Here is a 223,957-nt window from a genome sequence, read left to right on the forward strand (position 1 = left end):
AATCCTCCCCCCACCAAACGATGGGGTCGGGGTTCAATAATTTGGCATTGAACATAGTGCACGCTGTTGAGTTCTCAAGGAACGGACGCACCCGACACACCAACCCGAAACAGGCCGCACACCGGAGCTCTTCGTTCTCATCCGGCCATCCCACCAGGGACGCATCCGAACGCTTCAAACACAAGAAGACGAAACAACTTGGTTTGGGATCTTCGTGCCAACTTGAGGAGGAGAACCAGACGCTTTCCAGCAGTCCCGCTCTTCCGCTCCTGTGGGGCAACGAGTGATAACAATACGCGGAATCCCAACACCCACGCAAATCACACCTGCAACCCGGGCGTGTCGCACCCACAACCCTGCAACGACAAGGGCTCCAGCCCTCACTGAAGTGAGCGACCGGAGCCCTGGAACAACAGCGAACGACTATTCGACGAAGACCCCTGCGAGCGTCTTCTTGCCACGACGCAGCACCGCCAGCCCGCCGGCCGCGACGCGCCCATCAAGCGTCGCGGCGTCGTCGTCGATGCGCACGTTGTCGAGCGACACTCCCCCTTGGGCGATTGCGCGTCGGCCCTCGCTCTGGCTCGAGACCAGACCAGTGTCGACAAGAAGCTGCACGATCGAGGCATCCGTCGTCGCCCTGGTGTTCGGAAGCTCACGGAGCGCCGCCTCGAGCGTCGCGCGATCGAGCACAGCGAGATCGCCCTGCCCGAACAGCGCACGCGACGCGTCGATCACGGCCTGCGTGGCATCCGCTCCGTGCACCAGGGTGGTGACCTCGGTCGCGAGCACCTTCTGCGCCTCGCGCTTGAACGGCTCGGTCTCGACGAGCGCCTCGAGCTGCTCGATGCGCTCGCGACTCAGGAACGTGAAGATCTTCAGTCGCGAGATCACGTCGGCATCGTCGGTGTTGAGCCAGAACTGGTAGAACGCGTACGGGCTGCACATCGAGGCATCCAGCCAGATCGCGTTGCCCTCGCTCTTGCCGAACTTCGTGCCGTCGGAGTTCGTGACGAGCGGGGTGCCGATCGCGTGCACGCTCGCGCCCTCGACGCGGTGGATGAGATCGGTGCCGCTCGTGAGGTTGCCCCACTGGTCGCTGCCGCCCGTCTGCAGCACGCAGCCGTACTGGCGGTAGAGCTCGAGGTAGTCGAAGCCCTGCAGGATCTGGTAGCTGAACTCGGTGTAGCTGATGCCGGCGTCGGAGTTCAGGCGCGAGGCCACCGCGTCCTTCTTCAGCATCGTGCCGACGCGGTAGTGCTTGCCGATCTCACGCAGGAAGTCGATGGCGGAGAGTCCGCCCGTCCAGTCGAGGTTGTTGACGAGCCGAACCGCGTTCTCCCCCTCGCCCGAGAGGAACCGCGAGACCTGGCCCTGCAGGTATCCGACCCACTCCGCGACGGTCTCCTTGGTGTTCAGCGTGCGCTCGGCCGTGGGCCGGGGGTCGCCGATCAGGCCGGTCGAGCCGCCGACCAGGCCGAGCGGCTTGTGCCCGGCGAGCTGGATGCGGCGCATGGTGAGCAACTGCACGAGGTTGCCGAGGTGCAGGCTCGGCGCAGTGGGGTCGAACCCGCAGTAATACGTGATCGGCTCGCCCGCGAGAAGCTCTTTCAGCGCAGCCTGGTCGGTCGACACGTGCACGAGGCCGCGCCAGACGAGCTCCTCCCAGACGTCTGCGAAGGAGGCGTCGTTCTGCTGGGTACTGAGGATCACTGGGTCTGACACTCCGTCAGGGTATCAGCGCGCGGATTAGGTCCCATCTCTAACCGGTTCTTGATTAATGTTGTATGCTTATTCGAGCGCAGATGAAGGCTACACACTGAAGGAGCCCGATGATCGTCGTCACCGCAGACCAGGTCTCCAGTCGGACGCAGGCCGATCTCGCCGGAGCCGAGCGCGACCGGATCCAGCGCGCGCACGGCGAGCGGCTGCTGCTGCCGGTCGCGCGGAACGCCGGCGACGAGATCCAGCTGATCACCCGTGATGCGCGCACCGTCGTCGAGGTCGTGTTCGAACTCACCCGCAACGGCGCCTGGAGCGTCGGCATCGGCTGCGGCGACGTGCGGGAGCCGCTTCCGGCCGACATCCGGGAGGCGAGCGGCGACGCGTTCTTCGCCGCCCGCGACGCGGTCGAGCGCGCGAAGAAGAGTTCGCCCCGACTCGCGATCGAGGCGGCGCACGACGACGCCGAGCATGTGGAGGCGCTGTTCAAGCTCGCCCTCCTCCTCCGCGAGCGCCGGTCCGACCAGGGCTGGGAGGTCTACGACCGCATCGTCGCCGGCGCCATGCAGACCGAGATCGCCGATGAGCTCGGTGTGAGCGCCCCGGCGATCAGCTCGCGCATGAAGTCGGCAAACATCCGTGCAGAGCTCGACGCCGTGCCGGCGCTCGCTAGGCTGCTCGAGAACCTCGACAGCTCGACGGGAGCCCGCGCATGATCCACTTCGACGTCATCGCCGATGTCATCACCTGGTCGGCCCTGGTGATCTCGCTGGTCGCTGCGGCGGCACTCTCGGTGCTCGCCTACCTGCGCCCGCGCCGCGCGTACATCTGGTTCGCAGCGGGCTCGCTCGGCGTGGCACTGCTCGCAGCGGCATCGGCGAGCGGCCCCGCGCAGTTCGGCCTCGCCCCGCTCGTCACCGTGCTCGGCCTCACCGTCGCCGTCTTCGGCGGCAGTCCGGCTGCGTCGACGGCGCTCGACCTCGCGATGGGCGGCACCGTCGCACCCGGTCTCCACGGCGGCATCATCGTCGCCGAGAAGCGTTCGGCCGACGAAGAACACCGCGGCGTGCAATCCGCCGTCAAGCGCGAAGTCCTCCGCGGCGGACTGACGATCGGCGTGCTCGAACGCGTCGCCTCGGCGGGCGCCATCATCGCCGGCTTCCCCGAGGCGCTCGCGATCGTCGTCGCGATCAAGGGCGTGGGCCGCTTCACGGAACTCGAGGCGCCCGAGGCGCGTGAGCGATTCATCATCGGCACCTTCGCGAGCCTCATCTGGGCCTGCGCGGGCGCGCTCGTCGTGCATCTCGCGCTGCGCTGAGCCCCCACCACACGCTGCGACGCACGCTGCGACGCAGTCCATCGCGGGTGCTCCCGCGGATGCCGCGTGGAGATCGCCGTCACTCCGCCGCGAGCTTGTGCCGCCGATACGGCGAAACGCCCTCGTCGCCGGGCAACCAGAACCGCCACGGGTACTGCGAGCCGCCGCCCGCTCCGCCGACGCCGGTGCGCGGGCCGCTCGCGGCGTGCAACGGCGCCGACGGCACCTGCAACATGAACGGTGACCCGAGCAGATCACTTCCCCCCGCATCGAGTGGCACGCCGAGCGCTTTCGCCAGCCGGCCGGGTCCCCGCGCGAGGTCGCGATCGTGCACGCCGGGTCGACGACTCCTCGCCAGGTCGAGTCCGTCGACGACGGTGCCCCCGCGCATGAGCACGCCCGACGAGGATCCTTCGGGACGCGCGACGATGTTCAGGCAGACATGCATGCCGTAGCTGAAGTACGCGTAGAGATGCCCCGGCTCGCCGAACATCACCGCGTTGCGCGGTGTGCGACCGCGGAACGCGTGCGAGCCGGGATCCTCGCCGACACCGCGGTACGCCTCGAGTTCCGACAGCCGGATCGCCACCCGCCCGTCGGGAGCGTCGTACCTCAGCACCGCTCCGAGGAGGAGCGGCGCGAGCACGACGGGGTCCTGTTCGAAGAAGTCCCGACCGGGGGTGACGAGTCCGATCAGCTGCGCGCCTCCGGGAGGCTCGCGACGAGGTGGCGCACGCGGTCGGCGAGGCGGGAGAACTGCTCGGCGACGCGCACGGGGGCGGTACCGCCGATGCCGTCGCGGCTCGCGACCGACCCCTCGACCGTGAGCACCTCGCGCACGTCGGGCGTGAGGTGCGGCGAGATCGCCGCGAGCGCCGCGTCGTCGACGGCGTCGAGCTCGAGCCCGTGCTCCTCGGCATATCGCACCAGCGCACCGGTGATCTCGTGGGCGTCGCGGAACGGCACCCGCCGCTTCACGAGCCACTCCGCGACATCCGTCGCCAGCGAGAAGCCGGCCGGCGCGAGCTCGGCCATGCGCTCGGTGTGGAAGGTGAGGGTCGCGACCATGCCCGTGTACGCGGGCAGCAGCACCTCGAGCGTCTCGACGGAGTCGAAGACCGGCTCCTTGTCCTCCTGCAGGTCGCGGTTGTAGGCGAGCGGCAGGGCCTTCAGCGTCGCGAGCAGACCCGTGAGGTTGCCGATGAGCCGGCCCGACTTGCCGCGCGCGAGCTCGGCGATGTCGGGGTTCTTCTTCTGCGGCATGATCGACGAGCCCGTCGAGTAGCCGTCGTGCAGCGTGACGAAGCCGAACTCGCGTGTGTTCCAGAGGATGATCTCCTCGGCGAAGCGCGAGAGGTCGATGCCGATCATCGCCGTGATGAAGGCGAACTCGGCGACGACGTCGCGGCTCGCGGTCGCGTCGATCGAGTTCTCGGCAGGGCTCGCGAGGCCGAGGTCACGGGCGACGGATGCCGCATCGAGGCCGAGCGTCGAACCTGCGAGGGCTCCCCCGCCGTACGGCGAGACATCCGCTCGCTTCGTCCAGTCGACGAGCCGCTCGAGGTCGCGCGAGAGCGCCCAGGCGTGCGCGAGCAGGTGGTGCGCGAGCAGCACCGGCTGCGCGTGCTGCAGGTGCGTGCGCCCCGGCATGATCGCCGTGCGATGCGCATCGGCCTGCGCGGCGAGCGCGTCGATGAGGTGCACGAGGTCGCGGCCGATCGTCGCGGCGTGGTCCTTCAGGTACAGGCGCACGAGCGTGGCGATCTGGTCGTTGCGGCTGCGCCCGGCGCGGAGCTTGCCGCCGAGCTCGGGACCGACGATCGTGATCAGTGCGGCCTCGAGGGCGCCGTGCACGTCTTCGTCGGCCTCACCGGCGACGATCTCACCCGAGACGACGCGGGCTTCCAGCGTGTCGAGCCCGGCGAGCATGGCGTCGAGCTCGTCGGCCTCGAGGTATCCGGCCGAGGCGAGCGCTCGGGCGTGTGCGCGTGAACCCGCGAGGTCGTAGCCCGCGAGCTGCCAGTCGAAATGCGTCGACTTGGAGAGGCGCTGCAGTTCAGGCGACGGGCCGCTCGCGAATCGAGCGCCCCAGAGCGAGCCCTCATTCGTGCCGTGCGCCTCGGTGGTGTCGCCGGTGGCGGTGGTGCCGTCGGTGGCGGTGGTGCCGTCGGTGCCGTTCACGTCGCCCATCAGGCGTCCTTCCTCGCGAGCAGCCAGACCAGCAGCGCCTTCTGCGCGTGCAGGCGGTTCTCGGCCTCGTCCCAGATGATCGACTGCGGGCCGTCGATGACGTCGGCGCTCACCTCGTAGCCGCGATCGGCGGGCAGGCAGTGCATGAACACCGCATCGGATGCCGCGTGCGACATGAGCTCGGCGTCGACCTGGTAGCCGCCGAAGGTCGCGACGCGATGCGCCTTCTCCTCCTCCTTGCCCATCGACACCCAGGTGTCGGTGACGACGACGTCGGCACCGGTCACGGACTCGCGCGCGTCGGTCACGACGGCGACGGAACCGCCGGTCGTCGCCGCGATGCGCTCGGCGTCGGCGACGACGGATGCCTCGGGGGCGAACTCCGCCGGAGCGGCGATGCGCACGTGCATGCCCGCAGTGGCGCCGGCGAGCAGATACGACTGCGCCATGTTGCTGCGGCCGTCGCCGAGGAAGGTGACCGTGAGGCCGGCGAGGCGGCCCTTGTGCTCGCGGATCGTGAGCAGGTCGGCGAGCAGCTGGCACGGGTGGAAGTCGTCGGAGAGGGCGTTGACGACGGGCACCGTCGTGCCTGCCGCCATCTCTTCGAGGCCGGACTGGGCGTACGTGCGCCAGACGATGGCCGAGACCATTCGCTCGAGCACGCGCGCGGTGTCGGAGGGCGTCTCCTTGCCGCCGAGCTGGCTGTTCGCGGTCGAGATGATGAGCGGCGAGCCGCCCAGGTCGGCGATGCCGACGGCGAAGGAGACGCGCGTGCGCGTCGAGGACTTGTCGAAGATCACGGCGACGGTCTGCGGACCGGCGAGCGGCGTCTGCGACCAGCGGTCGGCCTTGAGCTGCTCGGCGAGGTCGAGGATCTCGGTCTGCTCGGCCTGGGTGAGGTCGTCGTCCCTGAGGAAGTGGCGGGTCATGCGATGCGTCCGTTCGTGGAGAGAGGTCGGTCGGGTCAGTACGGGTGAGCGTCGGCGAGGGCGCGCGCGAAGCGCGCCTCGAACTCGTCGATCTCGGCGTCGCCGATGATGAGCGGCGGCGCGATGCGGATGGTCGTGTCGTTCGCGGCGTTCACGATGAGGCCGTGGCGCATGGCGTGGGCGACGACGTCGCCGGCGACCGGTGCGGTGAGCGCCACGCCGACGAGGAGGCCCCGCCCACGCGTGCCCGCGACCAGCGGCGAACCGATCGCCTCGATGCGCCGGCGCAGCTGCCGGCCGCGCACGGCCGAGTTCTCGACGAGGCCGGCGCGCTCGATCTCGCCGAGCACGGCGTTCGCGACGGCGGTCGCGAGCGGGTTGCCGCCGAACGTCGAGCCGTGGTGGCCCTTCTGGTAGAGCTCGGAGGCGCGACCGAAGGTGATGAGGCCGCCGATCGGGATGCCGCCGCCGATGCCCTTGGCGACCGTGATCGCGTCGGGCGTGATGCCGTCGTGCTGGAAGCCGAACCACTTGCCGGTGCGCCCGGCGCCGGTCTGGATCTCGTCGACGATGAGGAGCGCCCCGTGGCGGAGGGTCAACTCGCGCGCGGCCTCGAGGAAGCCCTCGGGCAGTTCGACGACACCGGCCTCGCCCTGGATCGGTTCGACGAAGACGGCCGCGACCGCGTCGTCGATGGCTGCCTCGAGCGCCGCGATCGTCGCGGGGATGTGCTCCACTCCCCCGGCCATCGGCTCGAACGGCGCCCGCATGTGCGGCTTGCCGGTGAGGGCGAGCGAACCCATCGTGCGTCCGTGGAAGGCGTCGACGAGCGCGATCACGCGGGTTCGCGCTCCGCCCGAGTTGTTGAGCCGGGCGAGCTTGAACGCGGCCTCGTTCGCCTCGGCGCCCGAGTTGCCGAACCAGGCGCGACCCTCGGGGCCGGCGCCGGCGAGGCGGACGAGCCGCTCGGCGAGTTCGAGCGCGGGCTCGGTCGTGAAGTAGTTGGAGACGTGCGCGAGCTTCGACGCCTGCGTCGTGACCGCCTCGACGAACACGGGATGAGCGTGCCCGAGGGAGTTCACCGCGATGCCCGCGAGGAAGTCGAGGTACGTCGTACCCGCGGCATCCGTCACCCAGGCGCCCGAACCGTGCTCGAGCTTCGCGAGCGGCATGCCGATGGAACGCATGATGCGCTGGTCGAACCGCAGCTGCCAGTCGTTCATGCCGCCACCACCTCGGTGCCGATGCCCGACTGCGTGAAGACCTCGAGCAGGATCGAGTGCGGCACCCGACCGTCGATGATCGCAGCCTTCGCGACGCCGCCCTCGACGGCTTCGAGGCAAGCGGTCATCTTCGGGATCATGCCCGACTCGAGGCTCGGCAGCAGTTCGACGAGCGAGGGCACGTCGATGACTGAGACGAGCGAGTCGCGGTTCGGCCAGTCGCGGTAGAGTCCCGCGACGTCGGTGAGGATGACGAGCTTCGCCGCCCCGAGCGCGACCGCGAGTGCTGCGGCGGCCGAGTCGGCGTTCACGTTGAGCGACTGCCCGGTCACGTCGCCGTCGGGGGCGATCGAGGAGACCACGGGGATGCGCTCGGCAGCGAGTTCGGCGAGCACTGCGGCCGGGTCGACCGCGACGACGTCGCCGACGAGCCCGAGGTCGACCTCTTCGCCGTCGACGACCGCACCGCGCCGTCGTCCCGTGAAGAGCCCGGCGTCTTCACCGGAGAGGCCCGAGGCGAGCGGTCCGTGCTCGTTGATGAGCGAGACGAGCTCGCGGTTGACCTGGCCCGAGAGCACCATGCGCACGACGTCCATGGTCTCAGGGGTCGTGACACGGTAGCCGCCGCGGAACTCGCTCGGGATGCCGAGCCGCTCGAGCATCGCCGAGATCTGCGGGCCGCCGCCGTGCACCACGACGGGCTTGATGCCGGCGTAGCGCAGGTAGACCATGTCCTCGGCGAACGCACGCTGCAGCTCGGGGCTCACCATGGCGTTGCCGCCGAACTTCACCACGATCGTCTCGCCGTGGAATCGCTTCAGCCAGGGCAGCGAATCGATGAGCACCTGGGCCTTCGCCGCGGCGTCGTTCGTGTCTTCGGGTTCTGTCTGGTCGCTCATGCTCAACTCGCGTAGGCGCTGTTCTCATGCACGTAGTCGTGCGTGAGGTCGTTGGTGAAGATGGTGGCGGATGCCTCGCCGGCATGCAGCTCGATGAGCACGTGCGTCGCGCGCGGCGTGAGGTCGACCTCGTCTCGAGGGGCGTCGGGGCGTCCGGCGTGGCAGACGCGCACGCCGTTCATCGACACGTCGACGAGGTACGGATCGAACGGCGCGCTCGTGGTGCCGATCGCGGCGAGCACCCGGCCCCAGTTGGGGTCGTTGCCGAAGATTGCCGCCTTGAAGAGGTTGTTGCGGGCGACCGAGCGGCCGACCTCGACTGCGTCGTCTTCGGTCACCGCACCGACGACCTCGATCGCGATGTCGTGGCTCGCGCCCTCGGCGTCGGCCTGGAGCTGCAGGGCGAGGTTGCGGCAGGCCTCGGTGAGGGCCTCGGTGAACTCGCCGAGGTCGGGCGTGACGGCCGACGCGCCGGAGGCGAGCAGCGTCACCTGGTCGTTCGTCGACATGCAGCCGTCGGAGTCGAGCCGGTCGAAGGTCAATCGGGTGGCGGTGCGGAGCGCGGTGTCGAGGTCGCCCGCCGGCAACGCGGCATCCGTCGTCACGACCACCAGCATCGTCGCGAGGCCCGGCGCCAGCATGCCGGCGCCCTTCGCGATGCCGCCGATCGACCAGCCGCCGCCCTCGACGACGACCTGCTTGGGCTTCGTGTCGGTGGTCATGATGGCGCGGGCCGCGTCGTCGCCGCCGTCGGTCGAGAGACGGGCGATGGCCGAGACGACGCCCTCTTCGAGCACCTCGCCGTCGAGCTGGTCGCCGATCAGCCCGGTGGAGCAGACGAGCACGTCGCCTGCCGCGATGCCGAGGCCCGACGCGACGGCCTCGGCCGTGCGGTGCGTGACCTGGAACCCCTCGGGGCCCGTGAAGCAATTGGCGCCGCCGGAGTTCAGCACGATCGCCGAGACGATGCCGTCGGCCGCGACCTGCTTCGACCAGATGATCGGGTTCGCCTGTGCCCGGTTCGAGGTGAACACGACGGCCGCCTCCTGCGCGGGCCCGCGATTCACGACGAGCGCGAGGTCGAGTGCGCCGGAACGCTTGATTCCCGCGGCGATGCCCGCGGCTTCGAATCCCTGCGGATGGGTGACGGTCACGGGGCGACTCCGTTCACGGGGAGTCCGGTCGACTCGGTGAGCCCGAGTGCGATGTTCGCGGACTGGATGGCGGCACCCGCGGTGCCCTTCACGAGGTTGTCGACGGCGGCGACCACGACGACGCGGCCCGAGTTCTCGTCGATCTGGAGGCCGAGGAGCGCCGTGTTCGCACCGAGCACGTCGGCGGTGCGCGGGAACTGGCCCGCGGGCAGCAGCTGCACGAAGCGCTCGCCGGCGTAGGCGTCCTCCCAGGCGGCGCGGACCGTGGCGGCATCCGTTCCGGGCACGATGCGCGCCGTCGAGGTCGCGAGGATGCCGCGCGACATCGGCACGATCACCGGCGTGAACGAGATGGTCGGGTTGCCCCCGCCCGCCCAGCGCAGCGCCTGCTGGATCTCGGGGATGTGACGGTGCACGCCACCCACCGAGTACGGGTTCGCCGAGCCGAGGAGTTCTGAGCCGAGCAGGTGCGCCTTCAGGCTCTTGCCGGCACCGGACGGCCCGACCGCGAGCACCGAGACGATGTCGGCGGCCTCGATGACCCCGGCCCGGACACCCGGTGCGAGCGACAGCGCGACGGTCGAGGCGTTGCAGCCCGGCGCCGCGATGCGCTTCGTCTTCGCGAGGCGGTCGCGCTGCGTACCCGACAGCCGCGGCAGCTCGGGCACGCCGTAGGTCCACGCGCCGTGGAAGTCGCCCCCGTAGAACGCTGCCCAGTCGGCCTTGTTCTCGAGGCGGTGGTCGGCACCGCAGTCGATCACGAGGGTCTCGGCCGGCAGCTGTGCGGCGATCGCACCGGATGCCCCGTGCGGCAGCGCGAGGAACACGATGTCATGACCGGCGAGGTTCTCGGCCGTCGTGTCCTTCAGCGTGAGATGCGTGTAGCTGCGCAGGTGCGGTTGCACCGCGATGAGCGGCTGGCCGGCGTTGGAGTGCGCGGTCACGGTGCGCACGTCGAAATCGGGATGATCGGCGAGGAGGCGAAGGATCTCGCCTCCGGCATAGCCGGACGCGCCGGAAACGGCGACGGTGAACGTCATGGTTCCACCTTAAAGGTCGAAGCGGTCGAGGGATGGCTCCGGCGACACCTGCTGACGGCCTCGTTGCCGCGTGCGGGGTCGCCTAGAGTCGGCGCTCGCCACGACGTCGGCTGCGCACCACGACGACACGCGAGATGCGTGCGGGGACTGCGAACCGAGCGGCGGACATACGACGACCCTATCCGGGGCAGGTCGCGCCGTGCAAAACGAGTGACGTCAGGCGCCGTGGCCGCCCGCGGGCTCGTACCAGAGGTCGGCCCGGCCCCGCGGATCGAAGGCCGCCGCGAAGTCGCGCTCGTTCGGCACCCACACGTCGCGCCAGAGCTCCTCGTGCAGGCGCCCCTCGGCGGCGTCGCGCGCCATGCCGCGTCGGGTCGCCTCGTCGAGGTCGACGTCGACCCAGACGCGCAGGTCGAAGCAACCGTCGAGCTCGGGGTGGAAGATGCCGACGGCGTCGAGCACCAGCACCTCGGCCGGTTCGAGCGTTTCGGGCTCGCCGAGCGAACGCGCCGACCAGTCGAATCGGCGGAACTCCGCTCGGCGACCCGCCAGGAACGGGTCGAGCACCTCTTCGCGGATACGGCGCCTCTCGACCCCGTCCCAGTCCGGTGACCGGTGGTGCGAGCGCGCGGGTTCGAGGAAGTCGTCGCCCCGCAACCGCACGGCGCCGTCGACCTCGCCGACCAGCGCTCGGGCGAGCGTGGACTTGCCCGCGCCGCCGAAGCCGGAGACCCCGACGACGATCCGCCGGCCGGAACGCCGCGCGGCCACCGAATCGATGGCCGCGACGACGTCGCCGACGGATCGCGCGCGCGGGGTCATTCGCGGACGGTCGCCCCGAAGCGGTCGTTCGCGAGCGCCGCACCGGCGAGCTTCGCCTCGCTGGCCTCGGCTGCCGTGAGCGTGCGGTCGTCGGCCCGGAACCGGAGCGCGAACGTCAGGCTCTTCGCTCCGGCGGGCACGCCCTGGCCGCGGTAGTCGTCGACGATCGAGAGCTGCTCGAGCAGCACGCCGGCGCCCTCGCGGATCGCCGCGGCCACCTCGGCCGCTGCCACCTCGACGGGAACGATGAGCGAGAGGTCCTGCGTCGCAGCGGGCATCGTGTCGATCGTGCGCGCTTCGAGGGCGGGCTCGGTCAGCGCGATGACGGCGTCGAGATCGAGCTCGACGACGGCGACCACCCGCGGCAGGTCGGCCTCGGTGGCGAGCACCGGCAGCAGTTCGCCGGCGAAGCCGACGAGGGTGCCGTCGACACGGAGCTCGGCCGTGCGGCCGGGGTGCATCGCCTGGTGCGCACCCTGCGCGACGTCGATGCGCGCACCGGTCGCGAGTTCGACCTGGCGCACGACGTCGAGCGCGTCGGCGATGCCGGCGGGCACGGCGGGTTGCCCCGGCTGCTTCGCCACGACGTCGCCGACGATGAGCGCACCGAGGTGTCGCGGCTGCGGCGGGATGCCGGCGTCGAGTGCGGCGAGCACCTCGTCGCTCGGCTTCTCGTTGCCCACGGGCAGCTCGAGCGAACCGTAGGTGCGCCCCGGCTCGGGCAGGAACACCGTGCCGATCTCGAAGAGGTCGAGGTCGGTGAGGCCTCGCGAGAGGTTGCGTCGCGCGGCGCCGATCAGGCCGGGCACGAGCGAGCGGCGCAGGAACGGCACCGTCTGGTCGAGGGCGTTCGCGATGCGCACGGATGCCACCGGGGCGCCGTCGGCACTGCCGAACACCGCGTTGTCGGCGTCGGAGACGAACGGGAACGAGAGCACCTCGACCGATCCGGCGGCCGCGAGCGTGTCGGCGGTGCGCCGGCGCAGTCGCTGCGAGCGGGTAAGTCCGCGGCCGGGTGGCGCGACGGGCAGCACCGAGGGGATGCGGTCGTAGCCGATCAGGCGGGCGACCTCTTCCGCGAGCTCTTCGCGACCGGTCAGGTCGGGGCGCCATGCCGGCGGCACGACCGAGAATCCGCCGTCGACGGCGGTGATGACGCCGCCGATCTCGGCGAGGGCGTCATGCACCTCGTCTTCGGTGTACTCGACGCCGATGATCGACGAGACGAAGCCCGCGGGCAGGAGGATCGCTGCACGCGCCGGAGCCGTCGAGATCAGGGAGCCGCCCGCGTCGGCGGTGCCGCCGGCGAGGTCGACCATGAGCTGGGCGACGCGTGAGACGGCGGCGGCCGCGATCTCGGGGTCGACCCCGCGCTCGTAGCGCTTCGCCGCCTCGCTCGGCAGCTTGTGACGGCGGGCGGTGCGCGCAATCGACACCGGATCCCAGTTGGCGGCCTCGACGAGCACGTTGCGCGTCTCGTCGCCCATCTCGGTCTCGGCGCCGCCCATGACGCCGCCGAGGCCGATCGGCCCGCGGTCGTCGGTGACGACGAGGTCTTCGACATGGAGCGTGCGCTCCTTGCCGTCGAGGGTGGTGAACTTCTCCCCCGGCGTCGCCCGCCGCACGACGATGCCGCCGCGGAGCTGGTCGAGGTCGTAACCGTGGATCGGCTGGCCGAGCTCGAGCATGACGTAGTTCGTGATGTCGACGAGCAGCGAGATCGAGCGGATGCCGGCGAGCTTCAGCCGCGCGATCATCCACGCCGGCGTCGGCCGGGAGGCGTCGACGTCGCGCACGATGCGCGTGGCGAAGACCGAGGAGCCGATCTTGCCGCGGATCGGCGCCGCGTCGTCGATCACGACGGAGAACGCGTCGTCCGAGACATCCGCAGGCGCCGCCTGCTCGACCGGGTCGCGGAAGCGGGCCCCGGTGGCGTGCGCGTACTCGCGCGCGACGCCGCGGATCGAGAACGCGTAGCCGCGGTCGGGGGTGACGTTGATCTCGATCGCGGCGTCGTCGAGGCCGAGGAGCTTGATCGCGTCGGTGCCGACGGGTGCGTCGATGCCGAGGGTCGAGAGGCGCAGGATGCCGTCGTGGTCTTCGCCGAGGCCGAGCTCGCGCGCCGAGGCGATCATGCCGTCGGAGACGTGTCCGTAGGTCTTGCGGGCGGCGATCGGGAACGGGCCGGGCAGCACGGCGCCCGGCAGCGTCACGACGACCTTGTCGCCGACGAAGAAGTTGCGGGCACCGCAGACGATGCCGTGCACGGCGTCGCCGCCGTCGGCGGCGGTCTCACCGTCGGGCGCGACGCGCACCTGGCACCAGCGGATGGTCTTGCCGTTGGACTGCGGCTCCTCGACGAACTCGAGCACCTCGCCCACGACGATCGGGCCCTCGAGGTCGAACGTGTGCACGTCCTCCTCTTCGAGGCCGACCTTGACCAGTGCGGCGTGCACGTCTTCGGGCGTCGTGCCCGGCACGAGCTCGACGTACTCGGCGAGCCAACTCAGTGGAACTCGCATGTTCTAGACCACCATTCCGAACTGCTGGGAGAAGCGGATGTCTCCCTCGACCATTTCGCGCATGTCCTGCACGTCGTTGCGGAGCATGAGCCCCCGTTCGATGCCCATGCCGAACGCGAACCCGGTATAGACCTCGGGGTCGATTCCGGCCGCCTTCAGCACGTTGGGGTGCATCATGCCGCAGCCGCCCCACTCGATCCAGCGCGCGCCGCCCTTGAAGGTCGGGTGCCAGAAGTCGAGCTCGGCCGACGGCTCGGTGAAGGGGAAGAAGCTCGGGCGCAGCCGGATCTTCGCCTCGTCGCCGAAGATCGACTTCACGAAGTGGTCGAGGGTGCCTTTGAGGTGCGCCATCGTGAGGCCCTTGTCGACGGCGACGCCCTCGAACTGCATGAAGACGGGCAGGTGCGTGGCGTCGAACTCGTCGGTGCGGTACACGCGTCCGGGAGCGAGCACGTAGAGCGGCAGCTCGCGCTCGAGCATCGAGCGGATCTGCACGGGACTCGTGTGCGTGCGCAGCACGAGGTGCGACTCGGGCGGGTCGACGAAGAAGGTGTCCTGCATGGCACGCGCAGGGTGGTCGGCGTCGAAGTTCAGCGCGTCGAAGTTGAACCACTCGCTCTCGACCTCGGGCCCCTCGGCGACCTCCCAGCCCATGCCGGTGAAGACGTCGCACACGCGGTCTTGCAGCAGTGAGAGCGGATGCCGCGCGCCGGCCCGGTACCGCGAGGCGAGCGCCGTGACGTCCACCGTCTCGGCCGCGAGCTGCTCGGCGGCCTCGGCCTCGAGGATCTCGGCCTCGCGGGCGGTGAACGCCTGGTTCACACGGCCGCGCGCGCCGCCGACGAGCTTGCCGAGTGCGGCCTTCTGCTCGTTCGGGACGTTGCGGAGTTCTGCGTTCAGGAGCGCGAGGGCGGACTTGTCGCCGGTGTGCTCGGTGCGGACCTGCTTCAGCGCGGCGGAGTCGCCGGCCGACGCGATGGCCGCGAGGGCTGCGTCGACCGCCGTCTGGACGGCGCTCTCGGTGATTTCACGGGGCTCGGACACGAGAGTCGAGTCTAGTCGTGATGATTAGCGCGGGCTGTTGTCTTCGGACTTGCGCGCTGCGGCCGTCGCCTCGGCCATGAGGATCGCCTGGTTCGGATTGTCAGGGTCGAGCCTCGCGCCGCTCGACTTCGACGCCGTGCGCTTGGAGAGCCAGCGTGCGAACCACGACAGCGAGAGGTTCATGATCAGGTAGAGCACGAGCGTCACGACGAACAGCGAGAACAGGTACCGGTTGCCGTAGAAGCTGGCGAGGTAGTTCATGTTGACGCGCAGCAGTTCGGTGTATCCGACGATGAACCCGAGCGAGGTGTCCTTCAGGAGCACCACGAGCTGGGCGACGATGATCGGCAGCATCTGGCGGAACGCCTGCGGGAACTCCACGAGCATCTTCGACTGCAGCGGCCGCATGCCGAGGCTGAGGCCGGCTTCGCGCTGCCCGCGGGGAAGCGCGGCGAGGCCGGCACGCAGTGCCTCGCCGATGATGGCGCCGTTGTAGAGGCTGAGCGCGATGACCACGGCCCAGAACGAACCGGTGTCGAGCACGAGCAGGATGAACAGCATCATGAGCAGCACCGGCATGCCGCGCAGGAACTCGAGCACGACCGAGGTGGGCACGCGGATCCAGGCATGCTCGGAGCTGCGCAGCAACGAGAACAGCACGCCGATCGCGATTGCGAAGACCGCCGCCGTGAGGGCCGCCCGCAGGGTGCCGAGCACGCCGTCGAAGATGATGAACTGCCAGACCTCGGGGTCGGCGAAGATGTTCCAGCGGCTCGCGTCGAAGAAGCCGGGCAGGATGATGCCGCCGCTCTCGCGGGGTTGCGCGAGGGTCCAGACCATCCAGGCGAGACCGCCGACGATCACGACACCCGTGACGATCGACGAGATCAGCGAAGCACGACGAGCCTTCGGACCGGGAGCGTCGAAGAGGACCGATGAGTGGCTCATCGCTGCACCACCCACTTGCGTTCGAGACGGCCGGCCAGGATGCCGAGCGGCACCGTCACCAGGAGATAGAGGGTCGCAGCGGCCAGCAGGATCGCGATGACCGCGTCGCCGTTCGCGTTCGCGATCTCGCGGGTCGCGGCGAAGAGTTCGAAGACGAAGAAGCCGCCGGCGACCGAGGTGTTCTTCGTCAGGGCGATGAAGACATTGATGAGCGGCGGGATCGTCATGCGGAACGCCTGCGGCATCACCACGAGACTGACCGTCTGCGTGAAGCCGAGCCCGACGCTGCGTGCGGCCTCGGCCTGCCCGAGCGGCACGCCGTTGATGCCCGAGCGGAGGGCTTCGGCCACGAACGGCGAGGTGTAGACGGCGAGACCGATCATCGCCGCGGTCACGTAGTCGAGGCGCGAGCCGAGGTACGGCAGGATGATCGCGCAGAAGAGGAGCACGAGCGTGAGCGGAGTGTTGCGCACGAGCTCCGTGTAGACCGTCGCGAAAGCCCGCAGCGACCCGATCGGAGAGATGCGCATCGCCGCGACGATCGTGCCGAGGATGAGGGCCGCGACGCCGCTCACCACGAGCAGCAGCAGGGTCATCCTGAAGCCCTCGAGGTAAATCGGCAGGTTCTCGATGACGGCGTCCACGCGTCTCCGTTCCGGTCAGTGGGGGTGGGACGAGTCCCGGGCGGTCTCCGCCCGGGACTCGTTCCGATCAGTAGCGGTCGACAGCCGGCGGGTCGACGTACGGCAGCACGGCTCCGGCGGTGGAGTTCCACGCCTCCTCGTAGCGACCGTCTTCGTAGGCCTCTTCGAGCACGTCGTTGATCCACATGCGGAAGTCGGTGTCGTCGAGCGCGAGGCCGATGCCGTAGGGCTCTTCGGTGAAGGGCTCGCCGACGACCTTGAACTCGCCCTCGTTCTGGGCCGCGAGGCCGGCGAGGATCACGTTGTCGGTCGACACCGCGACGACCTGGCCGCTGCGGAGCGGCTCGAGGCAGTTGCTGTACGTGTCGGTCTCGATGACCTCGGCGCCGAGCTCCTTCAGGTTGGCCGCAGGCGTGGAGCCGGTGACCGAGCACACGGGCTGGCCGACGAGATCTTCTTCGCTCGTGATGTCGTCGTTGTCGGCGAGCACGAGGATCGACTGACCGGCCATGTAGTACGGACCGGCGAAGGAGACGACCTCCTTGCGCTTGTCGTTGATCGTGTACGTCGCGACCACGATGTCGACGTCGCCGTTCTCGATGAACGGTTCACGGTTCGCCGAGACCGCCTCGGTCCAGGTGATGTTCTCCTCGTCGATGCCGAGTTCGCTCGCGATGATCTTCGCGATCTCGACGTCGAAGCCCTCGGGGTCGCCCGACGGCCCCTTCAGGCCGAAGAGCGGCTGGTCGAACTTCGTGCCGACGGTGATCTTGCCGGCCTCGGAGAGCTTCGCCATGGTGGTTCCGGCTTCGAAGGTGGGCGCCGGTTCAGCCGAGGGCTCCTCCGTTCCGCCGTCGCCGGCGCAGCCGGCCAGCGCGAGCGCCGACACTGCTGCCGCCGCGACGAGTGCCATTCTCATGCGTTTCATGTCTCTGCCTCTTCTCCTGTGTGATGGTTCCTCGCCGACCGCGTCGGCGCAGGTCTCTAGTGCTCGAGGATCTTCGAGAGGAAGTCCTTCGCACGGTCGGACTGCGGGTTGTCGAAGAACTCGGCGGGCGTCGCCTCTTCGACGATCTTCCCGTCGGCCATGAACAGCACCCGGTCGGCGGCCTTCCGGGCGAAGCCCATCTCGTGCGTGACGACGATCATGGTCATGCCGTCTTTGGCCAGGCCGATCATCACGTCGAGCACCTCGTTGATCATCTCGGGGTCGAGCGCGCTCGTCGGCTCGTCCATGAGGATGAGTTTGGGGTTCATCGCGAGCGAACGCGCGATGGCGACGCGCTGCTGCTGACCGCCCGAGAGCTGGGCCGGGAGCTTCTTCGCCTGGTTCGCGACGCCGACGCGCTCGAGCAGCTCCATCGCCTTCGCCTCGGCGTCTTTGCGCGACATCCGCTTGACCCTGATCGGCGCGAGCGTCACGTTCTCGAGCACCGTCTTGTGCGCGAAGAGGTTGAACGACTGGAACACCATGCCGACGTCGGCACGCAGCTTCGCGAGCGCGGCACCCTCTTCGGGCAGCGCCACGCCGTCGATGGCGATCGAGCCCGAGTCGATGGTCTCGAGGCGGTTGATCGCACGGCAGAGCGTCGACTTGCCCGAACCGCTCGGACCGATGACGACGACGACCTCGCCGCGGTTCACGACGGTGTTGATGTCGTTGAGCACGTGCAGCTCGCCGTAGTGCTTGTCGACGTGGTCGATGACCACGAGCGGCTCACCGCGACGCACCGAGATGTTCGAGGTCGGCGGGGCAGGCTGCGTTGGCTCCATACCCCCAAAGTTAGGGCCAGCGACGGCCCAGCGACACGGAGTGCGGCAGTGGTTACCTAACCGTGATCAGCGGTGCGCTGCGCGAAGGCGCTCTCGTACAGGCAGACGGATGCCGCGGTCGCGAGGTTCATCGACTCGGCGTGCCCGTAGATCGGCACGGTGACCACGCGATCGGCGAGCTCGAGCTGTTCGTCGGGCAGGCCTCTGGCCTCGTTGCCGAACACCCAGGCGGTCGGCCCGGCGAGCACCCCGTCGTTGCGGGCGGAGAGCAGGTCGTCGCCCTTCACATCGGCGGCGAGCACCGTGAGGCCCGCGGCCCGTGCCCGCACGAGTACGTCGGCGAGTTCGGCGCCGATGGCGACGGGCAGGTGGAAGATCGACCCCGTCGAGGAGCGGACGACCTTCGGGTTGTAGAGGTCGACCGTGCGCCCCGTGAAGATGACGGCGTCGGCGCCCGCAGCGTCGGCCGCGCGCACGATCGTGCCGGCGTTGCCCGGATCGCGCACCTCTTCGAGAATGGCGACGAGCTTCGGCTTGGCCGCGAAGACGTCTTTCACCGCGGTCGGGAACTGGCGGCAGACGGCCACGAACCCCTGCGGCGTCACGGTGTCGGCCATCGAGTCGAGCACCTCTTCGGTGACGAACTCGATCTCGACCTCCGCCGAGGCCGCGGCCTCGGCGAGTTCGGGGTAGCGCTCGAGCGCGGTCGGCGTGGCGAACAGCTCGATGACGAGTTCGGACCGGAAGGTCAGCGCCTCGGCCACCGCCTGGGGGCCTTCGAGCAGGAACATGCCGCTCTCGACACGTGCGGCCTTGCGGGCGAGCTTCGCCACTGCGCGCACGCGGGGCGATCGGGGATTCTCGAGCATGCCTTGATTCTATTGGGGGAACGCGGAACGGCCCGGCACTCCCTGCTGGTGCAGCAGAGGGTGCCGGGCCGTTCGAAGGCTGAAGTCGCTGCTTACGCGGCGGTCTTCGGAGCCGAGGTGTCGGCCGGGAGTGCCTTCTTGGCCGACTCGACCAGTGCGGCGAACGTCGCGGGCTCGTTGACCGCGAGGTCGGCGAGGATGCGACGGTCGACGCCGATGCCTGCAAGGCCGAGGCCCTGGATCAGGCGGTTGTACGTGAGGCCGTTCGCACGCGACGCGGCGTTGATGCGCTGGATCCAGAGGCGACGGAAGTCGCCCTTCTTCTGGCGGCGGTCGCGGTACGCGTAGACGAGGGAGTGGGTGACCTGCTCCTTGGCCTTGCGGTAGAGACGCGAACGCTGGCCGCGGTAACCACTGGCGCGCTCGAGAATGACCCGGCGCTTCTTGTGGGCGTTGACCGCCCGCTTCACTCTTGCCATGACTCTGTTTCTTCCTTAATGGGCCTGAATCGGCTGTGTATGCTGCCGGCTCAGTGGCCGAGAAGCTTCTTGATGACCTTGGCGTCGGGGGCCGACACGACCTTGTCCTGGTTCAGACGGGCCTTGCGCTTCGAGGACTTGACCTCGAGGTTGTGGCGCATACCGGCCTGCTGCTTCTTGATCTTGCCGCTGCCGGTGATCTTGAAGCGCTTCTTGGACCCGGAGTGGGTCTTCTGCTTCGGCATCTCGTATTTCTCCTTGGTTCTGCCGTCACGCGAGTGACGGACGGGGATGTTTGGCTCAGCCCTCGATGGGCTCGGCCGTCTGCGCGTCGTCGTCGGCCGGGGCATCCGCCGCCGGCCGCGCCTTCGCTGCAGCACGCTGTGCATTGGCTTCGGCCTTGGCCTCGGCCTTGTTCTTGAGTGGCCCGATGACCATGACCATGTTGCGGCCATCGATCGTGGGGTTGTGCTCGACGGTGCCGTACTCGGCCACGTCTTCGGCGAAGCGCTGGAGCAGGCGGACGCCCATCTCGGGGCGCGACTGCTCGCGACCGCGGAAGAGGATCATCGCCTTGACCTTGTCGCCGGCCTTCAGGAAGCCGATGGCGCGCTTCATCTTGGTCTCGTAGTCGTGCTTGTCGATCTTGAGACGGAACCGCACCTCTTTGAGGATGGTGTTCGCCTGGTTGCGCCGGGCCTCTTTCGCCTTCTGCGCAGCCTCGTACTTGAACTTGCCGTAGTCCATGATCTTCGCGACCGGCGGCTTCGAGTTCGGAGCGACCTCGACGAGATCGAGGTCGGCCTCCTGCGCGAGCCGCAGGGCCACCTCGATCTTCACGACGCCGACCTGCTCTCCGGCAGGCCCCACGAGTCGAACCTCGGGGACGCGGATACGGTCGTTTGTACGGGGATCGCTGATGCGTGTTCTCCTCTACTCAAGCTGTTTCGCTCGGTCGGGAGGCGGTTGCCGCCCGACGACGAAAGGAGAAATTCGCGCATGCGTGCACGGATTTCCACCGTACTTTTCATGCGGCACCCTACCTACTCCCCCGTCTTGCGACGTGGGAGCGGAGTGCAATGACCCGGTAACCTTGATGAAGCGGTATGCGCGGGTGGGAGAATCTCCACTTTCGTACCGGGGTGAAGCCCCGGAGCCCGAAGTAGTCTAGCAGAGGAAATCCGTGAACAGTAGTTCAGACGAGACCACGGTCGAGGGCGCCACCCGCGACATCGCCGAGGTCCCCGCAGTCGAGATCATCACGACCGCCGCCGTGCACCTCATGAGCGCCGCCGCCGTGAAGGTCGGGCTGGCCGAAGACCCCGAAGAGCAGATCGACCTCGACGAGGCGCGAAAGCTCATCAACGCCCTCGCCGGGCTCATCACGGCCGGCGCCCCCGAGATCAGCGACATGCACGCGCGCTCGCTGCGCGACGGCCTGCGTTCGCTGCAACTCGCGTTCCGCGAGGCATCCGTCATCCCCGACCCGATCGGCAAGGGCCCCGGCGAGAAGTGGACCGGCCCGGTCAGCTGAGCCCGGCCGGGCTGACGGCGCGCTAACGCTGGCAGTTCGGGCACCACCAGGTTTCGCGCAGCTCGACGGCGTTCCGCCCGAGGCGGCCGTGCTCGATGAGCGTGCCGCAACGACGGCACGCCTCGCCGCCGCGGCCGTGGACCCAGAGTTGTCGGCCCCGATGCGTGTCGCCGGTGGTCGTGCGCACTGCACGATCGCGGTTGGCACGGATGACGCGGCTCGCGAGCGCGACCACGGGTGCGAGTTCGACCTCGCCGACCGGCCGGGCCGGCAGGATGCCCCGGAGGAAGCACACCTCGTTGACGTAGACGTTGCCGAGCCCGGCGAGATTGCGCTGCTCGGCGAGGGCGACCGCGATCGGCGTCTCGGGCGAGCTCGCGAGCCGGCGCACGGCCTCTTCGGCGTCCCAGTCGGGGCCGAGGAGGTCGGGGCCGAGGTGGGCGAGCCGTTCCGCCTCTTCGGCCGCGCCGAACAGTTCGAGGGTGCCGAGGTCGAAACCGACCGCCGAGGCATCCGGAACCTCGATGATCGCGCGCGCCTGCCAGGCAGGCCGTCGCCACGGCTGACCGTGGCGGAACACCCGCCACTCCCCCTCCATCTTCAGGTGCGAGTGCACGACGACCCCGCCGATGCGCATCAGGAGGTGCTTGCCTCGGCTCACGACGGAGTGCACCGGCTCGCCCGCCAGGTCCACCTCGGCGAGCGCGGGGACGCGGAAGTCGGAGCGGGTCACGCTGCGGCCGGCGAGTGCCGTGTCGAGCTGGCGGGCCGCCCGGTAGACGGTGTCACCCTCTGGCATCGAAGCGCAGCCCTCTCGGGGTCTCCCGGAATCCGGCGGCGCGCAGCGGCAGGTCGAGCACGGACCCGAACACCGCGCCGCCGTTCACCGTCTCCACCCGGAGCCGCTCGGTACGGCCCCGGATGAGCGCTGCGGCGAGTGCCGCGGTCGCCGCGGCCAGCGCCGTCGCGTCGTCGGTGAAGACCAGGGTCGTGCGTCCGCCGCGTTCGAGATAGAGCACCGCCTCGCCGTCGACGACGGCGACGAAGGCGCCGGCCTTGCGCCCCGGACGATGCGCGGTGTCACCCGGCAGCTCGGGCCAGTCGAGGGCTGCGCCGAACGGATTGGCCGGATCGGTGGCCGCGAGCGCGACCGCCTCGCCCTTCGGCGCCGCGCGGAGGCGGTCGACGGCGGCGCCCGTCGCGAACTGCGCCCCGCCCTGACCGTCGATGAAGTAGCCCCGACGCACCCGCCCGGAGTCCTCGAAGCCCGAGAGCGTGCGATACGCGAGTGCGAACCCGCCGACGTGCGCCTCGGCCATGACCGAGCCGCGCGTGACGATGCCGTACCGCTCGAGCAGGGCCTCGCCGAGGGCATGCGCCCGCGGTGTGGCAGCACTGCTCGCGAGCGGCAGCACCGACCAGCGCCCGGCGGCCCTCGGCGGGTTGGCCCGGGCAGCGGCCGTGCGCCCGGCCTGCACGGTGGCCGCGAGCGAGCGTCGTGAGAGCGAACCCGCCCGGAGCCGGGCCCGAGGGGTCGGGGCCGCGGTCTTGTGCGCTCCTCCCCCTGCCAGCAGGCCGCGCACCGGGGCGAAGGTGTCGTTGGTCACGAGCCCGGCCCAGACGAGACGCCAGAGCGCGTCGGCGAGTGCGCGGTCGTCTTCGGAGCCGACGGCCTCGGCCAACTGCCGGAAGAAGAATCCTCCGCCGCCGCCGAGCACCGCGATGAGCTCGGTCTCGAGTGGGTCGAGTGGTGCGGCCGCGGGTGCAGGCAGCGTGAGCTCGGCCGTCTCGGCGAGGTGCAGGCTGATCCACCCGTCGTCGCCGCCGAGCGACCCGGTGCCGGCCCAGAGCACCTCGCCCGATGCGGTCAGCTCGTCGAGCATGCCCGGCCGGTAGTCGGCGACCCTGGCCGGCAGCACGTACGCCTCCCACGCCGAGGCGGGGATGCGCGCGCCCTCGAGCTGCTCGATCACCGCGGCGACGCCGTCGACACCGCTGAGCTTGCCGCCCACGTGCTGCCAGGCCGGCAGGAACCGCGCGAACTCGCGGGGCTCGACCGGTTCGACCTCGTTGCGCAGCACCGCGAGCGAGCGTCGACGGATGCGCCGGAGCACCCCGCTGTCGCACCATTCCATGCCCGACCCGTGCGGCAGGAACTCGCCCTCGACGACGCGGCGCTCCCCGCCGAGCCTCGCGAGCGCAGCGGATGCCACGGCCTGGCCGATGCCGAAGCGTGCGGCCAGCGCCGGCACGGTGAACGGGCCGTGCGTGCGGGCGTAGCGGGCGACGAGATCGCCGAGCGGGTCGCGCACCCCCTCGCCGAACACCTCGGGCAGCCCCGGCGGGATCGGCACCCCGAGCGCATCGCGCAGCCTGCTGACGTCTTCGACGGCGACGAACCACGACTGGCCGGCGAAGCTCACCGGTGCCGCCCGACGTGCCGCGACGAGTGCGGCGAGCGCCGCTGCGGCATCCGTCTCGTCGTCGACCCTCGCCGCCACCTCGTCGGCCGTGAGCGGGCCCAGGTCGCCCAGCAGGTCCGCGACGCCCTCCTCGCCTCGCGCGAGGCGCTCGGGGTGGACGCGCTGGAGCATGCGCTCGACCTCGTCGACCACCTCGGGGTCGAGCAGCTCTCGCAGCTCGACCGTGCCGAGCAGTTCGGCGAGCAGCGCCGGGTCGAGCGAGAGCGCCGCCGCCCGTCGCTCGGCGAGCGGGGCGTCGCCCTCGTACATGAACGCACCCACGTACCCGAAGAGCAGGCTCGACGCGAAGGGGCTCGGCGACTCGGTCGTCACGTCGACGAATCGGAGTTCGCGGCGCTCGATGCGCTCGGCGAGACGGGTGAGGGCCGGCAGGTCGTACACGTCTTGCAGGCACTCGCGCACCGCTTCGAGCACGATCGGGAACTCGGGGAAGTCGCGCGCGACCTCGAGCAGTTGCGATGCCCGCTGCCGCTGCTGCCAGAGCGGGGATCGCTTGCCCGGGTTCGACCGCGGCAGGATGAGCGCTCGAGCCGCGCACTCGCGGAACCGCGCTGCGAACAGCGCCGAACCGCCGACATTCGCCGTGACGAGCTCGGTGAGCTCGGCGGGCTCGAACGCGAAGAGCTCGGCGCCGGGCGGATCGTCGCCCGTGTCGGGCATGCGCAGCACGATGCCGTCGTCGCTCGCCACGGCATTGGAGTCGACGCCGCTCTGCTCGCGCACTCGCGCGCCGATGGCGAGCGCCCACGGCGCATGCACGCGCATGCCGTAGGGCGAGTGCAGCACGATGCGCCAGTCGCCGAGTTCGTCGCGGAATCGTTCGACCACGAGGTTCGTGGCATCGGGCACGACCCGGGTCGCCGCGCGCTGGTCGTCGATGAACTTCACGAGGTTCGAGGCGGCGCGCTCGTCGAGGCCGGCAGCACGGCTGCGAGCGAGGGCGTCGGATGCCGGTGCGCCCGAGAGCTCGGCGATGAACCCGCCGATCGCCGCCCCGAGCTCGGCCGGGCGGCCGATGCCGTCGCCCTTCCAGAACGGCAGGCGACCCGGCTCGCCGAACGCCGGCGCGACGAGCACCCGGTCGTGCGTGATCTCTTGAATGCGCCAGCTCGTGGCGCCGAGGGCGAAGACGTCGCCGACCCGCGACTCGTAGACCATCTCTTCGTCGAGCTCGCCGACACGGCGTCCCGGCCCGGCCTCGCCGACCATGAAGACACCGAAGAGGCCACGGTCGGGAATCGTGCCGCCACTCGTGACCGCGAGGCGCTGGGCGCCTCGGCGGCCGACGATGGTGCCGGCGTCGCGGTCCCAGACGATGCGGGCACGGAGCTCGCCGAAGCGGTCGGACGGGTACCGACCCGCGAGCAGGTCGAGCGTGGCGTCGAACGCCGATCGCGGCAGTGCGGCATACGGCGCCGCCCGCCGCACGAGCTCGAACCACGCCTCCACGTCCCATTCGTCGAGCGCGGTCGCCGCGATCGTCTGCTGTGCCAGCACGTCGAGCGGGTTCGCGGGGATACGGAGCTCTTCGATCGCCCCGCCGATCATGCGCTCTGCGACGACCGCCGAGTGCAGCACGTCGGCGCGGTGCTTCGGGAAGATGAGGCCCTTCGAGACCTCGCCGACCTGGTGACCGGCCCTGCCGAGCCGCTGCAGCCCACTCGCGACCGAGGGCGGCGATTCCACCTGCATGACGAGGTCGACGGCGCCCATGTCGATGCCGAGCTCGAGGCTCGAGGTCGCCACGACGCAGCGGAGCCGCCCCGACTTCAGGTCGTCTTCGACGAGGGCGCGCTCCTCCTTGCTCACCGAGCCGTGATGCGATCGCGCGATCACGGGTGGGGCTCCGGTCGTGATGCCCGAGGCGCCGACCGCCTCTGCCGGCGTTCGTTTCGCCGCCGCCGGCGCGGCCGCCGGCACCGTGAGCGCCTCGATCGGCACCGCGGTGCGCTCGGCCCACAGCTCGTTGAGCCGTGCCGTCAACCGCTCGGCGAGACGCCGGGAGTTCGCGAAGACGATCGTGGAACGGTGGGCGAGCACCTCGTCGAGGATCGCCTCCTCGACGTGCGGCCACACCGTGCCTGCGCCCGTCTCGCCCGCGAGGTCGGAGAGGTCGTCGACTGGCACCGTGACCCGCAGGTCGAACCGCTTGCCCGAGGCCGGCGCAACGATCGTGACCGCTCGGGTGCCGCCGAGGAACCGCGCCACCTCCTCGTGGGGTCGCACCGTCGCCGACAACCCGATGCGCTGCACCGGCGCGGCCGTGAGCTCGTCGAGCCGCTCGAGCGAGAGCGCGAGATGCGAACCGCGCTTCGTGCCGGCGAGCGCGTGGATCTCGTCGATGATCACCGTCTGCACGCCGCGAAGGGTCTCACGCGCCGCGGAGGTCAGCATGAGGAAGAGCGACTCGGGCGTCGTGATGAGGATCTCGGGCGGGTGCGTCACCAGCCGCCGGCGTTCGCCGGGCGGGGTGTCCCCGGAGCGCACCCCGACGGAGACCTCTGGCACCTCCATGCCGTGCGCCGCCGCGGTGCGGGCGATGCCGACGAGCGGCGCCCTGAGGTTGCGTTCGACGTCGACGCCGAGCGCCTTCAGCGGCGAGAGGTAGATGACGCGCGTGCCGGTCGATTCGGCATCGGCCCCCTCGTGGTGCAGCCGGTCGATCGCCCAGAGGAAGGCCGCGAGGGTCTTGCCCGAGCCGGTCGGTGCGACCACGAGCGAGTGCTCGCCGCGCGAGATCGCCTGCCATGCGCCGTTCTGCACGGTGGTGGGCGCGCTGAACGACTCGGTGAACCACGCCTTGGTCGCGGGCGAGAACGCGTCGAGCGCCTCCGTCATGTGTCCATTCAAGCGGATGCCGCCGACGCCGGGGCTGCTGCGCCTGCCGAGGTCATCGTTCCGGACCGGCCTCGGCCCGCATCGCCGACAGCTCACGGGCGACCGCGTCGACCGTGCGACGCACCTCCGCGGCATCCGTTCGCCAGTTGCTCACCGAGAACCGCACGACCGCGCGGCCGTGCCAGCGCGACGTCATGGCGAGCACCTCTCCCGCGTTCCAGAGTCGCTCGCTGAGAGCTTCGGTCGCCTCGTCGCTGTCGAGCGCGATGCAGACCTGGGTGAAGACGACGTCGTTCAGCACCTCCACTCCCGGAAGGGCACCGACGCCGTCGGCGATGCCGCGTGCGGCCTCCGCCAGACCGTCGACGAGTCGCGCGACGCCGTCGCGACCGAGCGAGCGGAGCACCGCCCAGGTCGGCACGCCCCGGGCCCGCCGCGACAGCTCGGGCGCCTTCTCGTGGGGGTCGGCGCCGACCTCGGTCGCCTGCAGGTAGCTCGCGTGCATGCCGAGCGCCCGCCGCATCGCAGCCGGATCCCGCACGATCGCGATGCCGCAGTCGTAGGGCACGTTGAGGGTCTTGTGGGCGTCGGTCGACCACGAGTCGGCGGCCTCGTACCCCGCGGTCAGGTGGCGGAGCGACGGCGACGCCGCCGCCCAGAGCCCGAATGCGCCGTCGACGTGCACCCACGCCCCCGCCGCGTGCGCCGCCTCGATCGCGGCGGTGAAGTCGTCGAACGCACCGGAGTGGATGTTGCCGGCCTGGAGCGCGACGATCGCCGGGCCCTCGCCTTGGGAGAGCACGTCAGCCAGCTCGTCGACGCGGATGCGCCCCTGCTCGTCGGCGGGCACCGTGATGGGCGCACCCAACCCCAGGTACCGTGCTGCGAGGTCCATGGTGCCGTGGCGCTCGTCGCCGGCGATGAACCGTATCGGCGGGCCGCCCGCGAGCCCCGCCGCCTCGACGTCCCAGCCCGCCCGGCGCAGCACCTCGCCCCGCGCAGCCGCCATGCACGAGAACTGCGCCATGGTGGCGCCCGTCGTGAAGCCCACGTCGCTCTGCGGCGGCAGGCCGAGCAGTTCGAGCAGCCATTCGCCGGCGAGCTCCTCGACGGCCACCGCGCCCGGCGTGATCGCTCGGAGCCCCGTGTTCTGGTCCCACGCGGAGACGAGCCAGTCCGCGCCGAGCGCAACGGGTTGCGTGCCGCCGATCACCCAGCCGTAGAAGCGCGGCGAGCCGATCGCGATGAGGCCGGGCTCGACGCCCTCGGCCAGGCGCGCGAGAACCTCGAGGTCTGGCTCCCCTGCCTCCGGCAGCTCGCGCCCGAGGCGGTCCTTGATGGCGTCGGCGCTCGCCTGCGGCGGGATCGGTCGTTCGCGCACCCCTGACAGCCACGCGCGTGCGTGGCGGCCGGATGCCTCGATGACCGCGTCGTACGAGGCATCCGCTGTCTCGGCGGCCCCAACCGCCGCGCCGTCCGTCGTGTTCGCATCAGTCATGGCGCACCTGGATTCCGTGCGACGAGCGCACACCACCGATTGTGCGCTGGTTCGCTGGCGTGGTCAACGGCTCGGCCGGGCGGCGACCACTCCGCTTGGCGGCACCGCGGCCGCTCGAAGGGCTGCGGGGAGCCGGCTCAGCCGGCGGGCGTGCCGACGAGCTTCACCGTCAGCGAATCCACCGACGTCGCGATCACGTCGTCGGCCGCCCAGCGGTGCGCGAGCCGTGCCGTGATCGCGTCGAGCTCCTCACGGCTCAGGCCGGCGACGAGCTCGAGCCGCACGACGAGCTCGGGTCCCGTGAGGCGGGCCGTCGGGTCGCCCGGGAGCAGGGTCACGCCGAGCACGGCGAGCTCGCGCTCGATCGACGCCCGGAAGGCGGCGCCGACGGCGGGCGACTCGAACGGTGGCTGCCACTCGTGCGCCTGTGCGACGGACCACACCGCCGGGCGGCGCAGCACGAACTCGGTCGGCGATCCCGGATCGAGCACGACGAGATCGGTGCCGTCGTCGGCTGCCGCCAGCGCGACGCGCACGCCGTCGGCGGGCACGGGTCTCGCGAGCGGATTCCACCGCGACATCGCCTCGACCGAGGCGAACACGGGCAGCACCTTGCGGCCGTCGGGACCCTGCACCGTCACGATCGAGAGCTCCTGGCTCTTGTCGACCGCGAGGCCGTGCGCGCCGACCTCGGATCCGCCGTCGCCGAGTGCGGCGAGCAGCGGGATCAGGAGGCGGGAACGCGCGAACTCCGCCACCACGGGCGCCTGCCCGGCATCGCCGGTGCGGAACGCGTCGAGGGCGGCGGCGAGCGCCTCGGGCGCCCGGCCGTCGTCGGAGGCGTGCGTGTTGGGCTGGAAGGATCGCCCGGCCCAGGGCACACCGGCGGAGTCGGCGGCAGCGGCGTTGTCGCCGGTGCGACCCTCGCCAGCGTCAGCAGTCACTGCGACGCGACATCCAATGCCTCGACCAGGGTGAACGCGCCTGCGTACAGGGCCTTGCCCACGATCGTTCCCTCGAGGCCGAGCGGAACCAGTTCGCGCAGCGCCACGATGTCGTCGAGGCTCGAGATGCCTCCCGACGCGACCACGGGTCGGTGCGTGCGTTCCATCACCTGACGGAGCAGGTCGAGGTTCGGGCCCTGCAGTGTGCCGTCCTTCGTGACGTCGGTGACGACGTAGCGCGCGGCGCCGGCCTCCTCGAGGCGCTCCATGACCTGCCAGAGGTCACCGCCGTCCTTCGTCCAGCCGCGAGCCGCGAGCGTGGTGCCGCGCACGTCGAGTCCGACGGCGATCGCCTCGCCGTACTGCGCGATCACGGAGGCGGCCCATTCGGGGTTCTCGAGCGCAGCGGTCCCGAGGTTGATGCGCTTGGCGCCGATCTCGAGGGCGTGCTCGAGCGACTCGTCGTCGCGGATGCCGCCGGAGAGTTCGACGTTGACACCGCGCACCTGACGGATGGTCTTCTTCAGCACGGCCGCGTTCGAACCGCGTCCGAACGCGGCGTCGAGGTCGACGAGGTGGATCCACTCCGCGCCCTGATCGGCCCACTCGACCGCAGCGTCGACAGGGTCGCCGTAGCTGGTCTCGGTGCCGGCCTCGCCCTTGGTCAGGCGCACCGCCTTGCCGCCGGCGACGTCGACCGCCGGGAGCAGCACGAGGCGGGGGGTCTTGTTGAATTCACTCATTCACTGTCCTAGTCATCGCGGTCGCGCCTTGCGAGTCGGCACAGTCACAGCATCCTAGTCCGACCGTGTCGGAGCCGGCTGCACGTGACGGCCGAACGGCTCAGCCGAGGGTCCCGATCCAGTTGGCGAGCAGGCGGATGCCCGCATCGGCCGACTTCTCGGGGTGGAACTGGGTCGCCGTCAACGGGCCGTTCTCGACGGCGGCGAGGAACCGGCCGCCGTGCTCGGCCCAGGTCAGCGTCGGCGCAGGGAACGGCGGCTCGACGTCGAGCAGCCACTCCTGAGCGGCGAACGAGTGCACGAAGTAGAACCGCTCGTCTTCGACGCCGGCGAAGAGCGCGGAGCCCTCACCCGCCTCGACGGTGTTCCAGCCCATGTGCGGCAGTACCGGGGCGGGCAGTTCGGTGACGACTCCGGGCCATTCGCCGAGACCCTCGGTGTCGACGCCGCGTTCGACGCCGCGCTCGAAGAGCACCTGCATGCCGACGCAGATGCCGAGCACCGGGCGTCCGCCCGCGAGTCGACGATCGATGATCTCGCCGCCGCGCACCGCGTGCAGCTGGTCCATGACGGCCTTGAAGGCACCGACCCCGGGCACGAGGAGCCCGTCGGCTTCGAGCGCTGCCGTGCGATCGGCGGTCACCGTGACCTCGGCACCGGCATGTTCGAGTGCCTTCGCGGCCGAGTGCACGTTGCCCGAGCCGTAGTCGAGCACGACGACACGACGGCTGCGGGTCACAGCGCGCCCTTGGTCGACGGCACGCCCGACACCAGTGGGTCGAACGCCTTCGCCTGGCGGAACGCGCGCGCGAACGCCTTGAACTCCGCTTCGGCGATGTGGTGGGGGTCGCGGCCGCCGAGCACGGTCACGTGCACCGTGAGCGCCGCGTTGTATGCGATCGCCTCGAACACGTGACGCACCATGGAACCCGTGAAGTGACCGCCGATGAGGTGGTACTCGAAGCCGGCGGGCTCGCCCGTGTGCACGAGGAACGGCCGACCCGAGATGTCGACGACCGCCTGCGCGAGCGCCTCGTCGAGCGGCACGAGCGCGTCGCCGTAGCGGGAGATGCCGCGCTTGTCGCCGAGCGCCTGCTTGATGGCCTGGCCGAGCACGATGCCGACGTCTTCGACCGTGTGGTGCACGTCGATCTCGAGGTCGCCGCTCGCCCGCACCGTCAGGTCGGTCAACGAGTGCTTCGCGAACGCCGTGAGCAGGTGGTCGTAGAACGGTACACCGGTCTCGATGTCGCTCGACCCGGTGCCGTCGAGGTCGATCGAGAGGTCGATGCTGGATTCGCTCGTCTCACGCTGCACCCGGGCGGTGCGCGAAGGGCTCGTTGCGGTCATGAGGCAATCCTATTCGGGGCGGATACGGCGATCGCTTCGAGGAAGGCCGTGGTCTCGGCCTCCGTGCCCGCGGTGACCCGCAGGTGGCCGGGGATGCCGATCTCCCGGATCAGGATGCCGCGGGCGAGCAGCTGCTCGAACACGGCGCGAGGGTCGTCGACCCCGCCGAACAGCACGAAGTTCGAGCCGCTGCGGTACGGGTGGAAGCCGAGCCGGGCGAGCTCGTCGGAGATGCGCTCCCGCTGTCCGCGGATCTCGTCGACCATCGCGAGCATCTCGGCCGAGTGGGCGAGCGCGCCGAGAGCGGCCGCCTGGGTCAGCGCCGACAGGTGGTAGGGCAGGCGCACGAGTCGGAGTGCGTCGATCGCCGCAGGGTCGCCCGCGAGATAGCCGACGCGTGCGCCGGCGAAGGCGAACGCCTTGCTCATCGTGCGCGAGACGAGCAGACGCGGCCGTCCCTCGAGCAGGGTGAGCGCGCTCGGGGTGCCGGGTTCGGCGAACTCGAAGTACGCCTCGTCGACGACGACGATGCCGCGTGCGGCGTCGGCGACCGCTTCGATCGTCTCGATCGAGAGCGGCGTGCCCGTCGGGTTGTTCGGCGCGCAGAGCAGCACGATGTCGGGGTCGTGCTCGCGCACCGCGGCGACTGCCGTCTCGGGGCCGAGCTCGAACTCGTCGTCACGGCCCGCGGTGATCCACTCGGTGCCGGTGCCCGAGGCGAGCAGTCCGTACATGGAGTACGTCGGTGCGAACCCCAGCACCGAGCGCCCTGGCCCGCCATAGGCCTGCATGATGTGCTGCAGCACTTCGTTGGACCCGTTCGCCGCCCAGATCTGCGCGGGGTCGAGATCGTGCCCGAGGTAGTCGGCGAGTGCTCGGCGCAGCGCGGAGAACTCGCGGTCGGGGTAGCGGTTGAGCGTCATGATCGCGGCGGCGACGCGGGCGACGATGTCGTGCGCGACGGCCTCGGGAATCGGATGCGTGTTCTCGTTGACGTTGAGCGCGACCGGCACGGCCTGCTGCGGAGCCCCGTACGGGGTGCGACCGCGGAGGTCGTCGCGGATGGGGAGGTCTTCGAGACTCGTCACCCTGCAAGCCTAACGAGGCTCGTGCGAGTGTTTCAGTCGGTCGTCACGTGACGACCGTCACGCGCCGATCGTCACCTGGCGAGCGGCAATGCGAGCCGCTGCCCGGGCTCGACGACCGCGTCATCGAGGCCGTTGAGCCGGATGATCTCGTCGATGACATCGCGCACGTCGCCACTGGGGTCGATCGATTCGGCGATCGCCCAGAGCGAGTCGCCCTGGGCGACGGTCACATAGTCGAAGGCCGCGCCGACGGAGTCGACATCGGCGGCGGCGCCCCCCGACCCGAGCACCGCGACGAATGCCCAGATCACGAGCGGAAGCGCTGCGAGCGTGGTGAAGACGACGCGACCGCGGCGGGTCAGCCGGAGCCGCGTGCGCACCACGGTGCTCGATGAAGAATCGTTGCTCCGTGCCGATTCACGCGGAAGGGCCCGCGAGGGCTGGAAGCCGGTCGTTGCGATCGCTGCGCTCATGTCACACCTCCTGTGGGAGCCGCACCCGACCCTCGGCCGGGAGGGCCGGATGCGAAACTCTGTTCCGAACATACATTCGAATTTCGAACATTGCAAGGATGAAACTCCGGAAACCCGGGAACCGGATCTCCGACACACTCGAACAGATGTTTGCCGCACACACGTGAGGCGGATACAGTTTCGAATGTCTGGAAGACAGTCGACCAGACACCACCGACATCCGGCCGCTTGGCCGCTACGAGGGGCGGAGACGTTGAGCACCGACATCGACGACGTGCAGGCAGCCGGCAGGCCACGCCGCCGCAAGAGTCTGAGCGCGAAGCAGATCGCCATCCTCGAGATGATCCAGCGTTCGGTCTCGAGCCGCGGCTACCCGCCGAGCATGCGCGAGATCGGCGATGCGGTCGGCCTCTCCTCGCTCTCGAGCGTGACCCACCAGCTCAACCAGCTCGAGCTCGCCGGCTACCTCCGACGCGACCCCAACCGCCCCCGCGCCCTCGAGGTGCTCATCGAACTGCCCGGCGTGACCGACCGCACGGCCACGCAGTCCGATCCGACTCCCGTCGGCGACGCCGCGATGGTGCCCCTCGTCGGGCGCATCGCGGCCGGCGTGCCCATCACGGCCGAGCAGCAGGTCGACGAGGTCTTCCCGCTCCCCCGCCAGCTGGTCGGCAAGGGCGAGCTGTTCATGCTGAAAGTCGTCGGCGACTCCATGATCGATGCCGCCATCTGCGACGGCGACTGGGTCGTCGTGCGATCGCAGCGCACCGCCGAGAACGGCGAGATCGTCGCCGCGATGCTCGACGGGGAGGCGACCGTCAAGGTGTTCCGCCAGCGCGACGGCCACACCTGGCTGCTCCCCCGCAACAGCGCGTTCGAGCCCATCGTCGGCGACCACGCCGAGGTGCTCGGCAAGATCGTCGCGGTGCTGCGCTCGGTCTGACGCCGACGTCGGCAGCCGTCCCAGCCGACGCGCGCGCCGACCGGGAGCGGATGTCGCCCGCTACGCGGCGGAACGCACTCCGACGGCCACCGGTTCCGGCGTGGTCGGTGCCAGCTCGCGCAACCACCCGAGCACTGCGTCCATGAATCCGGCGTGATCGTCGCGGAACACGGTGTGCCCCGTGCCCTGCAGGGTCTCGACGGTCATGCCCTGGCGGCGCAGCTGGCGAGCGACCTTCGACGTGATGAGCAGGCTCTTCTCGGCGAGCACCACGAGGGTGGGCGCCACGAGTCGCGCCGGCGGCACGAGCGGCCGGGTGTCGGTGAACGCGAGGATGGTGCGCTTGTCCCAGTCGCGAAGCGTCGCGAGCTCGATGTCGACGTCGACGGCGCTCCACTTCGGGTTCATGCGCACGAGGGCCGACCGGCGCGGCCGGGGTGCCACGGCGAAGAACGCCTTGAACGCCCAGCCCTTGACCCCCTTGGGGAATGAGAACGCCGGGTCGATGTAGATCGCCGCGCGGGGCGCGAGTCGATCGGCCACGATGCTCGCGACGAGTCCACCGAGCGAGTGCCCCATGACGATGTCGGGCGGGCCGTCGAGCAGCGGTTCGAGCGTCTCGACGACATCGCTCGCCCAGGCGGCGGGCGAGTAGCGCACCGCACGAGGGCTGCGGCCGTGGCCGGCGAGGTCGACCGCGAGCACGCGGAAGCCCTGCGCCTCGAGCTCGGCGGTGACGCGGTGCCAGGCGCGCGAGTCCGACATGATGCCGTGGATGAGGACCGCGGTTCGCGCGCCCCCGCCGGATTCGTGGACCGCGAGTTGCATGCGTCGACCATACGTTCCGCGCCTGTGCATCACCCCGGCGTGAGCCGTGCGGATGCCGCGAGCCGCGGCATCCGCTCGGCTGTCGCTACCCGGCGAGCACCGGGGCGGCGCGCTCGGCGCGGACCGCCACGGTCGCCTCGACGATGTGCCGCAGCGACTCGACGGTCTCCTCGTAGCCGCGGGTCTTCAATCCGCAGTCGGGGTTGACCCAGAGTCGCGTCGCGGGGATCGCCCCGGCCGCACGCTCCAGCAGCGCCTGCACCTCGGCGACACCGGGCACTCGCGGCGAGTGGATGTCGTAGACGCCCGGGCCGATGCCGTGATCGAAGCCGCTCGTCTCGAGATCGTCGACGACCTCCATGCGGCTGCGGGCCGCCTCGATCGAGGTGACGTCGGCGTCGAGGTTCTTGATCGCGTCGATGACGACGCCGAACTCGGAGTAGCAGAGGTGCGTGTGCACCTGCGTGCCGGGCACGGCACCGCCCGTCGCGAGGCGGAACGAGCCGACCGACCAGTCGAGGTAGGCGGGCTGATCGGCCAGCTTCAGCGGCAGCAGCTCGCGCAGTGCGGGCTCGTCCACCTGGATGATGCGGATGCCCGCCGTCTCGAGGTCGGTGATCTCGTCGCGGAGCGCGAGGGCCACCTGTCGCGCCGTGTCGCCGAGCGGCTGGTCGTCCCGCACGAACGACCACGCGAGGATCGTGACCGGCCCGGTGAGCATGCCCTTCATGTGCTGCTCGGTCAGCGACTGCGCGTAGCTCGACCACTCGACGGTCATCGGCGCGGGCCGCGAGACGTCGCCCCAGAGGATCGACGGTCGCGTGCAGCGCGAGCCGTAGGACTGCACCCAGCCGTGCTTCGTCACCGCGAAGCCGTCGAGCAGTTCGGCGAAGTACTGCACCATGTCGTTGCGCTCGGGCTCGCCGTGCACGAGGACGTCGAGACCCAGTTCCTCCTGCAGCCGCACGACGCGCTCGATCTCGGCGCGCATGAGCGCCGCGTAGTCGTCTGCGGGCAGCTCGCCCTTGACGAGACGGGCACGTGCCCGACGGATCTCGGTCGTCTGCGGGAACGATCCGATCGTGGTCGTCGGCAGCTCGGGCAGTTCCAGCGACTCCTGCGCCGCGACGCGCTCGTCGTAGCTCACCCGGGCGAAGTCCCGCTCGGCGAGCCCCGCGAGACGGTCGCGCACCGAAGGCACGCGCACGCCGGGCGCGGCGTCGCGGTCGGCGAGGGCAGCGGATGCCGCGGCGAGCTCGCCCTCGATCGCGCCGCGTCCCTCGGCGAGCCCGCGACCGAGCACGGCCACCTGGCCGACCTTCTGGTCGGCGAACGCGAGCCACGAGACGAGTCGCGCGTCGAGTTCGTCTTCGTCGGCGACGTCGTGGGGAACGTGCAGCAGCGACGTCGAGGTCGACACCGAGACGGCCGATGAGAGGTGCTGCACGGCGGCCACCCGTTCGAACGCGGCGGCGAGGTCGCCGCGCCAGATGTTGTGGCCGTCGATGACGCCGGCGACGAGGGTCTTCGCGGCGAGAGCCTCCGCCGTCACCGGGTCGAGTCCCTCGGGCAGCGAGCCGCGGACGAGGTCGAGGCCGATCGCCTCGACGGGCGCCGCCGCCAGGGCGGGCAGGGCATCGTCGAGGGAGCCGTAGGGAGCGGCGACGAAGATCGCCGGGCGGGCGTCGAGCGCGCCGAGTGCGTCGTAGGCGATGCCGACCGACTCGATCACGCGGGCCCGGTCGACGTCGAGGCTCTCGCTCACGAGCGCGGGCTCGTCGAGCTGCACCCACTCGGCACCGGCCGCGGCGAGCTGCTCGAGCAGCTCGCCGTAGACGGGCACGAGGTCGGCGAGGCGGTCGATCGGCGCGAAGCCGGCCGGGGCGCCGTCGGCCGCCTTCGCGAGCAGCAGGAAGGTCACCGGACCGACGATCACGGGACGTGTCGTGAAGCCGGCCTCCTTCGCCTCGGTGAACTCGGCGAGGATGCGCTCGGCGTGCAGCGAGAACACGGTGTCGGGGCCGATCTCGGGCACGAGGTAGTGGTAGTTGGAGTCGAACCACTTCGTCATCTCGAGCGGTGCGTCGTCGCCGATGCCCCGGGCGATCGTGAAGTACGCGGCGAGGTCGACCCGGCCCTGCTCGTCGGCGAGACCGGCGAAGCGCTCGGGCACCGCGCCGACGGCGACGGCGGTGTCGAGCACCTGGTCGTAGAACGAGAACGTCTCGGGGATGGCCGAGCCGGTGCGAGCCAGCCCGAGCGACGCGAGGCGCTCGCGAGTCGCCGCGCGCAGCTCGGCGGCCTCGTGCTCGAGCTGTTCCGCGGTGATCGAGCCGGACCAGAACGCCTCGACGGCTCGCTTGAGCTCGCGGCGTCGACCGATGCGGGGATAACCCAGGATCGTCGCGTTCGGGAAGACGGGTGCGGGGGTGGTCATCGTGCGGTGTTCCTCTCGTCGGCGAACCGGTCGGTTCGCAGCCCGAGCCGGTCGACGACGTCGAGCACGGCTTCATGGCGGTTGAAGGTGTAGAGATGCAGGCCAGGGGCGTCCCCTGCGATCACCTCGGCGGCGAGCCGGGTGGCGAAGGCGATGCCGAGTTCGGTCTGCCCCGCGGCATCCGGCTCGATCTCGAGGTCGATGGCGAGCTCGGCCGGCGGCTCGACGCCCGTCAGCTCGGTCAGCCGCGACAGCCGCGCCGGGTTCGTGACGGGCATGATGCCCGGCAGGATCGGGATCGTGACCCCGCCGGCGCGGGCGCGCTCGACGAAACCGAGGTAGTCGTCGGCGCGCCAGAAGAGCTGGGTGATCGCGAGGTTCGCCCCGGCGATCTCCTTCGCGAGCAGCGTGTCGACGTCGTGTCCGAGGTTCCGCGACCGCGGGTGACCGGTCGGGAACGCCGCGACCGCGACTCGCTCGGGACGCGGCCGCGCCCTGATGCGCGACGCGCCGGGGTTGCCGGGCACGCCGACCTGGCCGAAGGGCTCCCGCTCCTCCTGCACCCGGTGGATGAGCTGCACGAGCTCGGCGGCGCTGCCCAGGTCGCCGATGCCCGCGTCGGGGTCGGCATCCGCCGGCGGATCGCCGCGCAGGGCGAGGAAGCTCGTGATGCCCGCGTCGAGGAACTCGCGCACGAGCCGGTTGGCCTCGGCGTGCGAGGAGCCCACGCACGTCAGGTGCGCCATCGGCTCGACATGGGTGTGCTCGAGCATGTAGCGGAGCACCGTCAGCGAGCGGGCTCGCGAGCTGCCGCCGGCGCCGAACGTCACCGAGATGAACGCGGGATCGACCTCGGCGAGCCGGTCGATCGTGCGGCCGAGGGCGAGCGCCGCAGCATCGGTGCGCGGCGGGAAGAGCTCGAAGGAGAGCGGCAGTCGGGGGCGACAGTCGGCGCCCGATGCGTCGGTTGCGGTCGATGCCATGGTGCTCCTGCGTGGCGAGCGGCAACGGGAAGAACACGGCAGGCCGCGTTCCCCCGGCCGGAACGGCGGGTGGGATGTCGCGGGCGGGTGCCGGGCTCGGCGGTCGCTCCAAGTGCTCGGCGTTGGCCGGTCACTGATCGATCAGGAGCGACGATACGCGGAGGTGTGCGCCATCGCACGACTGTGACGCACGGTGACGCGCAGCGGTCACCGGCGCATCCGCCATCGACTCACGGGTCGCCGAAGCGCCGGTCGCCGAAGCGCCGGTCGCCGAAGCGCCGGTCTCCGAGGGCGGATGCCGCGGCTCAGGCCCCCGCGGGCGCCGCGGCGAACTCCTCGAGCTGGCCGGCCAGCTCGGGCGAGGCGAGCGCGCGCACGCGCGTGCCGTCTTCGAGGTATTCGATCGAGAGCACTCGACCGGTCTCGTGCAGCGTCGAGACGACGTCGCCCCGGTCGTACGGCACGAGCAGGTCGATCTCGACGGCGGGGTCGGGCATCATGCGGGCGATGGCCTCGAGCACCTCGGGGATGCCCTCGCCGGTGCGCGCCGACGCGAAGATCGCGCCGGGCTCGAGCCCGCGCAGCACGAGGCGGTCTTCGGGCGTCACGAGGTCGGCCTTGTTGAAGACGATGAGTTCGGGGATGTCGCGTGCGCCGACTTCGCCGATCACGTCGCGCACCGTTGCGATCTGCCCGGCGGGGTCGGGGTGGGCCGCGTCGACGACGTGCACGATGAGGTCGGAGTCGCCGACCTCCTCGAGCGTCGATCGGAACGCCTCGACGAGCTGGTGCGGGAGGTTGCGCACGAAGCCGACGGTGTCGGCGATCGTGTAGACGCGGCCGTCGGCCGTCGTGTTGCGGCGCACGGTCGCGTCGAGCGTGGCGAACAGGGCGTTCTCGACGAGCACCCCGGCGCCGGTGATGCGGTTCAGGATGCTCGACTTGCCGGCGTTCGTGTACCCGGCGATCGCGACCGAGGGCACCGCGTTGCGCCTGCGGTTGGCGCGCTTCGCCTCGCGTGCGGGCTTCATGCCGGCGATCTGCTTGCGGAGCTTCGCCATGCGCGAGTGGATGCGGCGGCGATCGAGCTCGATCTTCGTCTCACCGGGGCCGCGGGAACCCATGCCGGCCCCGGCCCCGCCTACCTGGCCACCGGCCTGGCGCGACATCGACTCGCCCCAGCCGCGCAGTCGCGGCAGGAGGTACTCGAGCTGGGCGAGTTCGACCTGCGCCTTGCCCTCGCGGCTCTTCGCGTGCTGGCTGAAGATGTCGAGGATGACCGCGGTGCGGTCGATGACCTTGACCTTGATCGCGTCTTCGAGGGCGCGCCGCTGGCTCGGTGCGAGCTCGGTGTCGGCGACGACCGTGTCGGCTCCGAGCGAGGCGACGATGTGCCGCAGCTCGTCGACCTTGCCGCGGCCGAGGTAGGTGCTCGGGTCGGGGTGCGGGCGGCGCTGGAGCACGCCGTCGAGCACCCTGGCTCCGGCTGTCTCGGCGAGGGCCGCCAGCTCACGCATGGAGTTCTCGGCCTCGTCCTGCGAACCCTGCGAGTACACGCCGATGAGCACGACGTTCTCGAGCCGCAGTTGCCGGTATTCGACCTCGGTGACGTCTTCGAGTTCCGTGGAGAGTCCGCCGACCCGGCGGAGACCGGCCCGCGCCTCGCGGTCGTACTGCTCGCCGTCGGTGTCGGAGCCGAACGCGTCGACCGAATCGGGCGACATGAGCGCCTCGGCGGCATCGGATCCGAAACGGGTCACCCCGGCCTTGGTCTCTGCACCCTTGAGCACCCGCTCGACGGCGTCGTCTGCGGAGGTCTGTTCGGCGTCATTCATCGCATTAACCCTAGTTCCCATCGCTGCGATAGGTTCCCCTGTATGGCCTCCGAGCACTACTTCTCCTCTCGTCCGGGCGGCGAGGCCACTCTCCGCACCATTTCCGTGACCCTCGCCGGGCGCGAGCTGTCGCTCTCGACCTCGGGCGGCGTCTTCAGCCCCGAGCACCTCGACACCGGCACCCGGATCCTCCTCGACCGCGCACCCGCGCCGCCGGCGAGCGGTGACCTGCTCGACCTCGGGTGCGGTTGGGGACCGATCGCGATCTCGCTGGCGCTTCGGGCGCCGGATGCCACGGTGTGGGCCGTCGACGTCAACGAGCGCGCCCTCGACCTCGTGCGCCGCAACTGCGCACGCCTCGGCATCACGAACGTCAACGCCGTGCTGCCGGGCGATGTTCCCGCCGACGTGCGCTTCGCCGGCATCTGGTCGAACCCGCCCATCCGGGTGGGCAAGGCCGAACTGCACGCGCTCCTCGAACACTGGCTCCCCCGACTGGAAGACGATGCGAGCGCCTGGCTCGTCGTCGCCAAGCACCTCGGCGCCGAGTCGTTGCAGCGCTGGATCGCCGAGGACCTCGGCCTCGACATCGACCGTGCGGCGCAGGACAAGGGCTTCCGGGTGCTCGAGGTGAGCGCCGCGGCATCCGCTCGCTGACGCGAGCACGGCGCCCGTCGAACGTCGGGCGCAGCCGGCTCAGGCGAGGCTGAGGACGCCGTCGAACACGAGTTCGGCCGGTCCGGAGAGCGCCACGTGCTCGCCGTCGGCGGCCTGCACCATGCGCACGCCCAGCACCCCGCCGGGCACCTGCACGCGCCAGCGGTCGGGGGCCGCTTCGCCGGCCCAGTATCGAACCGCGAGGGCCGAGGCCACCGCTCCGGTGCCGCACGACAGCGTCTCGCCGGAGCCGCGCTCGTGCACGCGCATGCGGATGCGTCCGACTCCCTCTTCGACGAGCGGCTCGGCCGGCACGACGAACTCGATGTTGGCGCCCGCCTCGGGTTCGGGCTCGATGATCGGCTGGTAGGCGAGGTCGAGCCCGTCGAGCTCCTCGTCATCGGCGAGGGCGACGACGATGTGCGGGTTGCCGACGTCGATGCCGAGGCCGGGCCGGGCGACCGGCAGGCTCTTGCCGCGCACGAGCGGCTCGCCGCCGGCCAGACGCCAGAGGCCGAGGTCGGCCTCGAAACCCGCCACCGTGCGACGCACGGTCCGAACACCGGCGCGGGTGCCGATCGCGATCGAGTCGTTCGCGCCGAGATCGGCGAGGCCCTGGTCGATCAGGTAGCTCGTGAAGACGCGGATGCCGTTGCCGCACATCTCGGAGACCGTGCCGTCGGCGTTCCAGTAGTCCATGAACCACACGGCCTGCGGGTCTTCGGCGAGCGATGCGGCGCCCGCATCGAGGTTCGCCGATCGCACGGCGCGGATGACTCCGTCGGCGCCCACGCCGAACCGGCGGTCGCAGACCGCGGCGATCTGCGTCGGGGTGAGTTCCGACTCCCCCTCGGGATCGCTGAAGAGCACGAAGTCGTTGCCGGTGCCCTGTCCCTTGGTGAACCGCAGATCGAATGCCATCCGATCAGTCTATGGCTGCGATCCGGACACCCTCGGCGAGGCGCAGCTCGCGCCATCGGCGAGCCGCAGGTCGAATGCCATCCGATCAGTCCGCGGATGCGATCCGGGCGAGTTCGGTGCCGCGTGCCACGGTGTCGTCGGCATCGATCGTGACCGCATCGCGGTAGCGCTTGAACCAGCTCACCTGGCGGCGGGCGTAGGTGCGGGTGAGCTGCTGCGTCTCGGCGATCGCCTCGGCGCGCGGGAGCCGTCCCGAGATCTCGCCGAGCGCCTGCGCGTATCCGATGGCCCTGCGCGCGGTCACGCCCTGCTCGATGCCCGCCGGGATGAGCGCCCGCACCTCGTCGACGAGACCGTCTCGCCACATGCCCTCGACCCGCTCCTCGAGGCGCTCGACGAGCGTCGCCCGCTCGCTGCGGAGGTGCACGATGCCATGGGAACGCCATGGCACGGGCTCGTCGGGCAACCGCGCGGCCTTCGGCTCCCCGGTCACCTCGATCACCTCGAGGGCGCGCACGAGACGGCGCCCGTTCTGCGCGTCGACGCTCGCCGCCGTCACGGGGTCGAGCTCGCGGAGGCGCGCGTGCAGCATGCCGGGGCCCTGTGCGGCCAGCTCCGCCTCGAGCCGTGCGCGCACCGCGGCATCCGTGCCCGGAAAGCGGAAGTCGTGGATGACCGACGACACGTACAGGCCGGAGCCGCCCACGAGGAGCGCGACCGCGTCGCGGGCGACGATCTGGTCGACCGCGGCGCGCGCCGCCGTCTGGTACTCGGCGACGGATGCCTCGTCGACGACGTCGAGCACGTCGAGCAGGTGATGCGGCACCCCGCGCCGCTCGGCGAGCGGGAGCTTGGCGGTGCCGATGTCCATGCCGCGGTAGAGCTGCATCGCATCGGCGTTCACCACCTCGGCGGCGCGGCCGACCCTGCCGTACGCCTCGGCGAGGTCGAGCGCGAATGCGGACTTGCCCGTGCCGGTCGCGCCGACGATCGCGATGAGGGTCACGTCAGCGTTGGCCGTCGGTGGGGTCGTAGATCGGCATCGTGCCGACGCCGGGCGAGATGAGCGGCTCGGCGCCGCGCGCGCGGAGCGTCGGCAGTCCGAGCGAGACGCGGCCGGCGGCGGATGTCCCGGGGGCGGCCGGTACGCCGCAGCTCTCGGCCTGTGCCCGATCCCACGCGTCGCCGGCCCGGGTGCGGCGGATGCGCAGCGGCGCGTCGTCGAGCGAGTCGGCGATCAGGTGGAACGGCGCGGCCTGCGTGATGGTCACGGAGACGACGTCACCGGGACGCGGCAGCTCGGAGCCGGCGGGCACCTCGAAGTGCACGAGGCGGCTGTCTTCGGCTCGGCCGCTCAGTCGATGCGTCTCCGCGTCCTTCTTGCCCTCGCCCGTCGCCACGAGCACCTCGACCGGCCGACCGATGAGGCGCTGGTTCTCCTCCCACGAGATGCGGTCTTGGAGGGCGGCGAGGCGTTCATAGCGCTCCTGCACGACCTCCTTCGGCACCTGGTCCTCCATCGTGGCCGCGGGAGTGCCGGGGCGGATGGAGTACTGGAACGTGAATGCCGAGGCGAACCGAGCCGCCTCGACCACGCGGAGCGTCTCTTGGAAGTCCTCTTCAGTCTCGCCAGGGAAGCCCACGATGATGTCGGTCGAGATCGCCGCGTTCGGGATGCGCGCGCGCACCCGGTCGAGGATGCCGAGGAACTTCTCGGAGCGGTAGGAGCGGCGCATCGCCTTGAGGATGCGATCGGAACCCGATTGCAAGGGCATGTGCAGCTGCGGCATGACGCTCGGCGTCTCGGCCATCGCGTCGATGACGTCGTCGGTGAACGCCGCGGGGTGCGGGCTCGTGAAGCGGATTCGCTCGAGGCCCTCGATCTGCCCGGCGGCCCGCAACAGCTTGCCGAACGCCTGGCGGTCGCCGAACTCGACGCCGTAGGAGTTCACGTTCTGGCCGAGCAGTGTGATCTCCATCACGCCGTCGTCGACGAGCGCCTGCATCTCGGCGAGGATGTCGCCGGGGCGGCGATCCTTCTCTTTGCCGCGCAGCGCCGGCACGATGCAGAAGGTGCAGGTGTTGTTGCAGCCGACCGAGATCGACACCCAGCCGCTGTAGCTGGAGTCGCGCTTCGTGGGCAGCGTCGACGGGAACACCTCGAGCGAGTCGAGGATCTCGAGCTGCGCCTCGTCGTTGTGCCGGGCACGCTCGAGCAGGCTCGGGAGGGCGCCCATGTTGTGGGTGCCGAACACGACGTCGACCCAGGGCGCCTTCTCGAGGATGACGTTCTTGTCCTTCTGCGCGAGGCACCCGCCGACGGCGATCTGCATGCCCTCGTGTCTGCGCTTGACCGATGCGAGGTGGCCGAGGTTGCCGTAGAGCTTGTTGTCGGCATTCTCGCGAACGGCGCACGTGTTGATGACGACGACGTCGGGCTCTGCACCGTCGGCGGGCACGTAGCCCGCGGCTTCGAGCGAGCCCGAGAGCCGCTCGGAATCGTGCACGTTCATCTGGCAGCCGAAGGTGCGGACCTCGTACGTACGCGGCGTCGTTGCCGCTTCGGCGAGCTGGTCGCCGGCCAGCTCATCACTGGAGACGTCGTGAATGGTGCTCATGATCGCACCAGTTTACGAGCCTTCTGCGGCGAGTGCCGCCGTCACCGCCTCGCGCACGATGTCACCCGGGTAGCCCCGCCGCTGGAGGAACGCCGACAGCCGGCGTTCGGCGGTCTGACGGTCGAGGCCGCGCAACTGGCGCGCCCGGCGCTCGGCGACGGCTCGTGCGTTCTCGAGTTCGGTCTCGGGATCGAGATCCTCGACAGCCGCGCGCGCGAGTGCGTTGTCGACGCCGCGGCGACCGAGCTCCTGCATGATCGCCCCACTGCCCCGGCCGCGGCGCACGCCGTGGCTGTGCACGACCTGCTCTGCGAGCTTCGCGTCGTCGAGGTACCCGAGCCGTTCATAGCGCTCGATCCACTCCTCGACCTCGATGTCGTCGAGCCCGTGCTCGACGAGCACCGCACGCACCTCGGACACCGAGAGCGCCGAGCGGCGCAGCCGCGAGATGACGAGCCGATCGATGCGCGCATCGCGCTCGGCTCCGGTCTCTTCGGGCTCAGACGGCTCCGCCACTGGCTCTGCCTGCTCGGACCCGAACCAGGTCTCGTTCGTCGAAACCGGGCGAAGCCGTCCACGACCGCCGTCGGCCTTCGGACGACTCCGTGCGGCCGCAACAGGCGGCGCCTCGGGTTCGACCTCGGGTTCAGGCGCGGGACGGCTCCGTGATGCCGCTGCCCGCGTCGGCGGCGTCGGCTCGGCCTTCGCCCACGGCAGGTACGTGACCGGGGCGAGTCGTTCTGATGATGCGTCGCTCATGTCTGACTCACCCCGGTCATGTCGTGGTTCTGAACTCAGGCGCCCTTGCGGCCGAGCTTCGGTGCGATGGGCTCGACGTTCGCCGGAGCAGCCGCAGCTGCAGCGGCCGGCTGACCGACGCCCAGCTTCACGAGGATCTTCTGCTCGATGTCGGCCGCGATGTCGGGGTTCTGCAGCAGGAAGTTGCGGGCGTTCTCTTTGCCCTGGCCCAGCTGGTCGCCGTCGTACGTGTACCACGCACCCGACTTCTTGACGATCGCCTGGTCGACGCCGAAGTCGATGAGGCTGCCCTCACGCGAGATGCCGGTGCCGTACAGGATGTCGAACTCCGCCTGCTTGAAGGGCGGGGCCATCTTGTTCTTCACGACCTTCACCCGGGTGCGGTTGCCCACCGCCTCCGTGCCGTCTTTCATCGTCTCGATGCGACGGATGTCGAGCCGCACCGAGGCGTAGAACTTCAGCGCCTTGCCGCCGGCGGTGGTTTCGGGGCTGCCGAAGAACACGCCGATCTTCTCGCGGAGCTGGTTGATGAAGATCATCGTGGTGTTGGTCTGGCTGAGACCACCCGTGAGCTTGCGGAGCGCCTGCGACATGAGTCGGGCCTGGAGGCCGACGTGGGAGTCGCCCATCTCGCCCTCGATCTCGGCGCGGGGCACGAGCGCCGCGACCGAGTCGATGACGATGAGGTCGATGGAGCCGGACCGCACGAGCATGTCGGCGATCTCGAGCGCCTGCTCACCCGTGTCGGGCTGGGAGACGAGCAGCGCGTCGATGTCGACGCCGAGCTTCTTCGCGTACTCGGGGTCGAGCGCGTGCTCGGCATCGATGAACGCGGCGATGCCGCCGTTGCGCTGCGCGTTGGCGATGGCGTGGAGGGTCAGCGTCGTCTTACCCGACGACTCGGGGCCGTAGATCTCGATGATGCGGCCGCGCGGGAGACCGCCGATGCCGAGCGCGATGTCGAGGGCGATCGAGCCGGTGGGGATGACCTCGACGGGGGCGCGATCTTCGCTGCCGAGGCGCATGACCGAGCCCTTGCCGAACTGGCGGTCGATCTGCGCGAGGGCGGTCTCGAGTGACTTCTCGCGGTCTGCTGCTGATGCCATGGGTGGGGCTCCTTCTTGCTCGATTGCGGCTGCCTCTAGGCTGTCGTTCCAGGTTGCGGGCACTGACCGATCGGTGCCGACCCACGGCGTCTCGCGACAAGGCGTCTGCGGTGTGTTCCGTTGCATCGACCGTATGGTCGGCCACCGACATCCGTCGCCGATTCGACGGGGATGTGGACAGCTGCGCTGGAGCTCCTGCTGTTGAGGAGCCTACCCCAGCTCCCGAACGCATGTTCGAAGATGCTCCCGCGTGTCGAACACGTCTTCGGACGCGAGTGCGAGCAGGTTCGCGCGGCGAGCGCCGCAGGATTAGGGGTGCCGCGGCGTACGCGTCTCCCCGGGCACGGGGCGACCGGCGCCGTGCCGGCGCTCCTCGGGGACATCCGTCGCCTCGCAGAGCGCGAGCCAGACCTCGCGCGGGCGCACCCCGGCGGCGAGCGCCTCACGGGCCGTGCGGCCGCCGAGCGCGTTGAGCACGAGGTCGCCGACGACCGCGCCGCCGTAGCCGGCGCCGAACTCCTCCGCGACCGCGGCCTGGAACTCGCTCTGCTTCACCGGATCACCTCTGGACAGACGATCGGCCGGTCTGACGACCGGCCGATCTGCATTGCGTATGTGGAGTGGTCAGCGGACCATCAGGTCGGCGTCGAACTCGGCGACGAGCTCGTCGGGCAGACTGTCGGGCACCACCGAGAGGCCTTCGAGCACCGCGATGCGGTCTCCGACCTCGTGCATGATCACCGAGATGGGCGTGTCGAGCGCGTCGGCGACGGAGGCGAGGATCTCGGAGGACGCCTCTTTCTGGCCTCGCTCCACCTCGCTCAGGTAGCCGAGCGCGACGCTGGCCTTGGACGCGACCTGACGAAGGGTACGGCCCTTCTGCAGACGGAAGTCCCTCAGCACATCGCCGATCTCCTGTCGAACCAGGACCATCGGGAACCTCCTTCTCTCTGCCTGCGGCTCCCCCGGAGCCGGAAACGGGAGCGTCAGTCTAGCCGACTCTCCGTGCTACCAATCTAGCGTTGCACACTGGGGCTTTCGTGTGAACCTGCCACATGTAACAGGGTGTTCACGAAGACTATTCCGCGTCCCGGCCGGATTCTCCTCGAGTTCCGGATGTCGCGTGCTGCCGATCCTCGATGGCGGCGATGGCCGCCGTCGGCACGAGCGTCGGCGTCGCCTCGAGCTTCGCCTTGCGGCGCTTCAGCCAGATGCCGAGCACGATGATGACGGCGAGCGTGCTGTAGGCCACGATCGCGAACGGGCTGTGCACGAGATAGGCGAGGTCGCCCTGGCTGATGGCCATGGACTTGCGCAGCTGCTCCTCCGCCATCGGCCCCAGGATCCCGCCGACCACCATCGGCGCCACCGGGTACCCGTAGCGCCGCATGAGGAAGCCGACGAGCCCGATCACGAGCAGCGTCACGGTGTCGAAGACGTTGAAGTGCAGGGCGTAGGCCCCGAGCCCGGCGAAGGCGAGGATGCCCGCATAGAGGTACGGGCGAGGGATGCGCAGCACCTTCACCCACATGCCGACGAGCGGCAGGTTCAGCACGAGCAGCATCACGTTGCCGATGTAGAGGCTCGCGATGAGGGCCCACACGAGACCCGACTGGTTCTCGAAGAGCATCGGCCCGGGCCTGATGCCGTACGACTGGAACGCCGAGATGATGATCGCGGCCGTGGCCGTCGTCGGCAGGCCGAGCGTGAGCAACGGCACGAGCACGCCGGCCGCTGCGGCGTTGTTGGCCGCCTCGGGCCCCGCGACCCCCTCGATCGCGCCGCGACCGAACTCCGCCCGCGCACCGCCCTTCGCGAGCTTCCGCTCCGTGGCGTACGAGAGGAACGTCGCGACATCCGCCCCGCCCGCAGGGATGGTGCCGATCGGGAACCCGATCACGGTGCCGCGCAACCACGGTCGCCACGAGCGCGACCAGTCGCTGCGCGTCATCCAACTGCGCCAGCCCTTCGTCACCGGAATGACGCGCACGGGGCCGTGACGGAGCCGCGAGGCGACGTAGAGCGTCTCGCCGAGGGCGAAGAGGCCGACGGCGATGATGACGACGTCGATGCCGTCGGCGAGGCTCGGGATGCCGAAGGTGTAGCGCTGCTGACCCGAGAGCACCTCCGTGCCGACGAGCCCGAGCAGGAGGCCGAGGCCGAGGGAGACGAGCCCGCGCGGCACGCTCGATCCGAGCAGTGCGCCCACGGTGAGGAACGCGACCACGATCAGCGCGAAGTAGTCGGCGGGGCCGAGCTGCACCGCGAGCTTCGAGATGCCCGGCGCGAGGAAGGTCAGGGCGAGGGTCGCCGCCGTGCCCGCCACGAACGAGCCGATCGCCGCGGTCGCGAGCGCGGCGGCGCCGCGGCCCGCCTTCGCCATGCGATTGCCCTCGAGCGCCGTCACGATCGACGATGACTCCCCCGGCGTGTTCAGCAGGATCGACGTGGTCGACCCGCCGTACATGCCGCCGTAGTAGATGCCGGCGAAGACGATGAGGGCGCCGGTCGGGTCGAGCGAGTAGGTGAGGGGCAGCAGGAGCGCGACCGTCATGGCGGGGCCGATGCCGGGCAGCACGCCGACGGCGGTGCCGATGAACACGCCGAAGAGCGCGTAGAGCAGGTATTGGGGCTGCAGCGCGGTGGCGAAGCCCTCGAGCAGTGCGGTGAGGCTATCCATTGAAGATCGGGATCCAGTCGAGGAGCGGCCCGGCCGGGAGCGAGAGTCCGAGCCATGAGCCGAAGACGAGTTGAGTGACGAGTCCGAGGCCGAACCCGACGGCGACGGCCATCCACCAGCGCTTCGCGCCGAGCGACCAGGCCGCCCCGGCGAACAGCACGGTCACCGCGAGCGGCCATCCCGCGAACTCGATGAGCACGACCTGCGAGAGGAAGCAGACGATGAGCTTCACCACGGTGAGCCAGTCGGTCGGCGCGTCGGGGTCGACGTCCTCCCCTTCGTCGGGCACGCCGCGGCGGCCGCGGGCCACCTGCACGATGACGGCGACGGATGCCGCGAGGAGCAGCACCCCGACCGCGTACGGGAAGACCCGGGGACCGAGCACGCTCGCCGACCCCGGCGGCACGCGGATGAATCCGGCTCCGACGATCGCGTAGAGCCCGAGTGCGGCGCACACCGCGGCGAAGGCGTACTCGCCGACCGGTGCGCGAACGGGGGCGGCTCCCCCCGGCGCCGAAGCGCCGAGGGGAGCCGGTGTCGCGTCGGTCATGGTGCGACCAGTCCGATCGTGGTGAGCGTCTGCGTCACCTCGGCGATGTCGCCGTCGAGGAACGACTGGAACTCGTCGCCGACGAGGAACGCATCGGCCCAGCCCTTCTCCTCGAGCGTCGCGCTCCACCCCTCGGAGTCGTGCATCTCGGTGACGAGCGTCGTGAGCGCCTCGATGTCGGCGTCGGAGATGCCGCCGGGCGCGAGGAGGCCCCGCCAGTTGGTCAGCTCGACGTCGTAGCCCTCCTCGACGAGGGTCGGGGTGTCGGGCAGCAGGTCGACGGGCTCGGGCGAAGAGACCGCGAGGGCGCGGAGTTCGCCGGCCTCGATCTGCTCGACGAATTCGCCGACGCCCGAGATCCCCGCCTGCACCGTGTTGCCGAGCAGCATCGTGACCGCCTCGCCGCCACCCGAGTTGGGGATGTAGTTGAGCGTCGAAGGGATGTCGGCAGCGTCGACCCCCGCCTCGGTCAGGAGCATGCCGGCGAGGATGTGGTCGGCACCGCCCGCCGATCCGCCGGTGACCGAGATCGCCGCACCCTCCTCGACGATCGCGTCGACGAGGTCCTCGGTGGTCTTGTAGGGCGACGATGATGGCACGACGAGCACCAGCGCCTCCTCGGTGAGCTTCGCGATCGGCGTCATGTCCTCGATGCGCACGTCGGAGGCGTTCGTCTCGACGGCGCCGACCATGACGAGGCCGGTGACCATGAGCGTCGCCGGATCCTTCTCGTTCGCGAGCGAGGCGAGACCGACGGTGCCGCCTGCGCCGCCGATGTTCTGCACCGGCGCCTGCGCGACGAGCTCCTCGTCGGTCAGCACCTGGGACATGGCGCGGGCCGTCTGGTCCCATCCGCCGCCGGGGTCGGCGGGCGCGATCAGGTTGACGGCGTCGAGGGATGCCGCCGCGGCATCCGCCTCACCGCCCGTGCGGCCGGCCGGGGCCGCACAGGCTGCGAGGCCGAACAGGGCGGCGACGCCGATGCCCGCAACGGCGATGCGCGCGGGGATGCGGGGGTTCCGAGTGGATGCGGCCGACGGGTGCGGCCAGCTGTGAGATCGCAATGCTCCTCCTTGAGTGCCCGGGTTCATCCGCGGGCTGACGATCGGTGTGCCGCCGACGCTAGGCCGGGCGTCACCCGGGTCGGAAGTCTGCGGTCGTAAGGGTCGTAGTGGTCGTTTCGGTCGATTCGGTCGTATTGGTCACGGGCTCGTGGGCGCCCGCCCGGTCGCGGTGCTGCACACTTGACAGGTGGGCCGGTCGATGACGCTTGGCATGCAGCTGCTGCTGCTGCAGCTCGTCATCGTGCTCACGACCGTGGTCGGCACCGGCGTCACCGCGGTCTGGATGCAGGAGCAGCAGCTCCGCGACGCCTACGAGGACCGCATGATCGCGGTCGCGCAATCGGTCGCCGGCCTTCCGGTCATCACCGATGCATTCGACGACCAGGACCCGTCGGCGACGATCCAGCCCGTCGCGGAGGTCGTGCGGCGCGCGTCGAACGTCACCTACATCGTCGTGGCGAACGACGACGGCATCCGCTACTCCCATCCGAACCCCGACCGCATCGGCGGGAAGGTGTCGACCGACCCGGCGATCCCGCTGTCGGGGCAGGTGTACGTGGGCACCCAGACGGGCACGCTCGGCGAGTCATGGCGGGTCAAGGTGCCGATCTTCGCGCCCGACGGCGAGGTCATGGGGCAGGTGTCGGTCGGCATCCTCGAGTCCGAGCTGCGCGCCGACTTCGCGGGAGGGCTCACCGTGCTCCTCGTCGCGCTGGTCGCGGCCGCCGTGATCGGGGTGATCGGTTCGGCCTGGATCGGCCGCGTCATCCGTCGCCGGATCTACGGACTCGAGCCCGACGAGATCCGGGCCCTCCTCGAGACCCGCGAGGCGATGCTGCACGGCATCCGCGAGGGGCTCGTCGCCGTCGACGACGGCGGGCGCATCGTGCTCATGAACGACGCCGCGGCGCGACTCCTCGAGGTCGCAGACCCCGAGGCGGCGCTCGGCAGGCAGGTCGGCGACGTGCTCGACCGCGAGCTCGCGAGCTTCATCGCCTCGGGCGAGAATCGCGAGACACCGGTGCTGTCGGGCGAACGGGTGCTGCTCGTGCACGGCGACCGGGTGCGCGTCGACGGCCGCGAGGTGGGCTCGATCGCGATCCTCCGCGACCGCACCGAGCTCGAGACGATGCTCCGCGAGCTCGAGGGTGCGCAGGGCCTGGCTGAGGGGCTCCGCGCGCAGTCGCACGAGTTCGCCAACAAGCTGCACGTCGTGAGCGGGCTGCTCGAACTCGGTCACGTCGATGCCGCGATCGCGTTCATCGAGCGCGTCGGCAGCGGCGGCGCGCTCTCGCCGCTCGACGAGCACGACGGCATCGGCGACGTCGAGACGGCCGCCCTCGTGCTCGCGAAGCGGTCTCGCGCACAGGAGCTCGGACTCGAACTCGTGCTGGCACCCGGGTCGCACCTCGACACCGTCGACGACGGTGCCCCGCGCACCGAACTGCTCACCGTCGTCGGCAACCTGCTCGACAACGCCATCGAGGCGTGCGTGCTCGGCGGGCGCATCGCGCTCTCGATTCGCGACGACCTCGAACCGGCGACCGTGGTCGTGCAGGTCGACGACGACGGCCCGGGCATCGCGCCGCACCGGCGCGACGCGATCTTCGAACCCGATGTGAGCGACAAGTCGGCGGCACCGGGAAAGGCCCGGCGCGGCATCGGCCTGACGATCGTCACGCGCATCGCCGCCCGGCTGGGCGGGTCAGCGGAGGTCGACGCCTCGCCGACGGGCGGCGCCCGTTTCACGGTGCGACTGCCCTGGCCCGCGCCCGACCGGCGGGCGCGAACGGCGGCCTCCGACACCGACGTGGGAGCGCACGCATGAGCGACATCCGTGTCGTGATCGTCGACGACGACTTCGCCGTCGCGCAGGTCAACCGCGCCTTCGTGGACGCGCGCCAGGGCTTCACCGTCGTCGCCGAGGCCCATACGGGTGCCGAAGCCCTCTCGGCCATCGAGCTGCACCGGCCGCAACTCGTGCTGCTCGACGTCTACCTGCCCGACTTCAGCGGCATCGACGTGCTCCGCCGGCTGCGCGCGGCCGATGACGACGTCGAGGTCATCGCCGTCACCGCCGCACGCGACCTCGAGACCGTGCGCCGGGCGCGACAGCTCGGAGTGCGCCACTACCTCGTGAAGCCCTTCTCGGGCGCAACCCTCGGCGAACGACTCGACGAGGTGCGCCGCGGGATCGCCGCGAACCTGGCGATGCCGGGCACCACGCTCGACCAACGCGCGGTCGATCAGGTGCTCGGGTCGGCGCCGGCACGTCGTGCGGTGCTGCCGAAGGGCCTGTCACCGGTGAGTCTCGAGCGCGTCGCCACACAGCTCGCGAGGTGCGAGACGGATGCCTCGGCCGCCGAGATCGCCGAATCGCTCGGCATGTCCCGCGTCAGCGCACGTCGCTACCTCGAACACCTCGTCACGAGCGGCGCCGCCGAGGTCTCGCCTCGCTACGGCACGGCCGGCCGGCCCGAGCACCGCTACCGCGTGCCGAACGCCTGACGCCCGGCGCCCTCACGCCGGCCGCCTGCGTCGACGCGCTCAGGCGCGCTGGATCCTGACGAGCGCCGCCTCGATCGCGGCCTGCACGGTCGCGGCGCGGATCTCCACCCGGGTGCCCTGCAGCAGCGGGAGCTCGATCGCCTCGACCCCGCCGTCGAACGCGAGGCCGACGAAGACGGTGCCGACCGGCCTTCCGTCCTGATCGGTCGGCCCGGCGACACCGGTGGTCGCGATGCCGAGCTCGGCCGCTCGCCCGTCGACTGCGAGCACGGCGCGCACCCGATCGGCCATCTGCCGGGCGACCTCGGGGTGCACGGCGCCCTCGGCGGCGAGCAGCTCGTCGTCGACGCCAAGCACCGATCGCTTCACCGCGGTGTCGTACGCGACGACACCGCCGCTGACCACGACGGATGCCCCGGGCACGCTCGTGAGCTCGGCGACCACGAGGCCGCCCGTGAGTGACTCCGCGACGGCGACCCTGAAGCCGCGCTCCGTGAGTTCGGCGATCAATCGGGCTGCCGGGTCTCCGGTGGCACGAGGCATCCGCTCGCTCGTCTCAGCTCGCGTCGCGGGGTGCGCGGGCGAGGCGCACGGCGTCGCGCACGTAGAGCAGGCCCGACCAGAGAGTGAGCACGAGGGCGACCGCCATCGTCGCCCAGTTGAGCCAGTAGATCCAGTCGCCGACGATCGTCCACAGCGGCAGGAGCGCGAGGGAGATCGCGACCGACTGCGCGAGCGTCTTGAGCTTGCCGCCGGATGACGCGGGCACGACGTTGCCCCGGCGCAGCTCGACGAGGCGCCACAGGGTGATGCCGACCTCGCGCACCACGATGACGATCGTGACCCACCACCACAGCTCGCCGAGGATCGAGAGGCAAATCAGGGCGCCGCTCGTGAGGAGCTTGTCGGCGATCGGGTCGAGGATCTTGCCGAGGTCGGTGACCAGACCGCGAGAGCGAGCGAGCCACCCGTCGACCCAGTCAGTCGAGATCGCGACGATGAAGATCACGGCGCCCCACCAGCGCATCGGACCGTCGGCTCCCGCGTCGGCGAGGAGCAGCCAGAAAACCAGCGGCGCCATGAGGATGCGGACGACGGTGATCGCGTTCGGAAGGTTCCAGTTCGCCGATCGCGCGGGGGTGCCGGCGGAAGAGGTCATTGGCCCAGACTACCGGCCGGGCGGCCTCGCGGACTCGCCGGACCGCAGTCAGACGGGGCCGTCGACACGAACCCTTGCCCTGCAACCGATCTCCCGGCCATGCTGATCGGATGACACGACCTTCCCCGGCTGCCGACGACCAGCGCATCGCCCTGATCCAGAAACACGCGATCCGAGCATTCCGTGCTGCAGGGGTGGACGGCCCCGTTGTGCCGGACCCGGGTGATGCGCTGAACACCTCGATCCGTTCGACGGCGGGCGCCGAGTACGGATTGGCCAACCTCACGTTGACCTGCCTGTCGCTGCCGCGGTGGCGATGGAGACGCCAGATCCGAAACCACGTCGCCTCGATCGTCGCTGGAACGGCCGACCAGCAGCCGTTCGACCTCACTGATCCCGAGATTCGGGTGGGCCTCCGGTCCCGTCTCATGCCCGAGAACGGTCTGCCGTGGAACCTCGACTATGCACGCCGGATCGCTCCGGGTCTCCTCGAGGTGTTGTGCGTCGACCTGCCTGCCACCGTCGGCTTCGTCAGCGACGAATCGATCGCGGGGCACGACGCAGAGGCGTTGTTCGCACTGGGCCGATCACAGCTGCAGTTCGAGCGTATCGATGCTCGCGAAGAGATCGCGCCCGGGCTCACGGCACTCGTGGGCGAGTCGTTCTTCGTCGCCAGCCGCGTGCTCGACCCGCGGTTCATGGCAGCGGAGCTCGAAGGCGCACCCCGCGGCGTGGCGTTCTTCGCTCCCGGCCGCAGCGAACTCTTCATCGCGCCGATCAGTGGTGCCGAGTCCGTGGAGCCGATCACGGCCCTCGCTCGTCTGGCGAGCCGACTCGACCCTGCATCGCGTCCCGGTTCGCTCTCGGGAGCGCTCTACTTCACTGACGGTACTCAGTTCCAACGCATCAGCGATGTCGGCGAGGATGGTGAACTCGCCGTCATCGCGGACGGCCCGTTCCTCGACGCGATCAACGCCTGACCGTTCGACGCGGATCAGTCGCGGCCGGTGAGGCCCCAGGCGTCTTCGTCGGTGTCGCCCTCGACCTCGGGGAGGCCCTCGCTCATGCGAGCGACCGGATCGTCGTAGCGCGCGTCGGGGGCGTCGTACGCCTCGGTGGGCGCGATGCCGCCGCCGAGCGGTCCGGTCTGCGCCGGGGCCGGCGCCGCCGCGGGTCGTGCTGCGGGCGCGGCGGCCGGCTCCTCGCCGCGGAGTCGGGCGAGCACGCCCGGCAGCTGCTCTGCGGTCACGAGCACGTCTCGCGCCTTCGACCCCTCGGACGGGCCGACGATCTCGCGGGACTCGAGCAGGTCCATGAGGCGGCCTGCCTTCGCGAAGCCGACGCGCAGCTTGCGTTGCAGCATCGAGGTGGAGCCGAACTGCGTCGACACCACGAGCTCGGCCGCGGCGAGCAGCAGCTCGAGGTCGTCGCCGATGTCGGAGTCGATCTCTTTACGGGGAGCGGACTCCGCGACATCCTGCCGGTACTCGGGACGAGCCTGCCGGGTGACGTGCTTGACGACCCGCTCGATCTCGTCTTCGCTCACCCATGCGCCCTGCACGCGGAGCGGCTTCGAGGCACCCATGGGCAGGAAGAGCGCGTCGCCCTGGCCGATGAGCTTGTCGGCGCCCGGCTGGTCGAGGATGACGCGGGAGTCGGTGACGCTCGTGACGGCGAACGCGAGCCTCGACGGCACGTTGGCCTTGATGAGGCCCGTGACGACGTCGACCGACGGTCGCTGCGTCGCGAGCACGAGGTGGATGCCGGAGGCTCGGGCGAGCTGCGTGATGCGCACGATCGAGTCCTCGACGTCGCGCGGGGCGACCATCATGAGGTCGGCGAGCTCGTCGACCACGACGAGCAGGTACGGGTACGGCTTGAGCTTGCGCTCGGATCCGGCGGGCAGCACGATCTCGCCGTTGACGACGGCCTTGTTGAAGTCGTCGATGTGGCGGAAGCCGAACGACGCGAGGTCGTCGTACCGCATGTCCATCTCCTTCACGACCCAGGAGAGCGCCTCGGCGGCCTTCTTCGGGTTCGTGATGATCGGCGTGATGAGGTGGGGCACGCCCGCGTACGGGGCGAGCTCGACGCGCTTCGGGTCGATCAGCACCATGCGCACGTCGGAGGGCTTCGCCCGCATCAGGAGCGAGGTGATCATCGAGTTCACGAAGCTCGACTTGCCCGAGCCGGTGGAGCCGGCCACGAGGAGGTGCGGCATCTTCGCGAGGTTCGCGACGACGTAGCCGCCGCCGACGTCTTTGCCGACGCCGATCGTCATGGAGTGCGTCGCGTTCGCGGCGTTGCCGGAGCGGAGCACGTCGCCGAGGGTCACGATCTCGCGGTCGGCGTTCGGGATCTCGATGCCGATGGCGCTCTTGCCCGGGATCGGCGAGAGGATGCGCACCTCGTTGGAGGCGACGGCGTAGGCCAGGTTCTTCGACAGCGCAGTGACGCGCTCGACCTTGACGCCGGGGCCGAGCTCGATCTCGTACTGCGTCACGGTCGGGCCGCGCGAGAAGCCCGTGACCTTCGCGTCGACTCCGAACTGCTCGAGCACGCCGGTGATCTGGCGCACGACGTCGTCGTTGGCCTGCGAGCGCTTCTTCGCCGGGGCGCCGGCCGCGAGCGTCGACGCCGCGGGGAGGCTGTAGGGGCGATCGGGTTCGGATGCCGCCTCCGCGTCGAACTCCGACGACTCGGCTGCTCCGGGGCCCGGCAGCGCGCCGGCATCGCCCGCATCGCTCGCGACATCGAACACTGCGAGCACGTTCGCGCCGCCCGCGTCGTCGCCGCGGAGCCCGGTGCCGCCGCGCGGCACGTCGCCGGTGAACTGCTGCAGCGCCGACTCGGCGCGCTCGAGGTCGCCGAGCACCTCGGTGTTGTAGCTGTTCTGGCCGACGCCCTCGAGCGGCGTCTCGAAGCTGCCCACGGCCGAGCCGGCCCCGAACACCTCGGTGAGGCCCTCGACGCCGGCGGCCTCGAACTCGGGGTCCTCTTCGCGGTTGGAGTCGTTGCGGCGCCACCAGGGCAGCATGCCGCCCTTCGGCTCGTCGTCGTCGCCGTCGCCGAGGGCGTCGATGCCGTCGAGTTCGGTCTGCACCGACTTCTTGCGCTCGCGCTTCGGCTTCGGTTCGGGCGGGGCGGCGTTCTCGTCGTGAGTCGCGCCGAAGAGCCACTCGTAGAGCTCGCGGAAGCGCGCGGGGATGCGGTTCGGCGGGGTCTTGGTGATGATGAGCAGCGACAGTACGAGCAGCACGATGACGACCACGGCGGCGCCGGCCTCGGTGATCAGTGCGATGAGCGGTGCGGCCACCAGCCAACCGAGGATACCGCCGGCGCGGGCGAGCACCGCCATGCCGTCTCGCGGCTCGGGCTGGCCGCCGAAGATGTCGCAGAGGGCCGAGACGGTCAGGAGCAGGAGGCCCAGCCCGATGCCGATGCGCGTGTTGTCGTGCACGGAGCTCGGGTGCCGGAACAGCCAGACCGCGAAGAGCAGCATCACGACGGGCAGGGCGAAGGCCACACGTCCGAAGAGGCCCCCGAAGGTCCACGAGTCGAGTGTCTGCGCGACGGGCTCGTTGATGAGGAACCACTCGATCACCGCGCCGATGATCGCGAGCACGACGATGAAGAACGGCAGGCCGTCGCGACGCTCCTCCTTGGAGAGCGTCTCGGGGCCGAGTGCGCGCGCCGCCCCACCGGTCAGGTGCGCGAGACCCATCCACGCACGGACGAAGATGTTCGGCCGCTCGGGCGCCGCGGGCGGCTTCTTGGCGGCCGTGCCGCGGGTGCTCGCCGCCGGCAGCTTCTTCGTGGGCGCAGTGCGGGCGCTCGAAGCACGCGAGGACGCGCCCGAGGCACGCCCATTCGACCTGGTGCTCGTAGCCATATGCCTAGGCTACGGCCGCGCGCCCACACCGGACGACAGCCGGGCGCGAGTGTTCGGGATCCGCCGCGCCTCCAGTCGCCGATGCGATCACCGGGAATTCTGCGCGATCAACCGAGCGAACGCACCATCGTGTCGCGTCCGGAGCCGGAGCCGACCACCACGAACCCCTCGGAGCGATACAGCGACTCGGCGAAGTTGCCGTGCTCGACGCTGAGCGCCAGTCGCGCGAAGCCCGCCGCGCGCGCGGTCTCGGCGAGCGACTGCATGAGCACTCGGCCGACCCCCTGCGCACGCCACAGCGGTCGGACGCCGATGATGAGCTCGGGCACGCCGACCGCGACGAAGCCGTGCGCGGCTGCATCGGCGGCGAAGAGCCGGTACCAGGCGGCTCCGACGGGTCGGCCGTCGCCGTCGAGGGCGACGACGCCGCGATCGGCCGGGCGCTGCCAACCGGCGACGTACACGCGCGACGCCGGGTCGGCGAGCACCGTCGGTCGCGGCCGGGTGCCCCCCGACCGCCAGTTCGCCGCTTCGACCACCATGTCCGCGAGGAACGATCCGTCGTCGGGGATGGCCGGTCGCACCGTGAATGCCGCCATGCGCGGATGCTACGCGCGGCGTGTTACGTCGGTGTTTCGCGCGGCACCCGGCCTCGCCTCAGAACCGGATCGCGTCGATCACCTTCACCCGCACCGCGCCGAGCGCCGGCAGGAGTCCGGCGAGCGCGCCGACCGCGACGGCGGCTCCGATGCCGATCAGTGCCGCCTCGACCGGGAACCCCGGCATGTCCTGCACCTCGGCACCGCCGAGCGCCATGCCCATGAGCGGGCTCCGCACGAGGGCGATCGCCACGCCCACGCCGACGACCCCCGCGACGAAGGTGCCGACCACGGTCTCCATGAGCACCGAGAAGAACACCCGCCCGGCCGTGGCGCCGAACGAACGCCGGATGCCGATCTCGCGGATGCGTCCGCGCACGGTCACGAGCGCGATCGTGAGGAGACCGAGTGCACCGAGCAGCAGGATGACGACGGCGACACCGATCACCATGAGCTTGAGCGGCAGGAACGGGTCGCCCTCTTGCGCGGCGTAGTCGCTCCGCCACCCGTCGACGGTGGCGCCCTCGCCGAGCTCCGCCTCGAACGCCTGGTCCACCGACATCAGGAGCTCGTCAGCGGAGCCGTCGGGGATCCACATCTCGTATGACGGCATGTAGGCGCCCATCATCGGATCGGGTGTCACGGGCTGCAACGGGAGGAAGGAGTCGGTCAGCATGAACGCCGTCGGCTCGGAGTCCCATTCGCTCTGCGCGGGTGTCACACCGGTGATCACCCCCGTGATCGGCTGGCTGCCGACGATCTCGACCGTGGGGTGCGTCGAGAGCGCCGGGCGTCCGAGCCGGTCCCAGAAGGCCTCGTTGACGATGACGGCGGGAGCCAGTCGATCGGCATCGCGTTCGGTGAACCAGGTGCCCTCTGCGAGTCGGACTCGATGCATCAGCCCGTAGTCGGGGTCGACGACCTGCACCGGCACCGGCACCGCGCCGTCGGCGAACTGCACGGTGAGTGTGCCGTAGCCCGATCGGCTCGCGTACTCGATGCCATGCCGGTCGAGCGTGGTCTGCCATGCGGCGGCCACCGTCTCGTTGTCGGGCATCCCGCTCCCCGTGCTGACGCTCATCGACACGGTGGCGGGCCGGCCGCCGAATCGCTCCGACGTCTCTCGGCCCGCCTGCTCGGCGATCGCGCCCGCGCCGACGACGGTCGTGAGCGCGCAGACGGCGACGGCGACCCCGATCAGCGACAGCAGCACGCGCCCGCGATGGATGCGCAGTTCCTCGAGCGCCTCGACGATGGTGCTCACGATGCCCGTCGCCGCGCGGGCCAGCCAGCCCATCATGCGGCGGCCTCGGCGACGTCGGCTTCGACGGCCGAACTCGCGCCCGCGGCATCCGCTGTCTCGAGCCTGCCGCCTCTCAGTAGGAAGTGCCGGTTCGACCGCGCTGCGATCGTGGCGTCGTGCGTGATCGTCACGAGCGCGGCGCCGGTCTCGGCCGCGACGGCTTCGATGAGCGACATGACCTCGGCGCCGGTCTCGAGGTCGAGGGCGCCGGTCGGCTCGTCGGCGAGGATGAGTCGGGGCTTGCGCACGAGCGCACGGGCGATCGCCACACGCTGCTGCTCGCCGCCCGACAGGCGTTCGGGCTTCGTCGTGAGCCGCTCGCCGAGTCCGACGCGTTCGAGCATGTCGCGCGCGATGCGCTCGCGCCGCCAGAACTCCCGGCCGCCCGAGTAGAGCAGCGGCGTCTGCACGTTCTCGAGCGCGGTGCGCCCCGGCAGCAGGTTGAACTGCTGGAACACGAACCCGACCTCGCTGCCGCGCAGCCGGTCTCGGGCACCGCTGCGGATGCGCCGCACGTCGTGGCCGAGGAAGGCGAGCTCGCCCTCGGTCGGCGCGTCGAGCAGGCCGAGGAGGTTCAGCAGCGTCGACTTGCCCGAACCCGAACGGCCGACGATCGAGACCCGGTCGCCCTCGGAGACGGTGAGGTCGACGCCCGACAGGATCGTGAGCGGCCTCCCATCGGGCAGCTCGACGGTGCGGCCGACGCCGCGTGCTTCGACGAGCGTCATTTCGTCAGGGTTCCGCACATCATCGAGCCGTCGGGTCCTTGCACGCAGCTCTCCTGGCCGGTCCCTCCCGGGGCGCCGGGAACGAACTCGAGCACCTGGTCGCCCTCGGCGACGCCCTCCACGACCTCGACCTGCGTTCCATCGCTGAGACCGAGCTTCACGGGCTGTTCGACGCGCTCGCCGTCGGCCGTCACGAGCCAGACGACGCCGGTCTCGGCGCCGCCCTCGACCGCCGTGACCGGCACGACGAGCACGTCGTCGGCGCTGCCGGCGGAGATCTTCGCCTGCGCGGAGAGCCCCGGGAACACGCGCACGTCACCCGGCACCGAGCAGCGCACGGTGGTGCCGCCGGATGCCTCACCGCCCGTGCCGCCGGCCCCGCCGGCCGCGCCCGAGCCGCCCGCCCCGGCGCCGCTGCCCGACAACGGGGTGGAGATCACGAGCCCGCCGCAGGTGAACGGGGCGGGGCCGCCCGCGATCGTCACGACCGCCTCGGCGGGCGCACTCGTCAGGCGGTACTGCTGCTCGGGGCTGAGCGTCGCGGTGACGTTGAACGTCGGCGGGGCGACCTGCCCCGTGACATCGCCCGTCGCGACGGGCTGGCCCTCGATGACGTCGAGCGACGAGAGCACACCGGCCGACGGCGCGAGCACCTTCTCGAAGTGGAAGGTCGGCTCCGGCGTGGTCATCACCGGCTGCCCGTCGGGCCCGGGTGCGGCCTCGACCGGTTCGGGCTCGTCCGGCACCTTGATGTCGTAGATCTTCTGCCCGGCGTCGACCTTCTGCCCCGCCGCGACGAACACCTCGTCGACGGTGCCCGTGGCCGTCGCCTTGACGGGCGCCGCGGCATCCGCGTTGACCGTGCCCGTGAGCACCACGTCGTTCGCGATCGACCCGCGCGCGACCGCGACCTGCGGCTCGGCCACGCTGCCCGTGGGCGTGAGCGCCTCGGACTCGGCCTCGGCGCGGTCGGGGAAGAACGCGAGCTTCGCCAGCGCGATCGCGATCACCGCCACGAGCACGATTCGAATCGTCGGGAAGATCCACTTGCGCCAGACGCCCACGGCACTCCTTGTTCGGGTCGCCCGGGCGTAGGGGCCGCCGGGCATCTCCCCCACCTTATGGACTCGGCGACGACATCGGAATCCTCCTCAGGGAGGATTCCGGGTCATCCCTGAGGCCCGGCCGCGCCCTCGCGCCGGAACGTCGAACGGCCCGTCCGAAGACGGGCCGTTCTGGCGGTGCTCATGCTGCGGCGGCTACGCCTCGATGACGAGCGGCACGAGCATCGGACGACGGCGCAGGCGGCGGTTGACCCAGCCGCCGAGCACCCGCCGCACGATCTGCGACAGCGCGTGCGAGTCGCGCACGCCGTTGCGAGCGGCCTCGGCGAGGGCGTCGATGATCTTCGGCTTGACGTCATCGAAGACCGAGTCGTCTTCGGCGAAGCCGCGCGCGTGGATCTCGGGACCGGTGATGACGCGGCCCGTCGAGGCGTCGACCACGACGATGACCGAGATGAACCCCTCCTCCGCGAGGATGCGGCGGTCCTTCAGGTCGGCGTCGGTGATCTCGCCGACGGTCGAGCCGTCGACGTAGACGAATCCGAGGTCGAGCTGGCCGACCACGCTGAGCTCGCCGCCGCGCAGGTCGTAGACCGTGCCGTTCTCGCCGATGAAGGTGTTCTTCTCGGGGATGCCGGTGTCTTGCGCGAGCTTCGCGTTCGCGAAGAGGTGCCGGTACTCGCCGTGGATCGGCAGCACGTTCTTCGGCTTCAGGATGTTGTAGCAGTAGAGCAGTTCGCCGGCGGCCGCGTGGCCCGAGACGTGCACCTTCGCGTTCGCCTTGTGCACGACGTTCGCACCGAGCTTCGTGAGGCCGTCGATGACGCGGTAGACCGCGTTCTCGTTGCCCGGGATCAGGCTCGACGCGAGGATCACCGTGTCGCCCTCGCCGATCTCGATCTGGTGGTCGCGGTTGGCCATGCGCGAGAGCACGGCCATCGGCTCGCCCTGCGAACCGGTCGACATGTAGACGATCTCGTCGTCGGGGATGTTGCCGGCCTTCTTGTAGTCGATGAGCACGCCCTCGGGAACCTTCAGGTAGCCGAGGTCGGCGGCGATCGTCATGTTGCGCACCATGCTGCGGCCGAGGAGCGCCACACGACGGTGGTTCGCCCACGCGGCGTCGAGCACCTGCTGCACGCGGTGCACGTGGCTCGAGAAGCTCGCGACGATGACCCGACGGGGCGCGCGGTTGATGACCTCGTCGAGCACGGGCCCGATCGAGCGCTCGAGCGGCGTGAAGCCCGGGACATCCGCGTTCGTGGAGTCGACCATGAAGACGTCGACGCCCTCTTCGCCGAGACGCGCGAACTCGCGCAGGTCGGTGAGGCGGCCGTCGAGCGGCAGCTGGTCCATCTTGAAGTCTCCGGTCGCGAGCACGGTGCCCGCGTCGGTCTTGATCGCCACGGCGAGTGCGTCGGGGATCGAGTGGTTGACGGCGATGAACTCGAGGCGGAACGGCCCGATCTGCTCGTGCCCGCCCTCTTTCACCGTGAGGGTGTAGGGCTTGATGCGGTGCTCTTTGAGCTTCGCCTCGATGAGCGCGAGCGTGAGCTGCGAGCCGATCAGGGGGATGTCTCCCCGGAGCTTCAAGAGGTACGGCACGGCACCGATGTGGTCCTCGTGACCGTGCGTGAGCACGACGCCGACGATGTCGTCGATGCGCGACTTCAGGAAGCCGAAGTCGGGCAGGATCAGGTCGACGCCCGGCTGGTGCTCTTCGGGGAAGAGCACGCCGCAGTCGACGATGAGGATCTTGCCGTCGATCTCGTAGCTGGTCATGTTGCGGCCGACCTCCCCCAGGCCGCCGATGGGGATGATGCGGAGCGTTCCGGCCTCGAGCGGGGCGGGATCGATGACGACGTCGGGCATGTGCCCTCCTTCTGTTGCGGTGTTCAGTTCGGTGCCGGCCCTGTGACCGGCGGATGTCTCGGAGCGGATGTCGGTTCGAGCAGGTGCACGACGCGGCATCCGCTGGTTCAGCGGGTGGTTCCCGCGACCTTCGGCAGAGCGCCGCCGGCGGCGGCGTTGCGGTCGGGACGGAAGTTGTGGAAGTCGACGCCGGGGATGCCCTGCACGTGGTCGATCTCGTCCTCGATGAGGGCGGCCTCCCACTCTTCGGGGCCGACGAGGGGCAGTCGCACGCGCGGGCTCGAGATGCGGCCGAGGCCGTGCAGGATGTACTTCGCCGCGACCGTGCCGGGCACGTGGGTCATGGTGGCGCGCACGAGCGGCTCGAGCTGCTGGTGGGCGGCGGTGGCCGTCGTGAGGTCGCCGCGGTTCACCGCGTCGACGATCGTGCGGTACGGCGCGGGCGCGATGTTCGCGGTGACGCCGATGAGGCCCGTCGCGCCGATCGCGAGGTGCGGCAGCACGTTGGCGTCGTCGCCCGAGAAGTACATGAGGTCGGTCTGGTTCAGCACCCGGCTGACCTCGGAGAAGTCGCCCTTGGCGTCTTTCACGGCGAGGATGTTGGGGTGCTTGGCGAGCCGCAGGATCGTCTCGTACTTGATGGGCACGCCCGTGCGGCCGGGGATGTCGTAGAGGATGACCGGCAGGTCGGTGGCGTCGGCCACGAGCCGGAAGTGCGTCAGGATGCCCGCCTGCGTGGGCTTGTTGTAGTACGGCGTGACGATCATGATGCCGTCGGCGCCGACGCGCTCGGAGTGCTTGTAGAGCTCGATCGCGTGCGCGGTCTCGTTCGACCCGCCGCCGGTGATGATCTTGGCGCGACCCGCGGCGACATCCTTGCCGACCTCGACCAGACGGATCTTCTCGGGGTCGGTGAGCGTCGAGGTCTCCCCCGTGGTGCCCGTGACGACGATGCCGTCGGCGCCTGCCGAGATGACATCGTCGATGTGCTTCTCGACCCCGGGCCAATCGACTTCGCCGTCCGCCGTCATCGGCGTGACGAGCGCGACGAGCACTTGTCCGAAGGGATTCTCTGAAGTCACGCTCTCCAGCGTATCGGGTCGGCCCCGCGCGGCGGGCCCCGGCGGTCGCTCGGCGCGTACCTCGCCCGTCTCCTCGCCCGTCTCCTGCCTGCCTGCCCCTCCTTCATGTCGTTCCTGCGGATATACGATCCGGTGCGCCGTCTCGGCCGCTGATCCGGCGGGGTGTCGGATCGTATATCCGCAGTTCTGCAGGCCCGAGAGGCGAGAGGGAGGCGCAGCGGAGACGTCGCTGCGACGGCGAAAGCCGACGGCGACAGGGGGCCTCAGACCGCGGCCGCGGCCGCGCGGACGCCTTCCGCCCAGCTGTCGATGTGCAGCCCGCGACGACACTTCTCGAGGATCGCCGCCTCGACGGCTGGCCAGTCGTGTACGACGAGCGCATAGTCGAATCGAAGCGTGTCGTATCCGTGCGCGGCCGCCACGGCATCTCGCACTAAGTCCTTGTGCCGGCTCTCCGCGTCCTCGTGTCCTGGCCGACCGTCGACCTCCAGGATCAGACGGTCGCCCAGCACGAAGTCGACGCGACCGACCCCGACGATATCGACCTGCGCGGCGAGCGCGATCCCGAGTCGATGCATCCGCACCTTCATCAGCGATTCGAGTCCGCTCTCCGATTCCGCACACGCCAGGTCGACGAGCCAGGATCTGGACTCGGCGATCTGCGACCTCAGTCGGGTGAGGTCGATGTGCGAGAGGCGCCGCAACCGGAGCGCCGATTCGAGGGCGGCGAAGAATGCATCCTCACCGATGCACAACAACAACTGTGCGAGGGCGTCGACGAGCCCGACACGGCCTGCCGCGACATCCGCTTCGCCCCAATGGCTCACGCAGGTGCAGCCGAGGTGAGGAAGGGCGTGCCCATGCGGCGGGATGGCGACATGCACGTGATCATCGACCGGGAGCACCCAGAGTCCTGCCTCCCGCGCTACGGAGACGCAGCCGAGCACGCCGCCGTGGGCGACAGCGGACCGGAGGTCGTCGGGCGCATCCCTTGCGACGTAGACACCCCGCCGTGCGCGTTCGATTGCACCCGAGCGAACCGCTCGTGCGATCGCCGCGCGCCCGATGCTGTGCGCGGCGAGCTCACGAGCACTGGCGAGTCCTCCGAGCCGGGCGCAGACAGCCTGAACTACTGCCGATGAAGTCGTCGCCATCGGGCGAGTATGTCGACCCGCTGAACGCCCCCGCGGCCAACTGCTTCTTCGGTGTCCGAGCCGGTCGATCTTCACCGTGTGGAGAAGGAGTCGGCGCTGAGGATCGACTCGCCTGCGCGTGCGCTCCCGCGGATATACGATCCGCCGCGCCGGTCTCTCTTGAGGACTCGCGGCGTGGCGGATCGTATATCCGCTGGAATGACGTGGGGTGGGACGCGGAGCATCGAGCGCTCAGAGTCGAGGTCAGGGGCGGTCGTAGCGGCGGAAGCGGTAGCCGATGCCCGTGCGGGAGACGTGCGTTGCGGTGTCGTCGGTGTCGACGAGCCGCCAGCTCAGGTCGATCGAGGGGGCGTAGGCGTCGCCGGGGATGTCGAGGTCGAGCTCGGTGACCTCGATCCGATCGGCGCGGTCGATGAGCCTGGCGAAGAGCTCGCCGCCGCCGATCGCCCAGATCCACTCGGGGTCGGATGCCGCGGCCGACGTCAGCGCGCCGTCGATCGACCCCGCACGCACGGCCCCCTCGGCCGACCACTCGTCATTGCGGGTGACGACGATGTTCGCGCGCCCGGGCAGCGGCCGGAAGCGCTCGGGCAGCGAGTCCCAGGTCTTCCGGCCCATCACGACGGGGCTGCCGAGCGTGATCGCCTTGAAGTGGGCGAGGTCTTCGGGCACGTGCCACGGCATCACGCCGCCGGCCCCGATCACTCCGCCGTGCGCCTCTGCCCAGATGAGCCCGAGCTTGGGCGCCCGCGCAGTCGAAGCGGCCACGGCGGCCGAGGCATCCGCTCCGCTCATACCGCGACGGCCGCGCGGATCGGCGGGTGGTGCTGGTAGCCCTCGATCACGAAGTCCTCGTACTCGTAGTCGAAGACCGAGTCGGGGGTGCGCGCGAGCCGCAGCTTCGGCGGGGCGAACGGCTCACGGGTGAGCTGCTCGGTCACCTGCTCGACGTGGTTGTCGTAGATGTGGCAGTCGCCGCCGGTCCAGACGAAGTCGCCGACCTCGAGGCCGGTCTGCGCCGCGATCATGTGCGTCAGCAGCGCGTAGGAGGCGATGTTGAACGGCACGCCGAGGAAGAGGTCGGCGCTGCGCTGGTAGAGCTGGCACGAGAGCTTGCCGTCGGCGACGTAGAACTGGAACAGCGCGTGGCAGGGTGCGAGCGCCATCGAGGGGATGTCGGCCGGGTTCCACGCCGAGACGATGAGCCGGCGCGAGTCGGGGTTCGTGCGGATCTGCTCGATGACCTCGGAGATCTGGTCGATCTGCTCGCCCGACGGCGTCGGCCACGACCGCCACTGCACGCCGTAGACGGGGCCGAGCTCGCCCTCGGAATCGGCCCATTCGTCCCAGATGGTCACGCCGTGCTCGCGCAGCCAGCCCACGTTCGACGAGCCCTGCAGGAACCAGAGCAGCTCGTACGCGATCGACTTGAAGTGCACGCGTTTCGTGGTGATGAGCGGGAAGCCCTCGGAGAGGTCGAACCGCAGCTGGCGGCCGAACACGCTGCGCGTGCCGGTGCCCGTGCGATCGGTCTTCACGGCGCCGTGCTCGAGCACGTCGCGCAGCAGGTCTTCGTACGGAGTTGAGATCGTCTCGGCCATCCCCACAAGGCTAACCCGCACCGGCGACACTTCGGCGAAGGCGAGCGGATGCCGCGGCATCCCGTCATCCTCGGTCACACTCCGCACGGGGCCGCGGCGGCTGCGTACGCTCGACCGCATGGACTGGCTCCCCGCACTCGCGACCGGCGCAGCGCTGCTCGCCGTGGCGACCGCGGTCGGCCTCGTCTGGCGTTCGCGGCAGGGCGTCGCCCGCAGCGGCTCCGGCGACGTGGTTCGGCCGGCCGAGCTCGGCGTCGCCGCGTTCGGCGAACGCGCCACGCTCGTGCAGTTCTCGACCGAGTTCTGTGCGCGCTGCCCGGCGACGGGGCGCCTGCTCGCGCAGCTCGCCGGCGAGCACGACGGAGCGGCGCACGTGGAGGTCGACCTCACGCACCGGCCCGACCTCGCCGGCCGCTTCCGCGTGACCGAGACGCCGACGACGCTCCTGCTCGACGCCGACGGCGCGGTGCGCGCCCGCATCGCCGGACTCCCCCGCCCCGCGGCGGTCCGCGAACGACTCGACGACCTCCTGAGGAGCCCCCATGCCATCTCCGGCTGATTCTTCGTCATCGAGCGCCGACCGCGCTTCGGCCGGCATCGACCCGCGCGGCCCGCGCTTCGGCGCCGCGATCACGGCGACCCTGCTGCTCATCACGGTCGTGCTCGCGATCGCGGGGGCGGATGCCGCGGCGTTCTGGCTGCTCGTCGCGATCACGCTGCTCTTCGCGTGGGGCGCGTTCGCGGGCATCCGCCGGCATCCGTACGGCCTGATCTTCGCCAAGCTGGTGCGCCCGCGGCTCGCACCGCCGACCGAGCTCGAAGACCCGCGCCCGCCGACCTTCGCGCAGGGCGTCGGCTTCGCCGTCGGTCTCGCCGGCGTGCTGCTCTCGCTCCTCGGACTCGAGTACGCGGTGCCGATCGCCGCGGCGATCGCCTTCTTCGCGGCGTTCCTGAACGCCGCCTTCGACTTCTGCCTCGGCTGCCAGATCTACCTGCTGCTCGCTCGGGCCCGGATCGTCCCCGGGGTCTGACCTGCGGCCCCACTCCGCCGATAGGCTGGTGTCTCCGTTCGACGAGGAGGATCCCATGGCTGTCACGAGTGAAGCGACCACCGTCTGGAAGGGCACGCTCTTCGAGGGATCGGGCGATGTCGCCCTCGACTCCTCGGGCCTCGCCTCCTTCCCCGTCAACTGGAAGGCCCGCGCCGAGGGCGTGGCCGCCACGACCAACCCCGAGGAGCTGCTCGCGGCAGCGCACTCCTCGTGCTTCTCGATGGCGCTCTCGCTGGGCCTCGCCCAGGCGGGCACGCCCGCAGAGAGCATCCAGACCACCGCGGCCGTCACCTTCGAGGCGGGCAAGGGCGTGCTCGGCAGCCACCTCCTCGTGAGCGCCCGCGTGCCCGGCCTCACCGAGGAGCAGTTCGAGGCCCTCGCCGAGGACGCGAAGAAGAACTGCCCGATCTCGCAGGCGCTCGCCGGCATCCCGATCACGATCGAAGCCGAACTCGCCTGATCCATGCGGGTACTCGTCGCCGGTGCATCCGGATTCATCGGCTCCGCGCTGGTCACCGCACTGACCGGCGACGGGCACGAGGTCGTGCGCCTCGTGCGCCGACGCGCTGAGAGCCCCGACGAGGCCTCATGGTCGCCGGCGGCGGGCATCATCGATTTCACCGTCATGGACCGGGTCGACGCGGTCGTGAACCTGTCGGGCGCCTCGCTCGCCCGGCTGCCTTGGTCGAAGTCGTACCGCGGCGAGATCCTCGAGTCGCGCATCACGGCGACCCGCACACTCGCCGACGCGATGCGCAAGGCGCGACGCCCGCCCACGGCCTTCCTCAATGCCTCGGCCGTCGGCTACTACGGCGACCGCCCGGGCGAACTCCTCACCGAGTACTCGAGCGCCGGCACGGGGTTCCTCGCGGAGGTCGTCGGCCGATGGGAGTCCGCGGCCGGGCTCGCCCCCGAAGAGACGCGCACCGTCGTCTTCCGCAGCGGCATGGTGGTCGGGCACGGCGGCGCCATGAAGCGCGTCGGCACGCTCACCCGCTTCGGCGTTTCGGCGCGGCTCGGAACCGGCGGCCAGCACTGGCCGTGGGTCGCACTCGACGACGAGGTCGGCGCCATCGTGCACCTGCTCGGGTCGTCGCTCTCTGGACCGGTGAACATCGCCGGCCCGACTCCTGCGACGGCCGACCGCGTGATGGCCGCGATGGCCGAGCGGATGCACCGACCGCACGCCTTCGGCGTGCCCGAGCGCATGCTCGAGGTCGCCCTCGGCCGCGCCGCCGACGAACTGCTGCTCTCGAGCCAGAAGGTGCGCCCGCAACGCCTCATCGACGACGGCTACCGTTTTCGCCACGCCACGGTCGAGTCGGCGATCGACGCGATGCTCACCGCGCCGCGCACGGTGGCCCGTTAGGCCGATCCGCCCACCCGCCTCCGCGACGCGGACATCGGCGTCTGGTCGAGCAGGATCCGGCCGCCGGACGAGCTCATTGCGGCTCCGACACGGCGGGAATATCGTATGTACGACCGACGCCGGCGGCGTCGCGCACGAGGAGGTGGGTCATGGATCCGCTGTGGTGGATCGTGGGGCTCGCGATACTCGCGGTGATCGTCGTGTTGCTCGTCAGGAGCTGGGGACGCTCACGTGCCTCTTCCGAGGATCCCGCCGCCGAGCGCGCCGCCCAGGAGCAGTCGCGGATCGAGCAGGAGAAACGGGATCAGGCCGGCCCCGGTGCCGGCAGCATCTGACGGCCGATGCCTTCGACGCCGACGCGCAGGCTCGTGAGAGAGCCGGCGGCGATGGCGTAGACATTGCGGGCAGCGCCTCCACCCCTGCGCCGCGGACTCAGCACGAGTCGCGCAGGCTCATCGAGGTTCGCTCGGGCTGATCGCCACGGCTTCAGCGAGGAAGGCGCGACAGCGCGATCGCCCGCCGCACGGCGTGCCTGGCGTTGCGACGATCGCCGGCCGCGTCGTACGCGAGTCCGAGCCGCATGGCCGCCTGCCACGACTCGGGAGCCGCATCGGCCGCGGTCCGGAACTCGTCGAGGGCCGCGCCTGCTGCTGCCCGCTCGGGACGCCCGCTCGGCAGGAGCGGCAGTTCGAGGTCGAGCCCGCCCTCCGCGTCGAGCCGCTTCACGAGTTCGTGCGAGCGGATGCCGAACTCGAGCTCGCGCCAGAGCGCCCAGAGACCGATGAGCGGCAGCACGAGGAGCGCCACCCCCATCGCGATCGCGATCGGCTCCCCCGTCGCCATGAACTGCACGGCGCGCCATCCGACGAGCGCAAGGTAGAGCACGAGGAGCGCGGCCATGATGAGCGCGCCGAGCTTCGTGGTCATCGCGAGGTGCCGGGCAGTCCGAGGTCGAGCAGCGCGTCGAGGCCGACGGTGACACCGGATGCCTCGGGGGCGCTGCGGAGCGCGAGCAGGATGCCGGCCTCGTAGGAGCTCGACGAGAGCGTGGAGTGCGTGATCGTGAGAGTCTCGCCGTCGCCGCCGAAGACGACGCGCTGCTCGGCCGCGACGCCGTTCAGGCGCAAGCTGTGCACGGGGACCCCGCTGACGAGCTGCCCGCGGGCGCGCTGGTCGGCGTGCGGAGCGGCGACCGGACCGCGCGCCGAACGCGCCTCGCCGATGAGCTCCGCCGTGCGCACGGCCGTGCCCGAGGGCGAGTCGACCTTGCCGGCGTGATGGGCCTCGACGATCTCGATCGAGTCGAAGAAGGGCGCCGCGAGCTTCGCGAAGGCGGTGCCGAGCACGCTGCCGATCGAGAAGTTCGGAACGAAGAGCACGGCGCCCGCGTCGGCGTGGCCGCGCACGAACGCGGAGATCTCGGCGATTCGATCACTCGACCACCCCGAGGTGCCGACGACGATCGGAATGCCGGCTCCTGCGGCGAACTCGACGATCTCGGCGCTCGCGCCGGGATGCGTGACGTCGAACGCCACATCGGCGCCGAGCATGAGGTCGAGGCTCGACTTCGAGTCGAGCGCGGCGTGCAGTTCGAGGTCTTCGGCCTCCTCGATCAGTCGAAGCGCCAGCTGCCCCATCTTGCCGGTGGCTCCCGCCACGGCGACCCGTATCGTCACGGATTCACCCTAGCAAGCAGGAGCCGGGCGACCGCCGCGTCGAGACGTCGCCGCGCACGCGGCATCCGCTGCCCGTCGCGAATAGTGTTGGGGCATGCTGCGCTACCGAGACGCCTCAGTGACCGACGCCGACGCGCACGCGCTGCTCGCCGATTACTTCGCCGCGCGAGCGGTCGGGTTCCCCGCCGAGCAGGGCGAGTACCGTCCGACTTGGCCGGCCGCGGAGCAGTTCACGCCGCCGGCGGGCGTCTTCCTGGTCGTCGTCGACGAGTCGGGCACCGCGGTCGGATGCGGCGGTGTGCGACGCATCCAGCGCCGGCCCGAGACCTTCGAGGTGCGCTTCGAGGTCAAGCACCTGTGGCTTGCACCCGCGGCCCGCGGCGGCGGTGAAGGGCGCCGGCTGCTCGACGAGCTCGAGCGCCGTGCGATCGAATACGGCGCGCAGGAGCTCGTGCTCGACACGAATGCGAGCCTCGAAGCGGCAGGCGGCCTCTACCGCTCGGCCGGGTACGTCGACATCGATCCGTACAACGCCAACCCCAACGCAACGAACTGGTACGGCAAGCGCGTCGGCTGACCGGCTCCCCGGGTCGCGAGCGCGAGCGCGAGGCGCTCAGATCGCGTACGGCTCCGACAGTCCGGTGCGCAGCTCGGGCGGAAGGTGCGCGATGTCGTTGTGGGAGACGAGGCTCCACGGCCGGCCCGGGCGCTGGGTCAGCACCGTGAGGCCGCAGTTCACCTGGTTGATAGAGACCCATCGCCAGTCGGGCGCCCCGAGCACTTCGCGCACGAACCACCCGATGACGAAGTTGTGGGTGATGAGGAGCTCGTGCCGGTCTTCGCGATGAGAGCGGAGGAACTCGGAGGCCGCATCTTCCATCTGCGCACTGCCGGCCTCGATCTCGGCCTCGGTCACGGAGCCGAAGAAGGCGTCGTACGCCTTCGGCGTCTCGGGCGCAGGGCCTGTCGGGATGCAGTCGAAGAGCAGCGGCGAGGGCTCGAGACTCAGCGCCGGCATCTTCGCCGCGATGATCTCCGCCGTCTCGGTCGCCCGCTGCAGGGGCGAGTGCCAGGCGTTGTCGAACGGCACGCCGCCGAGGCGCTCCGCGAGGAGCTCGGCCTGACGGCGGCCCCGGGGCGACAGCGGTCCGTCGGGCAGGCCGTGCTCGGCGTCGAGCTGCTCGCCGTGACGGACGAGGTAGAGGTGGTGGGCCACGGTTATCGGTTCCTCTGATGCAGGGCGGTGCCGCGGTCAGGCGACGTCGGAGCTCGGAGCGACCGCTGCGGCCGCTCCGGTGAATGCCGTCTCGTCGATCGCGCCGACGGCGACGAGCGAGAACGGGCGTGCGACGAGGTCGCCCGCCAGCCGCTGCACGTCGTCGGCGGTGACGAGTGAGATGCGACGGAGGGCCTCGTCGAGGTCGACGAACTCGCCGAGGGTGAGCTCGGCGCGGCCGAGCCGAGACATCCGGGTGTCGGAGTCCTCGAGGGCGAGCGCCGAGGCGCCCGCGAGCTGCCCGGAGGCGCGGCGCATCTCTTCGGCGGTGACGCCGTGCTCGGCGAGTCGCTCGAGTTCGTCGCGCATGAGCGAAGCGACCGTGCCGGCCTTCGCCGGGGCGCACCCGGCGTACATGCCGAAGAGACCGGCGTCGGAGTAGCCCGGCGCGAACGAGTAGACCGAGTAGGCGAGGCCGCGGCGCTCGCGCACCTGCTGGAACAGGCGCGACGACATGCCCGAGCCGAAGATCGCGTTCAGCATGCTCATCGTCGGGCGTCGTTCGTCGGTCGCGACGAGTCCCGGCACCCCGAGCAGCAGGTTCACCTGCTCGGTCGGGCGTGCGACGACGGAGACCTCGGGACCGACCGCGAGCGCTGCGGGCACGACGGAACGCCGTTCGACGGGCTGCCCGGCGACCGTCGGGTCCCACCCGGCGACCGCGAGCGCCCGGTCGAGTTCGCCCACCAGCCGGTCGTGGTCGACGGCGCCGGCGACGGTGACGACCAGGTCTTGCGGGCGGTAGTTGGCCCGGTAGTGCTCCCACACGGCGTCGCGCGTGGCGCTGCGGATCGTCTCGGGGCTGCCGCCGATCGGCCGGCCCAGCGGGTGGGCGCCGAGCACCGCCTCGAAGAAGCGTTCGTTCGCGACATCGCCCGGGTCGTCGCCCGCCATGGAGAGCTCCTCGAGGATGACCCCGCGCTCGCTCTCGAACTCGGTCGCGTCGAGCAACGACGAGGTGAACATGTCGGCGAGCACCTCGACCGCCATCGGCAGGTCCCTGTCTTGCACTTTGGCGTAGTAGCAGGTGTACTCCTTCGCCGTGAGCGCGTTGTGCTCACCGCCGACGGCGTCGAAGGAGATCGCGATGTCGAGGGCGGTGCGCGTCGCGGTGCCCTTGAACAGCAGGTGCTCGAGGAAGTGCGTCGATCCGTACGTCGCGGGGTGCGCGGCATCCGCTCGCTGCTCGTCGCGTGAACCGACTGCGACCCAGAACCCGATGGTCGCGCTGCGACTGCCCGGCACCTGTTCGCTGAGCACTCGCACCCCCGAGGGGAGCACGCTGCGCCGAACTCGCGCGTCGCCTGCTGCGGTGAAGGAGAGCTCGGCCTGGCCGAGTGGGAGGTCGACAGCGCCGTTCATCCCGATCAGCCTATGCCACCCGCGTCGGGCGCGCTCGGGCGGCGCGCGCCCGGGCGCGCCGACACATGATCAGGCTGAAGCGCGGTCGAGGTCGACGATCTCCGAGCGCTGCAGCTCGACGGATGCCGCGGCCATGAGCGCATCGACCTGATCGGGCCGGCTCGCACTCACGACCGGCGCGACGACGGTCGGCTTCGCCAGCAGCCAGGCGAGCGAGATCGTCGCGGGCTGCACGCCGTGCGCGAAGGCGATCTCGTCGACCGCCGCGAGCACGCGGTGGCCGCGTCGACCGAGGTATCGCGCCTGCCGTTCGCCCCTGGCGTCATGGCGCACGTCGGCGCGACGTCGTACCTGCCCGCCGAGGAACCCGCTCGCGAGGCCGAAGTAGGGCAGCACGGCGAGCGCCTGGGCGTGGGCCACGAGTTCGGGCGCGCCCTCGAACGGGCGGCGTTCCATGAGGTTGTACTTCGTGGTCAGCGCCTGGAACCGGGGCAGTCCGTTGGCGGCGAGCACGCGCGCCTCGATGAGGCGATCGGGCGTGAAGTCCGCTGCGCCGATCGCGCCGACCTTGCCGGCGGTGATCAGGGCGTCGACCGCGCCGAGGCTCTCTTCGAGCGGCACCTCGGCGTCGTCGCCGTGGAAGTACAGCAGGTCGATGCGCTCGATGCCGAGACGCAGCAGCGAGTCGTCGACGGCCGCCGAGATCTCTGCAGGCGACAGTCCGCGGTGGTCGGGGTGGTGGCCGATCTTCGTCGCGATGGCCATGCGATCGCGAGTGCCGCGCGAGTCCATCCACTTGCCGATGATCGATTCGCTGCGACCCGCTGCGTAGCTGTCGGCGGTGTCGACGAGGGAGCCGCCGAGACCGGCGAAGCGGTCGAGCACGTCGAACGCCTGCTCGGTGCTGAGCGTCCAGCCGAACGTGCTGGCGCCGAGCGCGAGCGGATGCACCTCGAGGCCGGAGTCGCCGATCGACACACGCCGGGGCACCATGATGGGGCCCGAGAGCGGGTTCGACGCGATGACGTCGACATGGAGTCCGTCGAAGATGTCGGCGCGGTCGTCGTGCTCGCCATGCGAGATCGCGTCGGCGATCGCGACCGCTGCCCCCGCAACGCTCGCTTCACTCGCCCGATAGACGTGTCGTCGTGCCACGTGCCCCTCCTCCCCAGGATTGACTCCGAGACTACGTCGCGTCGGGCGCCCGGAGGGTGCGATCCGGAGAACGGCAGGTGAACCGTTATCGAATCGTTTCGCTCGGCCTCGGGCTCACCCGCCCGCTCGGCGCACCAGCGAAGCGGCCTGCCGGAGCACCGGCGCATCGACCATTCCGCCCCGGAAGGCGAAGACGCCGCCGTGTGCTTCGGCCGCTTCGAGCACGGCGCGCGCCCACTCCAGTCGCTCAGCGTCGGGTCGGTACGCCTCGCGCACGACCTCGACCTGGCCGGGGTGGATGCATGCCGTCGCGGCGAAACCGACGGCCACCGCGTCCTCGGCCTCGGCCCGGAGCCCGTCGAGGTCGCCGATCTCGAGGTGCACCGTGTCGATGGCGGCGATGTCGTGGGCTCCCGCCGCGAGGCACACCTGGGACCTGGCGTGCCTCGCGACGTCGCGGTATCGGCCGTCGGCGAAACGGCTCGACGAGCCGCCGAGCGAGGCGACGAGGTCTTCGGCCCCCCACATGAGCGCCGAGACGTTCGGCAGTGCCGCGACCTCGTTCGCCGCGAGCACTCCTCGGGCGGTCTCGCACAGTGCGATCACCTCGAACTCGGCGAGGTCCACGAGGTCGGCGGTGCCCTCGCACTTGGCGAGCATGACCGTGCGGTAGTCGGTCTCGACGAGCGCAGCCACGTCGGCGGCGAACTCCTCGGTCGAGGCCGGGTTCACACGCACGATGACCCGTTCGGGGTCGAGCGGCGTACTGAGCAGCGCGACACGCGCGGCATGCTTCGCATCGCCCGCGACAGCGTCTTCGAGGTCGAGGATCACGGCGTCGGCCCGGTCGAGGGCCTTCGCGAAGCGGTCGGGCCGGTCGGCCGGGCAGAAGAGCAGGGCCGGGCCGAAGCGGAAGGTCGGATGCGTCATCCGCTCGCCTCCGCTTCGTTCCTGCCGGCCGAACCGGCGGTGGGCAGCCGCTCGCCCGCCTCGCGGAGCCAGACGAGCATGGTGCGCGATGCGGTCGCCACGACCTCGCCGTGCTGGTTGCGGGCGGTGTGCGCGACCACCACGACGCCCTGACCCGGGCGCGAGGCGGACTCTCGCTTGGACTCCACGACGGTTTCACCGTAGAGCGTGTCGCCGACGAAGACCGGGTGCGGGAACGCCACGGCACCGAAGCCGAGGTTCGCGACGAGCGTGCCCTGCGTAAGCTGGCCGACCGACTGGCCGACGAGCGTCGAGAGCGTGAACATCGAGTTCACGAGTCGCTGACCGAACGGCTGCTCGGCCGACCACGCCGCGTCGAGATGCAGCGGCTGCGGGTTCATCGTGAGCGTCGTGAACAGCACGTTGTCGGCCTCGGTGACCGTGCGGCCGGGTCGGTGCAGGTAGCGCACGCCCTGCTCGAACTCCTCGAACCAGAGCCCTCGCTGCACGACGTCGCGGAGCGGCGCCGGTTCAGCCGAAGCATCCGTCATGGTGAACCCCCTAGCCGATGCCCAGCTCGCGTGCGATGACCATGAGCTGCACCTCGTTCGTGCCCTCGCCGATCTCGAGGATCTTCGAGTCACGGTAGTGCCTCGCGACGAGGGACTCGTTCATGAACCCCATGCCGCCGAAGATCTGGGTGGCGTCGCGCGAGTTGAGCATGGCGGCATCGCTCGAGACGAGCTTGGCCATCGCCGCCTCCTTCTTGAACGGCAGGCCCGCGTCGAGCCGGCGGGCCGCGTCGTGCCATGCGAGCCGCGCGGTGTACACCCGCGCCTGCATGTTCGCGATGGTGAACGCGATGTACTGGTGCGACGCGATCGGCACGCCGAACACGTTGCGGGTCTTCGCGTAGGCGAGCGCCTCGTCGAGGCAGCCCTGCGCGACGCCGGTCGCGAGCGCGGCGATCGCGATGCGCCCCTCGTCGAGGGTGCGCAGGAAGTTGGCGAAGCCGCGTCCGCGTTCGCCGAGCAGGTTCGCGGCGGGCACGCGCACGTCGTCGAAGGTGAGCGGATGCGTGTCGGAGGCGCGCCAGCCCGACTTGTCGTAACCGGGGTCGACCGTGAACCCGGGCGTGCCGTTCGGCACGATGATCGTCGACAGCTCCTTGGAGACCGAGCCGTCGGGGCGGGTGCGCTCGCCGGTCACGGCGGTCACCGTCACGAACCTCGTGATCGACGTGCCGGAGTTGGTGATGAACTGCTTCGAGCCGTTGACGACCCACTCGTCGCCGTCGAGCACCGCGGTCGTGCGGGTGGCGCCGGCGTCGGAGCCGGCCTCGGACTCGGTGAGGCCGAAGCCCGCGAGCGCACGCCCCGCGACGAGGTCGGGCAGGAGCTCGGCCTTCTGCTCGTCGGTGCCGTGGCGGTAGATCGGCATCGCGCCGAGGCCCACGCCCGCCTCGAGCGTGATGGCGATCGACTGGTCGACTCGCGCGAGCGCCTCGATCGCGAGGCCGAGGGCCATGTAGTCGCCGCCCTGGCCACCGACCTCCTCGGGGAAGGGCAGGCCGAACAGTCCGAGCTCGCCCATCTGCGCGACGACGTCCATCGAGAGCGTGTGGGTGCGGTCGGCCTCATAGGACTGCGGTGCCACGACGGTGTCGGCGAACTCGCAGACCATGTCGTACAGCTGCTGTTCCTCGGCGCTCAGGTCGGTGCTCACGGTCGTGCTCCTCATTCCTGGTGGGGTGCGGTCGGGACCGCGCCCTCGTGGGGCGCGTCCGACGATGCGGGGACGGATGTCGGGACCTCGGCGGATGCCGCGAGCTGCGGCTCCACTCGAGCGACGGATTGGTCGCGGGAGACCTGCTCCCCCACTGCGACGGCGAGGCGCACGATGCCGGCGACCGACGCCGTGACGCGGTGCTCCATCTTCATCGCCTCGATCGCGATGACGGCGTCGCCCGGCAGCACTGCGTCGCCGTCGGCGACGAGCACCGCGGTGACGGTGCCGGGCATGGGTGCGCGGAGCTCGGGGTCGGCGAGGCCGCCCCGTTCGATCATGGCGAGACGGGCGTCGAGCGCGGCCCGGCGACCCGTGGCGGGCACGCGCCAGATGCCGGTCGTCGTGTGCAGCCAGACCGCGTCGTCGGCGTCCGTCGCGATGACATCGGCTGCCAGGGCGGCCGTCGTCGCGTCGCGGCCGGCATCCGCCGCGGGACGGCCGAGACGCCAGCCACGCGCGGTCCGCCACGCGTGGGCACCGGCGGTCCGAGCCTCGTCGATCGCCACGTCGTCGCGGTACGCCGCGGTCGCGGTGAGCACTTCGGGCGGCGCGGCATCCGATTCGGGTTCGGGCATGCGGTCGATGAGCCCGGTGTCGAGGTCTCCGCGCTGCACGGCCGGGTCGGCGAGGAGCCGGCGGAGGAACCCGAGGTTCGTCTCGACGCCGAGCACGACCGTGTCGGCGAGCGCGGCGTCGAGGCGGGCGAGCGCCTCGGCACGGTCGGCGCCGTACGCGATGACCTTCGCGAGCATGGGGTCGTAGTCGGCCGTGATCTGCTGACCGGAGCGGATGCCGCCGTCGACCCGCACGCCGTCGCCGCTCGGTTCCCGCCACACGAGCAGCTCGCCGATCGACGGCAGGAAGCCGCGCTCGGGGCTCTCGGCGTAGACGCGCGCCTCGATGGCGTGGCCGGTGAGTTCGATGGCGGCCTGCTGCAGCGCGAGCGGCTGGCCCGCCGCGACGCGCAACTGCTGCTCGACGAGGTCGACGCCCGTGACGAGCTCGGTGACGGGATGCTCGACCTGCAGCCGGGTGTTCATCTCGATGAAGAAGAACTCGTCGGGCGCGGCATCCGACACCAGGAACTCGACGGTGCCCGCCCCGCGGTAGTCGACGCTGCGGGCGGCATCGCACGCGGCCTTCCCGATGCGAGCGCGGGTATCGACGTCGAGGAGCGGCGAGGGCGCCTCTTCGATGACCTTCTGGTGGCGGCGCTGCAGCGAGCACTCGCGCTCGCCGAGGTGGATCACGTTGCCGAAGTCGTCGGCGAGCACCTGCACCTCGATGTGGCGCGGACGCTCGATGAGCCGCTCGAGCAGCAGCGTGTCGTCGCCGAACGCGGCGAGGGCCACGCGCCGGGCTGCAGGCAGTGCCGCCGCGAGCTCGCGTGCGTCGCGGGCGATCTGCATGCCCTTGCCGCCGCCGCCGGCGCTCGGCTTCACGAGCAGCGGGAAGCCCACCGCTTCGCCGGCCGCGGCGAGCGCGGCGTCGTCGAGCGAGGGATCGGAGACGCCGGGCACCGTCGGCACACCGGATGCCTCGACGTGGCGCTTCGCGCGGATCTTGTCGCCCATGACCTCGAGCGCGTCGACACCCGGGCCGACGAAGACGATGCCAGCATCGCGACAGGCCTCGGCGAAGCCCGCATGCTCGGAGAGGAAGCCGTAGCCGGGGTGGATCGCCTGGGCGCCGGTCTCGCGCGCCGCGGCGATGATGCGGGCGGGATCGAGGTAGCTCTCGGCGGCGGACGCCGGCCCGATGCGCACGGCCTCGTCGGCGAGGCGCACGTGCGGCGCGTCGGCATCGGCGGCGGAGAAGACGGCGATCGAGCGGATGCCGAGGCGGCGCAGGGTGCGGATGACGCGCACGGCGATCTCGCCGCGGTTGGCGACCAGCACTCGCTCGAACGGGCGCGGTGATCGCACCTCGGTACCGGCGTCGCCCGTGCCCATCCGCGCCTCCCTGCGCTCGACGTGCGCGAACTAAGTTAACGCGCACTAACCGAATTCGATGTTAGTGGGCGTTAACTGAAATCACAAGCGGAACCTCCGCGCACTCACTCCGCTTGCGGAGCGAGTGCCGCGGCGATGCGATCGACGCCGAACTCGAACGCCCGGTCGACATCGCCGCCCAGGCGGAACGCACCCGAGAGCTCCATGCTGATGAAGCCCGTCAGCCACGCGGTGAGCGTGCGTGCGGCATCGAGCGCATGCTCGGGGCCGGCGAGGTCGGCGGCGACGGCGAGCAGCGGCGCGCTCGCCTGCCGCAGCGCTTCGACCTCGAGGCCCGAGTCATCGCCCGGCGCGAAGACGAGTCCGTACGCCGCCGGCCGCTCATGCGCGAACGCCCGCACCGTGCGCGCGAGCCGGGCGACCGGGGCGAGCACGGCGCCACGACCATCGGTGCGGTCGCCGTTCGCATCGCTCGCATCGCTCGCTGCGTCGAGGCGCTCACCGAGGTCGACCACCGCTGCGGCGGCGATGAGCCGCACGAGGTCGCTCCGATTCCGCACGCGCTTGTAGAGCGAGGGTGCGCGAACGCCGACGCGATCGGCGACGGCCTGCATCGTGAGCCCTCCGAGTCCGTCGGCCTCGAGGATCTCGCACCCGGCCGCCAGGATCGCGTCGAGCGAGGTTCGTTCCGGTGTCGGCATCTGGGATTCCCTTTCGACGTTTCGACTCTAGGCTATTGCGCATAGCCATGATGGCTATGTAGCATAGCCATCAACTTCCCATCCCATCACAAGCGAGGCATCTGATGAAGCTCGGCCCCTCCCTCCACCGCATCGGTTCCGATATCGTCGCGGTCTATCTCGTCGACACCTCCGAGGGCGTCACCGTCATCGACGCCGGGCTCGCCGGGCAGTGGAGCGAGCTGACCGACGAGCTCGCCGCGATGGGTCGCTCACTGGGCGACATCCGCGGCGTCGTGCTCACCCACGGCGACTCCGACCACATCGGCTTCGCCGAGCGACTGCGCCGCGACCACGGCGTTCCGGTCTTCGTGCACACGGCCGATGCCGCCCGAGCCCGCGGCGAGGAGTCGACCAAGCCCGAGTGGGGCGGCATGAAACTCGGGGCGACCTCGAAGTTCCTCTGGTACGCCCTCACGCACAACGGCCTGCGCACGACCCCGCTCACCGAGGTCGTCACCGTGAACGACGGCGACGTGCTCGACCTGCCGGGCGCACCGCGGGTGATCAGCATGCCGGGTCACTCCCCCGGCAGCGTCGCGATCCACGTGCCGGCCGCCGACGCCGTCTTCGTCGGCGACGCACTCACCACCCGACACGTGCTCACCGGCTCGACCGGCCCGCAGCCGGCGCCGTTCACCGACGACCCGGCCGAGGCGCTCGCATCGCTGCGGCGTCTCGAGGGACTCGGGGTCACCTGGGTGCTGCCCGGCCACGGCATGCCGTGGAACCGTGGCGTCGACGAGGCGATCCGAGCGGTCGAGGCCGCAGCGGCACGGCAGGCCTGACGGCCGAAGCAGGCGCGACGGTCCGCGGCACGGTCACATGCGGAAGAGCCCGAACGCCGGCTCGGGCAGCGGCGTGCGGCTCGCGAGCTCGAGCGCGAGGGCGAGCACGGTGCGCGTGTCCTCGGGCTCGATGATGCCGTCGTCCCAGAGCCGCGCGGTCGAGTGGTAGGGGCTGCCCTGGTCGTCGTACTGGGCCCGGATCGGATCCTTGAACGCCTGCTCAGCGGCATCCGACCAGGTCTCGCCCTTGACGGCGAGCTGGTCGCGCTTGACGGTCGAGAGCACGGATGCCGCCTGCTCGCCGCCCATCACCGAGATGCGGGCGTTCGGCCACATCCAGAGGAACCGGGGCGAGTACGCCCGCCCGCACATCGAGTAGTTGCCGGCGCCGAACGAACCGCCGATGACCACCGTGAACTTCGGTACGCGGGTCGTCGCGACGGCGGTGACCATCTTCGCGCCGTGCTTGGCGATGCCGCCCGCCTCGGCGTCGCGGCCGACCATGAAGCCCGAGATGTTCTGCAGGAAGACGAGCGGGATGCCGCGCTGGTCGCACAGCTCGATGAAGTGCGCGCCCTTCATGGCCGACTCGCTGAAGAGCACGCCGTTGTTCGCGATGATGCCGACCGGGTGGCCGTCGAGGTGGGCGAAGCCCGTCACGAGGGTGTCGCCGTACTCGCGCTTGAACTCGGCGAACTCGCTGCCGTCGACGAGGCGCGCGATGACCTCGCGCACGTCGTACGGCTGCTGCACGTCGACCGGTACCGCGGCGGTGAGCGTCGACGGGTCGACGGCCGGCGGCCTGGGCTCGCGCACGGACCACGCCCGTGGCGCCGGTTCGGGCAGCGTCGCGACCATGTCGCGCACGAGTTCGAGCGCGTGCTCGTCGTCTTCGGCGAGGTGGTCGGTGACGCCCGAGACCCGGCTGTGCAGTTCGCCGCCGCCGAGCTCTTCGGGGGTGACGACCTCGCCGATCGCCGCCTTCACGAGCGGCGGGCCGCCCAGGAAGATCGTGCCCTGACCTCGCACGATCACGGTCTCATCGCTCATCGCGGGCACATAGGCGCCGCCGGCCGTGCAGGAGCCGAGCACCGCGGCGAGCTGCGGAATGCGCATCGACGAGAGCTGCGCCTGATTGAAGAAGATGCGTCCGAAGTGCTCGCGGTCGGGGAACACCTCGTCCTGCAGCGGCAGGAAGGCTCCGCCCGAGTCGACGAGGTAGATGCACGGCAGACGCTGCTCCTTCGCGACCTCCTGGGCGCGCAGGTGCTTCTTCACCGTCATCGGGTAGTAGGTGCCGCCCTTGACCGTGGCGTCGTTGCAGACGACGAGCACCGGGCGTGCGTGCACGAGCCCGACACCCGTGATGATGCCGGCGCCCGGCGAGTCGCCGCCGTAGAGTCCCTCGGCGGCGAGCGGCGAGAGTTCGAGGAACGGGCTGCCCTCGTCGAGCAGCCGGTCGACCCGATCGCGCGGCAGCAGCTTGCCGCGGGCGACATGGCGATCGCGGGATGCCTCGGGGCCGCCCAGCGCCGCCGTAGCGAGACGCGTGCGCAGCTCTTCGACGAGCACGGCATGAGCGGCGGTGTTGGATCGCGCGGCATCGGCGCTCGGGTCGATGCTGGTCTGCAGGATCGGCATTCGTTCCACCAGTCTTCGTCGACGGCGCGCCCCCTTGTGGCGGGCGCTGAATTTCGGTTAGTGTGCACTAACTCGATTCCCGATGTTAGCGAGCATTAACCGAGATGGCAACCACACCGAGCACGGCCGAGATCGTCGGCGACGCAGTCGCCGACGCGACGGCCGCAGGCGCTGCGACCGCGAGTTCTGCGGCTGCTGCAGGCGTTGCGACCGTGGGTGCTGCGACCGAACGCAGCCGGCAGAAGGCCGACCGTCGACAGGCGATCCTCACCGCGGCCGCGACGCTGTTCGCGCAGCGCGGGTACGCCGGCGTCACGATCGAAGACCTCGGCGCGGCCGTCGGCGTGAGCGGCCCCGCCGTCTACCGCCACTTCCCGGGCAAGGCGGCCGTGCTCGCCGCGATCCTCCAGGGCGCGAGCATCACGCTGCTCGACGGCGCCGAGCGAGTGCTCGGCGCGGCATCCGACCCCGCATCTGCGCTCCGCGAGCTCATCGCGTTCCATGTCGACTTCGCCCTCGGCGACGCCGACGTGATCCTCGTGCAAGACAGGGAACTCGAGCAGCTCGACGTCGACGCCCGGCACGAGGTGCGCCTCCTCCAGCGCCAGTACGTCGAACACTGGGTCGACACCCTTCACAGACTCCGGCCCGATCGGGCCGAGACGGAGCTCAGGATCCGGGCACACGCCGCCTTCGGCCTCCTGAACTCCACTCCGCACAGCGCCCGCATCCCTGGGCGCAGACCCGCCGACGGCACCATCCGCGGCATCCTGGAGGAAATGACATGGGCGAGCCTCATGTCGTGACCCTGCGCGCGACCCGCGCGGGCGATCTCGACGCTCTGTTCGGATTCGAGCAGGACCCCACCGCCGTGCGCATGGCCGCGTTCACGTCACCAGACCCGAGCGATCGTGCAATGTTCGACGCGCATTGGCGCCGGCTTCTCGCTGACCCCACGGTCGACACCCGCACCGTGCGCGCCGACGGCGTGATCGTCGGCAGCGTCGGCCGATGGTTCGACGACGGGCGTGCCGAGCTCACGTGCTGGATCGACCCGGCGCACTGGCACGAGGGCATCGCCACCCGGGCGATGCGGTTGTTCCTCGACGAGGTGCACGAGCGACCGGTGCGCGCCCGCGTGGCCGCCGACAACGCCCCATCGATCGCGCTGCTCGAACGGCTCGGGTTCCGGCACGTCTCCACCGAGACGAGCTTCGCGAACGCGCGCGACGCCGAGATCGAGGAGCGCGTCTACACGCTCGACTGAGGGCGGGTGGATGCCGCGAGCGGCGGAGCCTCGACTGCTGACCCGGGGCTCGCGGCACGACGGTCTCTTCGCCGTTCGACCCGCCTCACTGCTCGCCCGCATCGGGCAGGATGAGCGCGTCGGTCGGCACCTCGGGCGGCTCACCCGGCCACGGGCCGAACCGCTCCTCCACATCGTCGAGGAAGATCGGTCCGCCGATCTCATCGAAGGCCAGCTCATGCAGCGACGTCCACCCCGCCTCCTCAGCAAGCTCCCGGACATTCAGCTGAGGGTCGGACCGGATGTGGACGGAGACCGGCTCGTTGGGCTTGTTGTCGTTGACCGACCAGGCGAGCTCGACGAGGTAGTCGAAGAACTCGGGCGTCGGCTCCACCCCGGGGTCGAGCGTCACGGAAACGCTGCTCTGATCCTTGCGGGTCAAGCCTGCCCAGACAATCCCCGCGTAGACGCCGCCGCTGTCGACCCCCTCGATGTTCAGGAGCTGAACGCTTGCGGTATCGGCCTTCTGTCCGCCGAACGTGGCGCCGCCGCATCCCGTCAAGGAGAACGTCGCCACTGCAAGGAAGGCAACGGTGCGGAGAGCTCTGGCGCGGGGCGACAGCGCCGAACGGCCGCTATCCATCCGCATCGGGCAGGATGAGCGCATCGGTCGGCGCCGCAGGCGGCTCACCCGGCCACGGGCCGAACCGCTCCTCGACCTCATCGACGAAGATGATGCCGCCGACTTCGTCGAAGCCGTATCTGGGCGGTGACCACCCCGCCCCCTCAGCGAGAACGCGGGCGTCCACCGATGGATCGGTCCGGATGAAGACGGTGAGTTCACCCGGTTCGTGGTCATCGACCGACCATGCGAGGGCAACGAGGGAGTCGAAGAACTCGGGCGTCGGCTCCACGTCCGGGTCGAGCGTCACGGACACGCCGGCGCTGTGCTTCTGAACGAGCCCCGCCCAAACGCTGTCGGCATACACGCCACCGCTCTCGACCCCGTCGACGCTCAGGACTTGAGCAGTAGCGGTATCGGCGTTCTGACCTCCGGAGGTGACGCCGCACCCCGTCAACGCGAGCGCTGCCGCCGCGAGGACGACAGAGACTCGGAGGGGAATGCCGACGCGGGTCGACAGCACCGAGTCGCGGCTACTCGCCAGCATCGGGCAGGATGAGCGCGTTGGTCGGCGCCTCGGGCGGCTCACCCGGCCACGGGCCGAACCGCTCCTCCACGTCGTCGAGGGAGATCGGTCCGCCGATCTCATCGAAGGCCAGCTCATGCAGCGAGGTCCACCCCGCCCCCTCAGCGACCTCCCGCACATTCACCTGAGGGTCGGTACGGAGGTACACGGAGACCGGTTTGTTCGGTTCATGGTCGTTGACGGACCATGCAAGCTCCACGAGGTAGTCGAAGAACTCCGGCGTGGGCTCCACACCCGGGTCGAGGGTCACGGACACTCCGATACGTTTCTCGTGATTGAACCCCGCCCAGACGCCGTCCGCATACGCGCCTCCGCTGTCGACCCCGTCGATGTTCAGGAGCTGGACGCTTGCGGTGTCGGCCTTCTGCCCGCCGGGGGTGATACCGCCGCATCCGACCAGGGAGAGTGTCGCCGCGACGAAAGCGGCGGCTGGGAGGATTCGCCGACGGTTCATTTGCGTACAGCGTAGTAGTCGTGCACGGTCAGGTCTCCTTGGAAGAAGTCGTCGAGGCCATCGCTGCTCGCCGGGTGCTCTGCGGCCATCACCGCGTAGCGGTTCGCGTCGTGCGCTGACGGGTCTTGCGCGTCGATCACCTTGTCGTCCGGATCGGTGATGGCCGGCGCCCAGTCTCGGATGGTCGTCCAGGTGTCGGGATTGTCGGCGCCGTCGAGGGTGGGAACGAGGTCGGGATACGCCTCGTAGGCGATGACGCCGACGTGATCGGGGATGTCGGAGTTCGCGTATGGTGCACCGAACGTGACGACCTGGGTGGCATGAGCCTCGGGGATGGCAGCGAGGATGCCGCTCGTGATACCGCCGAGACTGAATCCCGCATAGGACACCGCGGAGCCGCCTGGATCGGTCCCGTCGGCCCGCTGAGTCTGGGCAAGGGCCTCGAGCACGGTGTCACTGAGTTCCGAGCCGCCATAGGCGAGGTTGTACAGGTCAGCGGTGAGGTCGTTCGCGGCCGGGCCGTTGACTGGCCACCACTGCTGTGTGCTCGGAATGACGACGAGATAGCTGGTCTGACCGTCAGCATCGGCCGAGCTGATCACTCGGATGGTGGAGAAGTCCGCCTGCCCGATGTTGTCGATCTGCGAGGCACTTGCCGCCAGCTCGGCAACATCGCGCGGGACGATGGCGCCGGCGTCGTTCCAGACGAGCTCACGACCGAGCGCGGCCACAGAGTCCCGGGTCGAATCGTCCATCCGCCGCTGGAGCACCGCACTGTCGATGGGCGCTTCGTCGACGAGCTGCGTCTCGCCGTCGTGGAAGAAGCCGAGCGTGCGACCGCTGCGGATGAGTGAGTCGAGGATGTCGTCGAAGAGCGGCCCGGTTGCGCCGAGTGCACCCTGGATGGCGTCAGCGCTGTTCGCCCAGGCGTCGCTCAGGCTGAATTTGCTGAGCCCGTCGATCGCGCTGGCGACCGGAACCATGACCTGGAGCAGCTCCCAGGGGCTGGTCTCGTCGTCATAGGGGCTCGGCATCGCTTCGTTGATCGAGGTGACCGCCTCGGTGCCGAACCCGACGAGGAGCGATCCGGCCACCGCGAGCAGCGCGGTCTTGCTGAGTTCGGAGACCGTGAAGAGCGCGGTGCCGACCTGCCAGTTGACATCCGCGGCCCCTGAGACGGCGGTGCCGACGACGTCTGCCGCACCCACGACCACGGTGCCGGCCAGGTCGATCGTGGTCTTGGCGGTGCCGAATGCGATGCCGGCGGCCGCACCCGCGGCGGCGGCCTGCGCGGAGAGGGCCGCGTCGGCGAGCTCGTAGCTCGACACGACGGATGCCGCGACCAGAGTGAGCGCTTCCGACGCGAACAGGGCGATACTGATGCGACCGGCCGCGCTGAGCGCGGCAGTGGTGACTCCAGCCGCGGTGAACGGCGACAACGGCACCGATGCGAGGAGGTCGGGATGGCTCGGCAGGGTGAACATCGACGCGAGGATCGGAGCGACGTCGGTGTTGACCGCCTTGAGTCCGCCGACGACCCGGTCGATGTCGGTGAACGTGACGGCGAGCCGTTGTCCGTGCGCCGCGACGACGGAGGAGGTTCCGGATGCCGCGTCACGAACCGTCTGCTCGGTCTGCTCGACGTGTTCGTTCCATGCGTCGCCCGTCGCGTCGATCGCTTCGTCAGTCGCCTGCTCTGTGGCATCGGCGGCGTCGGAGACGAGGGTGACCACGTCGTCGTTGTCGGGGCGTTCAAGCGACATCTGCACTCCTCACGACGGTGGCGATGATCGCCAACAGGTCGGCCCCGATCTCTCGGGCGTTCGTCGGGTCGATCATGAGCTTCCCCGTCTCGACGATGGCTCGAGCATCGATGGCGCCTGCGCCCGACGGCTGGTCGCTGGTGAGCTGCACGTGCATCCAGCCGGAGTCGGTCGCCAGCCAGTCGCGCTGCACGAACGGGGCGGTGCCGACATACCCGAGCAGCCGGAAGCCTGCCCGCAGCGGCCCCGCGAGTGCTCGGAGTATCGGTGCGGTCTCGGGTGCGCCGCCGGCGCTGCTCGCAACGGCCGCGATGACCCCGGCATCGCCGCCGCGGATCGCGTCGATCAGCGCGCGTGCCTCGACGATGCCCGTGGACACCCGCGACCTCGGGCGGGGCTGCTCGGCGGGCCCGCTCAGGTCGACAGGGGGCAGCGAGTCGATCAGGGCAGGCCAGAGTCGATCGATCGGTGCGAGCTCCAGCACGACCTCGTCGGCGGCGGCCTGGGTGGACGTGCGCGTGACCGCGGCGTACTCGGCACCGCGAATCGACGCGGCGGTGCGCCGCCGCGCCCCGACCGACCACGCCTCGGTCTGCACGACGACACCGGCACCGCGGAGCACGGCGAGCGGGGCGAGCACCGACAGATCGACGACGCTCCCCCAGTCGGTGTCGTCGAGGTCGGCCGCCTCGCTGACCAGGCCTCGCTGCTGCAGTCGGGCGAGCGCATCCGCTCGGTCGTCCGCAGTCGAATCGACTGAGACGAACGCCGGCAGCGAGACACCGGGCAACCGGTCGGCGATCAGCACGAGTTCGGACGGTGTGACGATCACGCGCCCCGGTGCGGCGGTCATCCCCATCCGTGCGCCGTGACCGTGGCGCGCAGGTCGAGCCAATCGCGCGAGCCCGGCTGCGGAAGTGCCGGAATCGCACCGACGAGCGACCGCGCGCGAGACACCTCGTCTTGGGTGAACTCGGCCCCGCCCAGTTCGTACACGGCGACGGACACGACCCCCGGGGTCGCGAGCACCGGCCCGATCATGCGCATCGCGTGCGTCACCGCACCCTCCGCGACATCCCGAACCACCTCGACGGTGTTCCATGCGACGTTCGCAGCGGTGTTCCAGATCCCGGTCACGAGCCGCTCGGCCTCGGCGATCGCGGCTCGAACCTGCTCCACGCTTCGCACATGCACGTCGAGCGCCGCCGCAACGTCTTCGAGCGCCGTCGCCTGCGCGCCCAGCGTCGCCGCCGTCTCCTCCAGGCGGGCACGCATCAACTCCCCCGCCGGCGAGTCCCAGCCCATGCTCCCTGCGTCGGCGAGCAGCCCTCGCGCGCGCACGCGGAGGACCTCGGCGGCATGCCGTGCGTCCGACGCGCGCGTGCTCAGTACCTCGGTGCTGCCGTACATGTCGGTGCGGCCGAGGGGGTCAGCGACCCAGGCGCGACGCGATCTGCGCGTCGACGTCGCCCAGCGTGGTCGCCGTCGTGCGCAGGAACATGGCGAGGTCGTTCAAGCCGCCGATCGTGTTCGACGCACCGGTGGTGAACCGGGTGTAGGCGTCGGCGAACGCGCCGGATGCCTTGTCGGTCGTGAAGCCCTGGGCGACGAGCGCGTTGATCTGACCCTGCAGCTTCGTCAACGTCGCGTTGATCTCATCGCGACCGGTGACCAACTGATCGGCCTTGGCCGTCAACTCGCCGTACGAGACATTCAGATTCGCCATGACGGCCCCTTCCCCGCGACACGGACCAGCTCCGTGCCCCTCGTTCGGGTCACTCTAATCCACGCGAAACGGGGACGCGAATCCGTTTCCACAGGGTGTCACGACGCCGTGCTCGAGGTGCGTCGCCCGCGACGTGTCGACGGCTCCGTCGTGGTGTCCGCGTCGGGCATCGCGAGCTGCACCCGCATGACCCGACCGGCCTCGACGAGGATGCCGCGGCCGACCGGGAAGTCCGCGCGGGTGACCCGCGGGAACTGCACCCGGAACAGCGCGATGCCGTCGGTCTCCTCGGGCTGCAGCACGATGCCCGCGCGTGCCGTCTTGAGCTCGGAGTGGATCTGCCATGCCGCGACCGCCGTGACCGTGTCGGCTTCGACGAGCACCGCCACCTCCGCGCGACGGGCCGCCTTCAGCAGTCGGGCGACGGCGACCTCGGCACCGAGCCCCTCGAAGTCGCCGACGTTCTCGATGACGATGAGTCGGTCGCGATCACGCTCGGCATGCGGCAGTTCGAGTGCCGCGGCGAGCCGGGTCGCGAGCGATTCCGCCTCGTCGGCGTCGGCGGATGCCTCGGCCCAGTCGGTCGCATCGATGAGCGCCGAGCGCCGTGCGACCACGAGGTACGGGGTGAGTTCGGGCCGCGTCTCGCGCACGGCCTGGAGCATCGTGCGCATCGCGGTCGTGCGCCCCGAGCCGAATGGTCCGGTGACGACGAACAGGCCGTCGAGCGGGATCCCCACCGGACCGAGCGTCTCGTCGCTGATGCCCACCGCCGGACGTCCGTCGACGGTGGCCGGAAGATGCGAACGGTCGATGCGCTCGGGAAGCCGCTCGATCTCGGCGACCGACCGCACGCCGCCCTGCCGCAGTCGTGCGGCCAGCAGCTCCGTCGCCGCGGCCTGGGAGCCGAGCTCGGTCGAGCCGCCGACCACCCCGAGCTGCACCTCGTGTCCGCCGAGCAGGCCCCGCCCGGGCGGGGCGTCGTCGAGCACGTCGTCGGGCACGCCCGCCATCGAGTAGTCGGCGGGCGATGCCAGCCGCAGCGTCAACCGCTGCTGCACCGCGGCGAGCAGCGCCGAGGGGAACGCGGCGATGCGGTCGGCCGAGACCACCACATGCACGCCGAGCTGCCGGCCCGCCGTGAGGATTCGCGTGAACGCGTCGAACAACCGGCCGCCCTGACCGAACTCGTGCTCCGCACGGAAGGCGCTCATGCCGTCGAGCAGCACGATCACCCGCGGTTCGGTGAGATCGGCCGAGCGGGCGCGGTACTCGGCGAGCGAGGCGGCGCGATGCCGGGCGAACTTCGCGGCACGCACGTCGACGAGCTCGGTGAGGTGACGGATGAGTCGGGCCACGCGCTCGACGTCCCCGCCGTCGATGATCGAACCCACCGTCGGCAGCGACTCGAGGCTGGCGAGGGCGCCTCCGGCGAAGTCGAGGCCGTAGACCCTGACCGGGTGCTGCGCGGCGCCCATCGATGCCGCGATCGCGACGGTGCGCAGCGCCGCGCTCTTGCCCGAGCCGCTGGCGCCGAACACCGCGAGGTTGCCCGTGCGGTCGAAGTCGAGTGCGAGCGGCACCTGTCGCTGCGTCTCGGGCTCGTCGAGCAGGCCGACGGCCACGGTGCCGTCGCGCACGACCGGGATGCTCGCGAGATCGATGACCGGCAGCAGCTGATCGAGCCACGGACGCCGGGGCACGGCGAGCCGGCTCGCGGTCGCGGTGCGCCCGATCGTGCGCACGAGCCGCTCGATGTCCCGCGGCTCGTCGACCCGCGGACCGTCGGTGTGGGCACGGGACCCGGGCGTCAGCCGCTGGCCGCGACCGAACACCAGCTCAGCGGCCTCGATGTCGCTCGCGGTCGAGGCATCCGCGTTCGTCCACCCGCCGAGGAAGGCCGTCTGGAAGTCGTGGACGCGCCCGGGGCCGAGCTTGGACGCGGCGCGGCCGGGCGTCGCCGGGTCGAAGTGGGCGGCGCGGTCAGTGCCGAGCACGTCGAGGCTGTCGGCCTCGTCGGCGACCCGGAGCGCGACGCGCAGGTTCGTGTTGGCGCGGAGGCTGTCCTTGATCACGCCGGCGGGCCGCTGCGTCGCCATCACGAGGTGCAGGCCGAGCGAGCGGCCGCGCTGGGCGACGTCGATGACGCCGTCGACGAACTCCGGCACCTCGGCGGCGAGCGCGGCGAACTCGTCGATCACGATCACGAGGGCCGGCGGGGCATCCGGATCGGAACGCGACTCGAGCGTCTCGAGGTCTTTGGCGCCCTTGGCGTTCAGCAGCTGCTCGCGATGCTTCAGCTCGGCCCGAAGGGAGGTGAGCGCGCGGCGCACGAGGTGGGCGTTGAGGTCGGTGACGAGTCCGACGGTGTGCGGCAGGTCGACGCACTCGGCGAAGGCGGCGCCGCCCTTGTAGTCGACCAGGAGGAAGGTGACCCGGTCGGGCGAGTACTCCGTGGCGATGCCGAGGATCCAGGTCTGCAGGAACTCCGACTTGCCCGAGCCGGTCGTGCCGCCCACGAGCGCGTGAGGGCCGTGGCGGCGCAGATCGAGGTAGAACGGGTCGGTGGGGCCCTGGCCGACGAGGGCGCGGATGCCTCCGGGCTCGCGCCGCTCCCCGGGCGTCCACGCCGCCCTGAGGCTGTCGTTCTTCGCCCAGCGCACGAGCACTGCATCGGCGTCGTCGGCGACGGCCTCGTCGAAGAGGTCGAGGAACGCGACCGAGCGCGGCAGGTCGGACTCGTCGAGCACGGGGGCGCCGACGTCTTCGAGGGGCGCGAGGAGCCGCGCGAACTCGCCCGCCTCGCGGGCGCTGAACGCTTCGGTCGCGGCGAGTTCGACGCTGCGGCCCTGGCGCACGAATCCGACCGTCGTGCGGCCGGTGTCATCGACGTCGAGGAAGGTGCGGCACACCACCGGCAGCGCCCTGGCGTCGCGAGCGAGCCAGATCAGGTGCACGCCGTAGTCGGCGCCGTCCTCGCCGAGCGCGACGAGCCGTCCCGTGTCGGCCGGCGCATCGCCGAGCACGAGCACGACGACGGCCGGGGTCGCCGGTTCGCGATCGACGGCGTCGTCGGCGCGGCTCGTGGCGGCGGCATCCGTGAGTCTCGAGCGCACGCGCTCACCGCGCCCGGAACCCGCCGCGCGCCTGCGTCCGACGAGCTCCTCGAGTTCGGCGAGCAGCGACGCGGCCGACGCGAACTCGTCGGCCAGCGCCCCGCGGAGCGGGCTGTGCGGCGAGTCGACGTGCGGCAGCCATTTCAGCCATGCCCACTCCTGCGCCGACGCCGGACCGCCGATCGCCGTGAGCACGACGTCGGCCGGCGAGTGCAGTGCCGCGAGCTGCAGGATGAGCGCTCGCGCCGCGCCGAGGGCGAACGGGCTGTCGCCGGCGACGCCGATCGCGCCTGCCCGATCGAGGTTCTCGACGACGGGCACGCCCTCGATGGTGCGATGCCGGTCGATGACCTGCATGACCCGGTTCCACTCGTCGGCGGCTGCATGGGTGCGCGTCGGCGGCGTGACGGTGCTGCGACTCGGGAGCGCACCGGTGCCGAAGCGCACATCGAGGAAGGTGACGTGCTCCGCCTTGCGCGTCCACAGCAGCGGCCCGCGCTCGCGGATGTCGCCGGCGATGGCCACGCCCGACGGCGACTCGGCCAGTCGCGCCCGACGCTCGATCCGCGTCTCCTCTTCGAGCTCCTGCCCGAGGGCCTCGAGACCGGACTCGAACCTCGCCGCCTCGTCGCGACGGCGTCGACGCGCCTGCACCACGCCGTCGATCCACGTGCCGAGCATGATGATCGGCGAAAGGGCGATGAAGAGGAGCGTGATCGGGTTCTGGGTGACGACGAACAGCACGGCGCCGAGCACCACCGGCGCGAGCACCGCGAGCATCGGGAAGCGGGGCTTCTCGGCTGCCGTGGGCAGCTCGGGGGCGGTGAGCTCATGGCCGGCATAGACGGGTTCGACCCGCGGTGAGCGCACGAAGTCGACACGAGCGGATGCCTCGACGGCCGACGTGACGCCGAGCACTCGGCGATGACCCGCCGGGCGCAGCTGCAGCTCGGTGCCGCCGAGCCGCACGAGCGATCGGGTGCCGAGCTGCGCCCGGTCGACATGGCGCCCGTCGACCTCGACGCCGTTCGCCGAGTTGAGGTCGGCGATCACGACGGAGTCGCCGACGGTGATCGTCGCGTGACTGCGGGAGATGCCCTCGTCGGTGAGCCGCACCTGCGCGGCGGCGCTGCGACCGACGTAGTTCACCCCGGCCGCGAGGGAGAATCGGCGCCCTCGATCGGGACCGGAGACGACCTCGACGTCGACGAGCGGCGGGAGTCCGGTGGCATCGGGGTCGAACTGCTCGGCGACGTCGACGGTGCAGCCCGAGCGCAGGGGCGACTCGTGCACCGTCGCGAGCGGGTTGACCAGTTGCGAGGTGCTGGCGCCGGGCGCGGTGACCCGGAGCGTCGGCTCGTCGGCGGGCGCATCGGCGCGATGCCCGTCACTCACGCGGTTCGGGTCGCTCGCGCGGAGGAACCGGGCGAGGTCGCCGATCGTCGCGAGCGCGTCCATCGTCACGAGCAGGTCGCGCTCCGGTGCATCCGACTGCCGCACGGTGAGCTTCAGCTTCACTCGGGCCCCTCCCCTGTTCGCGGAGAAGCCTAATCGAAGTGGGGTGTCCGTTTCAGGCCGGTGAGCGGGAGCCCGCTGCCGTGCGCCGGCTCACCGCAGCGTCGACGTGCGGCCGCGCCGGAACGCGTCAGCTGCCCGGTCGGGCGCCCTGCTCGGCGGCGATCTCGCCGATGCGCCTCGCAAGGGCGACGTCTCGCGAGGTCACCCCGCCGACGTCGTGCGAGGTGAGCTCGAACTCGACACGGCCCCAGCCGAGCCGCACGTCGGGGTGGTGGTTCAGCTCGTCGGCGACGACGGCGACCTCGTCGAGCAGTCGGACCGCGGTCGCGAAGTCGGCCGTGCGGAAGACGCCCGCGAGATGCTCGCCGACGTGCGTGAAGGCGGTGCCGGCGAGGTCACCGGCGGTGTCCGCGGGCGAGAGGATGGTGCGAGCGTCCATACGCCCATCCTCTCGCCGCGGGGGCGTTCACACCATGGTCAATGCGACACCCGGCTCCCGAAGGATCGCACCGACGTCGGCGAGGAACCTCGACCCCTGCGCGCCGTCCACCAGCCGGTGGTCGAACGACAACGACAGCGTCATGACCTCGCGCAGCGCGATCTCGCCGCGGTGCTCCCAGGGCTGACGGCGCACCGCGCCCATCGCGAGGATCGCCGCCTCCCCGGGGTTCAGGATCGGCGTGCCCGCGTCGATGCCGAAGACCCCGATGTTCGTGATCGAGATCGTGCCGCCCGAGAGGTCGGCGGGGCTCGTGCGCCCGGCACGCGCGGTCTCGGCGAGCGCGGCGATCGCGTCGGCCAGTTCGATCAGGGTCATCCGCTCGGCGCCCTTCACGTTCGGCACGACGAGACCGCGCTCGGTCGCGGCCGCGATGCCGAGGTTCACGCCGCCGAACCGCACGATCTCCTGCGCCTCCTCGTCCCACCGCGAGTTGACCTCGGGCGTGCGACGGGCGGCGATGCACACGGCCTTGGCGACGACCGTGAGCGGCGTCACCTTGCGGCCCGCGAACGCGCGATCGTCGCGCAACCCGCGGAGCAGCTCCATCGTGGCCGTCACGTCGACGGTCAGGAACTCGGTCACATGCGGCGCGGTGAACGCGCTTCGCACCATCGCCGCGGCAGTGTGCTTGCGCACCCCCTTGATCGGGATCCGCGTCTCGGCGGGCGCTGCGCCGGCCGCGACCGGCGCTCCGGCGACCAGCGACGACACGTCGTCGGGCACCGGCATCGCGAGAGCGGATGCCGCGCGCTCGACATCGTCGCGGGTGATCAGGCCGCGCTCGCCGCTGCCGTCGATCGCCTCGAGGTCGAGCCCGAGATCGCGGGCGAGCTTGCGCACGGGCGGCGTCGATCGCGGACGTTCGGTGCGCGCCGATGCGGCGGGCGCAGGAGCAGCCTCTGCGGCGGTCGCGTCGGCCGTCGACTCGGGCACCGCGGGCACGAGGTCGGCGACGAGCGCCGAGCGGCGCGCACGTCGCTTCGGGCCGGTCTCGGCCGCGGCGCCGTAGCCGACGAGGTTCGGCCCGGGTGCGGCCTCGGCGACGACGTCTGCGCCGGCACTCGACGAGGCCGGCGCCGCCGGGGCGGCCGGGGCGGGCGACGCGGCGCCCGTGGCCGGCGTCGGGCTCGCGGCATCCGGTTCGCCGGTGTCGCAGGAGAAGAGCGGGGCGCCGACGTCGATCGTCTCCCCCTCGGCCGCATGCAGCGCCGTGATGACGCCCGCGTACGGCGACGGCAGCTCGACGACGGCCTTCGCGGTCTCGACGTCGGCGATGATCTGGTTCAGCTCGACGCGATCGCCGACGGAGACGCGCCAGGCGACGAGCTCGGACTCGGTGAGTCCCTCGCCGAGATCGGGCAGCGGGAAGTCTCGGATCATGCTCACGCCTCCACCCCGCTCAGCGAGTTCGGTCGGCCGAGCACGCGGTCGATCCCGTCGAGGATGCGGTCGAGGTCGGGCAGGTGGTGCCGTTCGAGCTTCGCGGGCGGGTAGGGGATGTCGTGCCCGGTGACGCGCACGGGTGCGGCCTCGAGGAACTCGAAGCAGCGCTCGGTGATCGAGGCGGCCAGCTCCGCGCCCACCCCGCCCTGCTGACCCGCCTCGTGGGTGATCACGAGCCGGCCGGTGCGTCGCACGGACGCCTCGACGGTCGCGTAGTCGACGGGTGCGAGCGAGCGCAGGTCGATCACCTCGATCGACACCCCGTCTTCGGCGGCCGCGGTCGCGACGTCGCGCGCGGTCTGCACGAGCGCGCCGTAGGTCACGAGGGTCACGTCGCTGCCGGTCGTCACGGTCGTCGCCACTCCCATGGGCCGGGCGTCGGCGAGGCTGGCCGTCTCGTCGACCTCGCCCTTCACGTGGTAGCGCCGCTTCGGCTCGAAGAACAGCACCGGGTCGTCGCTCGCGATCGCCTGTCGCACCATCAGGTACGCGTCGGCCGGGTTCGAGCACGCCACGACCCGAAGGCCGGCCGTGTGCGCGAAGTACGCCTCGGGCGACTCGGAGTGATGCTCGGCCGCGCCGATGCCGCCGCCGAACGGCACGCGGATCGTGATCGGCATGCGGACGTTGCCGCGCGAGCGGTAGTGCAGCTTGGCGACCTGCGCGACGATCTGGTCGAACCCCGGGTAGATGAAGCCGTCGAACTGGATCTCGATGACGGGCCGGAATCCGCGGTACGCGAGCCCGACGGCGGTGCCGACGATGCCGGCCTCCGACAAAGGCGTGTCGACGACCCGCTTCGCCCCGAACTCGGCCTTCAGCCCGTCGGTGACGCGGAACACGCCGCCGAGCGTGCCGATGTCCTCGCCCATGAGCACGACCTTGTCGTCGTCGGCGAGCGCGCGGCGGAGTCCGGCGTTGAGGGCCTTCGCGAGGGTGAGCGTGGTCATCGTGCGCCTCCTTCGGCGGTCTCGGATGCCGCGGCATCCGTGCTGTGCTCCGTCGATGCGTCCTCGAACATCGCGAGGTAGCGCGTGTAGTGCTCGCGCTGGCGCTCGACGTGGCTGTTGGGCTCGGCGTAGACGTGGTCGAAGACCGTCAGCGGCGCGGGGTCGGCGATCGTCGTGATCGCGGCGCGCAGCTCGGCCGCCGCGCGATCGGCGTCGGCCGCCACCTCGCGCTCGAGGCCGGCGACGTCGACACCGGACGCCTCGAGCAGCGCGAGCACCCGTGCGAGCGGGTCGCGCTCGCGCCACTCGGCGAGCTCGTCGTCGGTGCGATAGCGCTTGGGGTCGTCGGCCGTCGTGTGCGGGCCCATGCGATACGTGACCGCCTCGATGAACGTCGGGCCTTCGCCGCGGCGGGCGCGGTCGAGTGCGATGCGGGTGGCCGCGAGCACGGCGAGCACGTCGTTGCCGTCGACGCGCACGCCCGGCATGCCGAAGCCGTCGGCCCGGCGGGCGAGGTGCTGCTTCGACTGCAGGCCGACGGGCTCGGAGATCGCCCACTGGTTGTTCTGGCAGAAGAAGACGACCGGGGCGTCGAAGCTCGCCGCGAAGACGAGCGCCTCGTTGACATCGCCCTCGCTCGTGGCGCCGTCGCCGAAGAACGTGATGGCCGCGGCATCCGAGCCCTCCCAGGCCGCACCCATGGCGTAGCCGGTGGCGTGCAGGGCCTGGGCGCCGATGATGATCTGCGGCACGGCCATGCCGTGCTCGAACGGGTTCCAGCCCGAGGCCGCGGTGCCTCGCCAGACCGAGAGCAGCTCGGCCGGCTCGACCCCGCGCACCCAGGCGAGCGCGTGCTCGCGATAACTGGAGAAGATGAAGTCGTCGTCGCGGAGCGCGCGGCCGGCGCCGATCTGCGCGGCCTCCTGGCCGGCCAGCGGCGGCCAGAGCCCGAGTTCGCCCTGACGCTGCAGGGCCGTGGCCTCGGAGTCGATGCGCCGCACGATCGCCATGTCGCGGTAGAGGCGACCGAGGGCTCCGAGATCGATGTCGGCGATCCACGGGTCGAACTCGGCGTTCGCGTGGCGTTCGCCCGTGGGGGTCACGAGCTGCACGAAGTCGTCGGGCCTCGTCAAGAGGCCGGTGGCGTCTCGGTCTGATGGGGTCATCGTCGATCCTCGCTGTCGGCGGACTGGCTTCGTGGGCTGCCCGCGCCCGGCGGCACTGCCGGATACCCAGAGCGTACGTCGATCTCGCACACAGCTCAACCAACCAGAGTCGCGCTGAGCATGTTGCACGGTTCGCTCGGGTGTTCGACTGCTATCGTGTGGCGTTATGACCGGTTACGACGCTGTCGACAAGGCGCTGCTGACGGCGCTCGCCCCCGACCCGAGGGCGACCGTGGTGGCGCTCGCAGACCGCCTCGGCCTCTCGCGCAACACCGTGCAGGCGCGCATGGCGCGCCTCGAGGCATCCGGCGCCTTCCTCTCGTTCGAGCGCAGCATGGACCCGGCGCCCCTCGGCTACCCCATCGAGGCGTTCATCTCGGTGCACGTGCGCCAGAAGCTGCTCGGCGACGTCGTCGACGAGATCGGCCGCATCCCCGAGGTGATCCAGGCGCACGGGCTCTCGGGGTCGATCGACCTGCTCGTGCGGGTGGTCTGCCGCGACGCGCACGACCTCTTCCGCATCGACGGCGAGATCCTCGCGATCGACGGGGTCGAGCGCACCGAGACCTCGCTCGCGATGGGCGAGCTCATCCCCTACCGGCTCGCCCCGCTGCTCGAGCGCTGAGGCACCGACCGCTCAGTCGAACGACTCGATGTACTCCTCTTCGGGCCCGAGCTCGGGGGCTTCGCGCAGTTCGAGGACCTCGCCGCTCCGCTCGAGTTCGAGCACGATCACGGTGTTGACGCCGGCGCGCAGCAGCGGCGACGGCACGTAGAGCGTGACCTGCGGTCCGATCTCCCAGTAGCGGCCGAGGAGGAACCCGTTGACCCAGACGAAGCCCTTCGCGAAGCCGGGCAGCGCGAGGAAGGTGTCGGCTGCCGACTCGACCTCGAACGTCGCGGTGAAGAACCCCGCGGCGCCCGGTTCGACCGGCTCGACGCCGTCGGCGTCGGAGCCGGCGATCGTCGGGGCCGTCGCCGCCTCGAGCTCGGACCGGCTCCACTCGTCGAGCGCGATCGGCCGGCTCCGCCAGCCCTGCACGATCCGGCGGTCGACCTGCACCACGCCGAGGATGCCCTTGCCCTGGCCGAGCAGGGGCCCGTAGTTGATGCGACCCTGGTTCTCGACGAGAACCTCGAGACGCGCCCGCTCGCCGTGCCCCGTGACCTCGAGACCGGCCTGCGCACTCGCCGTGTCGACGACACCGACGAACCGGCCGTCGACCCAGACCTGGGCGCGGTCGTGCAGACCCCGCATCGAGATCGTGCTCGTGCCGCGCGGCAGGATCGGCATCGCCTCGTAGAGCACGAGTCCGGCGTCGAGCCCGAGCTCCTCGAAGCTCGCGGGAGCGACGGCGGCGGATGCCTCGTGGCCGCCCGCAGCCCGCAGCGCCGGCAGCAGTGCCGCACCGACCGCCGTCGGCAGGCGCCGGGCCGCGAGCACGGGTCGCTCCTCGGGGATCGCCGGAGGCACGACGCCCGTGAACGCCTCGAGTCGCTGCCGGAGCATCCGGCCCTTCTCGGTGATCGCGCCGTGCTCGCTCACCGGCGCGTCGGAGTCGTAGCTCGTGACCGTCGGCTGCAGCACGCGACCGTCGTGGTTCGCACCCGACCAGAGCCCGAAGTTCGTGCCGCCGTGCGCCATGTAGATGCTGACGGAACCGCCGACCTCGAGGATCTCGTCGATCACGCCGACCGACCCGCCGGGCTCCCGCACATGGTGGCGCTCGCCCCAATGATCGAACCAGCCGTTCCAGTACTCGGCGCAGAGGAACGGCTCGCCGTCGCGGCGCGACCGCAGCAGCTCGAACGCCTCGCGGGCACGGGAACCGAACGTCGCCGTCGCGAGCACGCCGGGAACGGTGCCGCCGTCGAGCATGAGCTCGGTCGGTCCGTCGGCGGTGTAGAGCAGCTCGGTGATGCCTCGGTCGACGAGCGCGTCACGGAGCCGGCGGAGGTAGGCCGCATCGTCGCCGTAGCTGCCGAACTCGTTCTCGAGCTGCACCGCCACGACCGGGCCGCCGCGGCTCGCCTGCAGCGCGGCCAGCCGCGGGATGAGCTCGTCGAACCACTCCTCGACCGCGGTCATGTAGCGGTCGTCGCTCGAGCGCGGCCGGAGACCCGGCACGCCGGTCAGCCACGACGGGAGGCCCCCGTTGTCCCACTCGGCGCAGATGTACGGGCCCGGTCGCACGATCACGTCGAAGCCGAGCTCGCCGGCCAGTGCGATGAAGCGCTCGACGTCGCGCCATCCGCTGAAGTCGGCATCGCCCGGGCGGCGCTGGTGGAAGTTCCACGCGATATAGGTGTCGACCGTGTTGAGGCCGAGTGCGGCGAGGCGCTCGAGACGGTCGCGCCAGAGCTCGGGGTGCACCCGGAAATAGTGGACGGATCCGCTCAGCACCCGGTGCGGCGCACCGTCCCGGAGCAGCTCGCCGTCGCGGAAGGCGAGGATCGGCGCGGTGATCGTGGATGGAGCGGGGCGGGTCACTTGATGGCTCCGGCGGTGAGGCCCGCGCGCCAGAAGCGCTGCAGGGAGAGGAAGGCGATGACGAGCGGGATGATCGAGAGGAAGGCGCCGACGACCACGGTGCCCGCAGGCACGTTGCCGTTGGAGGCCGACCAGCCGACGAGCCCGACGACGACCGGCTGCAGGGAGCTGTCGTTCAGCACCATCGCCGGAAGGAGGTAGTTGTTCCAGACCTCGACGAACTGGAACAGGAAGATCGTCACGAGAGCCGGAGTCATGATGCGCATCGAGACCGAGCGGAAGATGCGGAACTCGCCCGCCCCGTCGAGCCGGCCCGCCTCGATCAGCTCGTCGGGCACCGACTGCGCGGCGAACACGCTCGCGAGGTAGACGCCGAACGGGCTCACGATCGAGGGCAGCAGCATCGCGAGCGGGGTGTTCAGGAGGCCGATCTGGTTGAACATGAGGAAGAGCGGCAGCGTGAACATGACCTTCGGGATCAGCACTGCGGCGAGGATGACGCCGAACACGACGCCCCGGCCGCGGAAGGCGTACTTCGCGATCGCGTAGCCGGCCATCGCCGAGATGATCGTGCCGATGAGGGCGGCGGTGCCCGAGTAGAAGATGCTGTTCAGCATCCACGTGCCGAAGATGCCGTCGTTCACATCGAAGACGAGGGCGATGTTCTCGACGAGGCCGAATCCGTCGAACCAGAGGCCGCTGCCGCTGAACTGGTGCCCGGCCGGCTTCGTGGCGGCGACGATCAGCCACCAGATCGGCATGAGGAAGTAGAACGCCGCGAGGAGCAGCACGGCCATGACGCCGAAGCGGCTCGCGGGCGTGGTGTCGCGCTGGCCACGGGGCCGCGTGGCAGAGGCGAGGGTCGGGGTCAACGATCTCCCCTTCCGGTGATCTTGAAGAAGACGAACGAGGTGACGCCGACGAGCAGGGCGAGCACGACCGACTCCGCCGCGGCATACGGGTAGTTCTGCGCCGCGACCTGGGACTGCGCGGCCATGAGCGGCGTGTAGGTCGACGTGATGGCTCCGCCCGAGATGGACTTCAGCACGGTGGGCTCGTTGAAGAGCTGCGCGGAGCCGATGATCGAGAAGACCGTCGTGAGGATGAGCGCCGGGCGCACCATCGGGATCTTGATGCTCCAGGCGGTGCGCCACGACGAGGCGCCGTCGATCTTCGCCGCCTCGAGGGTCTCGGCCGGGATGGTCTGCAGCGCCGAGTAGATGATGAGCATGTTGTAGCCGGTCCAGCACCAGGTCACGACATTGGCCACCGACCAGAGGGCCAGGCCATCGCTGAAGAACGGGATGCTGAACCCGAACGCGGACTCGAGGAACCCGTTGATCGGGCTCGTGACCGGCGAGTAGAGGAACGACCACATCACCGCGGCGACCACGCCGGGCACCGCGAACGGCAGGAAGCTGCCGAGGCGGAAGAAGCCGCGGCCGCGAGCCGACTTCGAATCGATGAGCAGGGCGATGAAGAGCGCGAGGCCGAGCATGACGGGCACCTGCACGATGCCGAACAGCAGCACGCGCCCGAGCGAGGCGAGGAACTCGTCGTCGGTGAAGACCCGCGCGTAGTTGGCGAAGGGATCGAAGGTGAGCGTCGGCGCGGTGAGCCCGAGGCCGTCGCGTTGGAGCGTGAAGAGGCTCTGGATGAACGCGAAGGCGATCGGAGCGAGGTACATCGCCGCGAAGAGCACGAGGAACGGGGTGAGGAACAGCCATGGCGTGCGCCATATGCGCACGCGTGCGCTTGCTCCGTTCGTGGTGACCGTGGTCATGTCGCTCCTTGTCGTGCGTGCGTCGGGTGACGGATGGCGGGCCGATGCTCGGCCCGCCATCCGTTGGTCCGCGGCACTCGGCCGCGGGAAACGGACCCTACTCGGAGACCGAGAGGCCCTGCGCCTCGAGCGCGTCGACCGTCTTCTGCTGGGTGGTCGCGAGCGCGTCGGCGATCGTGCCGGTGCCGGCCCATGCAGCGCTCAACCCGTCGTCGAGGAACCCGACCGTCTCAGGCATGTTTGGACCCCAGACCCAGCCGTCGGCGACGTGCTCGGAGGACTCGGTGAACACCTCGTAGATGTTCTGGCCGCCGAAGTAGTCGTCGCCTTCGCTGAGCACCGGGAGGGAGAGCAGCTCGGTCGCCGCCGGGTAGAAGCCGGCCGATTCGATGAGCGCCGAGAACGTGTCGGCGTCGGTGCTCATGAAGTGCGCGAAGTCCCACGCGGCCTCGGGGTTCTCGCAGCCCTTCAGCACGGCCGTGCCGGAGCCGCCGACGTTGCCGGTGACCTCGTCGCCGGCGTTCCACTGCGGCATCGGCGCGACGGCCCACTTGCCTGCGCCGTCGGGGGCGCTGCCCTTGAGGATTCCGGCGATCCAGACCGCGCCGACGTGCGTGGCGATGCTGCCGTCACCGAGCCCGGTGTACCAGGACTGGTCCCACATGGGCGCGGGGCTCAGCAGTCCCTCGTCGACCATGCCCTGCCAGTAGGAGGAGACCTGCTCGCCCTCGGGCGAATCGATCGACACCTTCCACGAGTCGCCGTCGACGCCGAACCACGGCGCCTGAGCCTGCCAGTCGAACCCGGCGTAGTCGTAGTTGAGGTAGGTCGCCGAGATGTACTTCGACGGGTCGGCCGCGTGGATCTTCTGCGCAGCGGCCTGGTACTCGTCCCAGGTGGTGGGCACGGCGAGCCCGAGGGAGTCGAAGACCTCGGTGTTGTAGAAGAGGGCCATCGGGCCCTGGTCGACGGGCACGCCGTAGACGGCGTCGCCGACGCTCATCGCCGACCAGGTGGCCGCGCTGAAGTCGCCCTCGTCATCGGCGGCGACGTCGGAGACGTCTTCGAGCGCGCCCTGTGCGGCGAAGCTCGTGAGCGTCTCGTAGCCGACCTGTCCGAGGCAGGGCGCGTTGCCGGCGGTCACGGCGTTGAGCATCTTCTCGTAGCCGCCCTTCGCACCGGGGGCCACTTCTTCGTAGTTGACCTTCACCTCGTCCTGGGAGGCGTTGTACGCCGAGACCGCGTCGGCGTAGCCCGGGGCCCAGCCCCAGAAGTCGATCTCGACGGGGCCGTCGGCAGTCGCGCCGCCACCGCTCGAGCAGGCCGTGAGCGCAAGGCCAACCGCGACCGCTCCGGCCAGACCGGCCGAGCGAAGTGCTGTCTTCTTCACTGAATCTCCCTTGAATGTGAATGCAGAGGTGCTGGCCGAGGGGCCGTCGTCGGACAGCATTACACAGATTGTTACCGATCTCAACAACGGGAATTCCCAGTGGCAGAGGGGAAGTTGCGACATCCCCACCGAATCGTGTCCAATGGGTATGATCGGTAACATCACCGCGGATGGAGGGTCCATGCCGCATCGACGCCCCGATGGAGCGACCATGAGCAGCACACCGAGATCCTCTGCCGGCCGGGCCCCCGACATGGCCGACGTCGCGGCGCTCGCAGGGGTCTCGAAGCAGACCGTCTCGCGCGCGCTCAGCAACCACCCGAACGTCACCGCCCTCACCCGCGCGAAGGTCGAGGAGGCGGTCGCCCAACTCGGCTACCGGCGCAATGCCGCCGCGAGCATGCTCTCCTCCGGGCGCAGCCGAACGATCGGCGTCGTGAGCATGCCGACGCTCAACTACTCGAGCGCCGTGATCAGCTACAGCATGGAGCGCGCGGCGCGCGCCGCCGGCTACGCCGTCAGCATGGCCACCACGACCTCGCTCTCCCCCGAAGCCATCGCCGAGGCGATGTCCCGCCTCGCCGAACAGGCCGTCGAGGGCATCGTGCTCGTCGTGCCGCTCCTCGTCGGCAGCGACGCCACCGAGGAGATCAGCCGACGCATCCCCACGGTCACCATCGACGGATCGAGGTCGGCGTCGACCCAGGTCGTCGCGGTCGACCAGACCTCGGTCGGGCGCCTCGCGACCGAGCACCTGCTCTCCCTCGGCCACGACACCGTCTGGCACCTGGCCGGGCCCGGCGAGTGGGTCGAGGCCGGCGAGCGCGAGTCCGGATGGCGCGCGGCACTTCAGGCGGCCGGCCGAGACGTTCCGCCGATCCTCCGCGGCGACTGGTCGCCCGAATCGGGATATCAGGCCGGACTCCTCCTCGCCCGCATGCCCGAAGTCACCTCGGTCTTCGCCTCGAGCGACGAGATGGCCTTCGGCGTCATCAGAGCCCTGCACGAGCAGGGCAGACGCGTGCCCGACGACGTCTCGGTCATCGGCGTCGACGACATCGCCCTCGCCGCGTACTGCAGCCCGGCGCTCACCACGGTGGCCCAGCCCTTCGAGGAGATCGGTCGGCTCGCCGTCGACCACCTGATCGAGGTCATCGTCGACCCCGACTCGACGCCCCCCGCTCCGACCACCGTCGCGGCGTCGCTCGTGGTGCGGGGCAGCACGGCACCGCCCGCCTGATTCCGAGCTGCGACGCGGCGCGCACGGCGATCGAACGCTCCGGTGTCATAGTCTGGCGCCATGACCGGCATGGGTCCGATGTCGCATGCGACGCCGAAGCGCATCGCCGTGCTCCGCTGCGAACGGCTCCCCGACTTCGTGACCTGGGAGATCCCCGATGTGGAGTCGCTGTTCGACGACGACCGGCGGCTCCTCGACGCCTTCGCCGGGCTCGGCGTCGACGCCGAACCCGTGGCATGGAGCAGTGCTGGTGTCGACTGGGACGCGTACGACGCAGTCGTGATCCGGAGCACGTGGGACTACGTCGATCGACTGCCGCAGTTCCTCGACGTGGTCACGGCCATCGAGCGGTCGAGTGCCGCACTCCTCAATTCCGCTGCGGCCGTGCGCTGGAACGCCGACAAGCACTACCTCGACGACCTCGACCGCTTCGGCGTGCCCATCGTGCCGCTCGTGCGCGGGACGCCGTCCGCCGGAGCGCGGCTCCACGAGGCGGTCGCCGAGGCGGGCTGGCACGAACTGGTGCTGAAGCCCGCGGTCGGCGTGGGCGGGTCGGGCGTCGTGCGCTCCGACGCCGCATCCCTCCAGCAGGCACTCGACGCCATCCCGCCCGAGACCGAGATCATGGTGCAGCCGTTCGCACCGGCGATCCTCGACGAGGGCGAACTCTCGTTCGTCTTCCTCGGCGACGAGTCGAGTCACGTGCTGCGAAAGCGTCCGGCCACCGGCGACTTCCGGGCGCACGGCATCTACGGCGGCACCGTGGAGCGAGCCACCGTCGACCCGTCGGACCTCGCGGAGGTGCAGTCGATGCTCGCGCGCCTCCCGTTCGACCTGCTGTACGCACGCGTCGACGTCGTGCGACTCGAGGGGCGGCTCGCCGTGCTGGAGTTGGAGCTCATCGAACCGATGCTCTACCTCGGTCTCGCGCCGGGCAGCGCCGAGCGACTCGCCGATGCGACCCTCGCCCGACTCACTCGGCCGGCGCCCGGCTGAGCCCGCTTCGATCCCCCACCGACGAGCGGTTCCGCGGGCACCGAAGAGTTGCAGAGAACTCGTTGCAAACAAATCCTTGCAAAGATTCCTTTGCAGCGGTATCTTTGCAACATGGCTACCACGAACCCCGACGACATCACGGCCCAGCCGAGCAGCACCCGCCACCCCGGCATCGATCACGTGCTGCCGTCGGCGAGCCTCAAGTCGCTCGCGCATCCGCTTCGCGTTCGCATCTACGACGAGCTCTCGGCGTACGGCCCGCTCACCGCGAGCGGGCTCGGCGAACGACTCGGCGAGTCGAGCGGCTCGACGAGCTACCACCTGCGGCAGCTCGAAGGCGCCGGGCTCGTGCGCGAAGACACCACGCGAGGCAAGGGCCGCGAGCGGTGGTGGGAGCGCACGCCGGGGTCGATCGCGATTCCCGATGCCCGCTCGCTGCCGCCGGGCAGCGCCGACCGTCTCGCGGTCAAGCTCGTCGAAGACGAGTGGTTCCGCAAGCGCGAACAGAACTTCCGCGAGTTCCTCAGCGAGGGCGAGCACGTGTTCGACGACGCGTGGCTTGACGTCGCGACGAGCGACACCATCAACCTGCGCCTGACGCCCGAGCAGCTGAGCGGCCTCGTCGCCGACATCGACGCGGCGATCGCGAAGTACGTCACGGCCTACAAGCGCACACCGTCGACCGGCTCCCGGCCCGTGCAGCTGCATGTCAACGCCTTCCCGCTCGTGCGCGGGGAACCGACCGGCGACACCTCGAAGCACGACACCTCTCCGAACAACGACACGTCACCGAAGGAGGAACGATGACCACCCTGCTCTCACCTGATTCCGGACTCCTCTCCGGCTGGGCGGTGCGCAGCGGTCTCAGCCTTGCGAGCTGGGGCCTGCAGCGCGCGGCGCGACGCAACGATCGCGACCGGCTGCAACGCCGCATCGATGCACGGGCCACCGCAGAAGCAGCGCTCGCCGAGCGCGACGCACTCCACCGCAGCGCCGGCTTCCTGCCCATGTGAGTCGAGCATCGACTCGCACCTCTCGTCAGCCGAAACGACGGATGCCCCGCCCGAACGAATCGGGCGGGGCATCCGCTGTGTTGACTGCGACTTACGCGTCGGCGCCCTCTGCGGGCTCCTCGGCGTGCGTGCCGGCGGTCTCGCGACCTTCGGTGTCGGCATCTTCAGCCAGCACCGGGGCGAGCGACAGCTTGCCGCGGTCGTCGATCTTCGTGATCTCGACGAGGATCTTCTGACCGACGCCGAGCACGTCTTCGACGTTCTCGACGCGCTTGCCACCGGCGAGCTTGCGCACCTCGCTGATGTGCAGCAGACCGTCTTTACCCGGGAGCAGCGAGACGAACGCGCCGAACGCCGCGATCTTGACGACGGTTCCGAGGAACTGCTCGCCGACCTCGGGGTTCGTCGGGTTGGCGATCGCGTTGACCTGGGCGCGGGCGGCCTCGGCCGAGGGGCCGTCGGTCGCGCCGATGTAGACGGTGCCGTCCTCCTCGATGGAGATGTCGGCGCCGGTCTCGTCCTGGATCGCGTTGATCGTCTTGCCCTTCGGGCCGATCAGCTCGCCGATCTTGTCGACGGGGATCTGCACCGAGATCACGCGGGGCGCGGTCGGGGCCATCTCGTCGGGGCCGTCGATGGCGGCGTTCAGCACGGCGAGGATCGTCGTGCGGGCGTCCTTCGCCTGCGTCAGCGCGCCGGCGAGCACCGAGGCGGGGATGCCGTCGAGCTTCGTGTCGAGCTGGATCGCTGTGACGAACTCCGACGTGCCGGCGACCTTGAAGTCCATGTCGCCGAGGGCGTCTTCGGCGCCGAGGATGTCGGTGAGGGCCGCGTAGCGGGTCTCGCCGTTCACGGTGTCGGAGATGAGGCCCATCGCGATGCCGGCGACGGGTGCGCGCAGCGGCACGCCCGCGTTCAGGAGCGCGAGGGTCGAGGCGCAGACGGAGCCCATCGACGTCGAACCGTTGGAGCCGAGCGCCTCGGACACCTGGCGGATCGCGTAGGGGAACTCCTCGCGCGTCGGCAGCACGGGCACGAGCGCGCGCTCGGCGAGTGCGCCGTGCCCGATCTCGCGACGCTTCGGCGACCCGACGCGACCGGTCTCACCGGTCGAGTAGGGCGGGAAGTTGTAGTTGTGCATGTAGCGCTTCTTGGTGACCGGGCTCAGCGAGTCGATCGACTGCTCGAGCTTCAGCATGTTCAGCGTCGTGACGCCGAGGATCTGGGTCTCACCGCGCTGGAAGATGGCCGAGCCGTGAACACGGGGAACGACCTGCACCTCTGCGTCGAGCGGGCGGATGTCGGCGAGCCCGCGGCCGTCGATGCGCACACCCTCTTCGAGGACGCGCGAGCGCACGACGTGCTTCGTGACCGACTTGTACGCGGCGGAGACCTCGGCGTTGGCGGACTCGGGGAGCTCGCCGGCCTCGACCTTGGCTGCGACCTGCTCCTTGACGCGCGACTTGAGCGCGTCGTCGGCGTCCTGACGGGCGACCTTCTCGGCGATCTGGTAGATGCCCTTGAGCTCCTCGAGCGCGATCGCCTCGACGACGGCCTTCGTCTCAGCCTGGTAGGGCGGGAACGTCGGGTAGTCGGCGGTGGGCTTGGCGGCGGTCTTGGCAACCGTCTGCTGCGCCTCGACGAGCTGCTTGATGAAGGGCTTCGATGCCTCGATGCCCTGCGCGATGACGGCCTCGTCGGGCTTGACGCCACCGGCCTGGATGAGGTTCCAGGCGTTGTCGGTCGCCTCGGCCTCGATCATCATGATCGCGACGTCCTGCGAGCCGTCGGCCTCGGTGACCACGCGACCGGCGACGACCATGCTGAACACGGCCTCTTCGATCTGCGAGTACTTCGGGAACGCGACCCACTGGCCGTCGATGAGGGCGACGCGCACGCCGCCGACCGGGCCCGAGAACGGGAGGCCGGAGAGCTGCGTCGAGAGCGACGCGGCGTTGATGGCGAGCACGTCGTAGAACTCGTCGGGCTCGATGGCGAGCACGGTGACGACGACCTGCACCTCGTTGCGGAGGCCCTCGACGAACGAGGGGCGCAGGGGGCGGTCGATCAGACGGCAGGTGAGGATCGCCTCGGTCGAGGGGCGGCCCTCGCGGCGGAAGAACGAGCCCGGGATGCGGCCCGCTGCGTACATGCGCTCTTCGACGTCGATCGTGAGCGGGAAGAAGTCGAAGTGCTCCTTCGGCTGCTTGGAGACCGAGGTCGCCGAGAGCAGCATGGTCTCTTCGTCGATGTAGGCCGCAGCGGAACCCTGCGCCTGCTGCGCGAGTCGTCCGGTCTCGAAGCGGATGGTACGGGTGCCGAACTTGCCATTGTCGATGACGGCTTCGGCGAACGTGATTTCAGGACCTTCCAAGAGGTCGTCTCCTTTGTTTACCGTCGCACCCCGTGTGGGCGCGACTCATCCAGAGGAGCAGGAACAGGCAATACGAATCGCGTCGGTCGACGCGTTCACGCTGGCCACCAGTAGAAGTCCACCAAACCCGGGGTTTGGTAATCCACCACAGGGGACCAGCTTCCTGCCGGCCTGCTCCAACCGATCGCCCGCGCGAAAAGCACGGGCAACCTCCCCCAATGCTAGCAGAGCGTCCGTTTTCGGCCGGTGAACAGCGGATGTCGCGTGGCGGGTGCCCGCCCGGGGCCGCCCCGGCGTGCGCGAGCGCGAGGCATCCGTGACAGACTCGAACGCATGAGTTCCGACGAGCAGACCAACCAGGGCCCGTCCGACGAGGCGAAGCGCAAGTTCCGCGAGGCCCTCGATCGCAAGAACAGCGCGGCGAAGAAGCGTTCGGGCGAATCCCACCTCGATGGCGGCGGCGGCGCACAGCACACGCAGGGCCCGGCCGACCACAAGCGCGAGTTCCGCCGCAAGAGCGGCTGATCGGGAGTCACTCCCCTCGCACGGCCCGCTGGGCCGCGGCGACCGGCGCTGTCCGTGAGGTTCGCTCCGTCGCCGGCACGATGACAGGCAGCAGCTGCGCGCGCTTCGGCACCCGGCCGTCGCCTGCCGCACGACCGGCGAGCCGGCGCCTGACCCACGGCACCGCGTGCCGCAGGAGCCATTCGGCGTCCCCCACCGCGGTGCGGGCGAACTCCTCCTCCTGCTCGTGCACGGCGCGGTCGAGTTCACCGAGCACGCTCGCGTCCCGCACCCCGAGCACGCGCGCTGCGGCGTACGCGATGCCGCGATGCCCGGCCGCGTTCAGGTGCACGCGGTCCTCAGCCCATCGCTCGTCGTCGACGAGATCGGGGTGGGCGTCGACATCGAGGAGCATCGACCCCGTGGCCCCGGCAAGTTCGCGCAGCCGGGCGTTGTAGGCCCGGAAGCGGCGCGCGTAGAACCGGGTCACCGGCCGGCGCGGCAGGAACGGCGTCACGAGCAGCACATCGCACCCGGTCGACCGCAGCCGTGAGACGGCCTGGCCGAGGTCGCGTGCGAGCCCCTCGGGATCGGCTCGGCGGCCCACGAGGTCGTTGGCCCCGATCAGCACCGAGACGAGATCGGCGCCGAGCTCGGCGGCCTGCGGCAGCTGCACCTCGACGGCATCGCGCACCTTGCGGCTGCGCACCGCGAGGTTCGCGTAGGCGACGGGTTCGTTCGCCGAGCCCGTGACGGCGAGGAGCATCGCGAGCCGGTCGGCCCAGCCGCGGTACTCCCCCGCGGGCACGCGCGAGGTGTCGCAGAGCCCCTCGGTCAGCGAATCACCGATGGCGACGTAGCGTCTCCAGCGTCGCCGAGTCGGAGCATGGGGTGCGGATGCCGCGTTCGAGGCACGACCGGGAGGCGGTGACGCCGCGGCATCCGCCGTCGTGACGGTGGCCCGCCCCATCGCCGCCTCGTAGTGGCCGATGAGCTCGTCGCCGAGGCGGTCCCACCCTCGGCCGGCAACGGAGTCTCGTGCGCGTTCGCCGAAGGCGCGGCGTTTCGCGCCGTCACCGGCGAGGTCTCGCACGCGATCGCGCAGGTCGTCGAGGTCTCCGGGCCGGTAGAGCCAGCCGTTCGCGCTGTTCTGCACGAGGTCGACCGGGCCGCCGCGCCCGGTCGCCACGACCGGCACGCCGCTCGCCATCGCCTCCTGCACGGTCTGGCAGAACGTCTCGCTCTCGCCGGGGTGCACGAAGACGTCGAGGCTCGCCATCGCCCGTGCGAGCTCGTCGCCGCCGAGGAACCCGGTGAAGCGGGCATCGGGCAGCAGGCGTTCGAGCTGCGCACGCGACGGGCCGTCGCCGATCACGACCAGCCGCACGCCCGACAGCGTGGAGATCGCGTGGAGGTCCTCGACCTGCTTCTCGGGCGCGAGGCGGCCGACGTAGCCGACGAGCACCTCGCCGTTCGGCGCGAGCGCTCGGCGCCACGCATCGTCGCGCCGGTCGGGCGAGAACCGCTCGGTGTCGACGCCGCGGCGCCAGAGCCGCAGCCGGTCGACGCCGAGGGACTCGAGCCGCTCGACCGCCGACGACGACGGCGCGAGCGTCAGCGTCGCCCGTCGGTGCAGGCGCCCGAGGTGGCGGGTGAGCGCGGGCGCCGCGCCCGGCACGCCGTAGCGCTCGGCGTAGGAGGGGATGTCGGTCTGGTAGACCGCGACGCTCGGGATGCCGAGCGACTCGGCGGCGAGCACGCCGCGCCAGCCGAGCACGAAGGGCGAGGCGAGATGCACCACGTCGGCATCGTGCGCGCGCATCACCTCGGCGAGGCGGTGCGCGCCCGCAAGCGTCACGCGCACGTCGGGGTAGCTCGGCAGCGGCACCGACGGAAGCAGCACGGCGCGGGCGCCGTAGAGCGTGTGATCGATCGGCCCCGACCGCGGGGCGATCACGAGGGCGTCGTGCCCCCGCCGCTCGAGGTGGCGCAGCGTCTGCAGCAGCGAGTGCGTCACGCCGTTCATGTGCGGGAGGAACGATTCTGCGAGGAGGACGACCTTCACGACTCCAGCGTGAGGGGTGCTCGGGCGGTGATCGGCCGGAATCGACCCGCCGAACCGAGGATTCATCGACTGGTCGACTGCCGTTCGCCGTGGCGTCGAGAGACCGCGCCGCGGCGGCCCGGCGGGAGCCTCGCTTTCCGCTCGTCCGGGGCGCAAGATGGGTCTCGTACGCACGCACATCATTCGAGGGGGAATGCAATGGCTTCCGTCGCACGTGTCACCACCATCACCGTCCGTTCCGAGAAGGGGTTCGACGACGCCGTCGCCTCAGGCGTCGCACGGGCGTCCGAGACCCTGCGCAACGTCACCGGGGCCTGGGTCAAGGAGCAGAAGGTCGAAGTGAGCGACGGCCGGGTCTCCGGCTGGTCGGTCACGCTCGAGGTGACCTTCGTGCTCGACGACTGACGCGCGCCGCGAGACATCCGCAGGCGGCCCTGCACTGCAGGATCGCCCTTGTGGGCGTTCGGCGCGCCCGAACACCGCCACACGTTCGACTCCCCCCGGGTTCCTGAGAATCACGTGAGGATCATTCGCCGCGCATCATCGTTCCGTGCCTCGACCGTCTCTTCGGGTGGAGGGCTGCACCGACAGCTCCTCCGCTTCCACCCGAAGGAGCTGATCCACCGTGCACCCGATTGCGCACACACCCACCCGAACACCTCGAGGATTCCGAGCGATCGCGGCGACCGTCGCCACGGCGCTCGCCTCGTTCGCGATGATCGTCGCCATGCCGACGGCGGCACAGGCGACCGAACTCGACGCCATCACGAGCGTCTCGATCGACGCCGACGCCCCGATCGGGGTCCGGCAGCGCTACGCCGTCGAAGCGACCTGGGCAGCGCCGGCGGGCGCGGTCGAGGGCGACACCTTCCGCCTCGACTTCCCGAGCCCCGTGCACGCCTACTCGGCGGACTTCGTGCTCCGCGACTCGGCGGGAGCCACCGTCGGCGACTGCGTCGTCACCGAGTCGAGCATCGTCTGCACCCTCGGCGACTACGTCGAGACGCACGACGACGTGCAGGGTTCGCTGCACTTCTTCGCGCGTTCCTCGGAAGCGACCGACGACGACGCATACGTCTTCACCACCGGCACCGGCATCGAGATCCGGGTTCCGATCCCGGGCGGCGGGATCGTCGAGGGCGACGGCGAGCCCGGCACCGCACCGACCTCACCGCAGAAGTGGGGCTGGCTGAACGACGACGGCACCTCGATCACCTGGCAGGTCGTCATCCCCGCGGCCGTGCTCGCCGGCGACACCCCCGTCGTGCTCGACGACGTCTACGACGCACGCATGGGCTTCGACCCCTCGAGCCTCACCGCCGGCTGGGTCCTGGCCTCGGAATGGGCTGCGTGGAAGGTCCACGACGTCGTGGCGGGCACGGGTCCCGAGACGTACACGCTCGTCGACTCGCCTGCCACGCACTCCTTCGAGCTCACGTTCAACGAGCCCGTGACGACCGCCGACCGCGACTACGTGCTGCGGTACCGCACCACCCTGCCGGCGGATGCCCGCCAAGGCGATCTCTTCGGCAACACCATCACGGCGTCCGGAGAGCAGTTCACGACCTGGCCGGTCGAGTTCGTCACCGCGGGCGGCGAGGGAGGCGGCACCGGCAGGATCGGCGGATTCACCGTGACCAAGACGCTCTCGGGCGATGGAGCCGCCGTGGTTCCCGATGGCACGGTCTACGCCGTGACGTACGCGTACCTTCGCGGCGACGAGCCGGTCACCGGAACCCTCGAACTCTCTCCCGGAGTGCCGCAGGGCATCGACGGCCTGCCGACCGGCACCGTCGTGACGCTCGGCGAGGCAGTTCCCGAGGCGATCAGCGGAGTGGACTACGGGACCCCTCGATTCTCGGGCGACGGCATCGTCGCCGATGGGGGTTCGGCGCGACTCGTGATCGGCGACCGCACGACGGTGTCCGTGTCGCTGGACAACCCGGTCGCCCTCGTGCCGCCGACTCCGTCGACTCCGCCGACGCCGCCGGGTTCGTCGACGCCGCCGGCTTCCACGCCCGCCTCCCCCGCGACGGGCGGCTCGTTGGCTTCCACGGGCATCGAGCTCGGTCGGCCGATCGCCGGGGCGGCCCTCCTCGCGCTCCTCGGCGCCGCCGCGCTCGTCGCCGCCCGCCGTCGCGCGCAGACCCGTTGAGCTCGTCCCCACCGCAGGGGGCGATCCCCTGCGGTGCGGACCGCCGTCTCCTGCCGTTCACCTCCATCGGCTAGAACGAGCAGGTGGATGACGCATGGCTCGTCTCGCTCGCCGCCTCACCCTGGCTCCTGCCCGCGCTCTTCGCGCTCGTGGTCGGCGATGCGTTCCTCGTGGTGCTGCCGAGCGAGACCCTCGTCGTCGCGCTCGGCGCCCTGTCGGCGACGACCGGCTCCCCAGCCCTGTGGCAGGTCGTTCCCGTGGCCGCCGCCGGCGCGGTCGTCGGCGACGGACTCTGCTACCTGATCGGTCGACGCGTCGGCCTCGACCGGTGGCGCTGGCAGCGCACGGGCCGCATCGGCGCCGCGATCGAACGGATCCGAACGGCCGTGCACAGGAGGACCGCGCTGCTCGTCTTCACCGCGCGCTACGTGCCCTTCGCACGCATCGCGGTGAACCTCGCGGCCGGCGCCGGCCGGGTGCCGCTCCGGCGCTACCTTCCGTTGTCGGCCGCGGCCGGCATCGCGTGGGCGTCGTACAACGTCGCGATCGGCGCGATCGTCGGCAGCGTCCTGCGCGACTCGCCGCTCGTCGCGATCGCGGTCTCCGTTCCGGTCGCGATCGCACTCGGACTCCTCGTCGACCGCACGATCGCGCTCCTCGATGCACGCCGCGCACGGCCTGGCGCCGGGGTCGCCCGTCCAGGCGACCCCGGCGACGGCCTCACTCCCCCGTGAGGCCCCCGATGAGGTGACCGAAGGGCCGGTCGAGGGCGAACGGGTCGCGCACGTTCGCCGAACGGTCGCTCGCCGCGACGAGCGCGGCGAGCTCGCCGGAGGCCCGGTCGATGCGCGCCGGCAGCGTCTTCACGCTGTCGGCGGATTCGCCCCAGTCGCCCGTCGCCGCGAACACGCCGGTCGGCGCGACGATCGCGTGCAGGTAGGTGAACATCGGCCGGAGCGCGTAGTCGAGCGCGAGCGAGTGCCGCGGCGTGCCGGCCGTCGCCCCGATCACGACGGGCAGGTCGGCGAGCGCGGCGCTGTCGATCACGTCGAAGAACGACTTGAAGAGCCCCGAGTAGCTCGTCGTGAAGATCGGCGTGACGGCGATGAGCCCGTCGGCGCCGGTCACGGCCTCGATGACGGCCTCGAGCTTCGGGCTCGGGAATCCCGTGAGCATGTGATTCATGATGTCGGTCGCGACATCCCGCAGCTCGAAGGTCTCGACGGTCGTGTCGATGCCCTGGTCGGCGAGCTCGGCGACCGTGGCGTCGCTGAGCTTGTCGGCGAGCATGCGCGTCGACGACGGCTGGCTGAGCCCGGCGGACACGACGGCGAGGGTGCGAGTCGTCATGGTCAGGCTCCCTTCACGGCGGCGGCGCCGAACGCGGCGCCCTTCGGCGCTGCGCTCGTGCCGGCGGCGGCCTTCGCCGCGTTGCGCGCAGCGACGAGCGAGTCGTGCGTCGGGGCATCCGGAACCGTCTCGGGGCGGTTCTTCGCGAACTCCTTGCGCAGCACCGGCACGACCTCGGAGCCGAGCAGGTCGAGCTGCTCGAGCACGGTCTTCAGCGGCAGGCCCGCGTGGTCCATGAGGAAGAGCTGTCGCTGGTAGTCGCCCACGTAGTCGCGGAAGCCGAGGGTCTTGTCGATGACCTCCTGCGGGCTGCCGACCGTGAGCGGGGTCTGCGAGGTGAACTCCTCGAGGCTCGGGCCGTGGCCGTAGACGGGTGCGTTGTCGAAGTAGGGGCGGAACTCGCGCACGGCGTCCTGCGAGTTCTTGCGCATGAACACCTGGCCGCCGAGTCCGACGATCGCCTGCTCGGCCGTGCCGTGCTCGTAGTGCTCGAAGCGCTGGCGGTACAGCGCGATCATGCGCTGGGTGTGCGACGCGGGCCAGAAGATGTGGTTCGCGAAGAAGCCGTCACCGTAGTAGGCCGCCTGCTCGGCGATCTCGGGGCTCCTGATCGAGCCGTGCCAGACGAACGGGGGCACGTCGTCGAGCGGGCGCGGCGTGGACTGGAAGCCCTGCAGCGGCGTGCGGAACTGGCCCTCCCAGTCGACGAAGTCCTCGCGCCACAGGCGGTGCAGCAGCCCGTAGTTCTCGATCGCCAGGTTGATGCCCTGACGGATGTCCTTGCCGAACCACGGGTAGACGGGGCCGGTGTTGCCGCGGCCGAGCATGAGGTCGACGCGCCCGTCGGCGACGTGCTGGAGCATCGCGAAGTCCTCGGCGATCTTCACCGGGTCGTTCGTGGTGATGAGCGTCGTCGAGGTCGTGAGCTGGATCTTCGACGTCTTCGCCGCGAGGTAGGCGAGCGTCGTGGTCGGCGAGGAGGAGAAGAAGGGCGGGTTGTGGTGCTCACCGAGTGCGAAGACGTCGAGGCCGACCTCTTCGGCGTGCTGGGCGATCGTCAGCACATCCGTGATGCGCTCGTGCTCGCTCGGCGTGCGCCCCGTCGTCGGGTCCTGAGTGATGTCGCTGACGGTGAAGATTCCGAACTGCATGGTTGCCCTCCTGGGCTCTTCCTCGTGGGAGTTTTCCGCGTTGCATGCTTTTGCATACATTTCCGACAACGGATGCCCCACGCCCACTATTCCCGATCAGCCGAGGTCGTGCGCACGCGAAGGGCGGGGGTGCCGATCGGCACCCCCGCCCGTTGGCGGAACGAACTACCCGATGCTGCCGTGGGCGAAGCCGCCGCCGCTGCCGACGGTGCCCTCGGGCCCGGCCGGCACCGGGAGCGTGAGCCCGCCCGGGACCTTCTTGCCGACCACACCGTTGACCGACTCGGTCGAGTAGGCGTAGGCGAGCACGGCGAACGCGATCGCATCGACGTTCACGTCGAATGCGTACTCGTCGACGTTGCCGAGGTCATCGCATGCCTGGTGGTAGCACTGGTCGAGCATCTCGCCGACCTCGCCACCCCAGATCGCCTGCTGCTCGGGCGTCTTGAACTCGTCGGCGCCGGTGAACAGGCCGCCCGCGGCGATGCCGTTGAGGATGAACGCCTCGTAGTCGCTGCGACCGCTGAACTCCGCGTCGTCATACGGCACGCCGGCACCCGTGAAGTAGCTCTCGAAGAGGTCCTCGATCTGCACCGAGCCCTCGGGAACCGTCACCGGCGCCTCGAAGCCCGACTCGTCGCCGTCGTAGATCATGAACATGTAGTTGGGCGAGGCGACCATGTCGAAGTTGAGATACAGCGCGATCTCGTCCTTCTCTGCTTGCGAGAGTGCTGCGACGTAGGCGGCCGAACCGAGCAGGCCGTCTTCTTCGGCACCCCACCAGGCGAGTCGCACGGTGTTCTGCGGCTTGACCTTCGACATCTGCTGGGCGATCTCCAGCAGTGCTGCCGAACCGCTGCCGTTGTCGTTGATGCCCGGTCCTTCGCGCACCGAGTCGAGGTGCGCGCCGGCCATCACGACGTTGCCGTCGTTCGTGCCGGGCAGTTCGGCGATGATGTTCTTCTGGGGGCGCGGGTCGGGCGCGGGCACGAAGACGTGCGCCGAGGAATCGGGCTCGGCGAGTGCGACACCCTGCGCGAAGCTCGCCCCGACGACCGGAATGCCGTGCGCGACCGTCGAGCCGTCGGACCGCGACGAGGCGTCGGCGACGATGAGGCCCTCACGGTCGGGCGTGTTGCCCTGGTTGAAGATGATGACGCCCACGGCGCCCGCCTGCTCGGCGAAGAACGCCTTGTCGCCGAAGTTGCAGGTGCCGCGCTGCACGAGCGCGATCGAGCCTGCGGGGAATCCGTTGAAGTCGGCGGCCTCGCAGCCGCTCGTCGACGCCCGCGGCGGCGTGAGGTTGATGTCGACCGGAACGACCGCGGCGGTGACGTCGCCGTCACCGCTGCCGCTGAATGCGCCGGTCGGGTAGTCGGCCTCCACCGGGGTGAGCTGGGTGAGCGACGAGTCTCCGATGAAGTCGTAGTCGAACTCCTCGATCGAGACGTTCCATCCGGCATCCTCGAGGGTCTCGACGACGTAGTCGACACTGGCCTCGTAGCCAGGAAGGCCGGCCGCTCGGTTGCCGCCGTTCTCGTCGGCGATCGACTGCAGCGCCTGGAGGTGCTCCATCGCGCCGTCGGCGTCGACGCACTCGAGCAGCTTCTGAACCGTGTTGTTGGTCCGCGTCTCGCAGCCGTTGCCGGCCGGTGTCGCGAAGGCTGCCCCGTTGGGCACGAGTGCCAGTCCGGCGACCGCCGCGGTCGCGATCACCGCCGTCCTGGCGCGCTTGGAAAGTGTTGCAGATGGGTACATCGTCTCCCCTTCCGTGCCGGTTCGTCATCGTTGACCCCCGGTCGCGGGCCAGCATATGTCGAGCGCCGCGCCGACCGACAGCCCCAGTTCCATATCGGCCGCCACGACGCACGGATCGAGCGTGGCTCGACCGCCTCGTGGCTAGACTCGCCGTGATGGGCACGATTTCGGTCATCATTCCGAGCCTCAACGACGCGGACTTCCTCGCCGCATGCCTCGATGCGCTCGCGAGCCAGACCCGGCGCCCCGACGAGGTCATCGTGGTCGACAACGGGTCGACGGATGCCACGACCGCCGTCGCCCTCGCCGCGGGCGCGCGAGTGGTGCACGAACCCCTGCGCGGCATCTGGCCCGCGACGGCCGCCGGGTTCGACGCGGCATCCGGTGATCTGCTCGCCCGCCTCGATGCCGACTCGATCCCCGCGCCCGACTGGATCGCCGAGATCGAGCGGCGCATGGTGGGGCCGGACCACCCGGCCGTCGTCACGAACGGCGGCACGTTCTACGGCCGCAACGCGGTCGTGCGCTGGATCGCCCGCAACCTCTACATCGGCGGCTACTTCACGGTCATCGGCGCGCTGCTGGGGCATCCGCCCATCTTCGGTTCGAACTACGCGATGCGCGCCGACGTGTGGGTCCGGCTCCGCGACCTCGTGCACCGCGATCGCGCCGATGTGCACGACGACCTCGACCTCGCGTGGTGGATGCAGCCGGGCATGACCGTCGTGCGCGACCGGCGCATGCTGGTTCGCGTCTCGGCGCGCCCGTTCGACAGCTTCGATGGTCTCGCGCGGCGAGTGCGCATGGCGTTCCACACGATGTCGGTCGAGTCGCGGGAGTGGCCGCCGCTCACCCGGCGCGCGGAACGACGTCGGGCGCCGGTCTGGGTGTGGGAGGCGAGCGGACTGCCCGCCGACCCCGACGGCGACGACGTGACCGAGACCGATGGAGAGGAACCGCTGCCCGCGTGAGGGGCGGCGGTCCGCCCACGACGGCTAGGGAGTGAGATCGCTCGCCGCGAAGAGGGCGAGCATGTCGCGCACGAGCTGATGCGGCGCCGTCTCGCACGGGCTGTGGCCGGTGGGGTACACCGCGAAGTGCGCCCCGATCTCGCGTGCGAAGCGCTCGTGGAGCTCGCGCGGCCAGAGGTCGTGCTCCCCGACCGCGACGAGTTTCGGGATCGTCGACGCGGCGAGATCCGTCCGCAGGTCGGGCGTCTCCATCATGAGCGCGATGATGTCGTCGACGCTCTCGCGCCGCGTGAGCGCGAAGCGCTCGCGCACGAATTCGAGCCGGCGCGGCGGCACCCGGTTGAGGTTGTTGCGGATGCCCCAGAGCATGAGCGCGGCACCCTGGTGCGGCGAGGTGAACGAGCTGATCGGCCCGATGCGCTTGACCCCGCGGAACGCCTGTCCCGCCTCGGGAGGGGCGCTGAGGAGCGTGAGGCTCGCGAACCGGTCGGGTCGTTCGAGCAGCGCGAGCTCGGCGAGCGTGCCGGCGAAGCTGTAGCCCAGCACGTGCGCGGGCGCCGTGCCGTCGTCGAGCACGGCGAGCAGGTCGTCGAGGAAGAGCCGTTCGTCGTAGCGCGGGCGCGCCGGTTCGAGGTTCCACGGTCCGGCGCGCCACGACTCGTACTGGCCGGCGAGGTCGAAGGACTCGACCCGATAGCCGGCCGCGGCGAAGAGCGGAATCATGAGCACGAAATCCTCTTTGGAACCCGTCGCGCCGGGCACGAGCACGATGCGCGGAGCATCGGCCGCCCCCAGCGCGACTCGAGCGAGCGTGCCGCTCGGCGCCGCGAACGCCGTGTGCTCCGCTCCCTCGGGGAACACCCGCCAGTCGAGATCGGGGATGGCCTCGTCGGCACGCCGCGCGTCGTCGACGGCGACCTCGGGTTCCGACGCGGTGTCGGCGACCGGGCCGCGCCGACGGAATGAACCGAGCGCGCCTCCGAATGCGACCACGTCTTCACGATAGCGGCGACGGCACCGACCCGGTGGGGAAACCGCGGTGTCGGCCCGCCGCACGGTCGAGACGGCTCACACCTCGCGCAGAGCGAACACCGAGCGCGGCCACAGACTGCGCGTTTAGGCTTGGGGCATGGCTACCGTGGCGCTCACCCTTGACACCTTCGAGAAGACGATCCTCGAAGGCGGCACCGTCTTCGTCGACTTCTGGGCCGGATGGTGCGGCCCGTGCATGCAGTTCGCACCGCACTACGAGGCTGCCGCCGAAGCGAACCCCGACCTCACGTTCGCCAAGGTCGACACCGAAGACCAGCAGCAGCTGGCCGCAGCCATGAACATCACGTCGATCCCGACGATCATGGCCTTCAAGGACGGCATCGGCGTCTTCGCCCAGGCCGGCGCCCTCCCGCGCCCGATGCTCGACGAGCTGATCTCGCAGGTGAAGGCGCTCGACATGGAGCAGGTGCGCGCCGACCTCGACAAGCAGGAGGCCGAGGAGGCGTCGGCCTGAGCCGAACGATCTCCTGCGCGAGGCGGGGTCACTCCGCTGTCGCGTCACCGAGCCGCTCGAGGCCGCTGAGGTCGAGTTCGACCCCGTAGGGTCGCGAGCTTCCGGTGATGAGCGCCGGCACCCGCGCATAGCTGCCGTGCTCGCGCATGCCGTCGAGCAGGTCGCGCCAGCGGTCGTCGGCCGCGGCGCTGAGGAATCCGGCATGACGCGGCCGGTCGCCGCCGACCAGTTGCACGCCGATGCGGTACCGCCGCGACAGCCAACGGCTCGCACGCGGCACGAGCACCGCATGCTGCTCGGGGCCGCCGTACAACCGGGCGAGCTCGATCGCCGGCTGGTGCCGGTGCTCGTCGACCACCGGCGCGACGGCGCGCACTCCGCGCTCGACGCGCTCCGCGTCGACGAGCTCGAGCCCGTCGAGGCTCGTGAGGTCGCCCCACTGGTCGGGGTTCGAACGTCGCGACCCGCGCACGAGGCCGACGATGAGCCATGCGACCGCCGCAGCGAGGATCGCGAGGAACGGCCAGAGCAGCCACGGCGGGCCCTCGGGTCGCACGATCCCCGTCAGCAGGAGCAGCACGAACACGACGAGGTACGGGAACGGCTCCCAGGCGAGCAGGGGCTTCGAACGGGGCGCGGGCATGTGCTTCAGGGTATCGCGGGCAGGCTGACGCCAGGCCCGGCGGATGCCTCGGCGCCCGTGGTCAGCGCAGGCGCGCCATGAGCTCGGCCACCTCGTCGAGCACCGACTCGTCGCCCGCGTAGAGCCCGTGCTCGCGCGGCCAGTGCGCGACGACGTCGGTGAACCCGAGCTCGGCGGCACGCCCGACGGCGTCCTCGAAGGCCGCGGCGCTCGCGAGGCTGTATCGCGGCTCGGAGTCGAGCGAGAGGATCCGGTCGAGACTCGCCGGGTCGCGGTCCTGGCGCGCACAGGCGTCGTCGAGCCGTGCGCTCAACTCGGCGAGGCGCCGCCACCAGGCGTCGGTGTCGTCGACGGTGGTGCCCGTCGTCACCCAGCCGTCGCCGAGCCGCGCCACGAGGTCGAGGCTCTTCGGCCCCTCCGCCGCGAGGTGGAGCGGCATGCGCGGTCGCTGCGCCGGCTCGCCGACCATGCGGGCTCCGGACGCCGTGAACCACTCGCCATCGAAGGAGATGCCGCCCGACTCCGGCTCTTCGAAGCGCAACAGCACGTCGATCGCCTCTGCGAACTCGACGAACCGCGCGAGCCGCTGCCGCGGCGTGTACTCGGACTGACCGAGCACGAAGGCGTCGAACCCGGTGCCGCCCGAGCCGACCCCGAGCAGCAGGCGGCCGCCCGAGATCTGGTCGAGCGTCGCGACCTCCTTCGCGAACGGCACCGGATGCCGGAAGTTCGGGCTCGCGACGAAGGTGCCGAGCCCGATGCGCTCCGTGACCATCGCTGCCGCCGTGAGGGTGGGCACCGTGGCGTGCCAGCGCTCCCCCGCGAGACCTCGCCACGAGAGGTGGTCGTAGGTCCAGGCGTGATCGAACCCGAGTTCCTCGGCACCGCGCCAGTAGTGCACCGCCTCGGGCCACTCGTACTGCGGGAGGATGATCACGCCGAATCGCATGATCAGATTCTAGGCAGAGCCGACCGGGCCGTTCAGCCGACGAGCGGCCCCACTGCGACGTCGAGCGCCTGCTGCAGGTCGGCGATCAGGTCGTCGGCGTCTTCGAGTCCGATCGAGAAGCGCAGGTGCCCGAAGGTCTTGAACCCGTCGGGGTAGTACGCCACGCGCGGCCCGGTCGTGCCGACGTGCACGATGAGCGACTCGTCGTGCCCGAGCGAGACCGCCGAGGTCACGATGCGCAGCGCGTCGACGAAGGCGTTCTGCACCTCGGGGCCGCCGTCGACGGCGAACGACATCACTCCGCCGTACGCCCCGCCGAACTGCGTCGTCGCCAGGTCGTGCTGCGGGTGCCCCGCGAGCCCCGGGTAGGCGACGAACGCGATGCGCGGGTCGGCGTCGAGCGATTCGGCGACGCGCAGCGCGGTCGGGAAGGTCTGGCGGAGGCGCAATGGCAGCGTCACCGAGCCGCGCATGATGAGCCAAGCGTTGAACGGGCTGATGACGCCGCCGACGTCGACCATCGCGTCGGCCTTCAGTTGCGCGATGAGTTCGCGCCGTCCCGAGACCGCCCCGCCCATGGCATCGCCGTGGCCGTTGATGTACTTCGTGAGCGAGTGCACAGAGAGGTCGGCGCCGTGATCGAGCGGGCGGAAGAACGGCGGCGGTGTGAAGGTCGAGTCGACGCTGAGCAGGGCGCCGGCCTCGTGCGCGATCGCGGCGACGCCCGAGACATCCGTCACCTTGGTCGTGGGGTTCGCGATCGCCTCGATGTGCACGAGACGCGTGGTCGGGCGCAGTGCCGCCCGCACGGCGTCGAGGTCGCTCGTGTCGACGAAGTCGGCCTCGATGCCGTACTTCTCGGGGAAGAGTTCGGTGAAGAGCCGATAGGTCGCCTCGTACGAGACATCCGAGACGATCACGTGGTCGCCCGACTTCAGGAAGGTGAAGAACACCGCGTGCAGCGCCGCGACGCCGCTCGCGAGCACCACCGAGTCCTCGCTGTGCTCGAGCACCGCGATCTTCCGCTGCAGCCCGATCTGGTTGGCGCCCGAGTTGCGGGTGTACAGCGGGGTCTCGGTGCCCGACCAGCTCATCGTCGACGGGTCGTCGGGCAGCGCGTAGGAGTTCGCCATCACGATCGGCGTGCGGATCGCCCCCGACCCGCCGTCGAGGGCGTTGCCGGCGTGCACCGCCTGGGTCGTGTCGGCGAGGTCGGTCCAGTCGGCGCGTGTCATGCCTCGACGCTACGCCTCGGCACGCCGAGTGTTACCGCCGATTGCGGATAGCGCCTCGACTCGCGGGCTATTCGCGGGCGTTGACGGCGACCGGCACCAGGTCGATGTCGAGGGCGACCGCCGCGGCGTCCCTCGGCCGTTCGAACCGCACGAGCACGATGCCGCCGAGGATGAGCAGGCCGCCCGCCGCCTGCAGCGGACCGATCGCCTCGCCGAGCACGAACCAGGCCACGATCGCGGCGAAGATCACCTCGGAGAGCCCGAGGAACGAGGAGACGCGCGTGCCGAGCATGCGGATCGCACTGATGCCCGCGACGTAGGCGAACGCCGTCGAGACGAGGCCGACCGTCAGCACCGGGACCCACCACGGCGCGACCGTGCCGAAGTACTGCACCTCGACGAACTCCGCCGAGAACGGCACGACCCCGACGATGCCCAGCACGCCGAGCACGACGGCGCCCACCACGAAGCCGCTCGCGGCGAGTGCGATCGGCGGCACCGAGGCATCCGCTCGCTCGCCGAGCACGTAGTAGACGCAGACGCCGACCATCGCCACGCCCGCGAGCAGCAGCCCGACCACGTCGAGCCCGCCGCCGCCGGGGCCGATCACGAGGTAGAGCCCCACGATCGCCAGCACCGAGCCCGCGATGACGACGAACTGCGGCGCCCGGCGCTGGCGAGCCCAGGCGACCAGCACGAGGGCGACGGGCGCGAGGTACTCGATGAGCAGCGTCGTGCTCACGGGGATCAGCGCGATCGAGGCGTAGAAGGCGACCTGCGTGCCGACGACGGCGATGAGCGCGTAGGCGAGCACCGTCCAGCGGGCGCGCCAGAGCGGTCGCAGGTCGAAATTCAGCGCGATGAGGCCCGGCACGATCAGCGCGATCGCCGCGACGCCGATGCGGGCGAAGACCGCGGCGCCGGGCGACCAGCCCGATTCGAGGAGCGGCTTGACGACCACGCCGCCGGCGCCGAAGGCGAGCCCCGCGGCGAGGCCCACCGTGATGCCGAGGATGCCCTTCGAACCGCGCATCGGCGTCTCCTTCTGGTGGTGGGTTCCGCGGCCACGTCATGACCGAACGAGGTTATGCTCGTGACAGTACCCCTACCGGACGTCAGGAGTCAAATGATCTTCACCGATGACACGATCGCGGCGCTCGGCTTCGTGGCCGCGCTGGCCGACACCGTGCCCGAGGCATCCGAATCGGGCGCCGACGAGCTCTCGACTCCCGAGCAGCTCGGCGCGATCCTCGATGCCTGGTGGTACTCCGGCCGGCGCGACGGCACCGCCGTCGAGGTCGTCGAGGTGGCCGCGGCACGCGACCGGTTGCGCGCGCTCTGGCAGCTCGACCGCGACGACGCCGTGACCGAGGTGAACGCGATCCTCGACGAGGCGAACGCCCTGCCCCGACTCGTGCGGCACGACGACCTCGACTGGCACGTGCACGCGACCAGCCAGGACGCACCGCTCTCGTCGCGCATCCTCGTCGAGGCGGCGATGGCGTTCGTCGACGTCATCCGCGCCGACGGCATGGATCGCCTGCGCGTGTGCCAGGCCGACGACTGCACGGGCATCTACGCCGATCTGTCGAAGAACGCCTCCCGCCGTTACTGCAGCACGCGATGCGGCAACCGCATGGCCGCACGGGCGCATCGCGCGCGTGCCGAGTAGCTCCGCCCTGCCTCACGGCCTGCGAGTCGGCGGACTCTCGCGCCGACACGCCGCACGGGCCGCTCGTCGGCACGGCGTGTCGCCCGACGCATCCGCCGACTCGCAGGAGTCGTGGTCGCCTCGGGCGCGCCCGGGAATGACGAAAGCCCCCGGCCACTGGGTGGCGGGGGGCTTTCGCAAGAAGCTCGCGGTATCAACGAGAGCCGCGTCGTGGAAGACGCTTAGCGGCGCAGGCCGAGACGCTCGATGAGCTTGCGGTAGCGGTTGATGTCCACATCGGCGAGGTAGCCGAGCAGACGACGACGCTGACCGACGAGGAGCAGCAGGCCACGACGCGAGTGGTGGTCGTGCTTGTGCTCCTTCAGGTGCTCGGTGAGGTCCTTGATTCGCTTCGTGAGGAGCGCGATCTGGACCTCGGGGGATCCAGTGTCACCGGGGTGCGTCGCGTACTCTTCGATGATCGCCTTCTTGACATCAGCTTCAAGTGCCATAGATGGGATCCCCTTTCTTCTTGTTGCGCGCTGCCCGTGGCAGAATGCCCGGGCTCTCTTTGTGCGCGGCCGTCATGACGGCAACCTCAATACTCTACCAGAGCGGATGCCTCGCGGCTGACCTGCACGCCTCGCAGCACTGGTGCCGGGGCGGCACGATCGCTAGAGTCATCCGCGTCGTCGCCGCCGGCGGGGCGTCGGGTTCGCGAAGGGTGGTCGACATGTTCCAGGGCTTCACCGGGTGGCATGCGCTGATCATCCTCGGCGTGCTCGTGTTCTTCGCCGCGATCGCGGTGGGCGTGCTGCTGCTCATCCGGTACGCCGCGAAGTCGGGCACGACCGAGGCGCTGGAGAGCGCCGGGCCGCCGACGGCCGGTGCGGGCGAGCGGCTCGACCAGCTCGAACGGCTGCGCGCCGAGGCGAGGATCACCGACGCCGAGTACGCCGCGAAGCGCGCGGAGATCCTGCGCGGGATCTGACCCGCTGGCTCGCGACGCCGACGTCGACGGCGTCGACGGCGTCGACGCGATGGTCTCGCACCTCAGCCGAGCCCGATGACGGCCTTGCCGAGCACGGCGCCCGACCGCAGACGAGCGAGTTGCTCCGGCACCTGGTCGAGCTGGTGCGGGCCGTCGATGAGCGCCCGCAGCTCCCCCGCAGCGGCGAGCGCGGCGATCTCAGGGAGGTCGCGGTTCGGCACGGCGGCGAGCAGCCCGATGCTCCGGGTGGGCTCGGCATCGGCCTCGGCACCGTCATCGGCACCGCCCTCGACACCTGCCTGACGGACGAGACGGCCCCCCGCGAAGAGCACCTGCGCGATGCGGCGCGGGCTCCCGCCGATGTACGCGGCGCGCCCGCCATCGGCGAGCAGGGTGCTCGTCTGCGACGGTGGCAGCGCCCCGACGACATCGAGGACGAGATCGAAAGCGTGGTGCGAGTCAGCGCCATCGGGTACGCCCGCGGCGACGACGTCGGCACCGAGCTCGGCGAGCGCGTCGAGCTTCCACATCGCGCGTTCGACCGCCGTGACGTGGGCGCCCCCGCGCTTCGCGAGCTGGATCGCGAAGGTGCCCACTCCCCCGCCGGCGCCGACGATGAGCACGCGCCGGCCCTGCAGTGCGCCGCCCGGCGCCGCAGCCTCGGCGCCTCCGAGCGCCTGCCACGCCATGCTCGCGGCCTGCGGCAGCGCGGCGGCGGTGAGGTCGTCGAGGCCGGCCGGTCTCGCCACGAGCGCGTCCTCGCGCGCGACGACGCGCTCGGCGAACCCGCCCCAGCCCGCGGCCGAGAGCTCGCCGAAGACGGCGTCGCCGACGCGGTGCCGGGTCACGCCGCCGCCGACGGCGACGACGATGCCCGAGGCATCCGACCCGATGACCCGACGCTTGGGGCGGAACGGCGCCTCGAGGCGCACGAGGGTCGCCCCGATCGCGAGGTCGACGTCCCACGAGTTGAGCGAGACCGCGGCGACCCGAATGACGACCTCGCCGGCGCCGGGCACGGGATCCGCGAGGTCGGCGAGGCGCATGACCTGCTCGGGCGGACCGTAGCGGTCGAGCACGATCGCACGCATGCGCGGCATCCTCTCGTCGGCTTCAGCGCGATGTTCGATGGTCTTCGATGGTCTTCGAGTGGTCCGAGGATACCGAGCGCGCGGCCAGGCGGCAGCCGATGCTTGCGGCGCGGTCGCCGGTGCGGGATGCTGCCCGCATGCGAAAGCCAGTTCTCGTCGCGATCGGTGCGCTCGTCGTCGTCATGGGCGTCGTCTTCATGCTCCAGGGCATCGGCCTGATCGGCGGCAGCGCCATGACGGGTTCTGCGCTCTGGGCGATCCTCGGGCCGATCATCGCGCTCGGCGGCGTCGCGCTCATCGTGCTCGGACTCCGGAGTCGGCCGAAGAGCTGACGTCGCCCGACACGGCGGTCAACCGGCGCTCGGCACGGCGACGCTTGGCATGCCGGATGCCCCGGGGCAGACTGACCCCATGGGGTTCGTCATCAAGCGGGTCTACGACCGGGCCGAGGCATCCGACGGCTACCGCGTGCTCGTCGACCGGCTCTGGCCGCGCGGCGTGAGCAAGGAGCGCGCCGAGCTCGACCTGTGGGACAAGGACGTCGCGCCCTCCCCCGAGCTCCGCACCGAGTGGCACCACAACCGCGAGCGGTTCGACGAGTTCGCCGAGCGGTACCGCGGCGAGCTCGACGCGAACGACGCCGCGCGGGCGCTCGTCGCGCTCGGCGAGGAGCACGATCGGGTCACGCTGCTGTTCGGCGCACGCGACGAGCAGGTCAACCACGCGGCGGTGCTGATCGAGTGGCTGGGCGGGCACGGGGCATCCGTCGACCGCGACGCCTGACCTAGGGCGCCAGCAGGAAGATCGCCGGCCATCCCGTGTGCGCGTACACGATGACCGCGAACACCACCGCGTCGAAGAGCATGTGCACGGTGAACACGTAGCCGAGCGACTTCGTGAGCTTGAACGTGTAGCCCTGGATGAGCGCGAACGGGATCGTCAGCAGCGGCCCCCACGACTGGTAGCCGAGCTCCCACAGGAACGAGACGAAGACGATCGACTGCAGCAGGTTCGCCTGCCAGGCCGGGAAGTGCCGGCGCAGCAGCACGAAGACCGTGCAGATGAAGAACAGCTCGTCCCACGTGCCGACGGCGGCGACGCCGACGAACAGGCGCGCGATCGTGTCGGGCTCGGTCACCGTCGGCCAGTTCTCGTAGACGCCCGAGCTGATGAAGTAGAACGGCAGGATCAGCCACCCCGCGAGCGTCACGAAGATCAGGTAGAGCCACTGCGTGCGGTTCCAGCGCCTGCCGGTGCGCCACGGGAAGCGGATCACGTGCTCGCGGTAGACGAACCTCGAGATGACGTAGGGCACGAGCACGGCGAGCCCGAGCACGACCGCGAAGCGCACCATGCCCTCGTTGCTGAGGTCGGCCTTCAGCGACACCGTCGAGATGATGACCTGGCCGACGGCGATGAGCGCGAGGTCGGCGAGCAGCCGTTCGGTGCGGCCCGAGCGATCGCAGAGCCATGCGGCCAGGAGGCCGACGGCGAGCGTCGCGTAGCCCGCGATCGGCACCATGAACCCGAAGAGCAGCACCGCGGCGCCGCACACGAGCACGGCGGGCACGAGCGCGATCGGATGCGTCCGCAGCTCGCGCGGTTCGACGGTCTCGGCGGTGTTCGTGCTCGGCATCGGGGACTCGCTAGTCGTCGTCGCCGAGCTCGCCGCGCTGCGACGCCACGACCCAACGGGAGAGGAACAACGCGCCGGCCTCGTCGTGGATGAGGTCGCCCGCGGTGAGCACCGGGTACGTGGTGTCCGGGATGCCCTCGGCCGGGCGCACGTCGACGTGGCGAACGCGCTCGCCGCGCTCGGCGAGCCAGTCGGCCATGCGGTAGTCGCCGCGCGAGTCGCCCATCGTGCGCCAGTGCTGCGGGCGGATGCCCCGCTCCTCGAGCAGCTCGACGGCACGCGCCGCCCCCAGGTCCTTGCCGAGTCGCACCGACTCGACGTCGGTCGAGATGATCGTCGGGTCGATGCGCCAGTGCACGCGCCCCGCGGCATCCGGTCGCTCGTCGCCCTCCCGCACCGTGCCGAAGCCCCGGGCTGCGAGCCGCTCGTGCGCGTGCGCGTCGAAACGCGGCTGGGCTCCGAGATAGTCGTCGGATGCCACGTGCACGTGCTGCTCGACCGAGACCATCGCGCGCTTCGTGTCGTCGAAGAAGGCGAACTCGTCGAAATGCGCCTCGACGTAGGCGCGCATGTCGGCCGCGAAGTCGGCGGGCATCGCGAGCTCGAGGTCGACGAAGACCTCGCCGAGGCCGCCCTGGTCGATCGCGGCCCACACCGCGCCTTTCTCGCAGATCGCCCAGACGGGAGCGCTCGGCTCGAGTCCCGCGGCGAGCAGCGGCGGCACGACCTGCTCGGCGATGAACGCGTCGGAGCGGCCGGTGTTGAAGATCACGGGGTTGCCGGCGTTCGCGAGGGCCGCGAGATCGCGGGCGATCGACGGGATCGCGATCGATCGCGTCACGGGGCTCGCGATGGGGCCGTCGACGTCGAGCAGGAGGCCGAGGAGCGGGGCGGTGGTCACCCGTCCAGCCTATGGGCGCGGCGCGGCGCTCCGGGCGCGGCGCCCGCCGATGTCGCCGGCAGGTGCGAGCATCGACCCATGCAGCAGATCGTGCCTCCCTACCTGCTCGACCGCATCGCCCAGGCGGCCGGCCCGCGATTCCCGATCGCGGCCGACGCGGCACGGCGCGCGCTGCTGCGCGAGCCGCCGGCTCGTCTCGGCGTCGAGCCGCTGCCAGAGGTCGAGCCCGGACTGCCGACCGTGCTGCCCGATGCCCCATCGGCGCCCGACCGCCGCATCTCCGACGCCGAGGGCCGCGAGAAGCTGCCGGGGCGCCTCGTGCGCCGCGAGGGCGAGCGCGCTACGGGCGACGAGGCGGTCGACGACGCCTACGACGGCCTGGGCGACACGCACCGACTGTTCGACCGGGTCTTCGGCCGCGATTCGATCGACGGCGCCGGCATGCCCCTCGAGGCGACGGTGCACTTCGGCGACAAGTACGACAACGCGTTCTGGGACGGCGAGCGCATGGTGTTCGGCGACGGCGACGGCGAGGTCTTCCGCGGCTTCACCGATTCGCTCAGCGTCATCGGCCACGAACTCGCCCACGGGGTCACCGAGCACACGGCGAAGCTGCGCTACCAGGGGCAGTCGGGCGCGCTCAACGAACACGTCTCCGACGCCTTCGGCGCGCTCGTCGAGCAGTACGCCCTCGGCCAGGACGCCGAGGCCGCGACCTGGCTGATCGGCGAGGGCATCTTCACCGACGAGGTGCAGGGGCGGGCGCTGCGCTCGATGCTCGAGCCGGGCACGGCCTACGACGACGACGTGCTCGGGCGCGACCCGCAGCCCGCCCACATGCGCGACTACATCGAAACCGACGACGACAACGGCGGCGTGCACCTGAACTCGGGCATCCCGAATCGCGCGTTCGCCCTGGCGGCGACCGAACTCGGCGGCTTCGCGTGGGAGCACGTGGGGCGCATCTGGTACGACGTGCTCACCTCCGGGCGCCTGCCCGCCGACGCCGACTTCGCGACGTTCGCGGCCGAGACCGTGCGAGCGGCGCGCGAGCGCTTCGGGCGCGACAGCCGAGAGCAGCGCGCCGTCGCGCACGGCTGGTCGACGGTCGGCATCGAGGTGCCCACGGAGTAGCCGGCACGGCCGCGGAACGGGACCGCGGAGTACGATCGCCCCCATGGACGTCATCGTGTCCCGCAGCGGTGGCCTCGCCGGCACCAGGCTCACCTGGGAGGTCCGCGTCGACGAGCAGCCCGATCCCGACGAGTGGTACATCCTCATCGACGAGATCCCGTGGGGCGAGCCTCCACCGCTGCCGCCCGAGCCCGACCGATTCGTCTACCGCATCCGCTGCGAGCCGCACGAGGCCACGCTCGCCGAGCGACAGCTCACCGGGCCGTGGCGTCAGCTCGTCGACCGGGTGCAGGAGACGACGGATCCCGAGCGGCACGGCCGGAGCGAACCGCGGCCACCACGCCCAGCGCGATGAGGCCCTGCGCCGCGAGGTAGGTCGACATGACGACGAAGTCGTGGGCGGCGAACTCGTAGCCGGGCAGGAACCTGCCGAGGGCGAGCACCGAGTCGGAGGCGACGAAGAACGCGCCGCCGAGCACGATCCACCTGCCGTGCATCGACGCGCACATCGCCATCGTGCCGATGGCCGCGGCGTAGAGCACGATCGGGGCGGCGAGCGCGCCGGCGTGCGGCAGGAGCAGGCCGAGCACGACGATCATCCAGGCCCAGTAGACGTACGACCAGGCCGGCGGGTGGCGACGCGCACGGGGCATCCGGAGGAAGAGCACGATGTAGGCCACGTGGGCGAGGAGGAACGAGCCGAGGCCCGCCGCGAACCATCCGTCGCCCGGGAAGGAGAGCAGCACGTCGCCGCCCCAGGAGAACGCGATGCCCGACAGCAGCAACGGCACGGGCGCCCGGAAGGGCGGCACGAGCAGCACGACCGCGAGGGCGAGCAGCGGCATCAGCAACGCCTTCGTCGCGGTGACGCTCCAGGCCGGGCCGAGGTACAGCAGCACGAGGTGCAGCGCCGACGCGACGAGGAACGGGGCGAACGCGATGAGTGGCGATCGGAAGCGGGTCACGTCGTCGGGCCTTTCGGGTTCCGGTCGTCGACCGGGCGCATGCCAGACTACCGAAATGCTGCCGGCGATCGACCTCTCGTCCCTCTCCCTTCCCGTCTCGAGCGCCGAGCTCGCTGCGCAGCGGCAGCGGGACCGCGCGGCAGCACGCACCAACCGGGGCAGGATGTTCGCAGTCGCGATCGGCCTCGGTGCGTTCGGCATCGGATTCCTCGCAATGGTCGCGTACGGCATCATCGCGGCGCTCGACACGGGATGGACGTTCACCTTCGCGATACTCGCCGCATGGGCGGCGTTCGCGGCGATCGTGGTCGCCCGCCTCGCGAGCCTGCCCGCGGCCACCGGCGAACCGGCGAAGGCCGAGGCCCGGCTGCACCGCCTGGCGGCGCTGAACGGCCTCGAGTACGAGCCGAACGTCGAGCCGCGACTGCCCGGCCACCTGTTCGAGCGTGTCGGCGGGCGCCGGCGCAACTCGCGCTTCACGACGACGTCGGGGCGCACCGTCGAGGTCGGCAACCTGCTCTACCCGCAGGCGAGGCACGGCCTGTCGGTGTCCGTCACGATCCGCGCGGGCGGTGTGGCGAGCACGACCGCCGACGACGGTTCGTACTGGCGATACGTCGCCGTGCAGCTCGACGCGCCGCTGCCCCACATGGTGCTCGAGCCGCAGACCCGGCAGACGGATGTCACGGCGGATGCACCGACCGATCGACGTGCGTTCCCCGTCGACTTCGACGACGACCAGCACCTCTCGCTCGAGGGCGACTTCGACCGGTACTTCCGCCTCTTCGTGCCGAAGGAGTACGAGCGGGACGCCCTCTACGTCTTCACGCCCGACCTCATGGCGGCGATGATCGACGAGGCGCCGGGCATGCACATCGAGATCGTCGACGACTGGGTGATCTTCAGCCGCAACGGCCGTGCCGACTTCGCCTCCGCGTCGACGTGGGCGGCGATCGATCGCACCGCGAACCGCGCGGCATCCCGAATCGTCGAACGCGGCGGCCGCTATCGCGACGAGCGCACGGCAGCCGGAACGCCGACGGCCGGCAGGGAGCCGGTGCTGCGCACCGTGGCCCCTGCCGGCCGTCGACTCGAACGCTGAGCGCTCAGCTCACGCCGAGCAGGTCGATCACGAAGATGAGCGTCTTGCCCGACAGCTGGTGGCCGCTGCCTGCGGGACCATATGCCTGGTGCGGGGGCACCGTCAGCTTGCGGCGGCCGCCGACCTTCATGCCGGGGATGCCCTCCTGCCAGCCGCTGATGAGCGCCTGGAGGGGGAAGTTGATGGACTGGCCACGACCCCACGAGGAGTCGAACTCCTCGCCGCTGTCGTACTCGACGCCGAGGTAGTGCACGTCGACGGTCGAGCCGGGCTGCGCCTCGGCGCCGTCGCCGACGACGATGTCTTCGATCACCAGCTCGACGGGAGCCGGCCCCTCGGGAGCGTCGATCTCGGGCTTGCTGTTCGTATCGGTCATACGTCAACCCAAACAGGTTCCCGGCGTCGTCGCAATCGCGGACAACCGTCCACCCCCCTCTTGCGCTGACTGCGAACACGTTGCACGCTGGAGTCCTAGAACTCGTCGCCCCGTAGAGATGTCGGCCATGCCACACCACAGGGCGGCGAGTTTTTGCCCTGACGGGCGATGCGCCTCACTGCGACGGGCGCGAGCGGCCGATGCCTCAGCTGAGCAGCACCCGGCGGTCCTCCACGACCGCGGCGAGCAGTCCCTGCTCCTCGACGATCGTGCGTTCGCTCGCGACCCCGGTGGCGATGCGCTGGCGGGTGAACGCGAGATGCGTGGCATCCGTGATGAGCTTCCGCATGACGCCGATGCGCGGCGGAGTCTGCGCCTTCGCCCAGGCCTTCGCCTGTCGCCGCCCGGCGGGAGTGGCGAGCATCTCGACCTCGGCAGGGCTGAACCACCCGGCGGCGCCGTACTCGGCGAGCCGGTGCCGGGTGACCCGCACCTCCTGTCGGCGCAGCAGCACGGTGAGCCCGATCGCGGCGATGAAGATCGGCACCTGCACGGTCAGGTAGAGCCCGATCGCGTCGTCGGCGAACGTGAGCGAGCCGTTCCAGAGCGCGTGCAGCGCGATCGCGCCGAGGAGGCCGAGCAGGAACCATCCGACGACGCCGGCTCCCCCGCCGCGACGGGCGCCGATGCCGATGGCGAGACCCGTGCACGCCGTGAAGAGCACGTGGGCGAACGGCGAGAAGAGGCCTCGCACGACGAAGGTCGCGCCGAGCGTCTCTGCGCCGCCCTCGGCGAACGCCTCGCCGAAGTACAGCACGTTCTCGGTGAAGGCGAAGCCGGCGGCCACGGTCGCGGCGTAGACGAGCCCGTCGACGGGGCCGTCGAAGTGCGACCTCGAGAAGGCGAAGATCAGGAGCACCCCGATGCCCTTCGCGACCTCCTCGACGAACGGGGCCTGCACGACTGCCTGCAGTGCTTCGTCGGGGGCGCCGCCGGGCTCGGCGAACGCCATCGCGAGCTGCACGCCGAGGTCGACGATGAGCGCGATCGCCACGGACACGGCGGCGCCCCAGAGGAACGCGAACCACAGCGCCCAGCGCGGCTCGGGCTCCCAGCGGTCGACCCAGCGCACGGCGAGCAGCACCATCGCGAGCGGCACGAGGGCGAGGAGCGACCCGATGAGAAGGGTCGGCACTCCGAGCCCGACGGCGAGGTAGGCGAGCACCAGGAGGCCGACGAACCCCGTGACGACGATGCCGATGATCGCGAAGACCATGCCGCTGCCGCGCGGCTTCGGCGGCGCCGTCCAGATCGGAGGCGTCGGCGAAGGGTTCGGAGCGGGGTCGGGGGCTGAGTTCGGGGCCGCGAAGGTCACGCGGGCAGCCTACCGAGCAGGTGCCTCCGACGCGTCGGAGGACACGGGTGCTTCGAACATGACCCCCGGGTTCAGGATGCCGCTCGGGTCGAAGAGCGCCTTGATGCCGCGCTGCAGCTCGAACGAGTCGTCGCCGAGCTCGTCGGCGAGCCAGCGCCGCTTCAGCACGCCGACGCCGTGCTCGCCGGTGAGGGTGCCGCCGAGCGCGACCGCCGTGCGGAACATGTCGTCGGCCGCCGCCCACACGTGCTCGGGCACCTCGTCGCCCGTGAATACGAAGTTCGGGTGCAGGTTGCCGTCGCCCGCGTGTGCGATCGTCGGGATCTCGATGCCGTGGCGCCGGCCGATCTCCTCGATGGCGCGGAACATCTCGGGCAGACGCGAGCGCGGCACGGCGACGTCTTCGATGAGCACCTGGCCCGAGGCCGCGAGCGCGGGGTGCATCGCCCGGCGGATGCCGAGGAGGCGCTCGCCCGTCGCGGCATCCGTCGACAGCGTCACCCTGGCGCCGGACTCGGCGAACAGGCGGGCGACCTCGGCCGCCTCCTCGGCGGCGCCGGCCCCGTCGCACTGCGCGAGCAGGAAGGTCTCCGACGGGGCGAGCGTCTCGAGCGGCGTGCCGGCGACGCCGTCGGCGCCGAGATACGCGGCCACGCGTGCCAGCCCGGCGGCGTCGATGAGTTCGAGCACGGCCGGTCGCAGGCGCGCGGCGGTGACGGCAGCGGCCGCCGCGGCAGCCGCCTCCACGTCGGGCAGCACCGCGGCGACGGTGACGGTCTCGCCCGGTGTGATCGGCCGCAGTCGCACGGTCGCCTCGACGATCACGCCGAGCGTGCCCTCGGAACCGGTGAAGAGCGCGGTGAGGTCGTACCCCGTGACCCCCTTCACCGTGCGGTGACCCATGCGCAGCAGCCGCCCGTCGGCGAGCACGACCGCGAGGCCGAGCACCGCTTCGCGGGTGACGCCGTACTTGGCGCAGAGGAGGCCGCCGGCGTTCGTGGCGATGTTGCCGCCGATCGACGAGATGGCACGGCTCGCGGGGTCGGGCGCGAACCAGAGTCCGCGCGAGGCGAGCGCGTCGTTCAGGTCGCCGTTCAGCACGCCGGGTTCGACGACCGCGAGCTCGTCGGCCTCCGAGACCTCGAGCACCCGGTTCATTCGCGAGAGGTCGAGCACGATGGCGCCGGGGCTCGCGATCGCCCCGCCGGCGAGCCCGGTGCCTGCGCCGCGCGGCACCACGGGAGTCGACGTCTCGTGGGCGATGCGCATGACGGCCTGCACCTCGGCGACGGATGCCGCGTGCACGACCGCGATCGGCGGCGTCGCGCTCCGCCACCCCGAGCGGTCTTCGCGCACGGCCTCGAGCTCGGCGGGCGCGGTGGAGACGGAGGCCCCGATGGCATCCTGCAGGAGGGTCACGACGGCGTGCGGCATCCCTCCACCCTACGGCCAGCACTCATGTCCGATTCCCGCTGGTCGGTGTCGCCGGGGCATGCGAGGCTGGAGTCATGACCAGCACCGCGACCCCTGCGACCACCCGCCGCCGGCTGCACGGCGACCCGCTCGACGACCCCGAGTTCGCCGAGCGGTATCGAGCGATGCAGGCGCGCGACGCACGCTTCGACGGGCAGTTCATCACGGGCGTGCACTCGACGGGCATCTACTGCCGGCCGAGCTGCCCGGCGGTCGCACCGAAGGCGTCGAACGTCAGCTTCTACCTCACCGCGGCGGCCGCGCACGAGGCCGGGCTCCGCGCGTGCAAGCGATGCCTGCCCGACGCCGTGCCGGGCTCCCCCCAGTGGGACCTGCGCGACGACCTCGCCGCCCGGGCGATGCGGCTCATCGCCGACGGCGTCGTCGAGCGCGAGGGCGTGCCGGGGCTCGCCGCCCGGCTCGGCTACACCCCACGGCACCTCACGCGGGTCCTCGCGGGCGAGCTCGGCGCCGGCCCGCTCGCACTGGCGCGCGCACATCGCGCCCAGACCGCGCGGGCGCTGCTCACCTCGACCGCGCTGCCCGCCGCCGACGTGGCCTTCGCATCGGGATTCGGCAGCATCCGGCAGTTCAACGACACCATTCGCGAGGTCTACGAGCGCAGCCCGCTCGAGCTCCGCGCCGCGGCCCGCCTGCGCGAGCGGCAGCCGCGGGCGTCGGGGGCCGAACCCGACTCGGGGACCGAGGGCGGGGTGGTCCGGCTGCGCCTGCCGGCGAGGCCGCCCTTCGACGCCGCGGGCGTCTTCGACTGGCTCGCGGCCCGAGCCCTCGACGGCGTCGAGCGCGCGGGCGACGACCGCTACGAACGCACGCTCCGCCTGCCGGGCGGCCCCGCCGTCGTCGCCTTCGCCGCGGCGGGCGACGCCGCCTCCCCCGCGATCGAGGTCGACGCGCGCCTCGCCACCCTCGCCGACCTGCCCCCACTCGTGGCCCGGGTTCGCCGACTCTTCGACCTCGACGCCGACGCGGTGGCGATCGACGCCGCACTCTCGCGGGACCCGGCGCTCGCAGCATCCGTCGCCGAGACGCCCGGCATCCGCGTGCCCGGATGCCTCGATCCCCACGAACTCGTCTTCCGGGCCCTCATCGGGCAGCAGGTCTCGGTGAAGGCGGCCCGCACCGCCCTCGCCCGACTCGCCGCCGAACTCGGCGAGCGCGTGGCGCCGCACGCCGATGGAGCTCCGTCGACGCTGTTCCCGTCGGCCGCGGCGATCGCCGAGCACGGGCCCGCGGTGCTCAGAGGTCCTGCTGCGCGGGTGCGTACCATCGTCGACGTCGCGAACCGGCTCGAGTCGGGCTCCCTGGTCGTGGCCTTCGAGCGCGAGCGCGTCGAGCTGCAGTCCGACCTGCTCGCGGTACCCGGCATCGGACCGTGGACGGCCGGCTACGTCGCGATGCGCGTGACCCGTGCCCCCGACGTGCTCCTCACCGGCGACCTGGCGCTGCGGAACGGCGCCGAGCGTCTGGGGCTGCCCTCGACGGCGAGCGAGCTCGCGGCCCTCGGCGCGCGGTGGGCGCCGTGGCGCAGCTACGCGTCGATGCACCTCTGGCGTGCCGCGGGTACAAAGATCTGATGTCTCGGTCGGCATTCGGCTATGATCGCCGACATGGCGGTCACTGACGAAGCGATCCTGAAGATCAAGGCGATGATCGTCTCGGGCGAGCTGCGCCCCGGCGACCGCCTCGAACCCGAGAAGGAGCTCAGCGAGCGGCTCGGATTGAGCCGGTCCTCACTGCGGGAAGCGGTCAAGGCCCTCGAGGTCATCAGGGTGCTCGATGTGCGCCGCGGCGACGGAACGTACGTCACGAGCCTCGAGCCGACCCTGCTGCTCGAGGCCATGAGCTTCGTCGTCGACCTGCACAGCGACCAGTCGGTGCTCGAGATCTTCGCGGTGCGCCGCATCCTCGAGCCGGCCACCTCGGCGCTCGCCGCCCAGCACGCCGAGCCCGACGACCTGGCACACCTCCACGATCTCCTCGACGGCGTCGATGCGGAATCCGACATCGAGACGCTCGTCGCCCACGACCTCGACTTCCACCGCGGCATCGCAGCGGCGGCCGGCAACACCTATCTCGCGAGCCTGCTCGAGTCGATGTCGAGCCATACCGTGCGGGCCCGGATCTGGCGCGGCATCACCCAGGAGGACGCCACCGGGCGCACCATCGCCGAGCACGGGGCGATCCTCGCCGCACTCGAGCAGCACGACCACGAACTGGCACGAGCACTGACCCTGACTCACATCGCAGGTGTCGAGAACTGGCTCCGTGCGGCGCTGTGAATCGCCGCCGTCGCAGCGGTGGATCGGGCGTCAGCCGCCCATCGGACGACCGTGACGAACTTGTGATCATGACTGCTTGACAATGATCTGATGTTCGCCCATCGTTGGTCCTGATCCTATTGGATATTTCATTTCTCAACGTGGAGGACATCATGGCTGTTCGCACCAAGGCCGCTCGCGGGCTGCTCGCAACCGCGGCGATCGCGCTCGCACTCACCACTGCGGCATGCACCAGCAAGGCCGCCGACTCCGGCGCCGGCTCCGGCGAGACGGGCGATCTCGCCTCGGTGAACGTCGCACTCGTTCCCGGCGGCTCGCACCCCTACTTCCAGCCGTGGGCTGCCGCAGGAGAAGCAGCCGTCGAGGAGTTCGGCCTCGGCTCGACCGTCTTCAACGAGACCGCCGAATGGGACCAGGCCAAGCAGAACGAGGTCCTGAACTCGCTCGCCGCCCAGGGCGTCAACGCCTTCGGCATCTTCGGCGTCTCGCCGACCGACATCAACACGACCTTCAAGATGCTGAAGGACCAGGGCTTCGCCGTCGGCTCCATCGCCTCCTGCCCTGCAGGTGACGTGAACGAGGCCGACTTCTGCCTCTCGACCGACACCGAGGTCGCCGCATACAAGGCTGCGGTCGCCGCGATCGAGGCCATGGGCGGCAAGGGCAACCTCGTGCACCTCACCGGCAACAACGTCGACTCGAACACCCAGCGTCGCATCGCCGGCGTCGAGAAGGCCGTCGAGGAGACGGGCGGCGCGGTCACGCTCCTCAGCACCGTCACCGACATCGACGTCGACCTCGGCACGGCGCAGAAGGCGGTCGCCGACCTCCTCGCGGCCAAGGGCTCCGAGATCAACGGATTCGTCTCGACCGCGTACAACCCCGCCGTCGCCTCGGCCTCCGCGGTGAAGGAGTCCGGTCTGCCGATCAAGGTCGTCGCGATCGACGACGACGCGGTCATCCTCGACGGCATCGCCGACGGTTCCGTCTCGGCGACCGTCGTGCAGAACCCGACCGGCCAGGCGTTCGTCGGCTCGTGGGTGCTCGCGCAGCTGCAGACCAAGGCCTGCACGGTCAAGGACCCGGGCGTGATCGTCGACTCCGGTTCTTTCGTGGTCACGACCGACAACCTCGAGACCTACACCGACGAGCAGAACGCGGAGTCCGACACGATCATGGACCTGTTCAAGAACGACCTGCTCGACTGCAAGTAACCACGGAGCCAACCGACACCATGACCACCATCACTGCGGCACGCGCCTCACTCATCGACCTCGAGGTCGAGACGATGCGCACCGACGCCGTCCAGAGCTTCATCAAGCAGGAGACGATCTTCCTCGAGATCGACACTGCCGATGGGCTCACGGGTGTCGGTTACTCCTACACGATCGGAACCGGTGGTCGCGCAGTCCTCTCCATGCTGCGCGACCACCTGGTCCCCCTCCTCCCCGGCCTCGACAGCAGGAACGTCGAAGGCATCTGGATGGAGCTCTTCCGCTCGACCCGCGCCACCACCGTCGGCGCGATCACCTCCCTCGCCCTCGCGGCGGTCGACACCGCGCTCTGGGATCTCCGATCCCGTCGCGCGGGCGAGCCGCTCTGGCAGGTGGCCGGCGGCTACCGCCAGCGCGTGCCGCTCTACGACACCGAGGGCGGCTGGCTCCATCTGCCGACCGACGACCTCGTCGCCGGCGCGCTCGCATCGCAGGCCAAGGGCCTGCGCGGCGTCAAGCTCAAGGTCGGCAAGCCGTCGGTGCGCGAGGACCGCGAGCGTCTGCTCGCGGTGCGCGAGGCCGTCGGCGACGACCTGCACATCATGGTCGACGCGAACCAGTCGATGACGTCGGCCGAGGCGATCCGCCGCGCAGCGGCGTTCGAAGACGCCGACCTCTACTGGTTCGAGGAGCCGCTGCCCGCCGACGACGTGAGCGGCCATGTGCGCCTCGCCGCATCGACGAGCATCCCGATCGCCGTGGGCGAGTCGATGTACTCGATCGCGCAGTTCCGCGACTACCTGCACCGCGGCGCAGCCGGCATCGTCCAGGTCGACGTGGCGCGCATCGGCGGCGTGACCCCCTGGCTCAAGGTCGCGCACCTCGCCGAGGCGTACAACGTCGCCGTCTGCCCCCACTTCCTCATGGAGCTGCACGTCAGCCTCGTCGCCGCCGTGCCCAACGGCGCCTACGTCGAGCACATCCCCCAGCTCCGCGGCATCACGAAGACGGAGCTCGTCATCGACGACGGCTCGGCGGTCGCGCCGTCGACGCCGGGCCTCGGCATCGACTGGGATGCCGACGAGATCGACCGGAGGCGAGTGGCATGACGCGCGGATCCAACCGACTGACCAGCGTGCTCAGCGATAACCGTGTGGGGCTCCTGCTCCTCATCGTCGTGCTCGTGGTCCTCATCGGCAGCCTCAAGCCGATGTTCTTCTCCCCCGCCTTCGTGATCGGCCCGATGCTCACGAGCATCGCCATCTTCACGGTCGTCGGTCTCGCCCAGATGGTGGTGCTCTCCGTCGGCCAGATGAACCTGGCCGTCGGCGGCATGGCCGCGATCGGGGCGATGGGCTCGGCGATGGTCTTCCAGGCGTTCGACGTGCCGCTGATCGTCGGCATCGCCATCGGCCTCGTGTTCGGCGGCGCCGTCGGCGCCCTCTGCGGCGTGCTCATCGCCTACGCCGGGGTCAACTCCTTCGTCGTGACGCTCGCGATGAGCTTCGCCCTGCTCGGCCTCGTGCCCGCCGTCTACTCCTGGGTCAGCACGGGCAACGCGATCACGGTGCAGACGCCGGGTCTCGCCGAGCTCGGCCGCTCGAAGCTCTCCGACCTGTGCATCGGCGACACCTGCGGTCCCGACGGCATCCCACTCATCCTCTTCGTCGCCGTCGCGGCGATGATCGTGATCGGGCTCCTCTACTCGAAGTCGCGCATCGGCCGCGAGATCCTGCTGACCGGCTCGAACGATCGCGCCGCGTTGCTCTCGGCGATCCCCGTTCCGCGCCGCATCATCACGGTGCACACCCTGTCGGGCATGCTGGCCGCGCTCGCGGGCTTCATGCTCGGAGCGAGCACCGGTTCGTTCACGCCCGGCATCGGCCAGGAGTTCATGCTGCAGTCCTTCCTCGGCCCGATCCTCGGCGGCACCCTGCTCGCCGGCGGGTACGTCTCCGTGATCGGCACCTTCCTCGGCATCACGCTCACGGTCGTGATCCGCCAGGGCCTCCTGCTGTTCGGCGTCGGCATCGAGGGACTCAACATCCTGCTCGGCACCATCCTCCTGATCGCCCTCTCCGCCGACCGCATCCGTTCGGTGGCAGGAGCCCGATCCCGTCTGCGGGCGTCGCGACAGCAATCGCCCGCTCAGCCCAAGGAAGAGGCGGTGGTGTCATGAGTGCGCGTTTCGCACGACTCGCCCGCGACCAGAACACGATCCTCGCCGCGGTGATCATCGCCGGCGTGATCGTGCTGACGATCAGTTCGAGCGGCGGGTTCCTCTCGCCGATCTCGATCGAGACGTTCTTCCAGTTCCTCGCGATCCCGATCGTCATCGGCCTCGCCCAGATGGCCGCCCTCGCCGTCAACCAGATGAACCTCGCCGTCGGCGCGATCGGCGGATTCGCCGCCTGCTCCGCCGGGGTGCTCATCGCCGACTTCGGCGTGCCCCCGTGGCTCGGCGGGCTGATCGCGATCCTCATCGGCCTGGCCGCCGGAGTGCTGAACGGCCTCATCGTCGTGCTCACCCAGATCAACGGCTTCATCGTCACCCTCGCGACGATGACCATCCTCTCCGGCGCTCAGTACGCGATCGTCGGCACCCGCACGATCACCTCGGCCTCCTGGCCCGAGATCGCAGCCATCGGCACCGCTCGACCGCTCGGCATCCCGCTCATCTTCTGGATCGCCGTGGGCATCGCCATCCTGCTCTCGGTCGCATACCGGCAGACCCTCCTCGCCCGGAACATGCTCGCGAGCGGCGGCAACCCCCTCGCAGCGACCCTCTCGGGCATCTCGAACAGCCGGAGCCTCGTCACGGCGCACGGCCTCTCCGGGCTCCTGTGCGGCGTCGCGGCGTTCCTCGTGCTGGCCTCGCTGCCCGGTGTCAACAAGAGCATCGGCGAGGACTGGCTGCTCTCGAGCTTCGCCGCGCCGATCATCGGCGGCGTCTCGCTGACGGGTGGCACGGTGGCCGTGCTCGGCACCGTGCTGGCCGCGACGATCGTCCGACTCGTCGACAGCGCACGGGCCCAGTTCCAGCTCGAGCCGAGCTGGGTCAACTTCGTCATCGGCGCCGTCGTGCTCGGCACGGTCGCCCTCGACCGGGTGCGCACGCGTCGCCCCGCGACCCGCCAGCGGAGCCGCCGCACACCGCCCGACGCGCCGCCGACCGCAGCGTCGCGAGCCATCGATCCAGGAGCACCGGCATGACCGACACGGCCTACGCGCTCGAAGTGCGCGGCATCACCAAGACGTTCCCCGGCGTCCGAGCCCTCGACGAGGTCAACCTCCGTCTGAAGCCCGGTGAGGTGCACGCGCTCCTCGGCGAGAACGGGGCGGGCAAGTCCACGCTCATCAAGATCATCACGGGCATCCAGCCGCAGGATTCCGGCGAGCTCATCGTCAACGGCGAGGCGCAGACCTTCCGCTCGGCGCACGAGGCGACCCGTGCCGGCATCGGCGTCGTGCACCAGGAGCGCAACGTCATCACCGACTTCACGGTCGCCGAGAACATCGTGCTCGGCAACACTCCCGTCAAGGGCGGTCGCGTGCAGTGGCGGGAGGTCCGCGAGGGCGCGAAGCGGGTGCTCGACCTGCTCGACTTCCCGATCGACCCCGCCACGCCGACGAGCCTGCTCTCGCCCGCGCAGACGCAACTCGTCGAGATCGCGCGCGGTCTCTACACCGACAGCGCCGTGCTCCTGCTCGACGAGCCGACCGCCTCGATCAGCGAGACCGAGTCGAAGCTGCTGTTCGACGTCGTGCACCGGCTCGCCGCGCAGGGACGCGCGATCCTCTTCGTCAGCCACAAGCTCGAAGAGGTCTTCGCGCACTGCGACACCGTCACCGTCTTCCGCGACGGACGTTCCGTCGCGGAATCGGAGCCGCTCGCGAACTACTCGAAGGACACGATCGTCGACCTGCTGGTCGGTCGCACCCTCGCCAAGCTCGAGGTCCCCGTCCGTTCGCCGTCCGAGGCCGGCACCCCGGCGCTCGAACTGCGCGACGTGTCGACCGCGGGCGGCCACCGCGACGTCTCCTTCGCCGTGCACCCCGGTCAGATCCTCGGCATCTACGGTCTCGTCGGCGCGGGCCGCTCGGAACTCGCCAAGGCCATCCTCGGCCTCGACCGCATCACGAGCGGCGAGGTGCGCGTCAACGGCGCCCCCGCGCAGATCCGTTCGGTCGGCGACGCGCTCGGTCGCTACGGCATCGGCTACGTGACGGAGGATCGGAAGGCCGAGGGGCTCTTCCTCGACCAGACGGTCGCCCGGAACCTGACGGTCACGGTGCTGAAGCGCCTGTCGAACGCGTTCGGCTTCGTGCGCGAGCGCGCCGCTCGCGCGACCGCGGACGAGTACATCGCCTCGCTCGACGTCAAGGTGTCGAACCGCGACCAGCTCGTGGGTCAGCTCTCCGGCGGCAATCAGCAGAAGGTCTCGCTCGGCAAGTGGCTCGCAGCGAACACCGACACCCTCATCATCGACGAGCCGACCGTCGGCATCGACGTGCGCACGAAGGGCGCGTTCTACCAGCTGATCTGGGCCCTCGCAGAGCAGGGCAAGGCCGTGCTCGTGATCTCGAGCGATCTCGCCGAGATGGTCACCCTCGTGGACCGCATCGTCGTCATGCAGGACTTCGAGGTGACCGGCAGCGTGACGAACACGCATGACTACGATGAGATGAGCAAATCGGTCATCCGACTCATCCACGAAGAGCGGATCGACGTGGTGGAGGGATGATGAGGGTCGCACTCCACTCCGTCATCCGGGCAGGAGCGATCGACGGGTATCGGGCCGAGCACGCCGTCATCCCCGACGACCTCGAGCGATCCTTCGCACGTCTCGGCATCCACGACTGGACCATCTGGCGCTCGGGCGACCGGCTGTTCCACGTCGTCGAGTGCGACGACTTCGACGCCGCGATGCGCGAACTCGACTCCGACCCTGCCAACCTCGCCTGGCAGCAGACGATCGGCGAGTTCGTCGAGACGTTCCGCGACGCCGACGGCGGCAGCGGATTCACGCCGATCGAAGAGGTCTGGGACCTCCGGCGACAGCGCGGTGACGAGCACCGACCATGACCGGCATCGTCGACGCGCACGCTCATGTGTGGGATACGACGCGACTGGACTACCCGTGGCTCGCCGGCCTCGACGTGCTCGATCGTCCCCTGCTGCCGCGCGATCTCGATCGCGCCGACGGACAGGTGACCGCGGCGATCTTCGTGCAGGCGGGATGCGCGGACTCCCAGTCGCTCGATGAGGCCAAGTGGGTCGGCGGCCTCGACGAGGAGTGGCCCGAGCTCGTCGCCATCGTCGCGGCGGCGGATCTGCTCGCCCCCGAGACGCTGGAGGCGCACCTCGACGCGCTCGACGGCGTCGGCCGCGTGGTCGGCATCCGCCACCTGCTGCAGGGCGAGTCGCCCGCCGTGTTCGCCGACCCCGCGCTGCTCGAGAGCCTCCGTCTGCTCGCCGCGCGCGGCCTGAGTTTCGATGCCTGCGTCACCCACTCGCAGCTCCCCGACCTGACAGCCCTCCTCCGAGGGGTGCCGGAGCTCGACGTGGTGCTCGATCACCTGGGGAAGCCACCGGTCGACGCCGGGGCCGGCACCGCGGCCGGGCATGCCTGGGCGCAGGCCGTCACCGAGCTCGCCGCCCTCCCCGGCACCGCAGTGAAGCTCTCAGGGCTGGCCGCCGAGGCATCCGGAACCGAGACGTTCGAAGCGAACGCCGACGCGTTCATCGAACACGCCTACGCCGCGTTCGGACCGGCGCGCTCGATGCTCGGCAGCGACTGGCCGGTGAGCCGGTACGTTGGTGCCGGCGGCACCTTCGCGGACTGGATCGACCGCGTGCACCGGGTGACGGGCGCGACCGGATCGGAACGAGCACAGCTCGATCGCGAGACCGCCCTCCGTTTCTACCGTTCGACGACTGTGGGGCACGAATGAGCACGACGATTCCCGAGGGGGCCCGCATCGCGCGCTCGGTGCTGTCCGACGAGACGTACGGGGTGATTCGGGACCTCGTGCTCGAACATCGCATCGCTCCCGGCCGCCGGGTGAACATCGACTCCCTGTCGGCCGAGCTCGGGGTCTCCCCGACCCCGGTCAGGGAGGCACTGGCCCGCCTCGAATCCGATGGACTCGTCGTGAAGGTGCCGCTGCGCGGGTACTCGACGACGCCGCTGCTGACGGTGCGCGAGTTCGTCGAGCTGACCCAGTTCCGCGTCCTCATCGAGCAGTGGACCGCCGCGCAGGCGTCGGCCTCGATCGATCCGGGAACGGCTGCGGCGCTGCGCGCCGAGCTCGAAGCCGGGCGCGCGGCCACCGGCGCCGGCGAAGCCGGCCCCGAGGCGTTCCGCGCACTGACCGATCACGATGCGCGCTTCCATGCGCTCATCGCGAAGTCCGCCGGCAACGACCTCATCGCGCAGTCGTTCGAGCGCACCCACTTCCACCTGCACTTCCTGCGGCTCTATCTCGCGTCACACTCCGCCGAGGCGGCGGGCGACGCCGACCACCGGCGACTGAACGCCGTGCTCGAGGAGTACGACCGCTCCGGCCAGGTCTCGCGCACGATCGACAATCACGCGGCCATCGCCGAGGCGATCATCGCCGGTGATTCGACGGAGGCGTCGCAGCTCATGCGCGAACACATCGAGCTCTCGCGGGTCCGCTTCCTGCCGATCGTCGAACTGATCGCGTCGCTCCGCTGACCGCGGCCCGGCTCAGTCCCGGTCGCCGACCGGGATGAGCCCGCGTTCCTCGAGCGCGCTCCAGAGCTCGTCGGGGATCACGGCCGACATGTTCGCCACGTTCTGCCGCACGGCATCGGGACGGGAGGTGCCGACGACGACCGTGGCCACGAGCGGGTGCCGCAGCGGGAACTGCAGCGCCGCAGCCGGCAGCTCGACGCCGAACTCGGCGCACGTCGCCGCGAGCGCCTGCGCGCGCTGGAAGACGTCGTCGGGCACGGCGCCGTAGTCGTACGTCGCGTCACGGCGCGGCGTCGCCGTCGCGAGCAGGCCGGAGTTGAACACCGCGGCATCGACGATGCGCACGCCGCGCTCCTGGCAGGCGGGGAACAGCTCGGCGAGCGCCGGCTGCTCGAGCAGCGTGTACCGCCCGGCGATCATCACGAGATCGAGGTCGCCCTCGCGCACGGCGCGTGCCGCGACATCCGCGTCGTTGACGCCGATGCCGATCTGCCCGACGAGCCCCTCGTCGCGCAGGGTCGCGAGTGCCGGCAGGCCCTCGGCGAGGCCGCGCTCGAGGTCGTAGACGTCGGGGTCGTGCAGGAACAGCACGTCGATGCGATCGAGGCCCATGCGCTCGAGGGATGCCTCGAGGCTCCGCCGCACGCCCGACGGGCTCGGGTCGTAGACCCGCACGCGGTCGTCGGGCACGTCGAACCCGTTCGCGAGGTCGCGGCCTCCGGCGAAGTCGGGGTTCGGCTCCAGCAGGCGGCCGACCTTCGTCGAGACGACGAACTCGTCGCGCGGCCGCTCACGCAGGAATGCGCCGAGGCGGCGCTCGGAGAGGCCGAGACCGTAGTGGGGGGCCGTGTCGAAATAGCGGATGCCGCCGTCCCACGCCGCCTCGAGGGCGCTCCGCGCCCGGTCCTCGTCGACCTCGCGGTAGAGGTTGCCGATCGATGCGCTGCCGAAGCCGAGCGGCCCGAGGTCGACGGGCGACGATGGGCGACTCATCGGGCGACCGCCTGCGACTGGTTCCACGTGAACTCGGCGACCGATGCGGGGAGCATCTCGGTGCCGGCACCGGGAGCGCTCGGGGCCAGGTAGCGACCGTGCTCGACGACCGTCGGGGTGACGAAGTGCTCGTGCAGGTGGTCGACGTACTCGACCATGCGTCCGTCCATCGTGCCGGAGACCGCAACGTAGTCGAACATCGAGAGGTGCTGCACGGCTTCGCAGAGCCCGACGCCGCCGGCGTGCGGGCAGACCGGGACACCGAACTTCGCCGCGAGCAGCAGGTTCGCGATGTTCTCGTTCACGCCGCCGACGCGCGTGGCGTCGATCTGCATCACGTCCATGCCGCCGGCCTGCAGCAGCTGCTTGAAGACGACGCGGTTCTGCACGTGCTCCCCCGTCGCCACGCGGATCGGCGCGACGCCACGGGCGATCGCGGCGTGACCGAGGATGTCGTCGGGACTCGTCGGCTCCTCGATCCAGGCGAGGTCGAACTGCGCGAGCGCGTTCACCCAGCGGATGGCGTCGGCGACGTCCCAGCGCTGGTTCGCGTCGATCGCGATCGGGAATTCGGGACCGACCGTCTGGCGCGCGATGGCGAGGCGGCGGATGTCGTCGTCGAGGTCGGCGCCGACCTTGAGCTTGATCTGCGGGAAGCCGTCGGCGACCGCCTCCCGGCAGAGGCGTTCGAGCTTCTCGTCGGAGTAGCCGAGCCAGCCGGGGCTCGTCGTGTACGCGGGGTAGCCGGTCTCCTGCAGACGCGCGACGCGCTCGGCACGGCCGGGCTCAGCAGCGCGGAGGATCTCGAGCGCCTCTTCGGGCGTCAGCGCGTCGCTCAGGTAACGGAAGTCGACGAGTGAGACGAGCTCTTCGGGGCTCAGGCTCGCGAGGTGGAGCCACAGCGGCTGGCCGGCGCGCTTCGCGCGGAGGTCCCACAGCGCGTTCACGACGGCGCCGATGGCCATGTGCATGACGCCCTTCTCGGGCCCGAGCCAGCGCAGCTGCGAGTCGTGCAGCAGCATGCGCGATGCAGCGCCCATGTCGCCGAGCAGCGCTTCGACGTCGCGCCCGACGAGGTGGCCGCGGAGCGTCTCGAGTGCGGCGACCTCGACATCGTTGCCGCGCCCGATCGTGAAGACGAACGCGTGCCCTTCGAGGCCGTCTTCGGCGTCGGTCCGGATCACCAGGTAGGCCGCCGAGTAGTCGGGGTCGGGGTTCATCGCGTCCGACCCGTCGAGCGCGAGCGAGGTCGGGAATCGGATGTCGTGGGTGTCGACGGCGATGATTGCGGTCATGGGGTCCTTTCGTGACAAGTTCGATCCTAAACATCGGATGTATAGGTGTCAATCTCGACGAAATGTGCCAGAATCGGCGAAGTACCTGCGAATTCGTCGGAACGATCAGACTTCAGAAAGAGCACAGCATGAGATTCGCCCGCCTCGGCAACGTCGGCACCGAGATCCCCGTCGTCCTCGACGGCGATCGCACCCTCGACCTGCGATCGATCACCGCCGACGTCGACGGCGCCTTCCTGAGCGGCGAGGGTCTCGAGCGCGCTCGAGCGGCGGTCGCCGCCGGCGAACTCCCCGAACTGCCGGAGGCCGCGAGCCTCCGTATCGGCGCACCGATCGCCCGCCCCTCGGCGGTCTACTGCATCGGCATGAACTACGCCGCCCACGCCGCCGAGTCGGGTTCCCAGCCGCCCGAGCAGATCGTCATGTTCATGAAGTCGCCGAACACCGTCGTCGGCCCCTTCGACGACGTCGCGATCCCGCGCGGCAGCGAGAAGACCGACTGGGAGGTCGAGCTCGGCATCGTCATCGGCCGCCGCGCGAGCTACCTCGGCTCCCCCGCCGACGCCCGCGCGCACATCGCCGGCTTCGTGATGGCCAACGACCTCTCCGAGCGCGACTGGCAGATCGCGGTCTCGGGCGGCCAGTGGTCGAAGGGCAAGAGCGCTCCGGGCTTCTGCCCGACGGGCCCCTGGCTCGCCACGAACGACGAACTGGACGCCGACGACGTGCGCCTGCGCAGCTTCGTCAACGGCGAGCCGCGCCAGGACTCGCGCACGGGCGACCTCATCTTCGACATCGACACGATCGTCTGGACGCTCAGCCAGTACCTCACGCTCGAGCCGGGCGACCTCGTGCTCACCGGCACCCCCGAGGGCGTGGCCCTGTCGGGCCGTTTCCCCTACCTCGCCGCGGGCGACGTCGTCGAGCTCGACATCGAGGGCCTCGGCAGCCAGCGCCAGCAGTACGTGTCCGCCTGAACCCGATCGACCCGACGCAGAAGGATCACCCCATGAGCAACGAATTCACCGGCCTCGTCGCGATCGTCACCGGCGGGGCGTCGGGCATCGGCGCCGCGATCGCCGACCGCCTCCAGCAGGGCGGCGCCCGCGTCGCCGTCTTCGACCTGCAGCCGGATGCCGCGGCGCACGCCGATCTCGCGATCGCCGTCGACGTGGCCGACGACGCCAGCGTGCGAGCGGGCGTCGATCGCGTCGCGGCCGAGCTCGGCCGCATCGACATCGTCGTGAACAACGCCGGCATCGGGGCGCAGGGCACGATCGAGTCGAACCCCGACGAGGAGTGGCACCGGGTGTTCGACATCAACGTCCTCGGCATGATGCGGGTCGCCCGCGCCGCACTGCCCCACCTCCGGAACTCCCCTGCAGCGTCGATCGTCAACACCGCCTCCATCGCGGCGACGGCCGGACTCCCCCAGCGCGCGCTCTACAGTGCGAGCAAGGGCGCGGTCGCCGCGCTCACGCGAGCCATGGCCGCCGACCACCTGCGCGAGGGCATCCGGGTGAACGCCGTGAACCCGGGCACCGCCGACACCCCGTGGATCGGGCGCCTGCTGGCCTCGGCCGACGACCCCGTCGCGGAGCGCGCCGCCCTCGAAGCACGTCAGCCGCACGGCCGGCTCGTCACGGCCGACGAGGTCGCCGGAGCGGTCGCGTACCTCGCGAGCCCCGCATCCGGCTCCACCACCGGCGTCGAGCTCGCCGTCGACGGCGGCATGCAGGAGCTGCGCCTGCGTCCGGCCGGCAGCTGACGCGGCATCCGCTCGATTTGTCGACGTGATGGTGCATCCGGCTGTGTTCGTTGTACATCGTGCACAGCCGGATCGCCGGGGCGCCCGATAGCCTGAAGAGGTGAAGTTCGCGCACCTGAGAGCCGAAGGCCAAACGACCCCTCGGCTCGCGGCGGTGATCGCGGAATCCGCGCTCTTCCTCGACGAGTTCATGGAGCGACCGCCGCGCGACCTGCAGGACCTCATCGAACGCGGGCCCGAAGGCCTCGCCGAGGTGCGCGAGGTCGTCGACACCGCCGTCACGCTCGAAGCCGAGTTGACCCCGGTCGCCGCGCTGCGGCACTCCTCGGCGGTGCTCCGCCCCGCCCAGGTCATCGCGATCGGCGCGAACTACGCCGCCCACGCGTCCGAGCTGAAGCTGCGCTCCGAGACGGCGATGACCATCTTCTCGCTGTGGCCGAACTCGCTCACCGCGCACGGTGCGACGACCACCTGGCCCGAAGACCTGACGACCCAGGTCGACTACGAGGCCGAGCTCGGCGTCATCATCGGCCGCCCGGCCCGCGGCGTGCACGTTCGCGACGCCCTCGACCACGTGTGGGGCTACACCGTCGTCAACGACATCACGGCTCGCGACATCCAGTTCAGCGAGGCGCAGTGGTCGCGCTGCAAGTCGTTCGACGGCTTCACCCCCACCGGCCCGGTGGTCGTCACGGCCGACGAGATCCCCGACCCGCAGAACCTCTGGCTCACCACGAACCTCGACGGCAGCATCATGCAGGACGCCTCGACGAACGAGATGGTGCGCAGCGTCGCAGAGATCATCTCGTTGCTCTCGCGCTCGGCGACGATCCCCCCGGGCACCCTCATCTCGACCGGCAGCCCCGGCGGCGCGGGCTACTCCCGCAAGCCTCCGGTGTTCCTGCGCGACGGCTCGACCGTCACCGTGACCGTCGAGGGCATCGGCTCGCTGACGACGCACTGCCGGGTCATCTGACCCGAGCGGTGCCGCCGCCGGAGTGCGGCGGCACCGACGGCGGGCCTCACTCCGAAGGCTCGCCCTGCAGGTCGATGAGCGGGATCGCCATGGTGATCGGGCGGATGCCCGAGAGCTTCGACGGCTGCAGCTGCGCCATCACGGCCTCGCGGCTCATGAGTCCGGCCTCGACCACGAGGTCGGCGACGGGCCGGCCCGTCTTCAGCGCGAGCTTGGCGATGGTGGATGCCTCGGTGTACCCGATGAACGGGATGAGCGCGGTGATCACGCCGACGCTCGACGCGACCATCGCCTCGAGCCGGTCGATGTTGGCCGTGATGCCGTCGACGCAGTTGACCCGGAGGGTCCAGCACGCCTGACGCATCCAGGTGATCGACTGCAGCAGCGAGTGCGCGATGACGGGCTCGAAGGCGTTCAGCTGCAGCTGGCCGTTCTCGGCGGCCATCATCACCGTGACGTCGGCGCCGGCCACGGCGTATGCGACCTGGCTGACCGCCTCGGGGATGACGGGATTGACCTTGCCGGGCATGATGCTCGAACCCGCCTGCCGCGGCGGCAGGTTGATCTCGCCGAACCCGGCCTGCGGTCCGGAGGAGAGCAGGCGCAGGTCGTTGCAGATCTTCGAGAGCTTGATCGCGCTGCGCTTGAGCGCGCTCGAGAACGTCATGAACACGCCGGTGTCGCTCGTCGCCTCGATGAGGTCGGGCGCGGAGACGAGCCGGAAGCCGGTGATCGCGCTGAGGTGGCGTACGGCGGCGGCGGCGTAGCCCGGGTCGGCGGTGATGCCGGTGCCGATCGCGGTCGCGCCGAGGTTGACCTCCGAGAGGAGCTTGATGGTCTCGTTGAGGCGCTCGTAGTCCTCGCCGAGGGTCGTCGCGAAGCTGTGGAACTCCTGCCCGAGGGTCATCGGCACGGCGTCCTGCAGCTGTGTGCGCCCGACCTTCAGCACCTCGTGGAACTCGTGGCCCTTCGCACCGAACGAGACGCGAAGCAGGTCGAGCTCGCGCATCATCGTCGTGAGCGAGAACGTCATCGCGAGCTTCACCGCGGTGGGATACGTGTCGTTCGTCGACTGGCTGCGGTTGACGTCGTCGATCGGGTGCAGCACGTCGTAGCGCCCCTTGGGGTACCCGGCGATCTCGAGTGCGAGGTTCGCGATGACCTCGTTCGCATTCATGTTCGTCGAGGTGCCCGCACCGCCCTGGATGACGCCGACCACGAACTGCTCGTGATGCTCGCCCTCGATGATGCGCTGGCACGCGTCGTCGATCCACGCCGCCTTCTGGTCGGTGAGCACGCCGACCTCGCGATTGGCGCGGGCCGCGGCCTGCTTGACCGAGGCGAGCGCCACGATGAGGTCGGGATAGACCGAGATCGGGCGCTTGGAGATCGGGAAGTTCTCGAGCGCACGCATGGTGTGCACGCCCCAGTAGGCGTCGGCGGGAACCTCGACCGAGCCGAGGGAGTCGGTCTCGGTGCGGGTCGGCGGCTGCGCACCGCTGCCGACGAGCGTCGGATCGGTATACGTGTCGTCGGTGGACTCGGGCTCGTGCATCTCTTCCTCCACGGAGTCGTGCGCGAGTGGACGTCGAGGGTGTCGACGCCCCCGCAGCCGGCTCCATCGCCTGGGGTCTGCGCGGGGTCGCCGCGCTCGTACTCGTCAACGAGCCTATCGCCGCTGCCGAGTCGAGACGAATGCGTCGAAGGGCCCGGCCGGGTCGGCCGGGCCCTTCGACGTGCCGATCAGCACCACAGGAGGAGGTGCCGATCGGCGGCGACGAGCGCCCCCACGCCCGCCGCCGGCTCCGATCAGACCCGGTCGGTCTCGTCGACGCCGTCGGTGGCGAGCAGTTCGCTCTCGACGGCGCCGCCGTAGCCTTCGGACTGAGGGTCGCCGTGCAGTCCCCCGGACACGGCGTACTCCTCCTCCGGCGACAGGATCAGTCGGTGGCGGCCCCACAGCGCGAAGATCGCGAGCATCACCGCGTAGACGACGCCGATGGCGATGATCGCGGGCACGAACGTCGGGTTCAGCAGGAAGCCGAGGAAGATGAGTGCGGCGATCAGCGCGGCGACCACGGCCCCCGGCACGCCCCACGGGCTGACGTAGGGGCGCTTCGCGTTCGGGTACTTGCGCCGGAGGATCACGAACGCGACCATCTGCAGCAGGTAGGCGAGCACCGCACCCCACACGGCGATGTTCAGCACGATGGCACCGGCGACCGCGCCGGCACCCTTCTCGTCGACCTGTGCCAGCACGTCGAGCACGACCAGCGCGACGAAGCCGATGACCGCGCCCGCCACGAGGGCGACCCACGGCGTCTGGCGCTTGCCGGTGAGCGAGAGGAACTTCGGGTAGTAGCCGGCTCGCGAGAGCGAGTACATGTTGCGGCCGTACGCGAACATGATGCCCTGCAGCGACGCGAGCAGTCCGATGAGCGCGAACAGCGCGAGCACCGCGGCGAGTTCGTCGCCGACGATGGCCCGGAAGCCGTCGAGCAGCGGCTCGCCCGCCGTACCCGTGGCCTCGGCGCCGACCACACCCGTGTTGAGGAACAGCACGAGCAGGCCGGTCACGATGAGCGTGGCGCGCGCGATCAGGCCGGCCTTCGGGATGTCGCGGACGGGGTCCTTCGACTCCTCGGCCGCGAGCGGCAGCTCCTCGATGCCGAGGAAGAACCACATCGCGAACGGCAGCGCGAAGAGGATCGGCAGCACGCCGTGCGGCAGGAAGGCGGTCTGCCCGGCGTCGGGCACGATGTCGAAGAGCTTGTCCCACGAGAACTCGCCCGAGAAGATCGCCATCGCGCTGAAGACGAGCAGGATCGCGATCGAGATGATCGAGACGACGATCGCGAACTTGAACGAGATGCTCGCCCCGGCCGCGTTGATGCCGATGAAGACGAGATAGAGGATCACCCACCAGACCCATTGCGGCATCGAGAACCCGAGCAGCTCGCTCGTGATCGCGTCGGCGTAGGAGCCGGAGAAGAACACGATCACCGCGGTCGTCGCGACGTACTCGATCGTCTCCGCGAGCCCGGTCACGAAACCGCCCCAGGGCCCCATTGCGGCCCGGGAGAAGGAGTAGGCGCCGCCCGTGTGCGGCATCGCCGACGACATCTCGCCGATCGAGAAGATGAGTCCGTAGTACATGACGACGAGCACCGCGAACGCGATCAGCATGCCGCCGAAGCCGGCGAAGTCGATGCCGAAGTTCCATCCCGAGAAGTCGCCCGAGATGACGGCCGCCACGGCGAGGCCCCAGAGCCCCCAGACCCCGGCCGTGCGGGTGAGCTTGCGTTTCTCGAAGTACCCGGCCTCGGCGGTCGTGTACTTCACTCCCGAGACCTTCAGCGTGTCCTTGGTCATGGCGGTTCCCTTGCTCTCTCGAAGCGCGCGGCCGCAGCAGCGCGGGGGTGGGATGCGTTGGCCTGAACTATAGAGCGCCCAATGGTTGCTCGTACAGACCTTTTTGAAATGCATGCGGATGAATCTCAACGGAACTGCGGGGAATCCGGCGGGCGTGTTCGGTCGCGCCTGTGATGTAATGGTCGGAATCACCGACCATTCACGACCAATGGAGGCACAGCGGATGACGGCACCCACCGGATACCTCACCCTCGACGCCCTGCACGGCGCGGTCGCCGAGGGGCACGTCGACACCGTCATCGTCGCGTTCACCGACATGCAGGGCCGCCTCGTCGGCAAGCGCGTCTCGGCGCGCCTCTTCCTCGAGGACGTCGCTGCGCACGGCGCCGAATGCTGCAACTACCTGCTCGCGGTCGACGTCGACATGAACACCGTCGACGGCTACGCCATGTCGAGCTGGGAACGCGGCTACGGCGACATGGCGATGATCCCCGACTTCTCGACGCTCCGCATGGCGCCCTGGCTCGAGGCGACGGCGCTCGTGACGGCCGACCTGCAGTGGCTCGACGGCGCTCCCGTCGAGGCCTCGCCCCGGCGCATCCTGCAGCGGCAGCTCGAACGCCTCGCCGAGCGCGGCCTCACCGCCTTCGTCGGCACCGAGCTCGAGTTCATCGTCTTCGACGACTCGTTCCGCACCGCCTGGCAGAAGGGCTACCGCGAGCTCACGCCGGCGAGCGACTACAACATCGACTACGCGCTGCTCGCCTCGACGCGCATGGAGCCGCTGCTCCGAGACATCCGGAACTCGATGGACGGCGCGGGCATGTACTGCGAGGGCGTGAAGGGCGAGTGCAACCTCGGCCAGCAGGAGATCGCATTCCGCTACACGGATGCGCTCGGCACGTGCGACAACCACTCCGTCTACAAGAACGGCGCCAAGGAGATCGCCGACCGGCACGGCAAGTCGCTGACCTTCATGGCGAAGTTCAACGAGCGCGAGGGCAACAGCTGCCACATCCACATCTCGCTGCGCGGCGCGAACGGCGAGGCGGTCTTCAGCGATCCGGATGCCCCGCACGGCATGTCGACGCTCTTCCGCCGGTTCCTCGCGGGCCAGGTGGCCGCGATGCGCGAGCTCACGCTCTTCTCCGCGCCGAACATCAACTCCTACAAGCGCTACGTGGCCGGCAGCTTCGCCCCGACCGCGATCGCCTGGGGTCTCGACAACCGCACGTGCGCGCTGCGCGTCGTCGGGCGGGGGCTCGGCATGCGCGTCGAGAACCGGGTGCCCGGCGGCGATGTGAACCAGTACCTGGCGGTCGCCGCCCTCATCGCGGCGGGCCTCGCGGGCATCGACGGCGAGCTCGAGCTCGACGACCTGTTCGAGGGCAACGCCTACGAGAGCGACGTGGCGCGCGTGCCCGCGACGCTGCGGGAGTCGGCGGAGCTCTTCGCCGGCTCGGTGATCGCCCGCGAGGCGTTCGGCGACGAGGTCGTCGAGCACTACCTGAACAACGCGCGCATCGAGCTCGCCGCCTACGACGCGGCCGTCACGGACTGGGAGCGGGTGCGTGGCTTCGAACGACTCTGAATCGATCACGGGTGCGCCGGCCGCGGCACCGGCACCGGCACCGGTGATCGGCATCACGACGTACCTCGAGCAGGCCCGGACCGGCGTGTGGGACGTGCGCGCCTCGTTCCTGCCGAAGGTCTACATCGACGCGGTGACCGACGCGGGCGGCATCGCCGTGCTGCTCCCGCCGCAACCCGCCGACGCCGCCACCGCGCGCGCCGTGCTCGGCACGCTCGACGGCCTCATCGTCTCGGGCGGCGCCGACGTCGACCCCGCCCGCTACGGCCAGGCCCGGCACGAGCGCACCGGCGCCCCGCGCACCGATCGCGACGACTGGGAGGACCGCCTGCTGACGACCGCCATCGACCTCGAGCTGCCGTTCCTCGGCATCTGCCGCGGCGCGCAGATGTTGAACGTCGCGCTCGGCGGCACGCTCGTGCAGCACCTGCCCGACGTCGTCGGCAGCGACGCCTACCAGCCGGGGCCCGCAGAGTTCGGCGAGACCTCGGCGACCGTCGAACCGGGCTCACGCCTCGCGGCGGTGCTCGGCGACGCCGCCGCTCCCCTGCCGATCCACGTCTACCACCACCAGGCGCTCGACGACGTGGCCGACGGCCTGCGGGTGACCGCGCGCACCGACGACGGCGTCATCGAGGCCGTCGAGCTCGAGACGGTGCCGTTCGGCATCGGCGTGCAGTGGCATCCCGAAGAGAACGCCGCCGACCGCCGGCTCTTCGCCGGACTCGTCGATGCCGCCCGCCGGCACCGCGCCGCGCGCGCTGCGAACACCGAAAGGACCCCGTCGTGACCCACACGATCGTCAACCCCGCCGACGAGAGCGTCGTGACCACGGTCGCCGCCGCGTCGATCGACGACACGGATGTCGCGATCGCCCGCGCCGCATCGGCGCAACGCGACTGGGCGCGCCTCGCGCCGGTCGATCGCGCCCGGCTCCTCCGCCGATTCGCCGACGCCGTCGACGGTGCGGTCGACGAGCTCGCGGCCATCGAGATGCGCAACTCGGGGCATCCGATCAGCCAGGCGCGGTGGGAGGCCGGGCACGTGCGCGACGTGCTCGAGTACTACTCGGCCTCGCCCGAGCGTCTCTTCGGCCGTCAGATCCCCGTGGCCGGCGGCCTCGACGTCACCTTCCAGGAGCCGCTCGGCGTCGTCGGCGTGATCACGCCGTGGAACTTCCCGATGACGATCGCGGCATGGGGCTTCGCGCCCGCGCTCGCGGCCGGCAACGCCGTCGTGCTGAAGCCCGCCGAGTGGACCCCGCTCACGAGCATGCGCCTCGCCGAGCTCGGGCTCGAGGCGGGGCTGCCCGACGGGCTCTTCCAGGTGATCCCCGGCAAGGGATCGGTCGTGGGCCAGCGCTTCGTGACGAACGAGACCGTGCGCAAGATCGTCTTCACCGGATCGACCGAGATCGGCAAGCAGATCATGTCGGGCTGCGCCGACCAGGTGAAGCGCGTGACCCTCGAACTCGGCGGCAAGAGCGCGAACATCGTCTTCGCCGATGCCGACCTCGAACGCGCCGCGGCGACCGCGCCCTACGGCGTCTTCGAGAACGCCGGTCAGGACTGCTGCGCCCGCAGCCGCATCCTCGTCGAGCGCAGCGTCTACGAGCGCTTCATGGAGTTGCTCGAGCCCGCGGTCGCCGGCGTCCGGGTCGGCGACCCCGCCGACGAGGCGACCGAGATGGGCCCGCTCGTCGCGGCCGCCCACCTCGAGCGCGTGCGCTCCTTCGTTCCGGATGACTCGGAGCTCGCCTTCCGCGCCGCCGCACCGACGGGCCCGGGCTTCTGGTTCCCGCCCACCGTGCTCACGCCGGCCCGCGATTCGCGCACGGCCCGCGAGGAGATCTTCGGACCCGTCGTCTCGGTCTTCCCCTTCGACGACGAAGACGACGCGGTGCGCTTCGCGAACGCGAGCGAGTACGGCCTCTCGGGCTCGATCTGGACCCGCGACCTGAGCCGCGGCATCCGCGTCGCCCGAGGCGTCGAATCGGGCAACCTCTCGGTGAACTCGCATTCCTCGGTGCGCTACTCGACGCCGTTCGGCGGGTTCAAGCAGTCGGGCCTCGGTCGCGAACTCGGTCCCGACGCACCGCTCGCCTTCACCGAGACCAAGAACGTCTTCCTCGCCGTCGACTGACGACTCGAACCCTACGACAGGAGCACCATGACCGACCTTCCACGCATCGACCTCACCCAGCGCCTCGCCGGCCGTGTGGCCGTCATCACCGGCGGCGCCTCGGGCATCGGCCTCGCGACCGCCAAGCGCCTCGCCGCCGAGGGCGCCCGCGTCGTCATCGGCGACATGGACGCCACGACCGGACCGGTCGCCGCCGGGCTGGTCGGCGGTCTCTTCGTGCAGGTCGACGTCACCGACGAGGCACAGGTCGACCATCTCTTCGACGAGGCCGCCCGCGTCTACGGCTCGGTCGACATCGCCTTCAACAACGCAGGCATCTCCCCGCCCGACGACGACTCGATCGAGACGACCGAGCTGCCCGCCTGGCAGAAGGTGCAGGACGTCAACCTCAAGTCGGTCTACCTGTGCTCGCGCGCGGCACTTCGGCACATGGTCGCGCAGGGGCGCGGCTCGATCATCAACACGGCGTCGTTCGTGGCGGTGCTGGGGTCGGCGACCTCGCAGATCTCGTACACCGCGTCGAAGGGCGGCGTGCTCGCGATGAGCCGGGAGCTCGGCGTGCAGTTCGCCCGCCAGGGCATCCGCGTGAACGCACTCTGCCCGGGGCCGGTGAACACGCCGCTGCTGCAGGAGCTGTTCGCGAAGGACCAGGAGCGCGCCCAGCGCCGGCTCGTGCACATCCCCGTGGGCCGCTTCGCCGAGCCCGAAGAGCTCGCGGCGGCGGTCGCGTTCCTCGCGAGCGACGACGCCTCGTTCATCACCGGCTCGACGTTCCTCGTCGACGGCGGCATCAGCTCGGCCTACGTCACTCCGCTCTAGGCTCGAAGCATGGGCGACGCGCAGGAGAACGAGCAGGCAGAGCCGGCCGAGGTGCTGAGCGCCGGGCTGCTGCTCACTCCGGCGCGCCCCGCCAACGCCTTCGAGGAGACGGTGCAGCGACTGCTGCAGTCGATCCGGCTGGGACTCATCGGCCCCGGCGAACGGCTGCCCGCCGAGCGCGAACTGGCGAGCATGCTCGAGGTCAGCCGCGACACACTGCGCGAGGCCATCGCCTCGCTCGCCGACGCCGGATGGGTCGTGGCCCGGCGCGGGCGCTACGGCGGCACCTTCGTCTCCGACGAGCTGCCTGTGGCGCTCCCCGCGTCGCCGGGCACGGCCGACGACCCGTTCGTGACCTCGGGCCGGCTGGAGGACACGCTCGCGCTGCGCTCGGTCATCGAGGTCGGCGCCGCGCACCGCGCTGCGGAGAGCGAGCTGTCGGCCAACGACCGCGAGCGGCTCTGGCAGGCCTACGAGGAGTGCAGCGCCGCCGTGGGCGAGCAGTACCGCATGGCGGACTCCCGCCTGCACCTGCTGATCGCCGAGGTGCTCGGGGCGCCGAGCGTGATCCCGCTGGTCGCCGACGTGCGCATGCGGGTCAACGAGCTGCTCGACGGCATCCCGCTGCTCGCGCCGAACATCGCGCACTCGAACGAGCAGCACCGGGCCATCGTCGGCGCGATCCTCCGCGGCAGCCCCGACGACGCCGCGAGCGCCATGGCCGAGCACCTCGAGGGCACCGAGGCGCTGCTGCGCGGCTTCTACGCCTGAGCGGATGCCGCGGCATCCGCTCGCCTCGTCGCCGCCGTGAACGCGGAGACGGGCCGCCTCCCGAAGGAGGCGGCCCGTCTCAGGTGCGAACTCAGAGGAACGCGAACGGCAGCATCGCGAGCCCGAAGACGATCGCGAGGATCCCGAAGAGCACGGTGCCCGCGAGCATCACGGCGTTCAGCACGATGCCCCAGATGGCCATGGTGCGCGACGCGGGCTCGCGCTTCAGCGCCAGGATGCCGAGCACGAGCCCGGCCACCGGCACGAAGAAGGTGGAGCTCGCCACGATGGAGACGATGCCGAGCACGAGGCTCGCGATGCTGAACCCGTTCGTCTCCGCGGCCGGCGCGGCGTAGGGGTTCGGCTCCGCGAACGGCGCCTGGGTTGCGGTGTCGGTGACGGTGGTCATGTGATTGCTCTCCTGTTCGTGGGTGCCCGTTTGTGGGCGTGCTTCCACGCTACGGACCCGCGGAATCGCGCGGTATGGGGCTATCCCCCCGATACGATCGGATGGATCCCCACCCCTCCACTCCCATGAAACGGAGCAGCATGACTCTGCCCTGGACCATCCACGGCGACGGCAAGAACGTCAACCCCGGCGAAGTCGTCGCCCCCGGTGAGCGCCTGAGCTGGCCCCGCACGATCGGCCTCGGCGCCCAGCACGTCGTCGCCATGTTCGGCGCGACCTTCCTCGTGCCGATCCTCACGGGCTTCCCGCCCGCGACGACGCTGTTCTTCTCGGGTCTCGGCACCATCCTCTTCCTCGTGATCACGAAGAACCGGGTGCCGAGCTACCTCGGTTCCTCGTTCGCGTTCATCGCCCCGATCAGCGCCGCGATGGGTGCGAAGGGCATCGGCGACCCCATGGGTGCCGCGCTCTTCGGCATCGTCGTCGTCGGTGTGCTGCTCGCGCTCGTCGGCCTCCTCGTGCAGTGGGTGGGCACGCGCTGGATCGACGTGCTCATGCCGCCCGTCGTCGCTGGTGCGATCGTCGCGCTCATCGGCTTCAACCTGGCGCCGGCCGCGAAGAACAACTTCATGCTCGCCCCGCTGACCGCGCTCATCACGCTCGCCGCCGTCATCATCGCGAGCGTCGCTTTCCGCGGAATCCTCGGTCGCATGTCGATCCTCGTGGGCGTCGTGATCGGCTACATCGCCGCCGCGATCCAGGGCGAGATCGACTTCGCGCGCATCGAGGACGCCGCGTGGATCGGCCTGCCGACCTTCCACCTGCCCGCGAACCCGTTCACCGACGCCGCCGTCTGGGGTTTCCTCCCCGCATTCCTGCCCGTCGTGCTGGTGCTCATCGCCGAGAACGTCGGCCACATCAAGGGCGTCGCGCAGATGACCGACCCGTCGGTGAACCGGTCGACCGGTCGTGCGCTCTTCGCCGACGGACTCGCGACGACGATCGCCGGCTTCTTCGGCGGATCGGGCACCACCACCTACGGCGAGAACATCGGCGTCATGGCCGCGACGCGCATCTACTCGACCGCCGCGTACTGGATCGCCGGCATCGTCGCCGTGCTGCTCGGGCTCTCCCCCAAGTTCGGCGAGGTCATCAACACGATCCCGGCGGGCGTGCTCGGCGGCGTCACGACGGCGCTGTACGGCCTCATCGGCATCATCGGCGTGAAGATCTGGCTCGACAACAAGGTCGACTTCTCGAAGCCGGTGAACCAGTTCACGGCGGCGACGGCCCTCATCATCGGCATCGCGGACTTCACGTTCGCGGTCGGCGGGGTCTCGTTCAACGGCATCGCGCTCGGCACAATCGCCGCCATCTTGATCTACCACCTCATGAACGGCATCGCCAAGGCGCGCGGCACGAACTGACCGCGCGGCTCGCATCGAGCTGAGCACGAACGACGGATGCCCCGGGGCCGATCGGCCCCGGGGCATCCACGTCTCGGCGGAAGGTCAGGCGAAGAGCGCCTCGACCGGTCCGCGTGCGAAGTAGACGAGGAAGCCGGCTGCGACGATCCAGAGCAGCGGGCTGATCTCGCGGGCCTTGCCCGACAGCGAACGCACGACGACCCAGGCGATGAAGCCCGCGCCGATGCCGTTGGCGATCGAGTAGGTGAGCGGCATGACGGTGACCGCGAGGAACACCGGCAGCAGCACCGAGAACTCCGAGAAGTCGATGTACCGGATCTGCGCCATCATGAGCGCACCCACGATGACCAACGCCGCAGAGGCGACCTCGGTCGGCACGATCGAGACGAGCGGCGTGAAGAACATCGCGGCGAGGAACAGCAGACCCGTCACGATGTTCGCGAGGCCCGTGCGAGCGCCTTCGCCGATGCCGGCACCCGACTCGATGAAGACCGTGTTCGACGAGGCCGAGGCGTAGCCACCGGCGACGGCGCCGACGCCCTCGACGATCAGCGCCGACTTCAGGCGGGGGAAGTCGCCCTTCGCGTCGGCGAGTTGCGCCTCTTTCGAGAGGCCCGTCATCGTGCCCATGGCATCGAAGAAGTTCGTGAAGACGAGCGTGAAGACGAGCATGACGGCGGCGAGCACGCCGATGCGCTCGAAGCTGCCGAACGAGACCTGCCCGACGAGCGAGAGGTCGGGCAGGCTCACGATCGAGCCGCTGAGCTCGGGCACCGAGAGGCTCCAGCCGCCCGCGTTGAACTCCTCGCCCGCGAACATCGGGCCGAGGTTCCAGATCGCCTCGACGACGACCGCGAGCACGGTGCCCGAGACGAGGCCGATGAGGATGCCGCCCTTGACCTTGCGTGCCACGAGGACGCCCGTGAGCAGCAGGGTGAAGATGAAGACGAGGGTCGGCACGGTCGCCACGGACCCGGCGACGCCGAGGCCGACGGGCGGCGAAGCGGCGCCCGTCGCGGTGACGAACCCGGCGTTCACGAACCCGATGAAGGCGATGAAGAGGCCGATGCCGACCGTGATCGCGAGCTTCAGCTGGATCGGCACCGCGTCGAAGATCAGGCGGCGGAGGCCGGTCGCGGCCAGCAGCACGATGATGAGGCCGTTGATGACGACGAGGCCCATCGCCTCGGGCCACGTGACCTGGCCGACGACCGAGACCGCGAGGAACGAGTTGATGCCGAGGCCCGCGGCGAAGCCGAACGGCAGCCGGGCGACGAGGCCGAACAGGATCGTCATGACGCCGGCGGTCAGGCCCGTGACGGCCGAGACCTGCGCGAACCCGAGCTGGTTGCCGTCGACGTCGACGCCGGCCGACAGGATGATCGGGTTGAGGATCACGATGTAGGCCATCGTCACGAAGGTGACGATGCCGCCGCGCACCTCGGTGCCGACCGTGGAGCCGCGCTTGGTGATCTCGAAGAATCGATCGATCGGGTTCGACGGCCCCTCGTGCTGCGGCGCCGACTCGGCGGCCGCTTCGGGAGTCGTCTCGGGGGTCGTTTCAGTGGTCATCCGGGAACCTTCGATGAGGGACGCGCCTGCGACGGCACGACGGGTGGACTGGAGCTGCTCAGCTGAACATCTTGATGACGTGCTCGCCCACGATCAAGTAGATGCCGTAGATCACGGCGATGCCGCTGACCGCGAAGCAGACCCATGCGCCGACGAGCGCGGCCCGCTTCTGGCCCTCGCTCAACGGACTCTTCTTCGCCGCCTTGGCCGCCCGCTTCTCAGCCTGGCGGATCTCGGCGGGCGTCACCACGGTGATCGCGTCGGTGAACTCGGCCGGCGTCACGATGGGCGAACGCCCCGAGATCGTGAGGAGCCGGACGCCGAGCGCGTACGCGGAGACGACGACGACGGTGCCGATCATCGCGGTGACGAAGACGAGGAGGAACGCGAACCAGTCGATCACGAGGCCACCTTCTTCTTCGGCTTGGGGTTGCGCTTGATCTTGACCGCACGGCCCGAGTGGGCAACCTCGCTCACCACGTTGTGGTGGGAGACCTCGTTGCGACGCGACCAGAGGAAGATGCCGGCGATCACGGTGACGCCGACGATCGTGTCGATGATGATGCCGATCACGCCGAGCTGGGCGACGACCGCCGCGAGTGCACCCACGCCGCCGGCCGCGGGCAGTGTCAGGAGCCAGCCCACGCCGATGCGGCCGGCGGTGCGCCAGCGCACCTTCGATCCCCGGCGGCCGAGGCCGGAGCCGATGACCGACCCCGAGGCGACCTGCGTGGTCGAGAGGGCGAAGCCGACGTGGCTCGAGGCGAGGATCGTCGCGGCGGTGGCGGTCTCGGCGGCGAAGCCCTGCGCGGGCTTCACGTCGGTGAGTCCGGTGCCGAGGGTCTTGATGATGCGCCATCCGCCCATGTACGTGCCGAGCGCGATCGCGATGGCGCACGTGACGATGACCCAGAGCTGCACCTCGGCGCCGGCGGGCTGGAGGCCCGCGGCGACGAGCGTCAGGGTGATGACGCCCATCGTCTTCTGCGCGTCGTTGGTGCCGTGCGCGAGCGCGACGAGCGACGAGGAGAAGATCTGCGCGTGGCGGAAGCGGTCGCGCCCGTCGGGCTTGCCGTCGTAGCGACGGGTGATCACGTAGGCGAGCTTCGTCGCCGTGTAGGCGATGAGTCCGGCGGTCACCGGGGCGAGCAGCGCCGGCAGGATGACCTTCGACAGCACGACGGCGAAATCGATCGCGCCGATGCCGGCACCCACGATCACCGCTCCGATCAGCCCGCCGAAGAGCGCGTGGCTCGACGACGACGGCAGGCCCAGCAGCCACGTGATCATGTTCCACACGATCGCGCCGATGAGGCCCGCGAAGATGAGCTCCGGCGCAAGCGAGCCCATGTCGTCCTCTTTGATGATGCCGCCCGAGATGGTCTTGGCCACCTCGGTCGAGAGGAATGCGCCGACGAGGTTCAGGATGGCGGCGAGGCCGACGGCGACCTTGGGCTTCAGCGCACCCGTGGCGATGGGGGTCGCCATCGCGTTGGCGGTGTCGTGGAATCCGTTGGTGAAGTCGAAGAAGAGCGCCAGTGCGATGACCAGCACGACGATGAGGGTGAGATCCACCGGCGTCTTTCTCTGGGATCGGTGACTCCCTGACTGAGGGATTTCACCAGATGTTCAAGGGACGTGCCTTGCAGAAGCAGGTCCGCCATGCACGAATCGATCCTACGTGACGGTGCTGTGCTCCTCCACCACCGTAGCGAGGTCGGCGCCGAACACGAAGGTGCGCCGCACCGTGCCGCCCGCGAGCACGTCGGGCAGCCACCGACTCGCATCGTCCCACATCTCGTCGAGCGGGATCTCGCGCACGTCGAACCACACGGGGTCGAGCTCGTCCGACGGCACGGGCTCCCCCGTCCAGCTGCGGCAGACGAACACGTTGGACTCCTGGCTCCACGACTCCCGGTGCGGGAAGAGATAGCTCAGGATGCCGCGAGACTCGAGGTCTTCGGGTGCCACGACGAGACCCGACTCCTCGAAGACCTCGCGCACCGCGGCATCCGTCGCCGACTCGCCCGGCTCGAGCTTGCCGCCGGGCGCGACGAAGTAGCCCATGCCGAGGCCGTGCTTCTTGCGCCCCAGGAGCACCTCGAGGCGGCCTCCGTGCTCGCGCAGGAGGTAGCAGACGCACACCTGGGGCAGCGGCACGCTCAGCCGAAGAGGATCTTCGCCTCGTCGTACCGCGACTGCGGCACCTGGTTGAGGGTGCCGACCGCGTCGGCGATCGAGACGGTCTGGATGTCGGTGCCGCGAAGCGTGACCATCGAGCCCCAAGCGCCGTCGTAGACCGCGTCGACCACGGCCATGCCGAGGCGCGTCGCGAGCACGCGGTCGAATGCGGTCGGCTCGCCGCCGCGCTGGATGTGGCCGAGCACCGTTGCGCGGGACTCGATGCCCGTGCGCTCCTCGATCATGGGAGCGATGAGCTCGGCGATGCCGCCGAGGCGGGGGCGGTTGAACGCGTCGAGGCCCTTGTGCGAGTGCGCCTCGGCCATGTCGTCGAACTTGAAGCCCTCGGCGACGACGACCAGCGGCGCCCGGCCACGGTCGCGCACCGACTCGACCCACTCGGTGATCTGCTCGATCGACTGCGGCTGCTCGGGGATGAGGATCGCGTGCGCGCCGCCGGCCATGCCGGAGTGCAGCGCGATCCAGCCGACGTGGCGGCCCATGACCTCGAGCACCATGCAGCGCCCGTGCGAGTCGGCCGTGGTGCGCAGGCGGTCGATGGCCTCGGTCGCGATCTGCACGGCCGTGTCGAAGCCGAACGAGTAGTCGGTCGCCGCGAGGTCGTTGTCGATCGTCTTCGGCACGCCGATGACCTTGATGCCGCCCTCGTCGTAGAGGCGGCGGGCTGCGGTGAGCGTGCCCTCGCCGCCGATCGCGACGATCGCGTCGATGCCGTTGCGGTCGAGCATGCGCTGGATGTTCTCGGGGCCGCCGCCCTCGCCCTCGAACGGGTTGGTGCGGCTCGAGCCGAGGATCGTGCCGCCCTGCTTGGCGAGGCCGCGCACGTCGTGGCGCACGATGGGCACGATGTCCTCTTCGACGACGCCGCGCCAGCCGTTGCGGAAGCCGACGAACTCGGTGTCGTACGAGATGACGCCCTTCAGCACGGAACCGCGGATGACCGCGTTGAGGCCGGGGCAGTCGCCGCCCGATGTGAGGATGCCGATCTTCATGCTCGTGGGACTCCTTGTTGCTCTGGGGGTTCGTCGCCGGAGCCGCTTCATCGGGGCACGACTCCGGAAGTCTAGCGAACCTCGACTTCCCGTTACGACGCCGACAGCGCGGCGTGCCGGGCTGTGCGCCCGGCCACGCTCGCGCCGGTAGTGCCCGCTACAGCGCGCCGTCGAGCGCCTGCCGCAGCAGGTGCTGCAGGGCGTCCAGCTGCACCGAGTCGGCCGAGCCGGGCTCGACGTCGCTGCCGTCGAGCGCACGGGCGGCGAGCCCCTGCTTCGAGTCGATGAGTTCGGCGATGCGCGCGTCGATGGTGTGCGCGGCGATGATGCGCCACGCGGTGACGGGCTCGTCCTGACCGATGCGGTGCACGCGGTCGATGGCCTGCGTCTGCTCGGCAGCGGTCCAGCTGAGCTCGGCGAGCACGACGTTCGACGCGGCCTGGAGGTTGACTCCGACGCCCGCCGCGGTGAGCGAGCAGACGGCGACGGCGACCTCGGGGTCATTGTTGAACGCGTCGATCGCGGCCTGGCGCTGCAGCGCCGTCTGGTCGCCGCGCAGCGACACGGTGCGCAGCTCGCGAGCGGCGAAGGCCGCCTCGGCCTGGTCCATGACGTCGATGTGCTTGGCGAAGAAGACGACCTTGCCGACCGAGCGCGCGAGCTGGGCCGCGTAGTCGGCGGCGAGCCCGGCCTTGGCCTGGCCGATGCGCCGCACCATCGTGAAGACGTTCTCGCCCGACTTCGTCGCCTTCGACTCCTCGAGCTCGGCGCTCGCGACGGCGCGGATGAACTGGTCGCGCTGGTCTTCGTCGAGGTCGCCGACGCGCAGGTGCCGCGCCTCGACGAGCGCACGGAAGCGCCCGGCGAGACGGTTGCCGAGCTCGCGCTCGGCGGCGCGCACCGAGCGGCCGAGTTCGTCGTCGAGTTCGACGGGCAGGTCGGCGATGCGCTTGGCGGGCAGGTCGGCGGCGACGTCGACCTTGCGGCGACGCACGATGCCGAGGTCGATCACGGCGCGGCGTGCGGCGCTGTAGAAGCCGGGCTCGGCGGGCGTGAGCCCAGTCTCCTCGAGCTTGCCGAGCAGCTCGGGCGAGGGCTTGTCGCCCTCGATCCAGCCGAGGAACTTCCAGATCGCACGGAAGTCGTCGACGTCGTTGATGAGCGGCGTGCCGGTGAGGGCCAGCAGCAGCGGGTCCCCGCCGGGCGCGGCACGGCGGATGTTGTCGGCGAGGGCGAGCACGTTCTTCGAGCGCTGCGACTGCAGGTTCTTGATGAAGTGCGCCTCGTCGACGACCATGCCCTTGAACCCGAGGGTCGACAGCCACGCCATGTGCCGGTCGAGCACGTCGTAGTTGACCACGACGACGTCGGCGAAGGCGTCGAGCGTGTCGCCGTCGCCGTGGATGACGGTCGCCCGGCGATGCGGGGTCCACCGCTCGACCTCGCGCGCCCAGTTCATCTTCACGACGTTCGGCACGACCGCGAGCAGCGGGTAGGCGCCGGCGACGGATGCCGCGAGCACCGATTGCGCGGTCTTGCCGAGACCCGGCTCGTCGGCGAGCAGGAACGTGCGGTGCCCCAGCCGAGCGCTCTCGATGAACCGCGCCTGATGCTTCATGAGCTCGAGGCCGCGCGGCGCGAGCCGATCGACCTTGGGCGCCTCGGGCAGCTCCATCGTGGCGGCCTGACCGCCGGAGCCGACCTCGAACGACTTGAACAGCGGACCGAGCAGCTCCCAGTTGGCGAGCCGGCGCACCGGCACGACCGGAGCGGCCACCTTCGAGAAGTCGGGCGCGAGGAACGGGCTCGCGAGCTGCCGCGAGCGCACGGATGCCGGGATCACCTGGTTCTCGCTGAGCACGGGCTTCACCTCGGCCTCGCGGGTGATGATGAGCTCGTCGGGCGAGAGCTCGGCGCCGGACTCGAGCAGCCAGTCGCGGCGGAACCGCTGCGCGACCGTGGAGATCGAGGCGTCGGGCTCGAGTAGCGCGATGAGGCTCGTGTCGCGGGCGGCGGTCTTCGCGAGGATCTGCGCGATGCCGTCGAGTCGCTTGAGGAGCTCGGAGCGCGCGGCATCCGTGATCTCGGTGTCGGCCTTGACCCGTGCGCGCTCTTCGCGCATGAGGAGTGCGATCACCTGGAACTTCGTGCGGTTCGTCGGGCCGAGCTTGCCCTTCTGCGCCTTCTGCTCCACCTCGCGCACCTTGCGCGCGAGGATCGGGATGATCGGTGCGTCATCGTCACGCGAACGCGTGCGCTGCCGCTGCCTCGTCTGGGCCAATGGTCCTCCAGTGTCTGGGCCGAATCCTTGTGTGCCGGATCCGGCACCCCCCTCGACATCGTGAGATGTTCGAGACCGCTCGGCGGCACCGAACTGGTCGATGGCCCGCGGTGCGCGAATCCCGAACCGAGCAGCACGCGAACTCGGGTTCATTCACACCCAGCTCGCGCGGTCGGACGAAGAACGGATTCGTCGTGCGCACAGCCAGTCTAGCCGCAACCCCGTGCAAGATCGGCGCGACAGGCCTACCCTTGCCTCATGGACGGTCTCGCAGGTGCGGGCGACGACCTCTCGCCCGATGACGAATTCACGGTGTCGCAAGACATGGAGTTCGAGGAACTCGACGACGCTGCCGACGACGACGAACGTGCGATCGACGACAGTCTCGACGACGAGGTGCCCGGCGTCGACGCCGAGCGCCGGGTCGATCTCGGTGATGAACCGGGCGCCGCCGTCGAGTAGCTGCCGCGAACGAGGGCCCGCGACACGGTGACGGTCAGACCCCGCCGCCGCCTCCGCCGCCGCCTCCGCCGCCCGCGGACCCGCCGCCGCCCGAGCTGCTCGACCCCGAGCTCGACGCCGAACCGGACCACGACGAGCTCGAGGCCGAGGAGAACGACGAGATGCCCGAGGCGAGCACTCCGGCGTTGAATCCGCTGGAGCCGGAGTACCACGTGGGCTCGGTGCCGACCTGTTCGTGCAGTGCCGAGAGCACCTCGGCCCATTCGCGCTCGAGGCCGAACAGCACGGCGTAGGGCAGCAGCCGTTCATTGAGCTTCAGCACCGTGACCGGGTCGAGGGCGACGGTCGAGACCGGCGCGCCGGCATCCGTCGACGCGGCCCCGCCATCGGATGCGGGCCGCTCCACCCGGAGCGCGCCGCTCGGGCTCTGCAGCACGCGGAGCCGGTCGGCCTCGGCGAGCCGGATGTAGAGGCGCAGTCCCTCGAGGCGGTCGCGGAACGCTCGGCCCTGCTCGGTGAGCGGGCGCACCCCGGCGACGGCGAGGAGCGTCACCACCGCCGCGAGGATCGCGACGACGAAGCAGATCGCCGGCCAGAACCCGCCCATCTGATTGTCGAGCGCGATGACGCCGAGCACGAACGAGAGCGTCGCGGCGACGGCGGCCACGACGAAGAGCAGCACGCGGACCCCGACGGCCGGCCGGCGCCGCAGACCCGCCGACACCACATGCTTGCCGACGGCCTGATTGATCGCGTACAGGCGCTTGCCGAGCGCGGTGTCGTTCGCGAGTTCGCGCCGCTCCCCCGCCCGGCGGACGCCGAACAGCGCCGAGACGACCGCATCGGCGTCGGTGTCTCCCTGGTCGCCGGCGCCCACGTACTCGACGGCGTACTTCTTCTTGCCGGACTCGACGATGCGCAACTGCCCCGCGACCGCCCGCTCGAGGATCGTGGCCGTCACGCCCTTCGTCGACGCACCGACGAGGTCGGCGGCGACGAGCGTCGAGACGCCAGCCGGCGGCTCGTACTGGGCGATGATCGTGCCGCGCCCGGGATGGTTGCGCCAACGGGTGACGCGCAGGAACAGCGCCGCGGTGGCGGACAGCAGGGCGATCACGGCTGCGATCGCGCCGCCGATCGCCGCGGGCGAGGCGCCGAACGACTCGTCGCGCGGCACGAAGGTGCCCTCGGTGAACGCCACCGAGAGGGTGAGCGTCTGGAACGGCTGCAGGTCGAGCGCCTCCGCCGTGATCACCGGCGGCTGCTGCTGCTGCTCGAGCGAATCGCAGGGCGCGCTCGCGCCTTCTGGGCCCTGATAGCAGGCCTCCGCGCCCGTGAGCGCCGGGGCGATGTCGTCGCTCAGGTGCAGTTCGGCGCTCACCCGTCCGAACGGCTGTGCCCACCCCGTGCCGTTGACGTCCCAGGTGAACTCGTCGATGTTCGCATCGTCGGGCTGCAGCGTGACGTTGTGCTGCCGATAGCCGATGACGTAGGTCTGCTCGCCGTGCACGAAGTCCTCGGCGCGGACGGTGACGAAGAGGAAGTCCCCGTCATCGTCGTCGTCGGATTCCTCGACCTCGAACGAACGCGGCGCACCGGTGCCGTCGGTGACCGTGATCTGCTCGATGTCAGTGGGGTGCCCGCGGTAGGAGCTCGGGATCGCCCGCCGGATGCCGCGGTTCTGGTCGAACTCGGGGAACCGCGCGACGATCGTCTCGGTCGTGTCCAGCACCGAGTGCCCGCCCTCGTCGCGTGAGAGTTCGTAGACGGCGTCGAAGGAATCGAACGTGAAGTCGTCGAGGCCGCTCGACGCCCCGCTGATGACGGCCGCCGCAGGCGCGGCGATCGATCGTGACGCTGCTGGTGCGGTGCCCGGGTCGGCGGTCGCGGCCGCCGCGGCCGGGAGCGCCGAGGCGAGCGCGGCCATGAGCCCGATGGCGGCAGCCGCCGTGCCGATGAGTGCGGTTCGGGAGCGGCGCATGCCCCTACGCTAGCGCGGGCGCGAGCCCCGATCGGCGATCACCGATCGAGGCCCGCGCGAGAACCTCACGCCCGGCGCAACCGGAGGCTGTTCAGCACGACGAACACGCTCGAGAACGCCATTGCGGCGCCCGCGATCATCGGGTTCAGGAACCCCGCCGCCGCGAGCGGGATCGCCGCCACGTTGTAGGCGAACGCCCAGAACAGGTTGCCCTTGATCGTGCGGAGCGTCGCCCGGGCGAGCGAGATCGCGTCGGCGATCGCGCCCGGCTCGTCGCGCGTGAGTGCGAGGTCGCTCGCCGAGGCTGCGGCGTCCGTGCCTCCGCCCATGGCGATGCCGAGGTCGGACGCTGCGAGCGCTGCCGCGTCGTTCACGCCGTCGCCGACCATCGCGACCCGGCGCCCCTCGGCCTGTTCGCGACGTACGATCGCGAGCTTGCCCTCGGGGCTCACGCCCGCGTGCACCTCGTCGATGCCGAGCGCCGCGGCGACCCGGGCGGCAGGGCGCTCGGCGTCCCCGGTCACGAGCGCCGGTCGGAGCCCGAGCGCACGGAGCCGGTCGACCGCGTCGCGGGCGCCGTCGCGCACCCGGTCGCCGACCTCGATCAGGGCTCGCACCGCTCCAGCGGCGCCCACGGCGACGAGGGTGTGGTCGGAGGCCGCCGCCCGAGCCTCGAGTGCCGCCGGCATGCGGTACCCGAGCTCGACGAGGAACGCCGGGCGCCCGGCCGCAGCGTCCACGCCGTCGACGACGCCCGTGACTCCGAGCCCGGCGTGGGCCCGGAAGCCGTGCACCTGCATGCCGCGCCAGGTCGAGCCCGAGGCATCCGCCCCGTCGACGATCGCCCGCGCGACCGGGTGCTCGGAGCCGCGCTCGAGCGCCGCCGCGAGGTCGAGGGCGGCGACGCCCTCGACGCGGTCGGTCCCATCGGCGCCGTCGGCGGTCGTCACCCCGGCGAGGCTCATGCGGCCGGTGGTCAGCGTGCCGGTCTTGTCGAGGAGGATCGTGTCGACGTCGCCCGCACGGTCGAGCGCCTCTGGTCCGGTGATGAGGATGCCGCGTTCGGCGCCCCGCCCGGTGCCGACGAGGATCGCCATCGGCGTGGCGAGTCCGAGCGCGCAGGGGCAGGCGATCACGAGCACGGCGACCGCCGCGGTGATGGCCTGTTCGACGGGGCTCCCCGTCGCGACCCAGACGATCGCCGTCGCCACGGCGAGCGCGATGACGATCGGCACGAACACCGCCGAGATGCGGTCGGCGAGGCGCTGCGCGCGCGACTTGCCGAGCTGCGCGTCCTCGACGAGACGCGCGATCTGGGCGAGCCGCGTGTCGGTGCCGACGCGCTCGGCCGCCACCACGAGGCTGCCGCCGTGCACGATGGTCGCCGCCGTCACCGAGACCCCGGGCGCCACGTCGACGGGTGCGGGCTCGCCGGTCAGCATGCTCTCGTCGACACCCGCCTCACCGCGCACGACGATGCCGTCGGCGGCGATGCGCTCGCCGGGGCGCACGACGAAGCGGTCGCCGGGGCGCAGCGCCGCGATCGGCACCCGCTCCTCGCGCTCGTCGCCCGCCTCGCCCCGCAGCACCGAGACCTCGCGCGGCGCGAGGTCGAGCAGGGTGCGCAGCGACTGACCGGCGCGCCGCTTCGAACGGTGCTCGAGCACACGCCCGAGCAGCAGGATCGTGATGACGCCTGCCGCCACCTCGAGGTAGATGTCGCCGCCGGGCGTGCCGCGCACCCCGAAGGTCCACTCGTGCGTCATGCCCGGCATGCCGGCGTGCCCGAAGAAGAGCGACCAGAGCGACCACGCGAACGCGGTGAGCGTGCCGAGCGAGACGAGCGTGTCCATCGTGAGCGAGCCGTGCCGCAGGTTGACGGCCGCCGCACGATGGAACGGCCAGCCGCCCCAGACGACGACCGGAGCCGCGAGCATGAGCGAGAACCACTGCCAGTACGTGAACTGCAGCGCGGGCACCATGGCGAGCGCGACGACCGGCACGGTCAGCAGGGCCGACACCACGAGGCGGGTCATGAGCGGGTCGGATGCCGCTGCGGTGCCGCGCTCCCCCGCCCCGGCGGCGTCGGAGCCGTGCTCCGACGCGCCGTGCGGAGCGGAGTCGATCTCGGCGCGTCCACCCGCGTCGCCGAGCCCTTGCTCCGTCGGAGCGGCAGGAACGTGCGCGGTGTAGCCCGCGGCACGCACCGCCTCGACGAGGTCGTCGATCGAGGTCGTCGACGGGAACGACACTCGCGCCTTCTCGGTCGCGAGGTTCACCTCGGCCTCGACGCCCTCGAGCCTGCCGAGGCGTTTCTCGACCCTCGAGACGCAGCTCGCACACGTCATGCCCTCGATGCCGAGGTCGATCGTGCGGGTCTCGTGCTTCAGCAAATCCGTCACTCTCCTTCATTGATGACCGAGTCCCAACAGTACCCCCCTGGGGTATCTGGCGCAAACGCGGTATCCTGTTCACGTGATCGAGGACATCAAGAAGCGCGCACTGCACCGCACGAAGATCATCGAGGGCCAATTGCGCGGCATAGAGAAGATGATCGACAACGACGACTACTGCGTCGACATCATCACCCTCTCGCTCGCCGTGCAGAAGTCGCTCGGCTCACTCAACAAGCTCCTCGTCGAGAATCACCTGCGCACGCACGTGACCGAGATGTACGACGCGGGCGGCGAGCAGCGCGACGCCGCAGTGGCCGAACTCGTGCGCATCTTCGAGCTCTCCAACAACCGGGGGTAGGCGGGCGGATGCCGCGCATCGAGCTGGTCACGGGCGACATCACCGTGCAGCAGGTCGACGCCATCGTGAACGCGGCCAACTCCTCGCTGCTCGGCGGCGGCGGTGTCGACGGTGCGATCCACGCGGCGGGCGGCCCCGAGATCCTCGCCGAGTGCCGTCGCCTTCGCGCGACCTCGCTGCCCGACGGCCTGCCGACGGGCCAGTCCGTCGCGACGACCGCCGGTCGGCTTCACGCGCGCTGGGTCATCCACACGGTCGGCCCGGTCTGGCCCGGTGACGGCCCCGAGGCCGACGCCAGGCGGGCGCTGCTCGCCGACGCCTACCGCAACTCGCTCGAGCTCGCCGAGTCGCTCGGGGCCGCCTCCGTCGCCCTCCCCGCCGTCTCGGCCGGCGTCTACGGCTGGCCTGCAGCGGATGCCGCGCGCGTGGCGCTCTCGACGGCGGCTGCTTCACCGGCGCCGGAGCTCATCCGCTTCGTGCTCTTCTCCCCCACGATGCACGGCGTCTTCACCGAGGCGGCGACAGCGCTCGGCATCGAGGCCGCATCCACCGACTGAGTGCGCGATCACGTGCCCGGCGCCGTGACCGCCAGCCAGTCGTCGAGCTCGCTCGGCTCGTCGGTGATGATGCCGTCGACCCCGAGCGCGCTCACCTCCTCCCAGTGCTCGTGGCTGTTGAGCGTGTAGCAGAGCACCGCGATGCCGGCCTCGTGCAAGGCCACGAGCGCCGCCGGTTGGGCGGTCACCGACTCCACGGTCGTGCCGAACCCGATGACCCCGAGCCGCTCGGCCATCGGCAGCGGGTTCGCCGGAAGCTCCCGGATGAGCATGATGCGGGGAATCGTCGGCGCGACGCGCTGCAGCGTGAAGAGGGTCTCGAGGCTGAAGCTCTGCAGCACGACCCGCCCGCGGAGCCCGTGGACGTCGATGAGCCCGGTCACCGCACGGATGCCCTCGACGCCCCAATCGGCCTTCAGCTCGATCAGTGCCCGGGCCTCGTCGCGCTCGGCGAGGGCCTCAAGGAAGGCATCGAGCGTCGGGATGCGGGTGCCCGCGAACTCGGCGCCGTACCAGGCGCCGGCGTCGAGCCGCTCGACGACCGCGGCATCGAGCTCGCCGATCGAACGGGTGTCGCCCGTGATGCGCTCGAGCGTCGTGTCGTGGAACAGCACGGGCACCCCGTCGCGGGTGAGCTGCACGTCGGTCTCGACGAACGCGAGCTCGTCCATGGCGAGTTCGAGGGAGGGCATGGTGTTCTCGGGGGCGGCGGCCCGGTCGCCGCGATGGCCGACCGTGAAGGCCGGCTCTCCGGGCTCGCGGAGCGCGCCGAACACGTCGATCGCGTAGACGGTCGGGGGCACCTGGGCGAAGAGGAGGAGCCCGGCGAGCACGGCGGCGGCGAGGCTCGCGAGGCTGATCCGCGCCGCTCGAGGCGGTGGGCTCACCAGGCGCCGACGGCGTCGGGGGCTGGTTGGTTCGGACGTTCGGGCGGCAGGGACGGCTGGGGCCGGCCGCCGACGCCGGGTCGCCGAAGCGACCGTGTCGAAGGGGTGGAACACGGGTTCGGGCCTTTCCACCGTCGCGCGCCGTTGCGCGATCGGTGCAGGTCACTCTAGCAACACCGTTACCGTTTCGTTACCTCCCGTTCGTGGGGCGATCAGCGGCGGCAGACTCGACGGCGTGCGGGTACGCCGAGCAGTGGCCGGCGGGCTCGTTGTGGGTTCAGTCCCCTGAGCCACGCTGCTCGAAGCGCAGGGCCGCGGCCTCGGCCTCGGCGGTGATGCGGTTCGCCATGCCCGCGAAGATGATGCCGTGGAAGGGGAAGATCGCCCACCAGTACAGGCGACCCGAGAGGCCCTTCGGGAAGAACACCGCACGCTGGCGATACTCGGCACCGCCCGGCACCGCCCGTGCCTCGAGCTCCAGCCAGGCTCGCCCCGGCACGCGCATCTCGGCACGAAGACGGAGGAAGCTCCCGCGGTCGATCGCCTCGACGCGCCAGAAGTCGACGGCGTCGCCGACGTGCAGCGTCTCGGGATCACGCCGTCCTCGGCGGAGGCCGACGCCGCCCGTGAGCTTGTCGACCCACCCGCGCACCGCCCAGGCGAGCGGGAACGAGTACCAGCCGTTCTCGCCGCCCACGCCCTCGATGACGCGCCAGAGCTCGTGCACGGGAGCGGAGGCGCGACGCTCCCGTTCGTCGAGATAGACCGTGTGCCCCGCCCACTCGGGATCGCTCGGCAGCGGGTCGCTCGGCGCTCCGGCCACCTCGGCATTGCGCCAGCTCGTCTCGACCTCGCCGGCCCGCTCGCGCTCGAGTGCCAGCCGCACCGCGACCCGGTAGGGCAGCAGCCCCTCCCGGGGCGGCGGAATCACGTGGTCGATGTCGTGATCGCGCATCACGCAGTCGAACTGGAGCGACTCGATGATCGGCACGGCGACACGACGCGGGATCGGGGTCACGAGATTGACCCATTGCCCCGCGAGCCACGGTGTCAGGACGGGCAGGGCCGCAATCGGTCGCTGCGGCAACCCGGCTTCGACCGCGTAACCGTTCATGAGCTGTCCATAGCGGAGGATGTCGGGACCACCGATGTCGAAGGCACCGCTCACCTCGAGCGGCACCTCGGCGGCGGAGACCAGGTAGTGCAGCACGTCACGCACCGCGATCGGCTGGATGAAACTTCGCACCCAGCGCGGTGCGGGCATGTACGGGAGCACCTCCGTGAGGTGCCGGATCATCTCGAACGAGGTCGACCCCGAGCCGATGATCACACCGGCCTGCAACGCGATCGTCGGCACGCCGGAGGCGAGCAGCACCGCTCCGACCTGTGTGCGCGAGCGCAGGTGCTGCGAGAGCCGTTCGCCCTCGGGGTGCAGCCCGCCGAGGTACACGAGCCGGGACACCCGATGCTGCCGCGCGGCCCTCGCGACGTTCTCGGCGATGCGCTGCTCGGCCGCCTCGAAATCGCGCTGGCCGCCACCCATGGAGTGCACCAGGTAGTAGGCGACGTCGACGCCCTCCATCGCTGCGTCGACGGAGTCCCGATCGGCGAGATCCCCCGCGACGACCTCGACGTCGCCGCGCCACGGCACGTCTCGCAGACGTTCGGGACGGCGGGCGAACACGCGGACCTCGTGTCCGGCGGCGAGCAGCCTGGGCACGAGTCGTCCGCCGATGTATCCGGTCGCCCCGGTGACGAGCACACGCACACGCAACTCCCAACGGCCGACGAACGGGACTACGAGCGTTCGTTGCCTCGACGATAGTTGCCGCTCGCGCGCGCGAGAAGGTGCTGCACCTGTGAATCGTCGGCGCGCTGCAGGCCGGCGACGAGCCGGGCAGCATCGCGCCCGCCGACGGTCATCACCGCATGACCGCCGCGCGAGACGATCACGCCGCCATGCTTCGTGATGCGGTACTCGAACGGATCGGTCGCGAGGCGGCCCCGCTCGTCTGACGCGCCATTGCGTCCGGACATCGTGCTCCTAACGCAGGCTCTTCGTGTGCCAGACCGTCTTGGTCTCGGTGAACGCGGCGATGCGGCCGAGCGCCGGCGCAGCGGCATCCGCGCCCGACTCCGGTCGCAGCACCCGCTTCAGCGTGTCGGCCGCGTCGATCTCGAGCGAGATCCAGTCGAGGGCGCCCGCACCCACGAGGTCGATGGCGTTGACATCGGCATGGCTCGCGAGCCACGGCGCGATCTCGGCCGGCGAACCGGTGAGCACGTTGACGACGCCCTTCGGCACGTCGCTGGTCGCGAGCACCTCGGCGAGGCTGATCGCCGAGAGCGGGAACCGCTCGCTCGCAATGGCCACGACCGAGTTGCCGGCGACGAGCGCCGGCGCCACTGCCGAGACGAAGCCGAGGAGCGAGGAGTCCTGCGGCACGACGACCGCCACGACGCCGGTCGGCTCGGGCACCGAGATGTTGAAGTACGGTCCGGCGACGGGGTTCGCGTTGCCGACGACCTGGGCGAACTTGTCGGCCCAGCCCGCGTACCAGACCCAGCGGTCGATCGCCTCGTCGACCTGAGCGGATGCCGCGGCGCGCGTGACCCCCTCGGCCTCCTCGATCTCGGCGACGAACTGCGCGCGACGCCCCTCGAGGAGTTCGGCGATGCGGTAGAGCACCTGGCCGCGGTTGTAGGCGGTGGCGCCCGACCAGCCGGAGACGGCGGCACGTGCGGCGACGACCGCGTCGCGGGCGTCTTTTCGGGAGGCCAGCGCGGCGTTCGCGAGGAACGAGCCGTCGGCCGCCAGCACCTCGTAGGTGCGGCCCGACTCGCTGCGCGGGAACGCTCCCCCGATGTAGAGCTTGTACGTCTTCGGCACGGCGAGGCGGCTCATCGCTTCGATCCCTTCGTCGCGGCCTTGGCTGATCGGTTCTGCAGCGTTCGGGCGGGCTTCGCGGCCCGCGAGCGCTTCGCGGGCGCCGAGGCATCCGCTTCGATGGCTGCGGTCGATGCCGCGCCGGCGATCGCCGCACGACCCGTCGACGACTGGCCGATGGGAGCGGGCGCGAGGTAGGCGGCGAGGCCGTGGCGGCCGCCCTCGCGGCCGTATCCCGACTCCTTGTAGCCGCCGAACGGCGACGAGGGGTCGAAGCGGTTGAAGGTGTTGGCCCAGATCACGCCGGCGCGCAGCTGGTCGGCGACCGCGAGGATGCGACTGCCCTTGTCGGTCCAGATGCCCGCGGAGAGTCCGTAGGGCGTGTTGTTGGCCTTGGCGATGGCTTCGGCAGGGGTGCGGAAGGTCAGCACCGACAGCACCGGGCCGAAGATCTCCTCGCGCGCGATGCGGCTCGAGGTCTGCACGCCCGTGAAGATCGTCGGGGCGAACCAGAAGCCGTTCTCGGGGATGTCGCAGGGGGCGGTCCAGCGCTCGGCGCCCTCCGCCACTCCGATGTCGGAGAGGGTGCGGATGCGCTCGAGCTGCTCCTTCGAGTTGATCGCGCCGATGTCGGTGTTCTTGTCGAGCGGGTCGCCGAGGCGCAGGGTCGAGAGGCGCAGCTTCAGTCGCTCGACGACCTCGTCGTGGATGTTCTCCTGCACGAGGAGCCGCGAGCCGGCGCAGCAGACGTGCCCCTGGTTGAAGAAGATGCCGTTGACGATGCCCTCGATGGCCTGGTCGATCGGTGCGTCGTCGAAGACGATGTTCGCGGCCTTGCCGCCGAGCTCGAGCGTGACCTTCTTGTCGGTGCCGGCGACCTGCTTGGCGATCGCGCGGCCGACGCCGGTCGAGCCGGTGAACGCGACCTTGTCGACGCCGTCGTGCGAGACGAGCGCTGCTCCGGTGTCGCCCGCCCCGGTGATGATGTTCACGACACCGGCCGGAAGCTCGGCCTGCTGCAGGATCTCGGCGAAGATGAGCGCCGTCAGCGGCGTCGTCTCGGCGGGCTTCAGCACGACGGTGTTGCCGGCGGCGAGCGCCGGGGCGATCTTCCAGGCGAGCATGAGCAGCGGGAAGTTCCACGGGATCACCTGCGCGGCGACGCCGAGGGAGCGCGGGTTCGCGCCGAGGCCGGCGTGATCGAGCTTGTCGGCCCAGCCCGCGTAGTAGAAGAACCAGGCGGCGACGAGAGGCACGTCGACGTCGCGCGACTCCTTGATCGGCTTGCCGTTGTCGAGCGACTCGGCGACGGCGAGCTCGCGGGCCCGCTCCTGCACGAGGCGGGCGATGCGGAAGAGGTACTTGCCGCGGTCGCGCCCGCTCATCTTCGACCAGGTGCGATCGTAGGCGCGACGGGCGGCGGCCACCGCGGCGTCGACATCGGCGGCGTTCGCGTTGGCGATCATCGCGATGCGCTCTTCGGTCGCCGGGCTGATGGTCTGGAACGGTTCGCCGCGGCCGTCGACGAACTCGCCGTCGATGAAGAGGCCGTAGTTGTCGCGGAGGGAGAGGATCGCCCGCGACTCGGGGGCGGGTGCGTAGTCGAGGAAGCTCATGATGTCCGTCTCAGTCGATCGTCACGTAGTCGGCGCCGGAGTAGTGCCCGGTCGCGATCTTCTGCCGCTGCAGCAGCACGTCGTTCAGGAGGCTCGAGGCGCCGAAGCGGAAGAGGTGCGGTTGCAGCCAGTCTTCGCCGACGGTCTCGGCGACCGTCACGAGGTACTTGATGGCGTCCTTCGAGGAGCGGATGCCGCCGGCCGGCTTCACGCCGATGCGCTGGCCCGTCGCGAGGTGCCAGTCGCGCACGACCTCGAGCATGAGGAGAGTGACGGGCAGCGTCGCCGCGGGGGCGACCTTGCCGGTCGAGGTCTTGATGAAGTCGCCGCCCGCGAGGATCGAGAGCCACGATGCGCGGCGCACGTTGTCATACGTGACGAGCTCGCCGGTCTCGAGGATCACCTTGAGGCTCGCGCTCGTGCCGTCGGGCCGGGCGCAGGCGGCCTTGACCGCCGCGATCTGGTCGAAGACGAGGCCGTAGCGGCCGGCGAGGAAGGCGCCGCGGTCGATGACCATGTCGATCTCGTCGGCACCCGCTGCGACCGCCTCAGCGGTGTCGGCGAGCTTGATGTCGAGCGAGGCGCGGCCGCTCGGGAACGCCGTGGCCACTGCGGCGACGGAGATCAGGCCGTCGTCGGGGTCGCCGTGCGCGCCGCCGAGGGCCTCGACCGCGTACGGCACCATGTCGCCGTAGACGCAGACGGCGGCGACGCGGGGGGTCGTGGCGTCGGACGGGTCGGGGTTGACCGCCTTCGCGACGAGGGAGCGCACCTTGCCGGGGGTGTCGGCGCCCTCGAGGGTCGTGAGGTCGATGAGCTCGATGATGCGGTCGAGCGCCCACTTCTTGGAGCTCGTCTTGATCGAACGGGTGCCGAGACCGGCAGCGCGCTGCTCGAGTCCGACGGCGTCGACGCCGGCGATGCCGTGCAGGTAGCGCCGCAGGGTCGCATCGTCGGGCTCACCGCCGAGCACGGCGATGGCCCGCTCGCGGGCGGAGACGAGGGAGGTGCCTGACATGAGAGGAGACCTGGCTTTCGTGAGTGGTGCGGTGAGGCGGCGTCAGCCGTCGAGGAGATGGAGGGCGGTGGCCTCGTCGGTGACGAGCACCGTGCAGAGCCGGCTGCGCACGACCGCGTCGGCGACAGCGAGCTTGCCGGGGCCCGAGATGACGGCGATCGCGAGCTGCGCGCGACGCAGTTCGTCGAGCGTGAGTCCCACGGTGCGCGCATCGAGCGCCGGGTCGACGATGTTGCCGTCGGAGTCGATGTACCGGCCGACGACGTCGCCGACGGCGCCCTTCTGCACGAGCAGGTCGACATCGGGCACCGAGAGGTACCCGCTCTCGACGTGCACCGAGGAGTGGTCGGCGGCACCGGCGCTGAAGAGGTAGGCGTCGGCGGAGCGGGCGAGCTCGATGACGCCCGCGACGACGCGGTCGGACTCGATCGCCTCTTTCGTCTCGAGCCGCTCGAGGATCGCCGGGCTCGGCAGCAGGGTTGCGCTGCCGCCGCCCTTCTGCGCGATGCCGACCGCGGTGGCGGCGGCGGTGCCGGGCCGGCGGTTGAGGCTCACGCCGCCGTTGATCTGCACGACGTTGACGCCGGTGGCCCAGCCCTGTCGCAGATGCTGGGAGATCTCGAAGAGCGTGCGCCCCCAGCTCACGCCGAGCGTGCGCGGCACCGGACGCAGCGCCGTGAGGTAGTCGGCAGCGGCCTGGGCCGTGCGAGCCTGCAGCTCTTCGGGAGAGGTCACTCCGGCGGTCGAGACGACGATGGCGTCGGCGAGGCCGCGCTCGTCGCGCAGCCGCCGCTCGATCGGCAGGCGCCTGGCCCGCGGGTGCAGGATCTCGATGCGGATGAACCCGCGCTGCTTCGCCTGCGCGAGGAGCCGCCCGACCTTCCACCGGGTGAGGCGCAGCGCCTGCCCGATCTCGTCTTGGGTCTTGTTCTCCTCGTAGTAGAGCTCAGCAGCCCTGATCGAGAGCAGTTCGTCGATCTCGTCCATGCGCCTCCTCGTTCCCCTCCAGCGTAGGCACGTGGGTGCGCATCGGCAACACTCGCAGGCGATCGTGCTCAGATGAGCAGCCGGCCGACGGATGCCGCGCGCGCTCGCAGCACCCGCGCACCCGGGTTCTCCGCGCTCGGGGGCGAGGTTACGGAGCAGGGCGGGCGCCGGGGAACGCGGCCCGCCGGCAGCCGACAGGCCGGCAGGCGGGCCGACGGGCCCGCGAGTCAGCGACCGAGCGAGTGTTCGTCCTCGAGGTACTGCGGGCGGACGACGACCGCACCGGCGATGGCGGCGGGCACCGCCGAGGCGAGCAGGAACAGGATCGGCCAGGTCCATCCGCCCGTCGCCTCGTGCAGCAGCCCGACGACGAGCGGTCCGACGGCGACGATGAGATACCCGCCCGACTGCACGAATCCCGAGAGCGCGACCGAGCCGGCGTGCGTTCGCGTGCGCAGGTTGATGAGCACGAGGGCGAGCGGGAAGAGCAGCGGGCCGATGCCGGCGAGCGCGACCCACAGCCACGTCGCCCAGGTCGGCACGAGCAGCAGCCCGAGGTAGCCGATCACGAACGTGGCCACCGCGACGGCGACGAGCAGCCCGACCTTGCCGTAGCGTGCAGCGAGCAACGGCACGAGCAGCCCTGCGGGCAGGCCCATGGCCGCATACAACGACAGCAGCGCACCTGCCTCGGCCGGCGAGACGCCCGCGATGTCGTGCAGGATCGTCGGCAGCCACGCGAACGCCGCGTAGGCGTTGAAGCCCGAGACGGCGAACACGACCGTGAGCGACCAAGCGAGGGGCGAGCGCAGCGCGTACCGGAGCAGGCCGGGATCCGCCTCTTCGGGCAGCGCCTCGGGGGCCTGGCGCTTCGGATGGAGGAGCATCGCGATCCATGGCACGAGCGAGATCGCCGCGACGAAGGCCCACTCGCCCAAGGAGACCCGCCAGCCCGCCGCCTCCGCCACCGGCACCGCGATGAGCGGCGGCGTGAACGTGCTGATCGACATCGCGGTCACATAGATCGTCGTGACGAGCCCGATGCGGTCGGGGAAGTAGCGCTTCACGAGGGGCGGCAGCAGCACGTTGCCCACGCCGATCGCGGCGAACGTCACCGCCGACGCGGCCACGAGCCAGAGCGCCGAACCGGCGACCCCGCGGCCGGCGAGGCCGATCGTCAGTGCCACGAGCGCGACGACGAGCGTCAGCTCGAGGCCGAGTCGCTTCGCGACCACGGGTGTCAGGATGCCGAACAGGGCGTAGCAGAGCGGCGGCAGCATGCCGAGGAGGCCCACGACCACCGGCGCGAGCGGCAGCTCGGCCTCGAGCTGGTGGAGGATCGGCGAGAGCGACGCCACCGCGGTGCGGAGGTTGAAGGCCACCAGCACGATGCCGATGAGGGCGAGGGATCGACCCGCCCACAGCGGTCGGGGCGGAAGCGGCGTCATTCCCTCGAGTCTAGAGGCGGGCCGCCGTGCGCTCAGCCGCCGAGGATGACGCGCGAACGATCGACGTCGTCGCGGATGGTGTCGACCAGCGCCTCGATGCTCGTGAACGCCACCATGCCGCGGATGCGCTCGACGAACTCGACGTCGACGACGTGGTCGTACAGGTCGAGTTCGCGGTCGAGCACGTACGCCTCGACCTGCTTCTTCGCGACGCCTTGGAACGTCGGGTTGTCGCCGACCGAGATCGCGGCCGGATACCGGGTTCCGGCGTCGGTGAGCCAGCCCGCGTACACGCCGTCGGACGGGATGAGCCCCTCGGATTCGGGCGACAGGTTCGCCGTCGGGTAGCCGAGCTCGCGGCCGCGGGCGGCGCCGTGCACGACGATGCCGGTCACGGTGGGCGTGTGGCCGAGCAGCTCGGTGGCACGTCGGACGTCGCCCTCGGCGAGGAGCTCGCGGATCCAGGTGGACGAGACGCGCCGCTCCCCCTCGGGCCGCACATCGTCGACGACGTCGACCGTGAACCCGAACTTCGCACCGAGCTCGATGAGCAGGGGCACGTCGCCGGCACCGCGGGCGCCGTAGCGGAAGTCCGCGCCGACGAGCACCGCCTTCGCGTCGAGCGCGTCGACCAGCACGCGCTCGACGAACTCGGTCGCCGGCACCGAGGCGAGCGCCCGGTCGAACGGCAGCAGCAGTGTCGCGTCGACACCGGTCGTGGCCAGAAGTTCGAGCTTCTGTCGCACGCTCACGAGCGAGTCGGGGCACTTGTCAGGGGCGAGCAGCGCGAGCGGGTTGCGATCGAACGTGACGACGATTGTCGCGAGCTCGCGCTCGGCGGCGATGCCGCGGGCGCGGGCGATGACGGCGCGGTGGCCCTGGTGCACGCCGTCGAACTTGCCGATCGTCACGACCGACGGGCCGATGCCCGCAGGCACGGCGCCGAGTCCCTTGAAGGTCTTCACGAGGCATCCGCTCTCGAGGTCGGGCGATGGCGGGCGAGCCACCACATGCCGAGTACGGGCAGCACGAGCGGGATGAACAGGTAGCCGGCGCCGAACCGCGACCACACCGTGTCGTGGGGGAAGAGCTCGGGGAAGACGATGCTCAGCGTGCCGATCACGATGACGCCCGTGAACTCGAACACGATCGTCGCCCATGCGACGCGGTACCAGGCGAGACCGGGCCGGACGAGCGCGATCGTCGCGACGATGTAGACCACCGCCGCGAGCGCCGAGAGCGTGTAGGCGAGCGGCGCCTCGTCGAACTTCGAGGCGATCTGCACGAACGAACGACCGGTCGCCGCGAGCGCGAGCACCCCGTAGACGGCTATGAGCACTCGCCCGATGCCGCTCATCCGTCGGCCCTCTCGTGCCTCGGGTCGGGCACTGCGCACGTCACTCATGTCGATCGATTCTCTCAGACCACTGCTCACGCCTGCTGCACGGTCCAGATCTGGAACATGCGGAACACCATCACGCCGACCGAGAGCGCGGCGACACCGAGGATCACCGTCGACCAGCGATTGCGCTCGAGGAGCGCCCAGAAGGCGGCCGCGGGCGGCAGGATCAGGGCGCCGACGAGGTAGGTTCCGAACTCGAGCACGCTGCCCGTCGGCTCGTTGCCGAGTGCCGGAGCGACGAACGCGACGACCACCTGCACGATGAGGAGCACCTCGACGAGCGCGAGTGCGCCGATCGTGAGATCGCTCGGCACCCGGCCGGCGAGCCCCATGCCGATGCAGAGCAGGCCCGCAGCGACGGCCACGATGAGCTGCACCCACGTGAACCACTCGATCATGCGTCGGCCTCCTGCGACTCGGTCGACCCCTGGGATTCGGGCGGCGGGAATCCGGTGACGACCTTCAACTGCCGGCCACGCGGTTCGACGATGGCGACCAGGTGGTCGTCGGGGTCGACGGCGGCGAGCACCGCGGGCAGCGGCGCCCCGGCAGCGGATGCCTCGAGGCCCGCCACCGCATCGATGTCGACGCGCTTGCCGTGGCCGAGGTCGACGGCCTGGTCGGCCGTGAGCGTCACGGTGGGCAGCGCCCGCCGCGCGGCATCCGCAGGGCTCATGATGGCGCTCGCGACGTCGTAGCCCTCGAGCTCGCCGGCCTCGTCGACGCCGAACCGGCCGATGCGCGTGCGGCGGAGCGCCGTGAGGTGGCCGCCGGTGCCGAGTGCGGCGCCGAGGTCTCTCGCGAGGGCGCGGATGTAGGTTCCCGACGAGCACTCGACGCGGACATCGACGTCGAGACGACCGTCTGCGGCACGGAACGCGAGCGTCTCGAACGCCGAGACGGTGACCCGCCGGGACGAGAGCTCGACGATCTCGCCGTCACGGACACGTTGGTAGGCGCGCTTGCCGTCGACTTTGATGGCGCTGACGGCGCTCGGCACCTGCTCGATCTCTCCGGTGAGCGGCGTGATCGCGGCCAGGACGGCCGCTTCGGTGACGGCGGCGACGACGTCGGCGGGAGCGGCGTCGAGCGCCTCGCCCTCTGCGTCGTCGGTCGTCGTGTTCCAGCCGAGGCGGATGGTGGCGAAGTACTCCTTGTCGAGACCGACGAGGTAGTGCAGGAGGCGCGTCGCGCCGTTCACGCCCAGGACGAGGAGGCCGGTGGCCATCGGGTCGAGGGTGCCCGCGTGGCCGATCTTGCGCGTGCCGGCGAGGCGGCGCATGCGCGAGACCACGTCGTGGCTCGTGATTCCCTGCGGCTTGTCGACGAGGAGGATGCCGCTGTTCACGCGGTACAGGCTAACAGTCGTGCGCGGCATGGAGCCGCCGCGCGCCTACGCTGGAGCGGTGAAGATCGGCATCATCGGCGCTGGCGCGCTCGGCGGCACGTTCGCGGCACTGCTCTCGCGGGCCGGGCACGACGTGGAGGTCACGGCGCGCGGCGCAGGTCTGGACGCGATCCGCGAGTCGGGCATCGCCCTGAGCGGGGCCTACGGCGAGGTGCGGGCCCGCGTCGCGGCAGGCGACCGGTTGGCCACGGCGCCCGAGCTCGTGCTCGTCTGCACGAAGGCGCAGGACGCGGCATCCGCGATCGCGTCGAACGCCGAACTCATCGGCGAGGTGCCCGTCGTGGTCGTGCAGAACGGCCTCGACGGCGTCGCGACCGCTGCGCGCCTCCTCCCCCGAGCCTCGTGCATGGGACTGCTCTCGATCATCGCCGCCAACTACACCGAACCGGGCGTCGTGCGCGTCACGACGCCCGCGACGAGCTATCTCGGCCGCGGCGACGGCCCGGCCGACGCCGAGTGCACCCGCATCGCGGCGGTGCTCTCCGAAGCGGTGCCGGTCGTGGCGATCCCCGGGTTCCGGGGTGCGCAGTGGACCAAGCTCGTCGTCAACATGCTGAACGCCGTGCCCGCCATCGTCGGCCGCAGCGTGCAGGACGTCGTCGACGATCGGCGCCTCCGGCGGGTCGTGACCGCATCGATGCGGGAGACGGTGCGCATCGGCATCGCGCAGGGCGTGCGGTTCGGATCACTGCAGGGACTCGGCGATCGCCGCCTGCGGCTCTTCGCCCGGCTGCCGCTCGTGATCGGGCAGGTGCTGCCCTGGTCCATGCGTGTGCGCATGGGCGGCGTGCCGAACCTCGGGTCGACGCAGCAGAGCGTGCGCCGCGGCCAGCCGACCGAGGTCGACTTCCTGAACGGCGCGGTCGTGCGCGAGGCCTCCGCCGTCGGCCGCGACGCACCGGTGAACCGGGCGCTCACGGTGCTCGTGCACGAGGTCGAGCAACTGGGCGCCTCGCTGCCCGCCGAGCGCGTGCTCGCCGACGTTCCGGTCTGAGCCCGGCACGGTCGCCGGGCGGATGCCGCGCCGGCACCCTGCAACCGCCGGTTCGCGCCCCCGCCGGATGACGGCGGGGAACGACGAAGGGGGCCCGGCGAACCGGACCCCCCTCGCGTGCGTCAGTCAGTACGCGTCAGCCGACCTCACGCGCTCTTCCTGCGGCGGATGCGAGCCGCCACGAGGAATGCCAGTCCGGCGATCACGATGATGCCGGCGACGATCGCGATCGACGTGCCGGCGAAACCGGTGCTGGCGAGGTTCGTGCCGTCGGACGCAGCAGGAGCGCCGCCCTCGCCGCCGCCCGGAGGCGTGGTCGGCGGGGTGGTCGTCGGGCCCGCTGCGCACTCGGGAGTGGCCTTCGGGTACGAGATCGTCACCGGAACCTCGGGGTTCACGACGAGCTTGGCCGTGATGGCGCCACGGGTCCAGGCGAAGTTGCCGTCGGTCTCGACCCACTTGCCGTCGACGAGCGTCCAGCCGGGCCAACCGTCGGCCTTGCCGTCTTCGTCGACCGAGGCGCCTGGCCACAGCACGCTCCCGGTGAGGCTGCCGCCCTTCAGATCGCCGAGCACGATCGTCTTGGTGTTGGTGCCGTCGGTCAGCACGAGCGAGGCCGTACGGTTCTTCACCGTGTTGTCGGGATCGGTCAGCTCGACATCGAAGTCGATCCACGGGGAGTCCGCCTCGCAGGTGCCGGTCGCGAACGAGCCCGCGAGCGTCGGCGTCGCCGGCCCCGTCGGCGGCGGGGTCGCGTCGAAGGTGTAGTCGACGCAGCCGAGGGTGATGCGCGTGATCACGCCGTCACCGTGGACGCCGGAACCGAGCGAGTACCCGATCGCGTCGACCGTGGCGTCCGGGAACGCCGCGGCCCACTGGACGATCGTGCCGAACCAGTCGGAGCCGTTGCCACCGCCCGTGTTGGGTGCGGAATCCTTGACGAACTGCTTCGCGCCGCCGCTCAGCCACCAGTTCTGCCCGTAGACGGCCTCGCCCACGAGGATGCCGTCGACCGATCCGTCGTCATCGGCGTCGATGACGAGCTGCAGGCCGGGCTCGATGCCGGTGGTCGCGGTGTAGTCGAGCGCGTCCGCGATCGAGGTCGCGCCCGCATCGATCAGCGGGAAGTCGGTGCTGAAGTAGCCTGCGGCCTTGTCCTCGCTGGTCGCGCCTTCCGTCCAGATGCGGAGGCCGCCGTCGACGAGTTCGTTGTGGCCGGTCTTCTTGGTCTGGCTGAGATCCCAGGTCGCGAGGTCCGTGGTGACGACCGAGGTGGTCACCTCGCACGTGCCCGGCTCGGGGGGCGTGCACGACTCATCGGTGAACGTGTGCTCGAAGGTCTTCGTCTTCGTGCCGTCGGTGAAGGTCTTGTCGCCCTTCACCGTCGCGGTCAACGTCTCGACGCCGGCGGCGAGTCCGCTGCTCGACCAGTCGATGTCATCGGTGTCTTCCGGCAGGGTGAACCCGTCCGCGTCGATGCCGCACTTGTCGACCCAGGCGGGGCTGCCCGGGATGGCGACCTTCTCGGGCTCGGGCGTCGTCGGCTCGACATAGCTCACCGAGTAGTGACTGACCGAATCCTTGTCGGGGTGATCGATCACGACCGTCTTCTGCGGCGGCACGACCGGGACGAAGTACTTCGTCGTGCCCGCCTTGACGCAGTAGCCGTCGATCAGCTTGCCGTCGGGCGCGGTGACGGTGACCGTCTCGGGGTCGCCCACCGTGTCGATCTTGCCGGAATCGAGCGGCTCGCAGATGAACGCCGGCTTGGCAGCCTGTGCGGGCAGCGCGCCGACGGCGAGGGTCAGGGCGAGTGCGCTGACCACCGTCGCCGCGACGCGGAGTATTCGGGTGTTCCTCATCGAGTGGATCTCCTGGGGTCGGCCGGCGTGGGCCTGCGATACCAGGAGTGTCGACGGCGCGCGCGGAAGCGCGACCGACCGCACGCCGTCCGGGGCGACCTGCACACGGGTCTGTGCCGATCATGTTCCGGTGGAGCGCGGCCACGATCGCCGCGCAGCAGCGCGTCGATCGTCTCGGGTGGTTCGGGTTTCGGGTATCACTGCTGCCGGGGGCGGTGCAATGTCGTCAAGTATGTCGTCCGAAATGGGGACCGACACCCCGTTTCGCCCCTCTCGCCGGCATTTCACCCCCGAACTGGGGCATCCGTACCCTGCGATACGACGAGGGGGCCCGGCGAACCGGGCCCCCTCAGTGCGCGTCAGCGACGGTTACGCGCGCTTGCGGCGGATGCGAGCCACCACGAGGAACGCGAGTCCGGCGATCACGACGATGCCCGCGACGATCGCGATCGACGTGCCGGCGAAACCGGTGCTGGCGAGCCCAGCGCCGTTGGGCTCGGACGGCGTGCTGCCCTCGCCGCCGGCGGGAGGCGTGACCTTCGGGCCGGTGGCGCACTCGGGAGTGGCCGGCGGGTACGAGATGACGACGTCGAGCTCGGGGTTCACGACGAGCTTGGCCGTGATATCACCACGGGTCCAGGCGAAGTTGTCGTCGACCTCGATCCACTTGTCGCCGACGAGCGCCCAGCCCGGCCAGCCGTTGGCCTTGCCGTCGGCGTCGACCGAGGCACCGGGCCACAGCACCTCGCCCTTCAGACTGCCGTCCTCCAGGTCGCCGAGCACGATCGTCTCGGTGTTGGTGCCGTCGGTCAGCACGAGCGAGGCCGTGTTCCCGGTGGCCTGCTCGTCGGGGTCGGTCATCTCGACATCGAAGGTGATCCAGGGCGAGTCCGCCACGCAGGTGCCGGTCGCGAACGAGCCCGTGAGCGTCGGCTCGGCACACGGCTTGTCGTTGAGCTCCCAGGGTCCGAAGACCTTCGACTTCACGTCGCCCTCGAAGACGTACCCCTTCGCCGCCGTCGCCGTCAGCGTCAGCTTGCCGTCGGCGATCGACTTCGCCCACTTCACGCCGAGGAGGTTCTCTTCGTAGTCGAGGTCGTAGTTGTCGACGCCGCACGTGTCGACGAAGGTGGCCGCCGTCGGCACCTTCACGACGACGTCGCACGGCTCCTGGTTCAGGCTCCACGGACCGAAGACCTTGACCTGCTCGTCACCCTTGAAGGAGTACCCCTTCGCCGGCTTCGCCGTCAGCGTCAGCTTGCCGTCGACGATCGACTCCGACCACTCGACACCGACGAGCTTGTCGTTGTAGACGAGCTCGTAGTTGTCGACACCGCAGTCGTCGGAGAACGACGCCTCGGTCGGAACCTCGACGACGATGTCGCAGGGCTTCTGGTCGAGCGTCCACGGTCCGAAGACCTTGACCTGCTCGTCGCCCTTGAAGGTGTACCCCTTCGCCGGCTTCGCCGTCAGCGTCAGCTTGCCGTCGACGATCGACTTCGTCCACTCGACGCCGACGAGCTCGTCGTCGTAGGTGAGCGTGTAGTTGTCGACGCCGCAGGTGTCCGAGAACGACGCGGTCGGAACGTCGAGCTCGATGATGCAGGGAATGTTCGTGAAGTCGAGCGTCCAGCTCTGCACGGTCTTGCCGTTCTCGAACACGTAGCCGGGAAGGGCGGTGGCGGTCGCCGTCGCCTTGCCGTCGACGACCTCGCCGATCGTCCACTCGACGCCGGTGACGTCGGCAGGCTTCACGATGCGGTCGTCCTTCACGCCGCACTCGTCGACCTTGGTCGGCTCCGCCGGCACCGGGATCGTGACCGTGCACGGCTCGTCGGTGAAGGTGAACGACCAGCTCTGCTCCGTCTTGCCGTTCTGGAAGACGTAGCCGGCGAGCGCCGTCGCAGTCGCAGTCGCCTTGCCGTCGACGACGTCGCCGATCGTCCACTCGACGCCCGTGATGCTCGCCGGCCGCACGATGTGGTCATTCGCGACGCCGCACTCGTCGACCTTCGTCGGCTTGACCGGCACCGCGATCTTGACGATGGGCTTGGTGCAGTCCTCGTACTGGAGCAGGCTCTGGTCTCCCTGTGCGGGAACGTTGATCAGCTTGCCCTTGTTGTCGAGGTAGCTGAACGCCGGGTAGATGTCGCCGTTGTCCTGGTGATCGATGTGACCGGCCTTGAAGAATGCCCTGACCGAGGTCTCGATGCGCACGTACGGGTTCTTCGTGCTGCCGGTCGCGTGACAGAACTCGATCTTCTTGACCGGCTGCTCGCCGCAGTCCTCGGAGTCGACGGTGATTCCACCGGAGTTCGACTGCTTGGCGCCGTTGTCCCACTTCGCCGACAGGTCGAGCTTGTAGGTGCCGTCGGCGACATCGGTCTGCGTGAAGGTCTTCACCTCGCGCTTGCCGAACTCCGTTCCGACGGGAACGAGCGCTTCATTCGAGGACCTGGTGATCGTCTCGACGCGGTTCTCGGAGTTCTCGACGGTCCAGGTGATGTCGAAGGTGCCGGTGGCGACGTCGCACGTCGCGGTCGCGCTGATGGTGTTGTGGTGGGCGCTCGCGGGTGCCGCGACACCGACGAGGGCGAATCCCGCGCCGAGCGCGAGTGAGGTCAGGATCGCCGCGAAGCGGCGGAACGGGCGTCGTGACGACCATCGCACGCGAGTGCGGGCATCGCCGTCGGCGTGCGCCAGAGCGGCGCCGGGCTTGCTCATTCGGGTTTCTCCATCGGTCGGCCCGGCAGGGTCGTCGAATCCGAGGTGACGGCGGCGCCCAGGGCGCACAGCGATGCCGACGGGCGCGGTGCGCTCGTCGACTGACGTCGGGTGGTTCGGGTGGTGATTCGGGTTCGCGTCGCCGGGGGGCTTGGCTGTGTCCCCCATTATGTCCCCCGAAACGGGGACCTGTCACCCATTTGCCCCCTCGGGGTACAAAGTTCCACCCAAATGGGGGACAAGCAGTCCGTCAGCGGTCGCCGAAGCGGCTCCGACGGGGGTGTTCGGGGTCGCCGTCGTCGATCACGACGGATGCCGCGAGGCGCGGGTCGCGCTCCGCGTAGGCGATCCTGTCGGCCGGATCGACCGGGTCGCCGTCGAGGGCGATCCGCACATCCCAGAGGTCGGCGAGACGCGGGCGCAGCACGAACCGCCCGTCGAGCACGAGGATGGCATCCTCGGGGCCCGTGATCCACTTGGGTTCGACCCAGGCGTCGCGGGTCGGGTCCCAGACCCGGGTCACGAAGGCCGTCGAGCCGCCGAGGCGGAACGGCTCGACGAGCACGCGGCGCAGCGCCGACTCGTCGAACCCGTATCGGGAGTACCGATCGGGAGTGTCGGGGCCGAAGGCCGCCTGCGCCTCGCGCGAACGGTGGAAGCCCTCCATGCTCGCGCGGAACACCGCATGGTCGCGCTCGGCGAGCACCGCCGCGAGGTCGTCGGCGAGCACGGTCTTGCCGCTCCGCAGCGGGCCGTCGATCGCGACGATCATGCGTCCGCGACCGTGATGCTGCAGCACCTCGTCGGCGATGGAGCGCAGGAAGGTGACCCGGGGCGTGGTGACGAGCCTCATGCGATGAGCCTAGCTCCGCGGCATCCGCCTCGCCGTAGGCTGGACGGATGCCCCGAACGCCCCGCCTCGATGCGATCGCGCCCGCCGTGGTCGCCTGGTTCGCGGATGCCGCGCGGCCGTTGCCGTGGCGCGCCGCCGACGTCTCGCCGTGGGCGGTGCTCGTGAGCGAGTTCATGCTGCAGCAGACGCAGGTCTCGCGCGTCGTGCCCCGGTGGGAGGCATGGATCGAGCGTTGGCCGACCCCGGCGGCCCTCGCCGCCGAGCCGCCGTCCGAGGCGGTGCGGGCGTGGGACCGGCTGGGCTATCCTCGGCGGGCGCTCTGGCTCCACCGCGCGGCGGTCGAGATCGTGGAGCGACACGGCGGCGAGGTGCCCTCAGACCTCGATGCGCTCCTCGCGCTGCAGGGCATCGGCCCGTACACGGCGCGAGCGATCGCCGCGTTCGCCTTCGGACTGCGAGTGCCCGTCGTCGACACCAACACGCGACGGGTGATCGCCCGCTCGGTCGCCGGGCAGGCCGAGCCCGGACCGCCGTCGACGACGCGTGATCTCGCCGCGATGGAGGAACTCCTCCCCCGCGACGACGACGCCGCCCGTCGCTTCAACGCCGGGGCGATGGAGCTCGGTGCCACGGTGTGCACGGCGCGGGCGCCCGAGTGCGACGCATGCCCGATCGCCGGCTCGTGCGCGTGGCGCGCCGCCGGCTATCCCGCGTACGCCGGCCCGAGGAAGGCCGTACAGGCCCGATTCGCGGGCTCCGACCGCCAGGTGCGCGGACTCGTCATGCGCGAGCTGCGGGCGGCGCACCGCCCGGTCGGGCGGCCCGAGCTCGAGCCCGTCTGGGCCGATGCCGCCCAGCTCGACCGCGCGCTCACGACGCTCGTCGCCGATGGACTCGCCGTACGCGACGTCGAGGGCTATCGACTGCCCGAGGGCTGATCAGCGCGTGGCGTCCGCCTCGTCGACGCTCTCGTCGCCGTCGAGCGTCTCGTCGTCCTCGTCGAACTCGCGGGGCTTGACATACGGGTCGGCCTCGCCGGCGTACTCTGCGGAAGCAGCGAGCTCCGCCGTCTCGGCGTCGCGCGTCTGCGCTTCGCGGAGGAGTGCACTGATGTGCTCGGCGTTCTCGGGGATCGCGTCGGCGATGAACTCGAGCGACGGGGTGAGCCGCGCCGTGATGTTGCGGCCGACCTCGCTGCGGAGCATGCCGGTCGCGGCCGCGAGGGCCTTGGCCGAGTCTTCGCGCTCCTCGTCGGTGCCGTACACCGTGTAGAAGATGCTCGCGTGCTGCAGGTCACCCGTGACGCGAACGTCGGTGATGGTGACGAACCCGAGCCGCGGGTCGCGCAGGCCCTTGTCGAGCCGCTTGGCAACGATCTCCTTGATGCGATCGGCCATCTTCCTGGCCCGTGCCGGATCCGCCATGTCCTGTTTCCCCTCACCATCCCCGGGCGATCACATCGCCTGGGGTTCCTGTTCTTTCACTGAGGTGAATCGGGGTAGGGGTCCCCGCTCTTCACCTCAGTGAAAGAACAGGAACCCCTTCCCACGATTTACGCGCGGGGCTTCTCCCGCATCTCGATGGTCTCGATCTCGTCGCCGACCTGGATGTCGTTGAACTTGCCGAGGCCGATGCCCGCCTCGAAGTCCGTGCGGACCTCGGTGACGTCGTCCTTGAAGCGGCGCAGCGACTCGATCGCGAGGTTGTCGCCGACGACGACGCCATCGCGGATGACACGAGCCTTGGCGTTTCGCGTGATCGTTCCCGATCGCACGATGACACCGGCGATGTTGCCGAACTTCGAGGAGCGGAACACCTCGCGGATCTCGGCGACGCCCGACTGGACCTCTTCGTACTCGGGCTTGAGCATGCCCTTGAGCGAGTCCTCGATCTCGTCGATGGCGTTGTAGATCACCGAGTAGAAGCGGATGTCGACGCCCTCGCGAGCGGCGCGCTCGCGCGCCTTCGTGTCGGGACGCACGTTGAAGCCCACGATGATCGCGTTGTCGATCGTCGCGAGGTTCACGTCGCTCTCGGTGATGGCACCCACACCGCGGTGGAGGATGCGCAGCTGCACGCTGTCGTCGACCTCGATCTTCATGAGCGACTCCTCGAGTGCCTCGACGGCACCCGACACGTCACCCTTGATGATGAGGTTGAGCGACTCGACCTTGCCCTCTTCGAGCGCACGGGTGAAGTCCTCGAGCGAGATGCGCTTGCGCGCCTTGGCCAGCTGGGCGTTGCGCTCCGCGGCCTCTCGCTTCTCGGCGATCTGACGTGCGGTGCGGTCCTCCTCGGTGACGAGGAAGGTGTCGCCGGCGCGCGGGACGCTCGAGAGGCCCTGCACCTGCACGGGGCGCGACGGGGTGGCCTCGGCCACGGCGTCGCCGTTCTCGTCGACCATCGCACGAACGCGGCCGTAGGCCGTGCCGGCGACGATCGCGTCGCCGACGCGCAGCGTTCCGGACTGGATGAGCACGGTCGCAACCGCACCGCGGCCCTTGTCGAGCTTCGCCTCGATGGCGACACCGCGAGCGTCCTTGTTGGGGTTCGCACGCAGGTCGAGACCGGCGTCGGCGGTGAGGAGCACTGCGTCGAGCAGGTCCTGGATGCCGATGTTCTCGCGAGCCGACACGTCGACGAACATGACGTCTCCGCCGTACTCCTCGGCGACGAGGCCGAACTCGGTGAGCTGCTGGCGCACCTTGGCCGGGTTGGCGTCGGGCTTGTCGATCTTGTTCACCGCGACCACGATCGGCACGTTCGCCGACTGGGCGTGGTTGAGCGCCTCGACCGTCTGCGGCATGATGCCGTCGTCGGCCGCGACCACGAGGATCGCGATGTCGGTCACCTGCGCACCACGTGCACGCATGGCGGTGAACGCCTCGTGACCCGGGGTGTCGATGAAGGTGATCGCGCGGTCGATGCCCTCGTGCTCGGTGTGCACCTGGTAGGCACCGATGTGCTGGGTGATGCCGCCGGCCTCGCCTGCGACGACGTTCGCGTTGCGGATCGCGTCGAGGAGTCGGGTCTTACCGTGGTCGACGTGACCCATGACGGTGACGACCGGAGGACGCTGCTGGAGGTCTTCGTCGGTCTCGTCCTCGAGCTCCTGGTCGAGGTCGATGTCGAAGCCCTCGAGGAGCTCGCGGTCTTCGTCTTCAGGAGAGACGACCTGGATCTTGTAGCCGAGCTCTTCGCCGAGCACCTGGAAGGTGGCCTCGTCGAGCGACTCGGTCGCCGTCGCCATCTCACCGAGGTGGAACAGCACCGTCACGAGCGAACCGGGGTTCGCATCGATCTTGTCGGCGAAGTCCGAGATCGAGGAGCCGCGACGCAGGCGGATGACGGTGTTGCCGTCGCCGCGGGGAACGCTCACGCCGCCGAGCGACGGGGCTTCCCGCATCTCGAATTCGGCCCGCTTCGTCCGCTTCGACTTGCGCGACTTGCTCTTGCCGCCACCACGACCGAAGGCACCTGCCGTGCCGCCGCCGGGGCCGCGACCACGGCCGCCGCCACCCGCGGGACGCGGGCCGCCGAAGCCGCCGCCGGGCGCACCGCCGGGGCGCTGGAACCCGCCGCCGGCACCGCCGGGACGAGCGCCTGCGCCTGCGCCGGCACCGCCGGGGCGCTGGAAGCCGCCGCCGGGGCGACCGCCTGCACCGGCCGGGCGCGGAGCACCGGGACGCGGCGAACCGGGTCGCGGCGCCTGCGGACGCGGGATGTTGCCGGGGCTCGGGCGCTGGCCCATGCCCTGCGCGCTCGAGAACGGGTTGTTGCCCGGGCGCGGCTGAGCGGGGCGCGAGCCCATGCCCTGCGAGCTCGAGAAGGGGTTGTTGCCGGGGCGGGGCGTGCCGCCGCCTGCGGGACGGGGGGCTCCGGGGCGCGGAGCTGCAGCAGCACCGGGCTTCGGGGCGCCGCCGGGCTTGGCGACATCGCCGTCACCGTCGGTCGACGCGGCTGCCGTGGCATCCGTCGACTTCTCGGCGGCGGCCTGCGCTGCGCGCTCCTCGGCCTGCGCCTGGCGCTCGGCGACCGTGAGCGGTGCTTCTGCGACGGGGGTCTCTGCGACCTCGACCGGGGCCGGAGCCTCGGGCACGGCCGGAGCCTTCGGAGCCGGCTTCGGGCCGGGCTTGGCGCCGGGCTTCGCTGCGGTGGCCGCTGCGGGCTTCGCAGGAGCCGGAGCTGCGGGAGCCGCGGATGCGGCCGCGCCGGCAGCCTCGAGCGCCGCCTTCAGGCGACGGGCGACGGGGGGTTCGATGGACGACGAGGGTCCCTTGACGTACTCGCCCATCTCCTTGAGCTTCTCAAGGGCGATCTTGCTGTCGACACCGAGTTCGCTTGCGATCTCGTGTACGCGTGGTTTGGCAGCCACTTCTCTCCTGTTCCGGGTCCGACCCCGGACAGGGGCAGACCATCAATGACGGACGGGTCTCATTTCGAGCCGCTCATGAGTCGTTACTCATTAGTGATCACGCCGTTCAGCCTGTTCTCTACGTTGCTGGTGTCCACCTCGCCGCGAATGCGGAGTGCACGCCCGAAGGCGCGTCGCCGCTCAGCGAGCCGGTAGCACTCGAGTGACGGATGCAGCCACGCTCCCCTACCCGGAAGCACGGCCGCATCATCTGAAATGACGTGGGAGTTCTGGGCGACGATCCTCAGAAGTGAGGCTCGTGGGGCACGCGAACGGCATCCGATGCACGTTCTGACGGGTTCCATCTTACACTCTGCGCTGTCGGCCCGCCGACGGCGGGCGCTCGGCGGCCGCTCGGCGACCGTTGGACTCAGTCCGACTCGAGCACCGAGTCGGGCTGGATGTCGATCTTCGCGCCCGTCAGCTTCGCGGCGAGGCGGGCGTTCTGGCCCTCCTTGCCGATGGCGAGCGAGAGCTGGTAGTCGGGCACGAGTGCGCGCACTGCGCGCGTCGCCTCGTCGATCACGAAGGCACTCGTGACCTTCGCGGGGCTCAGCGCACTCGCGACGAAGGTCGCGAGGTCGTCGTTCCAGTCGACGATGTCGATCTTCTCGGCGCCGAGCTCGGCCGTGACGGCGCGGACGCGCTGGCCGAGTTCGCCGATCGCGGCGCCCTTGGCGTTGACACCGGGCTGCGTCGCGCGCACGGCGATCTTGGTGCGGTGGCCGGCCTCGCGGGCGAGCGAGACGATCTCGACGACACCCGACGCGATCTCGGGCACCTCGAGTGCGAACAGCTTGCGCACGAGCGCGGGGTGGGTGCGCGAGACGGTGATCGACGGGCCCTTGAGGCCCTTGGCGACGCTCGTCACGTAGACGCGGATGCGCTGACCGTGCAGGTACTCCTCGCCGGGCACCTGCTCTTCGGGCGGCAGGATCGCCTCGACCGTGCCGAGGTCGATGTGCACCATGCGCGGGTTCGGACCCTGCTGGATGATGCCGGCGACGATGTCGCCCTCGCGACCGCGGAACTCGCCGAGCACGGCGTCGTCGGCGATGTCGCGGAGCCGCTGGTTGATGACCTGCTTCGCGGCGAAGGCGGCGATGCGGCCGAAGTCGCTCGGGCTGTCTTCGGCCTCGCCGACGACGTTGCCCTCTTCATCCAGCTCGGGAACGAACACCGAGACGTGGCCGGTCTTGCGGTCGAGGTGCGCACGTGCGCCGTCGGGGTTCGCATGTCCGTGCTGGTCGGGATGGGTGTGCTTCAAGTAGGCCATCAGAATGGCCTGCTCGATGATCTCCACCAGCTCGTCGAATGGGATCTCTTTCTCGCGCTCCATCATCCGCAGCACGCTGAGGTCGATATCCATGAACCCGGCCTCCTCTATTCAGCTCTCACGCCGCTTCCCCTCGGAGCGGACAGGACTCTACGGTACCGGATGTCGCGACCCACGGGCAGCCACGACGGACGCTCCTCGCACGGTCGCAGGTCGGGTGCCGTCTCAATCGGCGGGCGTGGGCGGACTGTTCACCCAGACGAGCTCCGCCTCGCCGTCGCCGTCGTTGGCCACCCGGTGCGGTGTGCTGCTCGCGAACACGATGCTGTCGCCCGTGGCGAGCACATGGATCTCGTCGGCGAGCTCGACGCGCACGCTCCCGCGCAGCACGAGCAGCACCTCCTCGGAGTCGCCGTGCCGGTACTGGCTGGAACCGGTCGATCCCCCGGGTTCCATGGTCACGGCGTACATCTCGACGTGGCCGAACGGCGGCTCGGTGAGGAACGCCTTCGTCATGCCGTCGCTCGCGGAGAGCGTGCGCCGGAGGTCGGCGCGCACGACGCGGGCCGCCGAGACCGGGCCGGGTTCGACGAGATCGGCGAGTCCGACGCCGAGGGCGTCGGCGAGGCGGCGCAGCGTCGAGATGCTCGCGTTGGTCCGGCCCGTCTCGAGCTGGCTGAGGAACCCCGAGGTGACCCCGGCCTGCTCTCCGAGCGCACGTTGCGAGAGCCGACGGGCGACGCGGTAGCGGCGCACCTGTTCGCCGACGTCGTTGCCCGTCACTCCCCCACCTCCAGGTCGCAGATCACGGATGCCTCGGGGCGCCGGGCCCGCCGTGGTCGCGAGAAGTTGGGGGTTGACGCACTGACGAGACATCCTGCTCAATTGCACTAAGCAACATGTTAAGCGGCTCCCGTACCACCCCACCACGGATTGCGAGGCTCTCATCATGACAGGTTCCCGAGGCACCACCCCGCTCAGCGCCCGGCTCGGCCGGATCATCCGCGCCCACGCCGAGGCCGATCGCACGGGCGTTCCCGTCGACGACGTGCTCGGGCGCGAACCCGAGCACCCCCATGGCGTCAGCCGGCGCGACGCGCTCATCGCCGGCGGCGCGATCGGCGCCGGCGCGGCGCTCGCCATGGCGACGCCCGCCCACGCCGCCGCGGCCAAGCCCGGCCCCGCGCCGCGCGTCGTGATCGTCGGCGCCGGTCTCGCCGGCGTGCGCGCCGCCCACTGGCTCTGGCGGGTGAAGGGCATCGCCTCGACCATCTACGAGGGCAGCGCCCGAGCCGGTGGCCGGTGCTACAGCCTGCGCGGCCACTTCGACGACGGCATCGTCGTGGAGCACGGCGGCGCCCTCATCAACACCGACCACAACGCCACGCGCAACCTCGCGTCGAACCTCGGCCTGAGCCTCGACGTCGTCGCGGGCGGCAGCTACCAGGGCTGGGACGACAAGTACTGGATCGACGGCGCCGACTACCCGTACGACGACGCGAACGCCGACTGGGGCGTCGTCTACCAGGCCTTCAAGTCCGCACTCGCGAGCGCGCCGTACTGCCAGACCTACGACAACCACACCGCTGCCGGCGTCGCCCTCGACCAGATGAACGTCGACCAGTGGCTCGCCGCCAACGTGCCGGGCGGTCTCTCGAGCCGGTTCGCCAAGCTGATGCAGTCGAACGTGATGAGCGAGTACGGCCTCGAACCGCACGAGCAGTCGGCGCTGAGCCTCGTCTACCTGCTCGGGTGGAACGCGCAGAACAGCCTCTCGCCCGTCAACGGCGCCGACGAGAAGTACTCGGTGAACGGCGGCAACGACCTCATCGTCTCCCGCATGCTCGAGGAGCTGCCCGCGAACACGGTGCGCTACGGCTACAAGCTCACCGCTGTCAAGCGCAACGCCGACGGCACCGTGCGCCTGAGCTTCCAGGTCGGCAACACCACCGTCGACCAGACCGCCGACCGCGCCATCCTCGCGCTGCCGTTCACGACCCTGCGCGACTGCGACCTCAGCCAGTCGGGATTCTCGGCGCTGAAGCTGCGCGCGATCGACGAGGTCGGACTCGGCGCGAACGCCAAGGTGCACGTGCAGGTGAGCCACCGGCCGTGGGTAGAGCAGGGGTACGGCGGCGCCGCGTACACGAACAAGAACGGGTTCCAGTGCGGCTGGGACGATACGGCTGACCACCCCCTGCCGACCGGCGTCTTCAACTTCTTCCCCTCGGGCGACCAGGTGAAGGCGTGGACGGGCAACGCCTTCGGCCCGGCGAGCGCGGCACAGGTCAGTGGCCTCCTCGCGCAGGTCGAGCCGATCTTCCCCGGCATGACCGCCGCATACACCGGCAAGTCCTACCGCGACTTCTGGTGGGCGAACCCGTGGTCGAAGGGCGCCTACACGGTGCTGCGGCCCGGACAGTACACCACGCTGTTCGGCGCCGGATCGACACCCGAGGGCAACGTGCACTTCGCCGGAGAGCACACGAGCGTCGAGTACTTCGGCTTCCTGAACGGCGCCGTCGTCTCGGGAGAACGGGCCGCGAAGGCGGTCGCGGCGTAGAGACGGGTTCCGCAGGGTGACGGATGCCGCGAGGCATCCGTCACCCGCATCGGGCGCTTCGCGTCGCCCTACGCGCGCCAGACCTGCACGACCGAGGGTCGCGGCGCCGCGACGAGGCCGGTGTCGGGGCGGTGCGAGGGCACGTAGTCGGGGAAGTAGGAGGTCGGCGCGCCGACCGTTCCCTCCTCGCCCGGGTGCTGTACGGCGACGAAGACCATGCCCTCCTTGTCGTGGATGACGGGGCCGCAGGTCTCGGCCTCACGCGGCACCGAGAGGAACTGCTGCACGCGGCCGCGCTCGGGTCCCTCGAGCGGCACCTTGAAGAGTCCGTCGTTGAATCCGATCTTGCTGGGTGCGCCGTCGGTCGAGATCCAGAGGTTGCCCTCGGAGTCGAAGGCCACGTTGTCCGGGCAGGAGATCGGCGAGACGAGCTCCTTCGGGAACCCGGCGAAGTACGTGTTCTGATCGACGGCCGGGTTGCCGCAGAGCAGCAGGATGCTCCAGCCGAAGGCGGTGCCCGACTGGCCGGCGGTCTCGGTCAACTCGATGATGTGGCCGTTGCGGTTGCCCGTGACCGGGTTCGCCTCGTCGATCGTCGCGAGGGTCCGCGACGAGTTGTTCGTCAGGGCGACGTACACCTTGCCGGTCTTCGGGTTCGGCTGCACGTCCTCGGGGCGGTCCATCTTCGTCGCCCCGACGGTGTCCGCCGCGAGGCGCGTGAACACGAGCACCTCCTGCGTGGTCATGCCCGGGATGACGCTCTCGCCGTCCTGGGTGAGCGGGATCCACTGGCCGGTGCCGTCGAAGAGGCCGTCGGCGGGCAGCGCTCCGGTGCCGGTGATCTCGGCGGCCGGCGAGTTGCCCGCGAACTTCGCGACGTACAGGTCGCCCTCGCTGAGCAGACCGAGGTTCTTGCGGCGGGCGACGGGGGTGTTCTTCGGGTCGTACGTGCCCTTGGAGACGAACTTGTAGAGGTAGTCGTTCGTCTGGTCGTCGCCCATGTAGGCGACCGCGCGGCCGTCCTCGGCGATGATGACGTTGGCGCCCTCGTGCTTGAACCGGCCCATCGCCGTGTGCTTGCGCGGGGTCGAGGACGGGTCTTCGGGATCGATCTCGACGATCCAGCCGAAGCGGTTGGGCTCGTTCACGAAGCCGGCATCGTGCGCGTCGAAGCGCGGGTCGATGCGCTCGAACGTATAGGTGGACTTCGCGCTCGGCGTGGCACGGTAGCGCTTCTGCCCCGCGGTGTCCGCGGCCCAGGCGAAGTAGCCGTCGAAGTTCTCCTCGCCCGAGAGCACGGTGCCCCACGGCGTGGTGCCGCCGGCGCAATTGCCGAGCGTGCCCTTCACCCACCGGCCCTCGCCGTCCTCGGCGGTCTTCACGAGGTCGGTACCGGCCGCGGGGCCCGTGAGCTCGAACACGGTGTCGGCCGTGATGCGGCGATTGCGGCGTCCGTCGACGAGGTAGCGCCAGGGCCGGCCGAGCTTGCTGCGCCGCAGCTCCACGACGGAGAAGCCGTGTGCCGCCTTGAAGATGGCGGCGCGGCGGTCGAGCTCGGCCGTGTCGCTCGTCGGCGGGAACATGATGCCCGGGTTGACGTACTCGTGGTTGTTCACGAGCACGCCGGTGCGGCCGCTGCGGTCGGCGATGATGTCGAGGTAGTCGCAGTTGTAGCCGAACTGGCCGGCCTGGGCCTCAGGCGTCTGGTTGTCGAAGTCGAGAGCGGGCACGCTGGAGAACAGCGGGTCGCCCCAGCGGATGATGGGCGCCCACGTGTAGCCCGCGGGCACGGTGAAGTCGTCGACGATCTTCGGCACCGGCGAGATGGCGTCGAACAGCAGGCCGCCCGGAGCGCCCGAGGCTCCGCCGCCGGGCGCCGCGACGGCCGCACCGGTCGGCGTCGCGGCGGCGAGCGCGATGCCCACGGCGCCCGCGGCCCCGAGCCCGAGCAGCGCCCGTCGCGACAGTGCGGCGGAGGCGATCTCGCGGAAAGCGGGGTTCGAGGAGGTGTTGCACTCGGGGCCGAGGCAGGCGTTGCCGCACTTGAAGTGGCACGTCACCGGCGAACGCTTGCCGCGCACGTGATCGGCCATCGGAAGCAGCTGGATGTCGGTGATCGTCACAGATCAGTCCTCACGTTCGTGGTCGGGATTCCACTCTGGAGAATGCTCGCGGAATCCGAATCCGCATCAGACGACGGTTGAACGCGCGGTGAACCCGCGATGAACGATGCAGCCTGGTGACGGCCATCCGCCCCGGCGCGCTCGCCCCGGCGCGCCGCCGCCCGGCAGCTGAACCCGGCTCGCGATACTGGGCGCATGGACTCCGTGAACGAATGGGTGCTCGCCGGCGGCGATGTGCTGTGGACCTGGATCGTGCTGCCGGTGGTCGTGATCCTCGGCGTGTACTTCACCGTGCGTTCCGGAGTGGTGCAGTTCCGGCTGATCCCCGAGATGTTCCGGACCCTGACCGACAAGACCCCGCGCGACGCCGACGGCGTGCCCCAGTCGGTGTCCGCGTTCCAGGCGTTCACCATCTCGGCCGCATCGCGCGTCGGCGTCGGCAACATCGCCGGGGTCGGCACCGCGATCGCCATCGGCGGACCGGGCGCGATCTTCTGGATGTGGCTGATGGCCTTCGTCGGCGGTGCTTCGAGCTTCGTCGAGTCGACGCTCGGCCAGCTGTTCAAGGTGCGCGACCAGGACGGCTTCCGCGGCGGCCCGGCCTACTACATGGAGCGCGGCCTCCGCGCCCGCTGGATGGGCATCCTGTTCGCGATCGTGCTCATCATCTGCTTCCCGTTCGCCTTCTCCTCGCTTCAGGCCAACACCATCAGCGCGACGGTCGCATCGACGATCAGTCCCGACGGTGCACCCGGCTGGGTGGCATGGGCGGTCGGCCTCGTGCTCGCCGCGCTCACGGGGCTCGTGGTGTTCGGCGGGGTGCGACGCATCGCCTCGGTGACGCAGGCGGTCGTGCCCCTCATGGCCCTGCTCTACCTGCTGCTCGGCCTCGTCATCGTCGCGATGAACATCACGAGGCTCCCCGAGGTGTTCGCCTCCATCTTCACCGAGGCGTTCGGCGTCAACGAGGTCGTCGGCGCCACGCTCGGCATGATCGTGCTGACGGGCGTCAAACGCGGCATGTTCTCGAACGAGGCAGGTCTCGGCTCGGCGCCGAACGCGGGCGCGAGCGCCGCCGTGACGCACCCCGTCAAGCAGGGACTCGTGCAGACGCTCGGCGTCTACTTCGACACCTTCCTCATCTGCTCGATCACGGCGTTCATCATCCTGGTCTCGAATCCCGACCTCGAGAACGCCACCCGCGGCATCGGGCTGACGCAGCACGCGATCGTGTCGAACCTCGGCGCCTGGTCGAGCGTGCTGCTGAGCGTCATCATCTTCCTGCTCGCGTTCAGCTCGATCCTCGGCAACTACTACTACGGCGAGTCCAACATCGAGTTCATCACCCGGCGACGCTCGGCGCTGTCGGTGTACCGCGTGCTCGTGGTCGTCGCGATCTTCGTCGGCTCGGTGGCATCCTCCGACCTGATCTGGAACACGGCCGACGGCATCATGGGAATCATGGCGCTCATCAACCTGGTCGCCATCGCGCTGCTGTCGGGCGTGGCGTTCCGGCTGCTGCGCGACTACACCCGGCAGCGCCGGGCGGGCCGCAACCCGGTCTTCACCCGCGAACTGCTGCCCGACGTCGGCGGCATCGAGTGCTGGGAGGACGAGCTGTCGGTCACGGGGCCGCTCGACCTCGCGACCCTGCGTCACGAAGCCGAGAAGCACCGCGACCACCTGCACCAGCAGGGCGAGCGGCACGAGACGCACTGAACCGCCCGCTCCGCCCCGACGGGTGCGGAGCGAGCGGTTCAGGTGAACCGACGCGCGTCAGGCGAGTGCCGCGCCGACCTCGCCGATCGCGACCTGCGCGCGGTCGCCCGTCGCCCGATCCCAGACCTCGACGACGCCGTCGGCGACACCGCGACCCACGATCACGATCTTCGGCACGCCGATGAGCTCGGCATCGCCGAACTTCACGCCGGGCGAGACCTTCGGACGGTCGTCGTAGAGCACGTCGAGACCGGATGCCTCGAGCTCGGCCACGATCGTCTCGGCCGCGTCGAACACGGCTTCGTCGCGACCGGTCGCGACCACGTGCACGTCGAAGGGCGCGACGGCCGCCGGCCAGACGAGGCCCTTGTCGTCGTTGTTGTCCTCGGCGATGATCGCGAGGATACGGGTGACGCCGATGCCGTACGAACCCATCGTGACGGTCGCGAGCTTGCCGTTCTCGTCGAGCACCTTGAGACCGAGCGCCTCGGCGTACTTGCGGCCGAGCTGGAAGACGTGGCCGATCTCCATGCCGCGGGCGAGCTCGACCGGGCCCGAGCCGTCGGGCGCGGGGTCGCCGGGCAGCACGTTCGACGCCTCGACGGTGCCGTCGGCGACGAAGTCGCGGCCGGCGACGAGCCCGAAGACGTGCTTCTGGTCGACGTTGGCGCCGGTGATCCACTCGGTGCCGTCGACGACCCGAGGGTCGACGAGGAAGCGGATGCCGGTCGAGGACTCATCGCCGAGCACGGCACCGGCCTCGGACCAGGGGCCGATGTAGCCCTTCACGAGTCCGGGGTGCTTCGCGAAGTCGGCCTCGGTCGCGGGCTCGACCTCACCGGGCGCGAACGCCACCTCGACGCGCTTCATCTCGACGTCGCGATCGCCAGGCAGTCCGATCACGACGAGCTCGCGGGTGCCGTCGGGCGCGACGACGGCGAGCACGACGTTCTTCAGGGTGTCGGCCGCGGTCCATGCGCGCCCGTCGGGCCGCGGGTACTCGGCGTTCGCCAGGTCGACCAGGGTCGCGATCGTGGGCGTGTTCGGGGAGTCGAGCACGAGCGGTGCGGGCAGCCCGTCGAACGGGATCGCCTCGGGCACGACCGTCTCGAACGCCTCGACGTTCGCCGCGTAGCCGCCTGCCGAGCGTACGAAGGTGTCTTCGCCGACGGGGGTCGGGTGCAGGAACTCCTCGCTCTTCGAGCCGCCCATCGCACCGGCATCCGCCTTGACGATCACGTACTCGAGGCCGAGGCGCGTGAAGATGCGCTCGTAGGCGTCGCGCTGGGCCTGGTAGCTCACGTCGAGGCCCTCGTCGGAGATGTCGAACGAGTACGCGTCCTTCATCGTGAACTCACGGCCGCGCAGGAGGCCGGCGCGGGGACGTGCCTCGTCGCGGTACTTGTCCTGGATCTGGTAGATCGACAGCGGCAGGTCCTTGTACGAGTTGTACAGGTCCTTCACGAGCAGCGTGAAGACCTCTTCATGCGTGGGCGCGAGCAGGTAATCGGTTCCTCTGCGGTCCTGCAGGCGGAAGAGGTTGTCGCCGTACTCGGTCCACCGGTTCGTGACCTCGTAGGGCTCGCGCGGCAGGAGCGCCGGGAAGTGCACCTCGTGCGCGCCCGCGTTCGTCATCTCGTCGCGGATGATGGCCTCGATCTTCGCCTTCACGCGCAGGCCCAACGGCAGCCAGGCGAACACACCTGGCGCCTGGCGCCTGATGTAGCCGGCGCGCACGAGCAGGCGGTGGCTCGTGACCTCGGCGTCGGCGGGGTCTTCGCGGAGCGTACGGAGGAAGTAGTTCGTCAGGCGTGTGGGCACCCGACGATTCTACTGAGCACCGCGGATGCCTCCCGCCCCTGTTGTCAGGACGAGCTCAGGACCGGCTCAGGTGAGGTCGACGTCGACCACTTCGACGCCGCTCTCGGCGAGGTGCCGCGTGACCTGGTCGGCCCAGTTGATGAGATCGAACAGCGCGGTGTCGAGGCTCTCGAGCACCTCGAGCACGCGGGGGTGCACGTCACCGTCGGCGAATTCCTCGATGAGGTGGTAGGCGTCGTCGCGGGCGTTGGCAGCGTTCTCGAGGTGGCGGCTGTTGATGGTCATCCTCGAATTCTACCGGCGGTGCCGGCATCGCCGGCGCGCACGACGGATGCCTCGGCGAGACCGCACGCCGAGGCATCCGATCGCCATGCTGCTCGTAGGCTGGGGCGCATGCCGAGCCGCCGAACGCACGTCACGGAATCCGTCGCGCAGAGCGAGCTGGCGGTCGCCCTCGCCCGGCTCCGCGCCGAGCTCGACGTGCCCGAGTCCTTCGCGCCCGAGGTGCTCGCCGAGGCCGAGCAGGCGGCCGTCGCCGACCCCGGCACCGACCTGCGCGAGCTCGCGTTCCTCACCATCGACCCGCCGGGTTCGACCGATCTCGACCAGGCGCTCCACCTCGAGCGCCGGTCCACCGGATTCGTGGTGCACTACGCGATCGCGGATGTCCCGGGCTGGGTGGTCCCGGGCGGTGCCGTCGACCGTGAGGCCCGACGCCGGGGCCAGACCCTGTACGCCGCCGACGGGCGGGTGCCGCTGCACCCGGTGGTGCTCAGCGAGGATCGCGCCTCACTGCTGCCGGGTGCCGACCGGAGCGCGTTCGTGTGGACGTTCGGGCTCGACGAACGTGGCGCGGTGACCTCGACGGCACTCACCCGGGCGCTGGTGCGTTCACGCGAACAGCTCACGTACGACGAGGCGCAGGCGCGCATCGAGGCCGGCGACGGCGACTCCTCGCTGGCGCTGCTGCGCGAGGTCGGACTGCTGCGCATCGAACTCGAACGAGCCCGGGGCGGCGCGAGCCTCAACTCCCCCGACGAGGAGATCGTGCGCACCGAGGGCGGCGGCTACTCGCTCGAACGCCGGCACCCGCTGCCGGTCGAGGAGTGGAATGCGCAGCTGTCGCTCATGACCGGCATGGCGGCCGCGCAGCTCATGCTCGACGCCCGCGTCGGGGTGCTCCGCACCATGCCGAAGCCGAGCGAGGAGCATGTCACGGCCTTCCGCGCGCAGACGCGCGCACTCGGCCGCCCGTGGCCTGAGACCATCTCGTACGGCGAGTACCTCCGCGGCCTCGACCGCGACGACCCCGCCTCGCTCGCGGTGATGCAGGCGGCATCCGGGCTCTTCCGCGGTGCCGGGTATCTCGCCGTCGACGGCGAGGTTCCGCCCGATCCGATCCAGTCCGCGCTCGCGGCGCCGTATGCGCACGTCACCGCGCCGCTGCGCCGTCTCGTCGATCGCTGGGGACTCGTCGTCTGCCTGGCGCTCTGCGCCGGGCGCGACGTGCCCGAGTGGGCGCGCTCCTCGCTCGGCGAGCTGCCATCGCTCATGGGCGCGTCCTCGCAGCGGGCGAGCCGACTCGACGCCGAGTCGATCGCGCGGGTCGAAGCCGCGCTGCTGAGCACCCGGGTCGGCGAGCGATTCACCGTGACCGTGCTCGAGGTGCGGGGCGAACGGGCGGTCCTTCAGCTCGCCGACCCCGCGGTCACCGCGACATGTCCGGCGCCCGCCGGCATCCGCGCAGGCACCGAGCTCGAGGTCGAGCTGCTCGCGGCCGACATCGCCACGGGCACGATCGAGTTCCGGGCGGCCGGAGCCGCCTGACCTGCCCACCGCCGCTGCGGCGGTCAGACGCCCTCGACGTCCTCCTCGTCGTCCAGTGCGAACGCCTCGAGGTCGCCCTCCGCCTCGGTCGCGGCGTCGTCGGCGCTCTCGTCCGCCATGTCGTCGGTGCCCTCGTGCAGGGTGCCCATGCCGTCGGGGTAGCCCGCAGTGTCGGGGTACTCGAACTCGCTGCCGTCGCCGCTCATCGCGGTCTCCTCTCGCGATCGGATGCCCCGGGGCATCCGCTGCCGCCCACGATACGCTCGGGCGGCGCGTGCGACTACGGGGTGAGCACCTGCGGGCTGCCGACCGGCGCGTCGGCGCCCATCTCGTCGGCGATGCGGTTGGCCTCCTCGATGAGGGTCGCGACGATCTCGGACTCGGGCACGGTCTTGATGACCTCGCCCTTCACGAAGATCTGGCCCTTGCCGTTGCCGGATGCCACGCCGAGGTCGGCCTCGCGGGCCTCGCCCGGGCCGTTGACGACGCAGCCCATGACGGCGACGCGGAGCGGCACGGTCATGCCCTCGAGGCCGTCGGTGACGTCGTTCGCGAGCTTGTACACGTCGACCTGCGCACGGCCGCACGACGGGCACGAGACGATCTCGAGCTTGCGCTCGCGGAGGTTCAGCGACTGCAGGATCTGCAGACCGACCTTGATCTCTTCGACCGGCGGAGCCGACAGCGAGACGCGGATCGTATCGCCGATGCCCTCGCCGAGGAGGATGCCGAACGCCGTGGCCGACTTGATCGTGCCCTGGAAGGCGGGGCCGGCCTCGGTCACGCCGAGGTGCAGCGGCCAGTCGCCGCGCTCGGCCAGCAGGCGGTACGCCTTGACCATGACGACGGGGTCGTTGTGCTTGACCGAGATCTTGAAGTCGTGGAAGTCGTGCTCCTCGAAGAGGCTCGCCTCCCACACCGCGGACTCGACGAGCGCCTCGGGCGTCGCCTTGCCGTACTTCTGCAGCAGTCGGGGATCGAGCGATCCGGCGTTCACGCCGATGCGCAGGCTCACGCCGGCCGCCTTCGCCGCCGCCGCGATCTCTCCGACCTTGTCGTCGAACTTGCGGATGTTGCCGGGGTTGACGCGCACGGCGGCGCAGCCGGCGTCGATCGCCTGGAACACGTAGTTCGGCTGGAAGTGGATGTCGGCGATGACCGGGATCTGGCTCTTCTTCGCGATGATCGGCAGCGCCTCGGCGTCGTCGCGGCTGGGCACGGCGACGCGCACGATGTCGCAGCCCGATGCCGTGAGCTCGGCGATCTGCTGCAGCGTGGCGTTGATGTTCGTCGTGGGCGTCGTCGTCATCGACTGCACGCTCACCTGGGCGTCGCCGCCGACGAGCACCTTGCCCACCTTGATCTGGCGGGACTTGCGTCGCGGGGCCAGTACCTCAGGGACTTTGGGCATTCCGAGATTCACAGCAGGCACGTGACGAGTCTACTTCCGCGCGGGCGACCGGCGGATGCCACGTGGCATCCGCCGACTCGCTGATCGCTATGCGCAGCCTTCCGCGACGGGATACGGCGCGCCGATCCAGATGACGGTGCCGTCGTCGTCGACGCCGTCTGGCGACCCGCCCATCGAACCCCGGTTCGCGAGCGCGACACCGAATTCGCGCTCCACCACCCCGCCTTGCCACTCCACGTACTCGTCGATGGCGACGACGTCGACGCCCTGCCCCACGCACGTCCAGTCATCGGAATCGAAGCCTGCAACGAGGTCGGCCAGGACGTCGCCCGCGTGATAGCCGGACGGCGTGGTGAGGTCGATGCCGTCGTACGTCGGTGCGTCGAAGTACACCGCGAACCGTGGCCACGACATCTCGATCGACTCCGCCTCTCGACGGGCTTCGTCGTAGTGCCGCTCTTCGATCTCGACGTCACCCCAGACATGCGATGTCGCCGGCGGCGTGTGGTTGGTCCCCGGACGCTCCTCGTCGACGGGCGCCGCACCGAACACGATCGAGAGCGCGTCGATGACGCCCGCCGGCTGGTCGAGGTAGTGGAACTGCTCGACCAGCGCGCCGTCGCGATCGCGGAGGTCGAGGGTCTCCGCCGTGGCGACGAGCGCGACCACGCCGTCGAGAGGATCGGCCGCAGGGGCAGGCGTCGAAGTCGGCGTCGGCGTCGGTTCCACGGTCGCCGTCGGCGACACCGTGGGGATCGGGCTCGGCCCGACGCAGCCGGTCATCGCCGCGGTCATCGACAGTGCCGCGGCAGCGAGCGCCCACCTGACGAGTCCCGGTCTGTTCAACGTCGTTTCCTCTTTCTTCTCAACCGATGTGGCCCGGCCTGGTTCCGGGCACTATGCGCAGCCGTCGCGATGCATGACGCGCGGCCCTTCGACGCTCGCGATGACCGTCTCGTCGTCGGATGCCTGGAACTCGCCCGAGGTCCGGGCATCCTCCACCGTGCCGTCGGAGGGGGTTCTCGGCAGGACGACGACTTCGCCGTACCGCTCGGCGCACAACCCGTTCTTCGCCGCGTCGGGCGATGCCGCGAAGTCGGCCCAGGGTTCACCGACGACGTGACCCGAGTCCGTCGTGAGCTCGACGTCGCCGGATGCCGCCGCCGTGAAGGCGACCCTGAAATTCGGATACCAGGGTCCCGGCGACGCATCGGATGCCGCGTCGGGATACTTCGGCTCGCTGAGCTCGACCCCGGCCCACCGGCGAACGGTGCTCGGCAGTTCGGAGCTCGAGCCCGCGTCCTCCTCGACCGTCGGGGGTGCGCCGAACACCGTCGTCAACGTCTCGACCGCCGCGGCGGCGTCGGAGAGGTAGTCGAGCGACTGCACGACGGAACCATCGGCGGCCCGCAGTTCGAGGGCCTGCGGGCGCACGACGAGCGTGGTCACGGCGTCGAGCGGTTCGACCGCGCGCGTCGGGGCGGGGCTGGGCGCTTCGCTCGCCACGATCGACGGCGAGGGCGGCTCCGGAGCCGCCGAACACCCCGTGAGCAGGGTCACCGCGAGCCCGAACGACGCGGCAGTCGCGATGACGCCGCGCAGCGCCGTGTAGTGGTTCATGTTCCTCCGCTCCATTGCTCCGCCAAGTATCGGGCACGGTGCGGAATCCCAACGTCAGGGTCGGCACTGATGCGACCGCGGCACGAACCGCCTCGTTCAGTCCGTCAGGAGCGGCGGCTCCGTCGCGGCGACGACCTCGTCGACCGTCACGCCGGGGGCGCACTCGACGAGACGCAGCCCCTCCGGTGTGACGTCGATGACGGCGAGGTCGGTGATGATGCGGTGCACGACCGCGCGGCCGGTGAGGGGCAGCGAGCACTCGTTCACGATCTTCGCCGAACCGTCTTTCGCGACGTGCTCCATGAGCACGATCACCTTGCGCGCGCCGTGCACGAGGTCCATCGCGCCGCCCGGGCCCTTCACCATCTTGCCGGGGATCATCCAGTTTGCGAGGTCGCCGGTGGCCGAGACCTGCATGGCGCCGAGGATGGCGGCGTCGATCTTGCCGCCACGGATCATGCCGAAGCTCGTCGCCGAGTCGAAGTAGGCGGCACCGGGCAGCACCGTCACCGTCTCCTTGCCGGCGTTGATGAGGTCGGGGTCGACGGCGTCGTCGGTCGGGTACGGCCCGACGCCGAGGATGCCGTTCTCGGACTGCAGGAGGATCGTGACCCCGTCGGGCACGTAGTTCGGCACGAGCGTGGGCAGGCCGATGCCGAGGTTCACGTAGGAGCCGTCGGCGAGTTCGCGGGCGGCCCTGGCGGCCATCTCGAAGCGGGTCAGTGCCATCTCAGTTCCCCTCCCGCACGGTGCGGCGTTCGATGCGCTTCTCGATGTCGGAGCCGACGACCACGATGCGGTCGACGTAGATGCCCGGCAGGTGCACGGCGTCGGGGTCGAGTTCGCCGGCCTCGACGATCTCCTCGACCTGCGCGATGCAGACCCGACCCGCCATCGCCGCGAGCGGCGAGAAATTGCGGGCCGACTTGTCGAAGACGAGGTTGCCGTAGCGGTCGCCCTTCAGCGCGTGCACGAGCGAGAAGTCGGTCGTGATGGCCTCCTCGAGCACGAACTCCCGCGGCACCCCGGCCACGTCGAACGTCTGCACGGGCTTCACGGGACTCGCGACGGCGATCGTGCCGTCGGCGTGGTAGCGCCGCGGCAGCCCGCCCTCGGCGACCTGCGTGCCGACGCCGGTCTGGGTGAAGAACGCGGCGATGCCGCTGCCTCCCGCCCGCAGCTTCTCGGCGAGCGTGCCCTGCGGGGTGAGCTCGAGCTCGAGCTCGCCCGAGAGGTACTGCCGCTCGAACTCCTTGTTCTCGCCCACGTACGACGAGGTCATCTTGGCGATGCGCTGCTCGGCGAGCAGTACGCCGAGACCCCAGTCGTCGACGCCGCAGTTGTTCGAGACGACGGAGAGCCCGTCGACCCCTGCATCGAGCAGGGCCTGGATCAGCACCATCGGGATGCCGCAGAGTCCGAATCCGCCGACGGCGAGACTGGCCCCTGAAGGGATGTCGGAGACCGCCTCTTGAGCGGACCCGACGACTTTGTCGAGTGTCATGTTCGCGACCTCCATGTCGACGAAAGTGCTCCACCGACGGATCCGTCGGTGAATACTCACTAACTGAATCGTAGAATGGTTCCAACGCGCAAGAGCCGCGTACTGACGAAGGAGTCCTGAACATGTCCCTACCCGACGTCGTCATCATCGCGGGGGCACGCACCCCGTTCGCCCGCATCAACGGCAACCTCGCGGGCCAGACGGCGGTCGAGCTCGGCACCGTCGCGATCCGCGGCGCGCTCGAGAAGGCCGGGGTCTCCCCCGCCGACGTCGACGCCGTGATCATGGGCCAGGTGCTCCAGGCCGGTGCCGGCCAGAATCCCGCGAAGCAGTCCGCCGTCGCCGCAGGCGTCCCGTGGCGCGTGCCCGCCACCACCGTCAACAAGGTCTGCCTGTCGGGGCTCGTCGCCATCACGGATGCCGCGAGGCTCATCCGCCTCGGCGAGGCATCCGTCGTCGTGGCCGGCGGCCAGGAGTCGATGACGAACGCCCCGCACCTGCTGCCCGGCTCCCGTCGCGGCCAGGCCTACGGATCGTGGGAGATGCTCGACCACGCCGCCCACGACGGACTCACCGACGCCTTCGACCGCGAATCGATGGGCGCCTCGACCGAGCGCTTCAACGGCCGCTACGAGATCACCCGCGAAGCCCAGGACGAGATCGCCGCGGCATCCCACGTGCGCGCCGGCGCCGCACAGGCCGAGGGCCTCTTCGCCGATGAGATCGTGCCGGTCGAGATCCCGCAGCGCAAGGGCGACCCCGTGGTCGTCGCCGAAGACCAGGGCGTGCGACCCGACTCCACCGTCGAGGTGCTCGCGAGGCTGCGCCCGGCGTTCAGCGCCGAGGGCACCATCACGGCGGGCAACTCCTCGCCGCTCTCCGACGGCGCCGCCGCCGTCGTGGTCGCCAGCCGGGAGTGGGCCGAGTCCCGAGGACTCCCCTGGCTCGCCCTCGTCGGCGCGGCCGGCCAAGTCGCCGGACCCGACAACTCGCTGCACGCGCAGCCGGCCAACGCGATCGCCGCAGCGCTCGAGAAGTCCGGCGGCAGCGCGGCCGAACTCGACCTCGTCGAGATCAACGAGGCGTTCGCGGCGGTCTCGCTCGAGTCCGCCCGCGAACTCGGCATCGGCGCCGACGTCGTCAACGTGCACGGCGGCGCGATCGCCCTCGGCCACCCCATCGGGGCATCAGGCGCGCGTCTCGCGCTGCACGCCGCCCTCGAGCTCTCGCGCCGCGGCGAGGGTCGCGCGGCCGTCGCGCTCTGCGGCGGCGGCGGCCAGGGCGAGGCGCTGCTGCTCTCCCGCTGATCCGAGCACGTCCCGACTCGTCGCGCGTCCTGCGCGCGAGGCGGCGCCTGTGGCAGCATTAGCCACCGGCGCCGCCCGCGCGCCGACGGGAGGGTCCGAGCATGGCCGATCGCCAGCCAGGTGACCTGGGCGCCGCGAGCGACGCGGGCACCGGGGCATCCGTTCACCCTCCGCTCGACCACCGGCTGCGGCGCATGGTCGGGCGCGACCCCGACGAGCCGCACCGCACCGCGACGCCGCTCGAGCTGCTCTTCGACCTGACCTTCGTCGTGGCGTTCAGCCAGGCGGGCACGCAGGCGGCGCACCTGCTCGAGATCGGGCACTTCACGCCGGCGTTCATCGGGTTCACGATCGCCGTCTTCGCGATCTGCCTCGCCTGGATCAACTACTCCTGGCTCGCGTCGGCCTACGACAACGACGACGTCTTCTTCCGGGTCGCGACCATGGTGCAGATGCTCGGCGTGCTCGTGCTGGCGCTCGGACTGCCGCCGATGTTCCGCTCGATCGACGAGGGCGAGCACCTCGACAACGGAGTGGTGGTCGCGGGCTACGTCGTCATGCGGGTCGCCACCGTGGCGCTGTGGTTGCGGATCGCCCGCCACGATCCCGCGCATCGGCGCAGCGCGCTCGCCTACGCGACCGTCGTCGGGGTGATCCAGGTCGGCTGGGTGACCACGATCTTCATCAACCCCTCACTGCCCGTCATGCTCGGCCTCTTCGCGGTGCTCGGCACACTCGAACTGCTCGGGCCGTACCTGATCGAGCGGCGCATCGGCGGCACGCCCTGGCACGCCCATCACATCGCGGAACGCTACGGCCTGCTCGTCATCATCACGCTCGGCGAGGTCGTGCTCGGCACGATCCTCACGATCTCCGCCGTGATCGAAAAGCAGCACGAATGGAGCGTCGATGCCGTGCTCGTCGCCTTCGGCGGCACTGCGCTCGCATTCGGAATGTGGTGGGTCTACTTCACGATGCCATCGGCGAAGGTGCTGCACCGGTTCAGGGAACGCGGATTCGTGTGGGGCTACGGCCATCTCGTGATCTTCGGGTCGATCGCGGCGACCGGGGCCGGGCTGCATGTCGCGGCGTTCGAGATCGATGGGACCGCCCACATCGGCGAGGTGGCGGCGATGCTCACGGTCGCGGTGCCCGTCGGCCTCTTCCTCATCGCGCTCTTCACGATCTACTCGCTGCTGCTGCGCGAGTTCGACCGGTTCCACATCCTGCTGTTCGTGCTCAGCATGGTGGCGCTCTGCATCTCCGTGCTCGCCGTCGTGGCCGGTGCGAGCATGGCGGTCGGCATCGTGCTCGCCGCGTGCGCCCCGCTCGTCGTCATCGTCGGCTACGAGACCATCGGCCATCGGCACCAGGCGGAGGCACTGCATCGGGCGCTCGACCGGTAGCGGCGCGCTCGACGGCCGGTGACGCAGTCGAGGGGCGGATGCCGCGGCATCCGCCCCTCGAAGTGCGCTCAGGAGGCGTTGGGCCGGTTGGCCCGCAGCACCTCGAGGCGCGCGCGGTACTCGGTCTCGTCGATGTCGCCCTTGGCGAAGCGCTCGGAGAGGGTCGACTCGGCGGTGCCGGTGCGCATCCACGGCGGGCCGTACGACCCGTCGGGGCCGCCGTTCGCCCAGTAGCGGCGACGGCCGCGCGTGACCAGGAAGATGATCAGGCCGATGACGAGGAACCAGAAGATCGGGATGAGGAAGAAGACCCATCCGAACCCGGCCGCCCAGGGGCCGGCGTGGGTGACCACCGCGGTGGTGGCGAGGGTGGCGAGCATGATGTCTCCAGTGATCGTGCGGCCTGCGGTTCAGGCCGTCGATCCGAGTCTCGCGAGCCGGAGGTCTCCGCGAATCCGCCCGGCGGAGTCACTTCGACTGCTCCCCCGGGAGCAGTTGTGGATGCCGCGGCTACTGCCAGCCGGGCGCGACGAGCCCCGACTCGTAGGCGACGACCACGAGGTGCACGCGGTCGCGCGCCGCGAGCTTCGACATGATGCGCGAGACGTGGGTCTTCGCGGTCAGGGGGCTGAGCACAAGCCGTTCGGCGATCTCGTCGTTCGTGAGGCCGAGGCCCACGAGGCGCAGCACCTCGCGTTCCCGATCGGTGAGTGCGGCGAGCAGCGCCTCGTCGGGGGCGTCCCTGAGCCCGATCGACATGCGCTCGAGGAGCCGCTTCGTCACGCCGGGCGAGAGCAGCGCCTCGCCGCTCGCGACGACCCGCACCGCACGGATGAGGTCGACGGGCTCGGTGTCCTTGACGAGGAATCCGCTCGCCCCCGCGCGCACGGCCCTGGCGACGTACTCGTCGAGTTCGAACGTCGTCACGATCACGACGTGCACCCCCGCGAGCCGGGGGTCGGCGGCGATCTGCTCGGTCGCCCAGAGCCCGTCGCCGTCGGGCATGCGGATGTCCATGAGCACGACGTCGACGGGGTCACGCCGCACGAGCTCCAGCAGCTCGGCACCGGTCGACGCCTCGCCGACGACCTCGACGTCGTCTTCTGCCGCGAGCAGCGCGCGGAAGCCGGCGCGCACGAGCACCTGGTCGTCGGCGAGCGCGACGCGGATCATGCCACACCTCCCCACGGCAGGCGCGCGGTGACGCGGGTGCCGCCGAGCGGCGAGGCGCCGAGCTCGACCGAGCCGCCGAGGAGGGCTGCACGCTCGCGCATGCCGAGGATGCCGGTGCCGTCACCGTGGTCCGCGGCGTCGAACTCGTCGGTGCCTGCGCCCGCGACGACGACCTGCCCTGCACCGTCGTCGTCGACCGTGAGCACGAACTCGTCGTCCGCGCGTTCCACGGTGACGACCGCCTGCGTGGCACCGGCATGCCGCACGACGTTGGTCAGCGCCTCCTGCGCGATGCGATAGCCGGCGAACTGCACGGCCCGCCTCGGCGGCTCCGAGAGCCGGTCGACGAGGCGCGCGTCGAGATCGGGCGAGCGGATGCCGCGCACGAGCCTCGGCAGCTCGGCGAGCTCGGCCTGCGGCACGAGCGGCGCCTCGCCGTCGCGGATGACGCCGAGCACCGTACGCACCTCGTCGAGCGCCGACTTCGAGGTCTCCTTGATGCTGCCGAGCGCCGTGCGAGCCTGCTCGGGGTCGCGGTCCATGAGGTGCAGGCCGACACTCGCCTGCACGTTGATCTGCGACAAGGCGTGCCCGATGACGTCGTGCAGCTCGCGGGCGATGCGCACGCGCTCGCGCTCCTCGGCGCTCTGGCGGCGCCGCATCGCCTCCGCGCGGAAGGCCGACGCCCGTGCACGTCGCACCCGCACGAACCACCCGATGCCGAAGCACACGGCGAGCACGAGCGTCGTGAACGCGATGCGGAACGGATGCCACGTGGTGCCGACGACCGAGGCCAGCACGATGGCGGCGACCCATGCCACGACCACCGAGGAGACCGCCCAGATGACGGCGCCGCGCGCGACGGCGAGCACGATCGCGAACGCCACGGCGATGTACGGCGGCCCGACATCGGGTGTCAGCACGAGGTCGGCGAGCGCGGCGGCGGCGACCACCGCGACGGTCGGGCCGGGGAATCTCCGTGCCCCGAGCAGCGCCAGCGGACCCGCCGCCGCGAGTGCGACCTGGCCGATGCCCGCGGCCCACCCGACGTTCGTCCACACGGCGATGCCGATCGCCGCGGGAACCTGCACGAGGAGACTGATGACGACCGGCGCGAACAGCACGAAGCCCGGCGGCGGCCGGAATCGTTCGGGGCGACCGTCCCACTGGGGCACGGGCATCCCCAGATCGTATCGCCGGCGCCGCCAGCCCGAATCGGCCCCGCGAAGACTCACTCGCTACTCCCTGCGGAGTACGAGCCGGTTCGTGCCGCGATGCGGGCGATCAGCGGTGCGCTCAGAACAGCTGCACCGGCTTGACGATGTCCGCGTAGATCAGGAGCGCGCTCATCGCGCCGAAGATGACGACGACGGCAAGGGTCACGGGCATGAGCTTCGCAAGGTCGACGGGTCCGGGATCGGGGCGGCGGAAGAGCTTCGCGAAGCCCCGACGGATGCCCTCCCAGAGGGCGCCGGCGATGTGCCCGCCGTCGAGCGGCAGCAGCGGAATGAGGTTGAAGACGAAGAGGGCGATGTTCAGCGATCCGAGGATGCCGATCATGGTGGCCGCCTTCGAGGCGATCGGGATCTCGTCGATGGTCGCGATCTCGCCGGCGAGCCGACCGACGCCGACGACCGACATCGGGCCGTTGGGGTCGCGCTCCTCGGGTCCGAAGGCGGCGTTCGCGACGTCGACGATGCGTTGCGGCAGGTTCAGGATGATTCCGGCGACGCCGGCCACGTTCTCGCCCACGGCGGGCAGTACCGCGGTCACCGGCTGCTGCACGATCTCGGTCGCGGCGCCGATGCCGACGAACCCGGCCGATTCGGTCAACTGGGTGCCGGAGGCATCCGTCGCGATCTGGCCCTTCTCGTCGAGCACGTAGCGCTCGCTGAGCATCGGGGTGACCTCGAGCTCGACGGTCTCGCCGTCGCGCTCGACGACGAAGGCGACGGGCTCGCCCGGGTGCGAACGGATGATCGCGGTCGACTCGTTCCACGACTCGATCGGCTCGCCGGCGACCGAGACGATGACATCGCCCGGCTCGATGCCGGCGGCGGCACCCGGTGCGGCCGGATCCCCCGGCTCGCAGGTCTGGCGTTCACTGGTCGCGGGCAGTGCACAGGCCGAGACCGAGCCGACGGTCGTCGAGGCCTGGGCCACGCCGAAGCCCATGAGCAGCACGCCGAAGAGCACCACTGCGAGCAGGAGGTTCATGAACGGCCCGCCGAACATGACGATGATGCGCTTCCATACGGGCAGCAGGTAGAACGCGCGGTGCTCGTCGCCGGGCGTGATCGACTCGGTGCTCGAATCGCGGGCGTCCTGCACGAGCCCGCGGAAGAAGCCGGTGCTGTCGGCGTGCACGCGTTCGCCCTTGGCGGGCGGGAACATGCCGATCATCGAGATGTACCCGCCGAGCGGGATGGCCTTCAGGCCGTACTCGGTCTCGCCCTTCCGGCGCGACCAGACGGTCGGGCCGAAGCCGATCATGTACTGCGTGACCTTGACACCGAAGATCTTCGCGGGCACCAGGTGCCCGATCTCGTGCAGGCCGATCGACACGGCGAGGCCGATCACGATGATGACGACGCCGATGATGAAGGCGAGCACGGAATCCACGGCTGCAAGCGTAGTGCCGCATGCTTCGAGTGCGCTGTCGGTCGGCTGTGAGCTCGGCGAGCAGCGCCTGAGCGCTGGGGATTCAGCCGGCGATGCGGGCGATACGGGCTTCCGCGGCACGCCGGGCGCTGCGCTCCGCCTCGGCGAGCGAGGCGACCGAGAGCGCGGCATCGGATGCCTCGTGCTGCTCGACGACGTCGCGCACGGTGTCGACGATGTCGAGGAATCCGATACGGCCAGCGTGGAACGCCGTGACGGCCTCCTCGTTGGCCGCGTTGAACACCGCGGGATACTCGCCGCCGGCGCGACCGACCTGCTTGGCCAGGGCCACCGCGGGGAACGCCTCGCCGTCGAGCGGCTCGAAGGTCCACTCCTGCGCGCGCGTCCAGTCGAGCGGGGTGCCGACTGCGGCGACCCGGTTCGGCCAGTCGAGGCCCAGCGAGATCGGCAGCCGCATGTCGGGCGGCGAGGCCTGCGCGATCGTCGAGCCGTCGACGAACTCGACCATCGAGTGCACGATCGACTGGGGGTGCACGACGACGTCGATGCGGTCGTACTCGACATCGAAGAGCAGGTGCGCCTCGATCACCTCGAGCCCCTTGTTGACGAGCGTCGCCGAGTTGGTGGTCACGACGAGCCCCATGTCCCACGTGGGGTGCGCGAGCGCCTCGGCGGGCGTGACGGCCGTGAGCTCGTCGCGCCGGCGACCGCGGAAGGGACCACCCGACGCCGTCAGCACGAGCCGGCGCACCTCGTCGTCGGTGCCGGAGCGCAGCGCCTGGGCGATCGCCGAGTGCTCGGAGTCGACGGGTACGATCTGCCCGGGCTCGGCGAGGCGGGTCACCAGATCGCCGCCCACGATGAGGGACTCCTTGTTGGCGAGGGCGAGGGTGGTGCCGCGTTCGAGCGTGGCGAGCGTCGGCCCGAGGCCGACGGAGCCGGTGATGCCGTTCAGCACGACGTCGGCATCGACATCGCGCACGAGCTGCTCGGCCTCCTCGATGCCGACCGCGGTGTGCTCGACCCCGAACTCCGCGGCCTGCGCCTCGAGCAGCGCGCGATTGGACCCGACGGCGAGCCCGACGACATCGAAGCGGCGAGGGTTCGCCCTGATGACGTCGAGGGCCTGAGTGCCGATGGAACCGGATGAGCCGAGGATGATGACGGAGCGCACGTCCCCACTGTATGGGAGAAGACGCCGGCGCATCAGGACAGGACGGCCACCGTCGCCGCGCGGTTCCCCGGCACGGCGATGTCGTGGAAGCGGATGCCGCGCCATCCGGAACCGAACTCGGGCGGGCTCACCTCGATGCGGCCGACCCCTCCGTCGTCGCTCGGCAGGGTGAGGGCCAGCCTCGACGGCTCGATGAACTCGGTGTGGCCGATGGCACGCAGCAGCGCGGACTTGCGGGCCCAGAGCGTCGCCCGTGCGATCGCACGCGCTGCCGGGTCGAAGCGGTCGAGCGCGGCCCGCTCGCTCGCATGGAACGCCGCCTCGTCGATCACGGCTCCCGACTCGAGCGCGGCCGACTCGATGCCGACACCGACCGGATGCCTCGTGGCAGCTGCGCCCACGACCGCGTCGCCGAACACGGCGACGTCGGCGTACCAGGTCGCGCCCGACGGAGTGAGCGGATACGCGACCGTCGGCCGGCCGTGTCGCGCCCCGCACTCGGCGCAGGCGTGCACGAGTTCGACGTCGGTGGCGGGAACTCCCGTGGCGTGCGCCAGCAGCCCGCACAGCACCGTGTCGGCAGTGGGTCCGCGGCGACCCCGGGCCACCACCACGACGCGCACGCCGGAGGACTCGAGCTCGATGAGCTCGCCCTCGGCCGCGACATCCATGCCCCCATACTCTCGCACCGGCGCCGAAGAGGCGACGCGCGGGCCGATCCGATATGCCGCGGCGTGCATGTCGCCACGCGTAGGGTCGAACGGTGACAGAGATCGAAGGCGACGCCGTGACAGCTCCAGTACGGCAGGGTCCGCTCTACCGCATCGTCCGCGGCTTCCTCCGACCCCTCGTGCGGCTCGTCTACCGGCCGACCATCACCGGGGCCGAGCACGTGCCCATGCGGGGGCCCGTCATCCTCGCCTCGAACCACCTCTCCTTCATCGACAGCGTCGTGATCCCGCTCGCGTCGCCCCGCCCAGTGCAGTTCCTCGCCAAGAACGACTACTTCACCGGCACGGGCTTCCGCGGCTGGGTCTCGCGCACGTTCTTCACCGCGATCGGCGCGGTCGGCGTCGAACGCGGCGCCGGTGCCGACGCGCAGGCCGCGCTCGACGCGGGCCGCGGCATCCTCGAGCACGACAACGCGTTCGCCATCTACCCCGAGGGCACGCGTTCGCTCGACGGCCGCCTCTACCGTGGACGCACCGGCGTGGCGTGGCTCGCGCTGACGACCGGGGCGAAGGTCGTTCCCGTCGGCCTCATCGGCACCGAGGAGATCCAGCCCGTCGGGGCGAAGCTGCCGCGAGTGCGACCGGTGACCGTGCGGTTCGGGGAACCGCTCGACCTGAGCCGCCACGGACAGGCGACCTCGGGGCGCGCCCGCCGGGCTGCGACCGACGAGATCATGTCGGCGATCCACGCGCTCAGCGGGCAGGAGCTCGCGGGCGTCTACAACGAGACCCCGCCGCAGGGCGCCCTCGCCAAGCTCGCCGACCGGGTCGTGCCGCGCGAGCGGATCTGACCGGATTCCCAGCCGCTTCGTGCCTCGCCCCGGTATCGTCAGTCCGATGCGCCCCGCTTCGATCATCAGCCGCGTCATCGCGACGGCGGCTGTCGTGCTCACGCTCGCGGCGTGCAGCGCGCCGGTCGACGTGCAACGGGCGGCCGCCGGGCGCGTCGACGCGCCCGCCGTCGTCGACCTCCCGATCCCCGAGGCGACGGAGTTCGACCCCGGGTACATCGTCAGCGACGACTCGTTCTACGACAGCGGCGCGATGAGCGAAGACGAGATCCAGGAATTCCTCGAGGGACTCGACTGCCGCCCGCAGGACCGCGTGCCGTGCCTTGCCGACTACATGCAGAGCACCACGACCCAGGCCGCCGCGGGCGAGGGCCACTGCACCGAGTACCGCGGCGGCATCCGCGAACGCGCGAGCCGCATCGTGTCGAAGGTCGCCGCGGCGTGCGGCGTGAGCCCGAAGACCCTGCTCGTGCTGCTGCAGAAGGAGCAGTCGCTGCTCACCCGGCCGAGCGAGTCGGGCTACCTCCGCGCGACGGGCTACGGCTGCCCGGACACCGCCGATTGCGACGCGAAGTACTTCGGATTCTTCAACCAGGTCTACAACGCCGCCTGGCAGTTCCGGCAGTACACCGAGCAGCCCGACCGTGCCTATCGCATCGGCGCGGTCGATGTGGGGTTCCATCCGGATGCCGCGTGCGGCGCGTCGTCCGTCACCATCGCCAACCAGGCCACGGCGAACCTGTACAACTACACGCCGTACCAGCCGAACCCGGCCGCAGTGGCCGACCCCGAGGTCGGCGACGGATGCTCGGCCTTCGGCAACCTGAACTTCTGGCGACTCTGGCACCGCTGGTTCGGCGACCCGCAGGCCGAGCGCTACCCCGGGTTCCTGCCGCCGTGCAGCAGGCTCGTCGGCGGGCATGCGTGCCCGATCCCCGAGGCCACGCTGCCGACCGTGCCGCCCGTCGGGCTGCAGCCCGACTGACGTCGACGCGTCGTCGCCTCAGACCGACGAGGCCGCGACGACCACCACCGGTTCGTGTCGCACCGGGAAGGCGACGGATGCGGCGATGAAGCACTTCGCGGAGGCCTCGGCGTGCAGCGCACCCGCGAGCTCGAGCATCGAGGCATCCGCGACCTCGACCTGCGGCCGCAGCACCGCCTCGACGAACGCCCCGCCGCCCTTGCCGTCCTCCCGCATGAGTCCGACGGGGCGATCGGTGTAGCCGCGCACGACCACGCCGTGGTTCGTCGCGACGTGCAGGTACGAGAGCATGTGGCACTCGCTGAGCGCGGCGAGCAGCAGCTCCTCGGGGTTCCAGCGCTCGCGATCGCCGTGGAACGTGCGATCGCTCGATCCCGCGATGTCGTGCAGCTTGCCGGGCGTTCGAACGACGTGCTGACGCCCGTAGTCGCGGTAGCCCGACGTGCCCGTTCCACGGTCGCCCTGCCACTCGACCTCGAGTTCGTAGCGGTGCTCGCCGAGCATGCTTCCTCCGATCCTGCGCGCCACCCGCGCCATCCGATTCTGCACCCGATGCCGGCGCCGGCGCGGCGATAGGGTGGAGGCACCATGACTGATACCCGCATCGACGCCCAGACAGCCGCCGCCCCGGTCTACACCGTGCCGCAGGAGCGCAAGATCGTGACCGCGATTCCCGGTCCGAAGTCGCAGGAGCTGCAGGCCCGACGATCGAAGGTCGTCTCGGCCGGTGTCTCCTCGGCCCTTCCCGTCTACATCGAGCGCGCGAACGGCGCGATCCTCGTCGACGTCGACGGCAACCAGTTCGTCGACTTCGGTGCGGGCATCGGCGTGACCACGATCGGC

215 protein-coding genes and 1 pseudogene (1 of these 216 cut by a window edge) are annotated in these 223,957 nt (G+C 70.5%); 67 read left to right on the top strand and 149 right to left on the bottom strand.

Going from position 1 to position 223,957, the window contains the following annotated elements:
- Window positions 1-423: 423 nt before the first annotated feature.
- On the bottom strand, window positions 424-1,725 hold the full coding sequence (tyrS, locus tag BUR99_RS14250; protein ID WP_074261073.1) for a tyrosine--tRNA ligase: 1,302 nt from the start codon (window positions 1,723-1,725) through the stop codon (window positions 424-426).
- Between the two features lie 107 nt (window positions 1,726-1,832).
- On the opposite strand from tyrS, the gene BUR99_RS14255 reads away from it, so the two are divergent.
- The gene (locus BUR99_RS14255; RefSeq protein ID WP_074261074.1) at window positions 1,833-2,438 is read left to right on the top strand and encodes a hypothetical protein; all 606 of its coding nucleotides are present in this window, start codon (window positions 1,833-1,835) and stop codon (window positions 2,436-2,438) included.
- Window positions 2,435-3,040: a hypothetical protein gene (locus BUR99_RS14260; RefSeq protein WP_074261075.1), complete on the top strand. Its 606-nt coding sequence runs from the start codon at window positions 2,435-2,437 to the stop codon at window positions 3,038-3,040. The genes BUR99_RS14255 and BUR99_RS14260 overlap by 4 nt, the downstream gene beginning before the upstream one ends.
- A 79-nt stretch (window positions 3,041-3,119) precedes the next feature.
- Here BUR99_RS14260 and BUR99_RS14265 read toward each other — a convergent pair whose 3' ends face one another.
- The 18 genes from BUR99_RS14265 to infC form a co-directional block, all read right to left on the bottom strand.
- Window positions 3,120-3,734, bottom strand: a complete 615-nt coding sequence (locus BUR99_RS14265; RefSeq protein WP_074261580.1) for a DNA-3-methyladenine glycosylase — start codon at window positions 3,732-3,734, stop codon at window positions 3,120-3,122.
- Window positions 3,734-5,230 (bottom strand): argininosuccinate lyase, encoded by a 1,497-nt coding sequence (gene argH, locus BUR99_RS14270; RefSeq protein WP_074261076.1) that lies wholly within the window; start codon window positions 5,228-5,230, stop codon window positions 3,734-3,736. The genes BUR99_RS14265 and argH overlap by 1 nt, the downstream gene beginning before the upstream one ends.
- Entirely contained in the window at window positions 5,230-6,159 is a 930-nt protein-coding gene (argF, locus tag BUR99_RS14275) for an ornithine carbamoyltransferase (protein ID WP_074261077.1), read from the bottom strand. The genes argH and argF overlap by 1 nt, the downstream gene beginning before the upstream one ends.
- A 35-nt stretch (window positions 6,160-6,194) precedes the next feature.
- Entirely contained in the window at window positions 6,195-7,382 is a 1,188-nt protein-coding gene (locus BUR99_RS14280; protein ID WP_074261078.1) for an acetylornithine transaminase, read from the bottom strand.
- The gene (gene argB, locus BUR99_RS14285; RefSeq protein ID WP_074261079.1) at window positions 7,379-8,281 is read right to left on the bottom strand and encodes an acetylglutamate kinase; all 903 of its coding nucleotides are present in this window, start codon (window positions 8,279-8,281) and stop codon (window positions 7,379-7,381) included. The genes BUR99_RS14280 and argB overlap by 4 nt, the downstream gene beginning before the upstream one ends.
- Before the next feature lie 2 nt (window positions 8,282-8,283).
- A complete protein-coding gene (argJ, locus tag BUR99_RS14290; RefSeq protein WP_074261080.1) occupies window positions 8,284-9,435 on the bottom strand; it encodes a bifunctional glutamate N-acetyltransferase/amino-acid acetyltransferase ArgJ in 1,152 nt (383 codons plus the stop codon).
- On the bottom strand, window positions 9,432-10,475 hold the full coding sequence (gene argC, locus BUR99_RS14295) for an N-acetyl-gamma-glutamyl-phosphate reductase (protein WP_074261081.1): 1,044 nt from the start codon (window positions 10,473-10,475) through the stop codon (window positions 9,432-9,434). Before argC ends, argJ begins: the two co-directional genes overlap by 4 nt.
- 216 nt (window positions 10,476-10,691) lie before the next feature.
- Window positions 10,692-11,297, bottom strand: coding sequence for a uridine kinase family protein (locus BUR99_RS14300; protein WP_074261082.1), 606 nt, complete (start codon window positions 11,295-11,297; stop codon window positions 10,692-10,694).
- Entirely contained in the window at window positions 11,294-13,819 is a 2,526-nt protein-coding gene (gene pheT, locus BUR99_RS14305; protein WP_074261083.1) for a phenylalanine--tRNA ligase subunit beta, read from the bottom strand. Before pheT ends, BUR99_RS14300 begins: the two co-directional genes overlap by 4 nt.
- Window positions 13,820-13,822: 3 nt before the next feature.
- The gene (pheS, locus tag BUR99_RS14310; RefSeq protein ID WP_074261084.1) at window positions 13,823-14,863 is read right to left on the bottom strand and encodes a phenylalanine--tRNA ligase subunit alpha; all 1,041 of its coding nucleotides are present in this window, start codon (window positions 14,861-14,863) and stop codon (window positions 13,823-13,825) included.
- 24 nt (window positions 14,864-14,887) lie between these two features.
- Window positions 14,888-15,811 (bottom strand): amino acid ABC transporter permease, encoded by a 924-nt coding sequence (locus BUR99_RS14315; protein ID WP_074261085.1) that lies wholly within the window; start codon window positions 15,809-15,811, stop codon window positions 14,888-14,890.
- Window positions 15,808-16,455, bottom strand: a complete 648-nt coding sequence (locus BUR99_RS14320; protein ID WP_074261086.1) for an amino acid ABC transporter permease — start codon at window positions 16,453-16,455, stop codon at window positions 15,808-15,810. Before BUR99_RS14320 ends, BUR99_RS14315 begins: the two co-directional genes overlap by 4 nt.
- A 67-nt stretch (window positions 16,456-16,522) precedes the next feature.
- The gene (locus BUR99_RS14325; protein ID WP_074261087.1) at window positions 16,523-17,383 is read right to left on the bottom strand and encodes a glutamate ABC transporter substrate-binding protein; all 861 of its coding nucleotides are present in this window, start codon (window positions 17,381-17,383) and stop codon (window positions 16,523-16,525) included.
- 56 nt (window positions 17,384-17,439) lie between these two features.
- Window positions 17,440-18,228, bottom strand: coding sequence for an amino acid ABC transporter ATP-binding protein (locus BUR99_RS14330; RefSeq protein ID WP_074261088.1), 789 nt, complete (start codon window positions 18,226-18,228; stop codon window positions 17,440-17,442).
- A 56-nt stretch (window positions 18,229-18,284) separates the two neighbouring features.
- Entirely contained in the window at window positions 18,285-19,097 is an 813-nt protein-coding gene (locus BUR99_RS14335) for a TrmH family RNA methyltransferase (protein ID WP_074261089.1), read from the bottom strand.
- A gap of 92 nt (window positions 19,098-19,189) precedes the next feature.
- Window positions 19,190-19,576, bottom strand: coding sequence for a 50S ribosomal protein L20 (gene rplT, locus BUR99_RS14340; RefSeq protein WP_074261090.1), 387 nt, complete (start codon window positions 19,574-19,576; stop codon window positions 19,190-19,192).
- Window positions 19,577-19,626: 50 nt separating this feature from the next.
- The gene (gene rpmI, locus BUR99_RS14345) at window positions 19,627-19,821 is read right to left on the bottom strand and encodes a 50S ribosomal protein L35 (protein ID WP_056657888.1); all 195 of its coding nucleotides are present in this window, start codon (window positions 19,819-19,821) and stop codon (window positions 19,627-19,629) included.
- A 55-nt stretch (window positions 19,822-19,876) separates the two neighbouring features.
- Entirely contained in the window at window positions 19,877-20,497 is a 621-nt protein-coding gene (gene infC, locus BUR99_RS14350) for a translation initiation factor IF-3 (protein ID WP_074261091.1), read from the bottom strand.
- Window positions 20,498-20,759: 262 nt separating this feature from the next.
- Here infC and BUR99_RS14355 point away from each other — a divergent pair, with 262 nt between their 5' ends.
- Window positions 20,760-21,110, top strand: coding sequence for a DUF1844 domain-containing protein (locus BUR99_RS14355; protein WP_074261092.1), 351 nt, complete (start codon window positions 20,760-20,762; stop codon window positions 21,108-21,110).
- Window positions 21,111-21,132: 22 nt separating this feature from the next.
- On the opposite strand, the gene BUR99_RS14360 is transcribed toward BUR99_RS14355, so the two are convergent.
- From BUR99_RS14360 to BUR99_RS14400, 9 genes are all read right to left on the bottom strand, one after another.
- Window positions 21,133-21,909, bottom strand: coding sequence for a DNA-formamidopyrimidine glycosylase family protein (locus BUR99_RS14360; protein ID WP_074261093.1), 777 nt, complete (start codon window positions 21,907-21,909; stop codon window positions 21,133-21,135).
- A complete protein-coding gene (locus BUR99_RS14365) occupies window positions 21,896-26,431 on the bottom strand; it encodes an ATP-dependent helicase (protein WP_074261094.1) in 4,536 nt (1,511 codons plus the stop codon). Before BUR99_RS14365 ends, BUR99_RS14360 begins: the two co-directional genes overlap by 14 nt.
- 52 nt (window positions 26,432-26,483) lie before the next feature.
- Window positions 26,484-27,929, bottom strand: coding sequence for a pyridoxal phosphate-dependent decarboxylase family protein (locus BUR99_RS14370; RefSeq protein WP_084184038.1), 1,446 nt, complete (start codon window positions 27,927-27,929; stop codon window positions 26,484-26,486).
- A 137-nt stretch (window positions 27,930-28,066) separates the two neighbouring features.
- Complete coding sequence (locus BUR99_RS14375) at window positions 28,067-28,873, bottom strand: SseB family protein (protein WP_074261095.1); 807 nt, start codon at window positions 28,871-28,873, stop codon at window positions 28,067-28,069.
- Window positions 28,870-29,616 carry a bifunctional 1-(5-phosphoribosyl)-5-((5-phosphoribosylamino)methylideneamino)imidazole-4-carboxamide isomerase/phosphoribosylanthranilate isomerase PriA gene (gene priA, locus BUR99_RS14380; RefSeq protein WP_074261096.1) on the bottom strand — a complete coding sequence of 249 codons (747 nt, stop codon included), beginning with the start codon at window positions 29,614-29,616 and terminating at the stop codon, window positions 28,870-28,872. Before priA ends, BUR99_RS14375 begins: the two co-directional genes overlap by 4 nt.
- A gap of 100 nt (window positions 29,617-29,716) precedes the next feature.
- A complete protein-coding gene (gene hisH, locus BUR99_RS14385; protein WP_074261097.1) occupies window positions 29,717-30,355 on the bottom strand; it encodes an imidazole glycerol phosphate synthase subunit HisH in 639 nt (212 codons plus the stop codon).
- The gene (gene hisB, locus BUR99_RS14390) at window positions 30,352-30,966 is read right to left on the bottom strand and encodes an imidazoleglycerol-phosphate dehydratase HisB (protein WP_074261098.1); all 615 of its coding nucleotides are present in this window, start codon (window positions 30,964-30,966) and stop codon (window positions 30,352-30,354) included. The genes hisH and hisB overlap by 4 nt, the downstream gene beginning before the upstream one ends.
- Entirely contained in the window at window positions 30,963-32,054 is a 1,092-nt protein-coding gene (locus BUR99_RS14395) for a histidinol-phosphate transaminase (protein ID WP_074261099.1), read from the bottom strand. The genes hisB and BUR99_RS14395 overlap by 4 nt, the downstream gene beginning before the upstream one ends.
- A gap of 71 nt (window positions 32,055-32,125) precedes the next feature.
- A complete protein-coding gene (locus BUR99_RS14400; protein WP_084184039.1) occupies window positions 32,126-32,527 on the bottom strand; it encodes a LysM peptidoglycan-binding domain-containing protein in 402 nt (133 codons plus the stop codon).
- Between the two features lie 265 nt (window positions 32,528-32,792).
- Here BUR99_RS14400 and lexA point away from each other — a divergent pair, with 265 nt between their 5' ends.
- Window positions 32,793-33,470, top strand: a complete 678-nt coding sequence (gene lexA, locus BUR99_RS14405; RefSeq protein ID WP_074261582.1) for a transcriptional repressor LexA — start codon at window positions 32,793-32,795, stop codon at window positions 33,468-33,470.
- Window positions 33,471-33,530: 60 nt separating this feature from the next.
- On the opposite strand, the gene BUR99_RS14410 is transcribed toward lexA, so the two are convergent.
- From BUR99_RS14410 to hflX, 4 genes are all read right to left on the bottom strand, one after another.
- Window positions 33,531-34,298 carry an alpha/beta fold hydrolase gene (locus tag BUR99_RS14410; protein WP_074261101.1) on the bottom strand — a complete coding sequence of 256 codons (768 nt, stop codon included), beginning with the start codon at window positions 34,296-34,298 and terminating at the stop codon, window positions 33,531-33,533.
- A gap of 85 nt (window positions 34,299-34,383) precedes the next feature.
- Complete coding sequence (metE, locus tag BUR99_RS14415) at window positions 34,384-36,735, bottom strand: 5-methyltetrahydropteroyltriglutamate--homocysteine S-methyltransferase (RefSeq protein ID WP_074261102.1); 2,352 nt, start codon at window positions 36,733-36,735, stop codon at window positions 34,384-34,386.
- On the bottom strand, window positions 36,732-37,718 hold the full coding sequence (locus BUR99_RS14420) for a methylenetetrahydrofolate reductase (RefSeq protein ID WP_074261103.1): 987 nt from the start codon (window positions 37,716-37,718) through the stop codon (window positions 36,732-36,734). Before BUR99_RS14420 ends, metE begins: the two co-directional genes overlap by 4 nt.
- A gap of 305 nt (window positions 37,719-38,023) precedes the next feature.
- A complete protein-coding gene (hflX, locus tag BUR99_RS14425; protein ID WP_074261104.1) occupies window positions 38,024-39,553 on the bottom strand; it encodes a GTPase HflX in 1,530 nt (509 codons plus the stop codon).
- 42 nt (window positions 39,554-39,595) lie between these two features.
- Between hflX and BUR99_RS14430 the strand changes: the two genes are divergently transcribed.
- Window positions 39,596-40,210 (top strand): class I SAM-dependent methyltransferase, encoded by a 615-nt coding sequence (locus BUR99_RS14430; protein WP_074261105.1) that lies wholly within the window; start codon window positions 39,596-39,598, stop codon window positions 40,208-40,210.
- 39 nt (window positions 40,211-40,249) lie between these two features.
- Here the strand turns inward: BUR99_RS14430 and dapF are convergent, their stop codons facing one another.
- The 10 genes from dapF to BUR99_RS14480 form a co-directional block, all read right to left on the bottom strand.
- Window positions 40,250-41,131 carry a diaminopimelate epimerase gene (dapF, locus tag BUR99_RS14435; RefSeq protein WP_074261106.1) on the bottom strand — a complete coding sequence of 294 codons (882 nt, stop codon included), beginning with the start codon at window positions 41,129-41,131 and terminating at the stop codon, window positions 40,250-40,252.
- An 85-nt stretch (window positions 41,132-41,216) separates the two neighbouring features.
- Complete coding sequence (gene miaA / locus BUR99_RS14440) at window positions 41,217-42,137, bottom strand: tRNA (adenosine(37)-N6)-dimethylallyltransferase MiaA (RefSeq protein WP_074261107.1); 921 nt, start codon at window positions 42,135-42,137, stop codon at window positions 41,217-41,219.
- A gap of 1 nt (window position 42,138) precedes the next feature.
- Window positions 42,139-43,749, bottom strand: coding sequence for a tRNA (N6-isopentenyl adenosine(37)-C2)-methylthiotransferase MiaB (gene miaB / locus BUR99_RS14445; protein WP_074261108.1), 1,611 nt, complete (start codon window positions 43,747-43,749; stop codon window positions 42,139-42,141).
- A gap of 12 nt (window positions 43,750-43,761) precedes the next feature.
- The gene (locus tag BUR99_RS14450) at window positions 43,762-44,508 is read right to left on the bottom strand and encodes a regulatory protein RecX (protein WP_074261109.1); all 747 of its coding nucleotides are present in this window, start codon (window positions 44,506-44,508) and stop codon (window positions 43,762-43,764) included.
- Between the two features lie 35 nt (window positions 44,509-44,543).
- Entirely contained in the window at window positions 44,544-45,614 is a 1,071-nt protein-coding gene (recA, locus tag BUR99_RS14455) for a recombinase RecA (protein ID WP_074261110.1), read from the bottom strand.
- A gap of 309 nt (window positions 45,615-45,923) precedes the next feature.
- Window positions 45,924-46,169, bottom strand: coding sequence for a DUF3046 domain-containing protein (locus tag BUR99_RS14460; protein ID WP_074261111.1), 246 nt, complete (start codon window positions 46,167-46,169; stop codon window positions 45,924-45,926).
- 69 nt (window positions 46,170-46,238) lie between these two features.
- A complete protein-coding gene (locus BUR99_RS14465) occupies window positions 46,239-46,547 on the bottom strand; it encodes a helix-turn-helix domain-containing protein (protein WP_056013571.1) in 309 nt (102 codons plus the stop codon).
- A 145-nt stretch (window positions 46,548-46,692) separates the two neighbouring features.
- The gene (locus BUR99_RS14470) at window positions 46,693-48,294 is read right to left on the bottom strand and encodes a tripartite tricarboxylate transporter permease (RefSeq protein ID WP_084184040.1); all 1,602 of its coding nucleotides are present in this window, start codon (window positions 48,292-48,294) and stop codon (window positions 46,693-46,695) included.
- Window positions 48,287-48,844, bottom strand: coding sequence for a tripartite tricarboxylate transporter TctB family protein (locus BUR99_RS14475; RefSeq protein WP_074261112.1), 558 nt, complete (start codon window positions 48,842-48,844; stop codon window positions 48,287-48,289). Before BUR99_RS14475 ends, BUR99_RS14470 begins: the two co-directional genes overlap by 8 nt.
- Window positions 48,841-49,908, bottom strand: coding sequence for a Bug family tripartite tricarboxylate transporter substrate binding protein (locus BUR99_RS14480; protein ID WP_234980871.1), 1,068 nt, complete (start codon window positions 49,906-49,908; stop codon window positions 48,841-48,843). The genes BUR99_RS14475 and BUR99_RS14480 overlap by 4 nt, the downstream gene beginning before the upstream one ends.
- A 199-nt stretch (window positions 49,909-50,107) precedes the next feature.
- Here BUR99_RS14480 and BUR99_RS14485 point away from each other — a divergent pair, with 199 nt between their 5' ends.
- Window positions 50,108-51,736, top strand: coding sequence for an ATP-binding protein (locus tag BUR99_RS14485; protein WP_074261584.1), 1,629 nt, complete (start codon window positions 50,108-50,110; stop codon window positions 51,734-51,736).
- Complete coding sequence (locus BUR99_RS14490; protein WP_074261113.1) at window positions 51,733-52,416, top strand: response regulator; 684 nt, start codon at window positions 51,733-51,735, stop codon at window positions 52,414-52,416. Before BUR99_RS14485 ends, BUR99_RS14490 begins: the two co-directional genes overlap by 4 nt.
- Window positions 52,417-52,455: 39 nt before the next feature.
- On the opposite strand, the gene BUR99_RS14495 is transcribed toward BUR99_RS14490, so the two are convergent.
- Window positions 52,456-52,959 carry a CinA family protein gene (locus BUR99_RS14495; RefSeq protein WP_074261114.1) on the bottom strand — a complete coding sequence of 168 codons (504 nt, stop codon included), beginning with the start codon at window positions 52,957-52,959 and terminating at the stop codon, window positions 52,456-52,458.
- 13 nt (window positions 52,960-52,972) lie between these two features.
- Window positions 52,973-53,575: a CDP-diacylglycerol--glycerol-3-phosphate 3-phosphatidyltransferase gene (gene pgsA, locus BUR99_RS14500; protein WP_074261115.1), complete on the bottom strand. Its 603-nt coding sequence runs from the start codon at window positions 53,573-53,575 to the stop codon at window positions 52,973-52,975.
- A gap of 110 nt (window positions 53,576-53,685) precedes the next feature.
- Between pgsA and BUR99_RS14505 the strand changes: the two genes are divergently transcribed.
- Window positions 53,686-54,555: a hypothetical protein gene (locus tag BUR99_RS14505; protein WP_143231660.1), complete on the top strand. Its 870-nt coding sequence runs from the start codon at window positions 53,686-53,688 to the stop codon at window positions 54,553-54,555.
- A gap of 14 nt (window positions 54,556-54,569) precedes the next feature.
- On the opposite strand, the gene BUR99_RS14510 is transcribed toward BUR99_RS14505, so the two are convergent.
- The 11 genes and pseudogenes from BUR99_RS14510 to BUR99_RS14555 form a co-directional block, all read right to left on the bottom strand.
- Complete coding sequence (locus BUR99_RS14510; RefSeq protein WP_074261117.1) at window positions 54,570-57,467, bottom strand: DNA translocase FtsK; 2,898 nt, start codon at window positions 57,465-57,467, stop codon at window positions 54,570-54,572.
- Window positions 57,468-57,574: 107 nt separating this feature from the next.
- A complete protein-coding gene (locus BUR99_RS14515) occupies window positions 57,575-58,066 on the bottom strand; it encodes a GNAT family N-acetyltransferase (RefSeq protein ID WP_074261118.1) in 492 nt (163 codons plus the stop codon).
- Window positions 58,067-58,124: 58 nt separating this feature from the next.
- Window positions 58,125-59,366 carry an ABC transporter permease gene (locus BUR99_RS14520; RefSeq protein ID WP_074261119.1) on the bottom strand — a complete coding sequence of 414 codons (1,242 nt, stop codon included), beginning with the start codon at window positions 59,364-59,366 and terminating at the stop codon, window positions 58,125-58,127.
- On the bottom strand, window positions 59,363-60,097 hold the full coding sequence (locus BUR99_RS14525) for an ABC transporter ATP-binding protein (protein WP_074261120.1): 735 nt from the start codon (window positions 60,095-60,097) through the stop codon (window positions 59,363-59,365). Before BUR99_RS14525 ends, BUR99_RS14520 begins: the two co-directional genes overlap by 4 nt.
- Entirely contained in the window at window positions 60,094-61,161 is a 1,068-nt protein-coding gene (locus tag BUR99_RS14530; protein ID WP_074261121.1) for an efflux RND transporter periplasmic adaptor subunit, read from the bottom strand. The genes BUR99_RS14525 and BUR99_RS14530 overlap by 4 nt, the downstream gene beginning before the upstream one ends.
- A gap of 195 nt (window positions 61,162-61,356) precedes the next feature.
- Window positions 61,357-63,033: a ribonuclease J gene (locus BUR99_RS14535; protein ID WP_074261122.1), complete on the bottom strand. Its 1,677-nt coding sequence runs from the start codon at window positions 63,031-63,033 to the stop codon at window positions 61,357-61,359.
- Between the two features lie 107 nt (window positions 63,034-63,140).
- Window positions 63,141-64,115 (bottom strand): 4-hydroxy-tetrahydrodipicolinate synthase, encoded by a 975-nt coding sequence (gene dapA / locus BUR99_RS14540; RefSeq protein WP_074261123.1) that lies wholly within the window; start codon window positions 64,113-64,115, stop codon window positions 63,141-63,143.
- A 263-nt stretch (window positions 64,116-64,378) separates the two neighbouring features.
- Window positions 64,379-65,020, bottom strand: coding sequence for an endonuclease domain-containing protein (locus BUR99_RS14545; protein ID WP_159440998.1), 642 nt, complete (start codon window positions 65,018-65,020; stop codon window positions 64,379-64,381).
- A 102-nt stretch (window positions 65,021-65,122) separates the two neighbouring features.
- A pseudogene (locus BUR99_RS20695) lies at window positions 65,123-65,269 on the bottom strand (type IV toxin-antitoxin system AbiEi family antitoxin domain-containing protein); the annotation flags it as partial.
- 243 nt (window positions 65,270-65,512) lie between these two features.
- Window positions 65,513-66,064, bottom strand: a complete 552-nt coding sequence (locus BUR99_RS14550; protein WP_074261125.1) for a dihydrofolate reductase — start codon at window positions 66,062-66,064, stop codon at window positions 65,513-65,515.
- Entirely contained in the window at window positions 66,061-66,870 is an 810-nt protein-coding gene (locus tag BUR99_RS14555) for a thymidylate synthase (protein WP_074261126.1), read from the bottom strand. Before BUR99_RS14555 ends, BUR99_RS14550 begins: the two co-directional genes overlap by 4 nt.
- Before the next feature lie 118 nt (window positions 66,871-66,988).
- Between BUR99_RS14555 and BUR99_RS14560 the strand changes: the two genes are divergently transcribed.
- From BUR99_RS14560 to BUR99_RS14580, 5 genes are all read left to right on the top strand, one after another.
- Entirely contained in the window at window positions 66,989-67,429 is a 441-nt protein-coding gene (locus BUR99_RS14560; protein ID WP_074261127.1) for a TlpA family protein disulfide reductase, read from the top strand.
- Complete coding sequence (locus BUR99_RS14565; protein ID WP_074261128.1) at window positions 67,413-67,901, top strand: DUF4395 domain-containing protein; 489 nt, start codon at window positions 67,413-67,415, stop codon at window positions 67,899-67,901. The genes BUR99_RS14560 and BUR99_RS14565 overlap by 17 nt, the downstream gene beginning before the upstream one ends.
- A 55-nt stretch (window positions 67,902-67,956) precedes the next feature.
- Window positions 67,957-68,382: an OsmC family peroxiredoxin gene (locus tag BUR99_RS14570; RefSeq protein WP_074261129.1), complete on the top strand. Its 426-nt coding sequence runs from the start codon at window positions 67,957-67,959 to the stop codon at window positions 68,380-68,382.
- Between the two features lie 3 nt (window positions 68,383-68,385).
- Window positions 68,386-69,291, top strand: a complete 906-nt coding sequence (locus BUR99_RS14575; protein ID WP_074261130.1) for a TIGR01777 family oxidoreductase — start codon at window positions 68,386-68,388, stop codon at window positions 69,289-69,291.
- 149 nt (window positions 69,292-69,440) lie between these two features.
- Window positions 69,441-69,626, top strand: a complete 186-nt coding sequence (locus tag BUR99_RS14580) for a hypothetical protein (protein WP_074261131.1) — start codon at window positions 69,441-69,443, stop codon at window positions 69,624-69,626.
- A 151-nt stretch (window positions 69,627-69,777) separates the two neighbouring features.
- Here BUR99_RS14580 and BUR99_RS14585 read toward each other — a convergent pair whose 3' ends face one another.
- Window positions 69,778-70,218 (bottom strand): hypothetical protein, encoded by a 441-nt coding sequence (locus BUR99_RS14585; RefSeq protein ID WP_074261132.1) that lies wholly within the window; start codon window positions 70,216-70,218, stop codon window positions 69,778-69,780.
- Window positions 70,215-70,967, bottom strand: a complete 753-nt coding sequence (gene dapB, locus BUR99_RS14590; RefSeq protein ID WP_074261133.1) for a 4-hydroxy-tetrahydrodipicolinate reductase — start codon at window positions 70,965-70,967, stop codon at window positions 70,215-70,217. Before dapB ends, BUR99_RS14585 begins: the two co-directional genes overlap by 4 nt.
- Before the next feature lie 94 nt (window positions 70,968-71,061).
- Between dapB and BUR99_RS14595 the strand changes: the two genes are divergently transcribed.
- Window positions 71,062-71,544, top strand: a complete 483-nt coding sequence (locus tag BUR99_RS14595; RefSeq protein ID WP_074261134.1) for a GNAT family N-acetyltransferase — start codon at window positions 71,062-71,064, stop codon at window positions 71,542-71,544.
- A 36-nt stretch (window positions 71,545-71,580) separates the two neighbouring features.
- On the opposite strand, the gene BUR99_RS14600 is transcribed toward BUR99_RS14595, so the two are convergent.
- The 8 genes from BUR99_RS14600 to BUR99_RS14635 all read right to left on the bottom strand — a co-directional run bounded on the left by BUR99_RS14600 (window position 71,581) and on the right by BUR99_RS14635 (window position 80,131).
- Window positions 71,581-72,183 carry a histidine phosphatase family protein gene (locus BUR99_RS14600; RefSeq protein ID WP_074261135.1) on the bottom strand — a complete coding sequence of 201 codons (603 nt, stop codon included), beginning with the start codon at window positions 72,181-72,183 and terminating at the stop codon, window positions 71,581-71,583.
- 36 nt (window positions 72,184-72,219) lie between these two features.
- Window positions 72,220-73,605: a M16 family metallopeptidase gene (locus tag BUR99_RS14605; RefSeq protein WP_074261136.1), complete on the bottom strand. Its 1,386-nt coding sequence runs from the start codon at window positions 73,603-73,605 to the stop codon at window positions 72,220-72,222.
- A gap of 69 nt (window positions 73,606-73,674) precedes the next feature.
- The gene (locus tag BUR99_RS14610; RefSeq protein ID WP_234980872.1) at window positions 73,675-74,760 is read right to left on the bottom strand and encodes an aldo/keto reductase; all 1,086 of its coding nucleotides are present in this window, start codon (window positions 74,758-74,760) and stop codon (window positions 73,675-73,677) included.
- Between the two features lie 114 nt (window positions 74,761-74,874).
- Window positions 74,875-75,690: an HpcH/HpaI aldolase/citrate lyase family protein gene (locus BUR99_RS14615; protein ID WP_074261137.1), complete on the bottom strand. Its 816-nt coding sequence runs from the start codon at window positions 75,688-75,690 to the stop codon at window positions 74,875-74,877.
- Window positions 75,687-76,241: a MaoC family dehydratase gene (locus tag BUR99_RS14620; RefSeq protein ID WP_074261138.1), complete on the bottom strand. Its 555-nt coding sequence runs from the start codon at window positions 76,239-76,241 to the stop codon at window positions 75,687-75,689. The genes BUR99_RS14615 and BUR99_RS14620 overlap by 4 nt, the downstream gene beginning before the upstream one ends.
- A gap of 10 nt (window positions 76,242-76,251) precedes the next feature.
- The gene (locus BUR99_RS14625) at window positions 76,252-77,430 is read right to left on the bottom strand and encodes an acyl-CoA dehydrogenase family protein (protein ID WP_074261139.1); all 1,179 of its coding nucleotides are present in this window, start codon (window positions 77,428-77,430) and stop codon (window positions 76,252-76,254) included.
- Window positions 77,427-79,430, bottom strand: a complete 2,004-nt coding sequence (locus tag BUR99_RS14630; protein WP_074261140.1) for an acetyl/propionyl/methylcrotonyl-CoA carboxylase subunit alpha — start codon at window positions 79,428-79,430, stop codon at window positions 77,427-77,429. Before BUR99_RS14630 ends, BUR99_RS14625 begins: the two co-directional genes overlap by 4 nt.
- A 104-nt stretch (window positions 79,431-79,534) precedes the next feature.
- The gene (locus BUR99_RS14635; RefSeq protein ID WP_074261141.1) at window positions 79,535-80,131 is read right to left on the bottom strand and encodes a TetR/AcrR family transcriptional regulator; all 597 of its coding nucleotides are present in this window, start codon (window positions 80,129-80,131) and stop codon (window positions 79,535-79,537) included.
- Window positions 80,132-80,235: 104 nt separating this feature from the next.
- Between BUR99_RS14635 and BUR99_RS14640 the strand changes: the two genes are divergently transcribed.
- Entirely contained in the window at window positions 80,236-80,958 is a 723-nt protein-coding gene (locus tag BUR99_RS14640) for an MBL fold metallo-hydrolase (protein WP_074261142.1), read from the top strand.
- Between the two features lie 33 nt (window positions 80,959-80,991).
- Here BUR99_RS14640 and BUR99_RS14645 read toward each other — a convergent pair whose 3' ends face one another.
- Window positions 80,992-82,599: a carboxyl transferase domain-containing protein gene (locus tag BUR99_RS14645; RefSeq protein ID WP_074261143.1), complete on the bottom strand. Its 1,608-nt coding sequence runs from the start codon at window positions 82,597-82,599 to the stop codon at window positions 80,992-80,994.
- Window positions 82,600-82,703: 104 nt separating this feature from the next.
- On the opposite strand from BUR99_RS14645, the gene BUR99_RS14650 reads away from it, so the two are divergent.
- Window positions 82,704-83,405 carry a TetR/AcrR family transcriptional regulator gene (locus BUR99_RS14650; RefSeq protein WP_084184042.1) on the top strand — a complete coding sequence of 234 codons (702 nt, stop codon included), beginning with the start codon at window positions 82,704-82,706 and terminating at the stop codon, window positions 83,403-83,405.
- Window positions 83,384-83,866 carry a GNAT family N-acetyltransferase gene (locus BUR99_RS14655; protein WP_074261144.1) on the top strand — a complete coding sequence of 161 codons (483 nt, stop codon included), beginning with the start codon at window positions 83,384-83,386 and terminating at the stop codon, window positions 83,864-83,866. Before BUR99_RS14650 ends, BUR99_RS14655 begins: the two co-directional genes overlap by 22 nt.
- An 85-nt stretch (window positions 83,867-83,951) precedes the next feature.
- On the opposite strand, the gene BUR99_RS14660 is transcribed toward BUR99_RS14655, so the two are convergent.
- The 12 genes from BUR99_RS14660 to pdhA all read right to left on the bottom strand — a co-directional run bounded on the left by BUR99_RS14660 (window position 83,952) and on the right by pdhA (window position 97,691).
- The gene (locus BUR99_RS14660; RefSeq protein ID WP_074261145.1) at window positions 83,952-84,422 is read right to left on the bottom strand and encodes a hypothetical protein; all 471 of its coding nucleotides are present in this window, start codon (window positions 84,420-84,422) and stop codon (window positions 83,952-83,954) included.
- Window positions 84,423-84,480: 58 nt separating this feature from the next.
- Entirely contained in the window at window positions 84,481-84,990 is a 510-nt protein-coding gene (locus tag BUR99_RS14665; protein WP_143231662.1) for a hypothetical protein, read from the bottom strand.
- 10 nt (window positions 84,991-85,000) lie between these two features.
- A complete protein-coding gene (locus tag BUR99_RS14670) occupies window positions 85,001-85,507 on the bottom strand; it encodes a hypothetical protein (RefSeq protein ID WP_074261147.1) in 507 nt (168 codons plus the stop codon).
- Window positions 85,504-87,270, bottom strand: a complete 1,767-nt coding sequence (locus BUR99_RS14675) for a hypothetical protein (protein WP_074261148.1) — start codon at window positions 87,268-87,270, stop codon at window positions 85,504-85,506. Before BUR99_RS14675 ends, BUR99_RS14670 begins: the two co-directional genes overlap by 4 nt.
- The gene (locus BUR99_RS14680; protein ID WP_074261149.1) at window positions 87,260-88,123 is read right to left on the bottom strand and encodes a hypothetical protein; all 864 of its coding nucleotides are present in this window, start codon (window positions 88,121-88,123) and stop codon (window positions 87,260-87,262) included. The genes BUR99_RS14675 and BUR99_RS14680 overlap by 11 nt, the downstream gene beginning before the upstream one ends.
- Window positions 88,120-88,680: a hypothetical protein gene (locus BUR99_RS14685; protein WP_074261150.1), complete on the bottom strand. Its 561-nt coding sequence runs from the start codon at window positions 88,678-88,680 to the stop codon at window positions 88,120-88,122. Before BUR99_RS14685 ends, BUR99_RS14680 begins: the two co-directional genes overlap by 4 nt.
- Window positions 88,681-88,699: 19 nt before the next feature.
- On the bottom strand, window positions 88,700-88,996 hold the full coding sequence (locus tag BUR99_RS14690) for a WXG100 family type VII secretion target (RefSeq protein ID WP_074261151.1): 297 nt from the start codon (window positions 88,994-88,996) through the stop codon (window positions 88,700-88,702).
- 98 nt (window positions 88,997-89,094) lie between these two features.
- Window positions 89,095-93,630: an FtsK/SpoIIIE domain-containing protein gene (locus BUR99_RS14695; protein ID WP_074261152.1), complete on the bottom strand. Its 4,536-nt coding sequence runs from the start codon at window positions 93,628-93,630 to the stop codon at window positions 89,095-89,097.
- Between the two features lie 127 nt (window positions 93,631-93,757).
- Complete coding sequence (locus tag BUR99_RS14700; protein WP_074261153.1) at window positions 93,758-94,069, bottom strand: 4a-hydroxytetrahydrobiopterin dehydratase; 312 nt, start codon at window positions 94,067-94,069, stop codon at window positions 93,758-93,760.
- Between the two features lie 27 nt (window positions 94,070-94,096).
- Window positions 94,097-95,512 (bottom strand): dihydrolipoamide acetyltransferase family protein, encoded by a 1,416-nt coding sequence (locus tag BUR99_RS14705; RefSeq protein ID WP_074261154.1) that lies wholly within the window; start codon window positions 95,510-95,512, stop codon window positions 94,097-94,099.
- A gap of 2 nt (window positions 95,513-95,514) precedes the next feature.
- Window positions 95,515-96,525 (bottom strand): alpha-ketoacid dehydrogenase subunit beta, encoded by a 1,011-nt coding sequence (locus BUR99_RS14710; RefSeq protein ID WP_074261155.1) that lies wholly within the window; start codon window positions 96,523-96,525, stop codon window positions 95,515-95,517.
- A complete protein-coding gene (pdhA, locus tag BUR99_RS14715) occupies window positions 96,522-97,691 on the bottom strand; it encodes a pyruvate dehydrogenase (acetyl-transferring) E1 component subunit alpha (protein WP_074261156.1) in 1,170 nt (389 codons plus the stop codon). Before pdhA ends, BUR99_RS14710 begins: the two co-directional genes overlap by 4 nt.
- Before the next feature lie 166 nt (window positions 97,692-97,857).
- Between pdhA and BUR99_RS14720 the strand changes: the two genes are divergently transcribed.
- Window positions 97,858-98,316 carry an Lrp/AsnC family transcriptional regulator gene (locus BUR99_RS14720; protein ID WP_074261157.1) on the top strand — a complete coding sequence of 153 codons (459 nt, stop codon included), beginning with the start codon at window positions 97,858-97,860 and terminating at the stop codon, window positions 98,314-98,316.
- A 12-nt stretch (window positions 98,317-98,328) separates the two neighbouring features.
- On the opposite strand, the gene BUR99_RS14725 is transcribed toward BUR99_RS14720, so the two are convergent.
- From BUR99_RS14725 to BUR99_RS14740, 4 genes are all read right to left on the bottom strand, one after another.
- Window positions 98,329-100,182, bottom strand: a complete 1,854-nt coding sequence (locus tag BUR99_RS14725) for a glycoside hydrolase family 35 protein (protein WP_234980873.1) — start codon at window positions 100,180-100,182, stop codon at window positions 98,329-98,331.
- Window positions 100,179-101,054, bottom strand: a complete 876-nt coding sequence (locus BUR99_RS20080; protein WP_074261158.1) for a carbohydrate ABC transporter permease — start codon at window positions 101,052-101,054, stop codon at window positions 100,179-100,181. The genes BUR99_RS14725 and BUR99_RS20080 overlap by 4 nt, the downstream gene beginning before the upstream one ends.
- Window positions 101,051-101,965 (bottom strand): carbohydrate ABC transporter permease, encoded by a 915-nt coding sequence (locus BUR99_RS14735; protein WP_074261159.1) that lies wholly within the window; start codon window positions 101,963-101,965, stop codon window positions 101,051-101,053. The genes BUR99_RS20080 and BUR99_RS14735 overlap by 4 nt, the downstream gene beginning before the upstream one ends.
- A gap of 97 nt (window positions 101,966-102,062) precedes the next feature.
- Window positions 102,063-103,355 carry an ABC transporter substrate-binding protein gene (locus BUR99_RS14740; protein ID WP_074261588.1) on the bottom strand — a complete coding sequence of 431 codons (1,293 nt, stop codon included), beginning with the start codon at window positions 103,353-103,355 and terminating at the stop codon, window positions 102,063-102,065.
- Window positions 103,356-103,566: 211 nt separating this feature from the next.
- Here BUR99_RS14740 and BUR99_RS14745 point away from each other — a divergent pair, with 211 nt between their 5' ends.
- The 4 genes from BUR99_RS14745 (at window position 103,567) to BUR99_RS14760 (ending at window position 106,604) form a co-directional block, all read left to right on the top strand.
- On the top strand, window positions 103,567-104,595 hold the full coding sequence (locus BUR99_RS14745; RefSeq protein WP_234980874.1) for a LacI family DNA-binding transcriptional regulator: 1,029 nt from the start codon (window positions 103,567-103,569) through the stop codon (window positions 104,593-104,595).
- Window positions 104,596-104,655: 60 nt separating this feature from the next.
- On the top strand, window positions 104,656-105,591 hold the full coding sequence (locus BUR99_RS14750; protein WP_084184045.1) for an ATP-grasp domain-containing protein: 936 nt from the start codon (window positions 104,656-104,658) through the stop codon (window positions 105,589-105,591).
- Between the two features lie 111 nt (window positions 105,592-105,702).
- A complete protein-coding gene (locus BUR99_RS14755; protein ID WP_074261160.1) occupies window positions 105,703-106,398 on the top strand; it encodes an ArsR/SmtB family transcription factor in 696 nt (231 codons plus the stop codon).
- A complete protein-coding gene (locus BUR99_RS14760) occupies window positions 106,395-106,604 on the top strand; it encodes a hypothetical protein (RefSeq protein WP_056013695.1) in 210 nt (69 codons plus the stop codon). The genes BUR99_RS14755 and BUR99_RS14760 overlap by 4 nt, the downstream gene beginning before the upstream one ends.
- A gap of 91 nt (window positions 106,605-106,695) precedes the next feature.
- Here the strand turns inward: BUR99_RS14760 and BUR99_RS14765 are convergent, their stop codons facing one another.
- Window positions 106,696-108,978 carry a polyribonucleotide nucleotidyltransferase gene (locus tag BUR99_RS14765; protein ID WP_074261161.1) on the bottom strand — a complete coding sequence of 761 codons (2,283 nt, stop codon included), beginning with the start codon at window positions 108,976-108,978 and terminating at the stop codon, window positions 106,696-106,698.
- A gap of 333 nt (window positions 108,979-109,311) precedes the next feature.
- On the opposite strand from BUR99_RS14765, the gene BUR99_RS14770 reads away from it, so the two are divergent.
- Complete coding sequence (locus BUR99_RS14770) at window positions 109,312-109,503, top strand: DUF5302 domain-containing protein (protein WP_074261162.1); 192 nt, start codon at window positions 109,312-109,314, stop codon at window positions 109,501-109,503.
- A gap of 7 nt (window positions 109,504-109,510) precedes the next feature.
- Here the strand turns inward: BUR99_RS14770 and BUR99_RS14775 are convergent, their stop codons facing one another.
- Window positions 109,511-111,547: a glycosyltransferase gene (locus BUR99_RS14775; RefSeq protein WP_074261163.1), complete on the bottom strand. Its 2,037-nt coding sequence runs from the start codon at window positions 111,545-111,547 to the stop codon at window positions 109,511-109,513.
- 198 nt (window positions 111,548-111,745) lie between these two features.
- Between BUR99_RS14775 and BUR99_RS14780 the strand changes: the two genes are divergently transcribed.
- The 3 genes from BUR99_RS14780 (at window position 111,746) to BUR99_RS14790 (ending at window position 114,436) form a co-directional block, all read left to right on the top strand.
- A complete protein-coding gene (locus tag BUR99_RS14780; protein WP_074261164.1) occupies window positions 111,746-111,952 on the top strand; it encodes a dodecin family protein in 207 nt (68 codons plus the stop codon).
- Window positions 111,953-112,172: 220 nt separating this feature from the next.
- The gene (locus BUR99_RS14785) at window positions 112,173-113,702 is read left to right on the top strand and encodes a DUF5979 domain-containing protein (RefSeq protein WP_074261165.1); all 1,530 of its coding nucleotides are present in this window, start codon (window positions 112,173-112,175) and stop codon (window positions 113,700-113,702) included.
- 83 nt (window positions 113,703-113,785) lie between these two features.
- Window positions 113,786-114,436, top strand: a complete 651-nt coding sequence (locus BUR99_RS14790) for a DedA family protein (RefSeq protein WP_074261166.1) — start codon at window positions 113,786-113,788, stop codon at window positions 114,434-114,436.
- Here BUR99_RS14790 and BUR99_RS14795 read toward each other — a convergent pair.
- The 3 genes from BUR99_RS14795 to BUR99_RS14805 form a co-directional block, all read right to left on the bottom strand.
- Window positions 114,423-115,052 (bottom strand): FMN reductase, encoded by a 630-nt coding sequence (locus BUR99_RS14795; protein WP_074261167.1) that lies wholly within the window; start codon window positions 115,050-115,052, stop codon window positions 114,423-114,425. The genes BUR99_RS14790 and BUR99_RS14795 overlap by 14 nt on opposite strands.
- Before the next feature lie 2 nt (window positions 115,053-115,054).
- The gene (locus BUR99_RS14800; RefSeq protein WP_074261168.1) at window positions 115,055-116,203 is read right to left on the bottom strand and encodes an LLM class flavin-dependent oxidoreductase; all 1,149 of its coding nucleotides are present in this window, start codon (window positions 116,201-116,203) and stop codon (window positions 115,055-115,057) included.
- 165 nt (window positions 116,204-116,368) lie between these two features.
- The gene (locus tag BUR99_RS14805) at window positions 116,369-117,961 is read right to left on the bottom strand and encodes a M28 family peptidase (protein ID WP_074261169.1); all 1,593 of its coding nucleotides are present in this window, start codon (window positions 117,959-117,961) and stop codon (window positions 116,369-116,371) included.
- Between the two features lie 155 nt (window positions 117,962-118,116).
- Between BUR99_RS14805 and BUR99_RS14810 the strand changes: the two genes are divergently transcribed.
- Window positions 118,117-118,932 (top strand): glycosyltransferase family 2 protein, encoded by an 816-nt coding sequence (locus tag BUR99_RS14810; RefSeq protein WP_074261170.1) that lies wholly within the window; start codon window positions 118,117-118,119, stop codon window positions 118,930-118,932.
- Window positions 118,933-118,956: 24 nt separating this feature from the next.
- On the opposite strand, the gene BUR99_RS14815 is transcribed toward BUR99_RS14810, so the two are convergent.
- The gene (locus BUR99_RS14815) at window positions 118,957-119,814 is read right to left on the bottom strand and encodes an alpha/beta fold hydrolase (RefSeq protein ID WP_074261591.1); all 858 of its coding nucleotides are present in this window, start codon (window positions 119,812-119,814) and stop codon (window positions 118,957-118,959) included.
- Between the two features lie 247 nt (window positions 119,815-120,061).
- Here BUR99_RS14815 and BUR99_RS14820 point away from each other — a divergent pair, with 247 nt between their 5' ends.
- Window positions 120,062-120,439, top strand: coding sequence for a thioredoxin family protein (locus BUR99_RS14820; RefSeq protein ID WP_074261171.1), 378 nt, complete (start codon window positions 120,062-120,064; stop codon window positions 120,437-120,439).
- A gap of 28 nt (window positions 120,440-120,467) precedes the next feature.
- Here the strand turns inward: BUR99_RS14820 and BUR99_RS14825 are convergent, their stop codons facing one another.
- The 4 genes from BUR99_RS14825 to BUR99_RS14840 form a co-directional block, all read right to left on the bottom strand.
- Window positions 120,468-121,082: a hypothetical protein gene (locus tag BUR99_RS14825; protein ID WP_074261172.1), complete on the bottom strand. Its 615-nt coding sequence runs from the start codon at window positions 121,080-121,082 to the stop codon at window positions 120,468-120,470.
- A gap of 61 nt (window positions 121,083-121,143) precedes the next feature.
- Window positions 121,144-122,031 carry an LLM class flavin-dependent oxidoreductase gene (locus BUR99_RS14830; protein ID WP_074261173.1) on the bottom strand — a complete coding sequence of 296 codons (888 nt, stop codon included), beginning with the start codon at window positions 122,029-122,031 and terminating at the stop codon, window positions 121,144-121,146.
- Between the two features lie 32 nt (window positions 122,032-122,063).
- Window positions 122,064-123,266 (bottom strand): trans-sulfuration enzyme family protein, encoded by a 1,203-nt coding sequence (locus BUR99_RS14835; RefSeq protein WP_074261174.1) that lies wholly within the window; start codon window positions 123,264-123,266, stop codon window positions 122,064-122,066.
- Window positions 123,267-123,333: 67 nt separating this feature from the next.
- Window positions 123,334-124,299 carry an EamA family transporter gene (locus tag BUR99_RS14840; RefSeq protein WP_074261175.1) on the bottom strand — a complete coding sequence of 322 codons (966 nt, stop codon included), beginning with the start codon at window positions 124,297-124,299 and terminating at the stop codon, window positions 123,334-123,336.
- Between the two features lie 93 nt (window positions 124,300-124,392).
- On the opposite strand from BUR99_RS14840, the gene BUR99_RS14845 reads away from it, so the two are divergent.
- A complete protein-coding gene (locus BUR99_RS14845; protein WP_074261176.1) occupies window positions 124,393-124,938 on the top strand; it encodes a CGNR zinc finger domain-containing protein in 546 nt (181 codons plus the stop codon).
- A gap of 221 nt (window positions 124,939-125,159) precedes the next feature.
- Here the strand turns inward: BUR99_RS14845 and rpsO are convergent, their stop codons facing one another.
- On the bottom strand, window positions 125,160-125,429 hold the full coding sequence (rpsO, locus tag BUR99_RS14850; RefSeq protein ID WP_056658110.1) for a 30S ribosomal protein S15: 270 nt from the start codon (window positions 125,427-125,429) through the stop codon (window positions 125,160-125,162).
- Window positions 125,430-125,503: 74 nt separating this feature from the next.
- On the opposite strand from rpsO, the gene BUR99_RS14855 reads away from it, so the two are divergent.
- Window positions 125,504-125,908 (top strand): SHOCT domain-containing protein, encoded by a 405-nt coding sequence (locus tag BUR99_RS14855; RefSeq protein ID WP_143231665.1) that lies wholly within the window; start codon window positions 125,504-125,506, stop codon window positions 125,906-125,908.
- A gap of 62 nt (window positions 125,909-125,970) precedes the next feature.
- On the opposite strand, the gene BUR99_RS14860 is transcribed toward BUR99_RS14855, so the two are convergent.
- A complete protein-coding gene (locus BUR99_RS14860) occupies window positions 125,971-126,999 on the bottom strand; it encodes an NAD(P)-dependent alcohol dehydrogenase (RefSeq protein ID WP_074261592.1) in 1,029 nt (342 codons plus the stop codon).
- Window positions 127,000-127,136: 137 nt separating this feature from the next.
- On the opposite strand from BUR99_RS14860, the gene BUR99_RS14865 reads away from it, so the two are divergent.
- Together BUR99_RS14865 and BUR99_RS14870 are read left to right on the top strand one after the other, a co-directional pair.
- Entirely contained in the window at window positions 127,137-127,331 is a 195-nt protein-coding gene (locus BUR99_RS14865) for a hypothetical protein (RefSeq protein ID WP_074261593.1), read from the top strand.
- 79 nt (window positions 127,332-127,410) lie between these two features.
- The gene (locus tag BUR99_RS14870; protein WP_074261178.1) at window positions 127,411-127,782 is read left to right on the top strand and encodes a DUF488 domain-containing protein; all 372 of its coding nucleotides are present in this window, start codon (window positions 127,411-127,413) and stop codon (window positions 127,780-127,782) included.
- Between the two features lies 1 nt (window position 127,783).
- On the opposite strand, the gene BUR99_RS14875 is transcribed toward BUR99_RS14870, so the two are convergent.
- Complete coding sequence (locus tag BUR99_RS14875; protein ID WP_074261179.1) at window positions 127,784-128,635, bottom strand: CPBP family intramembrane glutamic endopeptidase; 852 nt, start codon at window positions 128,633-128,635, stop codon at window positions 127,784-127,786.
- A 10-nt stretch (window positions 128,636-128,645) separates the two neighbouring features.
- A complete protein-coding gene (locus BUR99_RS14880) occupies window positions 128,646-129,536 on the bottom strand; it encodes a hypothetical protein (RefSeq protein ID WP_074261180.1) in 891 nt (296 codons plus the stop codon).
- A gap of 78 nt (window positions 129,537-129,614) precedes the next feature.
- Here BUR99_RS14880 and BUR99_RS14885 point away from each other — a divergent pair, with 78 nt between their 5' ends.
- Both BUR99_RS14885 and BUR99_RS14890 read left to right on the top strand, forming a co-directional pair.
- A complete protein-coding gene (locus BUR99_RS14885) occupies window positions 129,615-130,670 on the top strand; it encodes a M4 family metallopeptidase (RefSeq protein WP_074261181.1) in 1,056 nt (351 codons plus the stop codon).
- Between the two features lie 43 nt (window positions 130,671-130,713).
- Window positions 130,714-131,025 carry a protealysin inhibitor emfourin gene (locus BUR99_RS14890; protein WP_074261182.1) on the top strand — a complete coding sequence of 104 codons (312 nt, stop codon included), beginning with the start codon at window positions 130,714-130,716 and terminating at the stop codon, window positions 131,023-131,025.
- On the opposite strand, the gene BUR99_RS14895 is transcribed toward BUR99_RS14890, so the two are convergent.
- The gene (locus tag BUR99_RS14895; RefSeq protein WP_159440999.1) at window positions 130,925-131,635 is read right to left on the bottom strand and encodes a lysoplasmalogenase; all 711 of its coding nucleotides are present in this window, start codon (window positions 131,633-131,635) and stop codon (window positions 130,925-130,927) included. The two genes, BUR99_RS14890 and BUR99_RS14895, sit on opposite strands and share 101 nt — an antisense overlap.
- Window positions 131,636-131,690: 55 nt before the next feature.
- Here BUR99_RS14895 and BUR99_RS14900 point away from each other — a divergent pair, with 55 nt between their 5' ends.
- Window positions 131,691-132,737, top strand: coding sequence for a hypothetical protein (locus BUR99_RS14900; protein WP_074261183.1), 1,047 nt, complete (start codon window positions 131,691-131,693; stop codon window positions 132,735-132,737).
- A 4-nt stretch (window positions 132,738-132,741) separates the two neighbouring features.
- Here the strand turns inward: BUR99_RS14900 and BUR99_RS14905 are convergent, their stop codons facing one another.
- The 3 genes from BUR99_RS14905 to BUR99_RS14915 all read right to left on the bottom strand — a co-directional run bounded on the left by BUR99_RS14905 (window position 132,742) and on the right by BUR99_RS14915 (window position 135,922).
- Complete coding sequence (locus BUR99_RS14905; protein WP_074261184.1) at window positions 132,742-133,113, bottom strand: FKBP-type peptidyl-prolyl cis-trans isomerase; 372 nt, start codon at window positions 133,111-133,113, stop codon at window positions 132,742-132,744.
- Between the two features lie 205 nt (window positions 133,114-133,318).
- Window positions 133,319-134,488: a PrsW family intramembrane metalloprotease gene (locus BUR99_RS14910; RefSeq protein ID WP_074261185.1), complete on the bottom strand. Its 1,170-nt coding sequence runs from the start codon at window positions 134,486-134,488 to the stop codon at window positions 133,319-133,321.
- A 9-nt stretch (window positions 134,489-134,497) separates the two neighbouring features.
- The gene (locus tag BUR99_RS14915; protein WP_074261186.1) at window positions 134,498-135,922 is read right to left on the bottom strand and encodes an FAD-binding oxidoreductase; all 1,425 of its coding nucleotides are present in this window, start codon (window positions 135,920-135,922) and stop codon (window positions 134,498-134,500) included.
- A 74-nt stretch (window positions 135,923-135,996) separates the two neighbouring features.
- Here BUR99_RS14915 and BUR99_RS14920 point away from each other — a divergent pair, with 74 nt between their 5' ends.
- From BUR99_RS14920 to BUR99_RS14965, 10 genes are all read left to right on the top strand, one after another.
- Window positions 135,997-137,556, top strand: coding sequence for a DNA-3-methyladenine glycosylase 2 family protein (locus BUR99_RS14920; protein WP_084184050.1), 1,560 nt, complete (start codon window positions 135,997-135,999; stop codon window positions 137,554-137,556).
- 33 nt (window positions 137,557-137,589) lie between these two features.
- On the top strand, window positions 137,590-138,261 hold the full coding sequence (locus BUR99_RS14925) for a FadR/GntR family transcriptional regulator (RefSeq protein WP_074261595.1): 672 nt from the start codon (window positions 137,590-137,592) through the stop codon (window positions 138,259-138,261).
- 152 nt (window positions 138,262-138,413) lie between these two features.
- The gene (locus tag BUR99_RS14930; RefSeq protein ID WP_074261597.1) at window positions 138,414-139,475 is read left to right on the top strand and encodes a sugar ABC transporter substrate-binding protein; all 1,062 of its coding nucleotides are present in this window, start codon (window positions 138,414-138,416) and stop codon (window positions 139,473-139,475) included.
- Window positions 139,476-139,495: 20 nt separating this feature from the next.
- Entirely contained in the window at window positions 139,496-140,584 is a 1,089-nt protein-coding gene (locus tag BUR99_RS14935; protein WP_074261187.1) for a mandelate racemase/muconate lactonizing enzyme family protein, read from the top strand.
- Window positions 140,581-141,654 (top strand): ABC transporter permease, encoded by a 1,074-nt coding sequence (locus BUR99_RS14940; protein WP_074261188.1) that lies wholly within the window; start codon window positions 140,581-140,583, stop codon window positions 141,652-141,654. The genes BUR99_RS14935 and BUR99_RS14940 overlap by 4 nt, the downstream gene beginning before the upstream one ends.
- Complete coding sequence (locus BUR99_RS14945; RefSeq protein WP_074261189.1) at window positions 141,651-142,688, top strand: ABC transporter permease; 1,038 nt, start codon at window positions 141,651-141,653, stop codon at window positions 142,686-142,688. Before BUR99_RS14940 ends, BUR99_RS14945 begins: the two co-directional genes overlap by 4 nt.
- Entirely contained in the window at window positions 142,685-144,220 is a 1,536-nt protein-coding gene (locus BUR99_RS14950) for a sugar ABC transporter ATP-binding protein (protein ID WP_074261190.1), read from the top strand. Before BUR99_RS14945 ends, BUR99_RS14950 begins: the two co-directional genes overlap by 4 nt.
- Entirely contained in the window at window positions 144,220-144,561 is a 342-nt protein-coding gene (locus BUR99_RS14955) for an L-rhamnose mutarotase (RefSeq protein WP_074261598.1), read from the top strand. Before BUR99_RS14950 ends, BUR99_RS14955 begins: the two co-directional genes overlap by 1 nt.
- A complete protein-coding gene (locus BUR99_RS14960) occupies window positions 144,558-145,430 on the top strand; it encodes an amidohydrolase family protein (RefSeq protein ID WP_074261191.1) in 873 nt (290 codons plus the stop codon). The genes BUR99_RS14955 and BUR99_RS14960 overlap by 4 nt, the downstream gene beginning before the upstream one ends.
- A complete protein-coding gene (locus BUR99_RS14965; RefSeq protein ID WP_074261192.1) occupies window positions 145,427-146,197 on the top strand; it encodes a GntR family transcriptional regulator in 771 nt (256 codons plus the stop codon). Before BUR99_RS14960 ends, BUR99_RS14965 begins: the two co-directional genes overlap by 4 nt.
- A gap of 12 nt (window positions 146,198-146,209) precedes the next feature.
- Here the strand turns inward: BUR99_RS14965 and BUR99_RS14970 are convergent, their stop codons facing one another.
- Both BUR99_RS14970 and BUR99_RS14975 read right to left on the bottom strand, forming a co-directional pair.
- Window positions 146,210-147,190: an aldo/keto reductase gene (locus tag BUR99_RS14970; RefSeq protein ID WP_074261193.1), complete on the bottom strand. Its 981-nt coding sequence runs from the start codon at window positions 147,188-147,190 to the stop codon at window positions 146,210-146,212.
- Window positions 147,187-148,485, bottom strand: a complete 1,299-nt coding sequence (locus BUR99_RS14975; protein ID WP_074261194.1) for an L-fuconate dehydratase — start codon at window positions 148,483-148,485, stop codon at window positions 147,187-147,189. Before BUR99_RS14975 ends, BUR99_RS14970 begins: the two co-directional genes overlap by 4 nt.
- Window positions 148,486-148,613: 128 nt before the next feature.
- On the opposite strand from BUR99_RS14975, the gene BUR99_RS14980 reads away from it, so the two are divergent.
- The 3 genes from BUR99_RS14980 to BUR99_RS14990 all read left to right on the top strand — a co-directional run bounded on the left by BUR99_RS14980 (window position 148,614) and on the right by BUR99_RS14990 (window position 151,229).
- Window positions 148,614-149,462, top strand: coding sequence for a fumarylacetoacetate hydrolase family protein (locus tag BUR99_RS14980; RefSeq protein ID WP_074261195.1), 849 nt, complete (start codon window positions 148,614-148,616; stop codon window positions 149,460-149,462).
- Between the two features lie 32 nt (window positions 149,463-149,494).
- Window positions 149,495-150,253, top strand: a complete 759-nt coding sequence (locus BUR99_RS14985; RefSeq protein ID WP_074261196.1) for an SDR family NAD(P)-dependent oxidoreductase — start codon at window positions 149,495-149,497, stop codon at window positions 150,251-150,253.
- Window positions 150,254-150,353: 100 nt separating this feature from the next.
- The gene (locus BUR99_RS14990; RefSeq protein WP_074261197.1) at window positions 150,354-151,229 is read left to right on the top strand and encodes a fumarylacetoacetate hydrolase family protein; all 876 of its coding nucleotides are present in this window, start codon (window positions 150,354-150,356) and stop codon (window positions 151,227-151,229) included.
- Window positions 151,230-151,275: 46 nt separating this feature from the next.
- On the opposite strand, the gene BUR99_RS14995 is transcribed toward BUR99_RS14990, so the two are convergent.
- Window positions 151,276-152,784 carry an aspartate ammonia-lyase gene (locus BUR99_RS14995; protein ID WP_074261599.1) on the bottom strand — a complete coding sequence of 503 codons (1,509 nt, stop codon included), beginning with the start codon at window positions 152,782-152,784 and terminating at the stop codon, window positions 151,276-151,278.
- A gap of 254 nt (window positions 152,785-153,038) precedes the next feature.
- Window positions 153,039-154,601 carry an amino acid permease gene (locus tag BUR99_RS15000; protein ID WP_074261198.1) on the bottom strand — a complete coding sequence of 521 codons (1,563 nt, stop codon included), beginning with the start codon at window positions 154,599-154,601 and terminating at the stop codon, window positions 153,039-153,041.
- 223 nt (window positions 154,602-154,824) lie between these two features.
- Here BUR99_RS15000 and BUR99_RS15005 point away from each other — a divergent pair, with 223 nt between their 5' ends.
- The 5 genes from BUR99_RS15005 to BUR99_RS15025 are packed head-to-tail and all read left to right on the top strand — an operon-like array spanning window position 154,825 to window position 159,924.
- Entirely contained in the window at window positions 154,825-156,192 is a 1,368-nt protein-coding gene (locus tag BUR99_RS15005) for a glutamine synthetase family protein (RefSeq protein WP_074261600.1), read from the top strand.
- Complete coding sequence (locus BUR99_RS15010; RefSeq protein ID WP_074261199.1) at window positions 156,173-156,982, top strand: gamma-glutamyl-gamma-aminobutyrate hydrolase family protein; 810 nt, start codon at window positions 156,173-156,175, stop codon at window positions 156,980-156,982. Before BUR99_RS15005 ends, BUR99_RS15010 begins: the two co-directional genes overlap by 20 nt.
- Window positions 156,979-158,334 (top strand): aldehyde dehydrogenase family protein, encoded by a 1,356-nt coding sequence (locus BUR99_RS15015; RefSeq protein WP_074261200.1) that lies wholly within the window; start codon window positions 156,979-156,981, stop codon window positions 158,332-158,334. Before BUR99_RS15010 ends, BUR99_RS15015 begins: the two co-directional genes overlap by 4 nt.
- A gap of 27 nt (window positions 158,335-158,361) precedes the next feature.
- Entirely contained in the window at window positions 158,362-159,153 is a 792-nt protein-coding gene (locus tag BUR99_RS15020) for a 3-oxoacyl-ACP reductase (RefSeq protein WP_200802751.1), read from the top strand.
- A gap of 9 nt (window positions 159,154-159,162) precedes the next feature.
- A complete protein-coding gene (locus tag BUR99_RS15025; RefSeq protein ID WP_074261201.1) occupies window positions 159,163-159,924 on the top strand; it encodes a FadR/GntR family transcriptional regulator in 762 nt (253 codons plus the stop codon).
- Between the two features lie 91 nt (window positions 159,925-160,015).
- On the opposite strand, the gene BUR99_RS15030 is transcribed toward BUR99_RS15025, so the two are convergent.
- The gene (locus BUR99_RS15030; protein WP_143231667.1) at window positions 160,016-160,333 is read right to left on the bottom strand and encodes a DUF4190 domain-containing protein; all 318 of its coding nucleotides are present in this window, start codon (window positions 160,331-160,333) and stop codon (window positions 160,016-160,018) included.
- A 140-nt stretch (window positions 160,334-160,473) separates the two neighbouring features.
- Between BUR99_RS15030 and BUR99_RS15035 the strand changes: the two genes are divergently transcribed.
- Complete coding sequence (locus BUR99_RS15035) at window positions 160,474-161,760, top strand: uracil-xanthine permease family protein (protein WP_074261202.1); 1,287 nt, start codon at window positions 160,474-160,476, stop codon at window positions 161,758-161,760.
- Window positions 161,761-161,844: 84 nt separating this feature from the next.
- Here the strand turns inward: BUR99_RS15035 and BUR99_RS15040 are convergent, their stop codons facing one another.
- The 6 genes from BUR99_RS15040 to BUR99_RS15065 form a co-directional block, all read right to left on the bottom strand.
- A complete protein-coding gene (locus BUR99_RS15040) occupies window positions 161,845-163,332 on the bottom strand; it encodes an NCS2 family permease (RefSeq protein ID WP_084184051.1) in 1,488 nt (495 codons plus the stop codon).
- 58 nt (window positions 163,333-163,390) lie between these two features.
- Window positions 163,391-163,735: a peptidase gene (locus BUR99_RS15045; protein ID WP_234980875.1), complete on the bottom strand. Its 345-nt coding sequence runs from the start codon at window positions 163,733-163,735 to the stop codon at window positions 163,391-163,393.
- A complete protein-coding gene (locus BUR99_RS15050) occupies window positions 163,732-164,907 on the bottom strand; it encodes an inorganic phosphate transporter (protein ID WP_074261203.1) in 1,176 nt (391 codons plus the stop codon). Before BUR99_RS15050 ends, BUR99_RS15045 begins: the two co-directional genes overlap by 4 nt.
- A gap of 102 nt (window positions 164,908-165,009) precedes the next feature.
- A complete protein-coding gene (locus BUR99_RS15055) occupies window positions 165,010-165,492 on the bottom strand; it encodes an 8-oxo-dGTP diphosphatase (protein ID WP_074261204.1) in 483 nt (160 codons plus the stop codon).
- A gap of 2 nt (window positions 165,493-165,494) precedes the next feature.
- Window positions 165,495-166,526: a 6-phosphofructokinase gene (locus BUR99_RS15060; RefSeq protein WP_074261205.1), complete on the bottom strand. Its 1,032-nt coding sequence runs from the start codon at window positions 166,524-166,526 to the stop codon at window positions 165,495-165,497.
- 157 nt (window positions 166,527-166,683) lie between these two features.
- On the bottom strand, window positions 166,684-168,807 hold the full coding sequence (locus tag BUR99_RS15065) for a DEAD/DEAH box helicase (protein ID WP_074261206.1): 2,124 nt from the start codon (window positions 168,805-168,807) through the stop codon (window positions 166,684-166,686).
- A gap of 258 nt (window positions 168,808-169,065) precedes the next feature.
- Here BUR99_RS15065 and BUR99_RS15070 point away from each other — a divergent pair, with 258 nt between their 5' ends.
- A complete protein-coding gene (locus tag BUR99_RS15070) occupies window positions 169,066-169,269 on the top strand; it encodes a hypothetical protein (RefSeq protein WP_074261207.1) in 204 nt (67 codons plus the stop codon).
- A gap of 34 nt (window positions 169,270-169,303) precedes the next feature.
- Here the strand turns inward: BUR99_RS15070 and BUR99_RS15075 are convergent, their stop codons facing one another.
- Complete coding sequence (locus BUR99_RS15075) at window positions 169,304-171,250, bottom strand: DUF2207 domain-containing protein (protein WP_074261208.1); 1,947 nt, start codon at window positions 171,248-171,250, stop codon at window positions 169,304-169,306.
- Between the two features lie 65 nt (window positions 171,251-171,315).
- The gene (locus BUR99_RS15080; protein WP_327077900.1) at window positions 171,316-173,652 is read right to left on the bottom strand and encodes a heavy metal translocating P-type ATPase; all 2,337 of its coding nucleotides are present in this window, start codon (window positions 173,650-173,652) and stop codon (window positions 171,316-171,318) included.
- A gap of 73 nt (window positions 173,653-173,725) precedes the next feature.
- On the opposite strand from BUR99_RS15080, the gene BUR99_RS15085 reads away from it, so the two are divergent.
- Both BUR99_RS15085 and BUR99_RS15090 read left to right on the top strand, forming a co-directional pair.
- A complete protein-coding gene (locus BUR99_RS15085) occupies window positions 173,726-174,004 on the top strand; it encodes a metal-sensitive transcriptional regulator (protein WP_074261209.1) in 279 nt (92 codons plus the stop codon).
- Between the two features lie 8 nt (window positions 174,005-174,012).
- Window positions 174,013-174,561, top strand: coding sequence for an O-acetyl-ADP-ribose deacetylase (locus tag BUR99_RS15090; protein WP_074261210.1), 549 nt, complete (start codon window positions 174,013-174,015; stop codon window positions 174,559-174,561).
- 8 nt (window positions 174,562-174,569) lie between these two features.
- Here BUR99_RS15090 and BUR99_RS15095 read toward each other — a convergent pair whose 3' ends face one another.
- From BUR99_RS15095 to truB, 12 genes are all read right to left on the bottom strand, one after another.
- Window positions 174,570-175,448: a glycerophosphodiester phosphodiesterase gene (locus BUR99_RS15095; RefSeq protein ID WP_084184053.1), complete on the bottom strand. Its 879-nt coding sequence runs from the start codon at window positions 175,446-175,448 to the stop codon at window positions 174,570-174,572.
- A 277-nt stretch (window positions 175,449-175,725) separates the two neighbouring features.
- Window positions 175,726-177,216 (bottom strand): SDR family oxidoreductase, encoded by a 1,491-nt coding sequence (locus tag BUR99_RS15100; protein ID WP_074261607.1) that lies wholly within the window; start codon window positions 177,214-177,216, stop codon window positions 175,726-175,728.
- 29 nt (window positions 177,217-177,245) lie between these two features.
- On the bottom strand, window positions 177,246-177,485 hold the full coding sequence (locus tag BUR99_RS15105; protein ID WP_074261211.1) for a hypothetical protein: 240 nt from the start codon (window positions 177,483-177,485) through the stop codon (window positions 177,246-177,248).
- 7 nt (window positions 177,486-177,492) lie between these two features.
- Window positions 177,493-178,353: an aldehyde dehydrogenase family protein gene (locus BUR99_RS15110; RefSeq protein WP_074261212.1), complete on the bottom strand. Its 861-nt coding sequence runs from the start codon at window positions 178,351-178,353 to the stop codon at window positions 177,493-177,495.
- A complete protein-coding gene (locus BUR99_RS15115; RefSeq protein ID WP_084184054.1) occupies window positions 178,350-179,951 on the bottom strand; it encodes an aldehyde dehydrogenase family protein in 1,602 nt (533 codons plus the stop codon). The genes BUR99_RS15110 and BUR99_RS15115 overlap by 4 nt, the downstream gene beginning before the upstream one ends.
- Window positions 179,952-179,961: 10 nt before the next feature.
- Window positions 179,962-180,969, bottom strand: a complete 1,008-nt coding sequence (gene deoC, locus BUR99_RS15120) for a deoxyribose-phosphate aldolase (protein ID WP_074261213.1) — start codon at window positions 180,967-180,969, stop codon at window positions 179,962-179,964.
- A 42-nt stretch (window positions 180,970-181,011) separates the two neighbouring features.
- A complete protein-coding gene (locus BUR99_RS15125) occupies window positions 181,012-181,956 on the bottom strand; it encodes a sugar-binding transcriptional regulator (protein ID WP_074261214.1) in 945 nt (314 codons plus the stop codon).
- A gap of 227 nt (window positions 181,957-182,183) precedes the next feature.
- Window positions 182,184-183,404 carry an MFS transporter gene (locus BUR99_RS15130; protein WP_074261215.1) on the bottom strand — a complete coding sequence of 407 codons (1,221 nt, stop codon included), beginning with the start codon at window positions 183,402-183,404 and terminating at the stop codon, window positions 182,184-182,186.
- 32 nt (window positions 183,405-183,436) lie between these two features.
- On the bottom strand, window positions 183,437-184,369 hold the full coding sequence (locus BUR99_RS15135) for a bifunctional riboflavin kinase/FAD synthetase (RefSeq protein WP_074261216.1): 933 nt from the start codon (window positions 184,367-184,369) through the stop codon (window positions 183,437-183,439).
- A complete protein-coding gene (locus BUR99_RS15140; RefSeq protein ID WP_074261217.1) occupies window positions 184,366-184,809 on the bottom strand; it encodes a hypothetical protein in 444 nt (147 codons plus the stop codon). The genes BUR99_RS15135 and BUR99_RS15140 overlap by 4 nt, the downstream gene beginning before the upstream one ends.
- A gap of 26 nt (window positions 184,810-184,835) precedes the next feature.
- Window positions 184,836-185,204 (bottom strand): hypothetical protein, encoded by a 369-nt coding sequence (locus tag BUR99_RS15145; RefSeq protein WP_074261218.1) that lies wholly within the window; start codon window positions 185,202-185,204, stop codon window positions 184,836-184,838.
- Window positions 185,201-186,154 (bottom strand): tRNA pseudouridine(55) synthase TruB, encoded by a 954-nt coding sequence (gene truB, locus BUR99_RS15150; RefSeq protein WP_394327844.1) that lies wholly within the window; start codon window positions 186,152-186,154, stop codon window positions 185,201-185,203. The genes BUR99_RS15145 and truB overlap by 4 nt, the downstream gene beginning before the upstream one ends.
- A gap of 58 nt (window positions 186,155-186,212) precedes the next feature.
- On the opposite strand from truB, the gene BUR99_RS15155 reads away from it, so the two are divergent.
- On the top strand, window positions 186,213-187,208 hold the full coding sequence (locus BUR99_RS15155) for a ketopantoate reductase family protein (RefSeq protein ID WP_074261608.1): 996 nt from the start codon (window positions 186,213-186,215) through the stop codon (window positions 187,206-187,208).
- Between the two features lie 146 nt (window positions 187,209-187,354).
- Here BUR99_RS15155 and BUR99_RS20470 read toward each other — a convergent pair whose 3' ends face one another.
- From BUR99_RS20470 to BUR99_RS15170, 3 genes are all read right to left on the bottom strand, one after another.
- Window positions 187,355-189,070, bottom strand: a complete 1,716-nt coding sequence (locus BUR99_RS20470; RefSeq protein WP_200802753.1) for a hypothetical protein — start codon at window positions 189,068-189,070, stop codon at window positions 187,355-187,357.
- Window positions 189,071-189,439: 369 nt separating this feature from the next.
- Window positions 189,440-191,794, bottom strand: coding sequence for a hypothetical protein (locus tag BUR99_RS20575; RefSeq protein ID WP_234980876.1), 2,355 nt, complete (start codon window positions 191,792-191,794; stop codon window positions 189,440-189,442).
- 250 nt (window positions 191,795-192,044) lie between these two features.
- On the bottom strand, window positions 192,045-192,647 hold the full coding sequence (locus BUR99_RS15170) for a nucleoside/nucleotide kinase family protein (RefSeq protein WP_074261220.1): 603 nt from the start codon (window positions 192,645-192,647) through the stop codon (window positions 192,045-192,047).
- A 47-nt stretch (window positions 192,648-192,694) separates the two neighbouring features.
- On the opposite strand from BUR99_RS15170, the gene BUR99_RS15175 reads away from it, so the two are divergent.
- A complete protein-coding gene (locus tag BUR99_RS15175; protein WP_074261221.1) occupies window positions 192,695-193,585 on the top strand; it encodes an HhH-GPD family protein in 891 nt (296 codons plus the stop codon).
- On the opposite strand, the gene rbfA is transcribed toward BUR99_RS15175, so the two are convergent.
- The 5 genes from rbfA to BUR99_RS20295 all read right to left on the bottom strand — a co-directional run bounded on the left by rbfA (window position 193,586) and on the right by BUR99_RS20295 (window position 199,120).
- Window positions 193,586-194,071 (bottom strand): 30S ribosome-binding factor RbfA, encoded by a 486-nt coding sequence (gene rbfA, locus BUR99_RS15180; RefSeq protein ID WP_074261222.1) that lies wholly within the window; start codon window positions 194,069-194,071, stop codon window positions 193,586-193,588.
- A gap of 128 nt (window positions 194,072-194,199) precedes the next feature.
- On the bottom strand, window positions 194,200-197,022 hold the full coding sequence (infB, locus tag BUR99_RS15185) for a translation initiation factor IF-2 (protein WP_074261223.1): 2,823 nt from the start codon (window positions 197,020-197,022) through the stop codon (window positions 194,200-194,202).
- Between the two features lie 83 nt (window positions 197,023-197,105).
- A complete protein-coding gene (locus tag BUR99_RS15190; RefSeq protein ID WP_074261224.1) occupies window positions 197,106-197,366 on the bottom strand; it encodes a YlxR family protein in 261 nt (86 codons plus the stop codon).
- Window positions 197,367-197,431: 65 nt separating this feature from the next.
- Window positions 197,432-198,430: a transcription termination factor NusA gene (nusA, locus tag BUR99_RS15195; RefSeq protein ID WP_056658274.1), complete on the bottom strand. Its 999-nt coding sequence runs from the start codon at window positions 198,428-198,430 to the stop codon at window positions 197,432-197,434.
- Between the two features lie 132 nt (window positions 198,431-198,562).
- Entirely contained in the window at window positions 198,563-199,120 is a 558-nt protein-coding gene (locus BUR99_RS20295) for a helix-turn-helix domain-containing protein (RefSeq protein ID WP_074261225.1), read from the bottom strand.
- A gap of 166 nt (window positions 199,121-199,286) precedes the next feature.
- On the opposite strand from BUR99_RS20295, the gene BUR99_RS15205 reads away from it, so the two are divergent.
- A complete protein-coding gene (locus tag BUR99_RS15205; protein ID WP_074261226.1) occupies window positions 199,287-200,900 on the top strand; it encodes a flavin monoamine oxidase family protein in 1,614 nt (537 codons plus the stop codon).
- A gap of 68 nt (window positions 200,901-200,968) precedes the next feature.
- Here the strand turns inward: BUR99_RS15205 and BUR99_RS15210 are convergent, their stop codons facing one another.
- Window positions 200,969-202,993: a PhoX family protein gene (locus tag BUR99_RS15210; RefSeq protein ID WP_074261610.1), complete on the bottom strand. Its 2,025-nt coding sequence runs from the start codon at window positions 202,991-202,993 to the stop codon at window positions 200,969-200,971.
- A gap of 225 nt (window positions 202,994-203,218) precedes the next feature.
- On the opposite strand from BUR99_RS15210, the gene BUR99_RS15215 reads away from it, so the two are divergent.
- Window positions 203,219-204,742 carry an alanine/glycine:cation symporter family protein gene (locus BUR99_RS15215; protein WP_074261227.1) on the top strand — a complete coding sequence of 508 codons (1,524 nt, stop codon included), beginning with the start codon at window positions 203,219-203,221 and terminating at the stop codon, window positions 204,740-204,742.
- Between the two features lie 57 nt (window positions 204,743-204,799).
- Here BUR99_RS15215 and BUR99_RS15220 read toward each other — a convergent pair whose 3' ends face one another.
- Complete coding sequence (locus BUR99_RS15220; RefSeq protein WP_200802754.1) at window positions 204,800-206,563, bottom strand: proline--tRNA ligase; 1,764 nt, start codon at window positions 206,561-206,563, stop codon at window positions 204,800-204,802.
- Window positions 206,564-206,629: 66 nt separating this feature from the next.
- Window positions 206,630-206,848, bottom strand: coding sequence for a hypothetical protein (locus tag BUR99_RS15225; protein ID WP_074261228.1), 219 nt, complete (start codon window positions 206,846-206,848; stop codon window positions 206,630-206,632).
- A 108-nt stretch (window positions 206,849-206,956) separates the two neighbouring features.
- Between BUR99_RS15225 and BUR99_RS15230 the strand changes: the two genes are divergently transcribed.
- Window positions 206,957-208,390 (top strand): RNB domain-containing ribonuclease, encoded by a 1,434-nt coding sequence (locus tag BUR99_RS15230; protein ID WP_074261229.1) that lies wholly within the window; start codon window positions 206,957-206,959, stop codon window positions 208,388-208,390.
- Window positions 208,391-208,413: 23 nt separating this feature from the next.
- Here the strand turns inward: BUR99_RS15230 and BUR99_RS15235 are convergent, their stop codons facing one another.
- From BUR99_RS15235 to BUR99_RS15260, 6 genes are all read right to left on the bottom strand, one after another.
- Window positions 208,414-208,596 (bottom strand): hypothetical protein, encoded by a 183-nt coding sequence (locus tag BUR99_RS15235; RefSeq protein ID WP_143231670.1) that lies wholly within the window; start codon window positions 208,594-208,596, stop codon window positions 208,414-208,416.
- 74 nt (window positions 208,597-208,670) lie between these two features.
- Window positions 208,671-209,801 (bottom strand): flavodoxin-dependent (E)-4-hydroxy-3-methylbut-2-enyl-diphosphate synthase, encoded by a 1,131-nt coding sequence (gene ispG / locus BUR99_RS15240; RefSeq protein ID WP_074261231.1) that lies wholly within the window; start codon window positions 209,799-209,801, stop codon window positions 208,671-208,673.
- An 87-nt stretch (window positions 209,802-209,888) separates the two neighbouring features.
- Window positions 209,889-210,647 (bottom strand): hypothetical protein, encoded by a 759-nt coding sequence (locus BUR99_RS15245; RefSeq protein ID WP_143231671.1) that lies wholly within the window; start codon window positions 210,645-210,647, stop codon window positions 209,889-209,891.
- 51 nt (window positions 210,648-210,698) lie between these two features.
- Window positions 210,699-211,421 carry a hypothetical protein gene (locus BUR99_RS15250; RefSeq protein ID WP_074261233.1) on the bottom strand — a complete coding sequence of 241 codons (723 nt, stop codon included), beginning with the start codon at window positions 211,419-211,421 and terminating at the stop codon, window positions 210,699-210,701.
- A gap of 96 nt (window positions 211,422-211,517) precedes the next feature.
- A complete protein-coding gene (locus tag BUR99_RS15255) occupies window positions 211,518-212,150 on the bottom strand; it encodes a CoA transferase subunit B (protein ID WP_074261234.1) in 633 nt (210 codons plus the stop codon).
- 1 nt (window position 212,151) lies between these two features.
- Complete coding sequence (locus BUR99_RS15260) at window positions 212,152-212,925, bottom strand: CoA transferase subunit A (RefSeq protein ID WP_074261612.1); 774 nt, start codon at window positions 212,923-212,925, stop codon at window positions 212,152-212,154.
- 122 nt (window positions 212,926-213,047) lie between these two features.
- Between BUR99_RS15260 and BUR99_RS15265 the strand changes: the two genes are divergently transcribed.
- Window positions 213,048-214,232 carry an acetyl-CoA C-acetyltransferase gene (locus BUR99_RS15265; RefSeq protein ID WP_074261235.1) on the top strand — a complete coding sequence of 395 codons (1,185 nt, stop codon included), beginning with the start codon at window positions 213,048-213,050 and terminating at the stop codon, window positions 214,230-214,232.
- A 101-nt stretch (window positions 214,233-214,333) separates the two neighbouring features.
- Window positions 214,334-215,638, top strand: coding sequence for a low temperature requirement protein A (locus BUR99_RS15270; RefSeq protein WP_234980877.1), 1,305 nt, complete (start codon window positions 214,334-214,336; stop codon window positions 215,636-215,638).
- Window positions 215,639-215,706: 68 nt separating this feature from the next.
- On the opposite strand, the gene BUR99_RS15275 is transcribed toward BUR99_RS15270, so the two are convergent.
- The 6 genes from BUR99_RS15275 to BUR99_RS15300 form a co-directional block, all read right to left on the bottom strand.
- Window positions 215,707-216,018 carry an SHOCT domain-containing protein gene (locus BUR99_RS15275; RefSeq protein WP_074261236.1) on the bottom strand — a complete coding sequence of 104 codons (312 nt, stop codon included), beginning with the start codon at window positions 216,016-216,018 and terminating at the stop codon, window positions 215,707-215,709.
- Window positions 216,019-216,148: 130 nt separating this feature from the next.
- The gene (locus BUR99_RS15280) at window positions 216,149-216,811 is read right to left on the bottom strand and encodes a response regulator transcription factor (protein WP_074261237.1); all 663 of its coding nucleotides are present in this window, start codon (window positions 216,809-216,811) and stop codon (window positions 216,149-216,151) included.
- Window positions 216,808-217,992, bottom strand: coding sequence for a sensor histidine kinase (locus BUR99_RS15285; RefSeq protein WP_074261238.1), 1,185 nt, complete (start codon window positions 217,990-217,992; stop codon window positions 216,808-216,810). The genes BUR99_RS15280 and BUR99_RS15285 overlap by 4 nt, the downstream gene beginning before the upstream one ends.
- Window positions 217,993-218,107: 115 nt before the next feature.
- Window positions 218,108-219,433, bottom strand: a complete 1,326-nt coding sequence (locus tag BUR99_RS15290; protein ID WP_234980878.1) for a M50 family metallopeptidase — start codon at window positions 219,431-219,433, stop codon at window positions 218,108-218,110.
- Between the two features lie 82 nt (window positions 219,434-219,515).
- A complete protein-coding gene (dxr, locus tag BUR99_RS15295) occupies window positions 219,516-220,607 on the bottom strand; it encodes a 1-deoxy-D-xylulose-5-phosphate reductoisomerase (RefSeq protein WP_074261239.1) in 1,092 nt (363 codons plus the stop codon).
- Between the two features lie 32 nt (window positions 220,608-220,639).
- The gene (locus BUR99_RS15300; protein WP_143231672.1) at window positions 220,640-221,278 is read right to left on the bottom strand and encodes a 4'-phosphopantetheinyl transferase family protein; all 639 of its coding nucleotides are present in this window, start codon (window positions 221,276-221,278) and stop codon (window positions 220,640-220,642) included.
- A gap of 92 nt (window positions 221,279-221,370) precedes the next feature.
- Here BUR99_RS15300 and BUR99_RS15305 point away from each other — a divergent pair, with 92 nt between their 5' ends.
- Window positions 221,371-222,129 (top strand): lysophospholipid acyltransferase family protein, encoded by a 759-nt coding sequence (locus BUR99_RS15305; RefSeq protein ID WP_074261241.1) that lies wholly within the window; start codon window positions 221,371-221,373, stop codon window positions 222,127-222,129.
- A gap of 46 nt (window positions 222,130-222,175) precedes the next feature.
- The gene (locus BUR99_RS15310; RefSeq protein WP_074261242.1) at window positions 222,176-223,114 is read left to right on the top strand and encodes a hypothetical protein; all 939 of its coding nucleotides are present in this window, start codon (window positions 222,176-222,178) and stop codon (window positions 223,112-223,114) included.
- 18 nt (window positions 223,115-223,132) lie between these two features.
- Here the strand turns inward: BUR99_RS15310 and BUR99_RS15315 are convergent, their stop codons facing one another.
- On the bottom strand, window positions 223,133-223,618 hold the full coding sequence (locus tag BUR99_RS15315; RefSeq protein ID WP_074261243.1) for an OsmC family protein: 486 nt from the start codon (window positions 223,616-223,618) through the stop codon (window positions 223,133-223,135).
- Window positions 223,619-223,702: 84 nt separating this feature from the next.
- Here BUR99_RS15315 and gabT point away from each other — a divergent pair, with 84 nt between their 5' ends.
- Window positions 223,703-223,957, top strand: the 5' portion of a protein-coding gene (gene gabT / locus BUR99_RS15320; protein WP_074261244.1) for a 4-aminobutyrate--2-oxoglutarate transaminase. The gene runs 1,122 nt beyond the window's last position; only the first 255 of its 1,377 coding nucleotides appear in the window; the start codon lies at window positions 223,703-223,705; its stop codon lies off the right edge, out of view.

Origin of the sequence: Agromyces cerinus subsp. cerinus (genome assembly GCF_900142065.1) — a bacterium.
Classification (GTDB): Bacteria; Actinomycetota; Actinomycetes; order Actinomycetales; family Microbacteriaceae; genus Agromyces; species Agromyces cerinus.

What these genes read in the sequence shown, in the direction of transcription:
- BUR99_RS14255 (WP_074261074.1), top strand. Translation starts at nt 1,833, where the DNA reads ATGATCGTCGTCACCGCAGACCAGGTCTCCAGTCGGACGCAGGCCGAT.
- BUR99_RS14260 (WP_074261075.1), top strand. Translation starts at nt 2,435, where the DNA reads ATGATCCACTTCGACGTCATCGCCGATGTCATCACCTGGTCGGCCCTG.
- argH (WP_074261076.1), bottom strand. Translation starts at nt 5,230, where the DNA reads ATGGGCGACGTGAACGGCACCGACGGCACCACCGCCACCGACGGCACC.
- argF (WP_074261077.1), bottom strand. Translation starts at nt 6,159, where the DNA reads ATGACCCGCCACTTCCTCAGGGACGACGACCTCACCCAGGCCGAGCAG.
- BUR99_RS14280 (WP_074261078.1), bottom strand. Translation starts at nt 7,382, where the DNA reads ATGAACGACTGGCAGCTGCGGTTCGACCAGCGCATCATGCGTTCCATC.
- argB (WP_074261079.1), bottom strand. Translation starts at nt 8,281, where the DNA reads ATGAGCGACCAGACAGAACCCGAAGACACGAACGACGCCGCGGCGAAG.
- argC (WP_074261081.1), bottom strand. Translation starts at nt 10,475, where the DNA reads ATGACGTTCACCGTCGCCGTTTCCGGCGCGTCCGGCTATGCCGGAGGC.
- BUR99_RS14300 (WP_074261082.1), bottom strand. Translation starts at nt 11,297, where the DNA reads ATGACCCCGCGCGCGCGATCCGTCGGCGACGTCGTCGCGGCCATCGAT.
- pheT (WP_074261083.1), bottom strand. Translation starts at nt 13,819, where the DNA reads ATGCGAGTTCCACTGAGTTGGCTCGCCGAGTACGTCGAGCTCGTGCCG.
- BUR99_RS14315 (WP_074261085.1), bottom strand. Translation starts at nt 15,811, where the DNA reads ATGAGCCACTCATCGGTCCTCTTCGACGCTCCCGGTCCGAAGGCTCGT.
- BUR99_RS14325 (WP_074261087.1), bottom strand. Translation starts at nt 17,383, where the DNA reads ATGAAACGCATGAGAATGGCACTCGTCGCGGCGGCAGCAGTGTCGGCG.
- BUR99_RS14330 (WP_074261088.1), bottom strand. Translation starts at nt 18,228, where the DNA reads ATGGAGCCAACGCAGCCTGCCCCGCCGACCTCGAACATCTCGGTGCGT.
- BUR99_RS14335 (WP_074261089.1), bottom strand. Translation starts at nt 19,097, where the DNA reads ATGCTCGAGAATCCCCGATCGCCCCGCGTGCGCGCAGTGGCGAAGCTC.
- rplT (WP_074261090.1), bottom strand. Translation starts at nt 19,576, where the DNA reads ATGGCAAGAGTGAAGCGGGCGGTCAACGCCCACAAGAAGCGCCGGGTC.
- rpmI (WP_056657888.1), bottom strand. Translation starts at nt 19,821, where the DNA reads ATGCCGAAGCAGAAGACCCACTCCGGGTCCAAGAAGCGCTTCAAGATC.
- BUR99_RS14360 (WP_074261093.1), bottom strand. Translation starts at nt 21,909, where the DNA reads ATGCCAGAGGGTGACACCGTCTACCGGGCGGCCCGCCAGCTCGACACG.
- BUR99_RS14365 (WP_074261094.1), bottom strand. Translation starts at nt 26,431, where the DNA reads ATGACGGAGGCGCTCGACGCGTTCTCGCCCGCGACCAAGGCGTGGTTC.
- BUR99_RS14370 (WP_084184038.1), bottom strand. Translation starts at nt 27,929, where the DNA reads ATGACTGATGCGAACACGACGGACGGCGCGGCGGTTGGGGCCGCCGAG.
- priA (WP_074261096.1), bottom strand. Translation starts at nt 29,616, where the DNA reads ATGAGTGAATTCAACAAGACCCCCCGCCTCGTGCTGCTCCCGGCGGTC.
- hisB (WP_074261098.1), bottom strand. Translation starts at nt 30,966, where the DNA reads ATGACCGCAACGAGCCCTTCGCGCACCGCCCGGGTGCAGCGTGAGACG.
- BUR99_RS14400 (WP_084184039.1), bottom strand. Translation starts at nt 32,527, where the DNA reads ATGAGCGCAGCGATCGCAACGACCGGCTTCCAGCCCTCGCGGGCCCTT.
- BUR99_RS14410 (WP_074261101.1), bottom strand. Translation starts at nt 34,298, where the DNA reads ATGCAACTCGCGGTCCACGAATCCGGCGGGGGCGCGCGAACCGCGGTC.
- metE (WP_074261102.1), bottom strand. Translation starts at nt 36,735, where the DNA reads ATGACCACCCCCGCACCCGTCTTCCCGAACGCGACGATCCTGGGTTAT.
- BUR99_RS14420 (WP_074261103.1), bottom strand. Translation starts at nt 37,718, where the DNA reads ATGGCATCGACCGCAACCGACGCATCGGGCGCCGACTGTCGCCCCCGA.
- hflX (WP_074261104.1), bottom strand. Translation starts at nt 39,553, where the DNA reads ATGAATGACGCCGAACAGACCTCCGCAGACGACGCCGTCGAGCGGGTG.
- BUR99_RS14430 (WP_074261105.1), top strand. Translation starts at nt 39,596, where the DNA reads ATGGCCTCCGAGCACTACTTCTCCTCTCGTCCGGGCGGCGAGGCCACT.
- dapF (WP_074261106.1), bottom strand. Translation starts at nt 41,131, where the DNA reads ATGGCATTCGATCTGCGGTTCACCAAGGGACAGGGCACCGGCAACGAC.
- miaB (WP_074261108.1), bottom strand. Translation starts at nt 43,749, where the DNA reads ATGAGCACCATTCACGACGTCTCCAGTGATGAGCTGGCCGGCGACCAG.
- BUR99_RS14450 (WP_074261109.1), bottom strand. Translation starts at nt 44,508, where the DNA reads ATGAGCGACGCATCATCAGAACGACTCGCCCCGGTCACGTACCTGCCG.
- recA (WP_074261110.1), bottom strand. Translation starts at nt 45,614, where the DNA reads ATGGCATCAGCAGCAGACCGCGAGAAGTCACTCGAGACCGCCCTCGCG.
- BUR99_RS14465 (WP_056013571.1), bottom strand. Translation starts at nt 46,547, where the DNA reads ATGGTCCTGGTTCGACAGGAGATCGGCGATGTGCTGAGGGACTTCCGT.
- BUR99_RS14470 (WP_084184040.1), bottom strand. Translation starts at nt 48,294, where the DNA reads ATGGATAGCCTCACCGCACTGCTCGAGGGCTTCGCCACCGCGCTGCAG.
- BUR99_RS14475 (WP_074261112.1), bottom strand. Translation starts at nt 48,844, where the DNA reads ATGACCGACGCGACACCGGCTCCCCTCGGCGCTTCGGCGCCGGGGGGA.
- BUR99_RS14485 (WP_074261584.1), top strand. Translation starts at nt 50,108, where the DNA reads ATGACGCTTGGCATGCAGCTGCTGCTGCTGCAGCTCGTCATCGTGCTC.
- BUR99_RS14490 (WP_074261113.1), top strand. Translation starts at nt 51,733, where the DNA reads ATGAGCGACATCCGTGTCGTGATCGTCGACGACGACTTCGCCGTCGCG.
- BUR99_RS14495 (WP_074261114.1), bottom strand. Translation starts at nt 52,959, where the DNA reads ATGCCTCGTGCCACCGGAGACCCGGCAGCCCGATTGATCGCCGAACTC.
- pgsA (WP_074261115.1), bottom strand. Translation starts at nt 53,575, where the DNA reads ATGACCTCTTCCGCCGGCACCCCCGCGCGATCGGCGAACTGGAACCTT.
- BUR99_RS14505 (WP_143231660.1), top strand. Translation starts at nt 53,686, where the DNA reads ATGACACGACCTTCCCCGGCTGCCGACGACCAGCGCATCGCCCTGATC.
- BUR99_RS14510 (WP_074261117.1), bottom strand. Translation starts at nt 57,467, where the DNA reads ATGGCTACGAGCACCAGGTCGAATGGGCGTGCCTCGGGCGCGTCCTCG.
- BUR99_RS14515 (WP_074261118.1), bottom strand. Translation starts at nt 58,066, where the DNA reads ATGGCGGCATTCACGGTGCGACCGGCCATCCCCGACGACGGATCGTTC.
- BUR99_RS14520 (WP_074261119.1), bottom strand. Translation starts at nt 59,366, where the DNA reads ATGATGGGCTGGCTGGCCCGCGCGGCGACGGGCATCGTGAGCACCATC.
- BUR99_RS14525 (WP_074261120.1), bottom strand. Translation starts at nt 60,097, where the DNA reads ATGACGCTCGTCGAAGCACGCGGCGTCGGCCGCACCGTCGAGCTGCCC.
- BUR99_RS14535 (WP_074261122.1), bottom strand. Translation starts at nt 63,033, where the DNA reads ATGCCCGACGTCGTCATCGATCCCGCCCCGCTCGAGGCCGGAACGCTC.
- BUR99_RS14550 (WP_074261125.1), bottom strand. Translation starts at nt 66,064, where the DNA reads ATGAGCGGAGCGGATGCCTCGGCCGCCGTGGCCGCTTCGACTGCGCGG.
- BUR99_RS14555 (WP_074261126.1), bottom strand. Translation starts at nt 66,870, where the DNA reads ATGGCCGAGACGATCTCAACTCCGTACGAAGACCTGCTGCGCGACGTG.
- BUR99_RS14560 (WP_074261127.1), top strand. Translation starts at nt 66,989, where the DNA reads ATGGACTGGCTCCCCGCACTCGCGACCGGCGCAGCGCTGCTCGCCGTG.
- BUR99_RS14565 (WP_074261128.1), top strand. Translation starts at nt 67,413, where the DNA reads ATGCCATCTCCGGCTGATTCTTCGTCATCGAGCGCCGACCGCGCTTCG.
- BUR99_RS14570 (WP_074261129.1), top strand. Translation starts at nt 67,957, where the DNA reads ATGGCTGTCACGAGTGAAGCGACCACCGTCTGGAAGGGCACGCTCTTC.
- BUR99_RS14575 (WP_074261130.1), top strand. Translation starts at nt 68,386, where the DNA reads ATGCGGGTACTCGTCGCCGGTGCATCCGGATTCATCGGCTCCGCGCTG.
- BUR99_RS14580 (WP_074261131.1), top strand. Translation starts at nt 69,441, where the DNA reads ATGGATCCGCTGTGGTGGATCGTGGGGCTCGCGATACTCGCGGTGATC.
- BUR99_RS14585 (WP_074261132.1), bottom strand. Translation starts at nt 70,218, where the DNA reads ATGACCACGAAGCTCGGCGCGCTCATCATGGCCGCGCTCCTCGTGCTC.
- BUR99_RS14595 (WP_074261134.1), top strand. Translation starts at nt 71,062, where the DNA reads ATGCTGCGCTACCGAGACGCCTCAGTGACCGACGCCGACGCGCACGCG.
- BUR99_RS14605 (WP_074261136.1), bottom strand. Translation starts at nt 73,605, where the DNA reads ATGAACGGCGCTGTCGACCTCCCACTCGGCCAGGCCGAGCTCTCCTTC.
- BUR99_RS14615 (WP_074261137.1), bottom strand. Translation starts at nt 75,690, where the DNA reads ATGACGCATCCGACCTTCCGCTTCGGCCCGGCCCTGCTCTTCTGCCCG.
- BUR99_RS14620 (WP_074261138.1), bottom strand. Translation starts at nt 76,241, where the DNA reads ATGACGGATGCTTCGGCTGAACCGGCGCCGCTCCGCGACGTCGTGCAG.
- BUR99_RS14625 (WP_074261139.1), bottom strand. Translation starts at nt 77,430, where the DNA reads ATGAGGAGCACGACCGTGAGCACCGACCTGAGCGCCGAGGAACAGCAG.
- BUR99_RS14630 (WP_074261140.1), bottom strand. Translation starts at nt 79,430, where the DNA reads ATGGGCACGGGCGACGCCGGTACCGAGGTGCGATCACCGCGCCCGTTC.
- BUR99_RS14635 (WP_074261141.1), bottom strand. Translation starts at nt 80,131, where the DNA reads ATGCCGACACCGGAACGAACCTCGCTCGACGCGATCCTGGCGGCCGGG.
- BUR99_RS14640 (WP_074261142.1), top strand. Translation starts at nt 80,236, where the DNA reads ATGAAGCTCGGCCCCTCCCTCCACCGCATCGGTTCCGATATCGTCGCG.
- BUR99_RS14645 (WP_074261143.1), bottom strand. Translation starts at nt 82,599, where the DNA reads ATGCCGATCCTGCAGACCAGCATCGACCCGAGCGCCGATGCCGCGCGA.
- BUR99_RS14650 (WP_084184042.1), top strand. Translation starts at nt 82,704, where the DNA reads ATGGCAACCACACCGAGCACGGCCGAGATCGTCGGCGACGCAGTCGCC.
- BUR99_RS14655 (WP_074261144.1), top strand. Translation starts at nt 83,384, where the DNA reads ATGGGCGAGCCTCATGTCGTGACCCTGCGCGCGACCCGCGCGGGCGAT.
- BUR99_RS14670 (WP_074261147.1), bottom strand. Translation starts at nt 85,507, where the DNA reads ATGAACCGTCGGCGAATCCTCCCAGCCGCCGCTTTCGTCGCGGCGACA.
- BUR99_RS14675 (WP_074261148.1), bottom strand. Translation starts at nt 87,270, where the DNA reads ATGTCGCTTGAACGCCCCGACAACGACGACGTGGTCACCCTCGTCTCC.
- BUR99_RS14680 (WP_074261149.1), bottom strand. Translation starts at nt 88,123, where the DNA reads ATGACCGCCGCACCGGGGCGCGTGATCGTCACACCGTCCGAACTCGTG.
- BUR99_RS14685 (WP_074261150.1), bottom strand. Translation starts at nt 88,680, where the DNA reads ATGTACGGCAGCACCGAGGTACTGAGCACGCGCGCGTCGGACGCACGG.
- BUR99_RS14690 (WP_074261151.1), bottom strand. Translation starts at nt 88,996, where the DNA reads ATGGCGAATCTGAATGTCTCGTACGGCGAGTTGACGGCCAAGGCCGAT.
- BUR99_RS14700 (WP_074261153.1), bottom strand. Translation starts at nt 94,069, where the DNA reads ATGGACGCTCGCACCATCCTCTCGCCCGCGGACACCGCCGGTGACCTC.
- BUR99_RS14705 (WP_074261154.1), bottom strand. Translation starts at nt 95,512, where the DNA reads ATGATCCGAGACTTCCCGCTGCCCGATCTCGGCGAGGGACTCACCGAG.
- BUR99_RS14710 (WP_074261155.1), bottom strand. Translation starts at nt 96,525, where the DNA reads ATGACCACGCTCACCCTCGCGAAGGCCCTCAACGCCGGACTCCGCCGC.
- pdhA (WP_074261156.1), bottom strand. Translation starts at nt 97,691, where the DNA reads ATGACCCCATCAGACCGAGACGCCACCGGCCTCTTGACGAGGCCCGAC.
- BUR99_RS14720 (WP_074261157.1), top strand. Translation starts at nt 97,858, where the DNA reads ATGACCGGTTACGACGCTGTCGACAAGGCGCTGCTGACGGCGCTCGCC.
- BUR99_RS14735 (WP_074261159.1), bottom strand. Translation starts at nt 101,965, where the DNA reads ATGACCACGGTCACCACGAACGGAGCAAGCGCACGCGTGCGCATATGG.
- BUR99_RS14745 (WP_234980874.1), top strand. Translation starts at nt 103,567, where the DNA reads ATGAGCAGCACACCGAGATCCTCTGCCGGCCGGGCCCCCGACATGGCC.
- BUR99_RS14750 (WP_084184045.1), top strand. Translation starts at nt 104,656, where the DNA reads ATGACCGGCATGGGTCCGATGTCGCATGCGACGCCGAAGCGCATCGCC.
- BUR99_RS14755 (WP_074261160.1), top strand. Translation starts at nt 105,703, where the DNA reads ATGGCTACCACGAACCCCGACGACATCACGGCCCAGCCGAGCAGCACC.
- BUR99_RS14760 (WP_056013695.1), top strand. Translation starts at nt 106,395, where the DNA reads ATGACCACCCTGCTCTCACCTGATTCCGGACTCCTCTCCGGCTGGGCG.
- BUR99_RS14770 (WP_074261162.1), top strand. Translation starts at nt 109,312, where the DNA reads ATGAGTTCCGACGAGCAGACCAACCAGGGCCCGTCCGACGAGGCGAAG.
- BUR99_RS14780 (WP_074261164.1), top strand. Translation starts at nt 111,746, where the DNA reads ATGGCTTCCGTCGCACGTGTCACCACCATCACCGTCCGTTCCGAGAAG.
- BUR99_RS14795 (WP_074261167.1), bottom strand. Translation starts at nt 115,052, where the DNA reads ATGACGACTCGCACCCTCGCCGTCGTGTCCGCCGGGCTCAGCCAGCCG.
- BUR99_RS14800 (WP_074261168.1), bottom strand. Translation starts at nt 116,203, where the DNA reads ATGCAGTTCGGAATCTTCACCGTCAGCGACATCACTCAGGACCCGACG.
- BUR99_RS14805 (WP_074261169.1), bottom strand. Translation starts at nt 117,961, where the DNA reads ATGTACCCATCTGCAACACTTTCCAAGCGCGCCAGGACGGCGGTGATC.
- BUR99_RS14810 (WP_074261170.1), top strand. Translation starts at nt 118,117, where the DNA reads ATGGGCACGATTTCGGTCATCATTCCGAGCCTCAACGACGCGGACTTC.
- BUR99_RS14820 (WP_074261171.1), top strand. Translation starts at nt 120,062, where the DNA reads ATGGCTACCGTGGCGCTCACCCTTGACACCTTCGAGAAGACGATCCTC.
- BUR99_RS14825 (WP_074261172.1), bottom strand. Translation starts at nt 121,082, where the DNA reads ATGCCCGCGCCCCGTTCGAAGCCCCTGCTCGCCTGGGAGCCGTTCCCG.
- BUR99_RS14830 (WP_074261173.1), bottom strand. Translation starts at nt 122,031, where the DNA reads ATGCGATTCGGCGTGATCATCCTCCCGCAGTACGAGTGGCCCGAGGCG.
- BUR99_RS14835 (WP_074261174.1), bottom strand. Translation starts at nt 123,266, where the DNA reads ATGACACGCGCCGACTGGACCGACCTCGCCGACACGACCCAGGCGGTG.
- BUR99_RS14840 (WP_074261175.1), bottom strand. Translation starts at nt 124,299, where the DNA reads ATGCGCGGTTCGAAGGGCATCCTCGGCATCACGGTGGGCCTCGCCGCG.
- BUR99_RS14845 (WP_074261176.1), top strand. Translation starts at nt 124,393, where the DNA reads ATGATCTTCACCGATGACACGATCGCGGCGCTCGGCTTCGTGGCCGCG.
- rpsO (WP_056658110.1), bottom strand. Translation starts at nt 125,429, where the DNA reads ATGGCACTTGAAGCTGATGTCAAGAAGGCGATCATCGAAGAGTACGCG.
- BUR99_RS14855 (WP_143231665.1), top strand. Translation starts at nt 125,504, where the DNA reads ATGACGGCAACCTCAATACTCTACCAGAGCGGATGCCTCGCGGCTGAC.
- BUR99_RS14860 (WP_074261592.1), bottom strand. Translation starts at nt 126,999, where the DNA reads ATGCGTGCGATCGTGCTCGACCGCTACGGTCCGCCCGAGCAGGTCATG.
- BUR99_RS14865 (WP_074261593.1), top strand. Translation starts at nt 127,137, where the DNA reads ATGCGAAAGCCAGTTCTCGTCGCGATCGGTGCGCTCGTCGTCGTCATG.
- BUR99_RS14870 (WP_074261178.1), top strand. Translation starts at nt 127,411, where the DNA reads ATGGGGTTCGTCATCAAGCGGGTCTACGACCGGGCCGAGGCATCCGAC.
- BUR99_RS14875 (WP_074261179.1), bottom strand. Translation starts at nt 128,635, where the DNA reads ATGCCGAGCACGAACACCGCCGAGACCGTCGAACCGCGCGAGCTGCGG.
- BUR99_RS14885 (WP_074261181.1), top strand. Translation starts at nt 129,615, where the DNA reads ATGCAGCAGATCGTGCCTCCCTACCTGCTCGACCGCATCGCCCAGGCG.
- BUR99_RS14890 (WP_074261182.1), top strand. Translation starts at nt 130,714, where the DNA reads ATGGACGTCATCGTGTCCCGCAGCGGTGGCCTCGCCGGCACCAGGCTC.
- BUR99_RS14900 (WP_074261183.1), top strand. Translation starts at nt 131,691, where the DNA reads ATGCTGCCGGCGATCGACCTCTCGTCCCTCTCCCTTCCCGTCTCGAGC.
- BUR99_RS14905 (WP_074261184.1), bottom strand. Translation starts at nt 133,113, where the DNA reads ATGACCGATACGAACAGCAAGCCCGAGATCGACGCTCCCGAGGGGCCG.
- BUR99_RS14915 (WP_074261186.1), bottom strand. Translation starts at nt 135,922, where the DNA reads ATGCCGCACGCCGTCGTGACCCTCCTGCAGGATGCCATCGGGGCCTCC.
- BUR99_RS14920 (WP_084184050.1), top strand. Translation starts at nt 135,997, where the DNA reads ATGACCAGCACCGCGACCCCTGCGACCACCCGCCGCCGGCTGCACGGC.
- BUR99_RS14925 (WP_074261595.1), top strand. Translation starts at nt 137,590, where the DNA reads ATGGCGGTCACTGACGAAGCGATCCTGAAGATCAAGGCGATGATCGTC.
- BUR99_RS14930 (WP_074261597.1), top strand. Translation starts at nt 138,414, where the DNA reads ATGGCTGTTCGCACCAAGGCCGCTCGCGGGCTGCTCGCAACCGCGGCG.
- BUR99_RS14935 (WP_074261187.1), top strand. Translation starts at nt 139,496, where the DNA reads ATGACCACCATCACTGCGGCACGCGCCTCACTCATCGACCTCGAGGTC.
- BUR99_RS14940 (WP_074261188.1), top strand. Translation starts at nt 140,581, where the DNA reads ATGACGCGCGGATCCAACCGACTGACCAGCGTGCTCAGCGATAACCGT.
- BUR99_RS14945 (WP_074261189.1), top strand. Translation starts at nt 141,651, where the DNA reads ATGAGTGCGCGTTTCGCACGACTCGCCCGCGACCAGAACACGATCCTC.
- BUR99_RS14950 (WP_074261190.1), top strand. Translation starts at nt 142,685, where the DNA reads ATGACCGACACGGCCTACGCGCTCGAAGTGCGCGGCATCACCAAGACG.
- BUR99_RS14955 (WP_074261598.1), top strand. Translation starts at nt 144,220, where the DNA reads ATGAGGGTCGCACTCCACTCCGTCATCCGGGCAGGAGCGATCGACGGG.
- BUR99_RS14960 (WP_074261191.1), top strand. Translation starts at nt 144,558, where the DNA reads ATGACCGGCATCGTCGACGCGCACGCTCATGTGTGGGATACGACGCGA.
- BUR99_RS14965 (WP_074261192.1), top strand. Translation starts at nt 145,427, where the DNA reads ATGAGCACGACGATTCCCGAGGGGGCCCGCATCGCGCGCTCGGTGCTG.
- BUR99_RS14970 (WP_074261193.1), bottom strand. Translation starts at nt 147,190, where the DNA reads ATGAGTCGCCCATCGTCGCCCGTCGACCTCGGGCCGCTCGGCTTCGGC.
- BUR99_RS14975 (WP_074261194.1), bottom strand. Translation starts at nt 148,485, where the DNA reads ATGACCGCAATCATCGCCGTCGACACCCACGACATCCGATTCCCGACC.
- BUR99_RS14980 (WP_074261195.1), top strand. Translation starts at nt 148,614, where the DNA reads ATGAGATTCGCCCGCCTCGGCAACGTCGGCACCGAGATCCCCGTCGTC.
- BUR99_RS14985 (WP_074261196.1), top strand. Translation starts at nt 149,495, where the DNA reads ATGAGCAACGAATTCACCGGCCTCGTCGCGATCGTCACCGGCGGGGCG.
- BUR99_RS14995 (WP_074261599.1), bottom strand. Translation starts at nt 152,784, where the DNA reads ATGCACGAGCCCGAGTCCACCGACGACACGTATACCGATCCGACGCTC.
- BUR99_RS15000 (WP_074261198.1), bottom strand. Translation starts at nt 154,601, where the DNA reads ATGACCAAGGACACGCTGAAGGTCTCGGGAGTGAAGTACACGACCGCC.
- BUR99_RS15005 (WP_074261600.1), top strand. Translation starts at nt 154,825, where the DNA reads ATGACGGCACCCACCGGATACCTCACCCTCGACGCCCTGCACGGCGCG.
- BUR99_RS15020 (WP_200802751.1), top strand. Translation starts at nt 158,362, where the DNA reads ATGACCGACCTTCCACGCATCGACCTCACCCAGCGCCTCGCCGGCCGT.
- BUR99_RS15025 (WP_074261201.1), top strand. Translation starts at nt 159,163, where the DNA reads ATGGGCGACGCGCAGGAGAACGAGCAGGCAGAGCCGGCCGAGGTGCTG.
- BUR99_RS15030 (WP_143231667.1), bottom strand. Translation starts at nt 160,333, where the DNA reads ATGACCACCGTCACCGACACCGCAACCCAGGCGCCGTTCGCGGAGCCG.
- BUR99_RS15035 (WP_074261202.1), top strand. Translation starts at nt 160,474, where the DNA reads ATGACTCTGCCCTGGACCATCCACGGCGACGGCAAGAACGTCAACCCC.
- BUR99_RS15040 (WP_084184051.1), bottom strand. Translation starts at nt 163,332, where the DNA reads ATGACCACTGAAACGACCCCCGAGACGACTCCCGAAGCGGCCGCCGAG.
- BUR99_RS15060 (WP_074261205.1), bottom strand. Translation starts at nt 166,526, where the DNA reads ATGAAGATCGGCATCCTCACATCGGGCGGCGACTGCCCCGGCCTCAAC.
- BUR99_RS15070 (WP_074261207.1), top strand. Translation starts at nt 169,066, where the DNA reads ATGGACGGTCTCGCAGGTGCGGGCGACGACCTCTCGCCCGATGACGAA.
- BUR99_RS15075 (WP_074261208.1), bottom strand. Translation starts at nt 171,250, where the DNA reads ATGCGCCGCTCCCGAACCGCACTCATCGGCACGGCGGCTGCCGCCATC.
- BUR99_RS15090 (WP_074261210.1), top strand. Translation starts at nt 174,013, where the DNA reads ATGCCGCGCATCGAGCTGGTCACGGGCGACATCACCGTGCAGCAGGTC.
- BUR99_RS15105 (WP_074261211.1), bottom strand. Translation starts at nt 177,485, where the DNA reads ATGTCCGGACGCAATGGCGCGTCAGACGAGCGGGGCCGCCTCGCGACC.
- BUR99_RS15110 (WP_074261212.1), bottom strand. Translation starts at nt 178,353, where the DNA reads ATGAGCCGCCTCGCCGTGCCGAAGACGTACAAGCTCTACATCGGGGGA.
- BUR99_RS15115 (WP_084184054.1), bottom strand. Translation starts at nt 179,951, where the DNA reads ATGAGCTTCCTCGACTACGCACCCGCCCCCGAGTCGCGGGCGATCCTC.
- deoC (WP_074261213.1), bottom strand. Translation starts at nt 180,969, where the DNA reads ATGTCAGGCACCTCCCTCGTCTCCGCCCGCGAGCGGGCCATCGCCGTG.
- BUR99_RS15125 (WP_074261214.1), bottom strand. Translation starts at nt 181,956, where the DNA reads ATGGACGAGATCGACGAACTGCTCTCGATCAGGGCTGCTGAGCTCTAC.
- BUR99_RS15130 (WP_074261215.1), bottom strand. Translation starts at nt 183,404, where the DNA reads ATGACGCCGCTTCCGCCCCGACCGCTGTGGGCGGGTCGATCCCTCGCC.
- BUR99_RS15140 (WP_074261217.1), bottom strand. Translation starts at nt 184,809, where the DNA reads ATGAGTGACGTGCGCAGTGCCCGACCCGAGGCACGAGAGGGCCGACGG.
- BUR99_RS15145 (WP_074261218.1), bottom strand. Translation starts at nt 185,204, where the DNA reads ATGATCGAGTGGTTCACGTGGGTGCAGCTCATCGTGGCCGTCGCTGCG.
- BUR99_RS20470 (WP_200802753.1), bottom strand. Translation starts at nt 189,070, where the DNA reads ATGAGGAACACCCGAATACTCCGCGTCGCGGCGACGGTGGTCAGCGCA.
- BUR99_RS20575 (WP_234980876.1), bottom strand. Translation starts at nt 191,794, where the DNA reads ATGAGCAAGCCCGGCGCCGCTCTGGCGCACGCCGACGGCGATGCCCGC.
- BUR99_RS15170 (WP_074261220.1), bottom strand. Translation starts at nt 192,647, where the DNA reads ATGAGGCTCGTCACCACGCCCCGGGTCACCTTCCTGCGCTCCATCGCC.
- BUR99_RS15175 (WP_074261221.1), top strand. Translation starts at nt 192,695, where the DNA reads ATGCCCCGAACGCCCCGCCTCGATGCGATCGCGCCCGCCGTGGTCGCC.
- rbfA (WP_074261222.1), bottom strand. Translation starts at nt 194,071, where the DNA reads ATGGCGGATCCGGCACGGGCCAGGAAGATGGCCGATCGCATCAAGGAG.
- BUR99_RS15190 (WP_074261224.1), bottom strand. Translation starts at nt 197,366, where the DNA reads ATGGAACCCGTCAGAACGTGCATCGGATGCCGTTCGCGTGCCCCACGA.
- nusA (WP_056658274.1), bottom strand. Translation starts at nt 198,430, where the DNA reads ATGGATATCGACCTCAGCGTGCTGCGGATGATGGAGCGCGAGAAAGAG.
- BUR99_RS15205 (WP_074261226.1), top strand. Translation starts at nt 199,287, where the DNA reads ATGACAGGTTCCCGAGGCACCACCCCGCTCAGCGCCCGGCTCGGCCGG.
- BUR99_RS15210 (WP_074261610.1), bottom strand. Translation starts at nt 202,993, where the DNA reads ATGGCCGATCACGTGCGCGGCAAGCGTTCGCCGGTGACGTGCCACTTC.
- BUR99_RS15215 (WP_074261227.1), top strand. Translation starts at nt 203,219, where the DNA reads ATGGACTCCGTGAACGAATGGGTGCTCGCCGGCGGCGATGTGCTGTGG.
- BUR99_RS15225 (WP_074261228.1), bottom strand. Translation starts at nt 206,848, where the DNA reads ATGACCATCAACAGCCGCCACCTCGAGAACGCTGCCAACGCCCGCGAC.
- BUR99_RS15230 (WP_074261229.1), top strand. Translation starts at nt 206,957, where the DNA reads ATGCCGAGCCGCCGAACGCACGTCACGGAATCCGTCGCGCAGAGCGAG.
- BUR99_RS15235 (WP_143231670.1), bottom strand. Translation starts at nt 208,596, where the DNA reads ATGAGCGGCGACGGCAGCGAGTTCGAGTACCCCGACACTGCGGGCTAC.
- ispG (WP_074261231.1), bottom strand. Translation starts at nt 209,801, where the DNA reads ATGCCCAAAGTCCCTGAGGTACTGGCCCCGCGACGCAAGTCCCGCCAG.
- BUR99_RS15250 (WP_074261233.1), bottom strand. Translation starts at nt 211,421, where the DNA reads ATGAACCACTACACGGCGCTGCGCGGCGTCATCGCGACTGCCGCGTCG.
- BUR99_RS15255 (WP_074261234.1), bottom strand. Translation starts at nt 212,150, where the DNA reads ATGGCACTGACCCGCTTCGAGATGGCCGCCAGGGCCGCCCGCGAACTC.
- BUR99_RS15260 (WP_074261612.1), bottom strand. Translation starts at nt 212,925, where the DNA reads ATGACACTCGACAAAGTCGTCGGGTCCGCTCAAGAGGCGGTCTCCGAC.
- BUR99_RS15265 (WP_074261235.1), top strand. Translation starts at nt 213,048, where the DNA reads ATGTCCCTACCCGACGTCGTCATCATCGCGGGGGCACGCACCCCGTTC.
- BUR99_RS15270 (WP_234980877.1), top strand. Translation starts at nt 214,334, where the DNA reads ATGGCCGATCGCCAGCCAGGTGACCTGGGCGCCGCGAGCGACGCGGGC.
- BUR99_RS15275 (WP_074261236.1), bottom strand. Translation starts at nt 216,018, where the DNA reads ATGCTCGCCACCCTCGCCACCACCGCGGTGGTCACCCACGCCGGCCCC.
- BUR99_RS15280 (WP_074261237.1), bottom strand. Translation starts at nt 216,811, where the DNA reads ATGATCCGCGTCGCGCTCGCCGACGACCAGGTGCTCGTGCGCGCCGGC.
- BUR99_RS15285 (WP_074261238.1), bottom strand. Translation starts at nt 217,992, where the DNA reads ATGCCCGTGCCCCAGTGGGACGGTCGCCCCGAACGATTCCGGCCGCCG.
- BUR99_RS15300 (WP_143231672.1), bottom strand. Translation starts at nt 221,278, where the DNA reads ATGGATGTCGCGGCCGAGGGCGAGCTCATCGAGCTCGAGTCCTCCGGC.
- BUR99_RS15310 (WP_074261242.1), top strand. Translation starts at nt 222,176, where the DNA reads ATGCGCCCCGCTTCGATCATCAGCCGCGTCATCGCGACGGCGGCTGTC.
- BUR99_RS15315 (WP_074261243.1), bottom strand. Translation starts at nt 223,618, where the DNA reads ATGCTCGGCGAGCACCGCTACGAACTCGAGGTCGAGTGGCAGGGCGAC.